Origin of the sequence: Embleya scabrispora DSM 41855 (assembly GCF_000372745.1) — a bacterium.
GTDB lineage: Bacteria > Actinomycetota > Actinomycetes > Streptomycetales > Streptomycetaceae > Embleya > Embleya scabrispora.
Genome location: NZ_KB889640.1, coordinates 1 through 199,150, shown reverse-complemented (window position 1 = coordinate 199,150; position 199,150 = coordinate 1). Strand labels below are relative to the sequence as shown.

General features: G+C 72.0%; 173 protein-coding genes, 6 pseudogenes and 2 riboswitches. Of the genes and pseudogenes, 98 read left to right on the top strand and 81 right to left on the bottom strand.

The genetic code is table 11. From position 1 onward, the window contains the following. Window positions 1-188 precede the first annotated feature (188 nt). From A3IC_RS64860 to pgfA, 9 genes and pseudogenes are all read right to left on the bottom strand, one after another. Window positions 189-968: an FkbM family methyltransferase gene (locus tag A3IC_RS64860; RefSeq protein ID WP_079026459.1), complete on the bottom strand. Its 780-nt coding sequence runs from the start codon at window positions 966-968 to the stop codon at window positions 189-191. Beyond that, complete coding sequence (locus A3IC_RS64855; protein WP_079026460.1) at window positions 965-1,174, bottom strand: Trm112 family protein; 210 nt, start codon at window positions 1,172-1,174, stop codon at window positions 965-967. Before A3IC_RS64855 ends, A3IC_RS64860 begins: the two co-directional genes overlap by 4 nt. Further along, window positions 1,101-2,129, bottom strand: a pseudogene (locus A3IC_RS54635) (DMT family protein); the annotation flags it as partial. The gene A3IC_RS64855 and the pseudogene A3IC_RS54635, both read right to left, overlap by 74 nt. Before the next feature lie 2 nt (window positions 2,130-2,131). Then, on the bottom strand, window positions 2,132-2,851 hold the full coding sequence (locus A3IC_RS0115360; RefSeq protein ID WP_020550934.1) for a class I SAM-dependent methyltransferase: 720 nt from the start codon (window positions 2,849-2,851) through the stop codon (window positions 2,132-2,134). Beyond that, a complete protein-coding gene (locus A3IC_RS0115355; protein WP_020550933.1) occupies window positions 2,848-4,233 on the bottom strand; it encodes a hypothetical protein in 1,386 nt (461 codons plus the stop codon). Before A3IC_RS0115355 ends, A3IC_RS0115360 begins: the two co-directional genes overlap by 4 nt. Continuing rightward, window positions 4,230-8,744, bottom strand: coding sequence for an alpha-(1->3)-arabinofuranosyltransferase domain-containing protein (locus A3IC_RS54630; protein ID WP_106668896.1), 4,515 nt, complete (start codon window positions 8,742-8,744; stop codon window positions 4,230-4,232). The genes A3IC_RS0115355 and A3IC_RS54630 overlap by 4 nt, the downstream gene beginning before the upstream one ends. 88 nt (window positions 8,745-8,832) lie before the next feature. Next, a complete protein-coding gene (locus tag A3IC_RS0115345; protein ID WP_020550931.1) occupies window positions 8,833-9,558 on the bottom strand; it encodes a class I SAM-dependent methyltransferase in 726 nt (241 codons plus the stop codon). Window positions 9,559-9,562: 4 nt separating this feature from the next. Next, a complete protein-coding gene (locus A3IC_RS0115340; RefSeq protein WP_020550930.1) occupies window positions 9,563-10,741 on the bottom strand; it encodes a glycosyltransferase family 4 protein in 1,179 nt (392 codons plus the stop codon). A 152-nt stretch (window positions 10,742-10,893) separates the two neighbouring features. Next, window positions 10,894-11,958: a cell envelope lipid trafficking protein PgfA gene (gene pgfA, locus A3IC_RS0115335; protein ID WP_020550929.1), complete on the bottom strand. Its 1,065-nt coding sequence runs from the start codon at window positions 11,956-11,958 to the stop codon at window positions 10,894-10,896. A 169-nt stretch (window positions 11,959-12,127) separates the two neighbouring features. Here pgfA and A3IC_RS69715 point away from each other — a divergent pair, with 169 nt between their 5' ends. Both A3IC_RS69715 and A3IC_RS0115325 read left to right on the top strand, forming a co-directional pair. Continuing rightward, complete coding sequence (locus A3IC_RS69715; RefSeq protein ID WP_020550928.1) at window positions 12,128-12,292, top strand: hypothetical protein; 165 nt, start codon at window positions 12,128-12,130, stop codon at window positions 12,290-12,292. An 89-nt stretch (window positions 12,293-12,381) separates the two neighbouring features. Continuing rightward, window positions 12,382-13,593, top strand: a complete 1,212-nt coding sequence (locus A3IC_RS0115325) for a PucR-like N-terminal domain-containing protein (protein WP_020550927.1) — start codon at window positions 12,382-12,384, stop codon at window positions 13,591-13,593. Between the two features lie 20 nt (window positions 13,594-13,613). Here the strand turns inward: A3IC_RS0115325 and A3IC_RS54625 are convergent, their stop codons facing one another. Further along, window positions 13,614-13,886, bottom strand: a complete 273-nt coding sequence (locus A3IC_RS54625) for a hypothetical protein (RefSeq protein WP_245599303.1) — start codon at window positions 13,884-13,886, stop codon at window positions 13,614-13,616. A 243-nt stretch (window positions 13,887-14,129) separates the two neighbouring features. Here A3IC_RS54625 and A3IC_RS0115315 point away from each other — a divergent pair, with 243 nt between their 5' ends. The 3 genes and pseudogenes from A3IC_RS0115315 to A3IC_RS54620 form a co-directional block, all read left to right on the top strand. Next, window positions 14,130-14,348 carry a DUF5999 family protein gene (locus A3IC_RS0115315; protein ID WP_020550925.1) on the top strand — a complete coding sequence of 73 codons (219 nt, stop codon included), beginning with the start codon at window positions 14,130-14,132 and terminating at the stop codon, window positions 14,346-14,348. A gap of 101 nt (window positions 14,349-14,449) precedes the next feature. Beyond that, complete coding sequence (locus A3IC_RS0115310; RefSeq protein ID WP_020550924.1) at window positions 14,450-15,562, top strand: type III polyketide synthase; 1,113 nt, start codon at window positions 14,450-14,452, stop codon at window positions 15,560-15,562. Then, window positions 15,547-15,791 (top strand): annotated as a pseudogene (locus A3IC_RS54620) (cupin domain-containing protein); the annotation flags it as partial. The gene A3IC_RS0115310 and the pseudogene A3IC_RS54620, both read left to right, overlap by 16 nt. 490 nt (window positions 15,792-16,281) lie before the next feature. On the opposite strand, the gene A3IC_RS54615 reads toward A3IC_RS54620, so the two are convergent. Together A3IC_RS54615 and A3IC_RS0115295 are read right to left on the bottom strand one after the other, a co-directional pair. Beyond that, entirely contained in the window at window positions 16,282-18,366 is a 2,085-nt protein-coding gene (locus tag A3IC_RS54615; RefSeq protein ID WP_086018440.1) for a sensor histidine kinase, read from the bottom strand. 267 nt (window positions 18,367-18,633) lie between these two features. Then, window positions 18,634-19,302: a response regulator gene (locus A3IC_RS0115295; RefSeq protein ID WP_425387334.1), complete on the bottom strand. Its 669-nt coding sequence runs from the start codon at window positions 19,300-19,302 to the stop codon at window positions 18,634-18,636. Window positions 19,303-19,473: 171 nt separating this feature from the next. Between A3IC_RS0115295 and A3IC_RS0115290 the strand changes: the two genes are divergently transcribed. Both A3IC_RS0115290 and A3IC_RS71040 read left to right on the top strand, forming a co-directional pair. Continuing rightward, window positions 19,474-20,271 carry a TIGR03084 family metal-binding protein gene (locus A3IC_RS0115290; protein WP_020550921.1) on the top strand — a complete coding sequence of 266 codons (798 nt, stop codon included), beginning with the start codon at window positions 19,474-19,476 and terminating at the stop codon, window positions 20,269-20,271. Between the two features lie 7 nt (window positions 20,272-20,278). Then, a pseudogene (locus A3IC_RS71040) lies at window positions 20,279-20,386 on the top strand (sugar dehydrogenase); the annotation flags it as partial. Between the two features lie 151 nt (window positions 20,387-20,537). Here the strand turns inward: A3IC_RS71040 and A3IC_RS0115285 are convergent. Then, window positions 20,538-22,118 carry a GMC oxidoreductase gene (locus A3IC_RS0115285; protein WP_020550920.1) on the bottom strand — a complete coding sequence of 527 codons (1,581 nt, stop codon included), beginning with the start codon at window positions 22,116-22,118 and terminating at the stop codon, window positions 20,538-20,540. 92 nt (window positions 22,119-22,210) lie between these two features. Next, entirely contained in the window at window positions 22,211-24,034 is a 1,824-nt protein-coding gene (locus tag A3IC_RS0115280) for a glycoside hydrolase family 15 protein (RefSeq protein ID WP_020550919.1), read from the bottom strand. Window positions 24,035-24,437: 403 nt separating this feature from the next. Between A3IC_RS0115280 and A3IC_RS0115275 the strand changes: the two genes are divergently transcribed. Beyond that, complete coding sequence (locus A3IC_RS0115275; RefSeq protein ID WP_026218289.1) at window positions 24,438-25,796, top strand: chloride channel protein; 1,359 nt, start codon at window positions 24,438-24,440, stop codon at window positions 25,794-25,796. 70 nt (window positions 25,797-25,866) lie between these two features. Next, window positions 25,867-26,796 (top strand): aldose 1-epimerase family protein, encoded by a 930-nt coding sequence (locus tag A3IC_RS0115270; RefSeq protein ID WP_020550917.1) that lies wholly within the window; start codon window positions 25,867-25,869, stop codon window positions 26,794-26,796. 54 nt (window positions 26,797-26,850) lie between these two features. Here the strand turns inward: A3IC_RS0115270 and A3IC_RS0115265 are convergent, their stop codons facing one another. Next, window positions 26,851-28,161: a citrate synthase gene (locus A3IC_RS0115265; protein WP_020550916.1), complete on the bottom strand. Its 1,311-nt coding sequence runs from the start codon at window positions 28,159-28,161 to the stop codon at window positions 26,851-26,853. A 114-nt stretch (window positions 28,162-28,275) separates the two neighbouring features. Here A3IC_RS0115265 and A3IC_RS0115260 point away from each other — a divergent pair, with 114 nt between their 5' ends. The 3 genes and pseudogenes from A3IC_RS0115260 to A3IC_RS73030 all read left to right on the top strand — a co-directional run. Next, on the top strand, window positions 28,276-29,454 hold the full coding sequence (locus A3IC_RS0115260; protein ID WP_020550915.1) for a citrate/2-methylcitrate synthase: 1,179 nt from the start codon (window positions 28,276-28,278) through the stop codon (window positions 29,452-29,454). A gap of 168 nt (window positions 29,455-29,622) precedes the next feature. Continuing rightward, the gene (locus tag A3IC_RS73035) at window positions 29,623-30,144 is read left to right on the top strand and encodes a fibronectin type III domain-containing protein (RefSeq protein ID WP_425387336.1); all 522 of its coding nucleotides are present in this window, start codon (window positions 29,623-29,625) and stop codon (window positions 30,142-30,144) included. Then, a pseudogene (locus A3IC_RS73030) lies at window positions 30,081-30,425 on the top strand (chitinase); the annotation flags it as partial. The gene A3IC_RS73035 and the pseudogene A3IC_RS73030, both read left to right, overlap by 64 nt. Window positions 30,426-30,464: 39 nt before the next feature. Here the strand turns inward: A3IC_RS73030 and A3IC_RS0115245 are convergent. Continuing rightward, window positions 30,465-31,028 carry a HutD/Ves family protein gene (locus A3IC_RS0115245; RefSeq protein WP_020550912.1) on the bottom strand — a complete coding sequence of 188 codons (564 nt, stop codon included), beginning with the start codon at window positions 31,026-31,028 and terminating at the stop codon, window positions 30,465-30,467. Between the two features lie 168 nt (window positions 31,029-31,196). Further along, entirely contained in the window at window positions 31,197-31,529 is a 333-nt protein-coding gene (locus A3IC_RS0115240) for a cupin domain-containing protein (RefSeq protein ID WP_026218288.1), read from the bottom strand. A 133-nt stretch (window positions 31,530-31,662) separates the two neighbouring features. On the opposite strand from A3IC_RS0115240, the gene A3IC_RS0115235 reads away from it, so the two are divergent. The 4 genes from A3IC_RS0115235 (at window position 31,663) to A3IC_RS0115220 (ending at window position 34,349) form a co-directional block, all read left to right on the top strand. Next, entirely contained in the window at window positions 31,663-32,121 is a 459-nt protein-coding gene (locus A3IC_RS0115235; RefSeq protein ID WP_020550910.1) for an AAA family ATPase, read from the top strand. Window positions 32,122-32,128: 7 nt separating this feature from the next. Beyond that, window positions 32,129-32,884: a tRNA(His) guanylyltransferase Thg1 family protein gene (locus tag A3IC_RS0115230; protein ID WP_020550909.1), complete on the top strand. Its 756-nt coding sequence runs from the start codon at window positions 32,129-32,131 to the stop codon at window positions 32,882-32,884. Window positions 32,885-33,350: 466 nt separating this feature from the next. After that, window positions 33,351-33,698, top strand: coding sequence for an SPW repeat protein (locus A3IC_RS54605; protein WP_020550908.1), 348 nt, complete (start codon window positions 33,351-33,353; stop codon window positions 33,696-33,698). A gap of 189 nt (window positions 33,699-33,887) precedes the next feature. Continuing rightward, window positions 33,888-34,349: a hypothetical protein gene (locus A3IC_RS0115220; protein WP_158695959.1), complete on the top strand. Its 462-nt coding sequence runs from the start codon at window positions 33,888-33,890 to the stop codon at window positions 34,347-34,349. A gap of 60 nt (window positions 34,350-34,409) precedes the next feature. Here A3IC_RS0115220 and A3IC_RS0115215 read toward each other — a convergent pair whose 3' ends face one another. Both A3IC_RS0115215 and A3IC_RS0115210 read right to left on the bottom strand, forming a co-directional pair. Further along, entirely contained in the window at window positions 34,410-35,351 is a 942-nt protein-coding gene (locus A3IC_RS0115215) for a D-2-hydroxyacid dehydrogenase family protein (RefSeq protein WP_020550906.1), read from the bottom strand. A gap of 68 nt (window positions 35,352-35,419) precedes the next feature. Continuing rightward, window positions 35,420-36,268: an SAM-dependent methyltransferase gene (locus A3IC_RS0115210; RefSeq protein ID WP_020550905.1), complete on the bottom strand. Its 849-nt coding sequence runs from the start codon at window positions 36,266-36,268 to the stop codon at window positions 35,420-35,422. 372 nt (window positions 36,269-36,640) lie between these two features. Between A3IC_RS0115210 and A3IC_RS0115205 the strand changes: the two genes are divergently transcribed. Continuing rightward, window positions 36,641-38,785 (top strand): hydantoinase/oxoprolinase family protein, encoded by a 2,145-nt coding sequence (locus tag A3IC_RS0115205; RefSeq protein WP_020550904.1) that lies wholly within the window; start codon window positions 36,641-36,643, stop codon window positions 38,783-38,785. Between the two features lie 2 nt (window positions 38,786-38,787). Further along, complete coding sequence (locus tag A3IC_RS0115200; protein WP_020550903.1) at window positions 38,788-40,662, top strand: hydantoinase B/oxoprolinase family protein; 1,875 nt, start codon at window positions 38,788-38,790, stop codon at window positions 40,660-40,662. Window positions 40,663-40,822: 160 nt separating this feature from the next. Here A3IC_RS0115200 and codA read toward each other — a convergent pair whose 3' ends face one another. After that, a complete protein-coding gene (gene codA / locus A3IC_RS0115195) occupies window positions 40,823-42,112 on the bottom strand; it encodes a cytosine deaminase (protein ID WP_020550902.1) in 1,290 nt (429 codons plus the stop codon). 71 nt (window positions 42,113-42,183) lie between these two features. Continuing rightward, window positions 42,184-43,596 carry a purine-cytosine permease family protein gene (locus A3IC_RS0115190; protein WP_020550901.1) on the bottom strand — a complete coding sequence of 471 codons (1,413 nt, stop codon included), beginning with the start codon at window positions 43,594-43,596 and terminating at the stop codon, window positions 42,184-42,186. Window positions 43,597-43,791: 195 nt separating this feature from the next. On the opposite strand from A3IC_RS0115190, the gene A3IC_RS72535 reads away from it, so the two are divergent. The 6 genes from A3IC_RS72535 to bar all read left to right on the top strand — a co-directional run bounded on the left by A3IC_RS72535 (window position 43,792) and on the right by bar (window position 52,057). Further along, window positions 43,792-45,513, top strand: a complete 1,722-nt coding sequence (locus A3IC_RS72535; protein WP_086018438.1) for a helix-turn-helix domain-containing protein — start codon at window positions 43,792-43,794, stop codon at window positions 45,511-45,513. A 185-nt stretch (window positions 45,514-45,698) separates the two neighbouring features. Next, window positions 45,699-46,625, top strand: coding sequence for an SDR family oxidoreductase (locus A3IC_RS54600; protein ID WP_020550899.1), 927 nt, complete (start codon window positions 45,699-45,701; stop codon window positions 46,623-46,625). A 199-nt stretch (window positions 46,626-46,824) separates the two neighbouring features. Next, entirely contained in the window at window positions 46,825-48,033 is a 1,209-nt protein-coding gene (locus A3IC_RS0115175; protein ID WP_020550898.1) for a CaiB/BaiF CoA transferase family protein, read from the top strand. Then, on the top strand, window positions 48,030-49,571 hold the full coding sequence (locus A3IC_RS0115170) for a carboxyl transferase domain-containing protein (protein ID WP_020550897.1): 1,542 nt from the start codon (window positions 48,030-48,032) through the stop codon (window positions 49,569-49,571). Before A3IC_RS0115175 ends, A3IC_RS0115170 begins: the two co-directional genes overlap by 4 nt. Window positions 49,572-49,801: 230 nt before the next feature. After that, entirely contained in the window at window positions 49,802-50,758 is a 957-nt protein-coding gene (locus tag A3IC_RS0115165; protein ID WP_026218285.1) for a carbamate kinase, read from the top strand. Window positions 50,759-50,932: 174 nt separating this feature from the next. Then, complete coding sequence (gene bar, locus A3IC_RS0115160) at window positions 50,933-52,057, top strand: barbiturase (protein ID WP_020550895.1); 1,125 nt, start codon at window positions 50,933-50,935, stop codon at window positions 52,055-52,057. Between the two features lie 361 nt (window positions 52,058-52,418). On the opposite strand, the gene A3IC_RS0115155 is transcribed toward bar, so the two are convergent. The 3 genes from A3IC_RS0115155 to A3IC_RS0115145 form a co-directional block, all read right to left on the bottom strand. Further along, complete coding sequence (locus tag A3IC_RS0115155; protein WP_020550894.1) at window positions 52,419-53,552, bottom strand: pyridoxal phosphate-dependent aminotransferase; 1,134 nt, start codon at window positions 53,550-53,552, stop codon at window positions 52,419-52,421. Window positions 53,553-53,557: 5 nt separating this feature from the next. Then, the gene (locus A3IC_RS0115150) at window positions 53,558-54,202 is read right to left on the bottom strand and encodes a helix-turn-helix transcriptional regulator (RefSeq protein ID WP_026218283.1); all 645 of its coding nucleotides are present in this window, start codon (window positions 54,200-54,202) and stop codon (window positions 53,558-53,560) included. 307 nt (window positions 54,203-54,509) lie between these two features. Beyond that, entirely contained in the window at window positions 54,510-55,133 is a 624-nt protein-coding gene (locus A3IC_RS0115145; RefSeq protein ID WP_026218282.1) for a YciI family protein, read from the bottom strand. Between the two features lie 414 nt (window positions 55,134-55,547). Between A3IC_RS0115145 and A3IC_RS0115140 the strand changes: the two genes are divergently transcribed. Next, the gene (locus tag A3IC_RS0115140) at window positions 55,548-57,674 is read left to right on the top strand and encodes a SpoIIE family protein phosphatase (RefSeq protein ID WP_245599302.1); all 2,127 of its coding nucleotides are present in this window, start codon (window positions 55,548-55,550) and stop codon (window positions 57,672-57,674) included. A gap of 263 nt (window positions 57,675-57,937) precedes the next feature. Beyond that, window positions 57,938-58,720 carry an isoprenyl transferase gene (locus A3IC_RS0115135; protein WP_020550890.1) on the top strand — a complete coding sequence of 261 codons (783 nt, stop codon included), beginning with the start codon at window positions 57,938-57,940 and terminating at the stop codon, window positions 58,718-58,720. Between the two features lie 111 nt (window positions 58,721-58,831). Here A3IC_RS0115135 and A3IC_RS0115130 read toward each other — a convergent pair whose 3' ends face one another. The 7 genes from A3IC_RS0115130 to A3IC_RS0115100 all read right to left on the bottom strand — a co-directional run bounded on the left by A3IC_RS0115130 (window position 58,832) and on the right by A3IC_RS0115100 (window position 67,735). Further along, window positions 58,832-59,731, bottom strand: coding sequence for a carbon-nitrogen hydrolase family protein (locus A3IC_RS0115130; protein WP_020550889.1), 900 nt, complete (start codon window positions 59,729-59,731; stop codon window positions 58,832-58,834). Window positions 59,732-59,756: 25 nt separating this feature from the next. Beyond that, on the bottom strand, window positions 59,757-60,404 hold the full coding sequence (locus tag A3IC_RS0115125; RefSeq protein ID WP_020550888.1) for an SRPBCC family protein: 648 nt from the start codon (window positions 60,402-60,404) through the stop codon (window positions 59,757-59,759). Between the two features lie 15 nt (window positions 60,405-60,419). Continuing rightward, window positions 60,420-62,849 (bottom strand): aerobic carbon-monoxide dehydrogenase large subunit, encoded by a 2,430-nt coding sequence (gene cutA / locus A3IC_RS0115120; RefSeq protein ID WP_020550887.1) that lies wholly within the window; start codon window positions 62,847-62,849, stop codon window positions 60,420-60,422. Beyond that, window positions 62,846-63,379, bottom strand: a complete 534-nt coding sequence (locus tag A3IC_RS0115115; RefSeq protein WP_020550886.1) for a (2Fe-2S)-binding protein — start codon at window positions 63,377-63,379, stop codon at window positions 62,846-62,848. Before A3IC_RS0115115 ends, cutA begins: the two co-directional genes overlap by 4 nt. Further along, the gene (locus tag A3IC_RS0115110; RefSeq protein ID WP_020550885.1) at window positions 63,379-64,293 is read right to left on the bottom strand and encodes an FAD binding domain-containing protein; all 915 of its coding nucleotides are present in this window, start codon (window positions 64,291-64,293) and stop codon (window positions 63,379-63,381) included. The genes A3IC_RS0115115 and A3IC_RS0115110 overlap by 1 nt, the downstream gene beginning before the upstream one ends. A gap of 54 nt (window positions 64,294-64,347) precedes the next feature. After that, the gene (locus tag A3IC_RS0115105) at window positions 64,348-65,820 is read right to left on the bottom strand and encodes a uracil-xanthine permease family protein (protein ID WP_020550884.1); all 1,473 of its coding nucleotides are present in this window, start codon (window positions 65,818-65,820) and stop codon (window positions 64,348-64,350) included. A 259-nt stretch (window positions 65,821-66,079) separates the two neighbouring features. Then, a complete protein-coding gene (locus tag A3IC_RS0115100; RefSeq protein WP_020550883.1) occupies window positions 66,080-67,735 on the bottom strand; it encodes a PucR family transcriptional regulator in 1,656 nt (551 codons plus the stop codon). Window positions 67,736-68,027: 292 nt separating this feature from the next. Between A3IC_RS0115100 and A3IC_RS54595 the strand changes: the two genes are divergently transcribed. Genes A3IC_RS54595 through A3IC_RS0115085 form a run of 3 tightly spaced genes read left to right on the top strand, consistent with a single transcriptional unit; the run spans window position 68,028 to window position 71,858 of the window. Continuing rightward, the gene (locus A3IC_RS54595) at window positions 68,028-68,978 is read left to right on the top strand and encodes an oxamate carbamoyltransferase subunit AllH family protein (protein WP_020550882.1); all 951 of its coding nucleotides are present in this window, start codon (window positions 68,028-68,030) and stop codon (window positions 68,976-68,978) included. Beyond that, window positions 68,962-70,440, top strand: a complete 1,479-nt coding sequence (locus A3IC_RS0115090) for an AllF/FdrA family protein (RefSeq protein ID WP_020550881.1) — start codon at window positions 68,962-68,964, stop codon at window positions 70,438-70,440. The genes A3IC_RS54595 and A3IC_RS0115090 overlap by 17 nt, the downstream gene beginning before the upstream one ends. Beyond that, on the top strand, window positions 70,437-71,858 hold the full coding sequence (locus A3IC_RS0115085) for a YlbE family protein (RefSeq protein ID WP_020550880.1): 1,422 nt from the start codon (window positions 70,437-70,439) through the stop codon (window positions 71,856-71,858). Before A3IC_RS0115090 ends, A3IC_RS0115085 begins: the two co-directional genes overlap by 4 nt. A 192-nt stretch (window positions 71,859-72,050) precedes the next feature. Here A3IC_RS0115085 and A3IC_RS0115080 read toward each other — a convergent pair whose 3' ends face one another. The 3 genes from A3IC_RS0115080 to A3IC_RS0115070 are packed head-to-tail and all read right to left on the bottom strand — an operon-like array spanning window position 72,051 to window position 75,237. Further along, window positions 72,051-73,160, bottom strand: coding sequence for an XdhC family protein (locus tag A3IC_RS0115080; RefSeq protein ID WP_020550879.1), 1,110 nt, complete (start codon window positions 73,158-73,160; stop codon window positions 72,051-72,053). A 6-nt stretch (window positions 73,161-73,166) separates the two neighbouring features. Beyond that, a complete protein-coding gene (locus tag A3IC_RS0115075) occupies window positions 73,167-74,333 on the bottom strand; it encodes a vWA domain-containing protein (RefSeq protein ID WP_020550878.1) in 1,167 nt (388 codons plus the stop codon). Between the two features lies 1 nt (window position 74,334). Continuing rightward, on the bottom strand, window positions 74,335-75,237 hold the full coding sequence (locus A3IC_RS0115070; RefSeq protein WP_020550877.1) for an AAA family ATPase: 903 nt from the start codon (window positions 75,235-75,237) through the stop codon (window positions 74,335-74,337). Window positions 75,238-75,728: 491 nt separating this feature from the next. On the opposite strand from A3IC_RS0115070, the gene A3IC_RS71025 reads away from it, so the two are divergent. From A3IC_RS71025 to A3IC_RS69710, 3 genes are read left to right on the top strand one after another with little or no spacing between them, the layout of a single operon-like run. Further along, window positions 75,729-76,175 (top strand): DUF7134 domain-containing protein, encoded by a 447-nt coding sequence (locus A3IC_RS71025; RefSeq protein WP_245599301.1) that lies wholly within the window; start codon window positions 75,729-75,731, stop codon window positions 76,173-76,175. A 6-nt stretch (window positions 76,176-76,181) separates the two neighbouring features. Further along, on the top strand, window positions 76,182-76,976 hold the full coding sequence (locus A3IC_RS71020; RefSeq protein ID WP_245599300.1) for a sensor histidine kinase: 795 nt from the start codon (window positions 76,182-76,184) through the stop codon (window positions 76,974-76,976). Between the two features lie 16 nt (window positions 76,977-76,992). Further along, on the top strand, window positions 76,993-77,667 hold the full coding sequence (locus A3IC_RS69710) for a response regulator (protein ID WP_026218290.1): 675 nt from the start codon (window positions 76,993-76,995) through the stop codon (window positions 77,665-77,667). Between the two features lie 31 nt (window positions 77,668-77,698). Here A3IC_RS69710 and A3IC_RS62320 read toward each other — a convergent pair whose 3' ends face one another. Both A3IC_RS62320 and A3IC_RS0115050 read right to left on the bottom strand, forming a co-directional pair. After that, window positions 77,699-78,454: a nucleotidyl transferase AbiEii/AbiGii toxin family protein gene (locus A3IC_RS62320; RefSeq protein ID WP_020550874.1), complete on the bottom strand. Its 756-nt coding sequence runs from the start codon at window positions 78,452-78,454 to the stop codon at window positions 77,699-77,701. 364 nt (window positions 78,455-78,818) lie between these two features. Beyond that, the gene (locus tag A3IC_RS0115050) at window positions 78,819-79,487 is read right to left on the bottom strand and encodes a rhomboid-like protein (protein WP_169400927.1); all 669 of its coding nucleotides are present in this window, start codon (window positions 79,485-79,487) and stop codon (window positions 78,819-78,821) included. 184 nt (window positions 79,488-79,671) lie between these two features. Between A3IC_RS0115050 and A3IC_RS71015 the strand changes: the two genes are divergently transcribed. Then, window positions 79,672-79,926: a response regulator transcription factor gene (locus tag A3IC_RS71015; RefSeq protein ID WP_020550873.1), complete on the top strand. Its 255-nt coding sequence runs from the start codon at window positions 79,672-79,674 to the stop codon at window positions 79,924-79,926. Between the two features lie 105 nt (window positions 79,927-80,031). Here A3IC_RS71015 and A3IC_RS54580 read toward each other — a convergent pair whose 3' ends face one another. The 4 genes from A3IC_RS54580 to A3IC_RS69705 form a co-directional block, all read right to left on the bottom strand. Beyond that, window positions 80,032-81,351 (bottom strand): FUSC family protein, encoded by a 1,320-nt coding sequence (locus A3IC_RS54580; RefSeq protein ID WP_020550872.1) that lies wholly within the window; start codon window positions 81,349-81,351, stop codon window positions 80,032-80,034. A gap of 213 nt (window positions 81,352-81,564) precedes the next feature. Further along, window positions 81,565-82,728, bottom strand: coding sequence for a serine hydrolase domain-containing protein (locus A3IC_RS0115035; protein WP_026218278.1), 1,164 nt, complete (start codon window positions 82,726-82,728; stop codon window positions 81,565-81,567). A gap of 222 nt (window positions 82,729-82,950) precedes the next feature. Continuing rightward, a complete protein-coding gene (gene lanL / locus A3IC_RS0115030) occupies window positions 82,951-85,551 on the bottom strand; it encodes a class IV lanthionine synthetase LanL (RefSeq protein WP_040876639.1) in 2,601 nt (866 codons plus the stop codon). 188 nt (window positions 85,552-85,739) lie between these two features. Beyond that, window positions 85,740-85,910 (bottom strand): SflA family class IV lanthipeptide, encoded by a 171-nt coding sequence (locus tag A3IC_RS69705; protein ID WP_169400928.1) that lies wholly within the window; start codon window positions 85,908-85,910, stop codon window positions 85,740-85,742. 252 nt (window positions 85,911-86,162) lie between these two features. Here A3IC_RS69705 and A3IC_RS0115020 point away from each other — a divergent pair, with 252 nt between their 5' ends. Next, entirely contained in the window at window positions 86,163-86,984 is an 822-nt protein-coding gene (locus tag A3IC_RS0115020) for a phosphatase (RefSeq protein ID WP_020550868.1), read from the top strand. Between the two features lie 94 nt (window positions 86,985-87,078). Here the strand turns inward: A3IC_RS0115020 and A3IC_RS0115015 are convergent, their stop codons facing one another. Further along, window positions 87,079-87,507: a DUF5997 family protein gene (locus A3IC_RS0115015; protein WP_020550867.1), complete on the bottom strand. Its 429-nt coding sequence runs from the start codon at window positions 87,505-87,507 to the stop codon at window positions 87,079-87,081. Window positions 87,508-87,565: 58 nt separating this feature from the next. On the opposite strand from A3IC_RS0115015, the gene A3IC_RS0115010 reads away from it, so the two are divergent. Beyond that, window positions 87,566-88,342 (top strand): LysR family substrate-binding domain-containing protein, encoded by a 777-nt coding sequence (locus tag A3IC_RS0115010; protein ID WP_026218277.1) that lies wholly within the window; start codon window positions 87,566-87,568, stop codon window positions 88,340-88,342. Window positions 88,343-88,391: 49 nt separating this feature from the next. Here the strand turns inward: A3IC_RS0115010 and A3IC_RS0115005 are convergent, their stop codons facing one another. From A3IC_RS0115005 to qcrB, 3 genes are all read right to left on the bottom strand, one after another. Beyond that, window positions 88,392-89,735, bottom strand: coding sequence for an MFS transporter (locus A3IC_RS0115005; protein ID WP_052173495.1), 1,344 nt, complete (start codon window positions 89,733-89,735; stop codon window positions 88,392-88,394). A gap of 199 nt (window positions 89,736-89,934) precedes the next feature. Then, entirely contained in the window at window positions 89,935-90,582 is a 648-nt protein-coding gene (locus A3IC_RS62315) for a hemerythrin domain-containing protein (RefSeq protein WP_020550864.1), read from the bottom strand. A 60-nt stretch (window positions 90,583-90,642) separates the two neighbouring features. Then, entirely contained in the window at window positions 90,643-92,298 is a 1,656-nt protein-coding gene (gene qcrB / locus A3IC_RS0114995; protein ID WP_020550863.1) for a cytochrome bc1 complex cytochrome b subunit, read from the bottom strand. Between the two features lie 348 nt (window positions 92,299-92,646). Between qcrB and A3IC_RS62310 the strand changes: the two genes are divergently transcribed. The 5 genes from A3IC_RS62310 (at window position 92,647) to A3IC_RS0114970 (ending at window position 95,694) form a co-directional block, all read left to right on the top strand. Then, on the top strand, window positions 92,647-93,156 hold the full coding sequence (locus A3IC_RS62310; protein ID WP_020550862.1) for an LAETG motif-containing sortase-dependent surface protein: 510 nt from the start codon (window positions 92,647-92,649) through the stop codon (window positions 93,154-93,156). Window positions 93,157-93,463: 307 nt separating this feature from the next. Continuing rightward, a complete protein-coding gene (locus A3IC_RS54565; protein WP_079026453.1) occupies window positions 93,464-93,943 on the top strand; it encodes an RNA polymerase sigma factor in 480 nt (159 codons plus the stop codon). Further along, a complete protein-coding gene (locus A3IC_RS62305) occupies window positions 93,940-94,470 on the top strand; it encodes a hypothetical protein (protein ID WP_020550860.1) in 531 nt (176 codons plus the stop codon). The genes A3IC_RS54565 and A3IC_RS62305 overlap by 4 nt, the downstream gene beginning before the upstream one ends. A gap of 421 nt (window positions 94,471-94,891) precedes the next feature. After that, on the top strand, window positions 94,892-95,194 hold the full coding sequence (locus tag A3IC_RS0114975) for a helix-turn-helix domain-containing protein (RefSeq protein ID WP_020550859.1): 303 nt from the start codon (window positions 94,892-94,894) through the stop codon (window positions 95,192-95,194). Next, window positions 95,191-95,694, top strand: a complete 504-nt coding sequence (locus tag A3IC_RS0114970; protein ID WP_020550858.1) for a hypothetical protein — start codon at window positions 95,191-95,193, stop codon at window positions 95,692-95,694. Before A3IC_RS0114975 ends, A3IC_RS0114970 begins: the two co-directional genes overlap by 4 nt. Before the next feature lie 151 nt (window positions 95,695-95,845). Here the strand turns inward: A3IC_RS0114970 and A3IC_RS0114965 are convergent, their stop codons facing one another. Continuing rightward, on the bottom strand, window positions 95,846-97,390 hold the full coding sequence (locus A3IC_RS0114965) for an MFS transporter (protein WP_020550857.1): 1,545 nt from the start codon (window positions 97,388-97,390) through the stop codon (window positions 95,846-95,848). A gap of 241 nt (window positions 97,391-97,631) precedes the next feature. On the opposite strand from A3IC_RS0114965, the gene A3IC_RS54555 reads away from it, so the two are divergent. The 4 genes from A3IC_RS54555 (at window position 97,632) to A3IC_RS0114945 (ending at window position 100,486) form a co-directional block, all read left to right on the top strand. Continuing rightward, window positions 97,632-98,627: an Lrp/AsnC family transcriptional regulator gene (locus A3IC_RS54555; RefSeq protein WP_020550856.1), complete on the top strand. Its 996-nt coding sequence runs from the start codon at window positions 97,632-97,634 to the stop codon at window positions 98,625-98,627. Window positions 98,628-98,705: 78 nt separating this feature from the next. Next, window positions 98,706-98,981, top strand: coding sequence for a DUF1330 domain-containing protein (locus tag A3IC_RS54550; protein WP_205354198.1), 276 nt, complete (start codon window positions 98,706-98,708; stop codon window positions 98,979-98,981). Between the two features lie 53 nt (window positions 98,982-99,034). After that, window positions 99,035-99,430 (top strand): GNAT family N-acetyltransferase, encoded by a 396-nt coding sequence (locus A3IC_RS0114950; RefSeq protein WP_020550854.1) that lies wholly within the window; start codon window positions 99,035-99,037, stop codon window positions 99,428-99,430. Between the two features lie 141 nt (window positions 99,431-99,571). After that, window positions 99,572-100,486 (top strand): SigB/SigF/SigG family RNA polymerase sigma factor, encoded by a 915-nt coding sequence (locus A3IC_RS0114945; RefSeq protein WP_020550853.1) that lies wholly within the window; start codon window positions 99,572-99,574, stop codon window positions 100,484-100,486. 90 nt (window positions 100,487-100,576) lie between these two features. Here the strand turns inward: A3IC_RS0114945 and ribB are convergent, their stop codons facing one another. Next, on the bottom strand, window positions 100,577-101,248 hold the full coding sequence (ribB, locus tag A3IC_RS54545) for a 3,4-dihydroxy-2-butanone-4-phosphate synthase (protein WP_020550852.1): 672 nt from the start codon (window positions 101,246-101,248) through the stop codon (window positions 100,577-100,579). A gap of 253 nt (window positions 101,249-101,501) precedes the next feature. Then, window positions 101,502-101,632, bottom strand: a riboswitch (FMN riboswitch). Window positions 101,633-101,909: 277 nt separating this feature from the next. Between ribB and A3IC_RS54540 the strand changes: the two genes are divergently transcribed. The 4 genes from A3IC_RS54540 to A3IC_RS62300 all read left to right on the top strand — a co-directional run bounded on the left by A3IC_RS54540 (window position 101,910) and on the right by A3IC_RS62300 (window position 107,672). After that, window positions 101,910-102,131: a hypothetical protein gene (locus A3IC_RS54540; protein WP_020550851.1), complete on the top strand. Its 222-nt coding sequence runs from the start codon at window positions 101,910-101,912 to the stop codon at window positions 102,129-102,131. Window positions 102,132-102,369: 238 nt separating this feature from the next. Then, complete coding sequence (locus tag A3IC_RS0114930) at window positions 102,370-103,473, top strand: carboxylate-amine ligase (protein ID WP_020550850.1); 1,104 nt, start codon at window positions 102,370-102,372, stop codon at window positions 103,471-103,473. A gap of 189 nt (window positions 103,474-103,662) precedes the next feature. Then, the gene (gene lanL / locus A3IC_RS54535; protein ID WP_020550849.1) at window positions 103,663-106,407 is read left to right on the top strand and encodes a class IV lanthionine synthetase LanL; all 2,745 of its coding nucleotides are present in this window, start codon (window positions 103,663-103,665) and stop codon (window positions 106,405-106,407) included. 167 nt (window positions 106,408-106,574) lie between these two features. Continuing rightward, window positions 106,575-107,672, top strand: coding sequence for a lanthionine synthetase LanC family protein (locus tag A3IC_RS62300; protein WP_079026450.1), 1,098 nt, complete (start codon window positions 106,575-106,577; stop codon window positions 107,670-107,672). 132 nt (window positions 107,673-107,804) lie between these two features. Here A3IC_RS62300 and A3IC_RS0114915 read toward each other — a convergent pair whose 3' ends face one another. The 3 genes from A3IC_RS0114915 to A3IC_RS0114905 all read right to left on the bottom strand — a co-directional run bounded on the left by A3IC_RS0114915 (window position 107,805) and on the right by A3IC_RS0114905 (window position 110,299). Continuing rightward, the gene (locus A3IC_RS0114915) at window positions 107,805-108,116 is read right to left on the bottom strand and encodes an NIPSNAP family protein (RefSeq protein WP_026218274.1); all 312 of its coding nucleotides are present in this window, start codon (window positions 108,114-108,116) and stop codon (window positions 107,805-107,807) included. 91 nt (window positions 108,117-108,207) lie between these two features. After that, a complete protein-coding gene (locus A3IC_RS0114910) occupies window positions 108,208-109,851 on the bottom strand; it encodes a GMC oxidoreductase (protein ID WP_040876638.1) in 1,644 nt (547 codons plus the stop codon). A 205-nt stretch (window positions 109,852-110,056) separates the two neighbouring features. Then, a complete protein-coding gene (locus A3IC_RS0114905) occupies window positions 110,057-110,299 on the bottom strand; it encodes a hypothetical protein (protein ID WP_020550845.1) in 243 nt (80 codons plus the stop codon). Window positions 110,300-110,386: 87 nt separating this feature from the next. Here A3IC_RS0114905 and A3IC_RS0114900 point away from each other — a divergent pair, with 87 nt between their 5' ends. Together A3IC_RS0114900 and A3IC_RS0114895 are read left to right on the top strand one after the other, a co-directional pair. Then, a complete protein-coding gene (locus A3IC_RS0114900; RefSeq protein ID WP_158695957.1) occupies window positions 110,387-112,336 on the top strand; it encodes a hypothetical protein in 1,950 nt (649 codons plus the stop codon). 558 nt (window positions 112,337-112,894) lie between these two features. Continuing rightward, window positions 112,895-114,886 carry an elongation factor G gene (locus A3IC_RS0114895; protein ID WP_020550843.1) on the top strand — a complete coding sequence of 664 codons (1,992 nt, stop codon included), beginning with the start codon at window positions 112,895-112,897 and terminating at the stop codon, window positions 114,884-114,886. Window positions 114,887-115,103: 217 nt separating this feature from the next. Here A3IC_RS0114895 and A3IC_RS0114890 read toward each other — a convergent pair whose 3' ends face one another. After that, window positions 115,104-116,120 carry a LacI family DNA-binding transcriptional regulator gene (locus A3IC_RS0114890; protein WP_020550842.1) on the bottom strand — a complete coding sequence of 339 codons (1,017 nt, stop codon included), beginning with the start codon at window positions 116,118-116,120 and terminating at the stop codon, window positions 115,104-115,106. Between the two features lie 256 nt (window positions 116,121-116,376). Here A3IC_RS0114890 and A3IC_RS0114885 point away from each other — a divergent pair, with 256 nt between their 5' ends. From A3IC_RS0114885 to A3IC_RS0114845, 9 genes are all read left to right on the top strand, one after another. Next, complete coding sequence (locus A3IC_RS0114885) at window positions 116,377-118,122, top strand: glycoside hydrolase family 13 protein (protein WP_211232288.1); 1,746 nt, start codon at window positions 116,377-116,379, stop codon at window positions 118,120-118,122. Beyond that, window positions 118,119-119,675, top strand: a complete 1,557-nt coding sequence (locus A3IC_RS0114880; RefSeq protein WP_211232287.1) for an alpha/beta hydrolase — start codon at window positions 118,119-118,121, stop codon at window positions 119,673-119,675. Before A3IC_RS0114885 ends, A3IC_RS0114880 begins: the two co-directional genes overlap by 4 nt. Then, window positions 119,672-120,940 carry a sugar ABC transporter substrate-binding protein gene (locus tag A3IC_RS0114875; protein ID WP_020550839.1) on the top strand — a complete coding sequence of 423 codons (1,269 nt, stop codon included), beginning with the start codon at window positions 119,672-119,674 and terminating at the stop codon, window positions 120,938-120,940. Before A3IC_RS0114880 ends, A3IC_RS0114875 begins: the two co-directional genes overlap by 4 nt. Before the next feature lie 23 nt (window positions 120,941-120,963). Continuing rightward, window positions 120,964-122,586 carry an ABC transporter permease subunit gene (locus A3IC_RS0114870; RefSeq protein ID WP_020550838.1) on the top strand — a complete coding sequence of 541 codons (1,623 nt, stop codon included), beginning with the start codon at window positions 120,964-120,966 and terminating at the stop codon, window positions 122,584-122,586. Next, window positions 122,583-123,434 (top strand): sugar ABC transporter permease, encoded by an 852-nt coding sequence (locus A3IC_RS0114865; protein ID WP_020550837.1) that lies wholly within the window; start codon window positions 122,583-122,585, stop codon window positions 123,432-123,434. Before A3IC_RS0114870 ends, A3IC_RS0114865 begins: the two co-directional genes overlap by 4 nt. A gap of 176 nt (window positions 123,435-123,610) precedes the next feature. Next, window positions 123,611-125,209 (top strand): glycoside hydrolase family 13 protein, encoded by a 1,599-nt coding sequence (locus A3IC_RS0114860; RefSeq protein WP_020550836.1) that lies wholly within the window; start codon window positions 123,611-123,613, stop codon window positions 125,207-125,209. A 65-nt stretch (window positions 125,210-125,274) separates the two neighbouring features. Beyond that, window positions 125,275-125,715, top strand: coding sequence for a GNAT family N-acetyltransferase (locus tag A3IC_RS0114855; RefSeq protein ID WP_020550835.1), 441 nt, complete (start codon window positions 125,275-125,277; stop codon window positions 125,713-125,715). A 216-nt stretch (window positions 125,716-125,931) separates the two neighbouring features. Then, window positions 125,932-126,780 (top strand): SMP-30/gluconolactonase/LRE family protein, encoded by an 849-nt coding sequence (locus A3IC_RS0114850; RefSeq protein ID WP_020550834.1) that lies wholly within the window; start codon window positions 125,932-125,934, stop codon window positions 126,778-126,780. 89 nt (window positions 126,781-126,869) lie between these two features. Continuing rightward, a complete protein-coding gene (locus A3IC_RS0114845; RefSeq protein WP_020550833.1) occupies window positions 126,870-127,193 on the top strand; it encodes a putative quinol monooxygenase in 324 nt (107 codons plus the stop codon). A 102-nt stretch (window positions 127,194-127,295) separates the two neighbouring features. On the opposite strand, the gene A3IC_RS0114840 is transcribed toward A3IC_RS0114845, so the two are convergent. Both A3IC_RS0114840 and A3IC_RS71010 read right to left on the bottom strand, forming a co-directional pair. Next, entirely contained in the window at window positions 127,296-127,610 is a 315-nt protein-coding gene (locus A3IC_RS0114840) for a DMT family transporter (RefSeq protein ID WP_020550832.1), read from the bottom strand. 14 nt (window positions 127,611-127,624) lie between these two features. Then, window positions 127,625-127,687: riboswitch (guanidine-III (ykkC-III) riboswitch) on the bottom strand. 432 nt (window positions 127,688-128,119) lie between these two features. Continuing rightward, on the bottom strand, window positions 128,120-128,314 hold the full coding sequence (locus A3IC_RS71010; RefSeq protein ID WP_245599299.1) for a hypothetical protein: 195 nt from the start codon (window positions 128,312-128,314) through the stop codon (window positions 128,120-128,122). Between the two features lie 70 nt (window positions 128,315-128,384). On the opposite strand from A3IC_RS71010, the gene A3IC_RS0114830 reads away from it, so the two are divergent. Then, on the top strand, window positions 128,385-129,296 hold the full coding sequence (locus A3IC_RS0114830) for an aldo/keto reductase (RefSeq protein ID WP_020550830.1): 912 nt from the start codon (window positions 128,385-128,387) through the stop codon (window positions 129,294-129,296). Window positions 129,297-129,433: 137 nt separating this feature from the next. Here A3IC_RS0114830 and A3IC_RS73510 read toward each other — a convergent pair whose 3' ends face one another. Further along, window positions 129,434-130,408 (bottom strand): cytochrome P450, encoded by a 975-nt coding sequence (locus tag A3IC_RS73510; protein ID WP_425387335.1) that lies wholly within the window; start codon window positions 130,406-130,408, stop codon window positions 129,434-129,436. On the opposite strand from A3IC_RS73510, the gene A3IC_RS71000 reads away from it, so the two are divergent. Further along, on the top strand, window positions 130,295-130,801 hold the full coding sequence (locus A3IC_RS71000; RefSeq protein ID WP_245599298.1) for a hypothetical protein: 507 nt from the start codon (window positions 130,295-130,297) through the stop codon (window positions 130,799-130,801). The two genes, A3IC_RS73510 and A3IC_RS71000, sit on opposite strands and share 114 nt — an antisense overlap. A 149-nt stretch (window positions 130,802-130,950) precedes the next feature. Here the strand turns inward: A3IC_RS71000 and A3IC_RS54520 are convergent, their stop codons facing one another. Continuing rightward, entirely contained in the window at window positions 130,951-131,481 is a 531-nt protein-coding gene (locus A3IC_RS54520) for a hypothetical protein (RefSeq protein ID WP_020550827.1), read from the bottom strand. Between the two features lie 238 nt (window positions 131,482-131,719). Here A3IC_RS54520 and A3IC_RS0114810 point away from each other — a divergent pair, with 238 nt between their 5' ends. Continuing rightward, the gene (locus tag A3IC_RS0114810; protein ID WP_020550826.1) at window positions 131,720-132,814 is read left to right on the top strand and encodes a hypothetical protein; all 1,095 of its coding nucleotides are present in this window, start codon (window positions 131,720-131,722) and stop codon (window positions 132,812-132,814) included. A gap of 82 nt (window positions 132,815-132,896) precedes the next feature. On the opposite strand, the gene A3IC_RS0114805 is transcribed toward A3IC_RS0114810, so the two are convergent. Beyond that, the gene (locus tag A3IC_RS0114805; RefSeq protein WP_020550825.1) at window positions 132,897-133,223 is read right to left on the bottom strand and encodes a hypothetical protein; all 327 of its coding nucleotides are present in this window, start codon (window positions 133,221-133,223) and stop codon (window positions 132,897-132,899) included. A gap of 299 nt (window positions 133,224-133,522) precedes the next feature. Here A3IC_RS0114805 and A3IC_RS54515 point away from each other — a divergent pair, with 299 nt between their 5' ends. Continuing rightward, window positions 133,523-134,782, top strand: a complete 1,260-nt coding sequence (locus tag A3IC_RS54515) for a glycosyltransferase 87 family protein (protein WP_020550824.1) — start codon at window positions 133,523-133,525, stop codon at window positions 134,780-134,782. A 120-nt stretch (window positions 134,783-134,902) separates the two neighbouring features. Here A3IC_RS54515 and A3IC_RS0114795 read toward each other — a convergent pair whose 3' ends face one another. From A3IC_RS0114795 to A3IC_RS0114785, 3 genes are all read right to left on the bottom strand, one after another. Then, window positions 134,903-135,136, bottom strand: coding sequence for a hypothetical protein (locus A3IC_RS0114795; RefSeq protein WP_020550823.1), 234 nt, complete (start codon window positions 135,134-135,136; stop codon window positions 134,903-134,905). Window positions 135,137-135,543: 407 nt separating this feature from the next. After that, complete coding sequence (locus tag A3IC_RS0114790) at window positions 135,544-135,735, bottom strand: ferredoxin (RefSeq protein ID WP_026218271.1); 192 nt, start codon at window positions 135,733-135,735, stop codon at window positions 135,544-135,546. 20 nt (window positions 135,736-135,755) lie between these two features. Next, complete coding sequence (locus A3IC_RS0114785; protein WP_020550821.1) at window positions 135,756-136,976, bottom strand: cytochrome P450; 1,221 nt, start codon at window positions 136,974-136,976, stop codon at window positions 135,756-135,758. Between the two features lie 182 nt (window positions 136,977-137,158). Between A3IC_RS0114785 and A3IC_RS0114780 the strand changes: the two genes are divergently transcribed. Next, on the top strand, window positions 137,159-137,788 hold the full coding sequence (locus A3IC_RS0114780; RefSeq protein ID WP_020550820.1) for a TetR/AcrR family transcriptional regulator: 630 nt from the start codon (window positions 137,159-137,161) through the stop codon (window positions 137,786-137,788). A 7-nt stretch (window positions 137,789-137,795) separates the two neighbouring features. Here A3IC_RS0114780 and A3IC_RS0114775 read toward each other — a convergent pair whose 3' ends face one another. Further along, on the bottom strand, window positions 137,796-138,719 hold the full coding sequence (locus A3IC_RS0114775) for a LysR family transcriptional regulator (protein ID WP_020550819.1): 924 nt from the start codon (window positions 138,717-138,719) through the stop codon (window positions 137,796-137,798). 225 nt (window positions 138,720-138,944) lie between these two features. Between A3IC_RS0114775 and A3IC_RS0114770 the strand changes: the two genes are divergently transcribed. Both A3IC_RS0114770 and A3IC_RS0114765 read left to right on the top strand, forming a co-directional pair. Further along, window positions 138,945-140,192: an MFS transporter gene (locus A3IC_RS0114770; RefSeq protein WP_020550818.1), complete on the top strand. Its 1,248-nt coding sequence runs from the start codon at window positions 138,945-138,947 to the stop codon at window positions 140,190-140,192. 199 nt (window positions 140,193-140,391) lie between these two features. After that, window positions 140,392-140,802, top strand: coding sequence for a nuclear transport factor 2 family protein (locus tag A3IC_RS0114765; protein ID WP_020550817.1), 411 nt, complete (start codon window positions 140,392-140,394; stop codon window positions 140,800-140,802). Between the two features lie 145 nt (window positions 140,803-140,947). Here the strand turns inward: A3IC_RS0114765 and A3IC_RS0114760 are convergent, their stop codons facing one another. Next, window positions 140,948-141,880, bottom strand: a complete 933-nt coding sequence (locus A3IC_RS0114760; protein ID WP_020550816.1) for a hypothetical protein — start codon at window positions 141,878-141,880, stop codon at window positions 140,948-140,950. 193 nt (window positions 141,881-142,073) lie between these two features. On the opposite strand from A3IC_RS0114760, the gene A3IC_RS0114755 reads away from it, so the two are divergent. The 3 genes from A3IC_RS0114755 (at window position 142,074) to A3IC_RS0114745 (ending at window position 145,017) form a co-directional block, all read left to right on the top strand. Then, on the top strand, window positions 142,074-142,454 hold the full coding sequence (locus A3IC_RS0114755; RefSeq protein ID WP_026218269.1) for a MerR family transcriptional regulator: 381 nt from the start codon (window positions 142,074-142,076) through the stop codon (window positions 142,452-142,454). A gap of 117 nt (window positions 142,455-142,571) precedes the next feature. Next, complete coding sequence (locus A3IC_RS0114750; RefSeq protein WP_020550814.1) at window positions 142,572-143,342, top strand: CmcI family methyltransferase; 771 nt, start codon at window positions 142,572-142,574, stop codon at window positions 143,340-143,342. Between the two features lie 397 nt (window positions 143,343-143,739). After that, entirely contained in the window at window positions 143,740-145,017 is a 1,278-nt protein-coding gene (locus tag A3IC_RS0114745) for a sensor histidine kinase (protein WP_425387333.1), read from the top strand. A gap of 148 nt (window positions 145,018-145,165) precedes the next feature. Here A3IC_RS0114745 and A3IC_RS0114740 read toward each other — a convergent pair whose 3' ends face one another. The 3 genes from A3IC_RS0114740 to A3IC_RS62295 all read right to left on the bottom strand — a co-directional run bounded on the left by A3IC_RS0114740 (window position 145,166) and on the right by A3IC_RS62295 (window position 148,836). Then, on the bottom strand, window positions 145,166-146,659 hold the full coding sequence (locus A3IC_RS0114740) for an amidohydrolase family protein (RefSeq protein ID WP_020550812.1): 1,494 nt from the start codon (window positions 146,657-146,659) through the stop codon (window positions 145,166-145,168). A 134-nt stretch (window positions 146,660-146,793) separates the two neighbouring features. Then, window positions 146,794-147,780: an aldo/keto reductase gene (locus A3IC_RS0114735; RefSeq protein ID WP_020550811.1), complete on the bottom strand. Its 987-nt coding sequence runs from the start codon at window positions 147,778-147,780 to the stop codon at window positions 146,794-146,796. A 252-nt stretch (window positions 147,781-148,032) separates the two neighbouring features. Further along, the gene (locus A3IC_RS62295; protein WP_020550810.1) at window positions 148,033-148,836 is read right to left on the bottom strand and encodes a peptidoglycan-binding domain-containing protein; all 804 of its coding nucleotides are present in this window, start codon (window positions 148,834-148,836) and stop codon (window positions 148,033-148,035) included. Between the two features lie 506 nt (window positions 148,837-149,342). Here A3IC_RS62295 and A3IC_RS0114725 point away from each other — a divergent pair. Beyond that, window positions 149,343-150,206, top strand: a complete 864-nt coding sequence (locus A3IC_RS0114725) for an IclR family transcriptional regulator (protein WP_245599305.1) — start codon at window positions 149,343-149,345, stop codon at window positions 150,204-150,206. A 10-nt stretch (window positions 150,207-150,216) separates the two neighbouring features. Continuing rightward, window positions 150,217-150,882, top strand: coding sequence for a TetR/AcrR family transcriptional regulator (locus A3IC_RS0114720; protein WP_020550808.1), 666 nt, complete (start codon window positions 150,217-150,219; stop codon window positions 150,880-150,882). On the opposite strand, the gene A3IC_RS54505 is transcribed toward A3IC_RS0114720, so the two are convergent. Then, complete coding sequence (locus tag A3IC_RS54505; protein WP_052173503.1) at window positions 150,859-152,295, bottom strand: MFS transporter; 1,437 nt, start codon at window positions 152,293-152,295, stop codon at window positions 150,859-150,861. The genes A3IC_RS0114720 and A3IC_RS54505 overlap by 24 nt on opposite strands. A 395-nt stretch (window positions 152,296-152,690) precedes the next feature. On the opposite strand from A3IC_RS54505, the gene A3IC_RS0114710 reads away from it, so the two are divergent. From A3IC_RS0114710 to hcaB, 6 genes are all read left to right on the top strand, one after another. Next, window positions 152,691-153,539 carry an alpha/beta fold hydrolase gene (locus A3IC_RS0114710; protein WP_020550806.1) on the top strand — a complete coding sequence of 283 codons (849 nt, stop codon included), beginning with the start codon at window positions 152,691-152,693 and terminating at the stop codon, window positions 153,537-153,539. Window positions 153,540-153,695: 156 nt separating this feature from the next. Continuing rightward, the gene (locus A3IC_RS0114705; RefSeq protein WP_020550805.1) at window positions 153,696-154,601 is read left to right on the top strand and encodes a VOC family protein; all 906 of its coding nucleotides are present in this window, start codon (window positions 153,696-153,698) and stop codon (window positions 154,599-154,601) included. Between the two features lie 18 nt (window positions 154,602-154,619). Continuing rightward, window positions 154,620-155,954, top strand: coding sequence for an aromatic ring-hydroxylating dioxygenase subunit alpha (locus tag A3IC_RS0114700; RefSeq protein WP_020550804.1), 1,335 nt, complete (start codon window positions 154,620-154,622; stop codon window positions 155,952-155,954). Continuing rightward, on the top strand, window positions 155,951-156,499 hold the full coding sequence (locus tag A3IC_RS0114695; RefSeq protein ID WP_020550803.1) for an aromatic-ring-hydroxylating dioxygenase subunit beta: 549 nt from the start codon (window positions 155,951-155,953) through the stop codon (window positions 156,497-156,499). Before A3IC_RS0114700 ends, A3IC_RS0114695 begins: the two co-directional genes overlap by 4 nt. 13 nt (window positions 156,500-156,512) lie before the next feature. After that, window positions 156,513-156,932: a bifunctional 3-phenylpropionate/cinnamic acid dioxygenase ferredoxin subunit gene (locus tag A3IC_RS54500; protein WP_020550802.1), complete on the top strand. Its 420-nt coding sequence runs from the start codon at window positions 156,513-156,515 to the stop codon at window positions 156,930-156,932. Further along, entirely contained in the window at window positions 156,919-157,731 is an 813-nt protein-coding gene (gene hcaB, locus A3IC_RS0114685) for a 3-(cis-5,6-dihydroxycyclohexa-1,3-dien-1-yl)propanoate dehydrogenase (protein WP_020550801.1), read from the top strand. Before A3IC_RS54500 ends, hcaB begins: the two co-directional genes overlap by 14 nt. 304 nt (window positions 157,732-158,035) lie before the next feature. On the opposite strand, the gene dmpG is transcribed toward hcaB, so the two are convergent. The 5 genes from dmpG to A3IC_RS0114660 form a co-directional block, all read right to left on the bottom strand. Then, window positions 158,036-159,061: a 4-hydroxy-2-oxovalerate aldolase gene (gene dmpG / locus A3IC_RS0114680; protein WP_020550800.1), complete on the bottom strand. Its 1,026-nt coding sequence runs from the start codon at window positions 159,059-159,061 to the stop codon at window positions 158,036-158,038. Then, window positions 159,058-159,945, bottom strand: a complete 888-nt coding sequence (locus tag A3IC_RS0114675) for an acetaldehyde dehydrogenase (acetylating) (protein WP_245599304.1) — start codon at window positions 159,943-159,945, stop codon at window positions 159,058-159,060. The genes dmpG and A3IC_RS0114675 overlap by 4 nt, the downstream gene beginning before the upstream one ends. Before the next feature lie 112 nt (window positions 159,946-160,057). Beyond that, entirely contained in the window at window positions 160,058-160,858 is an 801-nt protein-coding gene (locus A3IC_RS0114670; RefSeq protein WP_020550798.1) for a 2-keto-4-pentenoate hydratase, read from the bottom strand. After that, on the bottom strand, window positions 160,855-162,237 hold the full coding sequence (locus A3IC_RS54495; RefSeq protein ID WP_020550797.1) for an NAD(P)/FAD-dependent oxidoreductase: 1,383 nt from the start codon (window positions 162,235-162,237) through the stop codon (window positions 160,855-160,857). The genes A3IC_RS0114670 and A3IC_RS54495 overlap by 4 nt, the downstream gene beginning before the upstream one ends. 145 nt (window positions 162,238-162,382) lie before the next feature. Continuing rightward, on the bottom strand, window positions 162,383-164,059 hold the full coding sequence (locus tag A3IC_RS0114660; protein ID WP_026218266.1) for an FAD-binding dehydrogenase: 1,677 nt from the start codon (window positions 164,057-164,059) through the stop codon (window positions 162,383-162,385). Window positions 164,060-164,274: 215 nt separating this feature from the next. Here A3IC_RS0114660 and A3IC_RS0114655 point away from each other — a divergent pair, with 215 nt between their 5' ends. Continuing rightward, window positions 164,275-166,425: an outer membrane protein assembly factor BamB family protein gene (locus A3IC_RS0114655; RefSeq protein WP_026218265.1), complete on the top strand. Its 2,151-nt coding sequence runs from the start codon at window positions 164,275-164,277 to the stop codon at window positions 166,423-166,425. A gap of 64 nt (window positions 166,426-166,489) precedes the next feature. Here the strand turns inward: A3IC_RS0114655 and A3IC_RS0114650 are convergent, their stop codons facing one another. Next, a complete protein-coding gene (locus A3IC_RS0114650) occupies window positions 166,490-167,737 on the bottom strand; it encodes a sensor histidine kinase (protein ID WP_020550795.1) in 1,248 nt (415 codons plus the stop codon). Between the two features lie 470 nt (window positions 167,738-168,207). Between A3IC_RS0114650 and A3IC_RS54490 the strand changes: the two genes are divergently transcribed. The 3 genes from A3IC_RS54490 to A3IC_RS0114630 all read left to right on the top strand — a co-directional run bounded on the left by A3IC_RS54490 (window position 168,208) and on the right by A3IC_RS0114630 (window position 171,335). Further along, window positions 168,208-169,593 (top strand): aminotransferase class I/II-fold pyridoxal phosphate-dependent enzyme, encoded by a 1,386-nt coding sequence (locus tag A3IC_RS54490; RefSeq protein WP_020550793.1) that lies wholly within the window; start codon window positions 168,208-168,210, stop codon window positions 169,591-169,593. A 237-nt stretch (window positions 169,594-169,830) separates the two neighbouring features. Further along, window positions 169,831-170,481: a hypothetical protein gene (locus A3IC_RS0114635; RefSeq protein ID WP_020550792.1), complete on the top strand. Its 651-nt coding sequence runs from the start codon at window positions 169,831-169,833 to the stop codon at window positions 170,479-170,481. Between the two features lie 104 nt (window positions 170,482-170,585). Beyond that, window positions 170,586-171,335: a GNAT family N-acetyltransferase gene (locus tag A3IC_RS0114630; protein WP_020550791.1), complete on the top strand. Its 750-nt coding sequence runs from the start codon at window positions 170,586-170,588 to the stop codon at window positions 171,333-171,335. Between the two features lie 51 nt (window positions 171,336-171,386). Here A3IC_RS0114630 and A3IC_RS0114625 read toward each other — a convergent pair whose 3' ends face one another. Further along, window positions 171,387-172,331, bottom strand: coding sequence for a helix-turn-helix transcriptional regulator (locus A3IC_RS0114625; protein ID WP_020550790.1), 945 nt, complete (start codon window positions 172,329-172,331; stop codon window positions 171,387-171,389). Between the two features lie 310 nt (window positions 172,332-172,641). Between A3IC_RS0114625 and A3IC_RS67435 the strand changes: the two are divergent. From A3IC_RS67435 to A3IC_RS54485, 3 genes and pseudogenes are all read left to right on the top strand, one after another. After that, window positions 172,642-172,767: pseudogene (locus A3IC_RS67435) on the top strand (branched-chain amino acid aminotransferase); the annotation flags it as partial. Between the two features lie 131 nt (window positions 172,768-172,898). Beyond that, complete coding sequence (locus tag A3IC_RS0114620; RefSeq protein ID WP_020550789.1) at window positions 172,899-173,963, top strand: oxidoreductase; 1,065 nt, start codon at window positions 172,899-172,901, stop codon at window positions 173,961-173,963. Between the two features lie 105 nt (window positions 173,964-174,068). Next, on the top strand, window positions 174,069-174,713 hold the full coding sequence (locus A3IC_RS54485) for a transglycosylase SLT domain-containing protein (RefSeq protein ID WP_040876635.1): 645 nt from the start codon (window positions 174,069-174,071) through the stop codon (window positions 174,711-174,713). A 357-nt stretch (window positions 174,714-175,070) separates the two neighbouring features. Here A3IC_RS54485 and A3IC_RS54480 read toward each other — a convergent pair whose 3' ends face one another. The 5 genes from A3IC_RS54480 to A3IC_RS0114590 all read right to left on the bottom strand — a co-directional run bounded on the left by A3IC_RS54480 (window position 175,071) and on the right by A3IC_RS0114590 (window position 179,843). Further along, window positions 175,071-176,594 (bottom strand): FAD/NAD(P)-dependent oxidoreductase, encoded by a 1,524-nt coding sequence (locus tag A3IC_RS54480; protein ID WP_020550787.1) that lies wholly within the window; start codon window positions 176,592-176,594, stop codon window positions 175,071-175,073. After that, window positions 176,594-177,112, bottom strand: coding sequence for a (2Fe-2S)-binding protein (locus A3IC_RS72530; RefSeq protein ID WP_079026443.1), 519 nt, complete (start codon window positions 177,110-177,112; stop codon window positions 176,594-176,596). Before A3IC_RS72530 ends, A3IC_RS54480 begins: the two co-directional genes overlap by 1 nt. Next, entirely contained in the window at window positions 177,105-178,289 is a 1,185-nt protein-coding gene (locus A3IC_RS0114600; RefSeq protein WP_020550785.1) for an NAD(P)/FAD-dependent oxidoreductase, read from the bottom strand. The genes A3IC_RS72530 and A3IC_RS0114600 overlap by 8 nt, the downstream gene beginning before the upstream one ends. Next, window positions 178,289-179,209, bottom strand: coding sequence for a dihydrodipicolinate synthase family protein (locus tag A3IC_RS0114595; RefSeq protein ID WP_020550784.1), 921 nt, complete (start codon window positions 179,207-179,209; stop codon window positions 178,289-178,291). Before A3IC_RS0114595 ends, A3IC_RS0114600 begins: the two co-directional genes overlap by 1 nt. Before the next feature lie 97 nt (window positions 179,210-179,306). Then, window positions 179,307-179,843: a helix-turn-helix domain-containing protein gene (locus tag A3IC_RS0114590; protein ID WP_026218263.1), complete on the bottom strand. Its 537-nt coding sequence runs from the start codon at window positions 179,841-179,843 to the stop codon at window positions 179,307-179,309. A 453-nt stretch (window positions 179,844-180,296) separates the two neighbouring features. Between A3IC_RS0114590 and A3IC_RS0114585 the strand changes: the two genes are divergently transcribed. The 8 genes from A3IC_RS0114585 to A3IC_RS0114550 all read left to right on the top strand — a co-directional run bounded on the left by A3IC_RS0114585 (window position 180,297) and on the right by A3IC_RS0114550 (window position 188,451). After that, entirely contained in the window at window positions 180,297-181,922 is a 1,626-nt protein-coding gene (locus A3IC_RS0114585) for an ABC transporter substrate-binding protein (RefSeq protein ID WP_020550782.1), read from the top strand. Further along, a complete protein-coding gene (locus tag A3IC_RS0114580; RefSeq protein ID WP_020550781.1) occupies window positions 181,903-183,024 on the top strand; it encodes an ABC transporter permease in 1,122 nt (373 codons plus the stop codon). The genes A3IC_RS0114585 and A3IC_RS0114580 overlap by 20 nt, the downstream gene beginning before the upstream one ends. After that, the gene (locus A3IC_RS0114575) at window positions 183,021-183,935 is read left to right on the top strand and encodes an ABC transporter permease (protein ID WP_020550780.1); all 915 of its coding nucleotides are present in this window, start codon (window positions 183,021-183,023) and stop codon (window positions 183,933-183,935) included. Before A3IC_RS0114580 ends, A3IC_RS0114575 begins: the two co-directional genes overlap by 4 nt. Continuing rightward, a complete protein-coding gene (locus A3IC_RS0114570) occupies window positions 183,932-184,972 on the top strand; it encodes an ABC transporter ATP-binding protein (RefSeq protein WP_020550779.1) in 1,041 nt (346 codons plus the stop codon). Before A3IC_RS0114575 ends, A3IC_RS0114570 begins: the two co-directional genes overlap by 4 nt. Next, entirely contained in the window at window positions 184,969-185,973 is a 1,005-nt protein-coding gene (locus tag A3IC_RS0114565) for an oligopeptide/dipeptide ABC transporter ATP-binding protein (RefSeq protein ID WP_020550778.1), read from the top strand. Before A3IC_RS0114570 ends, A3IC_RS0114565 begins: the two co-directional genes overlap by 4 nt. Continuing rightward, window positions 185,970-187,163, top strand: coding sequence for an amidohydrolase family protein (locus A3IC_RS0114560; protein ID WP_020550777.1), 1,194 nt, complete (start codon window positions 185,970-185,972; stop codon window positions 187,161-187,163). The genes A3IC_RS0114565 and A3IC_RS0114560 overlap by 4 nt, the downstream gene beginning before the upstream one ends. Before the next feature lie 79 nt (window positions 187,164-187,242). Then, window positions 187,243-187,689 carry a DUF4440 domain-containing protein gene (locus A3IC_RS0114555; protein ID WP_020550776.1) on the top strand — a complete coding sequence of 149 codons (447 nt, stop codon included), beginning with the start codon at window positions 187,243-187,245 and terminating at the stop codon, window positions 187,687-187,689. 150 nt (window positions 187,690-187,839) lie between these two features. Beyond that, window positions 187,840-188,451 (top strand): hypothetical protein, encoded by a 612-nt coding sequence (locus tag A3IC_RS0114550; RefSeq protein ID WP_158695956.1) that lies wholly within the window; start codon window positions 187,840-187,842, stop codon window positions 188,449-188,451. A 52-nt stretch (window positions 188,452-188,503) separates the two neighbouring features. Here A3IC_RS0114550 and A3IC_RS0114545 read toward each other — a convergent pair whose 3' ends face one another. Then, window positions 188,504-188,842 (bottom strand): ArsR/SmtB family transcription factor, encoded by a 339-nt coding sequence (locus A3IC_RS0114545; RefSeq protein WP_020550774.1) that lies wholly within the window; start codon window positions 188,840-188,842, stop codon window positions 188,504-188,506. A gap of 178 nt (window positions 188,843-189,020) precedes the next feature. On the opposite strand from A3IC_RS0114545, the gene A3IC_RS0114540 reads away from it, so the two are divergent. After that, window positions 189,021-190,019: a zinc-dependent alcohol dehydrogenase family protein gene (locus tag A3IC_RS0114540; RefSeq protein WP_026218262.1), complete on the top strand. Its 999-nt coding sequence runs from the start codon at window positions 189,021-189,023 to the stop codon at window positions 190,017-190,019. Here the strand turns inward: A3IC_RS0114540 and A3IC_RS0114535 are convergent. Beyond that, a complete protein-coding gene (locus A3IC_RS0114535) occupies window positions 190,003-190,647 on the bottom strand; it encodes a GNAT family N-acetyltransferase (RefSeq protein WP_020550772.1) in 645 nt (214 codons plus the stop codon). The two genes, A3IC_RS0114540 and A3IC_RS0114535, sit on opposite strands and share 17 nt — an antisense overlap. Before the next feature lie 259 nt (window positions 190,648-190,906). Between A3IC_RS0114535 and hglS the strand changes: the two genes are divergently transcribed. Further along, entirely contained in the window at window positions 190,907-192,307 is a 1,401-nt protein-coding gene (gene hglS / locus A3IC_RS0114530) for a 2-oxoadipate dioxygenase/decarboxylase (protein ID WP_020550771.1), read from the top strand. 89 nt (window positions 192,308-192,396) lie between these two features. Next, window positions 192,397-193,938, top strand: coding sequence for an L-piperidine-6-carboxylate dehydrogenase (amaB, locus tag A3IC_RS0114525; RefSeq protein ID WP_020550770.1), 1,542 nt, complete (start codon window positions 192,397-192,399; stop codon window positions 193,936-193,938). Window positions 193,939-194,017: 79 nt separating this feature from the next. Here amaB and A3IC_RS0114520 read toward each other — a convergent pair whose 3' ends face one another. After that, window positions 194,018-194,824, bottom strand: coding sequence for a siderophore-interacting protein (locus A3IC_RS0114520; protein WP_020550769.1), 807 nt, complete (start codon window positions 194,822-194,824; stop codon window positions 194,018-194,020). Window positions 194,825-195,185: 361 nt separating this feature from the next. On the opposite strand from A3IC_RS0114520, the gene A3IC_RS0114515 reads away from it, so the two are divergent. Beyond that, window positions 195,186-195,743, top strand: a complete 558-nt coding sequence (locus A3IC_RS0114515; RefSeq protein WP_020550768.1) for a GNAT family N-acetyltransferase — start codon at window positions 195,186-195,188, stop codon at window positions 195,741-195,743. Window positions 195,744-195,824: 81 nt separating this feature from the next. On the opposite strand, the gene A3IC_RS0114510 is transcribed toward A3IC_RS0114515, so the two are convergent. Both A3IC_RS0114510 and A3IC_RS0114505 read right to left on the bottom strand, forming a co-directional pair. Then, the gene (locus tag A3IC_RS0114510) at window positions 195,825-196,013 is read right to left on the bottom strand and encodes a DUF397 domain-containing protein (RefSeq protein ID WP_020550767.1); all 189 of its coding nucleotides are present in this window, start codon (window positions 196,011-196,013) and stop codon (window positions 195,825-195,827) included. A gap of 159 nt (window positions 196,014-196,172) precedes the next feature. Continuing rightward, window positions 196,173-196,862, bottom strand: coding sequence for a TetR/AcrR family transcriptional regulator (locus A3IC_RS0114505; protein WP_026218261.1), 690 nt, complete (start codon window positions 196,860-196,862; stop codon window positions 196,173-196,175). A 157-nt stretch (window positions 196,863-197,019) separates the two neighbouring features. Here A3IC_RS0114505 and A3IC_RS0114500 point away from each other — a divergent pair, with 157 nt between their 5' ends. Together A3IC_RS0114500 and A3IC_RS70985 are read left to right on the top strand one after the other, a co-directional pair. Then, window positions 197,020-197,745 (top strand): DUF4386 domain-containing protein, encoded by a 726-nt coding sequence (locus tag A3IC_RS0114500; RefSeq protein ID WP_020550765.1) that lies wholly within the window; start codon window positions 197,020-197,022, stop codon window positions 197,743-197,745. A 298-nt stretch (window positions 197,746-198,043) separates the two neighbouring features. Beyond that, a pseudogene (locus A3IC_RS70985) lies at window positions 198,044-199,150 on the top strand (Fe-S oxidoreductase); the annotation flags it as partial.

Below are 199,150 nucleotides of genomic sequence, written 5' to 3'. Positions count from 1 at the left end.
GCTGCTCCCGCGACTTCGTCCCCCCGCGCTCGCTGCTCCCGCGACTTCGTCCCCCCGCGCTCGCTGCTCCCGCGACTTCGTCCCCCCGCGCTCGCCGCTCCCGCGACTCCGTCCCCCCGCGCTCGCTGGGGCCGTGCCCTTGCGCCCCGCCCCGCCACCCGACTGCTCGCACCCCTGGTCCGCGCGGTTCAGCCCGCCGACTCGCGTCCCGGCCGGCGCGCCCCCGGGAGGAACAGCACCGAGTTGACGTAGCGGCGGCCGAACGGCGTCAACGTGCGGCGCAACAGGCCGCGTTCGGCCACATGGGCGGTGCGCTCCTGGTGGCCGGCCAGATCGAAGTCGCCCAGGGGCAGCCAGTGTCGGCCGGGCAACACCCAGCCCAGGTAGTCCAGTCGGCCGAGGAAGTCGAGCACCGGCGCGGGTGACTGGATACGTGCCTCCAATTCGATGAACAGCGCGGGTCGGTCCCGGCGCAAGGTGTCCTCGGCGCCGTGCAGCACGGCCGATTCGTTGCCGTCCACGTCGATCTTGACGAACGTGACGTCGAGCAGGCCGAGATCGTCCAGGCGCACGCAGGGTACGTCCACCGCGCGATCGTGGATCTGCCTGCGCACGAGTGAGGACACGCCCCGATCACCCCGGTCGCCCGACGGCAACCACAGCGCGGCGGTGCCCGTGCCGCGGTCGCCGGCCGCGGCGGCCACCACGCGTACGTTGGCCGGTGTGCGAGTTTCGAGCAACGCGGCCAGGTGCGGTACCGGCTCCACCGTCACGACCGACTCCGCGCGCCGGGCCAGCCGCCGGGACCACGGCCCGTACCAGCCACCCACGTCGACGGCCGTGCCGCCGCGCGGGACGAAGTCGGCGATCCGCCGCAACTCCGGTTCGAAGCGCGGATACAGCACGTCGACGGCCGCGACGACCAACGTGGGGGGTACTCGGGGTGCGAGCCGGGCGGCGAGCGTCATGGGGTGATCCGTCGAATGAGCCGGGTGTGTTCCTCGTCCGAGACCCGGACGCCGGAGGAGGGGAGCAGTTGTGGAATGCCGTCGACGATCGGGTAGCGGCGGCGCAGTCTGGGGTTGTACAAGGCGTCCTCCGGGAGAAGCAGGGTGAGTGGTCCCTTGTCCAGTGGGCAGGCCAGGATCCGGAGGAGCGGATCGTCGGGTTCCATGGGGCGACTCCTCTGGCGAGGTGGTGACTTCCGTTGTGGGGCCGGTGTCTTCGATGGGGTCCGTGTCCTCCGTGGCGTCGGTGTCCTCGTCGTGTCGGGGCAGGAGCAGCAGGACGATCACCGCGAGCGCGCCGCCGAGCAGTCGCAGGGCCAGCCGGGTCCGATCGTGCGGCAGTGCCTCGCCGAAGGCGAAGCTGCCCGGAACGGCGGTGAACAGGGCGGAGACCGTGGTGCATACCGGTACGATCAGCGACGCCCGGCAGCGCTGCAACGCGGTCTGGGACAGCACCAGGCCGGCCGCGCCGATGCCGACGAGCAGGTACGGGTAGGGGGAGCGAAGCAGGTCCGGGGCAGCGGCGCCGATGCCGTGCCCGGTGAGCCGGCCGGAGATGCCCTTGATCGCCAGCGAACTCACCCCGTACAGCAGGCCCATCGCGACGCCGTAGGCCACGCCGGTGGCGGGTGGCCGGCCGGGGTCGCGGGAGTGCCGCTCGGCGGCGAGGTACAAGCACAGACCGGCCGCGAGCGCCGGCAGGCAGACCATCAGGAACCGGCCGAGCGGGGCGCGTTCGCCGACCGAGTCGCCGTCGCGCAACGAGGCGACGATCATCGCCAGTGCGACGAGTACGGCCGATACGCCCGCGCGTTCGCGGCCGGTGGGCCGCTCGCCCAGTACCACCGAGGACAGCAGGAGCAGCAGGACCAGGCCCGCGACGAACAGGCCCTGGGCCGCGGCGATGGGCAGCGTGCGGTAGACGGCGAGTTGGGCGGCGAAGCCCGCGACCAGTGCGAGCGAACCGGTCAGCCACAGCGGGCTGCCCAGGAGCACCCGCAGCAGCCGTAGCGGCCGGCCGGTCGACAGCGCCGGGAGATCGGTCAACGCCCGCTTCTCCAGCACGAATCCGGTGCTGTAGAGCACGTTGGCAAGCAGCGCCGCGGCGACCCCCCACCACACGGTTAGGCCCGCCGGGCGTGCACGAGCAGGATCGAGGCGAGCGAGGGAGCCGTGCACGCGGCCCGGTCCAGCGGCCTGAGCAGCCGCGGCACGCCGTGGAACGGCGCCCCGGCCGTGCGGACCACCTCGAAGCCCGATGCGGTGAGGAAGTCGCGCAGCGCTCGGGCGGTGTACAGCCGCAGGTGGCCGACCACCTGCGAGCCGGGTCGGCCGTGGATGCCGCGCAGGCTGACCTCGGAGAAGATCGGTTGCACGCCCGCGAGCAGCAACGCGCGGTTGTACCAGGCGGCCAGGTTCGGCGTGGAGAGCAGCAGATGACCGCGCGGCTTGAGTATCCGGCGGAGTTCGTCGAGTGCCGCATCCGGGTCCACGAGGTGTTCGATTACCTCACCGAAGAGCACCGCGTCCACGCTCGCGTCGGCCAACGGCAGTCCGCCGTCCGTGAGTTCACCGCGGACCAGGTGCTTTATCCGGGTGCTCGCCCGGCGCAGCGCGTCCTGCGACCAGTCGATCCCGATCAGGGTGTGTCCGGCCGACAGCGGGCCCGTGATCGAGGCCGCCGAGCCGTCGCCGCAGCCGATGTCGACCACCAGGGCCGGGTCGGGGCCCAGCGCGCGGGCCAGCATCGCGGCCTGGCGCCGGGTGCGCTCGGGGCCGGAGGCGACCGGTGTCGCCGGATTCTCGTAGAACTCGCGCAGCCCGGCCGGGCGGGTGGCGGTCATCGCGAACCACCGCCGCGGGACGGTGGGTTCGCGACCGGGTCGACGGCGAGGGCGGCGGCCGAGACGGTGTCGAGGTAGTGCGCGAAGAAGTCGTACAGCCGCCGTCCGGACGCGTCGTCGAGCAGCGCGCGGGACCAGCGCAGTCCCACGTGCAGGCGGCCGGCGGTGCAGGTCGTGGTGATCGTCAGGCCCCGGGGCATGCGGGTGGGCGCGGAGACCCAGACCGCGTCCGCCCGGCCCGCGTCGCCGAAGTCCAGTGGATAGGGGATCCGTCCGAGGTTGCTGAGCAGCGTCGTGGAGGTCCACGGCGCGAGCGCGCGGCCGAGGCCGCGGGTGATCGAGGCGCGCAGGTCGACCGGGAGGACCGGTGCGGTGAGCAGGGCCGCGCCGCGGCCGAGCGGGGGTCGCGGCGCGGCCTTGAGCTGTCTGGTCCGGTGGGCCGTGCGGCGGAGCAGCCCCACGATCGCCTCGGGCGTCGGTTCGTTCGCGTATTCACGTGCCCCGAAGGCGACTTCGACCAGTCGGGTGCCGTTGCCGATGGGCATTTCGGCGCTGCGCGGACGGTCGTCGACGGGCATCGTGATGCGGATCGGCCGGGCGGGTGCGCCGTGCAGTCGGTTCCAGCGGGCGATGGTCAGGCAGGTGGCCACCAGAAGGCGGTCGTTGACGGTGTGGCCGGCGCCGGGTGGGCGTGGGTGGATCGGGAGTTCGCCGAGGATGACGCCGTTGCCCCGGCGTTGGTGTGCGAGCGGTGCGGGGGCCGGCGCGACCCGGGCGGAGCGGGCAGGCGGCAGGCCGCGATCCAGGGGCGGCGGCTCCGGGCCGGCTGCGCTCGGTGGGGTGGCCCGGTTCGGGGCGGGAGCGGAGTCGATTCCGCTGTACAACTCGGCGGCGGTGGCCAGGACGCGGAGGAAGGAGGGTCCGTCGAGGGCGGTGTGGTGGATCCTGCACAGCAGCACGCAGCCGCCGGAGGTCGCGGACGAGCGGATCACGTCCAGCCGGACCGGCGGGGACAGGGACAGCGGTGGTGTTTCGGCCAGGGCCCTCGCCCGAGCCCGGACCAATGCGTCCGGTGCGGCCGGCGGGAAGCCGACCGGTTCGACGTCGGGGGCGGCGGTGAGTTCCCATTCGTAGCGCCGCCGGTACCACCGGCCGGGGGCCTCGCGGACCAGGACCCGCGCGTGTCGGCGCAGCGCGGTGCCGAACGCGGCGCGCAGTCGGGCCGGATCCGGCTGTCCGGGCAGCCGGATCTCCATGTGCACCGAGATCGGCTCGCCGGGCCGCTGACCGTGCCGGGACATCTCGTCGACGAGCGGGAACGGGATCCGGGCGAGGGCCGGCTCGACCGGGAGTTCGGGCCGAGCCGGGCGAGTCGTGGTCACGGTTGTCCGGCCTCCTTGCCGTCGGGCGGCAGCTTCGGCAACTGTGCGGTGTCGGCCTCCCGGTCCGAATGGGTCGGCAGGGGCGCCGTGTGGTCGTCTCGGCCCGAGCGGTCGTGGCCGGCAGTCGGTGCCTCGGTGCCCGGGGTTCGGTCGGGCGGCGCCGACTCGGCCGGCGATACGGGTCCGGACGCGGCTGCGGGCGGCCCGCCGGGCGCCGGCGGCACAGGCGGCACAGATGGCGCGGGCGACTCGGATGACCCGGATGACACAGCCGGTGCGGCCGGCCCGTCGGGTGGTGCCGGTGGCGCAGGTGGCGCCGCGCGCGGTGAACGGCCGTGCCGGGGGCCGGATGCGCCGACGGGCAGGCCGCCCGGGTCGGGGCCGCCCGCGGTCACCAGCGCCGCGCACAGCGCGATCAGCGCGAGCAGTTGGGCGACGGGCCCGAACGTGCCCGCGCCGTCGACGAGCGGCTCGTCCGCACCGACCGCCGCCGCGATCCCGGCGCCGGCCATCGCCACGAGTGCGATCGGGACGAGCAACCGGTGCCGCAGGTGGGCGACCACCGCGAGCGCGGGCACCACCAGCGCGACCGGGCCCGCCACGACGGCGACCACGACGGTGAGCGCGAGCACGCCCAGGATGCGACCGGGCGGCGCCGGGTCGGTGGGCGGCCCGTCGAGGCCGGCCGGGTCCGGGTCGCGGCGTCGTACGAAGGCGAGCGCGATCAGGGCGGCCAGGGCCGCGGCGCCGCCGATCAGCCCGGCCCGGTAGACGCCGCCCGGTTCGTAGTCGAGTTCGACGGTGCCGGCCGCGCCGGCGGGCACCAACCAGCCCTGCTGCCAGCCGTCGATGCGTACCGGGCGCAGTTCCTTGCCGTGCAGCGTGGCCTTCCAACCGGAGTTGCGGTTCTCGTACATCTGGAGGTAGGTGGCCTCGCCCGCGCCCATCCGAACCGAGCGGTGGTCGCCGCTCCAGTCGGCGGCGGTGGCCGATCGAGCCGACTGCCGGGCCGGGACGGGAAGTTTGCCTCGGGTCGCGGTCACGTCGGTGATCTCCAGCGGGCCCAGGTTGCCGGCCTCGACCGTGTGCAGCCCCGGGCCCAGTGGCAGGGAGCCACCGGTTGTCTCCGCGGCGCACAACTTCACCGATACGGGCCGGCGTTCGATCAGGTCGCGCACCGAACCGGCGACGCTGGTGGTGTGCAGCACGCCGTCCACCGCCAGCGACGGCCCCTGTCCGCACGGCAGCGAGAAGGCCGACCCGGGGTCCGGCGGGCGGGTGCGCTGCCCGGCCAGCGCCGGGATGTGGATCTCGCTGAGGCCCACCGGCAGTTGCAGTCGTTTGCCGGCGAGCGGGTTGTGCATGGTCAGCGGTGCGGTCCGGGTGAACGTGACGGTGATGCGGTCGGTGTCGATCGGGCCGAATCGGGCCAGTCCGTTCTCGTCGACGGTGGTGGTCACCGAGCCGTTGGGCGAGCTGATCAGCACCTCTTCCGGTCGGCTGGACAGCCCGCCCGCTGCGCCGAAGACGATCTGATCGATGGTCGTGCGGTCGGGCCAGCTCAGATGGACCACGGGTCGGTCCCCGGCGATCCATGCCGTGGTCAGGTCGCCGTCCACGAGGTTGCGCGGAGTGAGCGAACGGCCGGTGCGGCCGGTCGACTCGGCGGTCGCGGTGATCCGTTTGGCCTGTTCGGGTGCGGCGCCCACCACCAGCCGGTCCAGTTCCGGGCCCGGTACCGCCACGGCGCGGATGTCGAAGGCGAAGTCGCCTGCCCGCGGGGTGGTGAACCGCCGGTGCAGCCCGTCCTCCGCCGCCACCGGGGAGAGCCCGCCGGGGTCGGTGTCGCGGTGCAGCGAGTAGACCGAGGTCTCGGCGCCGCTCCCGTCGGCGTCGGTGGGCAGGCGCAGCAGCCGGGAGACCTGTACGCCGGGGATGGCCACCTCGGCGAAGCCCGCGCCGGACAGGCCGGATCGCGCGATCCGCGCGTCCAGAATGGTGACCTTGAGCCACTTGGCCGACCCCGGGGGCGCCTGTACCGGTTGCGCGGTGCCCTCGGGGCGCAGCGGGCTGTCCTTGGCGCCGCGGTCGGTCTCGATCCGCACCCGAGTCGGCACGGCGCGCATGCCGTCGCCGGCCAGCGGGGTCAGCAGCAGCGACCCGGGGATGTCGGTCGGCGCGGTGAAGGTGACCTTCAGCCACTGGCCGTCCGGCTTGTCGGGGCTGCCCTCGGCCCACGCGGTCGCCGGGTCGCCGTCGAAGGCGTTCACCGGGTCGAACTGAGGCAGGTGGAAAAGCCAGTTGCCACTGCTGCTCGCGCTCACCGACGCCGCGCCGCGCAGCTCGGCGGTGCTTTGGTGGTCGGCGCCGTCGACGGGCAGGATTTGCTTCGGCTTCGCACCGGGGTGCTGCACGCTGTCGGAAGGATTTCGTTCCTTCGCGGTGTACGGGTAGGACGTGTTGGAGTTGATCAGTCCGAAGCGGGTGTCCGCGCGGCGCAGTCCGTCCGCGACGAGCTGGGTGCCGGGTCGGTCGATGCCCGGATGGGCGTCGCCGGTGAGCACGGTCGGCCGGTCGCGCAGGGTGGGATCGGCGGACAGTTGCAGCAGCGCCTCCGGGCCGCCGCTGAGCAGCGCCGTGTCGGCGACCGCGCGGCTGCCCACCCGGCCGGGTCGCGGGGTGTCCGCGGCCGGCTCGTAGATCTCGACGGCCTGCCGGCGGCTGAACAGGCCCTGTACCTGGATCGGGGTTTGCTCGGGGATCCGGCCGCCGGTGATCAACGGCCCGAATCCGGTGACCCGGTGGTAGCCGGAGGACTCGAGGGTGCGCGTGACGGTGCTCGGCGGAACGTAGCCGATTTGATCCGGGTCCAGGTCGTTGCGTACCACCACCGCGTACAACCCGGCGCGGGAGAGGAAGTCGCGCAGCCCGGGCACCGTGCCGCCGGTGAGCAGCGCCTGCTCCACCGCGTCGGTCGCCCGCCGTACCCCGGGCGTGCCGAACGGGACGAAGTCCCGCTGCGCCCAGGGGGAATCGGCGAGCGGGTCGAGCGGTTCGTCGATCGGGGAGCCCCACGTGTACAGCCCGTGGGCGGTCGCGGGGACCACCAGGGCCCGGCTGTCCGGGGAGTGCTTCTCCAGCCAGTCGGCGGTCTGTCGCCAGTGGTCGGGCAGCTCGGTGAAGGCCCCCGGTTGCAGCACCGTGCCGTTGACGTACGGCCAGGCCAGGCCGGGCAGGATCAGCAGCGCGGCGATCGCGGGCGCGAACCGGCGGGCCGGCCGGGGCAGGACCGGATCGTACTCGCCCACCGTGCCCACCAGGTGGGCCAGTCCGAGCACCAGGGCCAGCGCCAGGCCCGGCTCGAACTTGTAGATGTTGCGGAACGGGCGCAGCCACCCGTCGAGCCAGTCGCGGGCCGTGCCGTGGAACGGCGCGCCGAACGAACCGCCGTAGCCGGCAAGGGCGATCAGCGCCACGATCAGCACGGTCAGGATCAGCCAGCGGCGCTCGGGCAGGTCGCGGCGGGCCAGCCCGGCCAGGCCGAGCGCGGCGGCGAACGCCGAGCCCAGGATGGTGACCACGGCCGTCACCACGGTCCAGCCGGCCGGCAGCCACGGCTCACCGAAATGGAGATAGGCGACCCAGTCGCCCGCGCCGCGCAGCAGTTCGGTCGCGGACATCGTGCTCGTGGTGGTCTCGGCCTGCTCGATGTACGGCAAAAAGTTCTCGCCGTAGACGCCGAGCAGCAGCAGCGGGACCACCCACCACGCGGTGGCCAGCAGCACGCCGGGGATCCACCAGCCGATCAGCGCCCACTTGCGCGGCCCGGCCGGGCGGGTGAGCAGGTACAGCCCGACCGGCAGCAGCGCGGCCAGGGTCGAGGCGGCGTTGACGCCGCCCATGAACGGGATCAGCAGCGCCGAACGGGCGGCGGCCGTACGCGGGTTCGCTCGCGAGGAGACCAGCGGCAACAGCACCCACGGCAGCAGCGCGCCGGGCAGCACCGCGGCCGAGGTGGACCCGATCACGATGGTGAAGGTCGGCCACAGCGCGTAGGCCACCGCGCCGAGCAGCCGGCTGCGCGCGGTGCCCACCCGCAGCCGCTCGGCCAGCCGCAGCGCGCCCCAGAAGGCGGCGCTGACGATCAGCGAGAGCCACAGTCGTTCGGCGAGCCAGATCGGCAGGTGGATCAGATCGGCCAGCGCGTAGTAGGGCAGGATCGGGAAGGCATAGCCGACGTATTGGTCGGCGATGCCGCCGAAGCCGGCCCGGTCGTGCCACAGGTTGCCCAGATCACCGATGAACCTCCACGGATCGGTGACCACGCCGAGCTTGGTCTCGAAGGTCATCTTGCCCGGGGTCTTGGCCAGGAACGCGACGAAGACGACCGCCCAGAACACCGGCAACAGGGTCCACCGGCACGGCCGATCGGCCGGGGGCTCGGCCGCCGGCACCCCGACGGGCGGCCGGCCGGGCCGGGCCGGAGGGAGGGACAGGGTCGTATCGGTCACGAGTGCCTCCTGCGGAGCGCGCGCGATGCCCAGGGCGCCGGGATGCCGGCGGCGGGACCGAGGGATGCGTCGGGCGATGGCGCCGTCGTCACGGGCACCGCCGAAGAATGAGGAGCAGATTCCAGGTGAGGACCTCACGCAGCCCGGGAACGCGGGTGACCACGGCGGGCAGAAAGGGCCAGTAGCGCGAACGGGCCGAGACCACCCCCACGTCCGGGCGGGCCCGGACGTGCCGCAGCGTGGGCCCGATGTGCACGGCGAACAGGTTCTCGCCGAGGGTGTGCTTGGCGGCACGCCCGGTGCGCCGGGTATAGCGGGCCCGGGCGCGTTCGGCGCCCAGGTAGTGCCAGGGCGCCCATTCGTGACCGCCCCACGGGGAGTACCAGTTGGTGAAGGAGACGTAGATCAGCCCGCCCGGCCGGGTGACCCGGACCAACTCGCTCAGGAAGGTCTGCGGATCGGCGACGTGCTCCAGCACATTGGACGAGAAGCACACGTCGGCCACACCGTCGGCCAGTGGCAGCAGATAGCCGTCGGCGATCACGGCGCCCTCGGGCGGCGTGCCGTGCGCGGTCAACTCCCGCGGATCCGGTTCGAAGAGGTATCCGCGGGCTCCGCGTCGGCGGAACTCCCGGGTGAAGTGCCCGTTGCCACCGCCCACGTCCACCACTATCCGACCGCGCAGCCGGACATGCCGCTCGACCTGGTCGGCGGCGTCGCGGGCGAGCAGCCCGTAGCAGCGAGCGGGGTCGTGCTGCTCCTGCCGGAAAGCGCGCAGGAGCGCGATCGACCTGCGCAGCGACGGGTCCTTCACCCGGTCACCACCCGCTGTCGCGTCCGGTGACCGGACCGGACACGGCCTCGGCGGCCACGGCCCGGAACCGGCGCACCGTGGCGGTCCAGCGAAACCGGGCGGCGCGCAGCCCGGCGGCGGCGCTCATCGCCGCACACCGCTCGGGACTGAGCGCGAGCGCGCACCACGCGGCGGCGAACGAACTCTCGCCCCGGGCCAGAACCCCGGTGACACCGTCGTCGATCGAGTCGCGCAGACCGGGAATGTCGAAGCCGATGGCCGGCGTGTGCCGGGCCGCGGCCTCGGTCACCACCAACCCCCAGCCCTCGACGAGCGAGGGGTGCAGCAACAGCCAGGCCGAGCACAACAATCGATGCTTCTCGGCCTCGGAGACCCGGCCGGCGAACACCACGCCGGGCCCGGCCAGGGCGCGCAGCCGGTCGCGTTCGGGCCCGTCGCCGACGATGAGCAGTCGGCCGCCGGTCACCGGCCGGACCCGTTCCCACAGGCGCAGCAGCAGCTCGATGCGCTTGTACTCGACCAACCGGCCCACCGCCACGAACAGCGGCTCCGGCGACTTGGCGGCTCGGGGCCCGGGGTCCTCGACGCCGTTGTGCACGACGCGGATCCGGTCCGGCGGGACCCCGATCGCGCGCAGTGCGGCGGCGGTCGAACCGGACACCGCGACGATCAGGTTGCCCCGGTGCGCGCCGGCCAGTCCCCAGCGTTCCAGTCGCCGGCCCAGCCGCGCGGCGGGGCCCGGGAATCGCATACCCCACAGGTCGGTGTGGACGTGGTTGACCAGGCACAGGGTGGGGCCCCGATGCCACAGCGGACTCAGGTACGGCATGCCGTTGCAGACCTCGACGAGCAGGTCGCAGCCGCCGACGCGGCGGTCGAGGGCACGGTGTGCGCGCAGGTAGTGGTCGGTGTCGCCGCCGACCGAGACCACGCGGTAGTCGCGGTCGGCGGCGGGTCCACCACACAGGAGGGTCACCTGGTGGCCGCGGGCGGTCAGTCCGTCCGCCAGTCGATCGACCAACAGTTCCGAGCCGCCCGCGGCCGGATTGGCCAGGTCGCGGCGGGCCAGGAAGACGATCCGACGAGGATGGGCGGACCGGTCGGGCGCGGGACCGCGCGGTACGGATTCGAGCGGCGCCGAGGAGGGCACCGGGCGCAGCGCGGGAGGCACGTGCTGGGGCATCCGAGCTCCAACTCGTATCGGGCCTGGATCCAACGTGGAGGGGTGCGTGGGAAGTGCGGGATGTGCGGGGTGGGTTCGAGTTTTCGCCACCCCGTGCACCGGCGGCTACTCACCCAGGTGACAAGTTTGCCGCCGCGATCACCGACGAACCGTCAGTTCGGTGCCGGCCGGCCGGACTTGCCCGGCCCGGTCGCCCCGGGGCGCAGTCGCGGCAACCGGCGTCGGCGGACCCGCGCGTCCCGATCGGCGGCCGGCTCGGCACCGGGCCCGTCGCGCCGTGGTCCGCGGACCACCGACACCACCCCGAGCGCGGCGAGCACGGCCCCCGCGCCACCGGCGGCGACCGGTGCGGTCTCCCCGACCAGCACCAGCTTGGCATCGTCCTTCTTCGCCAAATCGACCTGCCGGCGCCGGGTTTCGGGGGTGAAGCGGATTTCGGCGCTGTCCAGCAGCACCACCGAGGCCGAACTCGCGCCGGGTGCCCGCAGGGTCTTGCGCGGAGCGATCCTGGCGTCGATGACCCGGCCGGTGCGCGGGTCGACGACCAGGTCGACACCGGCGTTCGTGTACCACTCCTCGGCGAGCACCTGCGGTTGTGCGACGCCGATGAGGCTGCCCGGGACCTGTCGGCCGCCGACCCGGGTGTCCGGGACGGTGCCGGTGAAGCGATAGCCGCGGTGTCCGCGCACCTTCACCGTGCCCCGGTAGTCCAGCGGGATCGCCGCCCCCAACGTCTCGTCCCACCAGCGGTAACTTCGCTTCTCCAGGTCGAACGGGAACTTCAGGAACGCCTCGCCCTGGATCGCCGGCGTCTCCCCGCAGCAGTGCACGGGGGCGTTGGTGCGCCGGTCGGTCACCCAGCGCGCCACCGTCCACTGGTAGGAACGACGCGGATCGTGCTCGGCCAGGGTGGCGGGGGTGTCGATCGTGGTCGACACGTCCCACACCGCCCGACCGCTGCGCTCGGCCTCCACCACATCGCCCACCACCCGGCGGGTCACGGTGAGCGTCTCGCCGTGCACCGGCCGCAGCGAGGCGGTGTCGAAATAGCTCCCGGTACCGGCGAACACCACGGTGTCGTCGATGTCGAGAGGGGTGCGCCGGGCCTGCGGCTCGACGTACCAGGCCAGCATCGCGGCCAGCACGAGCAGGAAGACTCCGACTCCGAGCAGAGCCAGGGAAAGGATCGGGGAACGGGAGGAAATGGCGCGGCGCATCGGGCACTCCTGACGGCAAAGGGCCTCGGGGACGTGCACGTCCGTCTCAGGCCGGGAACCGTAGGCGCACTCTTGACGGAGTGTCAATACACCTCGCACACTGTGTTCATCACAGAGCCGGTGCATGGGAATGGGCGGGGTGCCCTCCGATCGAGAGGCTCGTCGAAGCATGCACAGACTGCTCGCCGCCGGGTTGACCGCGATCCTCGCCGCCGCCCTCGCCGTCGGTGCCGCGTTCGGCATCGTCGCCGCGTTGCACAAGACTCCCGAGCAACCCAACGTCCCGCTCGTGACCTTCCGCACCGATCCCACAGCGCCGAACCCGCAGCCCTGATGCCGGCACCGCATGCCGGGAAACGGGTCCGGCCACGGCTACGCGCCCCCGTCGAGGGCACTGACCATCCGCCGCGAGGAAGAGGCGACATGACGGTGCGCACCGCATGGCGGAATGTGCCTCGGCCGCAACTGCGCCGGTTCGCCGATCTGGCCATCGCCGAGATCCCCGACCTGGCGCAGGACATCCTGCGCGACATCCGGATCGAATACCCCACACTGCCGCTGGTCCCGGACGAGTCCGGCGAACCGATGGCCCTGGTCGCCATCCGGCGCGCCCTGGTCGACTTCGTCGAGCACCTGCTCGCCACCGGCGACCGGCAGCACGAACGCCTGGAACTGTTCGAGATGTTCGGCCGCGCCGAGGTGCTCCAGGGGCGCAGCCTGGACTCGTTGCAGGCGGTCTACCGGCTCGGCGTGCGACTCGCGTGGCGGCGGCTGGCCGAGATCGGCCAGCAGGTGGAGATCCCGCCGCCGGCGATGTACGAACTCGCCGAGGCGGGCTTCGAATACCTCGACGGCCTGGTCGCCCAGTCCGTGCACGGCTACGCCGAAGCCGCGGCCCGCCAGGTGGGCGAACGCCTGTGGGCGCAGAAACGCCTGATCAAGCTGATGCTCACCGAGTACGGGACCGAACCCGCGAGCGCGCTCGCCGAACATGCCGCTCGGATCGGCTGGATACTGCCCGAACAGGTCGCGGTGGGCGTGCTGTTGCGACCCGCGCCGGACGCGGTCGCGCCCGCGGTGGGCCGGGACGTGCTCTTGGACATGGAGTGCGAACGGCCGCGGATGATCCTGCCCGATCCGGACGCGGCCGGCCGTCCCGAACTGCTGCGCCGGGCGATGGCGGGTTGGTCGGGCGCGATCGGTCCGTCCGTGCCGCTGGCCGACGCGGCCAAGTCGCTGCACTGGGCCTGTACCGCGCTGCGCCTGATGGAACGCGGGCAACTGCCGCACGGGCGGGTTATCCGCTGCACCGAGCACACCGAGGCGCTGGTGTTGCTGCCGCCCGAGGAATTGATCGAGGACCTGGCCCGTCGCTGTCTGGCGCCACTGGACAACTGCCCGCCCGCGCACTCGCGTCGGCTGGCCGAGACGCTGCTCGCCTGGCTGGAGACGCGCGGCGGCGCCCCGGAGATCGCGGCACGGCTGGGGGTGCACGCGCAGACCGTACGCTATCGGCTGCGCCGGATCCGTGAGTTGCTGGGTGAGGAGATGGACGAACCGGATCGCCGTTTCGAGTTGGAACTGGTGCTTCGGGCCCGGCGGTTGCGCGACGACAAGGCGGCGCACCGGAACTGACGCGTCTGCGCGGGGTGCGGCTATCCGGTGGTCGGCGCCGCCGTGGTCGGCGCGGGCGTCGTCCACGGCGTCGGTCGCGACGTCGGCGACCACTCCCAATCGCGCGAGGGGGGCCGTTCCGGAGAGGACGGCGGCGCGAACGGGCCCACGCGCTTGTTCATCAGGACCAGCATGATCACGAGCAGGATCAGGGTGATCGCGGTCAGTGCCAGACCGATGGGATTGCGGACGTTGTATACGTAGGGGCCCGGTCCCCGCTTGTCCCGCTTGAAGATCGGCTCGTCGTCGTTCACGTCCGGCAGCATATTCCGAACGCGTGAGCGAGAGTCCGCTCGATGGGTGGCGCCGTTTCCGAACGGGAGGCCCGGGAGGCCGCCCGCCCGGCTCGGGACAGCGGCCGTCGGATTCGGGGCCGTGGGCTCATCCGCCCGGGACCGCGGGCGGCGCACGGTTGGCGTGTGACCGAACAACCGACGCATCCCGCGGCAGCTCGTCGACCCGCTGCCGACCACGGCACTCCCGGAAGGATCAGGACCATGTGCCGGCATTCTCCCCCCTGTCCCGCCGCCTCGGCCTCCGACCACCTCGCGGCACACGTCGTACAGAGCCATCCCGAGCAGGGCTGGAGCCTGCTGTGCAACGGCGTGGTGATCTTCGAGGACACCGGCGCGCTGCTGCCCGACGGTGCGATCGAACCCCCGCACCGCGTGCGCCCGTCCGGGTCGATCCCGATCCCGATGCAGGCGGCCCGGTAGCCGGGCTCAGCGCGCGACACCGACGCGAGAAACCACCCCCCGAAACCGCGGAGAACCGCATCGGTTCTCCGCGGTTTCGTACCACGCAAGGAAGACAGCTCGTGAGTATCCTGTGCCGGCCCGCCGTGGCCGTCCCCGAAAACGTCATCACCATGGACGAGTCGCTGGAGATCGCCCGCCGACTCCACGCGACCAATCCCCGACTGCCGCTCGCGCTGCGGCTGATCGCGAACACCGGCGTGCGCAAACGACATCTGGTGCAACCGATCGAACGCACCCTGCGCCACCCCGGCTTCGAGGCCCGCAACCTCCTCTACCACGAGCAGGCGAAACTGCGCGTGCCCCCGGTGATCCGCCGGGCACTGGCCAACGCGGAACTGGACGCGCGCGACGTCGACTTGCTGATCTACGTCTCGTGCACCGGATTCGGCATGCCGTCGATGACCGCCTGGCTGATCAACGAGCTGGGCATGCGCTCCGATACCCGCCAACTGCCGATCGCCCAGCTCGGCTGCGCGGCCGGCGGCGCCGCGATCAACCGCGCACACGACTTCTGCACCGCCCATCCCGGGCTCAACGCGCTGATCGTGGCCTGTGAGTTCTGCTCGCTGTGCTACCAGCCCGAGGACGCCGACATCGGGGCGCTGCTCTCCGACGGCCTGTTCGGCGACGCGGTCGCGGCAGCCGTGGTGCGCGGCGCGGGCGGCACCGGCGTCCGGCTCGAACGCAACGGCTCCTACCTCATTCCGCACACCCAGGACTGGATCTCCTACGCGGTCAAGGACACCGGATTCCACTTCCGGCTGGACAAGCGGGTGCCCACCACGATGGAGCCGCTCGCGCCGGTGATCGAGGAACTGGTCGCCCGCCACGGGTGGGACGCCTCGGCGCTGGACTTCTACGTCGTGCACGCCGGCGGTCCGCGGATCCTGGACGACCTGAGCGGATTCCTCGGCGTCGCTCCCGAGGCGTTCCGGCACAGCCGGGCCACCCTCACCGAGTACGGGAACATCGCGAGCGCGGTGGTCTTCGACGCCCTGGACCGATTGTTCGCGGCGGGCGGGCCGGCCGCCGGCGGACGCGGCATCGTGGCCGGCTTCGGCCCGGGGATCACCGCCGAGATGGCGGTCGGCTCCTGGGTCGAACCCGGACCACCGGGCCGCGGTGATCGCCGGTACGCGGCGAAGGACGTGCCGTCATGGTCGACGGCCTGATCATCCCGCCCGGGGCGAGCCGGCGGCTGGTGACCGCCGCAGAGGAGGTCACCTACAAGGTCACCGGCGCGCACGCCCGACACACCTCGACCTTCGAGGGGGTGGTGCCCCCCGGCTTCGAGGTCGGCGCACACGTGCACGCGCACGGCGAGGAGCTGTTCTACGTGCTCAGGGCGAACTGGAGGTGCTCGCCTTCGAACCCCGGCACCGCACCGCCGCCGACTGGCGCGGCCGGGGTCCGGTTGCAGGCCCTCGCCGACGTCATCCGCACCGGCGCGCCCGGCGCGGCCGTGGCCCCACCGAGCCGTCACCGCCACGCCGGGTGAGCCCGCGCGCCGCGGCCCGCGCACACGCCGCCGCCCCCACCGTCGAGGACGGTGGGGGCGGCGATCGAGTTTGCCCTTCGGGTCGGTTCAGGCCGGTGGGTGGTGGGTGTCCGGCTCAGCGGGAGGGCCCGGTGCGTCGGCCCGATGCGGCGGGTGGTCGCTGCCCGGATCCGTCTGTTTCGACGAATCGGGCGGCTCCGGACCGTCGCACGGGTGATTGGGCGGGTGACAGCCGAACGATTCGTCGGGCTGGTTGGACCCGGGCGGCGGTTCGCCGCCTTTCGGCCGTGGGTTCGTCGACATCATCGATCTCCGTGGTGTGAGGGGGAGAAGGTGATCGGGGTCGATCACTGCTCCTCCACTTTCGCTCGCTCCGGGTCCACTCGCATGTGGTCACGGTCCCGGGTCTGTCCCGGATTGGTCCCGGGAGTCGGTCCCGGGTCGTGGGATGACCGCGCGCACGACAGTGCCGTGTTCGTCGCCGCCCGCGGTGAAAGTTCCGCCCAGTTCCTCGGCGCGTTCGGCCATCGAGGCCAGGCCGACACCTTCCGTCGCCGCGCCGCGTTCGCGCTCGCGGTTCCCGACTCCGTCGTCGGCCACCTCGAGAACGACGCGGGTGTCGGTGACCCGGACGTCGAGCGTGGCATTGCGGGCCCGGGCGTGCCGCACGACGTTGGTCAGTGCCTCGCCGCAGATCCGGTAGACCGCGACCTCCACGGCGGCGGGCAGCGGCGGTGGTGGATCGGGATCGAAGGCGACCCGGATGCGCGGGTGGGTGCCGCCGCCGCCGTCCAGCCGGCCGGCGCATTCGCGCAGCGCGTCGGCCAGGCCGAGTCGGGCGAGTGCGGCGGGGGCGAGGCCGTCGGTGATCCGGCGCAGCTCGGTGATCGCCTCGCCGATGCTGCGCGACGCGATGGCCAGCGTGCCCTCGGCCGGGGTGCCCGGCGGTACGCAGGCCCGCGCGGTGTCGACTTGGAGCCGGGTGCCGGACAGCGCGGGGCCGAGGCCGTCGTGCAGATCGTGGCGCAGTCGGCGGCGGGCCTCCTCGCGGGCGAGCACGATGTGCTCGCGGGTCTCCTGGAGTTCCTCGTACAGGCGCAAGGACGCGATCGCGGGAGCCGCCTGGTCGGCGAGGAAGCGCAGCACCTCGAGGTCCTGGCGGTCCAGGGTGTCCTGTCCGGGCCGGGGCGGTGCGGAGAGTCGGCCGATCACGACGCCCTCGTAGGTGAGCGGGAAGTCGACGCGATCGGCGCCGGCATCGCCGATCCGGGCGAGTTCGCGTTCGCCGTGCCGGGTGTCGACCACCACGCCGGCGCCGGGCAGGCCCAGCGTGTGCACGACGGTTCGGCAGAGCAGGGTCGGTGCCGCCCCGGGCGCCGGTGCCCGGCTCAGCTGCTCGGAGAGGTCGCGAACGACCTGGTAGGGCCGAGCCCGTTCGCCGTAGTAGAAGCGGTCGACGACACGCATCGCCCAGCCGACGGTCGGGCGCAGCAGGGCACCGATCACCAGTGCGCCGGCCGCCATCACCAGTGCGCCGGTGGTGCGCGCGCCGGGCAGTACGCCGGACAGCGCGACGGCGATCCCGAAGTAGCCGCCCATCAGCACCGCGGCCAGCGAGAAGGCGGCCAACACCTTGCGCGCGGAGCGGTCGAGGTGCCACTGCCGGTCCCGGGCGAAGGCGTACGCGAAGCACAGCTGCCACACCAGCACGCCTGCGTAGAGCAGGAATTCATAGAGCAGATCCGAGAGTTCGAGGTGGTAGCCGAGGAAGCTCACGGCCAGCCACAGCAGGTAGGGCAACAGCGGTACCAGCCGCATCGGGCGCGGTCGGGGCGAGCGCACCCAGCAGACGGTCATCACGCCGAGGCTGGTGAGGATGACCAGGGGTGGAATCAGGTCCAGGCGCGGGGTCAGCCACCCGTCCAGCCACCGCTGCCCGACGGCCCAGGCCCCGTGTCGCAGGAAGCTGGGCAGTCCGTGCCAGTCGGACCCGGCGTAGTCGTTGTACGCGTGCAGGGCGCTCCACAGCGCGACCAGCACGGCGTAGATCCGGACGAATCGGGCCCTGGGCAGGGATCCGTTCGGGAGCCACAGCGGCAGTGCGTACATGCCGAACAGGAACACCGCGTCGGCGACCAGCCACAAAGCAATCGCCACTCCGGCCCAGACGGGTCCGGCGTCGGCGAACACGGCGCTGAACAGGACCGCGCTCGACAGTGGATAGGCCAGGCCGGTCCACAACAACAACCAGCCCAGGCCGGGTGCGGATCGACGCGAGATGACGAACAGCCCGGAGAGCGCGAAGGCGATGCCCTGGAGGGTGGACACGCCGATCAGGGCGGGCCGCGGGGACATCCTCGGGTCGTCGAGGTGGGTGAGCAGCAGGACCAGTGTGATCAGGCCGCCGACCAGGGAGGCGCCGCATACCGCGTAGGCCCGGTCGAGGCCGGAGCGTTGCTCTCGGTTGCTCATGGGCATCTGGCGCCTCCTCACGGGACGTCGGCGAGCGACGGCGCGGACGAGTGGAGCCGGGTGGGACCGAACGACGCCGAGCGGTTCCGGGGTGCGGTGCCCGGAGTGGTTCGGAATTCCCAGAATGGCCGTCGCGGCGTCCCGTGCGCAGGAGGCACCGGTCCCATCCGGGTCCCGATTCGGGCCCGGCCGGTGTCCCGGTGCGGGCTCGGGCCGGCCCCGTCGGCGCGGTGGTGCGCGGTGGGGCGGGCCGTCGGGCGGACGGTCGCCGGATCAGTCGGCGCCCAGGCCGAAGTTGCGGGCGTGGGCCACCGCCTCCGCGCGGGTGCCGACGTGCAGCTTCTCGAAGATGTGCGTGATGTGGTTGCGCACGGTCTTCTCGGCGAGGAACAGCCTGCGGGCGATGTTCCGGTTGTCCAGGCCGCGGGCGAGCAGGTCCAGCACCTCGCACTCGCGGTCGGTCAGCTCGGGGAAGACCCGTTCGGCGGCGCGCGGGGCACCGCCCGCCAACAGCGCGGTCAACCGGGGCACCGTCTGCGCGCCGAACACCGCGCCACCGGCCGCGACCGTACGCACCGCGTGCAGCACCTCGTCCCGGCCCGCGCCCTTGACCAGGTAACCGCCCGCGCCGGCACGCATCGCGGCGAGCAGGCTGCCGTCGTCGTCGGACATGGTCAGCACCAGAACCGGCACGGCGGGCGTATCGGCCGCGATCCTGCGGGTGGCGTCGATCCCGGAGCCGTCCGGCAGCGACAGGTCCATCACCACCAGATCCGGACGCTGCTCGGCAACCGTATCCGGCACCGCCGCGGCCGTCTCCACCTCCGCGACCACCACGATGTCGGCGGCGCTCTCCAGCGCGGCCCGCAATCCCGCCCGGAACAACGGATGGTCGTCGACGATCACGACCCGCACTGCCTTGGAACCACTCTCCCCAACCACGCGGTACATACTACGCGTGCGCGCTTGATCGCCGTATGTGATAGTGCGCGCCGCGTCGGGGCTTGTGTGTGGCGGGACGTGGTGGAACGCTGCCGGGGGCTCGTGTGTCGGGTCGGCGATCGGGGCTCGCGGTGTGCGTGGGCGTCGGTCGGTGATGGGAGGACGGGAACGATGGTGGATCTCGCGGCCGTTCTGGACGACCTGGCGGCGGAGGGTGCCGCGCTGGACCGACTCGTCGGCGAGTTGGCGCCGCAGGCGTGGGCCACGCCGACGCCCGCGCCGGGGTGGACCATCGCTCATCAGATCGCGCACCTGGCCTGGACCGACGACCGGGTCCGGCTCGCGGCGACCGACCCGACCGGCTTCGCCGCCGCCGTCGCGGAGGCAGCGGCCGATCCCGACGGCTTCGTGGACCGAGGGGCCGAGCGGGGCGCGGCGGCGGCGCCGGAACGGATCCTGGCCGGCTGGCGGGCCGGTCGCGACGCCGTGGCGAAGGTGCTGGCGGCGGTACCGGCGGGCGGGCGGTTGCCCTGGTACGGACCGCCGATGAGCGCCGCGTCGATGGCCGGTGCCCGGATCATGGAGACGTGGGCGCACGGACAGGACGTCGCCGACACGCTCGGCGTGCGGCTCCCGCCCACCGCCCGGCTGCGCCACGTGGCCCGGATCGGTGTCCGGGCCCGGGACTACGCCTACTCCGTGCACGGTCTGCGCCCGCCCGAGCGGGAGTTCCGGATCGAACTGAGCGGTGGGCCCGAGGTCGGCGGCGCCTGGACGTACGGCCCCGAGGACGCGGCCGAGCGGGTGACCGGCCCCTTGCTCGACTTCTGCCTCCTGGTCACCCGACGCCGGCACGCCGACGACCTCGCCGTCCGTGCGCACGGCGCCGAGGCCGTGCGCTGGCTGGACATCACCCAGTCCTACGCCGGCCCACCCGGACCGGGCCGCGCCCCCGGCCAATTCGCCTGACACGACCAACGCCGGGCTCCAGCGGGACGCCGCCTTCACCGAGATGACGCTCGCCCAGTGGCAGAAGGTGCCGGACGTGAACCTCACGAGTCAGTTCCCGTGCGCCCGGGAGGCGGTCTCCCGCGGCAAAGCCGCACCGGTCACCGAGACCAGTGTCCCGACCCCGCGGACCGGGGACATCGCCATCCTGCCGAGTCCACCCGCGCGGCTTCGCGGGAGCCAGACGCCCGTGGCCCGGGCGTCTGGAACGCTCGGTGCAGGGATGCTCAACCCAGGCGCTCCGCCAGGTGGTCGCCGACCCGCAGGGCGTTCGCGATGGCGGTCAGCGAGGGATTGACCGCGCCGATGCTCGGGAAGAAGCTCGTGTCCACGACGTACAGATTGTCCAGGTCGTGGGCCTTGCAGTCGACGTCGAGGGCCGAACTCCGCGGATCGGTGCCGAATCGCACGGTGCCCGCCTGGTGCGCGGTGGCGCCGATCGGCATCCCCTTGTGCAGATAGAGGCTGTGCGGGAGCAGGTGGTGCGGGTGCATCCCCAGGTGTTTGAGGTTGCCTTGGAGCTTGTGCTGTAGGCGTTCGAGTCCCTTGATGTTGTTCTTCTCGTCCAGCACCAGGTGGATCTCGCCCTGGTCGTCCAGGGTGACGCGGTTCTCGGGCTGCGGGAGGTCCTCCCCGCACAGCCAGAAGTCCACGGCGTGGTGGGCCAGTACCTCGAAGGGCATGTCCGGCGAGGCCATCCCGGCCCAGCGCGGTGCCTCGCCCCGGATCTGGTCGGAGTCCGACTTGCCCAGCATCTGGATGCCGCCGAGCGGATAATCCCAGTCGTCCGCGCCCAGGTACCAGTCGTTCATGGCGAGGGTCTTCTGGAACAGGGTGTCGTTCGGTTCCTTGGAAATCGCCATCAGCGCGAGGTTGTTGTGCCGCATGTAGTGGCGACCGACCACGCCCGAGCTGTTCGCCAATCCGTTCGGATGCCGCTCGTTCGCCGAACGCAGGAGCAGCGCGGCGGAGTTCACCGCCCCGCAGGCGACCACCACGATGTCGGAGCGGAACCGGGTGATCGTCCCGTCCTCCAGTTCGGCCACCACCGAGGTGACGGTCCGCCCGCTCGGATCGGTCTCCAGCCGCCGCACGTTGGTGCCGGTTTCCATCCGCACGTCGGGGAACTCCAGCGCGGGGTCGACGCAGATCACCTGCGCATCCGCCTTGCCGCGCACCAGGCAGGGGAAGCCGTCCACCCGGTTGCACCGGATGCACACACTCTCGTGAGTGGCCCGACCGTGCTCGTCCTGGGTGAGGTTGACGCCGATGGGCAGGTGGAACGGGTGCAGTCCGCGCTTCTCCATGTCGTCGCTCAGCTGCTGGATCCGCGGTTCGTGTTGTACCGGGGGGTGGGCGTATTGCGCGCTGACCTGCCCCTCACCCGGGTCCTCGCCGTGTCGGCCGTGCACGAGGTAGAGGTGCTCGGCCTGCGTGTAGTAGGGCTCCAGGTCCTCGTAGCGGATCGGCCACGCGGGGGACAGGCCGCCGTGGTGGCGCAGTTCGCCGAAGTCCTGGGGGCGCAGGCGGAACAGCGCCGCGCCGTAGAACTTGGTGTTCCCGCCGACGTAGTAGTTGACCTCGGGCGGGAATCGGTCGCCGTGTTTGTCGAACCAGAACTCCGGGGCGCGGTACTTCCCCTTGACGAACACCGCGGTCGATTCCCAATTGTCCCGCTCCCGGGGGAGGTAGCCGCCGCGTTCCAGCATCAGAACGCGTTTGCCGGTGGCGGCGAGCCGGTGGGCGAGCGTGCCGCCGCCCGCGCCGGTGCCGATGATGATGATGTCGTAGTGATCGTTGTCGGCCATGTCGCCACCTGAGGTCGTGAGTTCGGGCGAATGCCTCCGCCGGCGGGTTGCCGGTCACCGGTGCGCCCGTGGACATCGTTGCTCGCCTCGTCTCAGCCGCGCCGGTGGTCGAGGGCCTCGTCCAGGGTGCAGGCGGCCGTGATGAGTGAGAGGTGGGTGAACGCCTGTGGGAAGTTCCCCAGTTGCTCGCCGCTGGGGCCCACCTCCTCGGCGAAGAGGCCGACGTGGTTGGCGTAGGTGAGCATCTTCTGGAACGTGTACTGGGCGGGACGCAGGCGTTCGGCCCGCGCCAGCGCGTCCACATAGAGGAAGGTGCAGAGGCTGAACGTGCCCTCGGAGCCGCGCAGGCCGTCCGGAGAGGCGGCCGGGTCGTACCGGTAGACCAGGCTGTCGGAGACCAGCGTGCGGTCAATGGCGTCCAGGGTGGACAGCCAGGACGGGTCCCTGGGCGCGATGAAGCCGACCCGGGGCATCAGCAGCAGCGACGCGTCCAGGACGGGATCCCCGCCGTAGTGTTGGACGTAGGCCTGACCGGACTCGTCCCAACCGCGTGCCATGACCTGTTCCAAAACGGCGTCGCGGGCCTCGGTCCAGCGCACGGTGTCGGCGGGTCGGCTGAAGTCTCTTGCCATCCGCAGGCCGCGGTCGAAGGCCGCCCAGCACATGACCCGGCTGTAGGTGAAATCCTTGCGTCCGCCGCGGGTTTCCCAGATGCCCTCGTCGGGCCGGTCCCAGGAGTCGGCCAGCCAGTCCAGGGTGCGGGACATGACCTTCCAGCCTTGGTAGCCGGCCTGGATGGCGACCTCGCGCCCCTCCGACAGGGCGTAGAGGGCCTCGCCGTAGATGTCCAACTGCAACTGGTCGGCAGCCGCGTTGCCGAGCCGCACCGGCGCGGAGCCTCGGTAGCCCTCGAAGTGGTCGAGGATCTCTTCCGTCACCAACGGCTCACCGTCGACCCGGTACATGATCCGGAGCGGCTCCCCCTCCTGCCCGGCCGAGGCACGGAGCCGGTCGCCGATCCAGTGTGTGAAGTCCGTCGCCTCCTCGACGAAGCCGAGGTCCAACAGGGCCCGGACGGAGAGCGACCCGTCGCGCACCCAGGTGTAGCGGTAGTCCCAGTTGCGCTCGCCGCCCACCTGCTCGGGCAGGCCCATCGTGGCCGCGGCCACCGGCGCGCCGGTGGGGGCGTAGGTGAGCAGCTTCAGGGTGATGGCGGAGCGATTGACCATGTCGGGCCAGCGGCCGCGGTAGTTGGAGCCGTCTACCCATTGCTGCCAGAAGTCGGCGGCATGCCACAGCTGTTCGGTGCCCGCGGCGATGGTGAACGGCGGCGGCGGGGCCTGGCCGTCGCCGTCGCAGACGGTGAAGACGGCTCCCGCCTCCTGGCCGACGCTCAGGGTGATCGATCCCCGCACATCGTCGCCGTCCCGCTCCAGCGGAAAACTGCTCCGCAGGTACGCGGTGACGCCCGGGGCCCGAAACACGCCGCCGTCGGCCCCCAGATCGAGCCGGTGGGCGGCCCGGCCGTAGTCGAAACGCGGTCGGCACTCCAGATCGAACCGAACGGTGCCGCGCACCGTGCGCACGGCGCGCAGCAGGGTGTGCCGGTCGCTGGGTATTCGGCTGTTGTTCGGCGGCATCCAGTCGATCACCTCGCCGACACCGTCCGGGGACATGAACCGGGTCACCAAAAGCGCGGTGTCGGGGTAGTACAGCTGCTTGCAGGTGGCTTCCGAGGCATCCGGGGCCACTCGGAAGAAGCCGCCCCGATCGTGGTCGAGCAACGCCGCGAAAATGCTGGGGGAGTCGAACCGGGGCGCGGCGAACCAGTCGACGACGCCTTGTGAGGAAACCAGCGCCGCGGTCTGCAGATCGCCGATCAGGCCGTGTTCCGCGATGGGAGGGTAGCGGTCCATGAGGGTCCAATCTCAGCCGGGTCCCTACCCGATCCACTATCCGGCAGGCGCCGGCTTCGTGCCCTTCGGAGCCGGCGCGAGCGGTGCGCTCTCGTGGCGGCGAGGGCCCGATTGCCGAACGGCACGCCTGCGGCGTTGGCTGGAAGGAGCCCCTCGACGACCCCGTTCCCCGCGCGGCAGTCCGGCTGACGGCCGTGGTCACGTCGGTGGGGGCGCCCGGGGGTCGAAGCCTCGGGCGGCGGCCCGGTCGCGGTCCCATTGGGCCGTGGGCATGACGGTGCGGGGCGTACCGGAGTGCCGCAGGCGGGGCGGGCAGGGCCCGCTCCTGCCGCGTGGTATCACCGGACAAAGGCTTGTGAGCCGACGCCTTCGTGCGGGTTCCGATGCTGAGGAGACGATGAGAGTGTCGGCCACGCCTGCCGGAGTGCCCGAAACCGCGCCACCGGACCCCTTCGCGCCCGTCCGTGCCCACGGATACGTGGGGCTCCTGGTGATGACGGCGGTCCTCGGAGTCCCGATCTCGGCGGCGGCGTTCGGATTCCTCGCCCTTGTCTCGCGACTGGAGTCGCTGACCTACACCGACCTGCCCGAGGCGTTGGGCTTCGACGGCACGCCCTCGTGGTGGCCGGTGCCGCTGCTCGCCGTGGCGGGGCTGCTGGTCGGACTGATCATTCGCCATCTGCCGGGGGAAGGCGGGCACAAGCCGGCCGAGGGCGTTGCCTCGACGGGCGCGCCGTCCGCGGTGGAGCTGCCCGGTATCGCGCTCGCGGCACTGGTCTCCCTCGGGATGGGCGTCGTCCTCGGGCCCGAGGCGCCGCTCATCACCCTCGGCGGCGGCCTTGCCGTGTTCGGCGCACGGCTGGTGAAGCGCGACATCGAGCCGAAGGCGAGCGGCGTCGTGGGCGCTGCCGGGAGTTTCGCCGCGATCAGCGCGCTGCTGGGATCACCGCTGCTGGGGGCGTTCCTGCTGATGGAGGCATCGGGCCTCGGCGGGCCGATGCTCGGGGTGGTGCTGGTGCCGGGCCTGCTGGCCGCCGGCGTCGGTTCGCTCGTCTTCATCGGCCTGGGCTCGTGGACCGGCCTGGGCACGTACTCCCTGACCTTGGACAACGTGCCCCACGCCGATCTGCCGGATGCCGCGTCATTCGGCTGGGCTCTCGTCATCGGGCTTGCGGCGGCCTTCCTCGGCACGGGCATCCGTCGGGGCGCCCTTTACGCGCAGGCGCGAATCGAGCGGCGAAGGGTGCCGGCCACAGTGATGATGGGGGCATTCGTCGGACTGGCCGCGCTCGTGTACGCCGAAGGGTCGGGATACGACGGGTCGCAGGTGCTGTACTCGGGGCAGCACGGGCTGGAGCCACTGCTCGCCCACAGTGCCGGATACTCGGCGGGCGCGCTGGTGTTGCTCATCGTCTGCAAGTCGGTGGCGTACTGCGCGTCACTGAGCAGCTTTCGCGGTGGCCTCGTCTTCCCCTCGATGTTCATGGGCGCGGTGGGCGGGATCGCCCTGTCCCGTCTTCCCGGGCTGGACCTGACGTCCGGATTCGCGATGGGTATCGGCGCCATGTGCGTGGCGATGCTGAAGCTCCCGATGACCTCGGTGCTGCTGGCCACCCTGCTGCTGGGGTCGCCGGGGCTTACCGTGATGCCGCTCGTGATCGTCGCGGTGGTGGTCTCGTATGTCGTCTCGCTGAGACTCACCCCCGTGCCCGCCGCCCCGGCCGCCGCCCCGCCCTTCGGCGGGCAGGCCGGCCCGTCGTAGTCCGACGCCCGTTCCGGTGTGCGCCCGTTCGCGGCGTGTGCACCGAGCCCCGAACCCGAGATGGAGGCCGATGGTGTCCGAAAGTCCGACAGGGCGGCAGATCGTGCTGCGCAAAGGCGAGCAGAGCGCGGTCGTTGTGGAACTCGGCGGTGCGCTGCGCGGCTACTCGGTCGGTGGACGGCCGGTACTGGACGGCTTCTCCGCCGACGAGCGCATCGTGGGAGGTCGTGGTCAGGTCCTCGTACCGTGGCCGAATCGGATCGGCGGAGGGCGGTACCGCTGGAACGGCGAAGAGCTGCGACTCCCGCTGACCGAGCCGGAGAAGGGCAACGCCATCCATGGGCTGCTGCGCTGGATGTCCTGGCAGGTGGTCGAAGAGCAGGAGGACCGCGTCCTTCTCGGGGTCACCCTCTGGCCGCAGCCGGGCTACCCGTTCCACCTCCATGTCCGGGTGGAGTACACGCTCGAGGCAACAGGGCTGGCGGTGGCCGTGGTCGCCCGAAACCTCGGTACCGGCGCGGCGCCCTACGGTGTCGGCCAGCATCCCTACCTCACCGTGGGCACCGACCTGGTGGACGACGCGGTGCTCACCCTCCCGGCCCGCGAACGGCTCGTGGTCGACGACCTGGGCATGCCCGCCGCGGCCGAACCGGTGGTCGGCACACCCTTCGACTTCCGCACGCCGAGGGCTGTGGGCACACAGCGCCTGGACACGGCCTTCGCCGAGCTGGAGCGGGACGCCTCCGGTCTTGCCGTGGTGCGGCTCGCGCACCCTTCGGGGTCGCACGGCACCGACCTGTGGCTCGGTGAAGGAGCCGAGTTCGTGCAGGTGTACACGGGAGACACACTTCCCGAGCCGGCTCGGCGCAGAGGCATCGCGGTGGAGCCGATGTCCTGCCCGGCGGACGCGTTCCGCAGCCGCGCCGGCCTGGTGGAACTCGAGCCCGGTGCCGAGCACGTCTTCCGGTGGGGCCTGCGCGCGTGGACCGAGAGGCACTGACGCCGCCGGCCGCGAACCGAACATCGAATCGTCCTCGCGGCCGGATGGCGGCGCTCAGGCCCGACGCGTCTTCGGATCGCCGGCGTCGGCAGCGGTGCCGCCGGCGGGACGCGGGCCGGTGTAGACGCCGACGGCCCGGTAGCGGAGGCCGGGTTGTTGGTACTCCTCCAGGGCGTGGGCGAGCCAGCCGATCGATCGGGCGATCGCGAAGATCGCCTCGCCGGCGTCCGGTCGCATGTCCAGTGCGTGTGTCAGCGCCGCGAGGGCCAGGTCGACGTTGGCGAACATGTTCTCGCGGGCCGCGGTTTCCCGGGTCAGGGCATCCACGGCCGAGGTCACCCGGGCGACCCGATCGTCGTCCCGGGCCTGCTCGCGCAGCAGGTCCAGCACCAGGTCGGCGCGCGGATCGCGGTCCACGTAGAGCACGTGGCCCAGGCCGGGCAGGTGTTCGCCGGCGCGGAGGCGGTCGGCGACCGCGATGGTGGGCCCGCCCGCGGGGTCCAGCGCGTCGCGCAGGAAGCGGTGGGCGAGGCCGATCGCGGCGCCGTGGTGGCGACCGTCGACCACACCCAGACCGGCGGACACCACCGCGTACACGTCCGCCCGCGCGCTCGCCGCCACCCGCGCGGCCAGCGTCGACACCGCCAGGTCGTGGTCGGCCATCGACACCAGCGCGGCGTTCAGCAGGCGCAATCGTGCCGGTGTGGCCGGCCGAGCGGTGAGTTTCGGCCACAGTCGCTCGGCCAGGGCGCGGCCGGTCGGCGGCTGGGCACCGGCACACGACGGCAGGGCGTCGACGATCATCGCGAGTAGGGTCTCGCCGCCGCGCACGACCGCCGGTTCGGACAGGTCGTAGCGCAGCGGATCGGTCGTTCCGGTCGCGGCCACGATCATCCGGATGCGGTCGATCAGCCGGGCGGTGTCCGGCAGGAGGGCGACCGTGCGGCGGACCGAGTCGGCCCGTTCGGCAGTGACCTCGAACGGGGACACATCGGCGAGTTCGGCCCGCCACAGCCAGTGCGCCACCGATTCGAGACGGTATTCGGCCAGTTCGCTCACGTCCCGGCCGCGGTAGTACAGGCGGTCGCCGGCCAACAGGGTCAGATGGGTGTGGATGCGCTCGATCGAGCCGTTGGGCTCGCGCCGCCCGCCGGTGCGCTCCGCCAGCGCCTCGACCTCGGCGGTGGCGAACCGGCTGCCGCGTTGCCGGGACTCGCGCACGCTGGTCAACAGGCCACGGCTGACGTAGGCGTAGATCGTCTCGGGCTTGACCCCCAACCGCTGCGCGGCCTGGGCCGTGGTCAGGTAGTCCGACGGGTAATCCTGCTCACTCGCGTCGCCCGCAACCTTGCGCCGACAAGCCATTTCGTTCGAACCTCCGCCTCATGTTGACGAAATCAACATTGACGATACTTGACGACGTGATCGACATTCGTGGTGGGCGGGCCGTGCGGCTCGGCCGAGGATGGGAGGCATGTCATGGCGGTCGCCGGCGACGAGCGGATCGACGTACCCAGGGGCCTGAAGGGGGTGGTGGTCACCACCACCGAACTGGGCGATGTGCGGGGCACCGAGGGCTTTTACCACTATCGGCAGTACTCGGCGATCGAGTTGGCCCGCACCCGCTCCTTCGAGGACGTGTGGTTCCTGTTCGTGCACGGCCGGTTGCCCGCGGCCGAGGAACGGGCGCCGTTCGCCGCGGAGATCGCCCGACTGCGGGTGTTGCCCGAGGAACTGCGTCCGGTGTTGCGGTCCATCGCCATGGCGGGCGAGCGGTTCGACCCGCTCGCCGGACTGCGTACCGCCCTGTCGCTGATCGGCGCCGCGCGCAACCTGCCGCCCTTGTGGGAGTCCGCACCGCAGCGGCGCGCGGCGGACGCGCTGCTGGTCGGCGCGGTGACCCCGACCATCCTGGCGGCGCTGTACCGCATCCGCGCCGGCGCCGAGCCGGTGGAACCGCGGGAGGACCTGTCCACGGCGGCCAACTGGCTGCGCATGGTGACCGGGAAAGAGCCCGGGCCGGCCGCGGTGGCCGCGATCGAGCGCTACCTGATCGCGACCATCGACCACGGCTTCAACGCCTCCACGTTCACCGCGCGCGTGATCGCCTCCTCGGGCGCGGACCTGGTCTCCGCGGTGGCCGGCGCGATCGGCGCGTTCTCCGGCCCGCTGCACGGTGGTGCGCCGGATCGGGCCCTGGAGGCGCTGGACGAGATCGGTTCGCCGGAGCGGATCGACTCGTGGGTGCGCGGCCGGATCGCCGCGGGGGATCGGATCATGGGCTTCGGTCACGCGGTCTACCGCACCGAGGATCCGCGCGCGGTGATGCTGGCCGAGATCGCCGGCGAACTCGCCGAACACGCCGACGCGCAGGGCCTGGAACTGGTGGAGTTCGCCGCCGCGGTACACCGTCGGGTGACCGGGATCCTGGCCGAGTTGAAGCCCGGACGCGAGCTGCACGTCAATGTGGAGTTCTACGCCGGCGTGGTGATGCAGCTGTGCGGGATCCCGCGGAGCATGTTCACCCCGACCTTCACCGCGAGCCGGGTGGTCGGGTGGTGCGCGAACATCCTGGAACAGGCCGAGGACACCAAGATCATCCGCCCGATCGCCCGCTACACCGGCCCGCGACCACCCCGGCCCGTCCCGAGCGCCTGAGCCCGCCGGCCGCCCGGGGGATCGAGGCCGGCGGAGCCAATTGGTCCAGACCTATTGACAGTTCACTCGCCTCGGCGGTCAACTCGTCTGGCACACAGGCACCCCCGGCACCCTCGGGTGCGCCCGGACGGCCTGCGCACGCCCTGCGCCGAGGCAGCCTGACGTCCCATCAGGCAGTGCGGTGCCGACCGGGCCCACCCTTGGTCCGCGGTACCCGGCGCGACCGCCTACGACGTCTTCCGCGCGGACACCAAGGTGGCCACCGTCGCCGGCCCCGCCGCCGAGATACCGGGCTTGACCCCCGAAACGACCTACACCTTCTCCGTCGCCGCGACCAACAGCGCCGGAACGTCCGCGCGTTCGGCCCCGGTCACCGCCACCACCGGTCCGGACGGGCCCACCGGCCAGGACCCGACCGGCCTGCCCAAGCGCGTGATGACCGGCTACTGGCACAACTTCGTCAACGGCTCCACGAACCTGCGCCTGCGCGACGTCCCCGCGTCGTACAACCTGGTCGCGGTGGCGTTCGCCGAGGCCGACCGCACCCGCTGGGGCGCGGTCACCTTCGGTGTCGACCCGGGCCTGTCCACCGCCCTCGGCGGCTACACCGACGCCGACCTCAAGGCAACTCCGGAACCATGTTCGGCTGCGACCGGAAGCTCTACGCCCAGGGCGGTGTCGACTTCCTGACCGCCCAGGCGTGCATCCAACTCCAGGGCGGCCTGCGCCCCGATCAGGTCGCGCTCGGTGTGCCGGCCACCGAGCGCGCGGCCGGCAGCGGCCACGTCTCGCCCGGCGTGGTGAACAACGCCCTGGACTGCCTGGCCGCGGGAACCAACTGCGGGAGCTACCGACCCACCACCACCTGGCCGGGCATCCGCGGCGCGATGACGTGGTCGGTCAACTGGGACGCGACCGCCGGCTACGCCCTGGCCGACACCATCGCGGCGCACCTGCGCACGATGCCCTGACGGTCCGCGCGCCGGCGGTAGCACAAGCACATACAGCCACTACAGCGGACGAAGGTCCGCCCACAGCGCGACCGTACCGCTCGCGAGTGGCGCCGCCGGGTCGGCGGCGCCACTCGCCCACCACACCCCCTGTCCCGCTCGCAGCGCCGACCCGGACCCGTCGCCGGCCGGTGCGGACAGGACGTACAACACGCCGGCGTGCCCGGCGGGTGGGACCACCGGCGCCTGGACCCGGTGTACCCGTGCGGCCCATCGTCCGCGCCTGGTCATGATGTTGAGCACCCGGGTGTCACCGCCGAGCAGTGTGGCGCGCAGGTGCGCGTCGCCGGAGAAGGCGAACGGCTCGCCGGGCCGGTTCAGGCGGTGGTCGAGCCCATCGTCGCCGACCAGACGCACCCCCTCGCCCGCCAGCAGGGTGATCGTGCGGTCGACGCCGGGGAATGTGGAGAAGGGGCCGTCGGCGGCGATCGTCGCGATGCTCGCGCGCCAGTCGAAGTCCGCCTCGGCGGCGTGGGTCGGCGATTGGGACCCGATTTCGCGGGTGTCGCCGCCGCCGTTGCGCCAGCGGCCGACCGGTAGCGTCTCGATGTCGAACGGGTTCATCACGTGCCTGCCTACTCGGGATCGGGGCCGCTCCGGCACGGCCATGATGCCGGCGTACCGGGCGAGACCGTGCCGCGTGAGCCGCGGGCGGCCGTCGCGGTCGACCCGTCCGGCCCGGGCGGCACGCGCTCCCGCCCGGGCCGGTTGTCGAGCCGTGACCGGCGCCGGTCAGCCGTGCTTGGCCACGGTGAGCAGCACCGCCGCATCCTCCAGCGCCTCCACGCTGTGCCGCGCCTTCGGGCCGACCAGGAAATCGCCGGACCGGCCCTCCCACGACGTCTCGCCGCTGACGAGCACGATTCGCCCGCGCAGCACCAGCAACGTCGCCTCACCGGGATTCTCGTGCTCGGCCAGCACGGTGCCCGCGGTCAGCACGATCAGGGTCTGGCGCAACACGTGCTCGTGACCGCCGTACACCGTATGGGCACTGCGTCCCGTCGACGAGGCTGCGGCGAGCTTGAGCAGTTCGCGGACCTGGGCATCCAGGGAGAGCTTTTCCATGCTCACAGTGTGCACATGCCCGATCACCAAACCCCCGAACGACCCCACCCGATCGAACCCCACCCGGGCCACGGCACCGGTCCGCGCGCCCACCCGACACAATGCTCGTAGCGGGCGGGAGAGCGGAGCGAGCATGCGGGTCGCGATATTGATGGGGCTCCAGGCGTCGGGCAAGTCGACCTTCCACCGGACCGTTCTGGCCGCAACGCACGTGCACGTGAGCAAGGACGACTTCCCTCGGGCCCGGAACCGACAGCGTCGGCAGCAGCGGCTGATCGAGGAGGCGTTGGCTGCCGGTCGCGATGTGGCCGTCGACAACACCAACCCGGCGCCGGAGGACCGCCGGCCGATCGTCGAACTCGCTCGGGTGTGGGGCGCGCAGGTGGTCGGCTACTGGTTTCCGCCGGACCCCGCCGGGTCCTTGGCGCGCAATGCCGAGCGGGTGGGGAAAACCCGGGTGCCCGAGGTCGGCGTTCGTGCCACGCTGAGTCGGCTGCGGGCGCCGGGGGCGGACGAGGGGTTCGACGCCCTGTATGTCGTGCGATTCGACGGTGCGGGCGGGTTCGTGGTCGAGGTGGCGAGCGAGGGGTGACGGGGCGATGGACGCCGATCGGTTCGAGGCGATGCAACGGTCGCGGGAGTGGTTCCACTCGTTGGTGTTGCTGCCCGGTGCGTGGACGGTGATCAGGGTGGACGGTCGGTCGTTCTCCCGCTTCACCGAGGAACACTTCGACAAGCCCTTCGACGAGCGGTTCGGTGCGCTCATGGCCGAGACCGCGCAGACGCTGTTCACCGAACTGGACGCCCGCTACGCCTACACCGAGAGCGATGAGATATCGGTCCTGCTGGACCCGTCGTTCGACATGTTCGGGCGGGAGGTGGAGAAGCTGGTCTCGGTGACCGCCGGGATCGCGTCCGCGACGTTCACCCACCGGGCGGGCATACCGGCTCACTTCGACAGCCGCATCTGGATGGGGACGAGCGTCGGTGACGTGGTCGACTACTTCTCCTGGCGGCAGGCCGACGCCGCGCGGTGCGCGCTCAACGGCTGGTGCTACTGGACGCTGCGCAAGGACGGCAAGTCCGCCCGGGCCGCCACGCAGGTGTTGGCGCGGAGTTCGAAGGCGGACAAGAACGAGTTGCTCTTCGCACACGGCGTGAACTTCGCCGAACTGCCCGCGTGGCAGCGGCGCGGGGTCGGCGTGTGGTGGGAGAGCTTCGAGCGCGTCGGCTACGACCCGGTGCGCGAGGTCGAGGTCGCGGCCGTGCGGCGGCGGGCGCGGGTGGAGCGGGAGCTGCCGATGAAGGAGGAGTATCGCGCGCTGATCGCCGCGCTCACCGAGCCCACGTCCTGAGCGTCCCAGGCGAACACGCGCGTGGTGGCCCGGATCGCGTCCCGCGCGGGCACCGGCTTCGCCGCGGTGGCCGGCGCGACCGAGAAGAACACCGGGTGGAACACGGCGGGGATGATCCGTTCCGATCCGGTCAGAGTCGGGTGCGCACGTGCTCGGCGAAGTCGGCGATCGCCCGCTCGTTGCGGCGGTAGTAGGTCCACTTGCCGATGCGTTCCGAGTCGAGCAGGCCCGCGTCCTCAGGGGTGGTGTCAACCGGCGACTCACGGCGAGCGCACGATGGGGAAAATATGCGGTAAATATTAGGATTTAGGTGGGTTGGCCATGGGTGTGATGGCTATCAACCAGGGGACCGCGATTCCTCGGAAAGAGGGTGGTGGACGTGTCCTCGTCGACAGCGTCACCGATTGACCAGCATCCGGACATAGTCTCCCTCCGAGTTCGCTCGGAACGGGCCGCGAGCGGTCCGATGGCACAGGCGGCGGAAGCCCTGGGCACGCTGTGTGGCGTGTACCTGGCGGCGTCCCCGTGGATCGTGGGGTTCAACGGCTTCACGACTCTGGCGACGGTCAACCTGATCTGCGGCGTGGCGCTCGCGTTTCTGATGGGCGGCTTCGGTTCCGCCTACGAGCGCACGCATGCGATGAGCTGGGCCGCGTTCTGCATCGGCGCCTGGACGATCGTGGCCCCCTGGGCCGTGACCGGGGCCGTGGACACCACCCGCACCATCACGAGCAACGTGATCGTGGGCGGCGTGGCGTGCCTGATGGCACTCGTTCTCGCGTTGCGAGGCGTCGTCGGGCTTCGCCGGTTGTAGCGATCCGCATCGGTGATCCGAGACGGCACACGAATCGGTGATGCGATCAAAGATCCGAAATCTGAGTGATCCGAACCCAAGACCGGGCCGCCGGTCGGTTCCGCCGGCGAACGGTTCGCCTCGGCGGATACCGCCCGGCGTACCCCGCCTCTCGGCCCCGCTCGCGTTCCCGGGTGGGAGGTGGATGTGGTGGACGGACCTACGCTTTCGGCCCGGGAACGTCGGGCCCTCGCGCGGCTGGAGAAGTCGCTTCTACAGGACGAACAGCTCGTCGCGCTTCTGCGTGTGTTCGAGGACCCGATGCCCGCCTCGGCTCCGCGTCGCCGTCGCGTGCGGGTCCGAGTACCCGATTGCACGGCCATATCGAAGTGGTCGGCCCTGATCTTGTCGGGCGCGGCGATGGGCCTGTTGGTAGCCGCGCTCCTCACCGGCGCCGCGGCGGTCGAGCAGGCGGCGATCTGCGTGACCGTGCTCATGCTGCTCGTGGTGGGCGTGTTCGGATACCTGCGGTGGCTGCGCCCGGACGCCCGAGGTGCGGCGCAGGTGCCGCATCGGGCTGATCCCACCCAGGTACAGGGTCGGACGCGCACGGGCCACGACCGAGGCAGCGACCCTGACGACCCCGGCCCGGAACCGGGCCGGACACGGTGATCGACGAAGGTCGATCGGCCCCTCGCGCCGGCGCATCGGCCTTCCGGCCCGTGCGACCGGCTACTCGAGCACGCGGATCGGCCGGCCCGCGCGGAAGGCGGCGATGTCCTCGACCGCGTCGCGGTAGAACGTCTCGTACAACTCGCGCGTGACGTAGCCGACGTGCGGTGTGAGGACCACGTTGTCCAAGCCGCGCAGCGGGTGGTCGGCGGGCAGCGGCTCGACGTCGAAGACGTCCAGCGCCGCCGCGGCGATCGACCCCGCGCGCAGCGTGCCCAGCAACGCGGCCTCGTCCACGATCGGGCCACGCGAGGTGTTCACCAGGATCGCGGTCGGCTTCATCAGCCCCAGCTCGGCCGCGCCGACCAGGCCCCGGGTACGGGCGCTGAGCACGGTGTGGATGGAGAGCACGTCGGCGCGGGCGAACAACTCGTCCCGGGCCACCGCGGTCACGCCGTGTTCGGCGGCCCGTTCGACGGTGAGGTTCCCGCTCCAGGCCACGCACTCCATGCCGAACGCCTGACCGATCCGGGCCACCTCCGTGCCGAGCCGGCCCAGGCCCAGCAGGCCGAGCACCTTGCCGCGCAATCCGACGCCGAGCCCGACCTGCCAGCCTCCCTCGCGCATCGAGTGCACCTGGGCCGGGAGGTTGCGGGCGGCGGCCAGGATCAGCGCCCAGGTCAGCTCGGCGGTCGGGTACGCGACGTATCCGGTCCCGCACACCACGATGCCCAGCTCGCGCGCGGCGGCGACGTCGATGGCCGCGTTCACCGGTCCGGTGGTGACCAGGAGCCGCAGGCCGGCCAATCCGGCCAGCACGTCGGCCGGAAACCGGGTGCGCTCGCGCATCGCGACGATCACCGCGAAGCCCGCCAGCGCCCGCGCCACCGCGGCCGCGTCCGCGAACGGCTCGGTGAACACCCGGACGTCCGCGCCGAGCGAATCCCAGTCGGCCAGACCCCGGGCCACGTCCTGGTAGTCGTCGAGGATGGCGATCTTCATGGTGCTCCCGAGGGGGTCGAGCGAGGGGGCCGGGCGAGGCGGGCGGCGGTGACGGTCGGACGTCGAGGCTATCGGGGCAGCCGGCCGATGCCGCCGACCGACAGGTGACCCTCGGGGCTGAGCGGCTCGGTCACCGGCTCGTCCGGACGCCACAGCGGCAGCAGGACCACGCCGGGTTCGACCGGTTCCAGGCCCTCGAAGTAGCCCTCGATCTCCTCCAGGGCGCGGAAGCGTCCGCTGCCCAGCCGGCTCAGGAAAATCTTCTCCAAGGCCCGCCCCTCCGGAGTGGAGTCGCAGAAGTGGGTGATGAAGATGTAGCTCCCCGGCGCCAGTGCGTCACGGTAGGCGCGGACCACGCCGGCCGGGTCCTCGTGGTCGGCGAGGTGGTGCAGGACCCCCACCAGGAGCAGGCCCACCGGCCGCGTCAGGTCCACCAGTTCGCGCAGCTCCGGGCGGGCGAGCACGTCCGCCGGGTCGCGCAGGTCGGCGGTGACCACCCGGGTGCGGTGGTTGTCGGCGAGCAGCGCGCGACCGTGGGCGAGCACGATCGGGTCGTTGTCCACGTACACGACTGCGGCGTTCGGGTTCATTTCCTGGGCGACCTCGTGCGTGTTCTGCACCGTCGGCAGCCCGGATCCCAGGTCCACGAACTGGTCGATGCCCTCGGACGCCAGGTAGCGCACGCCGCGGGCCAGGATGTGTCGGTTGGCCCAGGCGCCCTCGTTGGTCAGATCCTTGAGCGCCTCGTCGGCTATCGCGCGGTCCACCGCGAAGTTGTTCTTGCCGCCCAGGATGGCGTCGTACACCCGGGCGACGCTGGGCACCGTGACGTCGATGCCGGTCGGTGCCCATTCCTCCGGCGACTCGCCCGCCGGTGGTGTGGAAAAGCCCCACTCGTCCTGCTCGCGCTCGACCACGGCTGCTTCCCGTCGGTGCGTCGTGGAGTCACCCTCTGCGACATCCGCGTGCGCCGACCCTATCCGAGTCGTTTCGAATTCCCGGCAACTTCCCTTCCTTTCCCGTGAGTTCGGGCGCGAAGCGGGGTGCGTGACGGGAGTATTCGGTGGATTGGTCCAGACCTCATCGTCCGAATTGGTTCAGACCTCATGGTGGTGCCGCCGGCGGGGGCGCTTGTGCCTGCTCACGGGAATCACCAACTGTTGCCGAGTCCCTTGGCAGAAGTTGCCGATTCCGTGGCAGGGCGTGGCGAAGTTGAATCGCTGACAGCAGCCGGGCGACCCGCCCTCCGCGAATGCGATTTACCTGCCCCCTCCGATTGGAGCGCGCTGATGACGCCTGCCGCAACGGCGGGACCCCGCCGACGGATCCGGATCGGTATCGACACCGGCGGAACCTTCACCGACGTGGTCGCACTGGACGAGGAGTCCGGCGAGCTCGTCACCACCAAGACGCCGTCCACGCCCGCCGACCCGGCCGACGGCTTCATGAACGGCATCGACAAGGTGCTGGGCCTGCTCGGCTGCACCGGAGCCGACGTCACCGCCGTCGCGCACGGAACCACGGTGGCCACCAACCAGCTCCTCGAGGACAAGATCGACCGCCTCGGGTTCATCACCACCGAGGGCTACGAGTACATCCTGGAGATCGCCCGCCAGGCGGTCCCGGACGGCTACGGCAACTCCTACTTCTGGGTCAAGCCCGACCGGATCGTGCCCGTCGACCTGGTGCACACCGTCGGCGGCCGGTTCGACTACAAGGGCAACGAGGTCCGCCCGTTCGACGAGGAGGGCGCCCGTACCGCCGCCCGTCGACTGCGCGAGCAGGGCATCGCGACGATCGGCGTGTGCCTGCTGCACTCCTACGCCAACCCCGCGCACGAGCTGCGGATGCGCGAGATCCTGCGCGAGGAGCACCCCGACGCGATCGTCTCGATCAGCTCCGAGGTACTGCGCGAATACCGCGAGTACGAGCGCTCGATGACCACGCTCGTGGACGCGGCGGTCAAGCCGCGGGTGGCCCGCTACGTCAGCGGCATCCGCCGGCGCCTGGACGAGTTCACCGCCGCCGGCGGCACCGACGCCGCGCGCCGCGTGCCGTTCGCGATCATGAAGTCCAACGGCGGCGTGCTCTCCGCCGAGGAGGTCGTGCACCAGCCGATCACCACGGTCTTGTCCGGTCCGGCCGCCGGTGCCCTCGGCGCCGCGCTGATCGCCGAGAAGGCCGGCTTCGACAAGGTGCTCACCTGCGACGGCGGCGGCACCTCGACCGACGTGTCGGTGGTCCTGAGCGGCGAGCCGACGCTGACCACCGAGGGTTCGATCGGCCGCTACCCGTCCAAGATCCCGATGATCGACGTGGTCACCGTCGGCGCCGGCGGCGGCTCGATCGCCTGGATCTCGCCCGAGGGCACGCTCAAGGTCGGTCCCCGCTCGGCCGGCGCCGACCCGGGCCCGCTGTGCTACGGCAAGGGCGGCACCGAGCCGACCATCACCGACGCGCACGTCCTGCTCGGTCGGATCCCCCCGCACCTGCTCGGCGGCGAGATCCCGCTCGACGTGGACGCCGCCCGCGAGGGCCTGACCAAGTTCGCCGCCGAACTGGGCATCGGTGTCGAACAGTGCGCCACCGGCATCCTGGAGATCTCCGCCTGGAACCAGGCCAACGCGCTGCGGCAGATCACCGTCAAGCGCGGCCTGGACGTCCGCGACTTCACCATGGCCACCTTCGGCGGCTCCGGCTCCCTGCTGCTGTGCCGCCTCATCGACATCCTCGGCCTCGCCGGCGTCATCGTGCCGCGCGACCCCGGTAACGTCTCGGCCTTCGGCCTGCTCACCGTCGACGTGCGCTGCGACTACGTGCAGACCGCCGTCGGCGGCCACCCGGACCTCGACCACCCCAAGGTGGCGGGCATCTACGCCGAACTGGCGGGCAAGGCGGGCGAGGCCCTCGACAAGGAGGGCTTCGCGGCCGAGGACCACCGCTACGTGCGCACCGCCGACCTGCGCTACTTCGGCCAGGCGTTCGAGGTGCGCGTCCCGGTGCCGGACGGTCCGTTCGACGCCGCGCTCGCCGACACCGTCGCCGAGGCATTCCACGCCGCGCACGAGCAGTTGTACGGCTACAACTTCCGCGGCGACGCGAGCCAGCCCGTGGAGTGGGTGAACCTGCGGGTCACCGGCGTCGGCCCGATCCGCCGCCCCGAACTGCGCGAACTGCCCGGCCGCGACGGCGACGTCGAGCGGGCCCGGACCGGCACCCGCCCGGTGTGCTTCGTCGACCGCGACGGCTACCTGGACACCGCCGTGTACGCGCGCGCCGAACTGGCCCCGGGCGACCTGGTCCGCGGCCCGGCCATCATCGAGGAGTTCGGCTCCACCATCCCGATCCACCCGGGCTTCGACGCCCGCGTGGACACCTACGGCAACGTCGTGGTCACCCGCGACGCCGCCGACACCGCCTCGAAGGGAGCCTGAGCATGAGCGCCACCGCCACCACCCCGCAGGACGCGCTGCACGGTGTGGACCCCGTGCTCCTGGAGATCGTCGAGGGCACCCTCGCCTCGGTCGAGATGGAGGTCGAGACCGCGATCGGCCGTACCTCGCGCTCGCCGATGATCCGTGACGCGCACGACTTCCGGGCCGGCATCCACGACCGCAAGTTGCGTAAGCTGACCGGCCGTTCGTACTCGGCGCTGGTCCACCCGGTGGCCCGGGACTTCCCGCTGGAGACGATGCGTCCGGGAGATGTGTTCTTCCACAACGACGTCTACGAGTCCGAGGGCGGCATCGGCCACCTGCCCGACCTGTGTGTCACCGTTCCCGTCTTCGCCGACGGGCAGGTGGTCGCGTTCGTCCAGGCGTTCGGCCACCACGACGACATCGGCGGCTGCTGCCCCGGGTCGATGCCCTCGGGTGCGACCAGCGTGTACGAAGAGGGCCTGATGGTCCCGCCGATCAAGCTGTGGGACCAGGGCGTGCCGAACCAGGCCGCGCTGCGCATCATGACCCGCAACTCGCGGATGCCCGACTCGCTCGCCGCCGACCTGGACGCCGAGTGCTCGGCGTGTCTGATGGGCTCGCGTCGACTGGGCGAACTCTTCGAGCGCTACGGCCGGGAGACCGTCGAGGCGTGCTTCGACGCGATCCTGGACAAGACCACCGAGACCTACCGGCGCGAGATCCTGTCCAAGATCCCGGACGGCGAGTACGTGTGGGAGGACTACGCCGAACACGACGGCGTGGACGAGCCGATGCTGCACACGCAGCGGATCACCCTGACCAAGACGCCCGAGAAGATCGTCATCGACTTCACCGGCACGTCCCGGCAGGCCAAGGGTCCGATCAACCACTGCGGCGACTACGCGGACGGCAACTTCCTCAAGAAGTGGCTCGCGCCGATCCTGCGCAACCTCGCGGACACCCCCGAGCGGATGGCCGAGCTCGACGTCAACGAGGGCGTGGTGCCGCTGATCGAGATGAAGTTCCCGGAAAAGGGCACGCTGCTCACGCCGATCTTCCCGGCGCCCACCAACGCCCGCACGTTCGTCATCCTGCGCCTGCTCGGCGTGCTCGCCGGCGTGCTGGCCAAGGCCGTCGACGGCAAGATGCCCGCCGACCAGGAGACGATCCGCTACACCGGTGTGTACGGACACGACGCGGACGGTCGCTCGTACCTGATGCGCGAGGTGCTCGGCGGCGGTTCCGGCGGGCGTTACTACGCGGACGGCGAGGACACCATCCACGTGGTGCCCGACTCGCGCAACCTGCCCACCGAATTCACCGAATCCCGCTTCCCGTTCCTGGTCGAGCGGCTCGGACTGGCCACCGACTCCGGCGGCCCCGGGCAGTTCCGCGGCGGCCTGGGCTACGAGAAGCACATCCGGATGCTGCTCGACGCGTCCTTCATGTCCATCGCCGACCGCTCGATCCTGTCCTGCTGGGGCGTCAAGGGCGGCAAGGCCGGGCGCTCCTTCCAGGTGGTGATCGACCCGGGCGGCCCCAACGAGCGTGAGATGGAGGGCCTGGTCGACGACGAGCCGGTCAAGGCCGGCGAGGTGATCCGGATCCGCACCACCGGCGGTGGCGGCTGGGGCGACCCGCTGGACCGCAAGACCGAATCGGTGCTGCGCGACGTGCAGTGGGGCAAGGTCTCGCGCGGCGCCGCGGCCGACGACTACGGCGTCGTGCTCACCGGCGAAGGCGACGACCTGGCCGTGGACGAGGCGGCAACCGCCGCGCTGCGCGCCTCGGTTCGCGCATCGCGCCCCGAGGTCGAGCCGTTCTTCGACCGCGGTCCCGGCTACGCGCTGCTGTCCGGCGGCGACGCCTACCCGGCGGTGGACCTGCTGTAGACCGACCCGGCGCGGTGGGCGCGAGTGGTGGGCCGAGTCCCCGCCTCGCGCGCCCGTCGACCCCGCGCCACCGGAGCCCGGCCCGACCGTTTCGACGGTCGGGCCGGCTTCCGCCGACGACACGGCCGCGCCCCCGGTCTTCGGGGCGCGGCCGTTCGCGTCACCGCCGTACGAAGTCCACGTCCCGCGGCGGCCGGCCCGGCCAGGTCAGCCGGGTGGGCGTGGCCGGGGTCTCGGCGACCACGCGGCCTCGGGAGATCACATGGCTCGGGCGGACCTGGCGGCGCAGCACGTCGAAGGGCGAATCGGCGGGCAGGATCAGGAAGTCGGCCGAGCGGCCGACGGCCAGGCCGTACCGCTCGCCGAGGTCGAGCACCCGCGCCGCCCGCTCGGTGACCATCGCGAACACTTCGTTCATCTCGTCCTGTCCGGACATCTGGGCGGCCAGGACGCCGGCGTGCGCGACCTGGATCGGGTTCGCCGTCCCGAGCGGGAACCACGGGTCCATCACGTCGTCGTGACCGAACGCCACATTGACCCCCGCCGCGAGCATCTCCTTGACCTGGGTGAGGCCGCGTCGTTTGGGATAGTCGTCGAAGCGGCCCTGGAGGGTCAGGTTCACCATCGGGTTGCAGACCAGGTGGATGCCCGAACGGGCGATGATCCGACGGAGCTTGCGGCTGTAGGCGCCGTTGTAGGAGCCCATCGCGGTGGTGTGACTGGCCGTCACCCGCTGCTTCAGCCCGGTGCGGTGCGCGAGGGTGGCGACCACCTCGACGAAACGGGACTGCTCGTCGTCGATCTCGTCGCAGTGCACGTCCACCGACAGGCCGTGTCGCTCGGCCAGTTCGAAGACGATCTGCAACGAGCGCACGCCGTCCTCGCGGGTGTCCTCGAAGTGCGGGATCGCCCCGAGCACATCGGCGCCCGCCTCGACGGCACGGGCCATCAGCCGCTCGCCGTCGGGGAAGGAGACGATGCCCTCCTGCGGGAAGGCCACCACCTGGAGGTCGAGTACGTCCCGTACCCGCTCGCGCAATTCGACCAGGGCGTGCAGGGCGGTCAGTTCGGGGTCGGTCACGTCGCAGTGGCTGCGCACGTGCAGCACGCCGTTCGCGACCTGCCAGCGCAAAACCTCCTCGGCACGGGCCAGTACGTCCTCGCGGGTCAGCATGGCCTTGCGCTCGGACCACCGTTCGATGCCCTCCCACAACGTGCCCGAGACGTTCCAGCGCGGCTGTCCGGCGGTCAGCGCGGTGTCGAGGTGGATGTGCGGCTCGACGTAGGGCGGGGTGACCAGGGCGCCGGCGGCGTCGAGGACGGGGCCGGCCGGGGGAGTGCCGCCGGTGGGGGTGATGCTCGTGACGATGCCGGCCTCGATCGCGATGTCCACGCGTTCCGGGCGGTCCGGGAGTCGGCAGTCGGTCACGGTGCGGCTGTTGCCCTGCATGTCGGATGGCTCCAGGGGTCGCGGTGGATTCGTCGGGTCACTGCGGGCTTTTGCCCACCGCCCTCTCTCGGTCACCGCTCGGCTCGGTCGCGTCGGCCGAGCACCAGGTACAGGCCGCCCGCGACCAGCGAGCCGGCCAGCCAGGACAGGTCCACATTGCCGATCGCCTCGGCTCCGGGGCCGCGCAGCGCCTGCGGCACGCCGTACTCGAAGCACCACGTCGCGACCATGCCGCACACCAGTGCGACGATCGCCGACCAGCGCACGTCCGCGAGCAGACCGCGGCGCGGCGCGGCGTACAGCGCGGGCACGTCGATCCGCTGCCGGGCGAAGACGTAGAAGTGCACCAGCATCACCGCCGCCCACGGCGCGACCCACGTGACCATGCCCGCGAGCCACGTGTCCAGGGTGTGCGCCAGGCTCGCCCGGAACACCAGGAACAGCGTGAAGACGGTGGCGAACGCGCCCACCAGGCAGGACAACACGCGCCGGGAGACCTTGATGTCCAGGGTCTGGGCGCACAACGAACAGCTGTACAGGTTCAGGATGTTCGTCGCGATCGGCCCGTGCAGGACCAGAAGCAGCACCGGGATGGCCAGGCCGCCGAACGAGTCGACGATCAGTCGGCCGGGGTCGGCCTTGGCGTTGACCGTGGCCAGCGAGGCGCCGAGCACGCCGAGCCAGACCACCGGGAGGAACTGGCCGAGCACGCTGGCCGCGTACAGCTTGCGCCGGGAGGTGGTGCGCGGGACGAAGCGGGAGTAGTCCGAGGCGTAGGCGAACCAGGTGATGCCCCAGCCGACACCGATCGCGGTCATCACCGTGCTCATCGCCGACCACCGGTCGCCGCCGCTCAACGTGCTCGCGTGGCCCCAGTCGATGTCCAGCCGGGTCCAGGCCACCACGGTCATCGCGGCCAGGACGACCAGGGTCGCGGGCACCGTCCAGCGCTCGAAGCCGGCGATCGCGCCGAAGCCGGACGCGGCGATCGCGATCTGGGCGGCCATCACGACCAGGACGACCACGACCTTGGTGCCGTTGCCGCCGACGTAGCCGACGCTGTCCAGCAGGGCCATCACCAGGTCGAGCACGATCCAGGTGTTGATCGCACACCAACCGGCGGAGATCACCCCCTGGACGGCGGCGGGCAGGTACGCGCCGCGCCGGCCGAAGGCGGCCCGGGCCAGCACCATCTGGGTCACGCCGGTGCGCTGGCCCATCAGGACGAACAGGCCGAAGACGCCCATGCCCACGAGATTGCCCACGACCAGCACCAGCACGGTGTCGAGGAGGCCGAGGCCCAGCACGATGCCCAGGGCGCCCAGTACCCAGTTGATCGGCGCGATGTTGGCGCCCGCCCAGATCCAGAACTGGTGCGCGGGGGTCGAATCGCGGGCCTCGTCGGGCACCGGTTCCAGGGACTGGGTGTGGTCGACGGTGTGAGCGGGTTCTGCCGGTTGCGCGGGCTGTTCGAGGATTGCCACGGAGACCTCCGGTGGGGCGGAGCGAGCACGGCGGTGGGGTGGTGGGGCGGGTGCGATGGTGCGGGTGTGGTGGGTGTGTGGTGAGCCTGTGATGAGTGGTCGTGTGGGGTGATCACCGAAGGTTCCTCGGGCTGGGGGGCCGTGACAACGGACACCGTGACCGGGATACTGACGCATCTTCCGGACGGAGTGTCCATGACGCTGTCCCTGCGAGCGGTCCTCGCGCACCCCCTGCTGCGTGCCGCCGATCCCGTGGTGCCGGATCCGCGCGCCGATCTGGAGCGCCCGGTGCGCTGGGTGCATTCCAGTGAGATCTACGAGATCGCGCCGCTGTTGCGCGGCGACGAACTGCTGCTCACCACCGGTCTGGGCCTGGCCGGGCGGAACGCGGGCGAGCGGCGGCGCTACGTCGTCGACCTCGCGGCGGCGGGCGTGGCGGGGGTGGCGTTCGAGGTGGGTCGTACGTTCGGCGAGGTGCCGGCCGACGTGGTGCGCGCGGCGGCCCAGGCGCGGTTGCCGCTGGTCGTGCTGCGCGGGGTGGTGCCGTTCGTGGAGATCGCCGAGGCGGTCAACGCGGCCATCCTCGACTCGGCGGTGACGCGGCTGCGGCACGTCAACGAGATCGTCCGGGTCCTGTCCGGGGTGCTCGCGCGCGGCGCGGGTGTGGACGAGCTGTCCCGCACCCTGTCCCGCCTCACCGATCGACCGGTGGTCCTGGCCGGCATCGACGGCACGATCACGTCCTGGGCCGGCACCGACGCTCCGACCGAGGTGGTGGGAGCGCCGGCGGCGGAGGCCGGGGTGGAACTGCGCGGGGCGCTGTGGGGGCGGTTGCTGCTGGGCGCCTCGGGGGTGGGCGGGGCGGACGGGGTCGACGGCGGAGCCGAGGTCGGGGCCGGGCCGGGGGGCGTGCGGCCGGGCGAGGGGTATGGCGACGGTCGTGCGGGTGCGGTGGCCGGTGGGTTGCCCGGAGGGGCCGGGGACACGACGGCGATCGCCCGGTCCGGCGCCGCCGACGAGCACGCGGGTGCCGGGTCGTGGTCGCGGGCGAGCGCCGAGGTCGCGGCGGAGGTGGCCGAGCACGCGGCGCAGGTGTTCGCGCCGGCCCTGCTGCGGTTGGCGGATCGGGACGGGTGGGTCGGGCGCGAGCGTCGTGAACTCGTCGAGGGTCTGCTGCGGGACGTGCTGCCGCCGCGCGAGGTGGCGGCGCGGCTGACGGTCTGCGGCCTGGTCCCGGCCGGGACGGCGGCCTGGGCGAGCGTCGCGCTGCACCTGCCGGATCCGGTGCGGGCGGTGACGGTGCTGTACGAGGGGCTGCGCGCGTGCGGCGGCCGGGGCCTGGTCAGCGACGGGCCGGGCGGAGCGTACGCGCTGATCGCGCTCGACCGGGACACGCACGTCGCCGAACTGCTCACGCGCCTGGGCCTGCCGACGGTGACGGGCGACGAGCCGACCTCGGCGCTGGGGCCGCTCGTGCGCGACGTCGCCCGAGTCGGGCACAGCCTGCGCGCCGCGCGGGACACGCTGCGGCTGGCCCGGCGGCTTCGCCCGGTGCGGTCCGCGGCGATCGCCGACACCGTGCTCGCCGACGCCTGGGCCCTGGAGCGCGTACTGGACCGGCTGACCCCGGAGGAACTCGCCGACCTGGTCGAGGACCAACTCGGCCCGTTGCTCGCCTCGGACGCAGCGCGCGGCACGGGCCTGGTGGACACCCTGGAGGCGTACCTGCGTTGCGGTTGCTCCAAGACCGAAACCGCCGGCGTGCTGTTCCTGCGCCGCCAGTCGGTACACCAACGCCTGGCCCTGATCGAGTCCCTCCTGCGGGTCAGCCCCGACGCCCCCGACCGCCAGGGCCCCCTACGCGCCGCCCTGACCGCCCGCACCCTCCTGGCCACCCGAGGCCCGCACCCGCCCTAGGCCCTGTCCGGCTCCGGCCTGGGAGCGGCCGTGAACAACCAGCCGGCTGCCTACAGGAGCTCTTTCATGAATTCGGTGGGCCAGGCCGCGGAGAAGGGCTTCGGCAGGATGTGCCCGATTCGGGGTGGGCGGGTTGGCGAGGGCGGACGGTGATGGCGGATGGGATTGCTGCCTAGCGTGGGTGCATGATCGTGATCACTGGGGCTGCGGGGAAGACCGGGCGGGCGCTCACCTGGGCGTTGGCGGAGCGTGGGGCGCGGGTGCGGGCGTTCGTGCGCCGGCCCGAGCAGGTCGCCGTGGCGCTTGCGGCGGGGGCCGTCGAGGCCGTCGTGGGGGAGGTGGGCGAGCCGGCGGACCTGGACGAGGCGCTGCGCGGGTGCGCGGCGGTCTATCACATCGCGCCGAACGTGCACCCGGACGAGCCGGCCATCGGCCGCGCCGTGATCGCGGCGGCGCGGCGGGCCGGGGTCGGGCGGTTCGTGTTCCACTCGGTGCTGCGCCCCCAGTTGCGGGCGATGCCGCACCACGAGGCGAAGGCGCGGGTGGAGGAGGCCCTGTTCGAGTCGGGCCTCGCGGTGACGGTGTTGCAGCCGGGCCCGTATCAGCAGAACACCCTCGACGCGCGTGACGCGATCACGCGGATCGGCGACTTCGCGGTGCCGTACCGGGTGGACGCGCCGTTCGCCGCCGTCGATTTGCGCGACGTCGCGCAGGCGGCGGCCGTGGTGTTGTGCGAGGAGGGCCACGAGGACGCGGTGTACGAGTTGGCCGGTCCCGAGGCGCTGACCCCACGGCAGATCGCCGGGCACCTGGCCGAGGTGCTGGGCCGGCCGGTGACCGCGCGCCGGATCGACCCGCGCGACTGGTGCGAGGAGGCCCGCGCCGGCGGGCTGTCCGGCTATGCGCTGGACACCCTCACCGCCATGTTCGCGTTCTACGACCGGCACGGCCTGACCGGCAACCCGCGCACCCTGGCCGCGCTGCTCGATCGTGCGCCGACCCGCTTCGTGGACTTCGCCCGCCGGGCGTTCGGGCCCGACGACGCGCACTACGCACCGGGCTTCCAACACCAAGTATTGCCAAGCGAGCGCGATTCCTTGGGCAGTAACTGACGGCGAGCAAGGCCCCGAAGCCGCCTAGCTTGGACGCATTCGGCGCCGGACGGCGCACCGCACCACGCACCGCGACCGGCCACCCGCACGCGCATACACGCACTGCCACCACGCGTCACGCACCACACCCGCACACCGCACGGATGCACGGATGGACGGACGCGCAACGCCGCATACCTGCAGAAAGGGGTGTTTCGACGTGAGCGGACCGCTCTGCGACCTCGTCGTGCTCGACCTCTCCCGCGCCCTCGCCGGCCCGCACGCCGCGATGATGCTCGGCGACATGGGCGCCCGTGTCATCAAGGTGGAGAACCCGGACGGCGGGGACGACACCCGTGGCTGGGGTCCGCCGTTCGTCGGGGCCGAGGACGCGCGTGAGTCGACCTACTTCCTGTCCTGCAACCGCAACAAGGAGTCGATCGTCCTCGACCTGAAGACCGAGGAGGGCCGACGGACGCTGGCCCGCCTGATCCGGCACAGCGACGTGCTCGTGGAGAACTTCCGCACCGGCGTGCTCGATCGACTCGGCTTCCCGATGGAGGAGTTGACCCGGCTCAACCCGCGCCTGGTGGTGCTGTCCATCACCGGCTTCGGGCACGACGGTCCGCAGGGCGGCCGGCCCGGCTACGACCAGATCGCCCAGGGCGAGGCCGGTCTGATGAGCCTGACCGGCCCCGGTCCCGACGACCCCACCCGGATCGGTGTGCCGATCGGCGACCTGCTGGCCGGGATGTACGGCGCCTACGGCGTGGTCGCCGCGCTGCACGAGCGCGAACGCACCGGCCTGGGCCGGGTCGTGCGCACCTCGCTGCTCGCCGCGATCGTCGGCGTACACGCCTTCCAGGGCACCAACTACACCGTGGCCGGCCAGGTCGGGCGCGCGCAGGGCAACCTGCACCCCTCGCTCCAGCCGTACGGCTCCTACCGCTGCCGGGACGCGATCATCCAGGTCGCGGTGGGCAGCGAGAAGTTGTGGGCCAAGTTCGCGCCGATGGTCGGCCTGGCGGTGGACGACGCGCGCTTCGCGGTCAACGCCGACCGCGTGGTCAATCGGGCCGAACTGGCGGACGCCATCAACGCCGCGTTCGCCGAGCGCGCCGTGGACGAGTTGTTGCCGGAACTGGCCGCCGCGGGCATACCGGCCGGCGAGGTGCGCACGATCGACCGGGTCTACGAGTGGGATCAGACCAAGTCACAGGGTCTGCTGCTCGACGTCATGCACAGCACGCTCGGTCCGATCACCCTGCCCGGCCCGCCGATCCGCCTCGACGGCGTGGCCGGCGACGCGGCGGACGGCGGTCGGCGCCGACACGAGGCTCCGCCGACGCTGGGCCAGCACACGGACAGCGTGCAGGCGTGGCTCGACGCCGAGGATGCTCGCGCCCTGCACGCCGCGCGGCGCGCATGAACACCGCGCCCGGGCCGGCGTCCGCGTCCGCGCCGGTACCCACCCGCCGCACCCGCGTCGGAGCGCACGAGTTGATCCGCCTGGTCCTGGACTCCGACACCTGGACGAGTTGGGACAGCGCGCCGCACCGCCCGGAACGGCTGGATGCGGGGTACGTCGACGAACTGCGAGCCGCCGCCGCCAAGAGTGGCGTGGACGAGTCGGTGGTCACCGGCGAGGGCCGGATCCGGGGTCGCCGAGTGGCCGTGGTGGCCTGCGAATTCGACTTCCTGGCCGGCTCGATCGGGGTGGCCGCGTCCTCGCGCCTGGTGGCCGCGATCGAACGCGCCACCGCCGAACGGCTGCCGCTGGTCGCATCGCCGACCTCCGGGGGTACTCGGATGCAGGAGGGCACGGTCGCCTTTCTCCAGATGGTGCGGATCAGCGCCGCCGTCGCCGCGCACAAGAGCGCCGGCCTGCCGTACCTCGTCTACCTGCGGGGCCCCACCACCGGTGGTGTGCTCGCCTCGTGGGGCTCACTCGGCCACGTCACCGCCGCCGAACCCGGCGCGCTGATCGGCTTCCTCGGTCCGCGCGTGTACGAGGCTCTGCACGGGCAACCCTTTCCTGAGGGTGTCCAGGTCGCGGAGAACCTGTACGCGCACGGCCTGGTGGACGCCGTCGTCGAGCCCGATCGGCTCGGCGAAGTGGCCGCACGAGTCCTGGACATCGTCACCGCGCCGCGTGAACAGCTGCCCGACGTCGCGCCGTTGCCTGTCGAGGACCTGGCCGACGTTCCGGCGTGGACCTCGGTCGAACTCTCCCGTCGTTCCGAACGCCCGGGCGCCCGGGCCCTGTTGCGGCACGCGGCGAGCGCGGTGGTGCCGCTGCACGGGACCGGACAGGGCGAGAGCGACCCCGGTCTGCTGCTCGCGCTGGCCAGGTTCGGCGGTGCGCCGTGCGTGGTGCTGGCCCAGGACCGGGCCCGGCAGTCCAGTCACGGACCGTTCGGCCCGGCCGGGCTGCGGGTGGCCAGGCGCGGCATGCGGCTGGCCGCCGAACTCGACCTGCCGCTGGTCAGCGTCGTGGACACCGGAGGCGCGGCGCTCAGCCGGGAGGCCGAGGAGGGTGGCCTGGCCGGTGAGATAGCCCGCTGTCTGGCCGAGTTGGTCACCCTGCCCACCCCGACGTTGTGCCTGTTGCTCGGACAGGGCGCGGGCGGCGGCGCGCTCGCGCTGTTGCCCGCCGACCGGGTGTTGTGCGCGCAGCACGGTTGGTTGTCGCCGTTGCCGCCCGAGGGTGCGTCGGCGCTGCGCTACCGGACGCCGTCCCGGGGCGCGGAGATCGCCGCCGCGCAGGGCATCAGGTCGCTGGACCTGTTGCGCGACGGGGTGGTGGACCGGATCGTGGCCGAGCGGCCCGATGCGGCCGACGAGCCGGTCGCGTTCCTGGCCCGGCTGGCCCAGGTATTGGAGTACGAGTTGGTCGGGCTGTTGCGCCGACCCACGGCCGAACGGCGTGCGGCTCGGTTGGAACGGTACGCCCGGCTGGGCTGCTGAGGTCTGGTCGGGCCGTGGCGGGGGTACCCACTGCGGTCCGTACCAACTGCGGCCCGTACCAACTGCGGTCCGTATCCGACCGCACCGCGCACTGCTCGGCAAGTTCTGCCAGATCGATCGGCTTTTGTGGTCAACAAACTCCCAAGCCATCGACCTGGTCACCCGCCTAGAGTCCCAAGTCCCGGACGGACGGGACTCCCGCGTACGACAGGAACAGGAGAGTTCGACACATGCCAACTCCCCGCACCGGGAGAGTACTCATCGCCCTCGGCGGAAACGCCATGACCGGACCCGACGGCAGCGCCACCCCGGACGCCCAGCGGGCCGCCGTCGCGGTGGCGATGGAAGCGGTGGCCGACCTGATCGCCTCCGGCGTCGAGGTGGTGCTCACCCACGGCAACGGACCGCAGGTGGGCAACCTGCTGGTCAAGAACGAACTCACCGCGCACGTCGTCCCTCCGGTGACCCTGGACTGGTGCGGCGCGCAGACACAGGGCACCCTCGGCTTCACCATCGTCTCCGCCCTGGAGGCCGCGCTGCGGCGCCGCGGGTTGGCGGCGCCGGTGGCGGCCGTGGTCACCCGCACGCTCGTGGACGCCGCCGACCCGGCGTTCGAGCACCCCACCAAGCCGGTCGGCCGGCACCTGCCGCAGGCCGAGGCGGAGCGTTTCGTCGCGCTCGGTCAGCGCTGGGAGGACCGGGGCGCGAAGGGCTGGCGGCGGGTCGTACCGTCGCCGGATCCGCTGGAAGTGGTCGACGCGCCGGCTGTCCGGACGCTGGTCGCGGCGGGCTTCACCACGATCGCGGCCGGTGGCGGCGGCATCCCGGTGGTGCGCGACGCGGACGGCGCCGAGCGCGGCGTGGAGGCGGTCCTGGACAAGGACCTCACCGCCGCCCTGCTCGCCGCCTCGGTGGACGCGGACGTGCTGGTGATCGCGACCGACGTGCCCAACGCGATGCTCGACTACGGCACCGCGAACGAGCGGGTGATCGGCCGGGTCACCCCCGAAGAACTGCGCGAGCATGCCGCGGCCGGCCAGTTCGCCGGTGGCAGCATGGGACCCAAGGTCGAGGCGGCGGTGCGCTTCGTCGAGAACGGCGGCCGGCGCTCGGTGATCACGTCGCTGGATCGGATCACCGCCGCGGTGGCGGGCGAATCCGGGACGGTCGTGGAGTCGGGCGCGTAACGGCCCGCGACACACGGCGTGGCGGTCTCGACCGACGGTGGAGGCCGCACGACATCCGGCTGCACAGCACGCAGCCGCACAGTATTCAAAAGACATTCAGTGACAGTCGACAACGGTCGATAAAAGTCAACGACGGTCGACGACTGCGGACTGCACGGAATTCAACGAACTCCAATGAACGAGGTGGAACGAGTGCCCAGGCCGATCGAGGTTCACAAGGTCGCCATCGAGAGCGTCACCGACGCGTCCGGATTGGCCAAGCTCATCGACGACGGTGTGTTCGCCGCGGACGACGTGCTCGCCGTCATCGGCAAGACCGAGGGCAACGGCGGGGTCAACGACTACACCCGCATCCTGGCCGACCGCGCCTTCCGCGAGGTGCTGGTCGCCAAGGGCAAGCGCTCGGTCGAGGAGGCGCAGCAGGTTCCGCTGGTGTGGTCCGGCGGTACCGACGGCGTGATCTCCCCGCACGCGACGGTCTTCGCGTACGCGCCGGAGAACCGGTACGAGCCCACCGACGAGCCGCGCGTGTCGGTCGGCGTCGCGATGAGCGAGCAGATCCTGCCCGAGGACATCGGCCGTGTGCCGATGGTGGAGAAGGTCGCCGCCGGCGTACGCAAGGCGATGGCGGTCGCGGGCATCACCGACCCGGCCGACGTGCACTACGTGCAGACCAAGACGCCGCTGCTGGTGCTGGACACCATCAACGACGCCAAGTCGCGCGGGTTCGACGTGTGGACCGAGGACACCCTCAAGTCGATGGACGTCTCCAACTCCACCACCGCGCTGGGCATCGCGGTGGCGCTGGGCGAGATCGAGCTGCCGACCGCCGAGCAGATCCACCGCGACCTGTCGCTGTACTCGTCGGTGGCGTCGTGCTCCTCCGGCGTCGAGCTCGACTGCGCGCAGATCGTCGTGGTCGGCAACGTGCGCGGCGTGGGTGGTCCGTTCCGGGTCGGCCACGACGTGATGAAGGACGCGCTGGACGCGGACGGCATCTGGTCGGCGATCCGCTCGGCCGGCATCGAGCTGCCGGAGCGTCCGCACACCTCCGACCTGGGCGACCGCCTGGTCAACGTGTTCCTCAAGTGCGAGGCGGACCCGAGCGGCAGCGTGCGCGGACGGCGCAACATCATGCTCGACGACTCGGACGTGCACTGGCACCGCCAGATCAAGGCCACCGTCGGCGGCGTGACCGCGGCCGTCACCGGCGACCCGGCAGTTTTCGTCTCGGTCGCGGCCGTCCACCAGGGCCCGTCCGGTGGCGGCCCGGTCGCGGCGATCGTGCGGATGGACTGACGCGGCTTTTCGCCGAACCCACACGGCAGCGGCCACCGCCCCTCGTCCCGGGGCGGTGGCCGCTGCCGTGTGCTCCGGTCGGGTCGCTGCCGCCTTGCGGTGTCGATGGGTTGCAGGCGGCGGCCCTGGCCGGCACCACCGTGGGGGCCATACGGACGCCGGTCCCGGCCGCTTCGCCGGAGACGTCGCCTCCTCCAGAACGCACCCGCCGATGCCGCTCGGTACTCACGTGCCATGCGCGGCGGCGAGGGCACGCCGGCGCGGCCTTCGGCGTGGGCGATCAGCGCTTCGCGGATGGTGTCGAGGACCGGTTACGAGGTGACGGCCTTCTTGCCGGCGGCCGCCTCGAAGACGCGGAGGGTCATCGGCGTGCTCGCATCCACTGGGCGAAGGCGGCCAGGCCCTCCTCCGGGTCGCGGCGGCCGACGCCGATGCGGAACCGGTCGGTGGGAGTGGCGGTGAGGTCGGAGCGGTAGATGCTCGCGGGCAGCAGCAGGACGCCGGCCTCCTCCACCAGGCGGGTGCAGAACTCCTCCACCCCGTCGGCGCCGAGGTAGCGGGGGTAGGCGACGCATCCGCCGTCCGGGGCCTGCCACTGGAAGTCTTCCGTGAACTCGGCGAAGAACGCGTCGAAGGCCGACAGGTTGGCCGCGATCAGGGCCCGGTTGCGGTCCAGGATCGTGGCGCGGGCCTTCAGCGCGATACGGGCCAGGACCTCGCTGGGCGCGGAGTTGCAGATGGTGGTGTAGTGCTTGGCCCGCTCCAGGCGCGAGCGCAGCGCACGGTCGCGGCAGGTGATCCAGCCGATCCGCAGCCCGGGCAGGCCCAGGGACTTCGAGGTCACGTTCAAGGACAGTGCGTGCTCGGACAGGTCGGCGGCCTGCGGCAGGGTGCGGGCCGGGTCACGCTCCAGGCCGCGGTAGACCTCGTCGCTGAACAGGTGGATGCCGCGCTCGTCGCACAGCCGGGCCAGCGCGGTGAAGTCGGCGGCGTCGACGACCTTGCCGGTGGGGTTGTTGGGAAAGTTCACCGAGACGAGGCGGGTGTTCGGCCGGATCGCCGCGGCCACCGCGTCGAGGTCCAGAGCCCAGTCGCGGTCCGGATCCAGAGCCACGCCGGTGACCTCGCACAGTGCCAACGGCACGGTCTCGGCGGCCTGGTAGTTCGGGGTCACCACCACCGCGTGGTCGCCCGTGTCGAGCAGGACGTTCATCGCCAGGTAGAGGGCTTCCTCGGCGCCCGCGAAGCAGATGACGTCGTCGGCGTCGGCGTGCTCGTAGGTCCGGGCGATCGCCGCGCGCAGGGCCGGGTCGCCGAAGGTCTCGGTGTAGCCCAGGGACAGGTTCTCGAAGGCGTCGCGATCCTTGTCGTCGGCCAGGGCGAGCAGCTCGCTCAGTGTCATGGTCTGGGCGTCGGAGGCGGTCAGGTGGTGGCGGGCGGTGAACTCCCAGCGGGAGAAGTACGTTTCCAGGCGGAAGTCGGGCAGTCGGGTCATGGTGGTCAGTCCCTTGCGCTTGGTGCTCTGAGCTCGGCCAGCAGGCCGTAGACGGTGGACCTGGACACCCTCAGGGCCCCGGCGACGACCGGGGCGGCGCGGCGCACCGCGAATACTCGGGCCTCGTCGAGGCGGCCGAGGACGGCCAGACGGTCCTGGCGGGTCATGCGCTCGATCGGGCGGCCGGTTTCGCGGACATAGGTTCCGATCACGTGCTGGACGCGCTCGGACCAGTCCTGTTCGAACAGCGGCTCGGGACGCTGCACGGTCGGGGCGCCGAAGGCGGACAGGACCGCCGCTGCCTGTTCCAGCGGTGTGCGGTCGAGGTTGATGCACAGCACCGCCGACGGCGCGTCGCGCGCATCCCGCAGGACCGCGCTGACCGAGGACAGACGGCGACCGTCCGCGAGCAGTTTCTCGTACGGCCCGTACACGTCGTGCGCCGACGGGGTGAGGTCGTCCAGTTCGCCGAGCAGTGACGGGTCGCCAGGGCCGCGGGAGGTCATCGGGTTCCAGATTTCCAGCACTCGGTCGGTCCGCGGATCGTGCAGGACGACCTCGGCGTACGGCCCGAGCAGCAGCGCGACGGCCCGGCACACCGGCGCCCACGTCCGAACCCGAGGGTCCGGATTCTCTTCGACATTGCCCATGCTTGGACTGTAAGTCCAGACTGGACTGTAAGTCCACAGGCGGATGCCGGCAGCGACGACGAGGTGGAGGACTCGCAGACGTGGCCGGCTCCGAAGGCGGGGTAGCCACATCCAGCCGGTGGCGACGGCCTTCGATGGCGATTCGGCCCCGGTTGCGCGTGGCGGATGGCCCCTCGTACCAGAGGTGCGAGCGGGTGGTGCCTTCTTGGCGTCGACCGGTTCGGAGGTGGACCGACCTCAGACCCACTCGGACACGACGTCGGGCGGGAGTTCGGCCGATTCGCCCGCTGATGGCGGCCGAGTGGTCCTACTCCGCCTCCGCCCGCGCTCGGCCGCCGAAGCACCAGTCGTGGACCTCGATGCTCTCGTACAGGTCGGCCCGGGCATCCGGCCCCTGAGCCAATAGACGTTCGGCGGCCGTGCGGTCCGGCAGTTCGGCCAGGATCGCGGTGCCCAGCCATTCCTCGGTGTCGTCGTCGGAGAGCAACGGCCCGCAGGCGATCAGGTTTTCACCGTGGTCCCCGTCGATCAGCAGGCGCGACCGCTCATCGTGCGACCGGTCGCCGGTGGCGGTCGTGCCGGCCTTGCCGTGACCGAGGATCAGGAAGCGCGGGTGGCCTTCCGAACCCCCTTCGAAGTCCCACATCTTCCGACCGAGCATGTTGCGCCAACGCCGGATGAGCACCTCCTCTTCGTACACCCCCGCCCGGTGGTTCGGCTCGTCGAACGCGAACACGCGCGCGGCATCGGCGTCCGGCAGGTCGACGATGTGGACGCTGCCGGTCACCGTCTCCCCGTCGGGGGCGAACGTCGGCCCTCGGGCGATCATCCCCTCGGCGTACCCGTCCATGAACGACCAATGGGCTTCGAGAAGTTCGTCGCGCAACGCCCTGGTTCCCGGCTTGTCGCGACAGTAGAAGAGATACTCCATGTCGACCCCCATGAGTGACGCCGTCGTCGGCACGCACAGTACGAGAGACCGCCCGACCTGTCGATCGACACGAAGCCGGCGGTCCGGTTCCCGGATGTCCGGCCGGGCCGGTCCCGCGATCCCGCCGCTCGGCGGATCCACCTTCGGGTCGGCTCGGTGGCGAAGGCGGCACGGCAACCGCAGCCCGAATGTGCTCGCCACGACAAAGATCCTCGGCTCCGGCCGGCGAGGGGCGCCGGCCCGAACGCCGGCCCGAGCCGAGAACGAACGGCGTGCTCGTCAAGCGCGGGTGCCTTCGCGGCGCGAGACCGCGTCCACTTCGGCGAAGGGCGTGGCGCGCGGCCCCTGCCGGAAAGTGAGCTGCGCTATTGCATATCAGTACTTTCACACCTTCGGCGGCTTACTGTCGTATATGTGAGTGATGACAGTTGCATCGCATCCGGCGACGGAGTGTCTCTGGACCGGGTGCTCAGCGGGACGGTGCAGCGTACGGGGGCGTTGGCGGCGGGCGTGTACCTGCTCTCGGCCGACGAGCCGGTGTTGTACCTGACGGCGCTGTGTGGGCTGCCGGTGATGGCGGCGGCACCGTGGCGGCGGGTAGCGGTGTCGACCACCGGGCCGCTGTCCGAAGCGGTACGGGAGGACCACCTGGTGTGGGTGGGGCGGCAGGAGGACATGGCTCGCCTGTATCCGAACACCGCGGCCGGGCTGCCGTACCAGTTCGCCCTGGCCTTCGCCCCCCTGCACGGTGTTCGCCGCCGGGGGGCACTGGTGCTGGTCTGGCTCAAGGACCGCCCGCCCTCGCTGACCCGTCGTGAACGCGGCCAAATCCTGTCCAGCGCAAGCCGCATCACCCGGGTGTTGGACCAGGCGCCCGCTCCATGGAGCATTCCTGATCAGCCGCGAGCCGTGCCGCTGCTCCGACCCGGTCCGGACCCGGCACAGGCCGGGCTCGCCGCCGCCGACCTGCTGCAGCGGCTGCCCCTCGGCGCCCTCGGCTTCGACCTGCAGGGCCGCATCACCTACCTCAACGACGCCGCCGCCCGACTGCTCGGCCGCAGCGCGGAAAGCCTCCTGGGCACCCTGCCGTGGCAGACCGTGCCCTGGCTCGACGCGCCGATCCACGAGGACCACTACCGCACCGCCGTCTTCAGCCGCGAGCCCGTCGCCTACACCGCGCTGCGCCCGCCGGACCACTGGCTCGACATCCGGCTCTACCCGGACGACAGCGGCATCAGCGCGCTCATCTCCGCCAACCTCAGCCGGCAGCCGGCCGCCGCTCCACCGCCCCGCGTCACCGTGGACCTGGGCGCCGCACCGGAGGCAACCGGCACGGGGCGGATCCACCAGCTGATCCACCTGGCGGCCGGCTTGAGCCAGACCGTCACCGTGGCGGACGTGATCAGCATGGTGGCCGACCAGATCCTGCCCGCCTTCGGAGCGCAGGGCATGGTCATCTCCGCAGCCGACGCCGGACGCCTGAGGATCATCGGGCACCGAGGCTACGATCCGCGCAACGTCGCCCGCCTGGACGGCCTGTATCTGGACACCGACATCACCCCCGCCGGCCGTGTCCTGCGAAGCGGCATCCCGGCCTTCTTCGCCGACCCCGCCGAGATGGCCCGCGCCCACCCGCAGGTACCCGCCCTGAGCGGCAAACAGGCCTGGGCGTTCCTGCCCCTGGTGGTCTCCGAGCGCCGCGTCGGCTGCTGCGTCCTGTCCTATGACCATCCGCACCCCTTCAGCGCGAGCGACCGCGCCGTCCTGGTGTCACTGGCCGGGCTCATCGCCCAAGCCATGGACCGCGCCCTCCTGTACGACGCCAAGCACGACCTCGCCCACGGCCTGCAGCAGGCCCTGCTGCCGGTGACCCTGCCCGTCATCCCCAACCTCGCCGTCGCCGCCCGTTACCTGCCGGCCGCCCACGGCATCGACATCGGCGGCGACTTCTACGACCTGATCCGCCTCGGTGACACGACCGTCGCCGCCGTCATCGGAGACGTGCAGGGGCACAACATCAACGCCGCGGCCCTCATGGGCCAGGTGCGCACGGCCGTCCACGCCACCGCCGGCACACTGCCCGGCGAAGTCCTGGCCCGCACCAACCGCGTCCTGATGGATCTCGAAACCGACCTGTTCGTCTCCTGCCTGTACATCCACATCGACCTCGCCGAGCGACGCCTCCACCTGGCCGGCGCGGGACATCCGCCCCCGCTTCTACGCAGCCCCACCCCGTCACCACGAACCATCGCGCTCGAGTTGGAGCCCGGTCCCCTGCTCGGCATCAGACTGTGCACCGAGGCCGACTACCCGGTCACCACCGCCGCATTGCCCGCCGGATCCCTCCTCGCGCTCTACACCGACGGCCTCGTGGAAACCCCCGACACCGACATCACCGACTCCATCACAGACCTTGCCCACCACCTCACCCGGAACGGCGATCGGCCGCTCGACGAGCTGGCCGACAGCCTCCTTCACCACGCCGGCCTTCGTCACACCCGCACCGACGACATCGCCCTGCTCCTCTTGCGCAGCCGGTAGAACCAGAGGAGACCGCCCGTTCCCAGGACCTCCCAGGGCCTTACGGCCTGCCGGGCCGTCGCATTCGCGCACCGTCGGCGGGCCGGCCTTGTCCGGCGCGCCGGGGCACCGGAGTGGGCCGCCGGTCGCCGGGGAACCGATCCGCCTGTTTTCCCTGACCAAGTGGCTTGCGCGCCAACGCCCTTGATGCGTTCGTCGAGGTCGGGGGGACGAAGTCCCTGGTAGGGTCCGCCGAGGGTTTCGCCACGCGATGGAGAGGGTTCATGAAGCTGCTCCCGCTGTTCCTCCGGCGGCCGATCGAGGCGGTGTACGAGCGTCGACTGGCCACCACACTGGTGGGGCTGCCGCGCCCACAGCACGTCGGGATCATGCTCGACGGCAACCGGCGCTGGGCCCGACAGGCGGGACACGCGGACGTCCGCGAGGGATACCGGGCCGGCGGCGCCAAGGCGACCGAGTTCCTGGGCTGGTGCACCGCGGCGGGAATCGAGCACGTGACCCTGTTCATGCTCTCCGACGACAACCTCAATCGTCCCGCGGCAGAGCTCGGCCCGCTGATCGAGATCATCGAGGAGACCGTCCGGGACATCACCGCCGAAGGCCGCCCCTGGGAGGTCCAGGTGATCGGCTCGCTCGACATGCTGCCCGGCGCCGGCGCCCGGGTGCTCAAGGAGGCCACCGCCGCGACGGTCGGGCGCGGTGGGCTCAAGGTGGACGTCGCGGTCGGCTACGGCGGCCGGCGGGAGATCGTCGACGCGGTGAAGAGCGCCTTCGAGGCACACATGGCGGCCGGTGGCGACCCGGCCGAGCTGGTCGCGCGGTTCGAGATCGAGGACATCTCCCGACACCTGTACTCGCCGACCGCCGCCCACACCGACTTCATCATCCGAACCTCCGGCGAGCAGCGGTTGTCCGGCTTCCTGCTCTGGCAGTCCGCGTACGCCGAGATGCACTGGGTGGACTGCTACTGGCCGGCGTTTCGCCACGTGGACTTCCTGCGCGCACTCCGCTCGTACGCCAGCCGCGAACGACGATTCGGCAAATAGCCGCCGTCGGCGCAGGCCGGCACCCGGAGCGGGCAGGCGGCGAGCCCCACCACCGCCGGCACGACGCCCCGACCCGATCCGCCGGGCCGGGGCGTCGCGTTCGTGGGGTGGTCAGCCGTGCGGGAACGTCGTCTTCGCCGGGCGGACCAGGTCGTCCGCGTAGTTCGTGATCAGGTCCAGGTTGCGGTCGGCCAAGTGGTCGAAGACCTGGGGGATGTTCGAACCCGGGGTCAGCGACGCCAACGCGCGCTCGGGGTCCAGGCGGGCCGAGACCCAACCCTCGTGCGAGGAGCCGCGGGCGACGACCTCGGCGCCCGGGGTGACGATCATCGAGTTGCCGAAGTACAGCACGCCGGCCGGGTCGCTGCCGGTGGCGTTGGCGCCGATCACGTAGACGTGGTTGTCGTACGCCCGTGCCCGGCAGGTGAGTTCCCACAGGTCGGCGGAGCGCAGCAGGGCCGACGGGCGGCAGATGACCTCCGCGCCGTGCACCGCCTGGATCCGGCTCAGCTCCGGGTAGTCGCCGTCGAAGCAGATGATCATGCCGATCCGACCGAGGTCGGTCTCCACCACGCTGACGTACTCGCCCGGCGTCACCCACCCGCCGCGCGAGCGCAGTTCGGGCCCGAACGGGTGGGTCTTGCGGTAGACGCCCAGGACCCGGCCGTCCGGCCCGGCCAGCACGGAGGAGTTGTACACCACGCCCCGGTCGTCACCGCGCTCGTAGGTGCCCCAGACCAGGTGCACGCCCAATTCCCGGGCCCGCTCCTGGAACGGCTCGGTGAGCGCGCCGGGAACGTCGTCGATCAGGTCCCACAACTCCTCGGCACCCAGCGCCGGGGTGAAGCCGGTGGTCACGCTCTCCGGCAGGACCACCAACTCGGCACCGGTGGACTCGACGCAGCGGGTCACCCAGTCCAGCGCGTGGACGATGTTCGCCTGCACCACCGCCGCCGTGAGCGGGCCGGGCCGGGGGACGACCTGGACGGCCGCCGCCGTGAACGCACGCATGGTTACTCCCTTCCCGAGAAGTGGATCAGCGACGACGGGCGATCACGCCGCCGACGATCGCGCCGAGCAGGGCCACCGCCGCGCCGAACAGGGCGCCCTTGGCGAAGTCGTCGCCGAGCGAGGGGGTCGGCGCCGCATACGCGGCCGCGGCCGGCGCGGTGACCGCGGCGCCATCGGCCGCGGCCGGCACGGGAGTGCCGTTGACCGCCGCGGGCACCGGCGTCAGTGGCGTCTGCCCGGTCAGTATCTTGTCGACCGACTTGAAGAACTCACCCGCCGTCTTCTTGGCGACACCCGTCAGCATGCGCTGGCCGACCCCGCCGATGACCCCGCCCACCACGGCCTCGGCGTCGTACTCCAGCCGGGTCCGCCCGCCGTCGATGTCCGCCAGGGTGACCTTGACCTCGGCGCTGACCGTGCCCGGACCGCCCGAGCCGGACGCCTTGAGCATGAACGAGCCCGGCGGTACCTGGTCGGTGAGCTGCACGTTGCCCAGGTAGGTGCCCTTGATCGAGGCGACGCCCATCGTCACCGTCATCCGGTACGCGTCCGGGCCGGTCTCCTCGAGCTTCTCGCAACCGGGGATGGTGCGGGTGAGTACGGCCGGATCGTTCAGCGCCGCCCAGACCTTGTCGGCCGGCGCGTTCAGGATGGCGTTTCCTTGGACCTTCATGGTGCGACGTGCTCCTTAACGGTGGGTGCCGGCGGCATGGTCGGCGCCGCGGCGCAGCGCCGGGATCTCGCCGGCGGCGAACCGCTTGCGCAGATGGAAGAGTTCGGACGGCTGGATCGGCATCCGCACGATCGGGAAGCCCTCGGCGTCCTCGATCGCGGAGGCGAACACGGCCGCCGCGGGGATCACGCCCGCCTCGCCCGCACCCTTGATGCCGAGCGGGTTGAGCGGGGAGGGGGTCTCCAGGTGGTCGATCTCGATCTTGGGCACCTCGCTCGCGTACGGCATCAGGAAGTCCATGAACGAGGCGTTGACCAACTGGCCGTGCTCGTCGTACTCCATGCGCTCGTACAGCGCGCCGCCGACGCCCTGCGCGACGCCGCCGTGCACCTGACCCTCGACGATCATCGGGTTGATCAGGTGTCCGCAGTCGTGCACGACGCAGTAGCGCAGGATGCGGATCTCGGCGGTGTCCGGATCGGTCTCCACGATCACGGCGTGCATGCCGTTGGCGAAGGTGGCGGTCGGCGGCGAGTAGTAGTCGCGGCCCTCCAGGCCGGGTTCGTCGTCCTCGGCGACCGGCGGCTTGGAGAAGTCGGCGGCGCCGGTCAGTTGGGTGGCCGCCTGGGACGCCTCGTCGAAGGCGTAGCGCAGCGGGTTGGACAACACCGCGACCGTGCCGAGCGCGACCGAGGACCCCGGGCTGCCCTTGACCCGCACATGGCCGTCGACGATTTCCAGGTCGCGCGGGTCCGCCTCCAGCGCCTCGCCGGCGATCCGCAGCGCCTTGGCCTTGACGTTGCGCGCGGCCAGCGCGATGGCGTTGCCGCTCATCACCGCCGCCCGCGACGCGAACGTGCCGACCGCGTACGGGAATCGGCGGGTGTCGCCGGTGGTCACCGTGACGTCTTCGAGCGGTACGCCCAGTTCGTCGGCGACGATCTGGGCGAACACCGTCTGGTGGCCCTGGCCCTGGCTGGTCAGACCGGTGGCGACGTTGACCTTGCCGGTGGTCTCGATCTGCACGTGGCCGCCCTCGTACGGCCCCACGCCGGTGCCCTCGACATAGCACGCGACGCCGATGCCGACCCGGCGGCCCTCGGCGCGCGCCTGCGCCCGGTACGCCTCGAACTCGTCCCAGCCGACCAGCTTCTTGAGCGCGTCCAGCGAGGCGGGGAAGTCACCCGAGTCGTAGATCAGCGGTCGGCCGTCCTGGAAGAGCAGGCCGTGGTCGTAGGGCATCTCCTCGGGCTTGATGAAGTTGATCGCGCGCACCTGGGTGCGGTCCTTGCCCAGGTGGTCGGCGATCGCGTCCATCGCGCGCTCCATCGCGAACACGCCCTGCGGGCGACCGGCGCCGCGATAGGGGGTGACTATCACCGTGTTGGTGTAGAGGCTGCGGAAGTCCACCCGGTAGGCGCCGGGCTTGTACGGTCCGAGCAACTGGGTGGAGGTGATGATCGGGACGATGATCCCGTACGGCGTGTACGCGCCGTTGTCGTGCAGGATCTCCACGTCCAGGCCGAGCAGTCGGCCGTCGTCGTCGAAACCGACCCGTACGGTCTGCAACTGGCCGCGCTCGTGGGCGGCGGAGATGAAGTGCTCGCGGCGGTCCTCGGTCCACTTGACCTCGTGGTCGAGCAGCCGGGCCGCCCACGGGATCAGGATCTCCTCGGGCCACGGGTGCACGATCTTGACGCCGAAGCCGCCGCCGACGTCGGGGGTCACGCACTCGACCCGGTCCAGCGGCAGGTCCAGCTTGGCCGCGACGGCCGCGCGCACGCCGGTGGAGGTCTGCGTGGAGGTGTACACGCGCAGACTCGCGTCGGCCGCGTCCCAGCGGGCGTAGACGCCGCGGCCCTCCATCGGCATGCACGCGCTGCGCTCGATGTCGAGCCTCAGCTCCAGCCGATTGGGCGCTGCGGCGATCGCGGCGGGCGCGTCGCCGACCTCCTGGACGAGGTGCGCGGCGCAGTTGCCGGGCACGTCCTCGTGCACGAGGCGGTCGGCGCGGTGCGCGTTCTCGATGCCGACCACGGGCGGCAGCGGTTCGTACTCGACGGTGATTCGCTCGCAGGCGTCCTCGGCCAGGTAACGGTCCCGGGCGACGACCATCACCACGGCCTCGCCGACGTGGTTGACGAACTCCTTGGCCAGCGGGTAGGCGGTGCGGCCGTGGGTGAGCGCGGGGTGCGGGATGAGCAGCGGGAGCGGCTCGGCGACCCGGCCGGACAGGTCCTCGTAGGTGTAGATCGCGACCAGGCCGTCGACGTCGAGCGCGCCGGTGACGTCGATCCCGGTGACCCGGGCCCGGGCGTGCGGGCTGCGCACGAACGCCGCCTCGTAGGCGCCCTCGCCCAGGTCGTCGAGGTAGCGGCCGTTGCCGACCAGAAGGCGCAGGTCCTCGGTGCGTTGTACGGGTGCGCCGAACATCTTGGTGGTCATCGGGCGTCCCCCTCGGCCTGCTCGGCCCGGCGTTCGTGGGTGATCTCGGCGGCGCGCAGCACCGACTTCACGATGTTCTGGTACCCGGTACAGCGACACAGGTTGCCGGAGATGGCCTCGCGGGCCTCCTCCTCGGTGGGCGTCGGGTTCTCCTCCAGGAAGGCGGAGACCACGGTGAGGAAACCGGGTGTGCAGAATCCGCACTGGAGGCCGTGGCACTCGCGGAACGCCTGCTGCACGGGATGCATGGTGCCGTCGGCGTCGGCCAGTCCCTCGACCGTGGTGATCTCGTGGCCCTGAGCGCTGACGGCGAACATCAGGCAGCCGCGCATCGGCTTGCCGTCGACGCGGATCGTGCACGCGCCGCACACCCCGTGCTCGCAGCCCACGTGGGTGCCGGTCAGGCCCAGGTCGTGGCGCAGGCAGTCGGAGAGCAGGCGGCGCGGGGTGACGGTGGCGGTGCGCAGGACGCCGTTCACGTTCAGCCGGATGTCGAGGCGTTGCTCGGTGGGGATCTGCGTCTCGGTCATCAGGCGCTCCGCTCGTCGGTGGTGCTCGGTGCGGTGGGGTTCGGCTCGACCCGGGCCGCGCGTTCGGTGGCGGTACGCAGGGCACGGACGGTCAGTACGCGGGCCAGCTGGGCGCGGTATTCGGCGGTGGCGTGGATGTCCGGCTCGGGCTCCAGGCTCGCGCCCGCGAGCGTCGCCGCGTCGTTCCACTCCGCGGTGTCGGCGGTGCGGCCGATCAGCGCGTCGGTCAGGTCGAGCACGAGCGGGACGGGCGAGAGCGAGAGGTAGGCGGTGCGAGCCGAAGTGATCCGCAGATCGTCGTCGACGGTGACCGCCGCCGCGACGCCGCACATCGCGTAGTCGCCGTGTCGGCGGGCGATCTCCACGAACTCGGTGCCGGTGCGGCCGGGCAGGCGCGGGAAGTAGGCGGCCACGGCCAGTTCGCCGGGCTCGATGCACGACTCCAGCGGGCCGAGGAAGAAGTCCTCGGCGGCGACGGTGCGGGTGGCGCCCTTGCGGGCCAGCGTCATCGAGCCGCCGAGCAGGGCCAGCACGGCGGTCATCTCGCCGGAGGGGTCGGCGTGCGCGAGGCTGCCCACGGTGGTGCCGCGGTTGCGGATCACCGGGTGGGCGACCAGGCGCAGGCCCTGGCGCAGCAGGGGTACGACCGCGTGTGCGGCCTCGTCCGCCTCGACCTCGGCGTGCCGGGCGAGCGCGCCCACCGCGACGCCGCCGGGGTCGGTGCGGACGTAGGAGAGTTCGGCGAGCCCGTTGATGTCGACCAGGTGGGCCGGGGCCGCGAGTCTCATGTTGAGCATCGGGATCAGACTCTGGCCGCCGGCGAGGACCTTTCCGTCGTGGCCGACCCCGTCGAGGGCGTCGAGGGCCTCGGCCAGATCGGTCGGTGCGTGATATCGGAATGCCGGCGGCTTCACGGTGTCGTCTCCTCCTGGTGTTCGCGTGCGGTGGTGCGCGTGGGTGGGGCGGCGTCAGCTCGGCGGTGTCTTCGTCGGCGGAGCGACGGCGGTGGAGCCGGCCAACGGCTGCTCCGCGGGCTGGTGTTCCTCCACCGTGCCCAGGGACAGCGCGGTGCCGCCCTCCAGTTCGACGTCGGCGGGCGCCTTGGGGTCGCGCATGTGTGCGGGAGCCAGGGCATGCAGGGTGTGGTAGGCCACCAGGGTGACGATGGTGCCCAGCGCGATGCCCTCGATGACGAAGTCGTCGTTGATCTTGATCGCGACGCCGCCGATGCCGATCACGATGCCGGCCGCGATCGGGACGAGGTTGATCGGGTTGGCGAAGTCGACCTTGTTCTCGATCCAGATCTTCGCGCCGAGCAGGCCGATCATGCCGTAGAGCACCACGGTGATCCCGCCGAGCACGCCGCCGGGGGTGGCCGCGATCAGCGCGCCGAACTTGGGACACAGGCCGAACAGCACGGCGACGACGGCCGCCACGTAGTACGCGGCGGTGGAGTAGACCCGGGTGGCCGCCATGACGCCGATGTTCTCGGCGTAGGTGGTGGTGGGCGAGCCGCCCACCGCGCTGGCCATCACGGTGCCCAGGCCGTCCGCGGTGATCGCCTTGCCCAGGCTCCCGTCCAGATCGGCGCCGGTCATCTCGGAGACCGCCTTGACGTGGCCGGCGTTCTCCGCGATCAGTGCGATCACGGCGGGCAGCGCGACCAGGATCGCCGAGGTCTTGAAGTCCGGGGCGTGTGTTGTGGGCAGCCCGAACCAGTCGGCGGAGGTGACGCCGGAGAAGTCGACCCGGTCGTGCGCGAACTCCTTGCCGTCGTGCTGACCGGGCTGGACCGAGGTGATCTGCCCGAAGCCCTTGTCGAACAGCCACGACATCGCGTAACCGAAGATCAGACCGAGGAAGATCGCGATCCGGGACCAGAAGCCGCGCAGCAGCACGGTCATCGCGATCACCGCGGTCATCGTCAGGATGGCGATCCACTGGTCCTGCGGCCAGTACACGTCGGCCACCACGGGCGCCAGGTTGAAGCCGATCAACATCACCACGGCGCCGGTGACCACCGGCGGCAGTGCCTTGTTGACGAGTTCGGCGCCGAGCAGGTGGATCAGTACGCCGGCGAGGGCGAGTACGGCGCCGGCGATCAGGATCGATCCGGTCACCGTCGCGCTGGATCCGCCGGAGGCGCGAATGGTGGCGACCGCGCCGACGAACGCGGCGCTGGTACCGAGGTAGCTGGGGATCTTGCCCTGCACGATGAGCAGGAAGACCACGGTGGCCACACCCGACATCATGATCGCCAGGTTCGGGTCCAGACCCATGACTACCGGGAATACGAATGTCGCGCCGAACATCGCGACGATGTGTTGTGCGCCCAGACCGATGGTCCGACCCCACGAGAGCCGTTCGTCGGGGCGTACGACCTCACCCGGAGGTGGGGTACTGCCGTCCCCGTAGAGCTTCCATCCCAAGCCGAGTGCCATGTTCAGCCGCCTTCCAGGCGTAGGGGGGTGCGAGGGCGATTCGCTGTCGCACGACCCGGCACGGTGAGCGCGATCCGGTGTTGTCCGCCGTTCTCGCCACGAGGTTGGGGGAAGGTTATGGACGGGTCGGACACTGCGGCTTGGGTGATAGCTGACAGAGCCGGCCTGGTGGTGTTGTGGAATTCACCCAAGGTTTGTTGCCTTCGTGTGTCGGCGTATGGATGAACAACCAAGGGTCTCTCCGTACGTGCGCGTTACGCTACAGCCCGCGCATGCGGCGAACCTGGAGCGCCAGCATGATGTTGAGCCGCAAATGCGAGTCGGTGGTGAACGCGCCGAGCAACCGTTCCAGTTTGCCGATCCGGTAGCGCAGCGTGTTGTAGTGGAAATGCAGGATCCGGGCCGTCTCGGCCACGTTGAGATTGGTGTCGAGCAGCACCTCCAGGGTGGTGCGCAGATCGGTGGTCTCCTCGTCCTCGCGACTCGCGAGTTCCCCGAGCGTCTCCCGCATGAAACTGGTCAGTTCGGCGGAGTCGGGGACCAGGCTGAGCAGGCGGTACACGCCCAGGCTGTCGAAGTCGGCGATGCCGCCCGGGCCGTGCATCTGCCGGCCGACCTTGGCCGCGCGGCGGGCCTGTTCGTATGCCTCGGGCAGCAGCGCGGGATCGGTGACCACGCGGCTGACGCCGGTGGAGAACGAGCGGCGTCCGCCGCCGCCGTCACCGGAGACCTGGGCGACCATGTGCCGCACCAACTCGCCGGGCGGGGTGCGCTCGGAAGCGCCCATCACCACCACGACCTCCTGGCTGTAGCCGACCACGGCCGCGCGCGGATCGCGTTCGCGCACGACGATGCCCCACGCGGTGGCGAAGCGTTCGTGCGCGGGCCGCAGGTCGTCGCTTTCCGGGTCGGGGCCCTCGCCGGGTTCGAGTTGGGCGACCACCACGGTCAGCGGGCGGTCGATCGCCCAGCCGAGGGACGCGCAGTGCCGTACGGTGTGCGCCGGGTCGCCTGCCCGGCCGGCCAGCAGGTCGCGCATGAAGTCGCCCTGATACTTGCTCTCCACGGCGGCGACCGCGAGTTCCTTGGTGATCACCAGCGCGGCGGTGGCGGCGGCGCGTTCCAACACCTGGATGTCGCTCTCGTCGAGCGTGCGTCCGGCGGAGATCAGCACGACCCGGCCGTGGTCGAGGGCGCCGGCCAGGATCGGCACCAGCGCCACCCCGGTGGCGGGTTCCTCCAGGGCCCGTGCGCCGTGCTTGAAGCGCTCGACCCGGAAGCGGCCGGTGGCGTCGAATACGCCGCGTCCGGACGCCTTGGCCTCGACGTCCTCCGAGGCGGAGGAGGCCAGCAGTCGGCCGTCGGGCGTGGTGACCATGACGGTGCCGCCGAGCAGCCGGCTGAGTTCGTCGGTGATCGCCTCCAGGCCGCCGCCCGCGAGCACCACGCTGACCAGCGCGCGATGCGCCTCCTCGGAGCGGGCCAAGACCGCGGCCTGGCGGTTGAGGATGTCGGTGAGCACCTGGTTGAGGATGTCGTCGAAGGCGACGTCGTCGGGCAGCCGGATGATCGGCAGGCCCACCCGATCGGCGGCGTCCAGCATGTCGGCGGGCAACTCGTCCAGGTAGCGGCCCAGCTTGATGCCCACCGCGGCGAGTCGGCGCGACTCCAGCTCGGTGACCAGGTCGCACAGGGACTGTGGGGTCTCGCGCAGCGGGTAGCCGGTGGTCAGCAGGAGTTCGTGCGGCTTGGTCCAGGGCAGAATGTCCGGGACCTCCATCACGTTGAGCCGCTGCACGACACGATCCAATCCGCGCTCGCCGGCCATCAGCCGGGCGCCGGACAGGCTGGAGAGGCTCAGCACGTCGCGGACCGACACGCCGCGAACGAGCGTGCCGGTACTCGCGGTTCGCACGCCCCCGGGACTCCCGCCAGGGCTTGGCAAATTACGCGAATTAAGTGCGCCAAGGTTGGCAACTTGCTCCATTCGAGGACCATAGCCATTGGATTACGTTCACAACAGACATAGAGCCGGTCCGATTCAAGTCGTTCCGGAAGAGCGGCCACACCGTTGCTCACCCGACCCGGGGGCCTCGACCACACCGCGTTCACCACCGACGCGCGGCGCTTCGTTCCGTATCGCCTCGGTTCCGCACCGCATCAATTCGCACCGCTTCGATTCCGCACCGTTCCCGGGAGGCACCATCGTGGTAGACCCGGGAGAACACGCCGATCCGGTGTCGACGACGCCGGTGCCGGGCTCGGCGTCGGTGCGCGTTCGTGCGGCGCTGGAAGGACCGACCCGGCCGGCGCGGGTGCTCGGCGTCTTCCCGGCCGCGATCTACCTGGCCGACCCGGAGCGAAACGTCCTCGCGCTGTGCACCCACGACGCGGTACGGCTGCCCAACGCCGTCGTCCTCGCCGCCCGCACCGCCGCATCGCCCTTCCCCGCACTGGCAGCCCGCGCCGACGCCCGGATCGGTGACGGGCGGGTGAGCCTGGGTGCGCTGGACGTGACGGTGGTCCGCTGGTGGACCCCGCCGCGGCCGCCCGCACCGGGCGACGCCGAAACCGTCCGGACCGGCCGCGCCGCGCTGCGCACCGCGCTGGGGCCGGTACGCACCGGGCTGTCCGGCCGGGCCCGAGCCGACCTGGCCGACCTTGGCCGGTACGCGGCGACCGACTCCGAGCGGGCCGGCGCCGCCGCGCTGCGCCTGATCGGCCTGGGCCCGGGCCTGACCCCCAGCGGCGACGACGCCCTGTGCGGCTTCCTGCTCGCGCAGCGCCTGCTGGACCCCGAACCGACCGGCGGCCGGCGCGCGGACACCCTCGGTGCCCGCGTCGCGGCACACGCCCCCGGCCGCACCACCGACCTGTCCGCCGCCCTGCTCGGCCACGCCGCCCGCGGCGACGGCTGCGCGCAACTGGTCGACCTGATCGGCGCGGTGGGCCGCAGCACCGACGTACTCCCTCGCCTGCACCGCCTGCTGACGGTGGGCCACACCTCCGGCGCGGACCTCGCCCACGGCGTCCTGGCCGGGGCCGAGGCAGCCGACGCAGGCGCCGTACCAGCCGTGGCCGCAGCCCCGTACGGGCGCGGCGACGGAACCGAACTCCCGTACCCCGAAGGAAGGAGCGCCCGTGAGCAGCGCGCTTGAGCTGCGCCGCGGAACATACCGAGACTCGGTCAGCCTGATGCAGGTGAGCCGATCGGTATCCGCGGTGGACGGGGTGACCAAGGCGCTCGTCGCCATGGCGACGGAACTCAACGTCGGCCTGTTGGCGGGCATGGGCTTCGAGACCCCCGACGGCGCCGGACCCAACGACCTGATCGTGGCCATCCGGGCCGACGACGAGGACGCGCTGCGGCGTGCCCGCGAGGTGCTCGAAGAGGCCCTGGTGCTGTCCACCGGCGGCGGCACCGGGATCGGCTCCGCCGCCGGTGTCCCGCCGCGCACGATCCGCACCGCGGCGGGTGCCACGCCCGGTGCGAGCCTGGCCCTGGTCTCGGTGCCCGGGCCGCACGCGTTCGCCGAGGCGATGGATGCCCTCGAAGCCGGCCTGGACGTGCTGATCTTCAGCGACAACGTGCCCGTCGAGCAGGAGATCCGACTCAAGGACGTCGGCCGCGAACGCGGACTCCTGGTGATGGGCCCCGACTGCGGCACCGCACTGGTCGGCGGCGTCGGCCTCGGCTTCGCCAACTCGGTGCGCCCGGGCCCGATCGGCATCGTGGCCGCCTCCGGTACCGGGTCGCAGGAACTGATGTGTCTGCTGCACGCGGCCGGCAGCGGTGTCAGCCACTGTCTGGGCGTGGGCGGACGCGACCTGAGCGAGGCGGTCGGCGCGCGCTCGACGCTCCAGGCGTTGGCGATGCTGGACGCGGACCCGGCCACCGAGTTGATCGTGGTGGTCTCCAAGCCGCCCGCCGACGCGGTCGCGGCCGAGGTCGAGCGCTACGCGGCGACGCTGGCCACGCCGGTGCAACTGGCCTTCCTCGGGCAGGGCCGCGACGACCTGACGGCCGCCGCGACCAAGGCGCTGGCCGCCATCGGACATCCCGGGGTCCAGGGCCGGGTCTGGCGACCCGAGCAGGCGGCGCCCACCCGCACCGGCGCGTTGCGCGGGCTGTTCTGCGGCGGCACGCTGTGCGACGAGGCGATGATCATCGCCGCCGACCGGCTCGGGCCGATCGCGTCCAACATCCCGCTGCGCGCCGATTGGGCGCTGCCCGCGGACCTGCACGCCGCCGGGCACCTGATGATCGACTTCGGCGACGACGGCCTGACCGCGGGCCGCCCGCACCCGATGATCGACCCGAGCCTGCGCCTGGAGCGACTCGCCGAGGAACTGGCCGACCCGGCCTGCGCCGTACTGCTCCTGGACGTCGTGCTCGGACACGGTGCGCACCCGGACCCGGCCGCCGACCTGGCCGAGGTGCTGCGCGCGGCCGGGCCGAACTCGCCCACCGTACTGATCTCGCTGTGCGGCACCGACCTGGACCCGCAGGATCTGGCCGCCCAGGCCCGCACGCTCACCGCCGCCGGCGCCGAGGTCCACCTGTCCAATGCCGAGGCCGCCCGGCGCGCCGTGGCGATCGTAGAAGGGCTCGACGCGTGAGTGCTCCCAACCCCCGAGGCAGCGCGCTGCTGACCCGCGACCCGTCGGTGGTGACCGTCGGCGCCGAACTGCTCGCCGACGCGCTGGCCGCCCAGGCCGTACCGGTGACCGCCGTCGACTGGCGCCCGCCGCTGCCCGGCACCGCCGACGCGCTGGCCGCGGTGCTCGCCGACGCGCGCCGCGAGGCGGCCAACAAGGTCGCGATCGAACGGGTTCTGGCGTCCACGCCGCATCTGGTGGACGTCAAGCCCGCGAGCGAGGCGCTGGGTCTGACGGCCGGCCAGTTCCGGCACGCGGGACCGCCGATCGACTGGGCCCGGGCGTCGGGGCCGATGCGCGGCGCGCTGATCGGCGCGGTGCTCTTCGAGGGCCTGGCCGACTCGCCCGAGGCGGCGGAGAAGTTCCTCGCCCAGGGCCACGCCGAACTGGACTCGTGCCACCACCACCACGCGGTGGGGCCGATGGCGGGCGTGGTCAGCCCGTCGATGTGGATGTTCGAACTGGAGGACACCACCCACGGCACCCGCGCGTGGTGCTCGCTGAACGAGGGTCTGGGCAAGGTGCTGCGCTACGGCGCGTACGGATCCGAGGTGATCGACCGGCTGCGCTGGATGTCGGCGGTGCTGGGCCCGCTGCTGCGCACCGCGGTGCGCGCGGGTGAACCGATCGACATCCGGGCGATCATCGCGCAGATGTTGCAGATGGGCGACGAGGGCCACAACCGCAACCGCGCGGGCACCCTGATGCTGCTGCGCGAACTGTTGCCGAACATGATCGACAGCGGCGCGCCGACCTCGGACATCGCCGAGGCGGCCCGCTTCGTCGGCGGCAACGACCACTTCTTCCTGAACCTGGACATGCCCGCCTGCAAGCTGGCGATGGACGCGGGGCGCGATGTGCCCGGCTCCTCGCTCGTGGTGGCCATGGCCCGCAACGGCACCGACTTCGGCATCCAGGTCTCCGGCACCGGCGACCGCTGGTACACCGGCCCCGCCGAGGTCCCGGACGGCCTGTACCTGGGCGCGTACGGCCCGGAGGACGCCAACCCCGACATCGGCGACTCGGCGATCACCGAGACCGCGGGCATCGGCGGCTTCGCGATGGCCGCGGCGCCGGCGATCGTGCGGTTCATCGGCGGCGAGGTGGACGACGCGCTGGCCGCGACCCGGCGGATGTACGAGATCACCCTCGCGGAGAACCCGGCCTACCAGATTCCGGTGCTGGACTTCCGCGGCACGCCGACCGGGATCGACGTGACCAAGGTGGTGCGCACCGGCATCCTGCCGCAGATCAACACCGGTATCGCCGGCAAGGTCGCGGGCACCGGCCAGGTCGGCGCGGGCCTGGTCACCCCGCCGGCGGACTGTTTCGTCGCCGCGATCGAGGCACTGGCCGAGGCGACCCCGCCGATCGGCTGAGGTACACGAGGCAGGGAGCCCGCCACGCGATTCGCGCGGCGGGCTCCCTGACGTGCGTGGGGCTCGACTTCGTGTGTGCGGCGCTCAGCCTGTGGTGCTCGGCCGTGCGGCGCTCGGCCCGTGGGGCGTGCCGCCCAACCTGCGGTGGTCCGCCGCGTGGCGCCCAGTCTGCGGGACTCCGCCGTCCGGTGCTCAGCGGTGGATGCGGCCGTCGGTGAGCGACAGCGGGCGCGCGGAGCCGCCGTGTCGGGCCTGGATGATCTCGGCGAGCACCGCGATCGCGGTCTCCTGCGGCGTGCGCGCGCCCAGGTCCAGGCCGATCGGGGAGTGCAGCAGCGTCAGCTCGGCCTCGGTCACGCCCGCCTCGCGCAGCCGGATCAGCCGGTCCGCGTGCGCACGTCGGCTGCCCATCGCGCCGACGTAGGCGACCGGCAGCCGCAACGCCCGGACCAGCACCGGAACGTCGAACTTGGGGTCGTGGGTGAGCACGCACACCGCAGTGCGCCCGTCCACCCGGGTGCCCGCCAGATAACGGTCGGGCCAGTCCACCACCAGCTCGTCGACGTCCGGAAAACGCTCCGCCGTCGCGAACACCGGGCGCGCGTCGCACACGGTCACCCGGAACCCGGCCAACGCGCCCATCCGGGCCATCGCCACCGCGTAGTCGTTGGAGCCGAAGACCAGCAGGCGCGGGCGCGGCACGTGCGAGCGCACGAAGACGATCTCGTCCTGGCGCACGCCCAGCGCCTCGACCGGGAGCAGTGCCTCGCCGTCCGCCCGGGCCAGCGTGGTCCGGTCGGCCGCGAGCAGCTCGCGCAGCGCGAGCACGAACGGGCCGCTCTCCTCGTCGCCGGCGACCTCTCGGTCCGGGCCGACCACCACCCGGGCGCCGAGCCGATCCGCGTCGGGTGTGGCGACCACGGTGGCGACCGCGAGCGGCCGACCCTCGCGCAGTGCGGCGACCAGCTCCAAGAACTCCGGATACCGCACCGGGTCGACCGGCTCGACGTAGACCTCCAGCGTGCCGCCGCAGGTCAGACCCACCATCAGCGCGTCGTCGTCGCTGATCCCGTAGGCGGCGGTGCGCGGCCGGCCCTCCGCGATGACCTCCAGCGCCAACTCGTACACCGCGCCCTCGACGCACCCGCCCGACACGCTGCCCAGCGCCACACCGTCGGCGGACACCGCCATCACCGCGCCCGCGTCGCGCGGGGCGCTGCGCAGCGTGGACACCACCGTGGCCAGCGCGAAGGTGCGCCCGTCCCGATACCACGCCTCCAGCCGGTCGAGCAGTTCACGCATCGTCGTTCACCCGGTCCGTCGCTCGTCGACCAGCAGTGCACACAATTCCTCCAGCGCCGCCAGGCTGTGCCCGGCGACAAAGTCGTCAACGTACGGCAGGGCCGCGGCCATACCGCCCGCAAGGGGTTGATACCCCTCGCGGGCCCGATGCGGATTGACCCAGACCACCCGATGGGCGAGCCGATGCAGCCGCGCCATGCCCACCGCGAGCCGGTCCGGATCGCCGCGTTCCCACCCGTCGGAGGCGATCACCACCACCGCGCCGCGGGCCACGCCGCGCCGGCCCCAGCCGGCCAGGAAGGCGTGCAGCTGGTCGCCGAGCCGGGTGCCGCCGCTGAAGTCGGGCACCGCGGCGGACGCGGCGGCCAGTGCCCGGTTGGGATCGGTGTGGCCCAGTTCGCGGCTGATCCGGGTGAGCCGGGTGCCGATGGTGAACACCTCGGTACCGCGACGCCGGCGAACCGCGGCGTGGCCCAGGCGCAGCAGCGCGTCCGCGTACGGGGCCATCGACCCGCTGACGTCGAGCAGCAGCACCAGGCGGCGCGGCCGCACGACCCGCTCGGTGTGGCGCAGCCGGTCCACCTCGCCGGTCCGCAGCGCCGCGCGCACCGTGCGGATGCGGTCGATCCGGCCGTGCCGGGCCGGCCGCCGACGCCGGGTGCGGCGCATCGGCGCGGCCGGGCGCAGCAGCGCGAGCAGGCGGCGCAGCTCGGCGCGCGCGGCCGGATCCAGCGCGGCGATGTCGCGCCGGCGCAGGATCTCGGTGCGGTCGGCCGCGGCGACCCGGGGTTCGTGCTCGGTCTCGCCGGCCTCCGGTGCCCGGTCGGTGCCCGGCAGGCCCACCGCGCGCTCGGTGTCCACGGCGGGCCGGCGGCGGCCCGGCGGCGGTTGTTCGCAGCCGAAGTACGCGGTGAACGCGGCGTCGTAGCGGGCCAGCTCCTGCGGGCCGGAGCACAGCGCGAGCCGGCCCGCCCAGTACGTGCCCGCCCGTTCGTCGACGCCCAGCTCGGCCGCGGCGGCCAGGAAGACCTGCACTCGTCCCGGGTCGGCCGCGACGCCGGCGGCCCGCACGGTACGGGCGAAGGCGACCAGGGTCTCCACCCCGTCTCGGCGCGTCGGCGCGGCCGCGGCGGCACGCACCGTGGCGGCGTCGAGGGGGCTGTGCCCGGCCATCTCAGTCGCCCGCCGCGAGCAGCCGGTCGAGCCCGGCCGTGCGGATGCCGTCCAGGTCCTCGCGATGCTTGAGCACCGCGCCGAGGGTGCGTGCCGCGCTGTCCGGGTCCAGGTCGCGCACGCCCAGCACGAGCAGCGCGCAGGCCCAGTCCAGCGTCTCGGACACACCGGGCGGCTTGACCAGGTCGGCCCCGCGCAGCCGGCCGACCGCGCGGACCACGTCCTCGGCCAGACGGGCGCTCACCTCGGGCAGCCGGCGGCGCACGATCGCCACCTCGTGCGCGTGGTCGGGGTGGTCGAGCCAGTGGTAGAGGCAGCGCCGCTTGAGCGCGTCGTGCAGTTCGCGGGTGCGGTTGGAGGTCAGCACCACCAGCGGCGGCACCTTCGCGGCGATCCGGCCCAACTCGGGCACCGTCACCGCGAAATCGGACAGCACCTCCAGCAGGAACGCGTCGAACTCGTCGTCGGCCCGATCCACCTCGTCCACGAGCAGCACCGCCGGTGCCGCCTCGATCGCCCGCAACACCGGCCGGGCGATCAGGTACCGCCGGTCGTAAAGCCCCGCCTCCAAAGTGGCGGCATCGGTCTCACCCGCCGCGCCGGCCGCCCGCAGGTGCAACATCTGGCGTGGGAAGTCCCAGTCGTAGAGCGCCTGCGAGGCGTCCAGGCCCTCGTAGCACTGGAGCCGGAACAGCGGTACGCGAAACGCGTCCGACAGGGCCTGGGCGAGCGCGGTCTTGCCCACCCCGGGTTCGCCCTCGACCAGCAGCGGTCGGCCCATCCGCAGCGCGAGCCAGGCGGCGGTGCCGATGCCGTCCCCGGCCAGGTAGTCCACGCCGTCCAGCCGGGCGACCACAGCCTCGGGCCCGTCGACGTCCTCGACGTCCCACCACGCCTCCGCCACGGCACACCCCTCGACACGCGTACTGCCCGGCCCGTCCGGGACGGACGATCGGTGTTCAGTACATGCTGTGCAGGCCGCGTCCACGACGGCAACATCTGCCAAAGCGCGGCGCGATCCCTGCACATCCGTGCCGGGGCGGTCGGTCGGCGCCAGGAGTGCGTCACCTCGACCACGCGCCGTCGTGGAGCCGACGCACGAGTCGCTCGTCCGCGTCCGGGTCGAGCACGGCGAACATTCCCGGGCCCGGTGGTGGTGGAAACGCCTGGCAGTCTCCCACCACGGACCCGCGCCCACCGGCTTCGGGCGGTGCCCCGGCGGGCGAGCCGGCCCACCCGCGTCCGCCGGGCCGAATCCGCACCGGCGCGACTACAACCAGCGTGGTAGCCAGGTGTGGGCCGCGGGTTCGACGACCGATCCCCCATCGCGGGCCACGCTGCGCCGATGCGGGCGCGAACGCTGTGGAGTCGGCGGGTTTCAACCTTCCTCCGATCGTGGTGGACACGATCCTGGCGCTGTCCTACATCGTGGTCAGTCTGCTGTCGGCCCGCGAGGATCCCACCGGGAATCGGCGCGACACCGACGCGTTCGGCTTCGTGCCGATCGTGGTGATCAACCTGCCGCTGGTCCTGCGCCGACGTGCCCCGATCCCGGTCCTGCCGGTCATGCTCACCCTCCAGGTCTGGTACATCGCACTGGGCTACTGGCCGGTGGTGAATTCCCTCGGCGCGCTGATGGCGACCCACACGGTCGCCGCGCACCGCCCGATCCGGGTCCTGGCGTGGTGCGTGCCGGCGGTGGGCGCGACCTGGCTGTACGCCGGACTGGCCGCGGACGGCGGCTCGATGTCCACCGTCGTCGCCCAGGTCCTGGTCATCCCGCCGGGGGTCTGCCGGTTCGGATTCGCGGCCCGGCGGCTGAGCGAACGCAACGCGCAGTAGGCGGTGTTGACGGTCCGGCCGGCCCGCGAGCAGGAAGCGCGGGCCCGGCGCGCGGTGACCGACGAACGGGTGCGCATCGCACGCGAGTTGCACGACGTGGTCGCCCACCACGTGTCGGTGATCTCGGTGCAGGCGGGCCTGGCCGAGTATGTGCTGACGTCCGATCCGCCCACCGCCGAGGCGGCGTTGCGCACGATAGGCGAGACCACACGCGAGACGCTGGACGAGATGCGCCGGATGTTGATGTTGCCGCGCGCGGACGGCGAGGACGCGCTCGGCCCCGACGGCGCGCCACCGGGCGCCGCGCGTGGGCGGACCGCCGACGATCGGCTGGATCCGGCGCCCGGACCGGCCCGCTTGCACGAGGTGGTGTGCCGGATCCGGGCGGCTGGGGTCGACGTGCCGTGCCGGACGGTGGGCATCGAGCGGCCGTTGTCGCCGGGCATCGAGTTGTGCGCGTACCGGATCGTCCAAGAGGCGCTGACCAACGTGCTCGAGCGCGCCCGTACCGCCCGGGTGGACCTTTTTGCTGGGATATGGGCCGCGACACCTGCGGATCACCGTGACCGACGACGGCGGCGAGGGGCCGACGGCCGCACCGCACGGGCCGGATCCGGGCACAATCGGTGGGGTGGCGGGGCACGGCTTGATCGGCATGTCCGAGCGCGCCAAGCTCTACGGCGGGACGCTCGTTGCGGGACGGCGACCCGAAGGGGGATTCGAGGTCGCCCTCGTCCTGCCGATCCCGGCCGAGCCCGCCGGGAGCGCGGGGGACGTCCAGGCCGCCTTGTACCGACGTGACGGAAGGAACGACGGGGTGACCAAGGTATTGGTGGTCGACGACCAGGTCTTGATCCGGGCGGGACTGGCCGCGTTGTTACGCGCGGCCCCGGGGATCGAGGTGGTCGGGGAGGCGTCCGACGGGGCCGAGGCCGTCGACATGGCCGGGAAATTGCGTCCCGAGCTGATCCTGATGGACATCCGGATGCCCGGGGTGAGCGGCGTGGTCGCCACCGAACGCATCCTCGCCGCGGCCGAGGGCACGCCGCCTCGGATCGTGGTGCTGACCACGTTCGATCTGGACGAGTACGTCTACGCCGCGCTGCGCGCCGGGGCGTCCGGGTTCCTGCTCAAGGAGATCGGCCCGCAGCGGTTGTTGGCCGCGATCGACGCGGTGATGGCCGGCGACATGCTGTTCGCGCCCAGTGTCACCCGGCGGCTGGTCGAGACCTACGTCTCCTTCGCCGACACCGCCGTCGGCGGTGAAGTGCCGCCCGACCTGGCGGCGTTGACCGGGCGGGAACTGGAGGTGCTGCGCCTGGTCGGCAGGGGCATGGCCAACAACGAGATCGCCGGCACGCTGGTGGTCACCGAGTCGACGGTCAAGACCCACTTCAACCGTGCGCTGGCCAAGTTGAACCTGTCCAGCCGGGCCCAGGCGGTGGTGTTGGCCTACGAGACCGGTCTGGTCACGCCCGGCGGCCGGCGCTGATCGTCCGACGTGGCGGGTGCGGCGGCCCGGGTCATCCGGGTTCCTCGCCGGGCGGTCGTTCCGCCGGGGCCGTCGACTCCGCCAGGGCCGCCAGCTTGGCCAGTACCCGCGGGTCCAGCGCGGCGGCGATCGGGCGGCTGTGCCGGGCGGAGAGCTCGGCGAACCGGTCCTGGAACCAGGCGCGGACGGCGGTTGCCCGCGCGGCCGGCGCGCCGAAGCGGGTGAACTCGACGTCCTCGCGCTCGGTGACGCGCTTGAACGCGGTCAGGAAGTCCTCGACACGCAGCTCCGGATCGTGTGCCAGGGCCAGGTCGAGCAGCCGGTCGACGTCGTAGTGGTCGGCGAGCGCGAAGACGTCGAAGGCGTCCCGTACCTCCGAGCGCAGCGCGAGGGTGACCAGCTTGGCCGCGGCGAGGTCGTCGGGATGCAGCACCGGGACGCCGGCCACGACGGCGGGCTCGTGGGTGCGGGGCGCGACGTGCAGGGTGAGCGGCGTGCCGTGCCCGGCCCCGGCCGGCCGCACGCTCATCCGCACGAACGCCTTGCCGCCTGCCCTGCCGTCGACGGTGACGCGGCAGCCCTGCTCGGTCAGGGCCGCGACGATCGCGGTGCGGGCGGCGGTGAGCTTCCTGGCGTCGCGGGCGGCGAGGGCGACGTCGACGCCGTCGCTGTCCCGGTCCGACAGGCCGTGCCGACGCAGGCCCCGGGCACCGGCCAGGGCGACCCCGAAGGGCTCGCCGGCTGCCACGACGGTGTGGATGAGCTGTTCTTCGGGGCTGTTCCGCACGGTGTCCGGTCCTCGGCTTCGGGGCTCACAGGGTACGACGGACCGACGCGGCGCCCGCATGCGCCTACTCCGAGGGTTGACCCGTCCGGCTCGACTACCGCACCGGTTCGATCCGCCCCTCCACCCCCGACCGGATGCGGCTCGTGCGGCCCGGCTGCTTGGCTGGACACACGGCGGTTCGCCGGGCCTGCCCCGGACACCCGGCCTTCGACCGCTCGGCATGAGCTCGTGCACGGGGGTGAGCTCAGATCGGCTCCGGGGCCGGCCGGTGCGGGCCTCGCGCACCGGCCGGCCCTGGGGTGCCCGCCCGCCCGTCGTCGGGCCCGCTCGGCGCGCACCGTTCGGCCGCCGACGAGCAGACCCGTCAGGAACGCCGTCGCGTGCCCCACCGCCGTGACGTCCCACCCGGTGATCCCGTCCGACAGGTGCGGCGATCGCACGACAAGCACCCCGTCGCGAGCCGGCGCGCCACCCGCCGGCGCCCGTACAGCGCCACCGCGCCCAGCGCCGAGAACACCAGGTACGACGGCCCGACGTCGGGCATGTCGGCCGACGCGCCTCCGCCCCGGCCGGCGGCGATCCGACCGGCCGGGATGCCCTGGGCGAGCAGCGTGCCGCCCAGATGCCCGAAGGCCACGAGCAGGGCGGCCCGGAGATTGCCGAAGCGATCGCCCAGGGCAAGCAACACGAGCACGGCGAGCGCGAGTTGCGGCCACGGGCCGGGCTCGAACACGAAGGCCGAGGTGCCCAGGGCCTCGATCGGCCGGCCGCGCAGGTTGCTCGGGTTCGTCGAGGACCAGCCGACCAGCGCGGCGCGCTCCGCAGGGCCGAGCAGCCACTCCTGAACGGCCGTCACGGTCCCGGCCACGATCAGGTAGGCCACCGGCAGCGCGCCGCGCCGCACCGACGCGGCCCGACACCTCGCCCGAGTCGCGCGCGAGCGGCCGACCATGCGCATCCCGGCCGCGGGACGGACCCGTTCGGTCTCGACAGCGGGGGAGCCGCTTACCGGGCACGGGTGTCGGCTCGTCACGATGGGACCACTCCTCGGCGTCGGCGGACGGTGTGTCCGTCGAACCTCGCAGCCACCGCGAGGTGTTCGCGTCCGGCGGGGGAAAGACCGGGCAGAGGTCTGTCGCAGGAGGGACGCCGGTCCGGGCATCCGACCCGAGGTGGATTCCGCGAGTGGTTCCGTGGGCAGAGGTCCGGCCGCTCCCGTGCGCGTAGCGTCGGGACGTGGACTCGACGACGCCACGGGCGTACCCATCCATCCGGACCACCCAAGGTTCCTGATCGCGACCGGCTCCTCGAACGCCGAGATCGCCGCCGAGCTGTTCGTCACGATCGGCACGGTCGAGACCCACGTCAGCCGACTGCTGACCAAACTCGGCGCCCGCGACCGGGCCCAGTTGGTGATCGCCGCCTACGAAAGCGGCCTGACCGGCAACCCGAAGCCGCAACCGACCCGATGACCGGGTCGGCTACCCGTGGACGCGCGCCCGGGCCTCGCGCGCACCGGATGCGTCGCGCGTGCGCTGCGGGCGCCGGGTGCGTCGTGCGGCGGCGGGCCGGACCCGTCACCCGCGTCGGCGCAGCGTGTGTCGGTGCAGCCGGCGTGGCACCCGCAGCAGCCGATCGCTGGGCGCGACGACCCGGCGGATGCGCTCACGCACCGCCGGGCCGGGGCGGGTGACCGCGGCCCGCAGCCGGCGCTCCTCGGCGAGCCGCCGGCGGCGCTCGTCGATCCGCTGCGCCAGGTCCCCCGGGGTGCCCGCCGGCCGGGTCTCGTCCACGAGTTTGTCGACCGCGGTCAGCAGGGTGCCGTACAGCTCCCAGCGGTCCGGGTTCTCGATCGAGTCGGCGAGCAGGATCGCCTCGGTCCGCGAGCGATCCGCATCCGCCTCGATCAGCCGTTCACGCAGCCTCTCCTCGGCCAGGGCGGAGTCCTCCGGGCGGTCCTGGCCGTGCAGCACGACCAGGTGGCCGTATGCCGCGAACAGCGCGGCCAGCGAGCGAAACAGGCTGCGCAGCGATTGCGCGGTGGCCAACGGGATCTCGGTGTACGCCGGTTCGCCGCGTTCGCCCCGCGCGTACAGCCCGCCCAGCGCCCGGCACACCATGCGCAGCGCCACCGCGCTGATCTCGGCGGTGTCCAGGCCGCTGCGCAGCGCGAGCACCCGCACCGTGGCCCGCCGGCCGCGCGGATTGAGTCGGGTGCCCTCCTCGGCGGTGGACAGCGTCGCGTCCACCCGCACGATGTCCCGGTCGATCCGGCGGGCCTCCTCCAGCCAGCTGTGCGCCCGGTGGTAGTCGACGTCGTCGTCGAGCTCCCCGGCCATGGTGTCCAGGAGTCGGGTCAGCGCGTCGAAGGCGGACATCACCGCCTCGTTCGCGGGCCGCACGTGCACTGGCGGCGCCAGGACCAGGGAGAACACCATGCCGACGGCGGCGCCGATCAGGGTCTCCGCGACCCGGTCCCACGCGGTGTCGGCGACCTGGCTGACGCCCAGCACGATCATCGCGCTGATCGCCACCTCGTTGATCGAGTCGCCGAGCCGGATCAGGTGCCCCAGGCCGAGCGAGGCCAACAGCAGCAGGGTCAGACTCCACCAGTTGAGCCCGACGGCCTCGCTGAACAGCACCGCGATCAGGACCCCGAAGACGACGCTGGCCACCCGCTGGGCGCCGGTGGTGAAGGTCGCGTACGAGGTGACCTGGACCACCAGAAGCGCCGTGAGCGGGGCCAGGATCGGCTGCGGGTCGGCTCCGGCCAGGAACAGCGCGGCGACGTAGGAGGTCACCGCCGCCACGGTGGTGCGCAAAACCTGGGCGACCAGCGAGGTTTCGCTCTCCTTGACCCTGGACAGCGCCGCAGTCAGATCGACTTCCGACGGCATTCGGCTCCCTTCTCCTCTTCCGCGCCTTTCCTCGGCCTCTCCGATGGACGGATTCCCCTTGTATGCCCTGTTCCGGACGCGCACACCACGACTCGGAGATCACATCGGCGTGCCCGGACGGCCGGCTGAGCGGTCGGGGGTGGGTCGACGACGAGGGACCGTCCGGCCGGGGGCGTCACCGCACCCGGCCGGACGGTCCCTGTCAGCTGCGGTTCAGCGGCAAAGGGCCGTGTTCACGACGGCGTCGACGCGGTCCCGGGCTGCCTGGCCGTCGAGTTGCATGGTCACCGCGACGTTGACGGCGCGGCCGTCGTCGGTGGCCCCGCCCCGGGTCTCGTATCCCGGGAAGCTGCCGCCGTGGCCCCAGTAGAGGCCGCCGCACGGCAGCGGCTTGCTCACGAGCCCCAGCCCGTAGCGGGCGCCACGGCCGAAGGTTTCCTCGGCGGGGACGGTGGTGCGCATCTCGGCGAGTTGGGCCGCCGGCAGGAGACGGCCGGACAGGAGCGCGGTGTAGAACCGGTTGAGGTCGGAGTTGGTGGAGATCAGCTGACCGGCCGCCCAGCCCCAGGAGGGGTCGATCTCCGTGATGTCGGTCGGGGGCGCATCGGCCGAGACCCGGTAGTAGCCCTTGGGATGGGGTTCTCGGATGGTCGCGTCACCGGGGGCGGGGAAGTAGGTGTGGCGCAGCCCGATGCGCTTGATGATGCGTTGGTCCATCTCCTGGGCGAGGTGTCGGCCGGTGACCTTCTCGACGATCAGGCCGGCCAGTACGTAGTTCGTGTTGCTGTATTTCCACTTCGTCCCGGGGTCGAAGTCGGCCTTGTGTCGGAGAGCGATGTCGACGAGTTCGCGCGGTTCGAAGTAGCGGACCTCCTCCCCGAGATGGTCGCTGTAGTTGGGAAGTCCGCTGGTCTGCTGGAGGAGTTGACGCACGGTGATGCGGCGACCGTCGATGCCCTCCCCGCGCACCAGGCCCGGCAGGTGGGTGTCGACCTTGTCGTCGAGGCCGATCCTGCCTTCGCCGACCAGTTGCAGCACGACCACCGCGGTGAACGCCTTGGTGTTGCTGCCGATCCGCACCTGCCCGTCCCTGGGCACCTTCGTGCCGGTGGCCAGGTCGCCCACCCCCGCGGTGTAGGTGCGGGTGTGGCCCGCCCGGTCGCTGACGCTCGCCAGCCCGGCGGGCAGCTCGTCGGAGCGCACCAGTGCGCTCAGGCTCTGCCGGACGGTGTCCGGCCCGGCGGCAGCGGATGCCGCGGGCGGTGCCAGGACACCCATCGCCAGCACGCCGACGACCATCGCGGCCGGCACGACTTTGCGCCGACCGTCCTGCGACCGACCGGAAGAACGAAACCTCTGCCATGCTTGCTCTCGCACGAGCCGAACTCCTGCACAATCTCGGGGAACCAGCGGGTTGACGGGTTCAGCATGTCCGGCGGCGACCCCCCTGGACGAGCGTGCCACCCGGCCACTACAGGTAGTGCCAACCCCCGGATATCGCGCGGACGGGTTCCGGAACCACGCGCGCCCCGCGCGCCGAACCGCGCGGCGCAACGGCCGCTCGGTGGGTAGCCTCCGTCGGACCGGCGCGGCGCACCGTCACAGGCTGTGCGGCGGTGCGACGAGGCGCTCGCCGCCCCGGTCGCGCACGCGGCGCAGCAGGGAGAGCACGCCCGCGCCGCCCGTGGCCCAGCCCGGGTCGGCGCCGGCGAGCGTGTTGTCCGGGAACAGCGGGCGGCGCACCGTACCTCCGCTGCGGGCCAGGATCAGTGCCACCACGTTCTCCGCGGCCCGCCAGTATTCGTCGTCACCGGTGGCGAGCGCGGCGTCCACGAGCAGCTCGCCGACTCCGGACAGGCCACAGCACTGCGACACCAGGCTCATCCTCGGCGCGAGCGCATGGCACAACCGCGCGCAGCGCAGGCCGAGTTCGAGCAGTTCCGGCTCTCGGGCGGGCGAGCCCGCCGCGATCAGCACGGTGCCGATCCCGGCCAGGCCCCGACACCAGGACCCGAAGTGCCGGGCGGCGCCCGGGCGAGTCGCCGAGGCGAGCAACCCCGGTGTCTCGGCGGCGAGTCGATCCAGACCCTCGCGGGCCGCGAGCGCGAGCGCCGGGTCGGGGTCCGCGTCCCGGCGGGCGTGCAGGACGGTCAGCGCGTGCAGGAAGTGCACGATGCCGGCGCTGCCGTGGGCGTAGCCGTGCGCGTAGGCCGCACGCGAGGAGGCCGGTGGCAGGTCGAGCTCGGCGTGCTCCGGGTCGTGGCACCGGTCCAGGAGTGCCTTGGCGCAGGCGTTCGCCGCGGCCAGATGCTTGGCGACCTGCTCGACCCGCCCTGCCCGGTGCGCCTGCCGGGCAAGCAGCAGATGGCCCGTCCCGGCGCCCGCCGCGCCGCCGATCTGGTCACCGGTGTGGTCGTACGGCAGCGGCTCGGATGGGAAGGCCGGCAGCAGCGGGACGTCGCCGCCCGGCAGCACGGCCGCGCCGCGCAGGAAGAGTTCGACCCCGGTCCGACCGGTGTACAACGCGCCGGAGAGCGCGCCCGATTCGGGGTGTGCCGCGGTGCGCCGGGCCGACTCGGCGACCGCTTTCGGCACGCCCGGCCGGTCGAGGTGGTGCAGCAGTTCCAGGCCCACCCCGGCCGCGCCCGCGTAGAGCGCCAGCGTCGATCCCGGCCGCGGGCCGGACCCGGCGGGCAGGTCGGCGGCGGCGCGTACGCAGTCGGCCACGGCGTGGGTGATCACGTCGTCCAGGAGGCGGGCGGTGATCCGCGGCGGCGTCGGCAACCGGCGTCCGCGTGGCGGTTCGGGCAGGCCGGCCCGCAGGCGCCGGGCGCAGTCGATGCGCCGCGCGCGATCGAGGTCGAGCAAGCCGGCGACCAACGCCCGGACCGGTCGGTGCGCGGCGCCCGGCAGCGCGGCGGCCAGGCAGGCCAGGGTGCGATCGCGGTCGACGGCCGGGTCGGGGTCGACGATCACCGGGTCCATGCCGGTCAGCGCGTAGTGCAGCGTCGCGCCCAGCGCGTACAGGTCGTCCGCCGGGTCGGGCGGGTCGTCGGTCGAGCCGGTCGTGAGGGTGTAGCCGGGAGTGCCGCCCGTCGGGCGATGTGGGCCCAGCGCGCTGATGCCGAAGTCGACCAGCCGGCAGGTGCCGTCCGTGTCGAGCACCACGTTGGCCGGTTTCAGGTCGAGCATCACCACGCCCCGGGCGTGCATTCCGTCCAGGACCGCGAGCAGTCGGCGGGCCAGCGCGGTCACCCGGCGCCCGGGCAGCGCGTCGCCCGGATAGGGGCCGTGCGCGTGTACGTCGCGGCGCAGGTCTTCGGGGCCGCAGTCGGTGGTGACCAGGTATTCGTCCTCACCGTGGCGCAGATGGTCGAGCACGCGGGGTACGCCGTCGAGATCGGCCAGGGTCGCCAACACGGCGCGCTCGTGCCGCAACCGGCCCCGGGCGTCCACCCCGTCGCCGTCCTCGCCCGCGTACGCCCTGGCCTGCTTGACCACCACCCGCTCGCCGGTCGTGGTGTCCAACGCGCGATAGACGTCTCCGTGCGGGGAGCGGGCGATGCCCGTGGTGAGCCGGTAGCGGCCGCCGACCAGGCGGGCGGGGCGTCCCGGGGCCGGTGCGGGGGCGCCGAACGGGTCCGCCGCCCACGGTGGTTGGCGGTAGCGGATGCCCGCCCGGCCGGGGAAGCGCTGTCCGTCGGGGCCGGTCATCACCAATTCGGCGGCACTGGAGCCGAGGGCGCGGAAGGGCCCGTAGCGGTAGTAGACGGGCGCGTCGGGGCGGACCCGGCGGTCGCTGAGCACGCGCGGGCCGCCGCGACCGGCCAGGACGTCGGCCAGTTCCCGGCCGAGGGCCGCCACGTCCTGTTCGCGCGGGTAGACGGTGACCGCCTTGCCGACCACGGCGGGGTCGCGTACTCCGGCGTTGAGTTCCTCCAGGACGGCGGTGCCGGCCGCGAACTTGGCCAGGCAGGGGTAGCGCAGCAGGACCGGGACCAGCAGGTCCAGCGTCTGCGGGAAGTCCTCGGGGCGGGCCGAGACGTGCAGTTTCCAACCGTGGTCGAGCGCGGGCATGCGCGGGTCGAACAGATGCAGCCAGACGTCGTCCACGCGGCAGCGGCGGTCGTGACCGGCCACGAGCGCGTCCAGCCGGGTGCGCAGGTCCTGCGCGGATCCGTTCGGAATCGACCGCACCATGCCCACTCCTGCTTCTGCCGCTGCTCGATCCGCCGCCGCCGCGGGTGCCACGGGTGGGCACCGGGGCGCGAGCCCGATCGGGTCGAGCCGTTTCCGATCGGGCCGTGCGTGCCGGGTGCGTCCGGACGATCGAGTCGTCCGGCTCGTCGGGCCTGTCCGATGGAGTGGGTCAGGCCGATCCGTTCGGGTCAGGCGTTCCAGTCGCACCCGACGCGGGTCGTCGCGGTCACCCAGGGTTCGGGCAGACACGCCTCGATCCGGCGGTCCGGGTTCGACTCGTCCTCGAACTCGACCAGTTCCTCTTCCACCTCGACGTCGAGCGGACCGGCGTCGCGGATCTCCACCGTTACGGGGCTCATATCGATCCTTCCTGCAAAAAAGGCGGGTAGATCATCACACGAACCATGCGTCTTACGGTCGTTCGCGGCCGGCGTGCTCACGGCACCTCCGGTGCGGATGAGGCGGGTGGGTCGTCGTACCGCGCCAATAGTCTCCACGGTGGACAACAAAAGGAGAACGTGTCGAATCGGCCGGCTTATGGCGGGATTTCGCGTCGGCGAACGGGAAGGGCCGAGCGCTCCGGCCGTCGGGCGGGTGGGCACAATGGCCTCATGACGACGCCGAACACCCCTCCGTCCCGAGACGAGTTGCTTCGGCACCTGGCGAGCACCCGCATCGCCGGCCGGGTGGCCACGCCCCGTGAGGTCAACCTTCGACACTATGCGGAACTGGTGAAGGGCAACCGGCGCTTCTGGTTGGGCCTGGACCTGGGTGATCGCTGGAAGACCGAGGAGGACGTGCTCGCCGTGATGGTCGAACGGGCGGGTGTGCGTCCCGACCCCGACCACCGCACCGGCCAGGACACCATCGACCCCCGGCTGACCCTGGACGGGCTCGACCGCATGGCCGCCGTCCTGCGCGACGCCGCCGCCCGCCGGCTGCGCGTGCTGCTCGCGACCGGCCACCCCGGCGGTCTGCTGGACGTACACCAGGCCATCGGTCGGGCACTGCGGGCGGCCGGCGCCGAGATCCTCGACATCCCCCGCGGGCTGCACACCACCGAGGGCGACGACGAAACCAGCGGCAGCGTCCGCCAGTTCGGCGACGTGGCGGTGCTGGAGCGCGGGGCCACGCTGTGGCACACCCACGCACCGCAGCCGATGAGCGCGATCCTGGACGCCCTCGCCGCGACCGGGCGACCCGGGCCCGAGTTGGTCATCGCCGACCACGGCTGGGCGGGCCGCGCCGGGCAACACGGCATTCCCACGGTCGCGTTCGCCGACTGCAACGACCCGGCCCTGTTCCTCGGCGAGGCCGAGGGCACCATCACGGTCACCGTCCCGCTCGACGACCACGTGGTGGACGCGCGGGACTACGCACCGATGACCGCCTACCTGCTCGCGGAGGCCGGGCTGACCCGGCACGCCGGCTGAGCCGGGCCCGGCCTGCGGGGCGGCCGGCGGGCGCAACCGACGCCCGGCCGGCCCACTCCGGCGGCCGACATCCGGGCGACCGCCGGAGCGCGGGTCAGGAGCGCGGTCGGCGCGCCTTCGCGGGGCGCTCCTCGCTCTCCTCGGCGCTCTTCTCCTGGTTCTTCTCCTTGATCCGGATCGCTTCCTTCCGGACCTCGGCCTGGGTGGCGCGCTCCTGGCGCAGCCACTCGGGACCGTCCTCCTTCAGCGCGTCGATCTGCTCGGTGGTGAGGGCGTCGGTGATGCCGCCGCGAGCGAGGCCGGCGATGGAGATGCCGAGCTTGCTCGCGACGACCGGCCGCGGGTGCGGGCCGTTGCGGCGCAGTTCCTGGAGCCACTCGGGCGGGTCGGCCTGCAGCGCGTTCAACTCGTCGCGGGAGACGACACCCTCTTGGAACTCGGCGGGGGTGGCCTGGAGGTACACGCCCAGCTTCTTCGCCGCGGTCGCGGGCTTCATCGTCTGGGTGGTCTTGTGCGACGTCATGCCGTCAAGAGTAGCGACCGTGTGCGGTGCCTCCGATCATGGCCGGTAGCCTGACGTGGTGACAGGCTCGGAAGTACCCACCCCGTTCCGGCTCGCCTACGTTCCGGGGGTGACCCCCGCCAAATGGGTGCGGGTCTGGAACGAGCGGCTGCCCGATGTCCCGTTGACCCTGATCGCGGTGTCCGCCGCCGCCGCGGCCGACGTGCTGCGCGCGGGTGAGGCCGACGCGGGGTTGGTGCGGCTGCCGATCGAGCGGACCGACCTGAGCGCGATCCCGCTGTACGCCGAGACCACGGTGGTCGTGGTGCCCAAGGACCACGACGTGGCGGCGGTGGACGAGGTGGTCGCCGAGGACTTCGCCGACGCCGTCGTACTGCACCCGCTCGACGACACCCTGGAGTGGGAGCAGCGCCCGGGGGTGCCCGCGAAGGAGCGGCCCGCGACCACGGAGGACGCCGTCGAACTGGTGGCGGCGGGGGTGGGTCTGCTCGTCGTCCCGCAGTCGCTCGCCCGCCTGCACCACCGCAGGGACCTCACCTACCGGCCGGTGACCGACGCGCCCGAGTCGCGCGTCGCGTTGTCGTGGCCACAGGAGCGGACCACGGACCTGGTGGAGGAGTTCATCGGGATCGTGAGAGGCCGCACGGTCAACAGCTCGCGCGGGCGGACCCCGACCCCGCCGCAACCGAAGGACAAGGCCAAGTCGCAGCGCCCCGACGCCTCCGGCGCCAGGCGCAAGCCCGGCGCGGCCGGCGGGGCGGCCGGGAAGGGCGCCCGCGGTGGCCCCGGCGCGACCAAGGGCGCCAAGCGCGGCAAACCACGCGGCCGTTCCTGACCCGGAGCGCGGCCCACCGCCGGAGCGCGATCGATCCCGACGGGCGTCCTCACGCCTTGACGACGGCCGGCGCGGGGCGTGCGGCCGGTTCCGGCGCGCCCTCGGGGACCACGCGGAACAGGGCGATGGCGCCGGCCAGGCTGATCGCGCACATCGCGACGAGGTACCACGTGACACCGGTCGAGGAGTGGCCGGCGTTCAACAGCGCGGTGGAGATCGTCGGTGCCAGTCCGCCGCCGAGGACGGCGCCGAATTGCAGGATCAGCGAGGATCCCGAGTAGCGAACGTGCACCGGGAAGGTGTCGGCGATGATGCCGCCCTGGACACAGTGCGTGATGGGAATGATGAGGCCCATGCCGGCGAGGGCGAGCACCGCGAGTGCCGAATTCCCGGTGTTCAGCAGCGGGAAGAAGGCGATGCACCAGGCCAGGATGGCGGCCGAGCCGCCGATGAACATGGTGCGTCTGCCGTATCGGTCGGCAATTCGCGTCCACAGCGGAATGCTCACGAACCAAAGCACGGCGGCGGCCGAGATGCTCAGGATCAAAAAGCGCTTCTCATAGTCGAGATGCTTGGTGCCGTAGGACAGCGTGAACACCATGAACACATAGGCGACGGCCGAGTTGGCGACCACGGCGAGCACGGTGAGGCCGAGTCGGGGGAGGCCGACCTTGAATGCCTCGGCGAGCGGGAAACGGACCACGTGGTCCTGTTCGAGAGCACGATTGAAGGATGGCGATTCGGTGACCCGCAGCCGAATCACCAGACCTGCCGCGACCAGGATGAAACTCATCAGGAACGGGATGCGCCAGCCCCACCCGGTGAACGCGTGATCGCTCATCCCCGTGCTGGTGGCGAGGAAGACCATGTTCGCCAGGACCAGCCCCGCAGGCGTTCCCATCTGCGGAAATCCCGCGTAGAGGTTCCGCTTCCCGGCGGGCGCGTGCTCCATGGACATCAGCGTCGCGCCGGCGCCCTCGCCGCCGAGGCCGATGCCCTGGATGATGCGCAGCAGCACGAGCAGGACCGGTGCCCAATATCCGATCGTGTCGTAGTTGGGAATGACGCCGATCAGGGTCGAGCCGACTCCCATCAGCAGCAGCGACACCACGAGGGTCGCCTTTCGGCCGATGCGGTCGCCGAAATGGCCGAAGACCAGCCCGCCCAGCGGTCGTGCGACGAAACCGACGGCCAGCGTGCCGAATGACGCGAGAGTGCCCGCCGCCGGACTCAGCGAAGGGAAGAATTGTTTGTCGAAGATGAGTGCGGCGGCCGTGCCGTAGAGAAAGAAGTCGTACCATTCGAGCGTGGTCCCGGCCAGTGTCGCGACGGCCGTTCTGCTTGCGGCCTTTTCGCCGTGGTCCACGCTCTCAGTTGGAGCCGAATTACGCATGGGTGACCTATCCACTCGGGGGGCGGGCGTTCACTCCGCAAAGCCGCTGCGGCGGCCGATGTTCACAGCGCGTTAACATGGATCCTGACCCCGGGAGACATCACATTCAAATGCCGAATCCGAAGTGCGGTATATCCGTTTCGGTATGACGCCGTGCTTCCCCCGATTCCGCGACGCGGATCGGTCGGTGCGGATCGGGTTACCAGCGGACCCGACGGGTGTGGCGGGCGCGCAGTGCGCGGTGGGCGAGGCGCACGGCCGGCGGGAACTGGGACCGGACCGCGGCCTCCCGGTCCGGCGGAAGTCCTTCCAGGAGCCAGGACAGGAACGCCGCTCCGCTGCCGAGGCCGAGCGGCTGCCGCTGGGCGATGTCGAAGTGCGCCCAGTCGCCGGGCTTGACCAGGTTCGCCACCAGGGGCAGGACGGTCGTCTCCTCGTGGTGGAGGTGCGCGGTCAACGTCGCGGCCAGCCGGGTCGCGTGCTCGAGTGTGCGACTGGCGGGTCCGCGTCCGGACAGGCAGTCGTCGACCGTGGCCACCAGTTCGGCCACGTGCCGATGCTCGTCCTCGAATGCGATGACCAACCGGCGCAGGCCCGGACCGGGGTCCGCCGCGGCACGCAGGAGCGGCCACAACACGGTGTCCTCGGCCTCGTGGTGGACGGTGAGGTATCGGCAGAAGTCCGTCCAGCCGGGAGTGGCCACCGGCACGCTGGTCCGGGCCCAGACCACCAGCGCGCGCAGGTCGCGGCGCAGGGCGTGGTGCACGGCGTGGATCAGGACGGGGTCCACGCGCGGCCCGCGGCCGGTCCGACCGGGGTGCGCGCGGGGTGGGACGGTCGAGGACATGACGGGTCTCCTCGGGGGTGGGGCTGCCGGTGATCGGTTCGCTTGGGCGACGGCGGCCCGTTACGGGTGTTCGTGGTCGCCGGTGAGTTCCCGGTATTGCGCGGCCGTAGGCTTCGCGATCGGCTCGGCGAAGTACCAGTGCGACATCCTCGAACGCAGCTTCTGCGAACGCTTGGTCTTGCGGGCCACCCCGTTCTCGTCCTCGGCCGGCTCCAACTCGTACGGCTTCGGCTGTTCGTGGGCGGTGAGGGTGTGCCGCACCCCGGCTTCCAGCGGTTCGTGGATCTCGACGAACTCGCCGTGCGGGAGCTTCTTGATCACGCCGGTCTCGCGACCGTGCAGGACCTTGTCCCGGTCGCGGCGCTGCAGACCCTTGCAGATCCGCACCGTGGCCAGGTAGGCCAGGAACGGCCCGATCAGGAAGGCGAAGCGGCCGATCCAGGTGATCGTGTTGATCGACAGGTGGAAGTGGGTGGCGATCACGTCGTTGCCGCCGCAGACCCACAACACGCCGTAGGCCACGATCCAGGCGACGCCCAGGCCGGTACGGACCGGCATGTTGCGCGGGCGGTCCAACAGGTGGTGCTCGCGCCGGTCGCCGGTGATCCACGCCTCGATCCACGGGTAGGCGGCGATCACGGTGAACAGCACGCCGGGCACGATCAGGGACGGGATCAGCACGTTGAAGCTGAGCGTGTGGCCCCAGATGTTCCATTCCCAGTTGGGCATGATGCGCAGCGCGCCCTCGATGAAGCCGATGTACCAGTCCGGCTGCGAGCCCGCGCTGATCTGGCCCGGGTTGTACGGACCGTAGGCCCAGATCGGGTTGATCTGCACCATCCCGCCCAGCAGTGCGGTCACTCCGAACACGAGGAAGAAGAAGCCGCCCGCCTTGGCCGCGTAGACGGGCAGGAACGGCTGGCCGACCACGTTCTTCTCGGTCTTGCCTGCTCCGACGAACTGGGTGTGCTTTTGATACCAGACCAGGGTCAGGTGCACGGTGACCAGGCCGACCATGATGGCGGGGACCAGCAGCACATGGATGGTGAACAGCCGGGGCACGATGTCCTCGCCCGGGAACTCCCCGCCGAACAGGAAGAACTGCACGTACGTGCCGACCAGCGGGATGGCCAGGATCACGCCCTCGGCGATCCGCAGACCGGTGCCGGAGAGCAGGTCGTCCGGCAGCGAGTAGCCGGTGAAGCCGTTGAGCATGGCCAGGATCAGCAGCAGGAAGCCGAACAGCCAGTTGATGTCCCGCGGCTTGCGGAACGCTCCGGTGAAGAAGATTCGGAACATGTGCACGAACAGGGCCGCGATGAAGATCAGCGCCGCCCAGTGGTGGATCTGGCGGATCATCAGGCCGCCGCGCGTATCGAAGCTGATGTCCAGCGTCGAGGCGTACGCCTGGGACATGTGGATGCCCTGGAGCGGTACGTAGGAGCCGTCGTAGACGACCTCCTGCATGCTCGGCTTGAAGAACAGCGTCAGGAAGACACCGGTCAGCAACAGCACGATGAAGCTGTACAGGGCGATCTCGCCGAGCATGAAGGTCCAGTGGTCCGGAAAGACCTTCCGCAAATGCCGCTTGGCGACGCCGTAGATGCCCAGCCGACTGTCGACGGCGTCGGCGAAGCGCACGCCCGCGCCGTCCGGGACGGGCAGGGCGGTGTTCGCCCCGCCCTTGGCCGCCCCGGTCCGTTCCCCTGTGCTCATTCGCGATGTCCCTCTCGTCCGCGCCCCGTGCCGACCGGTCCCAGCCGCGGCAACCCCCGCGATCGGGCTCGGGCCGTACGCCCTCGCGTATGTGACGTGTGTGATCGACCGGATGTGACTCGATCCGGGCCGTGCGACGGCGAATTCGGTGTGCTTTCGGTAACGGCCGGCTGTCGGGGCCGGGTACCGGGGCGCTCGCGGAGCGATGACGAGGACGTTTTCGGTCCGGTGAAAAAAGTTCGCCGGGATCGGGAACCCGGTGCGAAGTCACGCGTCTGGATGTCCGTCACCCGATGGTGGCGGCCTCCGTGTGCACGGCGGCCCGTTCGATGCTCCACAAGGAGAACGGTGTTCAATCCTTCCCCGCGCCTTCCGCGCCGCAAGACCGCATCGCCACACGGCGGCCGGGCCCGGATCCGGGCCGGTCGCGTCCTCGGCGCCGGCCTCGTACTCGCGGCCTCGGCCGTGCTGTTGCCGCAGAGCCCGGCCATGGCCGCCGACGCCCCGCCGGCCGGCCAGGCCCGTGCCGCGGACAGCCGGGCCACCCCGGCCACCGCACCCCCGACGGCCCCACAGGTCGCGACTCCGCCCGCCCGTCCGGGTGCCCCGTCGGCGTCCCCGCCCGCCCGTCCGGGCGACCCGTCGGCGGCGCCGACCACCCCGCCGCGCGAACCGTCAGCGGCGCCGACCACCCCTCCGCGCGACCCGTCGGCCACCCCGTCGGCGGTGCCGCCGCGCCTGGCCGAGACCGGCGGTGACGACAAGACCGCGCTGTACATCGGCGGCGCCGCGGGGCTGCTCCTGCTCGGCGGCGGCGCCGTCGTGCTCGGCAAACGTCGCGGGCGTACCGCGACCTGATCGGTGCGTGGAACCGGCCGGTGTACCGAGGACGTCGACGTCTCCGGTACACCGGCAGGCCACGGCGCACCGCCGGCCTGCACCTCGACGGCGGGGTGCTCGCGCACGTACGCCGGCGGCCCGCGGCACCGCACCCCATCGATACACACCCGAGGAGTTCACGGCCATCCAGGAATCCCACGTCCGGGGCCGGCACGATCCGATCCCGATCCATCCGGCGCCGCCCGTCGAAGACACCCCGCCCCGTCGGCGTGCGTTCGGCCTGTTCCGTCGCCGGACCCGGGAGCCCGGTGAGCCGCCGCCGACCATGGCGCAGCTCTACCACGCGCATCGGATGCGCCTGGTGCGCCTGGCCACGCTGCTGGTGGACGATCAGGAGACCGCGGAGGACGTCGTGCAGGAGGCGTTCACGGCGGCCTTCCGCCGATACGGCGCGCGTCTGGGCGAACTCGACGACCCACCCGCCTACCTACGGCGCTGCGTGGTCAACGGCGCCCGATCGGTGCTGCGCCGACGGCGGACCGCCCGGGCCTGGATACCGCCGGTGCCGCCGCCGGTGGCCTCGCCCGAGGACGACGCGCTGCGGGCCGAACGCGACCGGCGGCTGCGGCACGCGCTGGGGCGACTGACCCGGCGCCAACGTGAGGTGCTGGTGCTGCGCTACTGGGAGAACCTCAGCGAGACCGAGATCGCCGGCACGCTGGGCATCCCGTCCGGCACGGTGAAATCCACCGCGAGCCGCGGGCTGACCACGCTGCACCGATTGCTTATGGAGGACGACACGTGACGCGACACGGTGCCGAGCCCCTGCGGTCGGGCACGCCCGAGCACGCCGCGCTGGAGGCCGAACTGCGCGACTGGATGGGCCGACGGGCCGACGCGGTGACCGCCGAGACGGTGCGCGTTGGGGAAGTGCCGCTGCCGGCCGTGCCGGTGCGCGGGCGCCGCGTCCCGCTGCGACTGGCGTTGCCGGTGGCGGCACTTGCCGTGGCCGCGGCGGGTTGGGCGGTGCTCGGCACGGCCGCCGACTCGGACGCCCCGCGCCCGGTGCGGGTGCCGCCGGCCGCACCCGCTCCGCAGACCGGTGCGCCGACGCCGAGCACGTCCGCGCCCGCGCCCGCGCCCACGCCCGTCGCCACGGCGTCGTCGCCGCCGACCACGGCACCGTCGGGCCCGCCGCCCGCCTCGCGCCCTCCGTCCCACCCGCCCGGCGCTCCCTCGGCCGACACCCCGTCCAGCGCGCGCCGACCCTCGGGTCCCGACGACCCGGCCCGGACCGTTCCGCCCGTCGGCGAGGGTCGGCGCGTCGGCTGAGCGATCGAGCGCCGCAGTCACGACGCCCACCCGTCGTCCCCGGTCTCCGGCGTCCCGGTGCGCACGCTCCGCGTCGGCCCGGGGCGGTGAGCGGGCCCGGGTCGACCTCGGGGCCTCGGCCGAACCGAGCAGCTCGGCCGGGTCCGCACCGCCCGGGGCGGTCGATTTCCCGGGCACCCGGCCCGAACTCCCGACGGTGGTCCGGGCCTTGGCCCACCGGGACCCGCTCTCGCGACGAACCGTGCGTGCCCGGTCGACATCCCGTCTCAAGACAGCGTCGCGGTGGTACCGCGTGTTCGTGTGACGCGGCAACTTTCCCGCAGAGAGGGATGATTGTCCTCCTCCCGGTCTACCGCTCCCGCAACCGGCGATCTACTCTGCGGAGATGAGAGATGTTGCGCCTGGGGTGCGTGGGACCAGAATGGCGGAGCCGATACCCAACTCGGCCCCCTCTGACGCGGATCCGGACACGGACGAACCGATCCGGATGATCGTGGTGCGCAACGTGCGCATGCTCGCGCGCCGTGACGGCTACACGGACGGCGCGATCGGCGAGGCGCTGGGCCACGGCCGGTCCTGGGCGTGGCGTCGATTCACCGGTGAACTCCCCTTCGACCTCAACGATGTGGAGCGCCTGGCCCAACTGTTCCAGGTGGAACCGGCGCACCTGCTCGCCCCCGCCCACACGTGGGCTCCGGACCCGGCCCGAAGGGTTGTCTCATGAGCACCGACCGTCGCCCGAGCAGCCGGCGCAACCGAACCGACGCCAAGCACCGCGTGGACCGCGTCGCGGCCCGCGCCGCCCGACACAACGACGGGGCCTCCGTACCGGCCATGTCCTCGGAGGTGATCGAAGCCGCGCTCTACCGCGCGGCCGAGGGCAGCCACTCCGCGCAGGCGACCACGTACATCCTCACCGAGGAAGGCTCGTTCGTACGCCGTCCCGAGCTGTACGCGGTGTGCCTGGACTGGTCCGACGACGGCCGCTACGCGGCGGTGCGCTGGCGGACGCTGCGCGAGGTGGTCACCGCCGCCGACGCGCCGTTCCCGCCGGGGGCGTTGCGCACGATGCTGCTGCTGTGCTGTTCGCTGCATGACGACGGCCCGGCGCCGCTGTCCCAGCTGTCCCTGCTCGACTCGACCAACGCGCGGATCGTGTCCCGCGGAATCCACATCGCCACCGGCGCCCTACCGCTGCGTCAGGCCCTGGGCAACGCACCGTGACATGAGCGCCTCGCTCGCCGGACGGCAACTTTCGCAACAGTGCGGGCATTTGGCACCGGAGTGCTCGGCCTGCGCCCACCCTCCGCCTTCCGGAGCGCCCGCCGCCCGGGAGCGCCCGCGGACCACGGGCCCGGCCGGGCGGCGGGGGATGTCACTTCGCCACCGGCGCGGGGGCGGCCTCCTGCTCGGGCGCGGGGCGGGTCGGCTCGCCGGCGCGGGACGCGGGCGCGGACCGCACGGTCAGCAGGACGAGCGCGCCCGCCGCGAGGCCGAGCACCCCGCACAGCACGAACGCGCGGTCCAGGCCCGCCGCGAACGCCTCGCGCAGCGCGCCCTGTACGGCGTCCCTGGATCCGGCCGGCGCCGCCGCCACGATGCCCTGGGCCCGACCGCCGCCCAACGCCTCGGCGGTGGTGTGCGGGTCGCCGATCGCGGTGGCATCGCGCAACGAGTCGGCCGCGCCGTCGCGGAAGACCACGCCCACCACGGCGATGCCCAGCGCGAAGCCCAGTTGGCGGAATGTGTTCAGTGCTCCGCCGGCCATCCCGGCTCGCGCGGGCGGCACGGCGGCCAGCGCCGCACCGGCCATCTGCGGCATGGCCAGGCCCACCCCGACCCCACCCAGGACCAGGCCGGGAGCCAGTGCCGTCCAGTGCGATCCCGCGTCGACGAGGGTCAGCGCGAGGCTGCCGACGCCGATGAACGCCGCACCGATCCCGAGCGGCCACTTGGGTCCGACTCCGTGCAGGAAGCGGCCCGCCAGCGCGGACACCACGAACGAGGTGGCGGCCAATGGCAGCAGCGCCAGTCCGGCCTCGACCGGGTCGTGGCCGAGCACCGACTGGAGCCACACCGACATCTGCGGGAACGCGGCGAACGCGGCGAACTGGATCAACAGACCGGCGGCCATGATCGCGCCGAAAGCCCCCCGGCGGAACAGCGCGAGGTCGATCATCGGCTCGGCGACCCGGATCTCGGCCGACACGAACAGCGCGAACGCGAGCACGGCGCCGACGAACACGCCGAGCGTCCCGCGCTCGGTCCAGCCATCGCTGCCCGCGCGGATGAACCCGTAGGTGAGCAGCGCCGCGCCGAGGGTGAAGGTGAACATGCCCAGCAGGTCCGGGCGGGCCGAGCGGTTGCCGTGTGATTCGGCGAGCATCCGCCGGGACATCGCCACCGTGAGCACGCCGATGGGCACATTGATCAGGAAGATCGCCTGCCAGCCGAAGTGTTGCGTGAGCAGGCCGCCGAGGATGGGGCCCACCGCCGCCGCGGCCCCGCTGATCGAACCCCACACGCCGAACGCGACACCCCGGTCCCGGCCCTGGTAGGCGTGTCCGAGCAGGGCGATCGTGGTGGCGAACATCGCCGCACCGCCGACGCCCTGCAGTGCCCGCCCCGCGATCAGCGTCGCCGTGTCGGAGGCGAGCGCGCAGATCAGCGACGCGGCGGTGAACACCACCGTGCCGACGCCGAAGACCCGTCTGCGCCCGACCCGGTCGGCCAGGGACCCGGCGCCGAGCATGAGCGCGGCCGGCGCGAGCGAGTAGGCGTCCAGCACCCACTGCAAATCGGTGTACGAGGAGCCCAGGTCGGTACTCATGTCCGGCATGGCGACGATGACGATCGTGACGTCGACGAGCAGCATGAACGATCCGAGGCAGATCGCGAAGAGCGGTCCCCACTTGCGCACGATGACTCCTTGACCGAACAACCGGGCATGCCGGACGAGCCGGACGACCGGATGAGTCGGCTGAATTGGTCCGATGAGCCGAGTCGGCTGAACGGAATGAATCGGACGAGTCGGGCTGACGTCGGCCGCCACCGGCCGCCACCCGCTCATCCCGCTGACGGAAACAGTCGCCGATGTGCGGGATCCGGTCGAGGAGTACGTCTCCATGTGGCGGATTCCTGTTACGGATAGGCTCCGTGCGGTGGGATCAATCAATTTCGACGCCGTCGACCTGGGTATCGTGCACGCACTCGACATCGACGGCCGGGTGCCCTTCGCGCGGATTGCCGAGGTGCTGGGCGTCTCCGACGCGACCGTGCTGCGGCACTACCGCCGGATGCGCGCGAACGATGGCATCCGGGTGGTGCCGGTCACCGACCTGCGCCGCACCGGCCAGACATCGTGGGTCCTGCGGGTGCGGTGTACGCCGGGCGCGGTGGACGCGGTCGCGCAGGGTCTGGGCCGGCGGCCGGACGTCTCCTGGGTGCACGTGCCGGCGGCCGGAACCGACGTGTTGTGCGTGACCGGGCCGAAGGGCCCCGAGTACCCGGGCGACGACCTGTCCCGGCAACTGGGCCGGGTGGCCGGGGTGGTCGGGGTGGAGACCCACTGCACGCTGCGCGTGGTCGTGGGCGGGCCGATGAGCTGTTGGCAGGCGCAGAACATCGGACTGACCGCGGATCAGGTCGACGAGCTGACCCGGACCGCGCCGAAGGCGTCGTGGGACGCGCCGGCGCCCGCGTGGGTGGACGGTGACCGGGAACTGTTCGCGGCCTTGGCCGAGGACGGTCGCGCCTCGTACGCGGAGCTGGCCCGGGCCTGCGGCATCTCGGAGTCGGCGGCGCGTCGGCGGGTGGAACTGCTGCGTGCCTCGGGCGTGTTGTTCTTCGAGGTGGAGACGGATCCGGTGAATCTGGGGTACGGCCTGCCCGCGTTCCTGTGGATGAACGTGCGGCCGTCCGCCCTGGACGCGGTCGCCGACGTGGTGGCGGCCGATGCCCGCGTGGTGTTCGGTGCCGTGGTCACCGGTCGTTCGAACTTCCTGCTGAGCGTGCTGTGTCGGGATGCCGCCGACCTGTACGACTTCCTCGCCCGTTCGCTGGGCTCGGTCGAGGGCATCACGAACGTGGAGACCACGCCGATCGTCGAGACGCTCAAGCGCGAGGGGCCGATGCCCCGGCCGCGTCGGCGTCGCTGACTCGGCGCGGATCGTTTGGCGCGGTGCAGCGTTCCTTCCGCGATTCGACGTTGTTCCGACCGCGCCGGCCGACGAGTGTTGAGGAGTGCCTCCACCGCGTCCGCGGCGGAGCCCGACGTCCGCCACGCCCCCGACGCGGCGCGCCGAGCGACGTGCCTCGTCGACCCCGGCGCCGGCGGTCGGCGTCCACCCCAGGAGGGCATCTGGGCCTCCTCGCGGTTGATCGTGATCGAATTCCCGGACCTGGCACGGATCACCCGCTGGTACGAATCCGCCGAGTACCGCCGGGCCCGGGAGATCCGCAAGACCGCGCTGCCGCTGCGGATGCTCTTCGCGGAGGGCACCTCCGAGTAGCCCGCCGGACCCGTTCCGTGGGCAGCGGCCCGCGCGCTTCCTAGGATTGCCGCATGACGGTGACCTTCGAATGGCGGGGCGACTTCGACAACTCCGCCGTCAACGCGCTGCATGCCGAGGGATTCGAGCATCCGCCGCTGCCGATCGACTGGCGATCCCAGCTGTGTCGGCACAGCCTGGGCTGGGTGTGCGCATGGCAGGACGATCGCCTGGTCGGCTTCGTCAACGTGGCCTGGGACGGGGGAGTGCACGCGTTCGTCCTGGACACCGTGGTGGCCCGGCGAAATCGTCGGAGCGGGATCGGGGCGGAGTTGATCGCGGTGGCGGTGCGCGAGGCCCGGGCCGCGAAGTGCGAGTGGCTGCACGTCGACTTCGAGGACGGGCTGCGCCGGTTCTATGTCGACGCGTGCGGCTTCAGGCCGACGGACGCGGGTCTGATCCGGCTCTGAACGCGGTTGCGCGTACGGCGACGGCCGACAGTCGAGCGCGGCAGTGGCCCGGGCGTAGCCTCCCAACGGAACGTGTGTATGGTGCATGGATCGGGTGTGACGCAGACACCCGCCGCGCGAGACGCACCGGAAGGACGTGACATGACCGTTGGGATCGTGACCGACTCCCCGGCCGGCACCGCTCTGGTCGAGGAGACCGCCGGTGTCGCAGTGCCCCCTACGAGCGAATCGCCTGCCGGCACCGCCGCGCGCGCCCGGCTCGAACCGTCCGTCGCCGACGACGCCGGACCGCCGACCCGGAGCGACGCCCGGGCGATGTCCAAGTTGCTCTTCGAGCGCCTGAAGGCGCTGGAGGAGGGCACGCCGGAACGCCAGTACGCGCGCAACACCCTGATCGAACTGAACCTCCCGCTGGTGCGCTTCGTGGCGGCCCGCCACGGCTCGCGCCGGGAGGAGGCGCAGGAGATCGTCCAGGTCGGCACGATCGGCCTGATCAAGGCGATCGACCGTTTCGACCCGGCGTTCGGGTACGAGTTTCCCACCTTCGCGGTGCCCACCATCTCGGGTGAGATCAAGCGCTTCTTCCGGGACAACACGTGGGCCGTGCACGTCCCGCGCCGCCTTCAGGAACTGCGCCTGGAACTGGCCGAGGCCCGGGACGCGTTCACCGCCGAGCACGATCGCGAACCCACCGCGGCCGACCTCGCCGCGCGGCTGGACCTGGATGTCGCACAGGTGATCGAGGGCCTGGCCGCGGCGGCCGGCTACACCGCCGACTCGCTGGACGCCCCCGCCGCCGACGACGGGCCCCTCCAGGCGCATGCGGCGCGGGCCTCGTTCGTCGATCCCGGCTTCGCCCGGGTCGAGGACCTGCACGCGCTCAAGCCGCTGATCGCCGCCCTCCCGGAACGCGAGCGGACCATCCTGGCACTGCGCTTCGGCCGGGAACTGACCCAGTCGCAGATCGCCGAACGGCTCGGCATCTCCCAGATGCACGTCTCCCGACTGCTCGGTCGCACCCTGGCGGGCCTGCGCACCGGCCTGCTCGCCGACTGACCCGGCACGATCCGAGGTCACCGCACGCACCCCGGCGCGCCGCCGGGCCCCGGCCGGGACACGAACACGCCGTGCCCGGCCGGGGATCGCTCAGGTCAGGTCCGATCGCACCTCGACCGTCGCGCGGTACGCCGCCAGGTCACCCACCGAGATCAGGTGCAGTTCCTCCCGCTCGGCCAGCGCGACCAGATCGCCCAGGCGAGCCATGCTCCAGTCCGCGAGCACCACTTCGCACATCGCGGTGGCCCCGGACAATCCGGCGAGCCGGGACAGGTCCACGCCCGCCTCGGTATGCCCGTCCCGCGCCAACACGCCGCCTGGCACGGCCCGGATCGGGAACACGTGCCCGGGGCGACCCAGGTCCTCCGGCCGAGTCCCCGGGTCGGCCAACGCCCGAATCGTACGCGCCCGTTCGGCTGCGGAAATGCCGGTGGTGGCACCCTCCTTCAGATCGACCGAGACGGTGAACGCGGTCTCGTGCAGCCCGGTGTTCCGCGTCGTCATCGGCGGCAACTCCAGTCGGGCGAGCGTCTCGTCCGGCATGGCCACGCAGACCACTCCGGCGGTGTTCGCCAAGATGAACCGCATGGCCTCCTCGGTGGTGTGCTCCGCGGCCACCATGAGGTCACCCTCGTTCTCCCGGGATTCGTCGTCGAAGACGATCACGAAGTCGACGCGGGCAAACGCCTCGATCGCCCGCGTCACCTGCTCCAGGCGTTCGACCTCCGTGCCGGGCGGCTGCTCGTGAACTTGCTGTGTCATGCGAACTCTCCTGTGGTTTCGCGCAACGACCGCACCCGACGAGGGGATCGGTCGTACGCGTGGTTCCGGGCCAAGGAGGGGCCGCCCACGCGGGCAGACGTCTTCGACGCATGCCGCGGGGGACGGCCACGGCGTACGGGAGGATCCGGATCCGACAACGGCCCGTTCTCCCGTGCGCCGACGCCGTTCCGGGAGAAGCGAGCACGTTCGCTCCGCGTTCGGGCAGCGCCCGACCGCAGGAGTCGACGTGTCGCCGCGCACTGCCTTCCATCCGGACTTTCACCGTCGGTCCCGGATTTTCACCGGGTCAACCGGCCGCCGGCTGCGGTCGGGTCGCGGACTGTCACCGCCGGTTCGGAATTACACCGACCCCGGAGCGCGCGAACACTCACAGTGAGTCTTCCACGCCCGACGGCCACACCGATACGTGTCCCGCGTCACCAGCTCCGACCGACGGGTCGGTTGCCCCGAACGGCCGCACGCGGGCGCGGCCCGACGCCCGACGTCACCCGCGCGGCCCAGGGGTCCGACCGGGGATTCTCCCTGTTCGGGCGCCCGCGGAGCGCGGATCGACCGGGAAGCGGGAGCCGCTGGGAGTGCAGGGTGAGCCGGCAGCGGCTTACATGGTGAGGTCGATGGATCTCACGACACGGGAGCGGACATGCACGTGATGAGAGCGGTCCAGGACGCACAGAGCGTGGTGTGGCACGCGATGGAGAGCGAGGACGTCGCGCTGTGCGGCGTGACCCTGCCGGCCGGTCGGGAGGTGGACGGCACCCGCCGACGGGAGACGTTCTGTGTCCCGTGCATGAGCGAGGTCGAGCGGACCATGCATCCGGTCGACAACTCCGACGACCGCGCGGACGAGGAGACGCCGGTCTGACCCTTGAACCCGCCCGAGGGGCGCCGCGCCGGCGGCGCCCCTCGGCATGCGGGCCGAAGGGTTCTCGGGCCGAAGGTTCTCGGGCCGGAGGTGTGCCGAAGCGGCGCCTCGCCGATGGACAAGGTTCCAAGGAGTGCACGATGATGCGTGCGATTGTGGGGCACGCGGCGGCCCCCGTACTCCGTTCGACAGGCTGCGGATCCGCGTTCGTCGCGGGCATCGCGGTCGGTGACCGCGCGTGATCACGTTCGGGGTCGAGGAGGAGTACCTGCTCCTGGACCCCGCCGACGGCCGACCGATCCCCGTCGCCGAGGCGGTTCGCGCGGCGGCGGATCTGCAGCCGGCGGTGTCCGGCGGCGAGATCCAGTCCGAGTTGTTGCAGGTGCAGGTCGAGGTGGCGACGCCGGTGTGCGCGACCCTCGACGAGGTGGGCGGGCACCTGCTGCGGCTGCGCCACTCGGTGGCCGCGGCGGCCGAACAGGTGGGATGCCGCCTCGTCGCCTCCGGTAGCGCGCCCTTCGGCTCCCACGCCCCGCTCGTACTCACCGATCAGGTGCGTTATCACGCGCTGTACTCGGACGCCCCCCGCCTGGTCGAGGAGATGTTCATCAACGGGATGCACGTACACGTCGCCGTCCCCGACCGGGACGCGGGCGTGATCGTGGTCAATCGGCTGCGCCCCTGGTTGCCGCTGCTGGTGGCGATGGCCGCGAACTCGCCGATGTGGGAGGGCGGCGACACCGGCTTCTCGAGCTGGCGCACCATCGTGTACGGCCGCTGGTCGATCAGCGGGGTGCCACCCGAATTCGTCGACGCGGCCGACTACGACCGCCGGATCGAGGAATTGCTGGCCGCCGGCATCCTGCGAGACCGGGCCGGCGTCTACTGGCAGGTGAGGCTCTCCGACCGTTACCCCACCGTCGAGATCCGCGCCATGGACGTGCAACTGCGGGCCGAGGACGCGGTGATGCTCGCCGGGCTCGTCCGGGCTCTGGTCACCACCGTGCTGCGGGACGCGACGGCCGGTCAACTCGCGCCCCGACCCGCCCCCGAGTTCGTCACGGCGGCCCAGTGGTACGCCGCCCGGCACGGGCTGACCGACGCGCTGATCGATCCGCACGCGCCGCGCCGGCTCAAGGCCGGTGAACTGGTGGGCCGGCTGATGGACTACATCGCCCCGGTGCTGGCGGACACCGGGGACGCCCGCCAGATCGACGCACTCGTGCACCGTCTGCTGCGGGAGGGAACGGGGGCCGATCGGCAACGGGCGGCATTTCGGCACGGTGGTCGGGACGCGCTGCTGCGCCTGCTGGTGTCCGAATCGATGTCGGCCCACGGGTGATCGCGAAAGGCGACGTGCTCCCCTGCGGGTCGCGGTGGCGGGCCCTGAGCGGGAGGGGACGATGGCGCGGCGCGATGGGCCGGCCCCGGGTGAAGAGCCCGGGTGACGGCGTCGCGCGTACGGTATTCAGCTGATATATCGGGCTTGGCTCTGGTCGGGGCCCGGACGCGGTGGGAGGCTTGGCCGGTGATGTCGAGCTACCGGTTGTTGGTCGCACAGGTCCTGACCGAGATGAACTGCACCGACTCATGGCGGGTATGGCACGGCGATCCCTGGTGCATGGTGTCGCCTCCCGGGCACGTACGACGGCGGCAGGGTTGGAAGTTGCACCTGTCGTCGACCGCCCGATCCGCGCCGGACGTGTTGGATCGCGCGGCCCGGGTTCTCGTCGCCCACGGCTGCGCGTTCAAGTTCGCGGCCGACCCGGATGTGGCCGCCGAGCTGAACGGGGTCCGGGCCGCGCGGGCCCTGTCCGGCAAGTTCATTACGGCCTATCCGGCCGACGACGAGCAACTGGTGCTGCTCGCCGCCGAGTTGCACGCGGCGACCGAAGGTATGCCGGGGCCGGCCATTCTCTCGGATCGGCGCTACCGGCCGGACAGCGTGGTCCACTACCGGTTCGGCTGCTTCGCGCGCCCGCGCGAGCTCAACGACGAGGGGTTCTACGAGGGGCGACTGGAGGCACCCGACGGCACGTCGGAGCCGGACCGCCGCGAGGCATGGTTCTCCCCACCGCCCTGGGCGGTGGACCCGCTGGCCGCGCCGGCCCCGCCGCGCTTCGGGCGGCGTCGAGGCGACTCGGTTCTGCTCGCGCGCCGCTATCGGGTCCGCGAGGCGATTCGGCACTCGAACAGGGGCGGGGTCTACCGGGCACGCGACGAGCACACCGGCGAACAGGTCCTGATCAAGGAGGCCCGTCCGCACGTCGGGGCCGGGCCCGACGGTCGTGATGCCCGGGACTGGTTGCGGCACGAGGCGCAGGTGTTGGTGCGCCTGGCACCGCGGCGGATCACGCCCGAGGTGCGCGAGGTGTTCGACAGCGGTGGGCACGTCTTCCTGGTCGAGGACCTGATCGAGGGCATCAGCCTGACCCGGTGGACCGCGGACCGACTGGAGCGCCGACACGGCGACGACGGCCGGATCCCGGTCGCGGCCGGGTGGGAACTGGCCCGCGAACTCACCCGGTTGCTCGCGCAAGTGCACGCCGAGTCGCTGGTGCTGCGCGACTTCAAGCCGGGCAACGTGATGATGACACCCAAGGACTGCCCGGTGCTGGTGGACCTGGAGAGCGCGGTGCCGGCCGGCAGCGGTGTTCCGGTGGTCGGCACCCGCGGCTTCACCGCGCCCGAATACCTGGGCTCGGCCGGTGCCGGCCGAGCCGCGCCCGCGGCGGACTTCGCCGCGGACTGCTTCAGTCTGGGCGCGACCCTGCTCCAGGTCGGCGCCGGGATCAACCCGGTGCTGGCCGCCGAGGGCGCACCCGCGCGACCCGTCGGCGAGCGGATCGCCGCGCTCGTCGCGGCCGCCGGGCCCGCGGTGCCGCTGCTGCGCGCGCTGGCACCGCTGATCGTCGGGCTCACCGGCGAGGTCGCCGAGCGATGGACGCTGGACCGGGCCGCCGACTTCCTGCGTGCGGAACCCGACCCGACCCGACGGCCGGCGACCCGGCCACCCGCACCGGCCGGTCCCGACCGCCTACTGGCGGATGGGCTGAACCACCTGGCGCGCACGATGGACCCGGACGCCGAGTATCTGTGGCCCGCGCCGCGCTCGTTGCCGGACGGCGACCCGTGCAACGTGCAGCTCGGCGCGGCCGGCGTGCTCGCGGTATTGGACCGGGCCGTGCGGTGCGGGCGGCACGATCTGAAGCCGGCGCTGCGCACCGCCGCGCGCTGGCTCGATCGCCGGTCGACCCGGCCGGACCGGGTGTTGCCCGGGCTGTACTTCGGGCGCTCCGGCACGGCGTGGGCACTGTACGAGGCGGCCCGGACGCTGGCCGACGACGCGTTGGCGGAGCGGGCGGCGGCCTACGCCCTGGCCATCCCGACGACCGGGACCAACCCCGACGTGTGCCACGGCCTGGCCGGCGCGGGTACGGCCCAGTTACACCTGTGGCACGCCACCGGTGACCGGCGGTTCGCCGAGCGGGCCGGGCAGTGCGCGGACGCCGTGCTGCGGCTGCTCGCGGCCGCCGACGGCGGGGTGGACTGGCCGGTGGGCCCCGAGGTGCGCGCCGAGCTGGCCGGGTCGGCGCTGTACGGCTTCGGCCACGGGGTGGCCGGAAACGCGACGTTCCTGCTGTCGGCGGGCCGGGACTTGGACCGGCCGGAGCTGATCGACATCGCGGTCGGCGGCGGACACGCGCTCGCGGCGGTCGCCGATCGGCGCGGGGGCGTGGTGATGTGGCCGAAGGGACCCGGGCGCGGTGAGCGGCCGGGACTGGACTTCTGGTGCAACGGCACCTCCGGCGTCGGCACGTTCCTGGTCCGGCTGTGGCAGGCCACCGGCACGGACCGGTGGCTGGATCTGGCCGAGGGGGCGGCTCGCGCGGTGTATGCCGACCGCTGGCGGATCGGGCCGGGCTCGTGCCATGGCGTGGCCGGCAACGCCGAGCTGCTGCTCGATCTGTACGCGGCCACCGGGGACGAGCGTTACCGGTCCCAGGCGCACGACCTCGGCCGTTGTATCGCGGTGCGCGCCGCCCACCGGCACGGCCTGTTGCTCGTCCCGGACGACACGATGCGCGAGATGTGTGCCGCGTACGGCGTCGGGATGGCCGGCGTGTTGGATTTCCTGCTCCGCCTGGTGCACGGCGGACCTCGTTCGTGGCTGGTCGATCGGCCGGCCACCGGGCACGACCGGAATCCCGGGAAAGGGGAGCCGAGTGATGGAGAGTTCGGTTCTGGAACTTCAGGAACTGCCGGAGACCGATGAACATCAGGACCTCGAACCGATGATGTGTTGCGACACGGGTCACCACAGCTACGAGTGGACCGACCTGTGCGTGGCGGCACTCGACTGATTCGCCGAGGGTTTCGTGCGGGTGGCGCGGCCACCCGCACGAAACGTCCGGTGGTCCTTCGGCGCGAACGGGGCTCGGCATGGTGAGGACGGGGCCTGACGCGTGGACGCCGGTGGTGTCCGGGCCGATCGCGGTCGCCGCGCTGGAGCGGGTCGCGCTGCTGGCCGGGCGACCGCGGGCCACGCCGCGACGGGTACGGCACGATCTGGGCGGTGGCGGTGCCGGGTTGGCCGTGGTGTGCCGGCAATTGCATCGATGGCGGCCCGGGCAGGGGTGGCACGCGATGGCCGAGAGCTGGTTGGCGGCGGCCGAGGCGGGCGCGGACCGGTCGCGGGTTGGCGCTCGCGGCCTGTTCGGGGGTCTGGGCGGACCGCTGTTCGCCGCCTGGCTGCTCGGACACGAGCGACCGACGGCCGCAGCGGCGGCCGGGCGGTCCGGCGTCGATCCGCGCGGTGGGCGCGAGCTCGACCTGATCTCCGGTCTCACCGGGACCTGTACGAACCTGCTGGGTCGCGCCGCCGAGCCCGCCGCCGAGGCGGAACTGCGCGCGGGGCTGGCCGTGTTGTGCCGGTCCGCCGAGCCGGGGGTGTGGGCGGCGCCGGGCCTGGCGCACGGCATGGCCGGTCCGCTGGCCCTGCTGTCGCTGGCATATGCCGCCGACGTGCGGGTGGGCGGCCAGCGCGCCGCGATCGAGCGCATGGTCGGCCTGCTCGGCGCGCACCGGCAGGACGACGCGTGGGGGCCCGACTGGCGTGCGGGCACCGCCGACGCGCGACCCGCGCACGGCTCCTGGTGTGCGGGGGCGCCCGGCATCGCGCGGGCGCTGTGGTTGGCCGGCGACGCCCTGGAGGACGACGCGACGCGCGCGCTCGCGGTCGACGCGCTGGCGGCGGTGCTTGCCCGGCCGGCCCGGCGGCGACTGGTCGACAGGGCGCCGGGGCTGTGTCACGGACTCGCCGGGCTGCTTCAGATCACCGTGCGCTTCGCGCACGATACGGGCGACCCGATGTGGCATGCCGCGGCCGCGGGGCTGACCGAGGAACTGCTCGTGCGCCACCCGACGCCGGCCGACGCGGGCCCGGGCCTGCTGGAGGGCGCGGCCGGGGTGATCCTCGCGCTGCTCGCCGCCACCACGGCGACATCGCCGGACTGGGATCGGGCCCTGCTTCTCGGGTAATCGGGTGAGAGGCCGATGGTGTCCCGAGCCCACCACGACCGGTCGGGGCGGGCAAGGGCTCCGCCTCGACGTCGGAAGGCGGGACTTTGTGGATGGTGCCGACCCCGGGCGCCGGGACCGGGGCCGATGGGTTCAGGAGCCGTCGTCGAGGGGGCGGAGGAAGCGGCGTTCGTAGCGCTTGATGCAGCCGGTGTCGCGAGCCAGTCGAAGGGCCGCCTGGCAGTCGGGGTCGGTGGCACTGTCGATGCGGTACCGCTCGTACGCGGCGAAGCTGGGGAAGGAGAAGAGCGCGTAGGCGATGTCGCTGTCGCCCTCGCTGGGCAGGAAGTAGCCGTGGTGCGTGCCGCCGAACCGGTTGACCAGCCCGACCCAGCGGCGACCGTACTCCTCGAAGTCGGCCAGCTTGTCGGCGTCGATCTCGTACTTCAGATGAATGGTGATCACGCCCACATGATGCAGGGCGGCGGCTCGCGTGGCGAGTACGGCCCGTGGGCCGCCGACCCGGTGCGGGGTCGGCGACCCGATCGGGGCGGTGTCACAGGTCGGTGGCGATGATCTTCTCGATGTTGCGTTCGGCGAGGGCGGTGATGGTCACGAACGGGTTGACGCTGGTGTTGCCCGGGATCAGCGCGCCGTCGATCACGTACAGGCCGGAGTAGCCGTACAAACGGCCGTAGTTGTCGGTGGCCTTGGTCAACACCGCACCGCCGAGCGGGTGGTAGGTGAGGTGGTCGCCCCAGATCTTGTAGGCGCCGAAGAGGTCGGTCCGGTAGATCGTCCCCTCCTTCGCGTTGATCTTGTCGAAGATGGTCTTGGCCATGTCGATCGACGGCTGCTTCCAGGCGGCCTGCCAGTTCAGTTCGACCTTGCCGGTCGCGGCGTTCCAGGAGAACCGGGCGCGGTTGGGGTTCTTGGTGATCGACAGGTAGAACGAGGCGTAGGTCTCGATGCCGGTGGGTAGTGGGGCGACCTCGGCGAACGCGCCGCCGGCGTTCCAGTTGTCGATGCCGCCGGTGGGAATGGACGCCTGGAGGGAACCGGTGGGATCCCACATGTGGTTGGCACGCCCGCACATGACGTTGCCGTTGTCGCCCCAGCCCTGGCCGATCTCGGCGTTGAGGTTGGGCAGCGCGCCGGTGGCCTTGAGCCGGACCAGCAGTTTGCTGGTGCCCACGCTGCCGGCGGCGAAGAAGACCTTGTCCGCGGTGACCGTCTTGGTGAGTGTGGTGGCGCCGGTGGTGTCGAGTTGGTCGATCGTCACGGTGTAGCCGCCGCCGGCCGCGGGGGATACCGAAGTGACCTTGTGCAGCGCGGAGATGGTGACCCGGCCGGTCTCCTTGATCCGGGCCAGGTAGGTCTTCTGCAGCGACTTCTTGCCGTAGTTGTTGCCATAGAGGATTTCGCCGGCGAGTGCGGACTTGGGAACGACGCCGGCGGCCTCCTGCTTCATGTAGTCCCAGTCGTACACGGTGGGTACGAAAACGAACGGGAAGCCGGCGCGCTGAGCGTGCTTGCGGCCGACCCGGGCGTATTGGTAGCAGGCGGTGCTCTCGAACCAGGCCGGGTCGATGGTGGCCGCCCCGAGGCCGGCGTTGGCGCGCGGATAGTAGGTGTTGTACATCTCGTCGGCGTCGACCGAGGGGAGGATGGCGCCGAAGTTCTCCCGCTTGGGAGTGACCGCCATGCCGCCGTTGACCAGCGAGCCGCCGCCGACGCCCCGGCCCTGGTAGACGGTGATGCCGGCGAACTCCTCGGCGTCCAGGATGCCGGTGTACTTGGGGATGTCCCGGTCGATCGGGAAGCCGAGGAAGTTGCTCAGCGGCTGCTTGGTCTTGGTGCGGAGCCAGAAGGAACGGGCGTCGGGGGAGGTGGTGTTGGCGAAGATCTTGCCGTCCGGGCCGGGGGTGTCCCAGGACATGCCCATCTCGATCATGTGTACGTCGACACCCGCCTGGGCCAGCCGAAGCGCGGCGACGGAGCCGCCGTACCCGGTGCCGATCACCAGGGCCGGCACGTGTGCCCCGGCGGGGATCGAGGCGGCCGAGGGAGCCGCCGTCGGCTGAGCTGCGGAGGCGCGGCCGGCCACGGCCGCGACCCCCAGGATGGAACCTGTTCCAGCGATGAAAGTGCGGCGCGAAAAACCCTTGGAACCGTTGCTGTGCATGGCGAAATCGCTCATGTGACGTTCCTCACTCTGGGACGGAGTGAGAACAAGTTCTAGGGGGGAATGCGTGACAAGTCACGGCATACTCATGAGTAACTTGCTAATGGGGTAAGGGACTTGCCCGCGGGTCGCGGAGCGTCGATGCGCGGTCACGGAGCGGCCCCGAATCATCCGCCTCGTTGTCCGGAATCGGAGCCGCACTGCTCGGATCGGGGCACCGTCACCGCTGCCGGGAGTTCGGCCGCCACTCCGGCAACCGGCCGGGCCGGGGCGGCTGTCCGGGCCGCTCCACGAGGAAGGTCGTGACGGGGGTGAACCCCGGTGCCTGGTATTGCCGGACGAGGGCGCCGTCGCCGCCCGGGTAGCAGTCGACCCGGACCAGGTCGGCGTTCCGGCGGACCGCCTCGCGGCGCACGTCCTCAGATCGTCGCAGGACGAGGCCGGTCTCGGTGAAATCCCGCATTTCCGGGAGGATTCCGGTATGTGGTCGACGGTGCCGCCTCGACGGTCACGCCGCGGGCGGCTCGCTCTGCCGTGTTACTTTCGCGCCATGGCATCAACCCGGCCACCGGCGGCGTCCGCAGGGGAGTTGCTGCTCGGGCATGCCGACGACGCGCTCGCGACCCGGGTGCGTAGCCGACTCGGTCGCGTCGACGCGCTGCTCGGCGTCGAGCCGCCGGCACCGGTGGTCCGTGCCGGGGGTGCGCCCGCCGGGCACGCGCGGTCCGAGCGTCGGGACGAGGCGTCCACCTTCGCTCGCCTCGCGACGGTCGACTGGGACACCCTCGTGCGCGACCATCGCCGAAAGCCCTTCGCCGACGACGTGCGCGCGGAGTTGGTCGCGCGCGACGACTGCCCGCGCGCGGCCGTACTGGCCCTGGTCGTGGTGCCCTCGTCCGCGACGGCCTGCTCGGCGCTCGGAGCGGCCCTGGAGCGCCGGGTGGTGACGCTGCGTCAGGTCGCCTTGGAGGGCACTCCCGGATGGGCGGCGGTCCGCACCCTGGCATGCTGGGTGCCGTGGCCCGGCGACAGGCGCCACGCGCCCGTGGACCGGGTGCTGGACGAGGCGGCCGGCCTGCTGCCCGGCCACGACCCGATCGCCTGGCGGTGGTTGATCGATCGGGCCCCGGGCCATCCGGACACATTCGGTCGGTTGTGCATGGACGCCTCGAACGCGTCGTGGGCCGGCGATCCGCAGGCACGGCGCGGATCGTGGTCCGCCGACCCGGGCGGGCGTCGGGTCGAAGCCGTGGCGAGCAGGCCCCGGTGGACCGTGCTGACCCCGCTCGGGCTGCTGGGCCGGGTCGCCCCGCCGGTGGCCGCGCGCGTCGTCGCGGCACTCCCGGCGAGCCTGATCCGCGAATTCCTGTCCGCCCACGAAAAGTTGTCCGCCCGAGTCGTCGGCCCGCTGCTGCGCACGGGCGTCGTCCGCGCCGAGGACCTCGCCGGTCGGTTGAGCACCGACCCGGCACAGGTACGGGAGTTCCTGGCGCTGCGGCACTCGGGTGTCCATGCCGAGTTGCTTGCCTCCGGTGTCGATCGGCGGACGCGCGACGCGATCTTCCGGGCCACCCGGCGGGACGCCCCGCGATGCGTGCCGCTGCCCACCGGGTGGCGGCACCGCTCGACGGTGAACCCGCACGGCGGCTGCGCCGAGGCGGTGTTCGGTCATCACCCGGAGTTGATTCGTCCCGCGCTCGGGCTCTGCAAGGCGGAACTGGGCATCGCCGGGATGCTGCGCGGGCTGCTCGGCATCTGGGAGGTCCGCGGGAGGTGGGCCCTGCGGGATCCGCGACTGCTGCATCGGCTCGGTTCGGACAGCGCCGCCGCGCGGTTCGCGCGCTCGGTCGCGTTCGACCCGCGCGGGCTGGAGCGGCTGCGCGCCGAAGTGGCCCGCCACGAGCGGCCGGACGTGCTGGTCGCCGCGATGCGCGAGGCGCCCGCGTTGGCCGCCCGGTATCCGGGGGCGGAGCTGTGGCCCGCGGCGGTCGCCGCGCACGACCGGGAACCGTTGCCCGCCGCGACCCTGGCAAACCTGGCCGGGCACCCGGACTGCCCCGACGAACTGAGCCTGCCCGCCTGCCGATCCGACCCGGTTCTCGCGCTGCGCCTGGCCGATCGCTCGCCACGACACGCGTTGGTCGCGCTCGGTCACCCGATGCCGCATGTCCGGCGAACGGGGACCCCGGTGCCGTGGTTCGTCGACGTGTTGGCGGACGGACTGCTCGCTGTCCGGGACGTGGTCGAACAGGCCAACCCGGCACACCGCATGCTCGAAGGGGTCGACGCCCTGGCCGCGATTCTCCCCGACGAAGCACGCGAGGCGCGGCACGTCGTCGCCGAGCACACCCGCCGCACGCTCGGCGGCGAGCCGGACGCCTGGGCGGTGGCGGTGCGCCTGTTGCCCGACTTCGTCGCCGGCTTGCCGGAACTCCTGGCCACCGCGGCGGCTGCGGTGTTTCGCACGGCGGCCGCGGGAGAGGACGACCCGACCGGCTGAGGCCGGGCGCCGCGGACCGGGGCGGCCGGCGCCCGGGGCGACTGCGGGCGGGCTCAGGATCGTGACGACGCACCGGGCCGCGCTCGCAGTGCCGGGACATGGCCTCAGGGTGGCATGCGATCGGGCGACGACGCAGGTGGGAGGGTGGTTGCAACGCGAGCTGCAACGTGAGCTGCAACGTGAGCCGCGACGCAAGCTGCAACGCGAGCCGCAGCGGAGTATGGAACGGAGAAAGGCGCGAGGGAAGAAACGCGGGAGGGTTCGGAAGGCGCAGCGGAGAACGGTACGGGCCGCACAGCGGGAGCCGGAGCGCACACCGCAGCGGTGTGTGGAGCGGGAGTCGAGCGGCGGTGCGCAGCGGGTGGTGTGCGTCGACGGCCCGCGGGTCGCCTCGCCGACCCGGGGCGGGAAACCGGGTGGCCGCGGGGCGCGGTGTTAGGGTCGGAGCGCATCGCATGGCACGAATCGACGTGGAGAGGACGCGGATCATGCGCGGAAAGACCAGCGGTCTCAACGGAGTTCGTCCCATCGATGCAGCCGCGGGAGCCACTGGCCGTCATGAACCACTTGAACATCGGGATCGTCGCGCATGTTGACGCCGGCAAGACCAGCCTGACCGAGCGTCTGCTGTTCGACACGGGTGTGATCACCCGAATCGGCAGCGTCGACGCGGGCAGCACCCAGACCGATTCGCTCGAACTCGAACGCAGGCGCGGCATCACCATCCAGTCCGCCGTGGTCGCGTTTCGGATCGGCGACCTGCGGGTCAACGTGATCGACACGCCGGGCCACTCCGACTTCGTCGCCGAGGTCGAACGGGCGCTGCGGGTACTCGACGGTGCCGTGCTCGTGGTGTCCGCAGTCGAGGGGGTCCAAGCCCGAACGCGAGTATTGATCCGCTCACTTGTCCGTCTGCGCATTCCCGTGCTGGTGTTCGTCAACAAGATCGATCGCCGCGGCGCGCGCCATGGCGACCTGCTCGAAGCGATCGCCGCCGAACTGGGCCCGAACTGCGTCGCGATGGGCTCGGTCGACGACCTCGGCACCCCGGACGCGCGCTTCGAACCGTTCACCGGCGCCGACGCGCACTTCACCGCCCGGCTCGCGGAGGCGTTCGCCGACCACGGTGACGCGTTCGTGGATTCGTATCTGGACGACCGGATCACCCTCACCGAGGCCGACTACCGACGCGAGTTGGCGCGCCACGTCGAACACGCGTGGGTATACCCGGTGTTCTTCGGTTCCGCGATCACCGGCGAGGGTGTCGACCGGCTGGTGCGCGGCATCGCCGAACTACTGCCCCGAGTCGGCGCGGAGGCGGCCGAAGAACCGTTGCGGGCGGTGGTCCTCAAGATCGAACGCGGACGGGCGGGGGAGAAGATCGCGTACGTCCGCACCCGAAGCGGCACCCTTCGCCCGCGTGCCGAGGTCACCCTGCACCGCCGCGACCACGGCGGCGCGGTGATCGAACTGGTCGGGCGTACCTCCGCGGTCCAGGTGTTCGACGAGGGCACCCGGCTGCGCGACGCGGATGCGACCGCGGGCACGATCGCCAAGGTCCGGGGACTGGCGGAGGCGCGGGTGGGTGATCAGCTGGGGTCCGCCGACGGGCTGCCCACCCGGGGCCTGTTCGCGCCGCCCACTTTGGAGTCGCGGGTGACGCCGGAGAGTCCCCGGCAGCGTCCCGCGCTCCACGCCGCGCTGCAACGCATCGCCGAGCAGGACCCGATGATCGACGTGCGCACCAACGAGGAGACCGGGGCGATCTCGGTGCGCCTGTACGGCGAGGTGCAGAAGGAGGTGATCGGCGCGACGCTGGCCGACACGTTCGGCCTGCGGGTCGCCTTCGAGGAATCGCGTCCGCTGTACTTCGAGAAGCCGGTGGCGGTGGGCGAGGCGGTGCGGGAGATCGCCGGCGACGGGGTGAACTTCTTCTGGGCGACCGTGGGTCTGCGGATCGAACCGGCGGCGCACGGGGCCGGGATCGTCTTTCGGCTGGGTGTCCGGCTCGGCGGGTTGCCGCTCGCCTTCCACCGGGCGATCGAGGAGGCGGTGCACGCCACGCTCCGGCAGGGCGTGCACGGCTGGGAGGTGCTGGACTGCGCGGTGACGCTGACCCGGACCGGCTATGCGAGCCCGATAAGCGCGGCGGGCGACTTCCGCAACGTGACGCCGCTGGTGGTCGGCGACGCGCTCAAGCGGGCCGGGACCCGGGTGTTCGAGCCGATCCACCGGTTCGAACTGGAGGCACCCGGGGCGAGCGCGGGGGCGGTCGTCGCGCTGCTGAGCGGCGCGCGGGCCATCCCGGAGGAGCAGAGCACGCGAGGGGACCGATGCCTGGTGCGGGGCACGATTCCGGCGGCCGAGGTGCACGGGGTCACCCGGCGACTGCCGGAGGCGACCCGCGGGGAGGGGGTCCTGGTCAGCGAGTTCGACGGACACCGTCCCTTCACCGGCCACCCACTCCCGACCCGCCCGCAGACGGGGCCCGACCCCTACGACCACGACCGCTACCTGCTCCACACCCTGGGCCGGGTGCGCGGTACGTGAGTGGCGGGCGCCGGCGCGCCGATGGGCGGGGATCGGTTCGTGCCGGGAGGGGCGCCGGCGCCGCCGAACAGCCTCCGGACCGCCCACCGCCCACCGCTTGCCGCCTGTCGCCCGTCGGCCCACCATCCGCCGGGCGAGCGCCCGCAGGACCCACTGCCCGGCGCTCCCCGGCCCCCTCGGGCTCGAACCGAGTTCGAGCCCGAGGGGGCCGGGCCCCTCAGGTGCCGTCGAGGTGCGCGGCCGCCGTGGAGGAGCGGGCGATGAGGCGCGGAGCGAAGCGGTGGTCGACGTGGGGTGTGTGGTAGCCCTGGAGTCGTTGCCACATCGCGGTCGCGATGGCGGTGGACATCTGTTCGATGGGTTGTTGCACGGTGGTCAGCGGCGGGTCGCTGTGCGCCGCGAGGTAGGAGTCGTCGTAGCCCACCACCGAGACGTCGTGCGGCACCCGGCGGCCCGCCTCGCGCGCCGCCGAGACCACGCCCAGCGCCATCAGGTCGCTGCCGGTGATGATCGCGGTCGCACCCGCGTCCAGGAGTCTGCGCGCCGCGGCCTGGCCGCCGGTGATCGAGTAGGTGGACTCGATGTACAACGCGTCGTCGCAGCCGCCGAACGTGGCCGTCATCGCCGCCCGGTAGCCGGCCAGCCGGTGCCGGGACGGGCGGTAGAACTCCTCGCCACCCGCCAGCGCGATCCGGGTGTGCCCGAGGCTGTGCAGATGGGCGACCGCCATCGCGGCGCCGGCCGCCTCGTCGGTGGTGACGGTGGACACGGGCAGGCCCGGTACGCCGCCGTTGACCAGGACCATCGCCACGTGCTTCTGGTGCAGATGCCAGTAGAAGCCGTGGTCGGCCTCGGGGTTGGCGTGGCGTCCGGAGACCAGGACGAGTCCCTCGATGCCACGCCGTAACAGTGTTTCGATGTAGTCCAGCTCGGTGGGCCCGTGCTTGGTGGAGCTGCCGATCAGGGCGGTGACGCCGTACTGGCTCAGCCGCGCCTCGATCGCGCCGGCGAGCAGCGCGAAGGCGGGGTTCTCCAGCTCCGGGACGATGATGCCGACGAACGGCCGGCCGACCGGGGCGGGTGCGACCATGCCGTGCTCGCGGATGGCGTCCAGGACCCGGGTGCGGGTGTGCTCGGCGACCCCGGGTTTGTCGTTGAGCACGCGGCTCACGGTGGCCGCGCTCACCCCGATCCGGTCGGCGATCCTGCGGACCGAAGGTCGCTCCAGCGTCACGCGACAGTCACCTCTTCCTCTGTCCCGAGCCTCTCCCCGAAGCCCTCGGCGGCGCGGCCCACGCTATCGAAACGCGTTTCGCCGATGCAACAAAATCTTTGAAACATGTTGCAGAATGTTGCAGTGCTTCACGGATTGCTTTTACGCTCCTCGACATTCGACCTGATGAACGGCATGTTTCGGAGTCGCAAACACCATGCACCCACCGGAAACACTCTGTAACGCAGTGGCACATCACGACGGTTCGCCGGGATACGTGAGCAACCCGTCGCCCGATCCCGGCGAGCGCGTGGAGCTCTTCGTCCGCACCCGCACCGCAGCCGGTACCAAGCGCGTGCACGTGCGCACCAAGCTGGACGGCGAACCGGTGTTCACCGCGGCGAAGGTGGACCGCGTGGTCGGCGACGAGACCTGGTGGCGGGTGGGTGTCGAGGTCGGGAGCACCGAGTTCGGCTACCGCTTCCTGCTGGACACCCCGGACGGCAACCGCTGGCTCACCGGCGCCGGCATCGCCGCGCGCGATGTGCCCGACACCGGCGACTTCACGCTCACGACCCACCCCGCGCCGCCCGCCTGGGCGGCCGACGCGGTGGTCTACCAGATCTTCCCCGACCGCTTCGCCCGCTCCGCCCGGCAGCGCGACGCGGCCATGCCGGACTGGGCCCGGCCCGCCGCATGGGACGAACCGGTCGGCTGGGGCACCGCCGGCGCCCTGCAACAGATGTACGGCGGCGACCTGTGGGGAGTCGTGGACCGGCTCGACCACATCCAGGAGCTGGGCGCCGACGTCATCTACCTCACGCCGTTCTTCCCGGCCCGTTCCAACCACCGCTACGACGCGACCACCTTCGACCGGGTCGACCCGCTGCTCGGCGGCGACGAGGCGCTGCGTGCGCTGACCGCCGAGGCGCACCGGCGCGGGATGCGGGTGATCGGCGACCTGACGCTCAATCACTCCGGGAACGGACACGAGTGGTTCCGTCGCGGACAGGCCGAACCGGACTCCGTCGAGGCGGGCTTCTACTACTTCGACCCCCGAGACCGCGACCGCTACGCGTCGTTCTGCGGCGTCGACACCCTGCCCAAGTTCGACCACACCTCGGCCGAGCTGCGCGCCCGGCTGTACGAGGGACCCGACTCGGTGGTCGCCCGCTACCCGCGCGACTTCGGCCTGGACGGGTGGCGTATCGACGTCGCGCAGTCGGCCGGCCGGTACGGCACCCAGGACCGCAACGCCGAGGTGGCCCGCGCGACCCGAGCCACGCTGGCCGCCGCCGCGCCGGACGCGCTGCTGCTCGCCGAGCACCAGCACGACGCCTCCGCGGCGCTGCGCGGCGACGGCTGGCAGGGCACGATGGCCTACTCCGGCTTCACCCGCCCGGTCTGGGGCTGGCTCGCCGACGCACCGCTCACCGAATTCTGGGGGGTGCCCGGCCCGATCCCCGACTACGGCGGCGCCGATCTGGCCGCCGTCATGCGCGACTTCGCCGCGTTGTTGCCGTGGCGCTCCTACACCCACAACCTGACCCTGCTCGACTCGCACGACACCCAGCGGTTCTGCTCGATGGCCGGTCGCGACCACCAACACCTGGGCGCGGCACTGATGTTCACCCTGCCCGGGCTGCCGATGGTGTTCGCCGGCGACGAGGTCGGCGTGGAGGGCGTGCATCTGGAGGACGGCCGGCGGCCCTTCCCGTGGGACTCCTCCGGCTGGGACCAAGACACCCACCGCGTGTACCGCGACCTGATCGCCCTGCGCCGCGAACATCGTGCGCTGCGCGCGGGCGGTCTGCGCTGGCTGCACTGCGCGGCCGACACGGTTCTGTACGAGCGGTGGTTGCCGGAGGAGACGCTGCTGATCCAGGTCGACCGGGCCGGACACAGCCCGATCGCGGCGCCGGTGGCGGCGCGGAGCCTGACCGGCGGCCCGGATCTGCGTCCGGGCGAACCGATGCCCGGCGACGGGCCCGCGTTCCACGTCTGGCGGGTGGAGCAGCCGTGACCCGAGCCACCCCCGCCGGCGCGCTCGCGTCCCACCCCGAGGCGGGGGATCGCCGCGAGACGGGAGCCCGCCCCGAGGCGGGAGTCCATTCCGAGACGGGAGACCACCCTGTGGCCGGAGACCGCCCCGAGACGGGAGACGACCCGACTGTGCCCGCGACCGGCGTGATCGAGACGCTGACCGACGTGCGCTCGACGCACCTGGACAACACCCGCGACGTACACGTGTACCTCCCGGCCGGCTACGACCCGCTCGCCGGGCCCTACCCGGTGGTGTGGCTGCACGACGGGCAACACGTGTTCGCCCGTACCGGCCTGGAACCCAGCTGGCGGGTCGAGGAGACCCTGGACCGGCTGATCGGCGCCGGCCTGCTGCCGCCGCTGGTGGCGGTGGCCGTGGACAACGGCCGCGACTCGCGCGGCGCCGAGTACAGCCACCACGTGCCCTATCCGCGGGACCCGCGCGCGCTCGCCCGGGGAGAGCTGTACGAGCGCTTCCTGATCGAGGAGTTGCGCCCGCTGATCGCGGACCGCTACGCGGTCACCGAGGATCCGGCCGCGACCGCCGTGCTCGGTTCCTCGATGGGCGGCCTGGTCAGCTACCACCTGGCCTTCCGCCGCCCGGACGTGTTCGGTCTGGTCGGGGTGCTCTCGCCGTTCCTGGTCTTCGTCGACCCGGTCACGCTCGACGAGACACCGGTCCACCGGAGGCAGAACGCCCGCGGGCCGGCCCGGATCTGGGCCGACATCGGCGGCATGGAGGGCCTGATCACCGTTCGACACACCCGCGACCTGGTGGACCACCTGATCACCGACCTCGGCTACGCGCCGGACCGCGAGGTGCGTTTCCACGAGGACCCGTACGCGCCGCACCACGAGAGCGCGTGGGCCGAGCGGGTCGGCAGCGCGCTGCTGCACCTGTTCGGCGACGCCGACTCGCCGTTGACCCGACTGCGGCTGCCCGAGCGGATCGTGCTCGCCACGGGGCAGGCGCAGGCGAGCGTGGCGCCGGTGGGCGTGCGCGCCGACGGCTGCGTGTACTCGGTGCTCGGCGTCGAACCGACCTGGACGCCGCTCGACGCGCTGCGTGCGCTCGGCTCGGCCCGGGTGGCGCCGGTACGGCCCGGCGTGGTCGAGCTCGCCGTGACGGCCGGGGGCCACACCGCACACGGTGTGGTCGAGGTGGTCGAGGGCGGCTCGGACGCGCTCCTGGAGGTCACCCTGACCACCTCGGCCGACCTGCCTCCCGAGGAGACCGTCTACTACTCCGGCCTGGTCACCACGCGCGTGGCCGCCGGTACGTATCACGGCAGTTGGCGACTGCCCCGCGGTATCGGCCTGGGCGGCGCGGTCGGGCGCGGCTGGCGCTGCGACGGCCTGCGCGAGGACGGCACCACGATCCGCGACCCGTTCCACCACGACGGCGACCGGCACATCCGGTTGCACGTGCCGGCCTGGAGCGACCCGAACGCCGAGCAGGCTCAACGGATCGAAGCCGAAATCGAACCGGCCGGCGGCGACGAAGCGAGCACATTCGAGGAGGAAACCCAGTGAGATCACGCCTGTTGCTTCCGGCCGTGCTCGCCGCGACGTTGCTCGCCACCGCATGCGGTGGTGGCAGCGGCGGCGCCGGCAACGGCGACAAGACCGCCGCTCCCGCCGCGTCCGGCCAGGCCGCGGCCACCGGATCGCTCACCGTGTGGGCCGACGACGCCCGGGCCAAGCCGCTCCAGGAGATCGCCGCCGCGTTCACCCGGGACAAGGGCGTCAAGGTCAAGGTCGTGCAGAAGGGACTGGGCGAGATCCGCGACGACTTCGTGTCGCAGGCCCCCACCGGGCAGGGTCCCGACGTCGTGGTCGGCCCGCACGACTGGCTCGGCAAGCTCGTGCACAACGGCGTCCTGGCCCCGCTCGAACTCGGCGACCGTGCCGCGGCGTTCTCCCCGGTCGCGCTGGAGGCGATGCGCTACGAGGGCCGCACCTACGGGCTGCCCTACGCGGTGGACAGCATCGCGCTGCTGCGCAACACCGAACTCGCGCCGCAGGCCCCCGCCTCGTTCGAGGAACTGCTCGCCACCGGGCGGCGCCTGGTCGACGAGGGCAAGGCCAAGCTGCCGGTCGCGGTGCCGGTCGACCCCAAGAGCGGATCGCCGTACCACCTCTACCCGTTGCAGACCTCGTTCGGCTGTCGGGTGTTCGGCACCAAGCCGGACGGCGCCTGGGACCCGGCCGGGCTCGAACTGGACAGCCCGGGTTGTCTGCGCTTCGCGCCGTGGCTGCGCGGGCTGGGCAAGGACGGTGTGATCTCCACCTCGCTCACCGCCGACATCGCCACCGACGCGTTCCTCAAGGGTCGGACCCCGTTCCTGCTCGCCGGCCCGTGGGACGCGGCCACCTTCAAGGCCGCGCACGTGCCGTTCGCGGTGGACCCGGTGCCCGGCGCGGACACCGCCCCGGCCCGGCCGTTCGTCGGTGTCCAGGGCTTCTTCGTCGGCGCCAAGTCGGCCAACCCGATCCTGGCTCAGGACTTCGTGCTGAACTACCTGTCCACCCCGCAGGCCCAGCGCGCCCTGTACGACACCGGCGGCCGGGTCCCGGCCGCCACCGCCGTGCTCGACCAGGTCGAGAACGACCCGGTGGTGGCCGGCTTCGCCCGTGCCGCGCAGGCCGGTGTGCCGACGCCCAACCTGCCCGCCATGGACGGCGTCTGGGCCGACTGGGGTCTGACCCAACTGGCCATCGTCCAGGGCCGCGGCGACCCGACGGAGCTGACCACCGCGATGGCCGGCCGCATCCGCGCCAAGATCGCCGCCGGCTGACGCGGAGCGGACGAGGAGAGACCGTGACCCAGACCCTGCCCACCCAGCCGCCGCACACCCCACCGCGGCGGCACCCGGCCTCATCGGGCGAGCGCCGGCCCGCCCCGGCCCGCCACCGCGGACTCGGCGGCCTCGCCACCCGGATCGTCCTGCTCGCCATCGTCGACGCGCTCGCGGTCTACGGGCTGCTCGCCCTGGCCGCGGATCGTTCGTGGTGGATGTTCGGCGCCCTGCTCGTGGGCACGGTCGCGGTGAACGCCGTCTACGCCGGCAAGCGGCACGTGCCGGCCAAGTACCTCGCACCCGGCATCGCGCTGCTGCTCGTCTACCAGGTGTACGTGGTGCTGTACACCGGCGTCGCCGCCTTCACCAACTACGGCGACGGGCACAACAGCGACAAGCCCGACGCGGTCGCGGCGATCCTCGCGCACAGCGAGACCCGCGTCCCCGACTCGCCGGTGCGGCCCGCCTCGGTCGTCGCCCGCGGCGACCGGGTCGGCCTGCTGGTGACCCAGCCCGACCGCAGCGTGCGCCTGGGCTGGGCGGGCCACCCGCTGGAGCCGGTCGAGCAACCCGTCTACGACGCGGGCGGCCGCGCGGTGGCCGCGCCCGGCTGGCTTGCCCTGACGTACAGCCAGATCGCGGGCCGGCAAAAGGAGATCAGCGAGCTGCGGGTGCCGGTGACGGACGACCCGAACAGCGGCAGCCTGCGCACCGCCGACGGGATCAGCGCCGCCGCCTACCGGTCAACGCTCGTCTACGACCACGACGCGGACACGATCACCGACCGGGCCGGCGGAGTCGTCTACCGGCCCACCTCGGACGGCGTGTTCGCGGCGCCGGACGGCACCCGGCTCAGTCCGGGCTGGAAGGTCTTCGTCGGCCTGGACAACTTCGAACGCATCCTGACCGACCAAGACATCCGCGGCCCGTTCCTGGGCGTGCTGGTATGGACGTTCGTCTTCGCCGGCGTCTCGGTCGCGCTGCCGTTCGGCATCGGCCTGGTGCTGGCGACCGTGCTGAACGGCAAACGCCTGGGCGGGCACCGGATCTACCGGTCGCTGATCGTGCTGCCCTACGCCTTCCCGGCGTTCCTGGCCGCGCTGGTGTGGCAGGGCATGCTCAACACCGACTACGGCTACGTCAACGTCTCGCTACTCGACGGCGCGCACGTCCCGTGGCTGACCGACCCGTGGTTGGCTCGGCTGAGCGTGCTCGCGGTCAATGTCTGGATCAGCTTCCCGTACATGTTCCTGATCTGCACCGGCGCGCTCCAGGCGATCCCGGCCGAGGTCACCGAGGCGGCCCGGATCGACGGCGCCGGACGGCGGCAGGTGTTGCGGCACATCAAAATACCGCTGCTGCTCACCGCGGTCACCCCGATGCTGATCGCCGCCTTCGCCTTCAACTTCAACAACTTCAACGTCATCTACATGCTCACCGGCGGCGGTCCCAAGGATCCCGACGCCCCGATCGAAGTCGGGTCCACCGACCTGCTGATCTCGCTCGTGTACAAGCTCGCCTTCGGCGGCAGCAACCGCCAGTACGGCATGGCCTGCGCCGTCTCGATCCTGATCTTCGTGGTGGTCGCCGCGATCTCCGTCATCGGCCTGCGTCGCAGCCGCGCGTTCGAGGAGCAGACATGATCACCTGGTTCGTCCGCGTCGGATGGCGGCACCTGGTCGGCGTCCTCGCGGTGCTGGTCGCGGTCTTCCCGCTGGTGTTCGTGATCTCCGCGTCGTTGAACCCGAGTGGCACCCTGACCGGCTCCAACGAGCTGTTCGCGGACACCACCGGGGCGCACTATCGGGAACTGTTCGACGACCCGCTGCATCCGTTCGGCAAGTGGTTCGTCAACTCGATGGCGGTCGGCCTGGCCACCGCGATCGGGTCGGTGTTCCTGGGCGCGTGCGCCGGCTACGCGTTCTCCCGGTTCCGCTTCCGGGGCCGAAAGGCCGGGCTGACCACGCTGTTGTTGGTCCAGATGTTCCCGCAATTGCTCGCGTACGTGGCACTGTTCCTGCTGCTGTCCGCGTTCGACGACGTGTTTCCGGCGATCGGCCTGGGCAGCCGGCTGGGCCTGGTGATGATCTACCTCGGCGGCGCGCTGGGAGTGAACACCTACCTGATGAAGGGGTTCTTCGACACCGTGCCGCGCGACCTGGACGAGGCCGCGCGGATCGACGGCGCATCCCATGCCCAGGTGTTCTTCCGGATCGTATTGCCCCTGGTGGCACCGGTGTTGGCGGTGGTGGCGCTGCTGTCCTTCGTCGCGACGCTCAACGACTTCGTGATCGCGAGCCTGGTGCTGAACGACCCGGACAAGCAGACCCTGGCGGTCGGGCTCTACCACTTCATCTCGTACGGAGTCGGCCGGAACTGGGGCGTGTTCGCCGCCGGGGTGCTGATCGCCGCGCTGCCGGTGCTGGTGCTGTTCCAGTTCCTCCAGCGGTTCATCGTGGGCGGACTGACGGCGGGCGCGGTCAAGAGCTGAACTCGCGCTCGCGCCGCCCGGCGGCCCTCGACGAGGCGATCCACCCCGGTCCCCGGCCCGCCTTCTCTCGTGTCACATTCCCGTTCCCGTTCCCGTTCCCGTTCCCGGTTCCGGGTCCCGTCTCCGCTTCCGTTTCCGTTTCCGTTTCCGCGAAGGGACGCTCATCGATGACCGTCATGACCACGAACTCCCCCACGACCACCGATTGGTGGCGCGATTCGGTGATCTATCAGGTGTACGTGCGCAGCTTCGCGGACGGCAACGGCGACGGGATCGGCGATCTGCTCGGGGTTCGCAGCCGATTGCGCTATCTGAGCGCGCTGGGCGTGGACGCGGTGTGGCTCACCCCGTTCTACGCCTCCCCGCAGGCCGATCACGGCTACGACGTGGCCGACTACCGGGCCGTGGACCCGCTGTTCGGGACGTTGCAGGACGCCGACGCGTTGGTGCGCGACGCACATGCGCAGGGCCTGCGGGTGATCGTCGACGTGGTGCCCAATCACACCTCCGAGGCGCACGCATGGTTCGTCGAGGCGCTCGCGGCCGGCCCCGGCTCGGCCGCCCGGGAGCGCTACCACTTCCGCGCGGGCCGCGGCGAGAACGGTGAACTCCCGCCCAACGACTGGGAGTCGGTGTTCGGGGGTCGGGCCTGGACCCGGCTGCCGGACGGCGACTGGTATCTGCACCTGTTCGCCCCCGAGCAGCCGGACCTGAACTGGGAACACCAGGGGGTCCGGGCCGAGTTCGAGAACATCCTGCGCTTCTGGCTGGACCTGGGCGTAGACGGGTTCCGGGTCGACGTGGCGCACGGCCTGGTCAAGGCGCCGGGACTGCCGGACGTCGGTACCGGCGCGGGCGTCGAGCTGCTCGGCAGCGCCGAACTGCCGTTCTTCGACCAGGAGGGGGTACACGAGATCTACCGCGCGTGGCGGCGGATCCTCGACGCGTACCCCGGCGCCCGGATGGCCGTCGCGGAGGCGTGGACGCCCGGTCCCGAGCGCACCGCGCGCTACGTGCGCCCGGACGAGCTGCACCAGGCTTTCAACTTCCACTACCTGGGCACCGATTGGTCCGCCGACGCGCTGCGCGAGGTGATCGACGCCTCACTCGCCGGCTCGGCCGAGGTCGGTGCGCCCGCGACGTGGGTGTTGTCCAACCACGACGTGCGCCGGCACGTGACGCGGTACGGGGGCGGCGCGATCGGCCTGCGCCGGGCTCGGGCCGCCGCGCTGCTGACGCTGGCGCTGCCGGGTTCGGTGTACGTGTACCAGGGTGAGGAGCTGGGCCTGCCGGAGGTGCTCGACCTGCCCGACGACGTGCTGCAGGACCCGCGCTGGGAGCGGTCCGGGCACACCGAACGCGGCCGGGACGGGTGCCGGGTGCCGCTGCCGTGGTCGGGCGAGCGGGCGCCGTACGGATTCGGTGCGCCGGGCGGCGCGGCCCCGTGGCTGCCGCAGCCCCGCGAATGGCGCGAGCTCAGCGTGGAGGTGCAGTGGGACGACCCGACGTCGACGTTGTCGCTGTACCGGTCCGCGCTGGCGATCCGGCGCACGCACCCGGAGTTGGGCGACGGCGCGGCACTGCGGTGGCTCGACGCGCCCGCGGGCACATTGGTCTTCAGCCGCGGCGAGTCGCTGGTGTGCGCGGTGAACCCGGGTGCGGAGCCGGTGCGGTTGCCGGAGTACGGCGCGGTGTTGCTGGCCAGTGCGGAACTGCCGGGAGGTGGCGTGCTTCCCGCGGACACGGCGGTCTGGTACGCGGTGGACGGCGGCTGAGGACGGTCCCGACCGGATGACCCCGGCTCGATGCGAGGCGGCCGGCCGGCTAGGGTGGGTGTGTGATGCGGTTCGAAACGAATGTGGACGCGGATCGTCGGGCCTGGCTCGGGCAGCGGCTCGGTGAGACGAATGTGGCGGCATCGCCGCACCTGGCCGGGCTGCAGGGGACCGACGCCGAGGACGACGTGGCCCTGCATCTCTTCGCTCTCGACGAGGACGGCACGATCGTCGGCGGCTTGGTCGGACACACATGGGCCTACTGGCTGCATGTGGACCTCCTGTGGGTCGACGCGGCCCGGCGCGGCACCGGGCTCGGTGGCGAACTCCTGGCCCGGGCCGAGAAGATGGCGCTGACCGAGCGCGATTGCCGCCATGTGCGCCTGGCGACCTGGGAGTTCCAGGCGCCCGGGTTCTACCGGAAACAGGGCTACGAACTCGTCGGCACCGTGCCGGACTACCCGCCGGGCAGCACCGAGTACGTCTTCGCCAAGCGCCTGGCCTGACCGCCGCCGGGCCGTTGTGCGCCGCGAGGGGCGGGTCCGCGGGCTGCGGGTCGCCTGCGTGGGGCCGGGTCTCCGGGGCGCGTGTCGATCGCGTGGGGGCCCGAGGGCTGTCGGCGATGAGTTTTCGGGTAGGCGCGGGTCTATCCCACGAGGGCAGGGATCCGCCGTCGACGTCGCCGGCGGCCCGCCTCGGGGTCGACGAAGGAGTCGTGGCTCATGTCCGAGTGGACCGTCCTGCGGGAGAACATCGTCTTCGGCGAGTCGGTGCGGTGGCATCGGGGCCGGGTGTGGTTCTGCGATTGGGGCGCCCAGGAGATCGTCGCGGTCGGCCCGGACGGTGTCGGCGAGGTCGTGGTGGGGGTGCCGTTTCCGTCGATGCCGATGTGCATCGACTGGCTGCCGGACGGGCGCTTGCTGATCGTCTCGTCCAGTGAGGCGAGGGTGGTGAGCCTCGAAGCGGACGGGTCGTTGGCCGGCCACGCGGATCTGCGCGCCCTCGGGACCGGCTTCAACGAGATCGTGGTGCACGAGCGCGGCCACGCGTACGTCAACGCGATCGGCTTCGACATGGCGGCAGGGGAGCCGTTCCGGCCCGGGTTCGTCGCGCTGATCGGTGCGGACGGCTCGGCCCGTCGGGTGGCCGAGGACGTCGTCTTTCCCAACGGCATGGCGGTGACGTCGGACGGCTCGACGCTGATCGTCGCCGAGTCGTACGGCCACCGGCTCACCGCCTTCGACATCGCGCCCGACGGCGGGTTGTCCCGGCGCCGGGTGTGGGCCGACCTCGGCGACGGGGTCCCGGACGGGATCTGCCTCGATGCCGAGGGCGCCGTCTGGTACGCGGACGTGCCCAACAAGTGTTGTGTGCGCGTTGGGGAGGGCGGCGAGGTGCTGCGAACGGTCGAGTTCGACCGGGGCTGCTTCTCGTGCGCGCTGGGTGGCGCCGACGGCGCGACGCTGTTCGTCGTCGCCACCGAATGGCGCGGCATGGACGCCCCGACGGGCGGCCCGCGTACCGGTCGACTCGTCGCCGTCCCGGTGTCGGCGCCGGCGGCCGACGGATGAGTACGGGCGGATCGCACAGTGCGGCGGACGCGCTCCTGGGACCGGTCGGATTCGCCTGGCGGACACGTGCGATGACCTAGAGTTACCCAATGATTTTCATCGTGGTGAAGTTTCCGGTGAAGCCCGAGCACGCCGAACAGTGGCCCGAGCACGCTGCGGCGTTCACCGAGGCCACCCGGGGTGAACCGGGCAACCTGTGGTTCGAGTGGTCGCGCAGCGTCGAGGACCCGAACACCTACGTGCTGGTCGAGGCGTTTCGGGACGACGCGGCTGCGGCGCACGTGAACTCCGACCACTTCAAGGCGGCTCTGGAGCGGTTCCGTCCGCTGATCCGCCACACGCCCGAGATCGTGAGCACGGTGATCCCGGATGTGAACGGGTGGAGTGCGATGGGCGAGTTGCGGATCGACTGATCCGGCGGAGCCGGATCGAACCAGGACCACCGGGCCGGCGGCCGACCCTCGCCGGCGCGAGGCTCGGCCGCCGGCCCGGTACGGGCCCCACGGTGGCGCGCTCTAGTGCAGGACCTTCAGGCCGACCACGCTGCCGACGATTCCGGCCAGCAGCAGGAGCTTGACGACGGAGAACGCCTCGCCGTCGAAGATCATCGCGTAGCTGACGGTCAATACGGCGCCGATGCCCACCCACACCGCGTAGCCGGTGCCGATCGGCAGGGTGCGCAGTGCGTACGCCAGACCCGCCATGCTCGCGGCCAAGCCGAGGCCGAACACGACGGTCGGCACGATCTTGCTGAATCCGGCGGACTTGCCCAGCGCCGTCGCCCAGACGGCTTCCAGGACACCGGAGATGATCAGGACGATCCAAGCCATGACAGGCACGCTCCCAGACACCGTCTTGTCCTGGCCGGGTACGGCGTGCCTCGTCCGGAAGCCTGTTCCGGCTCCGTGAACCACTCTCGCACGCCCGTCTCGGCGCACAAAATCTGCGCTTCGTCCACCTTTCGGACAAGCGATGGGGAACACGCTGCCTCCTCGAGGGTGAGCTACCGGCCGATCGTTCCGCCGGGCGTCCGGGCCGCGATCCTGGTCGCCGTCGCACTGTGGCCCCGCGACGGCTCGGAGGGCGACGTACGGCGCGAGCGCCAACTCCCAATACGCCTCGATCTCCTCCGCGACCCGGGCCAACCGAGCGCGCGGGTCGGCGTACAGCGCCTCGGACCTGGGGCCCAGCCCGCCCCGCTCGTGCCGCAGCCGGTCCAGATCGCGGCGCACCGCGGCGACCGGAGCGGCCACGATCCCGGCCGGCTCCGCCGCCAGGGTGGGGGCGGGCCCCGGGGGCGTCGGGTTGAGGAAGTCGGGAACGTAGCCCGACGGCGGGATCAGTTCGGCGAGTCGGCCCGGTCCAGCCCGGCGGCCACCAGTCGGGGACGGACCTGCTCGATCCAGGGCCGGTGCACCGGATGGGCGGCGCCGGAACCCAACAGCCGAAAGCTCGGTCCGACCTCCCACATCGGCGAGACGGCGAACCGCATCCGGGCCAGATCTCCCGCCGAGAATGCCAGTTCCGCCGACACCACCACTCCCGAGGATTCGCATATGGCTTAATCGATGGCGGTCGGCCTAGTGCGTCGCAATCATGCGGACATGACTGCACAGACGATCACCGCGGCGGCATCGGGCACCTGGACGCTCGGCGACCTGACGATCAACCGGATCGGATTCGGCGCGATGCGCCTCACCCAGGACGGCGAGGCGCTGGCCGCCGACGCGGTGCCCAGCGATCGGGACCGGGCGATCGGCGTGCTGCGCCGCGCGGTCGACCTCGGGGTGAACCACATCGACACCGCCGCCTTCTACTTCTCCCCGCTGCGCTCCGCCAACGAACTGATAAACCGGGCGCTCGCGCCCTACCCCGACGACCTGGTGATCACCACCAAGGTCGGACCGGGCCGGGACCCGGCGGGTCACTGGGCGCCGCACGCGATCACGCCGGCGCAACTGCGCGGCCAAGTCGAGGAGAACCTGCGCCAGCTCGGTCGCGACCACCTCGACGTGGTGAATCTGCGGATCCTGGGCACCGACTCGATCGCCGAGCGCTTCGGCGCGCTGGCCGAACTGCGCGAAGCCGGACTGATCCGACACCTGGGCGTCTCCAACATCCACCCGAACCAACTCGCCGAGGCACAGGCCATCGCGCCGGTGGTCTGCGTGCAGAACCAGTACGGCATCGGGATCCGGGCCGATCAGGACGAGTTCGTCCGAGCCTGTGGCGAACAGGGCGTCGCGTTCGTGCCGTTCTACGCGATCGCCGGGGCCGGTCGCCAGGTGGGCGCCGTCGGCACCGAGGAGCCGGAGGTCCTCGAAGTGGCGCGCACCCACGACGCGAGCGCGGCGCAGGTGCGGGTGGCCTGGACACTGCACCAGGGGCCGCACGTGTTGGCCATCCCCGGCACCGGCAACCCGGACCACCTGGTCGCCAACGTGGCCGCCGGCGCGCTGCGGCTGACCGCGGCCGATCTCGCCCTGCTGGGCGAACCACACCGGCGCGCGGAGTGAGCGAGTAGCCGACGTGGCGAGGGCGGGTGCGCGCGCCCGCAGCGGCGAGGGTGGGTCCGCGGCCAGAGGCGGAAGGCGGGCCGGGGCGTCGGCGCAGGTGCTTTTCGCTACCGTCGTCGGCATGAACCCGGAACCCATCACGCACTTCGAGCCGCTGCCCGGACGGACCGGCCACGTGGCCGGCATCGAATCGCTCGTTCTCGACGGGCGCCGCTACTTCTTCGGCTTCGACGGGCAAAGCGACATGGCCGTCTCGCCGTTGATCGACGACCCGGACACGATGGCGGCGTTCGCGAGCGAGCACATCCGACAGACCGACGGCCGGCACGAAGCCGACTACTGGGCGGACCTGATCGCGTGGGCGGTGCACGGTTCGGATCTGGTGGCGCGGGACGCGGACCGGGAGTTCGAGACGGCCCGACTACGTGGCGAACTACCGCAGCCCGGAAGCAACCTGCTCTATCTGCTCGACGCGGTCGCCGGGTGGGACGAGTCGCTGTCCAAGCCGGTGGAGGTGGAACGGGCCTACACACGCCTGGGGTTCGACGAGGACGACCACGTCGAGGCGCTGGACCACGGCCTGGCGGTCGTTCGGGCACACGGCGTGCCGGCCCGGCCGGACGAGTGGACGGTGGTCCGGTTCCACCTCGCCTCCGCGGTGCGGCGCGTACCGGGCAACTGGAAGCTGCTGTTCGACCCGGTGGGGGAGTGCGTCGCCGCCCACGGGTGAACGGATCCGGACCGGGCGCGGCAGCTCGGGTGCCCCTGATTCGGCGCCGGATCAGGTGCATCGGCAGGGCGCGCGGGGTCAGCCCGCTGCGCGGGGTGGGGCGGACCGGAGCGGCCGAGGCCGGCCGCAGTCGCCGGCGGGACGCGATCGAGGCCGGCGCGAGGGTGGCCTCGGTCAGTGCGAAGGTGTCGCCGATGCACTTGTGCGGACCGCTGCCGAAGGGCACGAACGAGCTGCGCGACCAGGTCCCCGGGCCGATGCCGTCGGCATGTTCGCGGTCCGGCCGGAACCGGTTCGGCTCGGCGTGGAACCCGGGGTGGCGGTGCGGGATGTATGGGCTGAAGACGAGCGTGCTGCCCGCGCCCAGCCGGCGGCCGGCCACCTCGATCTCGCGCGTGGCCGTGCGCGGGAGCACCCAGGCCGGCGGCCCGCCCGGGGTGGGCAGGGAGTCGACGGCGGGCAGCAGGGCGCGCAGGTTGAAGCCCCTGAGGAAGGTGTCCAGCCTGTCGCGCAGTTCGGCGATGTCGCGATCGGCGATGCCGGAACCGAAGAGGCTGCGCACGGCCACGGTCGTGGTCAGCGCGAACATCTCGTCGACCATGTCGACCACCCGGCCCGGCCGCCGGCGATCCGGTGCGACGCCGATCTCGCGGTGCATCGCGTCGGCGTAGCCGGACAGGTGCTCGGCGCGGAACGCGGGTTGCATCATCATTCGTTGCCGGCGGTGGTCGGCGTGCGGACACGTGGCCAGGCCGTTGCCCAGCGCGGTGCGTGAGCCCTCGTAGAGCGGTCCGACGCGGTCGAAGGCGCGGCCGTCCGCCGGCACCAGCCGGGCGAGTTCGGGATGGCACAACACGAAGGCCGGGCGCGGGGGACGTTTCCCGGATCGAGGGCGTGTCGGGCCGGCCACGGGGTGGGCCGGCGCTACTCGCGCCGGTTCCGCGGGTTCGGCAGTCCGAACAGGGGCAATCGGCACAGCGGAGGCGGCTCGCCCGGCAAGCCGAGTTCGTACCAGTGCGCCCGCAGCGTGTAACGGAGCAGTCGGCGGGCGCGGGTGGCCAGGAACGCCGCGAGGGGCAGTTCGCACAGCGCGGCGGAGGCGAGGCTCAGCCACAGGTCGGGCGTGCCCCACGCGAGCATCACGTCGAACCACGCGTCGCAGACCAGCAGGGTCGCGGTGATCATGGCGGCGGGGATCAGCGCCTGCCGGCGTCGCCACCCGAAGTACGCGGTGCAGGCCAGCGCGATGAGCAGGCCCACGTCGAAGCCCGCCCACGCGTCCCGCCAACGGCGCGCCTCGTAGTGCATCGGCAGGCTGACGAGCAGATAGCCGGTCCAGGGTATGAGGATCAGGCAGCACGCGGACATCAGCGCGAGAGCGTTGCGCCGCGCCGAGCCGGTGGCATGCATCTCGTGGCGCAACGCCTGTCCGCGTTCGTCGGCTTCGGGGCTCATGGCGGCTCAGCGTACGCGCCGGCCTCGGTCGGGACGCGGGCCGCGGATTGGGGAGGCCGCCCCGGATCTCTTCGGCCGGCCGAGCCGGGACCGGCGGCTTCGCCGGCGCGGCAGGCGGGACCTACTCTGATGGCTCGGCTCGTGCCGATCGGGCGCCGTCTCACCCTGTGGCCCGCGGTGCGCGGGGCGGCTCCGGTCGTGGGCTCGGGCGGTCCGAGTGTGGGACGGAGGCGGGGGCATGCGCGGGTGGGGATCGCTCCGAGACTACGAGAATCTCGACGAATACGGACCCGACGAGGACCGGAACGGTCTGCTGACCGTCGACGAGTTGGCCCGGTTGGATCCGCCGCTGGAACCGGTGCAGGCGCCGCGTGGTGTGCTGGTCGGTCCGGAAAACACGCAGGGCGACCTATTGTTCGCGATCGACGATTGTGCGCCGACCGTCTTCGAGTGCGCCGACTGCGGGGCGATCACCGAGGAAGCGTGCGTCTGGCGGGCCAACCGGCCGCAGTGTCGCGCCTGCCGGCACCTCACCCTGCTGCTGGACGCCCAGCGGGAGGTCCGGGCCGGGCGGCGCCGGTCTGTCGAGGATGTACGGAGGCGGTTGGCCGACGACCGGCTGGCCGTGGTCGCGGTGCGGCTGGTCGGGAGCGTCCCCGATTCGGCGCACGGTCGGTCGGTGCCGCCGGCGGCCCACCTGGACGTCGTCGACCGGGACGGTCGGCCGCTGGCGAAGGTGTGCACACGACTGGTCGCCGACGTCGATGCGCGGACGCCGGCCGACGCGCTGCCGGCCGAGCAGGCCGCCGCCGTGCTGCGACCGGCGCTGGTCGGTCGCCGCCTGGTGTTCTGGTCCATACTCTCGCTCGGCGAGGTGCAGCGGGCGGGCGAGCGGTTGCGGGTCGACTTCGGTCTCGACGGAGGAAGTGGGCAAGGCGGCCCGGACGGTGGGGTGTTGGCTGCCGAGGTCAGCACGTGGCGCGGCGACGTGGATCCGGCGACGTACCGGCCGCGCATGTTCGACGAGCCCGACGACGCCGGTGTCCTGCTCGACCTGATGCGCCGAATGGCCGCGACGCCGGTGCCCGACGCCGATTCCGGCGCGTACCTGAGTTCGCGCACGCGCGACGGTCGGCGGGGCGTGCTGATCGCGGTCACCGGGCCGCCCGGCGCGATCCGCCGGGTGGAGGCGGTGTTGACCGCGACCGGCATGCTCGCCGACGACGGCCACTCGGCGGCGGATCGCCCGGTCCGGCCCGCGCCGCACCACCCCGGGTTCGTCACGGCCCACCTGCCCGGGTTGGTCTTCGACGACGACCACGAACCCGGCTGAGGCGAACCGCGGCGTGTCCCGCGAGGCGGTTGAACGGCCTCCGGCGTGTCTTCGATCCCCCGTCGGGCCGCGGCGGCGGAGGCTATGCCTGGCCGGTTTCGAAGCGGCTGATGTGGCCGTCGGGGGTGATGGTGAACCGCCAGGCGGTGCGCATCTCGCCCCACGTGTCGTTGCGGTAGCTCACGACCAGGGCGCGCCCGCCGTCGGACTCGGTCACCACGTCCATGTGGCCGTTGGAGGAGAAGATCTCCCGATCCGCCCAGTCCTGCAGATCGCGGTCCGAGCCGTCGTCGGACATCGTCGCGTCGGTGGTCAGCAGCGCGGCGAAGGCGTCCTTGTCACGCGCGTTGACGGCGGCGACGAACGCGCCTACCGCCGGTTCGGAGAGCTTGCCGGGGGCGATGGTCACGGGGACCTCCTGGACGGATGGCGGACGGCGTGCGTGTGCTCCGCACGTCGTGCACGGGGGTGCCCCACCAGGGAACAACACGACCGGCCCGAGGACGCCGACCCTCACTCGTTTGCCGCACGGCGGCGTGTCAGGGCGAACTCGGCCCCGCGGCGCGACCGGGGATGTCGACCGTGTGGTCGGCGACCGCTCGCGGTGATCAGCCGGTCGGGCGGGGTGCGGGCCGTGCGCTCGACACCACCTTGATGGCCGAACCACAAGCGCCGGGAACGGACCGGCGCGCGGGTTAGCGTCGTCGTATGAGACGCCCCACCGGCTTCGGCGGCCGATCCCGCGTGCGGCGAGGGGGCGTTCTCGGCGACGCCCCGGACGGATCGCCTGCGGCGCGCCGGCTGTGGCTCTGGACGTCGGCCTGCGCCGTGTCGATCGGCGTCTACCTGCTCGCGCGACACCTCAGCCACCCCTCGATGGTCGACCTGGTGGTCTACCGCGCCGAGGGGCTGGCCGTGCGCGAGGGGATCGACCTGTACGGCCCGCTCGACACGCCGCACGGCCTCAGGGCGACCTATCCGCCGTTCGCCGCGCTGCTGTTCGTCCCGCTGACCTACCTGCCCGAGGATGTGCTGCTCGGGCTGGGCGTGGTCGTGAATCTGCTGCTCGTGGCGATCGTGGTCCGGCTCTCGATGCGCCTGGTGGACCCGGGCGGGACGCGCCTCGGCCCGTGGGTGCTCGCGGCCGCGAGCACCTTCGCCCTCTGGTTCGAGCCGGTGTTCACCACGATGCGCTACGGGCAGGTCAACCTGGCGGTGCTGGCCGTGGTGCTGTGGGACTTCGGCCGTCCGCCCGGCGCGCGTCTGCGTGGGGCGGGTCTGGGGCTGGTGGCCGGGATCAAGGTCACCCCGGCGGTCTTCGTCGTCTATCTGCTGCTCACCGGACGCCGCCGCGAGGCGCTCACCGCCATCGGCACCGCGGCCGGGACGGTGGTGTTCTCGGCTGTGCTCCTGCCCGGGGCCACCCGGCGGTTCTGGACCGATCTGGTGTTCACCCCCGAGCGGGTCGGGCGGGTGGAGAACGCCGCCAACCAGTCGGCGCGCGGGCTGCTCACCCGGGTGACCCGGCTGTTCGATCCCGGCATCGGCGGGACGGCGACCATCGTCGCGGTGGGCGTGCTCGGCATGCTGTGCGCCGTGATCGCCCACCGTCGGCGCGGGGACGCGTGGGGGCTGCCCGCGGCCGCGGTGGCCGGGCTGCTCGCCAGTCCCATCTCCTGGAGCCACCACTGGGTGTGGTGCGTGCCGATCGCGATCCTGTTGTGGGCGGGGCTGCGGGGTCCGAACGCGCGGCCCGAGACGCTGTTGTCCGCGGGTCTGATCGTCTTCCCGAGCTTCCTGGTCTGGTCCGTACCGCACCTGCCCGGTCAGGAATGGCATCTGACCGGCTTCGAACTGCTGCGCTCGTCCTGCTATGTGGCCTTCGGCGCGGCCTTCCTGCTCGTGGCCGCGCGCCCCGAACCCGAACCGTCGAGGCGGGCGGAGCGGTCGTCGGCACTCTCGGGCTGACTCGGCGGCGGCATCCACGGTTTCCCGGCGACGGCCGGGGGTGGTCGATCGATGCCGCCAAGTTCCGTGCGGATGTGGCGAGTTGCGTTCCGTGCGGGCGCGACGTCGGTGCCCGAGGGGCTATCGGTGCAGGGCGTGTCGGAGGGCCTGGACGAGGGCGTCCGGGTCGATTCCGGGGTCCAGGTGCAGCACCGGAACGGCCTGCTCGGGGGCGTCGGGGCCGGATCGATGGTGAGCGGGCGCCGGTTCGGCAGCGGGCGCGGGTGTACGGATGGGGGCGAGGAGGTCGAGGATGTCCTCGATCGCCGTGGCGAGTGTGCCCAATGCCTCGTCGAGCGACGCGGATGTGGTCATGACGGATCAACGAGTGCCCGCCTTCGGCCGCAACGGCGTACGCCGGCACACCATCCGATCGACTGCCTTTGTGTCACTCCCACCACCGGCGTGTCACGTTCCCGCGCCCCGTGCCGGCCCCGCGGTGCCGTCCGCCCGGGAGCGCGCATGCGTGACGGCGCCGCCCGCCCGCCCGGGGCCGGGCCGGGGCCGGAACGTCCCGCCGGAAGGGGTGAGGGTGGCCCCGTCGAGGTCCGCCGGGCACGCCCAAGGTGGTCGACATCGGTTTCGGGGCCGTCGGCGAGCAGCCGGGTGTTCTCCGACAGGCTCACGCCGTTGACGCCGTTGTAGGCGCACATCACCGCCCAGGGCGCGGGTCGCCGCGTATCGGCGGGACCGGGCCGCACGCGGCCCGGTCCCGGGGGCGGCTATTCGGTGGTGCGGATGGCACCGGAGGGGCACAGCCGGCCGGCCTGACGGGCGGCGCGGTGCAGCGCGGTGGCGGGCTCGGGGGCCAGGACGGTGACCAGCCCGTCGTCGTCCTGGTCGAAGACCTCGGGAGCGGTCAGCGCGCACAGGCCGGCGCCGACGCACACGGTGCGGTCGGCGGTGACGCGCAGGCCGGCCGCCTTGGCGGCGCTCACCAGGTGACCGGGAGTTCGTTGACGCCCTGGATCGTGGTGCCCGGACGCAGCGACAGTTGCTCGACCGGGACGGCCAGACGCAGGGTCGGAACGCGCTCGAACAAGGCGGTGAGGATCACCTCGAGTTCCAGGCGGGCCAGATTCTGCCCGAGGCACTGGTGTACGCCGTAGCCGAAGGCCAGGTGATGGCGGGCCGAACGGTGCACGTCGAAGGTGTCCGGATCCTCGAACACCGAACCGTCGCGGTTGGCGATGGAGTTGGTGACGATCACCCCGTCGCCGGCCCGGATGAGTTGCCCGTCGATCTCGATGTCGGCCGTCGCGAACCGGCCGCCCGCGAGGTCGGCGATGGCGAGGTAGCGCAGCAGTTCCTCGACAGCGCCCGGCACGAGTGTGGGATCGGCGCGCAACGCGGCATGTTGGTCGGGATGTTCGAGAAGGGTGATCACGCTCAACGAGGTCATCGAGGCGGTGGTCTCGTGACCGGCGACGAGCAGCAGGATCGCGGTCGAGACCAGTTCCTCGCGCCCGATCGCGCCGGTCGCGAGCTGTTCGGCGACCAGCGTGGACAGCAGGCCCGGCGCGGGTTTCGCCCGGAGCGTGTCGATCAGCCCGTCCAGGTAGTGTTCGAGCCGGTCGCGTGCGGCACGGGCCTCGGTCCCGTCGGTGGACTGGAGCAGTCGCCGGCTCGCGTCCTGGAAGAAGTCGTGGTCCGCGTAGGGGACGCCGAGCAGTCGACAGATGACCATCGAGGGCACCGGCAGCGCGAACAGGTCGACCAGGTCTGCGGGCGGGCCCGCGGCCAGCAGGTCGTCGATCGCCTCGTGCACGATGCGCTCGACGTCCGAACGCATGCTCTTGATCCGTCGGACGGTGAACTCGGCGATGGTCATCCGGCGTCGGGGACCGTGTTCGGGTGGGTCCAGGCTGATGAATCCCGGGTGACGGTCGCGCAGCGCCCGTATGCGGGGCGAGGTCGAGGGGAAGTCGGCGTGGGTACGGTCCGAGGACAGTCGCGGGTCGGCCAGCAGCCTGCGGGCCGCCTCGTGCTTGGTCACCACCCAGGCCGGGCGGCCGTCGTACAGGGTCACCCGATGCAACGAGCTCGGTTCGTCGCGCAGCCTGTTGTAGTCGTCGGGGAGTCGATAGGGGCAGGTTCGGTCGCTCGGGAAGGCTGGGGTTTGTCCGGTCCGAAAGGTCGCAGCGGTCTCGTTCATCGATCCCCTCGCAGCCAAGGCGCGGATTGGGCATGGTTGGCGTGATCGGGCTCGCTTGTGCTCGGCCGGTCACGTAGAGAACGAATGGTTCTCTCCTGGGAGGCTAAGCTGCCCATTCAGAGAACGCAACGACCTCTCCACTACTCAAGGGAGTTACGCTGTCACCCAACGTCGGTCGGAACGTGGTCGACACGGCAGTCGACCATCGCAAGGGGCCGCGTCGGCGCGGCGAGGAACTGGAGTCCGCCATCCTGACGGCGACCCTGGCGGAACTCGTGGAGGTGGGCTACCCGGGGTTGACCATGGAGCGGGTGGCCGCCCGCGCTCGCACCGGGAAGGCCACCCTGTACCGCCGCTGGTCCAGTCGAGCCGAACTGGTCGTCGACGCATGCAAGTTGCCCGGTGTGTCGGACGTCGACCCGCCCGACACCGGGGCGTTGCGCACCGACATGATCACGCTGCTGCGGCGGATCTCCGCCAAGCTGGCCGGTCCGCTCGGCGACATCCTGCGCGGCCTGCTCGCCGAGACGGGCCGCGATCCCGAACTGGCCCGGCTGCTCCGCGAGCGCTTCCACACCGTCGGCCCGTCGTCGGTCCGGATCATCCTGGAACGGGCGGTCGAGCGCGGCGAGATCGAGTACACGATGCCGACCTCGCGCCGCGCAACGGTGGCAACCGACCTGCTGCGCAACGAGTTCCTGCTGTTCGGGGCGCCCATCGAGGACGCCGTCATCCTGGACATCGTGGATGACGTCTACCTGCCGCTGATCCGGTGCCCGGTCTCCGGTCCGGGGCGCGAAGGCGGACGGTAGGCGGCGCTCAGGCGGGCGCGGGCGGGGACTCGGCGGATCGGTCGACGACGGCGCGGACCTCGGCGATCAGGCGCGCGATCAGTGGCTCCGGGGCCTGCTCGGTCCACACCAGCGCCAGTTCGCTGGGCTCGGCGTCGGCCACCGCGAGCCAGCGCACGTTCGCGGGTGGCGCCCAGCGGCCGAGCGGTTCCGGGGCCAGCCACACGGCACGGCCCCGGGCGACGGTGAGCAGGGCGTCCTCGATCTGGGCGACCACCGGGCCACGGGGTGCGGGAGCGCCGTCGGGGCGCGGGTCGGCCATCCAGTGACGTTCGGTGTCGGCGGAGGCGAACACGTCGGGACGGACCACGGGTTCGTCGGCCAGGTCGGCGAGCTCGACCCGGTCGCGTCCGGCCAGGCGGTGATCGCGGGACACGGCGACGGCCCGGCCGTCGGTGCGCACCACCGCGTGCCGCAGGCCCGTGTCGCCGACCGGCAGCCACATGAACGCGGCGTCCGCCGATCCCGCCTCCAGGAGTTCGAGTTCCTCGCGCGGTGTGCGCACCGTCGTCAACTCCACGGCCAGCCCCGGTACGGCCGCCTCCATCGCGTCGGCGACCTCGCCCGCGAACAGCGAAGTCGCGTAGGGGCAACAGGCCAGGCGCAGCGAGCCGGTCTGCCTCCGGGCGACCTGCTGCACCCGCTCTACCAGCTCGGCGAGTTCCGCGACCACCGCCTTGCCGCCGGCTGCCAGCTCGTCGCCGGCGGCGGTGAGCAGTACGCCGCGGTGGGTGCGGACCAACAAGGTGACCTTCAGGGCGCGCTCCAACTGCTGGATGTGCCCGGAGACCGCCTGCTGGGTCAGGTGCACCCGGGCGGCCGCGCGGGTGATGTTCAGCTCCTGGGCGACCGCGATGAAGGACTCCAGGTGGCGCACATCCACATCGATCATCGCGTAATCATACGAATGTGCTGGTCCGAGCCGGCGGCCCGTGCCCGGTGGCCGGCCGCGCCCGGCCGAGGCGGAGCCGCGGTGCACCGTGAGGCGGCGACCGCGGTGCGACAAGTGGGTGTTGTGGCCGTCCACGCGCATCGTTGTTTCCGCCGCCGGTGGGTGGCGCGGGAGCCTGGGAGCCTCGCACCATCCCCCGTCACAGGCCCGGTCAGGAGTATTCCCATGCCCGTCGAAGCGACCGCCTCGGTCCCCACCCCCACGCCGTCCACCATCGCCGACCCGATGAGCACCCGGGGCGGCGATCCGGCCGGTTCGGAAGCGGAGCGGGTGCCACTCGAACGCTGGCTCGCCGTCGCGGCGGTGGCGGTCGGCACCTTCTCCGTGGTGACCGCCGAGCAACTGCCCGTCGGCCTGCTCACCTCCGTCGGCGGCGAACTGGGCGTCTCCGAGGGCACGGCGGGCCTGATGGTCACCGTCCCCGGACTGGTGGCCTCGGCCACCGCGCCCATCCTGCCGGTGCTGATCGGCCGGCTGGATCGGCGGATCGTGCTGCTGGGACTGGTCACCCTGATGGTGGTCGCCAACATCCTGTCCGCGACCGCGCCCAACTTCGCCGTCCTGATCGTCTCGCGTTTCCTGGTCGGGATCAGCATCGGCGGATTCTGGTCGCTGGCCGCCGGGCTGGCCGTGCGCATGGTGCCCGAACGGTACGTGCCCCGAGCCACCGCGATCGCCTTCGGCGGGGCCACCGCCGCCAACGTCCTGGGCGTCCCGGCCGGCACCCTCATCGGCGGACTCACCGACTGGCGGATCGCGTTCGTGGCCCTGGGCGGCCTGGGCCTGCTGGTCGTGGTCGCGCTGCTCCTGCTGCTGCCGCCGATGCCCGCCACCGCGCCGGTGCGACTGCGCACGCTGGGCGAGCAGTTCCGCAACCCGATCGTCCGGGCCGGCGTCCTGGCCACATTCCTGCTGGTGAGCGGCCACTTCGCGGCATTCACCTTCATCAGCCCGATCCTGCAGGACCGTTCCGGGATCGACGAGGGCCTGATCGGCCCGGTTCTGCTCGCCTTCGGCCTGGCCGGCATCGTCGGCAACTTCCTGGCCGGTGCGGCGGCGGGCCGCAACGTACGCGGCACGATCATCACGATCAGCGTCGCCCTGGCCGCCCTGCTGGCCCTGTTCCCGCTCGCGGGCGGCACCGCGATCGGTGGCGTGGCGCTGCTGATCCTGTGGGGTCTGGCCTTCGGCGGCGTGCCGGTGGGTGTCCAGACCTGGATCCTCAAGGCCGCCCCCGACGCCACCGAGGCGGCCACCGCGCTGAACACCTCGATGTTCAACCTGGCCATCGCACTGGGTGCGCTGTTCGGCGGCATCCTGGTCAACACCGTCTCCACCGCGGGCGTTTTGCTCTTCGGCGCCGCCCTCAGCGCGCTGACCTCGCTGGCCGTATGGGGCACGCGCCGGATCTGATCCCGCGGCGCCGGTGGTGCCGGCGATTCCCCGGAGGGAATTGTTCGGGCCGCGCGATGGTCGCAGGATCGTTCCCACGGGCCGCGGCGAGACGGACGGCCCGATCGAGTACGCACCCGGCACGTACCGAGCACACACGCCGAGTACGGACCGAGCACGCAGTAGACCGAGCACACCGAGTACAACAGGAGCCAGCGCCATGTCGGAGAACACCGCCACCGCCACCCTGACGACCGCCGAGGTCATCGCCCGGTTCAACGACGCGTTCACCACGCACGACCCGGCGCTGTTGGTCGGCCTGGTCGCCGACGACTGCGTGATGGTGAGCGTGCAACCGGCGCCCGAGGGCACACGGTACGAGGGCCTGGACGCCTGCCTCGGGTTCTGGCAGGACCTGGCGGCGGACACCAACACCAATTTCCAGCCGCAGGACGTGTACGTCTTCGGGGACCGCGCGGTGATCAAGTGGCACGTGTCCTTCGGCGCCGGCGAGGTCAACGAGGTGTTCGGCGACGCACACGCCGACTCCGCGTGGGTGGCGGGTGTCAACCTGATGCAGATCCGGGACGGACGCATCGTCGAGGCCCTGGGCTACAGCAAGTCCCCGTGACGCGCGACCTTGTCGGCGGTCCGGGTGCGCGCGTGATGCGCTCGCACCCGGACCGGATCGCGACGTGTACGCCGGGGGCGTGGGACGTGCGCGGCGGCGACACGGATGTGGGCCGCGTGCGGCGGCGACGCGTCCCGACGAGGAGTCAGCCGGTCAGGGCCGACGCGATCTCCCGGCGCAATTCCGAGTAGGTGGGCGCCAGTTGCCGCAGCCCGGCAGCCAGGGCCGGGTCGTCCTCGACCACCAGGGGATATTGCAGCGCTCCGACCGACGCGGCCTGTCGGGCGGCCACGCGCGCCGCCCGGACCAGGCCCGACTCGGCCAGGCAGCCGGCGGCGTCGTTCAGCCTGCGGGCGCCGACCCGGATGCCGAACGTCGCCAGCAGGGTGCGGACATCCGGGGCGAGCCCGCGCGGGATCGACTCGGCCAGCGCCGCCAGGGCGTCCGCGCCGCCGAGCGTGCCCGGCGGCACGGGCAGGTCCTGCCGGCCGTCGAGCCAGCGCACGGCGGCGGGCAGCGACTCGCGCAGCGCGTCGGCGACGGCGACCTCGCGGACCCGGACGAACCGGGTGCGCAGCACGTACGGCGCGTCCAGGTAGGCGATCGACGCGCCGCGCCACGCGGCGGTGAACTCGCCGATGGGCAGCCGGGCGTAGGGATACCCCTGCGGGTCGTGCACGAGCGCGGTGTCCTCGTCGGCGGCCAGGACCACCACATAGTGGTCGCCGCCGTTCGCCACCGGCGTGCCGGGTCGATACGTCAGCAGTCCCAGGTCCAGCGGCCCGGCCAGGACCGGGCCCCGGGCGCAGGCGGCCCGCAACCGGTCCGGCGCCTCGTCCGCGGTCCCGCCGCGCTCGCGCTCGCAGGTCCAGCCCAGCGCGGCGATCGCGGCGTCCAGGCCGATCTCCGGATCCCAGCCGAACGGATCGAAGAACGGCGTTGTGCCGGCCACGAGTTGCACCCCGAAGGGCGAGCCGGTGAGGGTCTCGACCACGGCCGGAGCCGGCGCGTGCGAGCCGAGCATCATGCACAGACAATGGGTGTAGCAGTACGGCCCGGAGCCGTTGTAGGCGATCATGCGACCCAGCACAGTGCCTGACACGGTGTCAGGGTCAACCGGGGGACGGGCTCGAACCGGTGCGCCGTACCCGCCCGCCGAACCGGCGCGCCGTACCCGCCCGCCGACCCGTGCGCGAACTCGCGGCCGGCGCGGTCGCGACTTCTCCGGCAAGGGGGCGCGGCGTGTGGGGGACTGCGGGCACAATGCGGTCATGACCACCGCGACGCGCTACCTCACCCCGGCCGAGACGGCGGAACGATCCGGCTTCAGTCTGGACACCCTGCGCTACTACGAACGCATCGGCCTCCTGGCCGACGTGGACCGGGCGCCCAGCGGCCACCGCCGTTTCACCGAGGACGATCTCCAATGGCTCGGCATCCTGCGCTGTCTGCGGGACACCGGCATGCCGATCGCCGACATGCGGCGCTACGCCGAACTGGCGCGCACGGGCGACCAGGAGTCGCTGGCCGAGCGGATAGCCCTGCTGGAAAAGCACGACACCGCCGTCGAGCGACAGATCGCACTGCTGCGCACCCAGCAGGGGCATCTGCGGGGCAAGATCGACTGGTATCGCTCGATCCTGCCGCACTGATTCCGTACGACGAGGCGTCGAATGCCCCAATCGTGGTGAAACGATGGGTAAAAGGCCGCCCGAATCGGAAATCCCCCTCTTCAATGGGAAGCGGACCGAGCCCTTCGCGGCCGGACCGTGGCCCGACCCGTCGAGACACCGGGACAGGAGAGGATCACCATCACCGATCACATCGAGGTCGCGCAGCTGCCGCCGACCGTCACCGCCGACCACGAGGCGACGCTCCTGGAATACCGGCGAGCACGCGGGCGGCAACACGTCCGCGACTGGTACGCCGGGCTGCGGATCAAGAAGTTTCCCGAGGACCTGCGCGTGTTCGAGCATGTGCTGTGGTCCTCACGCGCGCAGGTGGTGGTGGAACTGGGTACCCACCTGGGCGGCTCGGCCCTGTGGTTCCGCGACCGGCTGCGCACCCAGGCCGGATACGGGCGCGTCCCGGAGGCGATCCGGGTGATCTCGGTGGACCTCGATCAGGATCGCGCCGCCGCTCTGCTCCGCGCCGCCGACCCGGGCTTCGAACGGGAGATCACCCTCGTGGCCGGCGACGTCACCGACCCCGAGCTCGCCGAGCGCGTCGCGGACATGGTCCCGCCCGGTGCGCGCTGCCTGGTGGTCGAGGACACTCTGCACGAATACGCCACGACCAGTGCCGCGCTGCGCAACTTCGCGCATCTGGTCCCGGAGGGCGGGTTCTTCGTCGTCGAGGACGGCATCGTCGACGACCCCGACCTGTGCCCGCCCGGCATGCCGGGCGGCGTACTGCCCGCCGTCGCCGACTGGCTGGTCACCGAACAGGGCGGCGCCTTCATCACCCGGCGCGACCTGGAACTGTACGGCGTGACCAGCCACCCACACGGCTGGCTGCAACGGACCGCGCCCGCTCGCTGATTCGCCGCCGCGATGAGCCGCGCCGCGAACGCGCGGCGACCTGCCGGCGGGGTCGTGCCTCCGCGCGGATCGCCGGCCGGGCATACCGCGGTGGGTGGAGTCGGCATGGCGTGTACCGCCGGAGTTCGACCCGGTTTTCATCCGATGAGGGCATGTCGAACCGGGCGCCGGATTCGTAGCGTTGTTCTCGGCCGGCCGACGTCGAAGGACAGCGGCCGGCGGCGCGGGATGGTCGACGGGAGACGGAAGCGCGATGCGTGCGGTAGAACGTAGACGCGACTCGGGGGACGGCGGGCTCGGTTCGGACCGCCGGGGTCCGGCGCGACTTCCGTCGACCGTCGCCGGTACGGCATGAACGAACGGGTACCGCCCACCGGGCGGCGGAGCCGGAGGCCCAGTGTTCGGCGATAGGCCGCGCGGCTCGCGCCGGGAGGGATTCGGGCGGGGCCGGGTCCGGGCACGGATCCGGCGGCCGGACCCGCGGGTGGTCGACGCGATCCTGGCGGTGGCGCTGGCCGCGGGCGGTTGCGTGGCCGGGCAGCAGTTCCACCCGGAGGGTTGGGTGCGCTTCGACGCGACCGCGTACCTGCTCACCTGCGCGCTCAGCCTGCCGCTCGCGCTGCGCCGGCGCGCTCCCGTGCCGGTGCTGATCGCCTCGGGCTCGATGTACGTGGTGTACCTGGCCGTCGGTTACCAACCCTCGCTGAACTTCTGGGCGCCGGTGATCGCACTGGTGACCCTGGCCGGGCAGCGTCCGCCGCGGAGTGCCGCCATGGGCGCCGTGTTCGTCGCCGCCGTCGTCGCGTTCAGCGGCATACGGGGTCGCCTGGGGCCGGCGCTGGTGCTCGCCCAGGCCGTGCTCGTACCGGTGGTCGCGGTGGTGATCGGCGACGGCGTACGCAGACTCGCGCAGCGCAACCGACAACTGATCCTGCTCACCGCGCGGCTGGAACGCGAACAGGAGGAACGGGCCCGGCGCGCGATCGTCAACGAGCGGGTACGCATCGCCCGGGAACTGCACGACGTGGTGGCGCACCACATGTCGGTGATCACCGTGCAGGTGGGCCTGGCCTCGTACGTCTTCGACTCCGACCCCCGCGCGGCGCGCGCCGCTCTGGACGTCATCGGGGATGTCGGGCGGGACGCGTTGGACGAGATGCGGCGGCTGCTGTCGCTGCTGCGAGTCGACTTCGACGAGGACGGCGGGAGCGGCGGGGCCGAGGGCCGACGGGCCGACGCGGTCGACGGCGCCGCCGATCCGATGCCGGGGTTGGATCGGCTCGCGGATCTGGCCGAGCGGATGAGCGCGGTCGGGGTCACCGTCGACCTGACCACCGAGGGCGTCCCGAGGCACCTGGCCCCCGGCCTGGAACTGTGCGTCTACCGCATCGTCCAGGAGGCGCTGACCAATGTGGTCAAGCATGCCGGGACGCCCCGCGCCGACGTCCGGATACGGCACCTTTCCGACCGGCTGTGCGTCAGCATCGCCAACGACGGCCCGCGCGGCGCCGCGTCCCGACCGCGAGTCGGCCCCGGCACGGGTCACGGCCTGATCGGCATGCGGGAGCGAGCCAAGATCCTCGGCGGCACGCTGTCCGCGGGTGAACGCCCGGAAGGCGGCTTCCGCGTCCACCTCACCCTGCCCCTGGACACCGCTCCCCCGCCGGGCGGATAGGCGAGGGGGACGGCTCGGCGGGGGTGGCGCCTCGGTCCGGCGGTCGGTGGCCGTCGGTGGCCGGTCGGGGCCGGTCCGGCGGCCGCGGGGTGGGCGTGCGGCCGGCGGTGCCTCGTCGGCGATGCCCGTGCGCCCCGCGGCCGGGGGCTCAGACGCGGACCGCGGTGCCCGGGAGGGCGTCGAGGCAGAGGACGCCGTCCTGGACGACCGGTACGCCGCCGACCAGGACGTGGGCGTAACCGGTGGCCGGGCGCGTGCTGTGTTCGTAGGTCGCCTGGTCGGTGACCGTGTCGGGGTCGAAGACGATCAGGTCGGCGTCGCACCCCGCCTGCACGCGGCCCTTGCGGCGCATCGCGGGCACGCTGTCCTGGAGGATTTGCGCGGGCCCGAAGCTGCTGCGCGCGATCGCGTCCATGAGGGTGAGCGCGCCCTGCTCGCGCACGTAGCGGCGCAGCACCTTCGAGAAGGTGCCCGAGGTGCGCGGGTGGGTCATCGCGCTCGGCGGCAGCGGCCACGCCATCGGGTCGGCCGGCCCGTTCGTCCAGGTCAGCGGCATCGCGTCGGAGCCGACCACGCTGCCGGGATGCAGCAGGGCCCGGTCCACGAACGCGCGATCGTGCGGGTCGGTCTCGTCCAGGAAGTGCACGACGGCCAGGCCGCCCGGGTCCTTCGCGCGCAGCTCGCGCAGTCGCGCGGCGTCGGCCGGGCGTTCGCCGGTGGGGGCGTAGACGATGTCGGACGGTGTGATGCCGGCCCAGCCGAGGTTCTCGGGGGCGAGGAAGGCCGCGCCGATGGCCGTCATCCCGGCGCCGTAGGGGTAGACCTCGGTGGAGACCCGGCCGCCTTCGGCGCGCACGTTCTCCATCAGTCGCAGCACCCGGTCACTGTGTCGGAGCGACGTGGACTGGACGTGGCAGAAGTGCGCGTGCACGCCGGTCTCCGCCGCGGCGCGGGCGATCTCCTCGGCGCCGTCGACGAGCGTGTTCTCGTCCTGCTCGACCAGGTTCCGGGCGTGCGTGTACGTCGGGCGGCCCGCGTCGGCGGCCAACCGCGAGACGGCGAGGTACTCCTCGGGCTTGACCCGCGGTGCGTAGCCGACCACGATCCCGATGCCGAGCGCGCCGGCGGCGAGGTCCTTGCGCAACAGTTCGAGCAGCTCGTCCACCTGGCGGTCGTCCGCCTCGTGTTGCCACGCGGTCGTGCCGAGTTGGGCGAGGGCAACGCGCATGCCACCGCCGTGCGGAAGCCCGCCGACGGCGGTCATCCGGGCCTGGCACCAGGAGGCGGAGAAGCCGTAGTTGAGCGGTCGGCCCTCGGCGCCGGCCTGCCGATAGCCCTCGTCGACCGGCGACAGGCCGGCTTCCAGGTCGAGCGCGGTGGTGACCCCGTCCATGGCCTGGAGGCGGTGGCCGGCCACGTCGTGTGAATGGCTGTGCATGTCGATGAAGCCCGGCGCGACCACCAGACCCCGCGCGTCCAGCGTCCGCAGGCCGGTCAGGGGCTCCCGGGAGACGGCGCTGATGGCTCCGGCGGTCACACCCACGTCGGCCACCGCGTCGAACCCGGTTTCGGGATCGAGCACGCGACCACCCCGCAGCACGAGGTCGTGGGTCCCGGATGGCAGAGCGGCTGATTGCGTCATGGGACCACAGATTAGGCAGTCGACACCGGGCCGGGTCCGTCCGCGCGGCTGAAATCTCGGCACCGTCTTCGTGCACCCCGACCAGCACACCACGGGCCCGACCGCGATAGGGACCCCGATGCCGGGCCGAAGTCCTACCGGGCCGCGTCCAGGCGGGTGCGCTGGTCCCCGGACAGTTCCAGGTCCACCGCGGCCGAATTCTCCTCCGACTGCGCGACGGAGGAGGCGCCGGCGAGCGGGATGATCGGGAACGAGCCGCCCAGCTGCCAGGCCAGTACCACCTGGTTCACCGTGGCTCCGGTCTCTTTCGCGATTTCGCGCAGGACCGCCAGCCGCGCGGGCGTGCCCGGGTGGTCGTAGTCCGGCGGCAGCGGCTTGTCTTCGCGCCCGTACGCACCGCCCAGCAGCGGCGAGTAGGCGACCAGGGTCAGGTCCGGCTCGGCCCGCAGGTAGCTCAGCAGGTCGGGCCCGGCGTGACCGAGGCTGCCGTCCTCGAACAGCGCGTCGGGCATGTCGTAGCGCGGCCGCAGATGGCTGTGCTGGTACTGCAGCACCTCATAGCCGGGCAACCCGGCCGCCGCCGCCAGCGCGCGGGCCCGCTCCACCCGCCATATCGCATGGTTGCTCACGCCCAGCAGCCCGACCGTGCCCTCCGCCACCAACTCGCCGAAGGCTTCCACGGTTTCGCGCAGCGGCACGGTCCGGTCCTCGATGTGCGCGTAGAGCAGGTCGAGCCGGTCCACGCCCAGGCGTTCGCGGCTGCGCTCGGCGGCCTCGCGGATCACCTTCGCGGACAGGCCCTCGGGATTGTCGAGGTAGCCGGTGCCCGGTGTCGACGGGGCCGCGCCCAGTTTGGTGGCGATCACGATCTCGTCGCCGACGCCGCGGCTGCGCCGCCACCGCCCGAGCAACGCCTCGCTCTGGCCGCCCATGCCGCCGTCCGCCCAGAAGGCGTAGTTGTCCGAGGTGTCGATGAAGGTGCCACCGGCCTCGACGTAGCGGTCCAGCACCGCGAAGGAGGTCTTCTCGTCGGTCCGAGTACCGAAGAGCATCGCGCCGAGAGCGAGCACGCTCACCGTGCGACGGGTGGCCGGCTCGGTGCCTATGGTGCGGTACTTCATGGGTCTTCCCTCCCGTTCCGGGCCCGTCGTGTCGGGCCCGGAAATGGAGTCAACAATCTGGAGCGCGCTCCAGGTCAAGCACCGAACACGGACGACAGGGGCCGGCCCGGCGCCACTCCCGGCAGCCGGGCCGCCGCATCGCGTCCACGCGGCGATCGGACCGGGCGCCGTGGTGGTCGGGGCCGGTTCGATCGCCGCGTGGTTGGTGTGGTGGTACGTCACTCCTGTTCGTCGGTCGTCACGGTTCGCGGGTCAGCTCACTCGGAAGCCGTGTTGGTTGCCGAGGCGGGTCAGGGAGGTCTGGCCCGGGATGCCGTTGGCGTCGGTGCCGGAGAAGCCCAGGCGGCGTTGGTAGGCCGCGTAGGCCCGGATCGTCGCCGTGCCGTACGACCCGTCGACCAGGCCGGACGCGAGCAACCCCTCGGCCTGGAGCGCCTGTTCGACCAGCAGGACGTCGGTACGGTGCGCCGCGGCGCCCTGCGGTGCGGGCGGGTCGTGCCGGGCCGAGTCGATCACGTTCGCGAGCGCGACCGTGGGCTTGCCGGTGCGCGGCGCGCCGCCGCGCGGGTCGTGCGGATCCGCGGTGGGTGGGCATCCGTCGGGAAAGCGAGGCGCGAGGTAGCCGGTCACCCTCGGGTCGGTGCGGCGAAAGGTGTGCGAGTACACGCCGTTGCCCTGGCCCGCGTCGCCGCCGGTCGGGATCGTATTGCCGCCCTTCGTGTACACGTGCACGTCGTCGAAGCGCACCACGATCTCGGTGTGCGCCCCGTTGCCGAAGTCGACCCACGCGCCCCAACTCGGATACTCCGACCACTGGCCACGCGCCCGCGCCCAGTCGGCGAACGCGGACACGTTGTCCACCTTGGGCACGATACGGGCGAGGCCGACGTCGTTGTACATGCACCAGTCGAAGATGACGCACCACGCGACGCCGTCCTCGCCGAACTCCCGACCCCACTTGGTGTGGTTGTCGTATCCGTCCCGGGCGTTCCAGCCCTCGTACACGCCCTCGGGAACAGCTTGCAGATGTGCGATCAGGTCGTCCCATGTGGCCATGGACGCCCCCCATTTCACGCCGGGCGGAACGTACACACGATGGCCGGGGTGGGGACCCCGTTCCGGTGGGCCCCCCACACCCCGGGCGCGCCCCGCAACCGGCACGAAGCGCACACTGACGTCGCTCAGGGCATACCCCGTGACCTGCGACGTGTACCACGAGTGTATGTTCGATGGCGTTTAGTAATCAGATCATAGTATGTATCGACCCGGCCGAGGGTCGCTGTACGCCGGTGCGACCGGGAAGTCGGCGACCGTGACCGCGATTTCCGTGCGTTCCGCTTTTGCTCGGGTCGGCGTGCGGCGCACCGATGGCTGCGGCAACCCTCGTACGCCGCCGAGCCACGGCACCCCGATCCCTCGTTCCGCGCGCCGCCCCCCACTCCGACGCTCCGCAGCCCGACGCTCCGCGGCCCCGGTCGACCTCGTTTGCGGGTCGAGGTTGCTTGCCTAGAATATTGATTCTAGAGTCTTTGTTCTAGGGCCATGGTGAGGTGGTGTCGGATATGGATATGGACGCGGGCATGGATACGGACATGCAGATGAACACGCACGCGGACGTGACCGATCGGTCGGTGGTGAGGGCCGCGGAGCCCGGGGCCGAGGCGAGGTCGGCTCCGTCGGTGTTGTGGAAGGCGTTTCGCGTGCTGGGGGTGTTCAGCCACAGTCGGCGCGTACTGACGCTCGCGCAGATCGTGCGCCGCAGCGGGTTGCCGAAGTCCACCGCGCATCGGGTGCTGGCGATGCTGCTGGAGGTCGGCGCGGTCGAGCAGCACAGCGACGGGTATCGGATGGGGCTGCGGATGTTCTCCTTCGGCGCGCTCTCGCCGGAGGTCGCGCTGCGGGACGCGGCCCTGGTGCATTTGGAGGAGCTGCATCGGGTGACCGGGCAGACGCTGCATCTCGCGATCCTGCGCGACGGCGACGCCGTCTACCTGGAGAAGCTCCGCAGCCGCCGACACGACCGGTCCCCGGCCCTGGTCGGTGGCCGGCTGCCGGCCCATTGCACCGCGATCGGGAAGGCCATGCTGGCCTTCTCCGCGGAGCGCACGGTCGCCGACGTACTGGCCGCGCCGCTGGAGCGGCGGACCGCCCACTCGGTGACCTCGCCGGCGGCCATTCGTCGACGCCTGGCCGCGATCCGAGCCGACGGTTACGCCGTCGACCGCGAGGAGGCCGTCGACGGACTGGCCTGCGTCGCGGTCCCGGTGCTGGCCGGCGGTCGGCCCGTCGCCGCGGTGTCGGTCGGCTTCGCGGCGGCGGCCGGCAGTGGCACCGTACTGGTCGACCCGCTGCGCCACACGGCCGCCGCGATCTCCCGGTCGCTCCTGGCCGGCTCGGCCGGGCGACTGATCGCGACCGGTGGGTAGGGTGGCGGCCATGGACAAGACCAGCGCGAACCGGGACCGGATCCTGGACGCGGCCGAGCGTCTGTTCAGCACCCGAGGCTACGCGGACGTCACCGTCAGCCAGGTCTGCCAGGCGTCCGGCTTCCCGGTGGGCTCGATCTACCATCACTTCACCAACAAGTACGGCCTGCTCGCGGCGGTGTTCGAACGCTCCTCCGGGCTGTTCTTCGAGTCGCTGCCGGCCGTGGACGACCTGCCCGGCGACCCGCTGGACCGGCTCGGCATCTTCTACGACGCGGCCGCGCACGTGATCGGTGACCGGGTGCTGTTCATGCGGCTGATGTTCCTGCTGCAACTCCAGGAGGACAAGGACGGGACCATCGCGCCGCTGGTGCACGAGGCCCGGCGCCGGGTACGGACCGAGCTGATCGCCGTGATCGAGCCGGTCGCGCGCAGCTGTGGCGTCCCCCGTCCGACGGAACTCGCGCTGGAGCTAGCGGAGTTGACCATGTCGTTCACCGCTGGCCTGGTGGTTTTCACCGACGCGGAAGCGGTCGGCATCCCCGCCGGCATCCATCGGCTGCGCCAACTGGTCCTGGCCACCATCAGGGAAGCCGCGGACCCGCGAAGCACCCCCCGGCAAGCCACCGCGGAGGAGAGCGTCGCCGCCGAATCACCGATCCCGCACGGGCGCTAGCGCCGCCTCGGCTGCCCGGGGCGTGGGCAGGCCGAAGCGGGCCAGGAGCACCACGGTCAGTGCCACGGCCAGGCCCGATCCGGCGAGGACGACGATCGCGCCCTCGCGTGGCGGCGCACCGTTCGTGCTGAACGCGGCCAGGACCGCCGCGACGAAACTGCTCGCGGCCGCGCCGCCGATCCAACGGGTCAACGCGTTCGCGCTGTTGGCCATGCCGATTCGGGACGCGGGCACGAACTCGGCCAGTAGCGACGGGATCGCGGCGTACCCCAGGCTCACCATCACCCCGATGGTGAAGCTTGCCGCCACCACCTGGTACGGCCGATCGTGCGCCACGGTCAGCACGCCGAACCCGCCCACTCCGGCAAGTCCGGCCGCCACGAGGGTGAAACGCGCACCCAAGCGCGCGACCGACCGGCCGCCGATCGGCGCGGCGATCATCGACGCGACCGTCATCGGCAGCAGGTACACCACCGACGCGGTGAGCGCCGACGCGCCGAACCCGTAGCCCGCGGATTCGGGCCGTTCGCGGACCAGCTGGGTCAGCGCCAACACCGAAAGGAACATCACCGCTCCGACCAGCGCGGACAACGCATTCGCCACCATCACCGGCCGCTGCCGCAGCAGGTTCATCGCCAACAGCGGGTCGCGGCGCCCACGTTCGAACCGGACGAACAATCCCAGGACGACCGCAGCGGCAACCGCCATGGCCGGCACGGCCGGTGACGTCCAGCCCCAACTGCCGCCCTGCGACAGCGGCAGCATCACCAGGACCAGCCCCGTCCCCAGCACGGCCGCACCCGCGACATCCACCCGCCCGGCCGGGTCGACCACCGCCCGGCGCGGCACGAACAGCACGACCAGCAGCACCGCGCACGCCGCCACCGCGGCACACCCCCCGAACAGCACCCGGTAGCCGGGATACGCCCGATTCAGCAGGCCGGCGGCCACCGGACCCAGCCCGCCGCCCACCGCAAGGGTGCCCGACACCAGCGCCACCGCGGTGGTGAGCCGATCGCCGCCGACCTCGCGATACAGCACGGTGATCGCCAGCGGGAACACCGCTCCCGCCGTGCCCTGGAGCGCGCGCCCGAGCAGGAACAGCGGGAACGAAGGGGCGAGCGCGGACAGTACGGCGCCGACGGTGAGCACCGACAGGCAACACACCAGTACGCCCCGGCCGGCACGCAGGTCGGCGATCCGGCCGAACAGCGGAACGGTGACCGCCGAGCTGAGCAGCCCCGCCGTCACCGCCCAGTTCGCGCTGCCGGGCGACACGCTCAACTCCCTTGCGATGTCCGGCAGTACGGGGACCACGACGGCCGGCATCGCGCCCGCCACGACTCCGGCGAAGCACAGCGCGAACAGCAGCGGGCCGGATCGGGCGGACGGTGGATCCTGAAGGCTTGGCATGGCCGCACCGTGCCATCGGCCGGCGCGGTGACGGGCGATCCGTTCCGCCGGTCGGGACGACCGAACGCGGACCCGCCCGGCGATACCGCCACGCCGCGCGCCGGTGTCCCGGCCACCGGAACGATCCGACCCCCGCTCGGGCCGCGCGACCGAGACTCGCAAGCGGTGCAGGCGATCGCCACGACGGCTCGCCCGCAACGGCGCCGACCGGGTGGCCGCGTGGACGAATTCCCGGTGCGGGCGGCGGGCGACGCGGGCACGGCCGCCGCGTGCGCGGGCCACATCCACGCGGCATGCCGCGGCCTCGACATCAGGCGGCAACCAGGCGACATCCGGCCACACCCACGCGACATCCACGCGACATTCAGGCGACTCACCCCACGGGAGCCGAACACATGACCAACACGATCGTCACGTCCGATGTGACGGTGGGAGAGCACACCCTCCGGGTCAACCGCGCCGGCCAGGGCAACGCGGAGACCATTCTCTTCCTGCACGGCTCGGGACCCGGCGCCACCGGCATGTCCAACTTCGCCGGCACCATCGAGGCGCTGTCCGACACGTACGACTGCCTGGTCGTGGACCAGGTCGGGTGGGGCGACTCCAGCCACCCCGAGCACACCCCGCCCGGCTCGCGCCTGCGGCAGAACGTCGCGGCCTGTCTCGGCCTGCTCGACGAACTGGGCCTGGAGCGGGTCCACCTCGTCGGCAACTCGCTGGGCGGCGCACTCGCGCTGCACCTGCTGGTCCGCGCTCCCGAGCGGTTCGGCAAGGCCGTGCTGATGGGTGCCGCCGGTGCGGGCAACATGACCACGCCGCCGCCCGCCATGATGCGGCTGATCACCTTCTACGACGACCCCACCGCGCGGTCGATGGCCGAACTGATCTCGTTCATGCTGCACGACCCCACGTTGTTCGGCGACCGGCTCGGCGCCATCGCCGAGGAGCGCCTGGCGGTGGCGATCCGTCCGGAGGTGGAGCGCTCGCACCGGCAGACCTTCACCATGGCACCCGGAGCCGGCCCCGGGCTGCCCGAGATCGCACTGAAGCGGATCACCAACGACGTACTGCTGGTGCACGGACGCGAGGACGTCATCGTCCCGCCCGACGGCAGCGAGTGGTTCGCCCGCCGGATCCCCAACGCCCGCCTGTACCTGGTTCCGCACTGCGGCCACTGGGCGCAGATCGAACAGGCCGACCGATTCCAGGCCGTGACCCGCGCGTTCCTCGCCGGCCGGCTGTAGGCCCGCCGCACGCGAACGTCCGCCCCGGCGAAAGACGAACGGCGAGAGCCGGGCCGGCACCCGGCCGTCGCACCCGCGAGCCGTTGCGCCCGCACCGTCCCACCACACACCCGTCCCCGCACCGCCGTCCATCGAACAAGGGAGCAGGACCAGACCATGAGCATCGTGAGCGCCCTGGGCTACGTCGTCGTACGCGGCCCCCTGGAGGCGTGGCAGCGGTTCGGCCCCGACATCCTCGGGTTGCAGCCCGCCCACTCGGCCGACCCGGACACCCTCCTGTTCAAGACCGACAGCCGTTCCTGGCGACTGGCCGTCGAGGCAGGTGAACCCGCCGGCCCGCAGTCCCTGGTCGCCCTCGGCCTGGAGGTCAGGTCGGCCGAGCGACTGGAGACCCTCGCCGACACGCTGCGCTCGCGCGGCATCGAGGTGCACGAGGACCCGGACCTGGCCGAACGCCGCCGAGTCCGCGGCCTGATCGCGTTCCGCGACGCGACCGGCAACACCATCGAGGCGTACTGGGGCCCGACCGTCGACAAGACCGGCTTCACCTCACCGCGCGGCGTCACCTTCGTCGCCGGCGAGACCGCCGTCGGCGAGATCGGCATCGGCCACACCTTCCTGCTGGCCGACGACGTCGCCCAGGCCGCCGCCTTCTACACCGACCACCTCGGCTTCCGGCTCTCCGACACGATCGCCTTCGGCCCGCAGTCCGCACACTTCCTGCACTGCAACCCCCGCCACCACTCGATCGCCTTCGCCGCCATCCCGGGCGCACCGACCTCGGGCCTGGGTCACCTGATGCTCGAAGTCGACACCCTGGAAGCCGTCGGCCGTGCCCTGGACGCCGTCCAGGAGCAGGAGCTCCCCATCCCGCTGTCCATCGGCGAACACAGCAACGACCGGATGACCTCCTTCTACGTCCGCACCCCCTCCGGCTTCGACATCGAATACGGCTACAACGGCCGGGTCATCGACGACCGGGACTGGACCGTCAGCCACTACGAGTCGCCCAGCAACTGGGGCCACCGCTTCGCAGCCCCGCCCGCTCCCGGGACCGACTGAGCCGAGAAAGGGCCTGTCATGTTCGACGTCACCGAGCTGGTCCAGCCCGACCAAGGGCTGATCAACCCCAGCATCTACACCGACCCCGAGGTCTACCAGGGCGAGCTGGAACGGGTCTTCGCCCGCAGCTGGCTCTTCCTCGCGCACGACACCCAACTCGCCAAGCCGGGCAGCTTCGTGCAGACCTACATGGCCGAGGACCCGGTCCTGGTGGTCCGCCAACGGGACGGGTCGGTCAAGGCGTTCCTCAACCAGTGTCGGCATCGAGGCATGCGCATCTGCCGCGCCGACGAGGGCGTCGCCCGCGCGTTCACCTGTACCTATCACGGCTGGGGCTACAACCTGGCGGGCGAACTGGTCAACGTGCCGATGCAGGACCGCGCGTACCACGACGAGATCGACAAGTCCAAGTGGGGTCCGACGCAGGTGCCGCGGCTGCACAACCACAAGGGCTTCATCTTCGGCACCTGGGACGAGAGCGCGCCCGCCTTCGAGGACTATCTCGGCGACATGATCTGGTACTTCGACGCCCTCGCCGACCGCTACGACGAGGGCCTGACCCTGGTACCCGGCGCCACCAAATGGGTCATCGACTGCAACTGGAAGTTCGCCGCGGAGCAGTTCGCAAGCGATATGTACCATGTGCCGTCCTCGCACGCCTCCGCACTGGTGGCGCTGATCGAAGACCCGGCGGTGCTCGCCGAGTTCCAGGAACAAAGTGCCGCCGCGCCCGGCCGGCAGTACGCCGGCAACGGCCACGGCTCGGGCTTCGGCCTGCGCCCCGACCTGGTACCCACCCAGGCCGGACCCGACTTCGACGCGTGGGTCGTGGCCAACCGCGAACAGATCTACCGCCGGATCGGCGAGCACCGCGCGCTGGCCGTCAACGGACACAACACCGTCTTCCCCAACTTCTCCTGGCTGACCATCAACAACACCATGCGGGTCTGGCATCCGCGCGGGCCCGGCCAGATCGAGGTGTGGTCGTGGACCTACCTGCCCAAGGACGCCGACGAGCGGGCCAAGCAGGCGGTCCGCACCAGCACCATCCGCACGTTCAGCGCGGCCGGCGTCTTCGAGACCGACGACGGCGAGAACTGGACCGAGATCCAGCAGGTGCTGCGCGGCCACCAGGCGCGCAAGACCACGTTCAACGCGCGGATGGGCCTGGGCCACGAACGGCACGGCACCGACGGCATGCCGGGCCGGGTCACCGACGACATGTACACCGAGATGGCGGCCCGCGGCATGTACCGGCGCTGGGCGGACCTGATGTCCGGGCTGAGCTGGCCGGAGATCACCGAGCGGGACAAGAGCCGGCAGCAGCGGGAACAGGAGGCGCACCTCGCATGAGCAAACTCGCCGCCACACCACACACGCGCACCGGAGTCGACGTCGAAACCCGGTACGAGATCGAACGGTTCCTCTACCTGGAGGCCGAACTCCTCGACGATCAGCGGTTCGACGAATGGCTGGAGCTGTTCGACGACGATGTGCACTACTGGTTGCCGACCCGGATGACCCGGACCGTCCGCGAACGCGACCTGGAGGTCGCCGGGCGGGACGGGGCGGCCTTCTTCGACGACGACAAGGCGTTCCTGGCCGGCCGGGTGCGCCGGTTGGCCTCCGGCCGTTCGTGGTCGGAGGAACCCCCCTCCAGGACCCGCCGGTTGATCACCAACATTCGGCCGGTACGGCTGGACTCCGGCGAGTTCGAGGTCCGGGTCAACTTCCACGTGCTGCGCAGTCGGGCCGAACGCCACCACGACACCTTCTTCGGCGAACGCACCGACCTGCTGCGCCGGGTCCCGCAGGAGCCGGGATTCCACATCGCCCGACGCAGAATCGTGCTGGACACCACCACGCTCTTGGCGCCGAGCATCAGCATCTTCCTATGAGCGGGATCTTCCTATGAGCGAGTACACACGAAAGCCGTGGATCCGAGTCGGTCGGATCGACGAGATCCCCGAGGATCAGGCCCTGCGGCTGGACACCACACCACCGGTGTCGGTGTTCCGGTCCGACGGAGAGTTCTTCTGCGTCGACGACACCTGCACCCACGAGGACTTCTCCCTCGCGGACGGCTGGGTCGAGGACGGTGCGGTGGAATGCCCGCTGCACCTGGCCAAGTTCTGCCTGCGCACCGGCGCGGCGCTCGCCACACCCGCGTGTCGGCCGCTGGCCACGCACGAGGTGCGGGTCGACGGGGCGGATGTGTATGTGCGTATCGAACGGGGCGGCGACGATCGGGTCGACGGGCACTGCCCGGGCGCGATCGGTTCGAACGCGGGCCGTCGGGACGCGGAAGGGGCCGGCCATGGGATGGCTTGAGGGCTCGTCGATCCTGGTCACCGGCGGCGGATCCGGCGTCGGCCGGGCCGTCGTGGAGCGCTTCGTCGCCGAGGGCGCGCGGGTGGTCGTGCTCGACCGGTCCGCCGAGCGGCTGGACGAACTCACCACCGCGTTGGGCGATGCGATCCGTACCGTCGTCGGCGACGTGACCCGCTACGAGGCCCACGAGCGCGCGTGCGCGTGCGCCGAGGAGGCGTTCGGCGGCCTGGACACCCTCGTCGGCAACGCCGGACTGTGGGACTTCGCCCGCTCGTTGACCGACACGCCCGCCGACGTCCTGGCCGCCGGCTTCGACGAGTTGTTCGCGGTCAACGTCAAGGGCTACCTGCTGGGCGCGAAGGCCGCGGTACCGCTGCTGCGCAGGTCGCGCGGCAGCATCGTGTTCACCCTGTCCAACGCCTCGTTCTACCCCGGTCCCGGGGGCGGACCGGTGTACACCGCGGCCAAGCACGCGGGCCTGGGCCTGGTGCGCCAACTCGCCTACGAACTGGCCCCGGACATCCGGGTGAACGCGGTTGCCCCGGGCCCGATGGCCACCGGCCTCAGCGGACCGAAGGCGATGGGGCTGGCGGACACCACGATCGCCCGGGAGGTGCCCATCGACCGCATCGTGACCGAGCAGTCCGCGCTCGGCGTCGCGGTGCGCGCCGAGGACGGCGTCGGACCGTACGTGCTGCTCGCGGCGAGGGAGTCGGCGACCACGACGGGAGCGGTGATCGACATCAGCACCACCGGCATCCCGCGCCGGCACACGTCCCCCGGAGCGCAGGCCGGGTGACCCACCACGGGTGAAGCCCGACAACGTCGACCAGCGTGCCGAATCGGCACGCTGGTCGACGCGTTGTGCATGGATTGTTCGGAGGTCGGCTCGCGACACCCGCCGGGTCCGTTTCCCGGGTGGACCCGTGCCTCGTGAGCACGCGGGTCGTCCGCGAACAAACGCCGGCCGTCGGCGGCCCTGCCGCACGCAGCTTCCGACCGAGGGGACGCTCGGTCATACGCGAAGGCCGCCCCGCTCGCGACGAATCGTCGCGGGCGGAGCGGCCTTCGCGTCGGTCCGGATGTTGCGACCAGGGCCGCCGCTATGCCGTCGTGGCCGAGCGGGCGTCGACCAGGTCGAGGGCGACGTCGACGATCAGGTCCTCCTGGCCGCCGACCAGGCCGCGCCGGCCCACCTCGATCAGCACGTCCCGGGTATCCAGGCCGTAGCGGGCGGCGGCGCGTTCGGTATGGTGCAGGAAGGAGGAGTACACGCCCGCGTAGCCCAGGGTGAGGGTCTCCCGGTCCACCCGGACCGGTCGTTCCCGAAGCGGGCGCACCAGATCGTCGGCCGCGTCCATCAGCGCGAACAGGTCGCAACCGTGCGACCAGCCGTGCAGGTCGGCGACCGCGGCGAACGCCTCGATCGGGCAGTTGCCCGCACCCGCGCCCTGCCCGGCGAGCGAGGCATCCACCCGGGTGACCCCGGCCTCGACGGCGACGACCGAATTGGCCACCGCGAGAGCCAGGTTGTGGTGGGCGTGGATGCCGATGGCGGTCGTGTCGCGCAACACGTCGCGGTAGGCGTGGACCCGGTCCCGGACGCCGTCCATGGTGAGCCGCCCGCCGGAGTCCACCACATACACGCAGTGCGCTCCGTAGGACTCCATCAGCTTGGCCTGACCGGCCAGTCGATCCGGCTCGGCCATGTGCGACATCATCAGGAACCCCGAGACGTCCATGCCCAGTTCGCGGGCCAGCGCGATGTGCTGGGCGGCGATGTCGGCCTCGGTGCAGTGGGTGGCCACGCGTACCGAGCGGATGCCCAGCGCATGCGCGCGACGCAGGTCGTCGGCGGTGCCGATGCCGGGCAGGATGAGCGTGGCGGGCGTGGCCGAGCCGAGTTCGGCGACGGCCGCGGCGATCCACTCGTCGTCCGAGTGGGCGCCGAACCCGTAGGTGAAGCTGGATCCGGCCAGGCCGTCGCCGTGTGCGATCTCCACCGAGTCGACGCCGGCGGCGTCCAGCGCGCGGGCGACGGCACGCACGGTCTCCAGCCGATAGCGGTGACCGACGGCATGCATGCCGTCCCGGAGGGTGACGTCCTGGATGTACAGACGGGGGGTCATGCGGCAGGCCCTTCGAAGGCGAGGGCGCCGACTCGTTCGGCGACCCGGAGCGCGGCGGAGGTCATGATGTCGAGGTTTCCGGCGTAGGCGGGCAAGTAGTGCCCGGCGCCTTCGACTTCGAGTAGGGCGGTGATCTTCCAGCGGGCCCGGTCCGCCTCGTCGGGCCGCAGCCGGGCGCGCAGGTCCGCGTCCACCGGGTCGATCTGTACGGGGTGCCGCAACCGATAGCCGGGCACGTACGCGGCCACGTCGGCGACCATCGCGTTCACCGACTCGGCGATCTCGGCCGGATCGCCGTCACCGGTCAGGCAGATCACCGTGTCCCGCATGATCAGCGGCGGCTCGGCCGGGTTGAGCACGATGATCGCCTTGCCGCGTCGGGCGCCGCCGACCCGCTCGATGGCCCGGGAGGTGGTCTCGGTGAACTCGTCGATGTTGGCGCGGGTGCCGGGGCCGGCCGAGCGGGACGAGATCGAGGCGACGATCTCGCCGTAGATCACCGGGGCCCGGCGGGCGACTGCGGCGACGATCGGCACGGTGGCCTGGCCACCGCAGGTCACCATGTTCACGTTGGGCGACGCGAGATGGGCGTCCAGGTTCACCGCCGGGACCACGAACGGCCCGATCGCGGCGGGCGTCAGGTCGATCACCCGCTTGCCGTGCGCGCGCAGGAGCGCGTCGTGGCGGTGGTGGGCGCGGGCGGAGGTGGCGTCGAAGACCACGGCGATCTCGTCGAAGTCGGGCAGCGCGAGCAGCCCGTCGACGCCGTCCGACGTGGTGGGCACGCCCAGCCGGCGGGCTCGGGCGAGGCCGTCCGAGTCGGGGTCGATGCCGACCAGGGCGCCCATGGTCAGGACAGAGGAGGTGCGCAGCACCTTGATCATCAGGTCGGTGCCGATGTTGCCCGAGCCGATGATCGCGACCTTCGCCGGCGCGGCTCGGCGGCCTTCGACGGACGTCGTCGATGTCGTTGCCGTGCTGGAATCGATCACGGTGTCACTTCCCGGTCCGGATGCCGACCGACCCGAGGCCGGTGATGTGCGCGGTGAGGTGGTCGTCGGCGCCCAGGGTGGCCATCGGGCCCAGCGCGCCGGTGAGCACGATGTCGCCCGCACGCAGCGGGGTGTCCAGTGCGCCGAGGGTGTCCGCCAACCAGACGGCGGCGGTGAGCGGGTGGCCCAGGCAGTCGCTGCCGGTGCCCCAGGAGACCGCGTCGCCGGCGCGGGTCAGCGTCATCACGCAACTGCCCAGGTCCACCGCGGCGGGCGAGACCGGGACGGTGCCCAGTACGAACGCCCCGGACGAGCCGTTGTCGGCGATCGTGTCCACCAGTGCGATGTCCCAGTCGGCGATGCGACTGTCCACGATCTCCAGCGCGGGCAGCACGAACGCGGTGGCCCGCAGGATGTCGACGATCGTATGCCGGCCCAGGTCCAGATCGCGGTCCAGGACCAGCGCGACCTCGGCCTCGGCGCGCGGCCGGATCAGGCCGGCGAGCGGCAGTTCGGCGCCGTCGGCGTACGCCATGTCGGCGAAGAGGGTGCCGAAGTCGGGTCGGTCGACCCCGAGTTGGCGCTGTACGGCGGCGGAGGTCAGACCGATCTTGTAGCCGACCGGGCGGCGGCCTTCGGCGATCCAGCGCGCGACGTTGTGGCGTTGTACGGCGTAACCGGTGGCGGCCGGGTCGGCGTCCGGCAGTTCGGTGCGGATCGGCGGAATGGCCGCGCCGCTGCGGTCGGCCTCGTACAGGCGGTCCGCGACGCGGGCGATCCGCGGGTCGGTGGGGTGCTCGGTCACGGTGCCTCCTTGCCGCTCGCGAGGCTCGTGCCGCTCGTGCCGCCCGCGTGCGGTGATCGGGTCTGCGGGCGGGAGCGGAGCCGGGCCACCGATGGGCCGGGCGGGGCGGAAGTCCTGGCCAGGGCCCGCAGGTCGGTCGTGGGGGAGGCCAGCGTGGCGGCGTCCACCGGTACACGACGCTCGATGAGCGTGCGTGCCGCGCGCAGTTCGCGGGGACGGTCCAGGCCGGCGGCGGCGACCAGGACGCCCTCTCGGGTCCAGAAGCCGAGGAAGCCGCCGTCCTCCGGTTCGTCCGCCTCGGCCGGGTCCACCGAATCCACCGCGGACGTGGCCTCGGCGCGTGGCACGAACTCGTCGCCGGGGGCCGGGCGTCCGTACATCTGCAGGGTCCGGCCGTACTGTTCGGAGTAGAAGTAGGGCAGCGCGGTGTGGCTTTCCAGGACGCCCGCGAGCACGGCCCCGGCGACCGCGCCCTGCTGCATGGCGTTGTCCCAGTGCTCGATCCGGCCCCGGGTGGGCAGGTGCGGATGCGGCTGGTTCGTGGCGTCGCCGGCGGCGAGAATCCACGGCACGCTGGTGTGGCAGTGCCGATCGACGACGATGCCGTCGTCGCAGAGCACGCCGGCGGCCTCGGCGAGCGCGGTGTCGGGTCGCACCCCGACGCCGACCACCACGGTCGCGGCGGGCAGCACCCGCCCGTCGGTGAGGCGGACCCCGGTGACGTGGGTCGTGCCGGTGAACGCGGCCACCGACACCCCGGTGCGCAGCCGCACCCCGGCCCGCTCGTGCAGCGCCGTCACCCGCGACGCCAACACCGGACCGAGGGGGCCCTCCAACGGCCGGGCGCCCGTTTCGACCACGGTGACGTCCAGGCCGGCCTCGCGCGCGACCGCCGCGACCTCCAGGCCGATGAAGCCGCCGCCCACCACGACCACCGGCCCGCCCGCGCGCAGGCGGGCGGCCAGCGCCCGGGCATCGCGGACGTCGCGCAGGGTCAGCACGCCGGCCAGTTCGGCGCCCGGCACCGGCAGGGTGCGCGGGAGCACACCGGTGGCCAGCAGGACACGATCGGCGTACAGCGTCTGTCCGTCGTCCAGTTCGACGGCCCGGCGCCGGGGGTCCACGGCCAGCGCGCGGGTGGCCGGCAGCAGGGTGATGCGGTGCTCGGCGTACGCCTGCCGGGGCAGGATCGCATGCAGGAAGGCGTGCTCGCCGCCGGCCAACGCCTTCGACAACGGTGGTCGTTCGTACGGGAGTTCGTGACCCGCCTCGACGACGGTGACGCGCCCGGCGAAGCCGTGCCGGCGCAGCGCGAGAGCGGCGGAGATGCCGGCCGCGCTCCCTCCGACGATGACATGGTGATGCGTCTCGTCGCCCATGTGTGCCTCCGGTCTCCCCGTCCCCCACGGGACGGAAGGCCGCAAGGCTACGAACGGACCGGCGCGCGCGGGGCCGAGCGTTCCGGCGATCGGGACACGCCGGGCGGGCTCCCGCGACCGCCGGCCCTACGCGACCGGACCGGTCCTACCCGCCGGTCGCGCGGGCCGCGGCGCGTCCGGCGAGTCGACCGCCGAACAGGCAGCCGCCCAGGAAGGTGCCCTCCAGGGCGTTGTAGCCGTGCACGCCGCCCCCGCCGAAGCCGGCCACCTCGCCGGCCGCGTACAGGCCGTCGATGGGCCGTCCGTCGAGTCCGAGGGCGCGCGCGTCGAGGTCGGTCTGGATGCCGCCGAGCGTCTTGCGAGTGAGGATGTGCAGCTTGACGCCGATCAACGGGCCGGCCGCCGGGTCCAGGACGCGGTGTGGGGCGGCGGCCCGACCGAGCCGATCGCCCAGGTAGCGGCGGGCGTTGTGGATGCCCTGGATCTGCGCGTCCTTGCCGTACGGGTTGGCGATCTGTAGGTCGCGGGCCTCGATCTGACGGCGGATCAGCGCCGGGTCCAGGAGCGGCTCGGGGGTCGAGCGGTTCATGCCGGCGACGAGTTCGTCCAGGGTGTCGGCGACGACGAAGTCCGCGCCGTGCCGTTTGAAAGCCTCCACGGGAGCCGGTGCGCCCTTGCCGATCAGGCGGGCGCGCAGGAAGCCGACCCGGTCCTTGGCGGTGATGTCGGGGTTTTGTTCGGAACCGGAGAGGGCGAACTCCTTCTCGATGATCCGCTGGGTGAGGATGAACCAGGAGTGGTCGTGGTCCGCGAGATCCTCGGTGGTACGCAGGTGCCGAAGCGTGGCCAGGGTGTCGTAGCCGGGCAGGCACGGCTCGGGCAGCCGGCGCCCGAGCGCGTCGAACCACATCGAGGACGGGCCGGGCAGGATCCGGATGCCGTGGCCGGGCCAGATCGGGTCCCAGTTGCGCAGGCCCTCGGTGTAGTGCCACATCCGGTCGCGGTTGACCACCCGGACCCCGGCCGCGGCGCCGATGTCGAGCATGCGCCCGTCCACGTACGCGGGTACGCCGGTGACCATGCTCGCGGGTGCGCTGCCCATCCGGGCGGGCCAGTGGCGGCGGATCAGGTCGTGGTCGGCGCCGATCCCGCCGGTGGTCAGGACGAGCGCCTGCGCGGTGAGTTCGAAGTCGCGGACCTCGTCCCGGTTGCTCGGCGCGCCCCTGCGGGCGGAATCGGGGGCCAGGACCCGGCCGCGGATCCCGCGGGCGGCGCCGTCCTCGACGACCAACTCGTCCACCCGGTGCCGATGGTGGAAGGTGAGCAACCCGTCGGCGACGGCTCGGCGGGCCGACCGGACGAAGGGCTCCAGCACGCCCGGGCCGGTGCCCCACGCGACGTGGAAGCGGGGTACCGAGTTGCCGTGCCCGTCGGCGCGCAGATTGCCGCGTTCGGCCCAGCCGACCGTGGGCAGGAAACGCATGCCGTGGCCGGCCAGCCACGAGCGCTTCTCGCCGGCGGCGAACTCGACGTAGGCGCGGGCCCAGCGCACCGCCCAGGAGTCCTCGTCGTCGAGTCGGTCGAACCCGGCACTGCCGCGCCAGTCGCTCCAGGCCAGTTCGAAGGAGTCCCGCACGCCCAACCGGCGTTGCTCGGGCGAGTCGACCAGGAAGAGTCCGCCGAACGACCAGAACGCCTGCCCGCCCAGGTTCGCCGGGCCCTCCTGGTCGACCAGCGCGACTTTCCGGCCCCGCGCGGTGAGTTCGTGGGTGGCCACCAGACCGGCGAGCCCGGCCCCGACGACGATCACGTCAGCGTCCACTGTGCGTTCTCCCTGGGTCGGGTACGGGCGAGCGGGTCACCCGGCGCGCTCGCGCACGCGCCGAGATCCCAGGAGGGTACCGGCGCGCGGCACACACCGGCGGCACCGCACCGGTGACCTGCGCGCGTTCGTCGCCGGCGGATCGCCGTAGGATGCGGCCCGAACCCCGTATCCCGGTCGGTGGATCGGGAACCGGACGGGGGGAATCCAGGAAGATGACGGTTCGGATCCTGGCCGAGCGCTACCAACTGACGACACTGCTCGGCCGCGGCGGCATGGGCGAGGTGTGGGCCGCCCGCGACCTGACGATCGACCGGCGAGTCGCGGTCAAGCTGCTGCGCACCGGTGCCGACGACGGCGACACCGCACTGTTCCTGCGCGAGGCGCGCACCGCCGGCGGTGTCGACCACCCGGGTATCGTCACCGTTCACGACGTGGGGCGGGACGCCGCCGACGGCACGCTCTACCTCGTGATGGAGCACGTCGAAGGCCGGGACCTGGCCCGGGTGTTGCGCGAGGACGGCCCGCCGCCCGTCCCGATCGCCGCCGACCGGGTGGCGCAGGCCGCCGTCGCGCTGCACGCGGCGCACCGGGCCGGCATCGTGCATCGCGACGTCAAGCCCGCCAACCTGATGCTCACCCCCGAAGGCACGATCAAGGTCCTCGACTTCGGCATCGCCCGCTACGCCGCCGCGACCCGGGAGTCGACCCGATTGATCGGCACGCTCGGCTACATGCCGCCCGAGCGGGTGCGCGGCACCTCCGGCGACGCCCGCGGCGACCTGTACTCGCTCGGCTGGGTGCTGCACGAACTCCTCACCGGAGATAAGCCGTTCGGTACGAGCGAGCCGGTGGCGCTGATGTACGCGCACCTGCGCACGGCGCCCGATCCGCCGAGTCGGCTGCGCTCGGACGTCCCGGCGGCGCTCGATGCCGTGGTGCTGCGCATGCTGGCCAAGAAACCGGCCGACCGACCGCGCGATGCCGCCGAAGTGGCGCGCCTGCTCCGGCCGTTCGCCGAGGGCACGGACACGGTGGTGCTCGACCGCGGCACTCGGCCGCAGATCGGTCGCCGGGGGGTGCTCGTCGGCGGACTCGGCGTCGTGGGCGCCGGGGTGTGGCTGTCCCTCTACAACCGCGGCGCCGGGACCGGTACCGGACGAGGGGGGCCGGCCCGCCCGGGCAAGTCCGCCACACCGTCCGCCGATGCCTCGGCCAAACCGCTCGCCGGCGCGTCCACCGGCGCGCCCCGCCCGATCGGATGGCGGTTCGCCGCGCGGGAGGCGATCAACACCGCGCCCACGATCGTCGCGGACACCGCGTACATCACGAGTGACGACCACCACGTGTACGCCATCGACACCGCCACCGGCACGCAGCGCTGGTCCTTCGAGGCGGACGGCCTGCTGGAGCGGCCGCTGGTGGCCGGCGGGGTCGTGCACGTGATCGGCCACCTCGACAAGCTGTACACGCTCGACGCGGCGACCGGCGTCAAACGCTGGGAGCACCCGACCGGCGAGGTGCTCGGCACCCCGATCGCCACCGGTGGTGTGGTCTACGTCGGCGGTCGCGACAACGGGCTGGTCTACGCGTTCGACGCCGGCACCGGCAGCAAGCGCTGGGAGTTCGCGACGAACAACGTGGTGAACGACCCGCTCGCGACCTGGAAGGGCGTCGTGGTCGCGGCGGGCTGGGACGGTCGGCTGTACGGCCTCGATGCGCAGAACGGCGCCAAGATCTGGACCTTCGATCCGGCCGGCGAGGGCCCGTGGGATCCCGTGGTCGCGGACGGGCGGGTGTTCTGCACCGGCCGCACCGCCTCGGGAAAGCCCCAGTTGTACGCGATCCACCACCTGACCGGCGTGCCGGAGTGGGCCTCGGACACGACCGGAATCCCGTGGGCCCAAGTGGCGTTCGCGGACTACACCGCCTATCACGCGGGTGTCGACGCGGACGTGCCCGAGGTGCTGCGCGCCTTCGACACGTCCACCGGAAAGATGTCCTGGGAGTATGCGCTCGGGAGTAAAACCGTGACCGGCCTGGCGCCGCACAACCGGATGCTTTATGTCGGTTCGGCGGAAGGCACGATCATCGCGCTCGATGCCCGCACGGGCGTCGAGCGCTGGAGCAGCACCCCGGGCGGCCCGGTGCGCGCGCCCCTGGCGGTGTCCGACGGCCTCGTTCACGCCGGCAGCGAGGACCGCAATCTGTACGCGCTGGACGCCGGCACGGGCGAGGTCCGGTGGACCCGGAGCACGACCGGCGCGATCAAGACCGCGCCGGTCGTGGCCGACCGGATGGTGTACGCGGCGACGGCGGACGGCGCGTTGTACGCGGTGGACGCGAAGACGGGCGAAGGGCCGTGAGCCCGAGGTCCTTCCCGCCCGCGCGGGCGGGACGGACCGGACGGGGCCGGGACGAGTCGGCGGGTCAGCCGGTCCAGGCGGGTTCGCTCGGCGGCAGGGGCACGTCGGCGACGACCCGGAAACCGCCTTCCGGACGGTGTCCGGCCTCCAGGGTGCCGCCGTGCAGGGTCACCCGCTCACGCATGCCCATCAGGCCGTAGCCGCTGCCCGTGATGCCGCTCGGCGGCGCCGAGCCGCCCGCGCCGTCGTCGAGCACCTCCAGCACGACCCGATCGGGCAGATGCCGAACCCGTACGGACGCCCGGGCGGCCCCCGAGTGCTTGCGCGTGTTGGTGAGTGCCTCCTGCACGATCCGGTACAGGGTCAGTCCGGTCGCGGCCGACAACGACCGCCGTTCGCCGATCTCCTCGTACTCGATCGGCAGGCCGGCCGCACGCGACTCGGTGATCAGCCGATGGATCTCGGGCATCCCCGGTTGCGGCTCCGACGGTGCTTCCTCGGGGCCGTCGGTGCTGCGCAGCACGCCGAGCAACTGGCGCATCTCGCCGAGCGCGGTGCGCCCGGACGCCTCCAGCGTGAACAGCGCCTCCCGGGCCGTTTCGGGATCGCGTTCCAGGGTTGCCCGAGCGCCTCCCGACATCAGGTACATCGTGGTGATGTGGTGCGCCACGATGTCGTGCAGCTCGCGGGCGATCCGCCGGCGCTCCTCGGTCACCGCCCGGTCCGCGCGCAACTGCCGATTGATGGCCAGTTGCTGCTGCCACTTGGCGGTGCCGACGCCGACCGTGATCACCAGGGCGGCGCCGCCGAAGCCGGAAGCACACGCCTGCGCGACGGGCTCGCCGGCGCCGGGTAGCGCCCGCAGCAGCTGAACCGCCACCGCCAGGCACCCGGCGAAGCCGATGTCGAGAGGACCGCGATACCGGGAAACCGTGTACAGCGCGACCATCAGTGCGCAGCCGAAGCTGCGCGTGGCCGCGTCGGTGCACAGGACGAAGACCGCCTGGAGCAGCACGACGGCGATCAGCACCTGCATCGGATACCGGCGACGCGCGATCAGCACCGCCCCGCCCGCGGTCGCCAGCCCGAACCCGATCACCCGCGTGGTCACGCCCGCGGAGTCGAACTCGGTGGTCGTGACGAAGGCGAGTGAATCCATGACGGCGGAGGCGATCACGAGCAGCAGCTCGTTGCGGTACGCACGATGGTCGGTGATCGCGCGCCGCAGCCGTGCGTATGCCCCCGCCCTCGGGCTCAGGGTGATGACCTCGCCGGGAACCGCCGAGGCCGCCGGAAGATGGTCGGACCCCATTCTCGGGTCTCCTTAGCTGATTGTCGGTGGTCGACGGACGCGAAGCCGGTCGGCCGGGTCTGCCGCGAGTTCGGGACGAGCCCTTCTCGCGGGAATGGAGTCGCCCTCCATTCCATCGGTTCCGGCGACCGCGGTAGACCACCACAGTGACGATCTCGACCCCGGACTCCGGTCCTGCCCCACCGCGGTTTCGGGACCGAGGTACCGGTTCGGCCTCGTCCCGGCTCGGGTGATACGCGCTCGCGGGTGCCCCGGGGACGAGGGCGGCGGCCATCCGGGTCTCGGGTGTGCATGATCGAGATTCGGTCGGGAAGTCTGATGGTCCGGTTTCGTCCCGACGGCGCGGCCGCCCGCGTCCCGCTCGACCCGATCCCGCACGAGGCGTCCTCGCCGCGCGGATACCGGGTCCGGGTCGAGGGTGTCGAGTTGCCGGGCCATCCGTCAACCGCCGCATCATCCGAAGGGACACCATGGACACCCGTCGCCGGCTGACCGAGGCATTCGACACGTGGTCCGCGTGGGCCGACGCGCGGGCCGCCGACGGGGACCGCTTCGAACCGCACCTGGCGGACCTGGCCGCGCGGCTGCGCGGTGGGCGGCCGTCCCCGCCCCGGGCCGGTGCCGGGCACCCGGTCGAGCCACCGTACCGGGCCGCGCTCGTCGGTCGGTTCGCCGCCACGCTGGTCGAGCTCGAGGGGCGGGTGTGCGACGGCGATCCGGGCACGGCCGCGTTGGCGGACGAGGTCGTCGCCGAGCTGGCGGCGATGTTCGGGCTGCCGGCGGCGTACGGTCGGCTCACCTCGGGCGGCGCCATGGCCAACCTGGAGGCCCTCCGGGTGGCTCGCGAGGCCCACCCCGAACGGGGCATCGCGCACAGCGCCGACGGCTACGCCGCGCACGAACGCGGGTGCGACGTGTTGCGGGTGCCGGCGCACTGCGTCCGCACCGACGCCGCCGGCCGGATCGACCTCGACGCCCTCGCGACGCTATTGGCCAAGGAACGCGTCGGTACGGTCGTGGTCGGCGCCGGCACCGACACGCTCGGCGCGGTCGATCCGATCGCCGACATCCTGGCGCTGTGCCGGAACCACGATGTGCGCGTACACGTGGATGCCACCCACGGCGGGTTCTTCACCCTGCTGGCCGGCGCGGTCGAACTGCGCGGCACCCCCGCCGCCCGGCACCTTCGCGCGATCGCCGGCTGCGACTCGGTGGCCGTGGACCCGCACCGCCGGGGCCTGCACCCGCACGCGTGCGGCGCGCTGTTGACGCGCGGCACCAACGGTTCGGAGGAGGCAGGCCCGGGGCAGGGAAGGCGCCCGGGCGAAACCGGCCTCGACCAGGCCCCGCCCGGAGCCACCGCGGCGGCTCTGTGGCTGACCCTGCGGGCCCTGCCGCTGACCCCCGACGGCCTGGGCGAGCTGCTCGCCGACCGGCTCCGAAGCACCCGCCGCTGGCGCGACCTGATCGACGGCGAACCGGAGCTGATGCTGTATCAGGAACCCGAATTGGACATCCTGACCTACCTGCCCCTCACCGGCGAACCCCGCCCGCGCCTGTCGTCCGTGGCGACCGCCAGCCGGCACATCGTGAAGGCCGACCCGCCGGATGCCGAACCCCCCGTGCACCTGAGCACACTGCGGGTGCGCGTCCTGGACTTCCTGATCCGACACCCGCGCGCGGTCGCCGACCGCAACGACACCCACATCCTGCGCAGCACCCTGCTCGGCCCGGAGTGCGTCGCCCACGTGCGCCCGGCACACGAGCGGCTCACCGCCCTGGCCGCCGCCGCGCCGCGCCGGGTGCACACCGCCGAACCGGACGCCCGATCGGCATCGGTCGAATCGGTGATGTGATCTCCGTCCCGCACGGCACGGCGAACGGGCCCGGGTCCTCCGCGCGTGCGGCTCAAGTTCACTGGTTCACTGGTTCACTGGTTCCCTGCGGTTCCCTGCGGTTCCCCGCGATTTCCGTTGAACTCGACGCGATCGCACGGTCCCGTCAGGGCATGCCGGCGAAGGTTCGGCCGCAACCGCGCTGCGCGCGGCGACATTTCGGTCGAGGCCGTAGCGTCGAGGGTCCAGCATGGGCCCATGACGATGCGAACCGCCGCCGTGCTGACCAATCCCGCGTACACGGTCCCCTCCGTGCCCGATGCGCCGCCCGGGGGTGTCGCCTGGCTGCGGGCGTCGGTCGCGCGGTTCAGCGAAGGTGGCCCGCACGAGCGCAGACGTGCACTGGCAATGGCCGAGTTGGCCCGGATCGATCCACGGACGCTGCTGGAGCGCGCGTCGACCGGCGCCGCGGGGCCGGTCGAGGTGCTCGCCGAGGCGCTCGACCTGCCCGCCGACGTCGCGGCCGACGTCGCGGTGGTGGCCCGGTCCTACCAACCGCACACCCCGATCACCGAGGCGGCCGACCGGGCTGTGCGGCGACTGGTCCGGGCCTGCGGTGGCGTCGCCGACGAGGCCACCGCTAGCCGCATCGGCCTGCTCGTCCAGGCATGCGACTCGACCAAAACCCTGGTCGCGAATCTGGCGGCCGGGCGCACCGACGCACCCGTACCGCTCACCCGTCGGATCGCACCCGACGGCGCCCTGGTGGAAGTCGACCTGTCCGAGGCGCCGTTCGGCCTCGGCGCGCACGCCTGCCCCGGACAGGCGCACGCGCTCGCCCTGGCGAGCGGACTGCTCCGCTCGGCCGTCGGCGGGTGCCCGGTCGACCCCGGCCACACGCGTTCGTGAGGAGAGCCGGAAACGGTCGGATCCGTCCGGCCGGGGCCGGTAAGAGGGCGGGGGAGCCGGCGAATTCGGTCGCTCGGGGTCGTGGGGTCGGGCACGATACGGGCATGGACGGCGATCTCTTGCTCGGCCGGGCTCGGGAGTTGTGGGTCGAGGCCGCGGGGGCCGCGGTGGCATTCCCGGCACCGGGTGAGGTGGACGTGGTGGTTTCGCCCGGCTCGCAGTTGTGCCCGCCCGGGTGGGCGGGGGTCGTACTGCTCGGCGGTGCCGGTATCGCCACCGCGCCCGACGCGCGGGAGGCCGAGTTGTTGGCGGGCGCCGTCCGGAAGTCGGCCCCGGCGGGGGAGCCTGTCGCCGCGGACCGGTTGCTCGAGGCGTTGGCCGTCGTCGACGTGCTGGGGCCGGCCTCTCTCCTCTACCTGGACCGCGCGGCCTTCCTGCCGCACGAGGGTGCTGCCGTTGTGGAGGAAGTGGCGTGCGACGGTGCCGAGATGGCCGTCCTCCTGGACCGGGTCGGCGCGGCGGACGCGGACGAGAGCGGCTTGTCGGACGTCACGTCGCCGGTCTTCGTCGTCCGTGCCGGTGCGGGTGTGGTCGCGGCGGCCGGCTATCAGGTTTGGCCGCGGTCCGTGGCTCAGCACGGTGTGCTGGTGGCGCCGGGGAGTCGCGGCCGGGGTTTGGCGCGGACCGTCGCGTCGGCGGCGGTGGCCCACGCCCTGGACGCCGGCCTGCTTCCGCAATGGCGAGCACGACCGGAGCCGTCCAAGCGGGTGGCGCTCGCCCTGGGTTTCCGGGAGGCGGGCTTCCAGGTGAGCATTCGGCTCGGTGAAGGGAAGCCGGCCGCCGGTATCCCGTAGTCGGTCACCACAATCGAGCCGCCGGGTGACCCCGGTTCGTCGCGCCCGCAATCAGGCGCGCCGGGCGCCGGACTCCGTCGTGGTCGCGTCCGCGCCCCAACTGGCCGGCAGGCGCAGGTTTTCCGCCGTGGTCGAGCCCGGCTCGGCGTGGTACATGGTCAGCGACTGTTCGGAATCGTCGGGTAGGCGCAGTGATTCGAAGGACAGGCTCAGGTCGCCGACCAGGGGGTGGTGCAGGCGAATTGTGCCGTGGTGCTGCTCCCTGACGTCGTGTCTGGCCCACAGACAGCGGAACTCCTCGCTCTTGACCGAGAGTTCACCCACCAGAGTGGACAGTTGCGGATCGTCCGGATGGCAGCCCGCGTCCAGCCGCAGGGCGCCGACGATGTCGGCCGCCTTGGCCTCCCAGTCCACGAACAGCCGGCGCTGATCCGGGCGCAGGAACACCAGCCGGGCCCAGTTGCGTTCCCGGGGCGGCAGTCGGTCCCAGTCGCCGAACAGCGCCGCCGCCATCGGGTTCCAGGCCAGGATGTCCGAGCGCTGCCCGGTCACGTACGCCGGCACGCCCGCCAAGGAGGACAGCAAACCCCGGAGCGCGCCGCGTACTTGCTGCTGTCGCGGGGGAGTGGTGCGCCTGCGGCGCTGGCACCTGACCAGGTGGTCGAGGTACTCGGCCTCGGCGTCGGTCAGTCGCAGCGCGCGTGCGATGGCGTCGAGTACCTCCTCCGACACGTTGTGACCCCGGCCCTGTTCGAGCCGGGTGAGGTAGGCGACCGACACGCCGGCCATCTGGGCCAACTCCTCGCGGCGCAGCCCCGGCACGCGCCGGTGCCGCCCGGTCGCACCGGTCAGGCCGACGTCCTCCGGGCGCAGCCGGGCTCGTCGATTGCGCAGGAACTCGCTGATCTCGGCGCGTGGATCGATCGGCTCGCCGCCGAGGTCCCACGCCTGTGCCGTCTCGGTCGTGGTCTGCGCCGTCTGGGGCCGATCGTTCATACCGTCCATTGTCCGCAGTGGTGGGTCCACGAGGGCGGGCGAGCCTGACCCTGGCAGTGGTAGGACCACCGGTCGTAAGCCGAACAGGGCTCTGGGTGACCCGGCTGCGGTGCGGCACGCTCGTGGTCACCCCCTCCGGTCGAGTCGTCGGCGGGGGCGACCGATCACGACCCGGGAGATTGCCATGAGTAGGGATGCCGTCCAGGCCGCGCCGGTCGCCGCCGACGAGGCGTCGGCAGAGCTTGCCGAACACAGGGGACACGCGGGCTTTGTCGCGCTCCGCGACGGCCGGCCGGCGAGCGTCGAGGAGTTGGCGCCGCCCGCCTTCGCGGGTTATGCCCACTTCACCGCCATGCGGGTGCGCGCAGGTCGGGTTCGGGGCCTGGACCCGCACCTGGAGCGGCTGCGGATCGCCTCGGTGGAGATGTTCGGCCGGCCCGGTAGGCACGGTGCGGCAGTTCCACGAAGGCAGCCGCCTCGGGCAGCGGCACGTCGCCGATCCGGTGCACCGGCACGCCCGGGGTCCACGAGTTCGACACCACGGCGCGTCGCGCTGTGAGGACGACCGTGCGCTCCCCCCTGCTGGAGCCCTATCACGGGCCCGCCCTCCGGCTGCCGAACCGCGTGGCCATGGCGCCGATGACCCGTTCCCGCGCCGACGACGCCACCGGAGTTCCCACGGCGATCATGACCGAGTACTACACCCAACGTGCCGCCGCCGGCCTGATCGTCAGCGAAGGCATCTGGCCGCACCGCCTCGGCAAGGGCGGCCCCGGTGTCCCCGGCCTGACCGATCCCGCCCAGGTCGAGGGCCGGCGCCGGATCACCCGCGCCGTGCATGCCGCGGGCGGTCGGATCTTCGCCCAGCTGTGGCATGTGGGCCGGGTCTGCCACCCCGATCTCCTCGGCGGCGCGCAGCCCGTCGCGCCCTCCGCCGTAGCCGTCTCGCACGGCTCCATCCACACCGCCGCGGGTCCCAGGGACTACGTCCGGCCGCGCGCGATGTCGGCGGGCGAGGTCGTCGAGGCGGTCGAGGCGCATGCCGCGGCGGCGCGCAACGCCGTCGACGCCGGCTTCGACGGCGTCGAGGTCAACGGCGCCTACGGCTACCTCCTGGCCCAGTTCCTTTCCGACAGCGCCAACCTGCGCACCGACGTCCACGCCGACCGGGTCAGGTTCGCGGTGGAGGTGGTCGAGGCCGTCGCCGCCGCGATCGGGGCGGATCGGACCGCGCTGCGCATCTCGCCCGACAACCGGCTCCACGACATCGTCGAGTCCGACCCGGCCGGGCGCTACCACCGGTTGGTGGACGCGCTCGACGGCATGGGGTTGGCGTATCTGCATGTGGTGCAGTCCGGGGAGTATCCGGCGCCGGCCGATCTGCGTCCGCGCTGGCGGGGCACGCTCGTGGGCAGTTACGACGGCCCCGAGCCCGGCGGTCGGGAGCAGGCCGAGCGGGCGCTGCGCACCGGCCTCGCCGACGTCTACGCGTTCGGCCGGCTGTTCCTGGCCAACCCGGATCTGCCACAGCGGATCGCCGCCGGCGCCGCGCTGAACGCGCCGCGCGAGAGCGGGCTGTACGGGGGTGGCGCGGAGGGATACGTGGACTACCCGAGCCTGGCGGCCGGGTAGGCGGCCGGTGGACCGCGCCCGGTCCCGGATCGGGTCGTACCGGGGCCGCCGCGGCCCGGCGCGTAGGCTGGTCGATCGGGTGGGGTACGGACGGAGGGGCGCGGCGTGGGGAAGTCTCGCGGGTATCGGTGGTGGCCGGCGGCGGTGGTGCTCGTCGTGGCGAGCACCGGAGCGGTGGCGTGCGAGCCGCCGAAGACCGGTTCCGCCCGGGCGTCCGGCTCGGCGGGACCGGGCGTCGCGGACACGGCGGCGCCCAAGGGCGGCGGCGGGCAACCGGCCCGCTACGCGCCGCAGGTGGTCAAGCACGCGCGGGCGGCCGGCATCGATCCGCAGCTGCTGATGGCCATCCTGCACAACGAGTCGTACAAGCCGCACGACTCGGCGCTGGAGCGGGCCTGGCAGAAGCTTAAGCCGGATTCCGCCTTCGGGATCGCGAACATGCACAAGGCCGCCTTCGACGAGGCCAAACAGGGCCGGGACTTCGCCGATCGGGACTGGCGGGACCTGCCGGACGACCCGGACCTGGCGATCGAGGCCGCGGCCTGGCACCTGCACGACCTGGCCGCGCAACTGCCCGCGAAGTGGGCCGGTGCGCTGACGAAGAACGAACTCCTCGCACTGGGCTACAACACCGGCGCGGGCAACATGCGGGCCTTCGCACGCGGCGTGAAGCCGGGCTCACAGGCGAGTTCGTACCTCGACCGACTGCACGACAACTGGGCCAAGTCCGGCCGGGAGGTCAAGGGTTGACGCCGGCGTGCCCGGTGACGCCTGTCCGGTGAACCCCGCCACCGGCACCCCGCCACCGGCACCACCACCACCACCTCGGGCGGCGGGTCGGCCGAGGATCGGCTTGCCCAGGCCCCGGGATTCGCCGAAGGCGCCCTGGATCATTGATCCGCCGACCGTGCGAATCCCGCCGGCTCCGATGGGGGCCGGCGGGATCTCCGCGTTGTGCGCGAGTCGGGAGCCGGTCGGGAGCCGGTGTCGCCATCGTCGGGAAGGGTCCGCCGGGCGATCAAGGGCCACCCGGCGCGGACGGCGCCGATGTCAGGCCCGTCTCGGCCGGCACGACCGACGCGGCAACGGCCCACGAACACCGTTGCGTTACCGGGGCGTTTCGGTGTCGGCGGGTGCCGGGGGTGTATGGGTGGTGGCGTCGTGGGCGTCGGCGAGGGCAGCCAGTGGGAGGGGCTTGATCGGGGGGCGGGCGGTGAAGGGGCCGAGGGTTTCCCGGGGGATGCGGGTTTCCTGGTGCAGGAGTTCGACGAGGGCGGGAGCGCACATGCGGCCCTGGCAGGGGCCCATGCCCGCCCGGGTGAGCAGTTTGACCGCGTCGGCGGTGCCCAGGCCGGGGTTGTCCCGCAGCGTGTGGCGGATCTTCCGGTAGGTCACCTCTTCGCAGCGGCACAACAACGTGTCGTCCTCGGCGAGCGCGTTCAGCGCGGCGCGGTCGGGCGTACAGGTGTGTTCGAGCAGTCTGGCCATTCGTGTGGTGGCGGCCAATTCGCGTTCGACGGCCGGGAGTTCCCGGTCGTGGTCGGCGGTGTCGAGGATGCCGAGGCTGCGGCAGATGTCCAGCGCGGCGCGTTTGCCGGCGGCGACCGCGTGTTCGGCGCCGGCTATGCCGGTGAGTTCGCCGGCGGCCCAGATGTGCGGGAGGGTCGTGCGCATCGCGTGGTCGTGGACCAGGACCCAGCCGCCGGCGGAGCCGTTCCAGGTCGCCGCGCACCCGGCCTGGCGGGCCAGTTCGGTGGAGGGGACGAAGCCGTAGCCGGTGCCGACCGTGTCGCAGGCGATGGTGCGTTCGGTGCCGGGTACGGGACGCCAGTTCCGGTCGACCCGGGCCAGCACGGCGGCGTTGACGTGCTCGTCGCCCTCGGCGCGCAGGACCAGGGTGTGGGTGCGGATCGGTACGCCCGCCTGCCGCAGGGTGCGCACGGCGGCGAGGCCCTCGGCGACCTTGGCCCGGTTGCCGGGCAGCGCCGCGAGTGCGCGGGTGAGCTCGGTGGGGGCGGGCAGGCCCTGGGCGAAGGCGACTTCGGCGACGTCGGCGCCGGCGCGCACCAACTGCGCGGCGGCGATCAGCAGGAGTGGATGGGCGCCGGCCAGCACGATGCGTCGGCCGGCGAGGGTGCGGTGGCCCTTGAGCAGGGCCTGGATGCCGCCGACGGTGAAGAAGCCGGGGAGGGTCCAGCCGGGTACCGGCACCGGCAGGTCGTAGGCGCCGGCGGTGAGCAACAGGGCCCTGGGCAGCAGGATGTGCACCCCGTCGGGGCCATGCACCGCGACCCGGGGACCGTCGGGCACGAGCGTGCCGGGGGGCGCGGCGAAGCCGTCGGGTGTGGTGCTCGTGCCGAAGACGCCCCACGCGGTGGTGTCGTGCGCGAAGGTGATCCGCGGGTGCGCGGCGGCCCGGGCGAGCAGCGCGCGACCGGCGGCGTACGCGGGGCCGGCGAGCGGGTCGGGGCCGCCCGCGCCGGGATCGGGCCGACGCCAGATCTGCCCGCCGGGGCGGGCCTGTTCGTCGACGACCAGGACCTGCGCGCCGTGGTGGGCGGCGGTGACGGCGGCGGCGAGACCGGCGGGGCCGGCACCGACGATCAGCACCTGCGGTTCGGTGGCGGTCATCACACGTCCTCGCGGTCGGTGTCGCCACGCACGTCCGCCCGGACTTCGGGGTCGGTGTCGAGACGCAGGCCCGGGCCATCCTTGTGGCCGGTGTCCGAACGCCCGTCCGCCCGGATCCCGCGGTCGGCGTCGAGACGCACGTCCCTGCCGACCTCGGGACCCGCATCGACATGCACGTCCTCCCGGCCCTCGGCGCCGGCGTCGTCACGCGCCCTCGTATCGACTCCGCAGCCGGTGTCCACACGCACACCCGTGCCGACCCCGCCGCCCGTGTCGACGCGCATCCCCGCGCGGACCGGCTCCTGGCAGGCCCGTACCAGTGGGATGCCGTCGACGGTGACGGCGCAGTCGAAGCACACGCCCATCCCGCAATAGGGCGCGCGCGGGCGGCCGGCCCGGTCGTGCCGGGTGACGGGGTGGTCGGTGGCGATCAGGGCGGCGGCCAGCGAGCGGCCGCGCGGCACGGTGTGCGGGCGGCCGTCGAGGGTGATGGACACCTGCGCCGGGTGGTCAGACAAAGTTCAGTGCTCCGAACCGTGCGGGGGAGTAGTCGTCGAGGGGCAGCCCGGTGGTGCCGGTGAGGACCTGTTCGGCGAGCAGGCGACTGTAGGTGGGGCCCAGGGTGAAGCCGGACCCGCCGGTGGCCACGAAGAAGTCCGGCCGACGAGGGACGGGCCCGAGCAGGGGCAGTTGGTCGGGGGCCAGCGAGGTGGCGCCGGACCAGATGCGCAGCACCGGCAGGCGCTGTACGGCCGGCACCACGCGCGCGGCGTCGGCGCCGGCGAACACCGAGTCCAGCCGCAGTTCGGGGCGGGCGTCCAGGTCGAGGGCACCGGCGTGCTGGACGAATTTGGCGGCGCGGCCACCGCCGATCAGCACGTTGCCCTCCTCGGTCTGCTTGAGCGAGAGGCGGCGCCCGGCGTGCTGGACCAGGTGCGGGATCAGCGGCGGCGCGGCGGCGGTGACCGTCATGGTGAGCGCGACGGGCACCAGGGGCAGCCGGATGTCGGCCATGGCGGCCACCTCGCCGGTCCACACGCCGGCCGCGACCACGACCGCGCGCGCGGCCATGCGGCGCCCGCCGGCGGTCTCGGCAAGCCACTGTCGGCCGTCGTGGCGCAGCGCGGTCAGCCGTACGCCGGTGTCGATCCGGGCGCCGTGGCGGCGGGCGGCCCGGGCATAGGCGTGGGTGACCAGGCGCGGGTTGGCCTTGCCCTCGCCCGGGCACCACGCGGCGCCGATCACGCGGTCGGAGAGGTAGGGGGCGCGTTCGTGGGTGGCGCGGGCATCGAGCAGTTCGACGTGCAGTCCGTGGGTGTGTTCCAGGTGTGCCTTGTGCGCGAGCAGCGCCATGTCCTCGGGCGATTCGGCGAGCATCAGGCCGCCGGAGCGGCGCACGCCGCAGGATTCGCCGAGTTCGTCCTCCAGGCCGGCCCACGAGTGCATGGCGTCCAGGTGCAGCGGCAGCGCCTCGGCGGCGCGGGCGGCGACGGTGGGGCCGTGTTGGATCATCCGGTATTCGAGTTGGAAGTGCAGGCTGCCCGCGTTCTGCCCGGAGGCGTGCCGGTTGAGTTGGTCCTTCTCGATCAATTGGACCGAGGCGCCCGCGCGGGCGAGGTGGTAGGCCAGCGCGCAGCCGAGCAACCCGCCGCCGACGACCAGGACTTCGGTGGGTTTCGTCGGGTCGGGTGTCATCAGGCCAGCAGTCCGAGTTCGGCGACCGTGGCGCGGACCTGCTCGGCCTCGGCGACGGTCAGCGGCAGCAGGGGGCGGCGCGGGTGGCCGGCGGGCACGCCGCGCAGGGTGAGGGCGTGCTTGAGGATGGCCGGTGCGCTGCCGAAGCGCGGTCCGTAGTCGGCGGTGAACCAGGCCCGCATCAGCACCCGGTCGCGGGCGCCCACGGCCAGCGCGGCGGCCTCGTCCCCGGCGGCCAGGTGGTGGAAGAAGTCGGGGTGGTCGCGGCCCAGGACGGCGCCCGCGCCCATCAGCCCGTCGCCGCCGATGCCGCGCATCAGGGCGAGTCCGACCCGGTCGGTGGTGATGCCGAAGTAGCGCACCCGCTCGTGCAGCGCGATCAGGCCCTTGACGAAGGCGCCGAAGTCGCCGGTGGAGTTCTTGATCGCGACCACGTTGGGCAGGTCCGCCAGCGCGCTCAGGGTGTCGGTGTCCAGGTCCACGCCGGTGCCCCGGGGCCAGTTGTACACGCAGACGGGGATGTCGACGGCGGTGCAGACCTCGTGATAGAAGGCCACGATCTCGCGCGAGTTGGGCACCACGTACGGCGGCGGGGTGAGCAGGATGCCGTCCAGACCGGCGGCGCGCGCGGCGCGGGCGTGGCCGATGGCCGCGGAGGCGGTGTAGGCGTTGCAGCCGCCGAGCAGGGTGAAGCGGCCGCGGACCCGGCGGGCGGCGCGGGTGAACAGGGCGGCGCGTTCGGTGGCGGTGAGGGTGTACCACTCGCCGGTGGTGCCGGCGATGATCACGCCGTCGAGGCGTTCGGCGGCGAACCACTCCAACTGTTCGTCCCACGCGGCCAGATCGAGGTCGCCCTGGGAGGTGAAGGGGGTTGTCACGGCCGGTATGTAGCCGTGCCAGTCGACGGTGTTGCGGTCCATGCCCTCGGTCCTTTCGGGGCACAAACGCGGGATCCGGGTGACGTGGTCCCCGTGGGTGCCGCGGCCGGAAACGGGCACCGTTCCCGGCCGGGCACCGCTACGGCATCGGGGGCGTCACCGCGACGAGCAGCCGGGCCGGTGCGTCGGAGGAGTTGACGAACCGGTGCGGCAGGCGCGAGTCGAAGGTGATCGCGTCGCCCTCTTCGAGGTGATGGACGCGGCCGTCCACCTCGACGTCGAGTCGTCCGGCGAGCACGGTGGCGCATTCCGTGGAGGGATGGCTGTACGGCTCGTCGGAGGATGCCTGGCCGGGCTCGATGTCGGCCTCCAGCACTTCGAGATCGCCCGATCCGGGGGTGAGCCTGGAGTAGGTGATGTGCTGGCGGGCCGCGCCGAGCCGCATGCGCCGGTCGCGCGTGGTCACGGCCACGCGCGGTACGTCCGGATCGTCGAACAGGGTCGCGATGGAGGTGTCGAAGACGCGGGCGAGCTTGCGCAGGGTGCTCAAACTCGGTTCCGCGGCGCCGTTCTCCAGTTGACTGAGCATGCCCGCCGATATCCCGGCTTGGACGGCCAACTGACGCAAGGTCAGGTCGTGCGCCTGCCGTAGTTCGCGCAGTCGGTCACCCAGCATGGTCCGATCCCCGTTCGCTCCGGTGCCGAGCACCCTCGACTCGCGGATCCTGGCTTGTGCCTCATGGCGTGTTCAATGTGGTTGAACGCTTCGGGGCGAACATAGGCATGAAGCTGACTCCCCGTCAAGATCACTGCGCCGAGTGGGTGATCCCTCCGGTCGCGAGTCGATGAAGCCCGGGTGTCGGGCACCTGACGCGGCGCTGTCGGCAGGTCTGCCATTTGACCTCCATGTGGGCTCTGATCAGTCATCAAACCGTTATCAAGGCGAAAAATCGTCGCTCCACGTGGACGAGTGATCACCGTGAAAGGAACTTTGGTCCCAAATGCCGAGACGGGCAAGAAAGTCATTGACCATCACGCTCGGCCACGCCTACTTTCGAGCCCACCGTTCAGCCAGATCAAACACTCGGTTCCGTCATCGGCCGATCGGGTGGCTTGAGGAAGGTGTGCCATGCAGGGCAATCACCCCATCGGGGACAGTCGCCGGGCCAAGGCCGTGCGTCGGGCCGCCGCCCCATTGGCGGTCACCGTCGCCGCCGCTTTGATGCTCGCCGCGTGCGGCGGCGCCAAGAAGCAGTCCGGCGACGCGCAGGGCGACGGCGGCACACTCGTCGTCGACACCTCTTTCAGTCTCAAGACCGCCGACCCCGGTCGGACCTTCGAGCCCACCGGGATCCTGGTCACCCGCCCTGTCTACGACACGCTGCTCACCTTCGCGGGCGGCGACGTGACCAAGCCCGTACCGCTGCTCGCCGCGTCCTACGAGGCCGCCCCGGACGCCAAGACGTTCACCTTCCCGCTGCGCCCGGAGGCCAAGTTCTCCGACGGCACGCCGGTGACCGCCAAGGACGTGGTGTTCTCGTTCAACCGGGTCAAGAACCTCAAGGGCAACCCGGCCTTCCTGCTCGACGGCGTCACCGCGAGCGCCAAGGACGAGCACACGGTGGTGCTCACCACCGAGGCCGCCGACCCCGCGCTGCCGTTCCGCATCGCCACCCCCGCACTCGGCGTGGTCAACTCCAAGACCGTCGCCGCACACGGCGGCACCGACGCGCCGGGCGCCGACCAGGGCGACAAGGCCGAGCAGTTCCTCAACAGCGACTCGCAGGGCAGCGGCCCGTACCGGATCACCAAGTACGACGTCAGCAGCGAGGTCATCCTCACCCGCAACGACAACTACTGGGGCGCCAAGCCCAAGTACGCCAAGGTCGTGGTGCGCAACGTGCCCGCGAACACGCAGCAGTTGAACGTGCTCAGCGGTGAGAGCCAAATCTCCCTGGACATGTCGCCGGACCAGGCGGTCAAGGTCAAGGGCCAGGCGCAGGTGCTGCAACAGCCCACGCCCACCACCGCGTTCCTGTTCAGCAACGACAACCCGGCCACCTCGCCGACCACCTCCAACAAGGACTTCCAGGAGGCGGTGCGCTACGGCCTGGACTACAAGAGCCTGCTGGACGTGGCCGGCGCCGGCTCCGCACAGGCGGCCGGCATCGTGCCCAGCTTCTTCACCGGCGCGCTCGACCCGGCCAAGGCCGTCCAGCGCGACGTCCCGCGGGCCAAGGCCGCGCTGGCCCGCGCCGGGCTGAACAACCCCAGCGTCGACCTGTACTACGCCTCCGACGTGACCATCAACGGGATCAACTTCGGCGACCTCGGCGCCCGGGTGCAGGCCAACCTCAAGGAGGTCGGCATCACCATCAACCTCAAGCCGGCCCCCACCCAGACCGCGCTGGACTCCTACCGCAACGGCAGCGAGGCGATGGGCCTGTGGTGGTGGCAGGCCGACTACCCCGACGCCAGCGACTACCTCGCGTTCACCCCGGGTGAACTGGTCGCGCTGCGCGCCGGCTGGAAGGCCGACGCCAACGCCGAGGTGTCCGGCCTCGCCCAACGGGCCAAGGTCGCCACCTCCGACGCCGAGCGCGTCCAGCTGTACAAGCAGCTCCAGGAAGCGATGAACAAGACCGGCCCGTTCATGCCGCTGCTCCAGCCCGCACAGGTGATCGCCGCGAACAACACGGTGAAGAACCTGCACTACAACCCGATCTGGTACATCGATGTCGACAAGCTCGGCTGACCCCACGGTCGACCGCGGCACCCCCCGGACGGCCGCACCCCGCAAGGGTGCGGCCCCCGGCCCCCGGGCCGCGCGCGGCTCCCATCCCTTCGCCCGCTTCGTGCTGGTGCGCCTGTCCGTCGGGTTGCTGCTGTGCCTGGGCATCACGATCCTGGCCTTCGTGCTCACCCACGCCGTGCCCGGCGACCCGGTCGCCGCCAACCTCGGCGACCGTGCCCAGAACGACCCGGCCGCCGTGGCCGCGTTCAAGGAGAAGAACGGGCTCAACGAGTCGCTGCCCTCCCAATACGGCACCTATCTCGACAACCTTCTGCACGGCGACATGGGCACCTCCCAGCAGACCCACCGGCCCGTGTGGGACGACCTGGCCGACCGGGTGCCCGCCAGCTTCGAACTGGCCCTGGTGGCCATCGTGTTGGCGCTGGTGATCGGGGTCGGACTGGGCATCGTCGCCGCGGTGACCCGCAACCGCTGGCCGGACCGGATCATCCGGGTCGTCAGCCTGGCGGGCGTGTCCATGCCGGTGTTCTGGCTCGCCCAGGTCTCCTTCTACCTCTTCTCCTTCAAACTCGGCTGGATCCAGGCGGGCGGACGCCTTTCACCCGGCGCCATCCCACCCGAGGACATCACCGGCCTGTACACGCTCGACTCGCTGCTCACCGGCGACACGGGCACCTTCGGCGAGGCGTTCTCCCGCCTGGTGCTGCCCGCGTGTGTGCTGGCCGCGTTCAACATCGGCGTGCTCACCCGCTTCACCCGCGCCGCGGTTCTGGAAGCCCTCGGCAACGACTACGTCCGCGCCGCCCGGGCCAAGGGCCTGCCCGAGTTCACCGTGATCCGCCGGCACGTGCTGCGACCGGCACTCACCTCGATCCTGACCGTCGCCGGGCTCACCTTCGGTGGCATGCTCGCCGGTACCGTCCTGGTCGAGAACGTGCTGTCCTGGCCGGGCCTGGGCCAGTACGCGTACAAGAGCGCACTGAACCTGGACCTGCCGTCGATCATGGGCGTCTGCCTGTTCGTCGCGGTCGTGTACGTCGTGATCAACCTCCTCGTGGACCTGCTCTACGGGGTCATCGACCCGAGGATTCGCCTCTCGTGAACGCCACGCGCCTCTTCCTCGGCGATCGGCTCGGAGCCGACCGCACCGGCACGGACGACCCCGCCCCGCGGCGCAAGCGCCGCCCCGGCAAGTCGCCGTGGCGCAGCCCCCTGGCCATCACCGGCATCGTCATCATCGGCGTCTTCCTGATCGCGGCGGTCTTCGCGTCGGTGATCTCGCCCGAGGACCCGCTCGCCCAGAAATGGCCCAAGTACCAGTCGCCGTCCGGCGAACACTGGTTCGGCACCGACCAATTGGGCCGCGACATCCTTTCCCGGGTCATCCACGGCACCCGCATCTCGCTGCCGCTCGCCCTGCTGCTGGTCGTGCTCGCCATGGTCATCGGCACCGTGCTCGGCGCGGTCGCCGGATACTTCGGCGGCTGGATCGACATGGTCGTGATGCGCTGCGCCGACCTGGTGCTCGCCTTCCCGGCGATCATCCTGGCCATGGCCGTGGTCGCGGCACTGGGCCCCAACCTGACCAACGCCGTGCTCGCGGTGGTGATCGTCAGCTGGCCCACCTACGCCCGGGTGGTCCGCGGGCTGGTGCTGACGCTGCGCCAATCCGACTTCGTCCAGGCCGATCGCCTGCTCGGCGCCTCCGGGTGGCGGGTGCTGGCCGTGGACCTGCGGCCCAACCTGGCCGGCCCGGTCGCCGTGCTCGCCGCGCTCGACCTGGGCAACGCCGTACTGCTGCTGTCCGGGCTGTCCTTCCTGGGCCTGGGCGCGCAGCCGCCCGCCGCCGAGTGGGGCGCGATGGTCAACGCGGGCTCGGCGAACTTCGACGCGTGGTGGGTCGCCGTCTTCCCCGGCGCGGCCATCCTGCTCTCGGTGCTGGCCTTCAACTTCCTGGGCGACACCCTGCGCGACGCGCTGGACCCGCGTACGGCACGGGCGATCCGAAAGTGACGGACATGAACGACACCCCGACCCCGCCGGCGGTCGATGCCGAGGAGCCGCTGCTGGCGATTCGCGACCTCGTCGTCGAACTGCCCGGACCCGACGGCGAACGACTGCGCGCCATCGACGGCGTCGACCTGACCGTGGGCCGCGGCGAGATCGTCGGCCTGGCCGGCGAGAGCGGTTCCGGCAAGACGATGACCGCACTCGCGCTGCTCGGGCTGCTGCCCCAGGGCGGCAGCGCGAGCGGGCAGATGCTCGTCGAGGGCCAGGACGTACTGACCATGACCCCGCGTCAGGTCCGCGACCTGCGCGGCAACCGCGTCGCGATGGTCTTCCAGGACCCGATGACCTCACTGCACCCGATGCTCAGCATCGGCAAGCAACTCACCGAACACCTCCGCCACCACAAGAAGTTGGACAAGCGCGCGGCCGATGCCCGGGCAGTGGAACTGCTCGCCACGGTGCGCATCCCCGACCCCGAGCGGGCACTGCGCCGCTACCCGCACCAGTTCTCCGGTGGCATGCGCCAGCGCATCGCCATCGCCATCGCGCTGGCCTGCGACCCGGCGCTGCTGCTCGCCGACGAGCCCACCACCGCGCTGGACGTCACCGTGCAGGCCGGCATCCTGCGCCTGCTGGACCGGCTGCGTCGGGAGAACGGCCTGTCGGTGCTGATCATCACGCACGACCTGGGCGTGATGTCCGCACTCGCCGACCGGGTTTCGGTGATGTACGCGGGCCGGATCGTGGAGAGCGGGCCGCGCGCGGACGTGCTGCGCGAACCCCGCCACCCCTACACGCGCGGCCTGCTCGACGCGCTGCCGCACCCCGACGGCGGTACCGCCGCGCTCGTGCCGATCGTCGGTGCCCCGCCCAAGCTGGGCCAGGCGCCCACCGGATGCGCGTTCCACCCGCGCTGCCCGCACGCGGTCGACAGTTGCCGGCAGGATCGCCCGCGGCTGCTGGCGCTGACGCCCACCCACGCCGGGGCCTGCCCGATCGATCCCCTCGCCGTCGCCGCTTCGAAGGTGGATAGCCGATGACCCTGTCCTCCGTCACCTCCACCATCGCCGTCACCTCGAAGGCCCCCGGACTGGTGTTGCGCAACCTGTCCGTGGCGTACCGCACGCCGGGCCGGCCCACCGTGCGCGCCGTCGCCGGGGTGAGCCTGAGCGTGACCCCGGGGCAGGTGGTCGGCCTGGTCGGCGAGTCCGGCTGCGGCAAGTCGACCCTGGGCAAGGCCGCGGTCGGGCTGCTCAAACCGGCCGCCGGCCTGGTCGAGTTCGACGGACGCCCGGTCGTCCCGCTCGGGCTGCGCTCGCGACCGACCGGGCAACGCGGCCTGCAGATGGTCTTCCAGGACCCGTACGCGTCGCTGAACCCGCGTCGCCGGGTCGGCGAACAGATCTCCGACGCCGTGGTCCTGGCCGGCGGCACTCGCGAAAAGGGCCGCGGCGTGGCCCGCGAACTGCTCGAACGGGTCGGCCTGCCGCCCGAGTTCGCCGACCGTTTCCCGCACGAGTTCTCCGGCGGTCAGCGCCAACGCATCGCCATCGCCCGGGTGCTCGCCGCCGAACCCACGTGCATCGTCGCCGACGAGCCGATCGCCGCGCTGGACGCCTCGGCGCAGGCGTCGGTGGCCAACCTGCTGCTCGAACTGGCCCGCGAGCGCAACGTGGGCCTGCTGTTCATCTCGCACGACCTGTCCATCGTGCGGCAGATCGCCGACACGGTCGCGGTGATGTACCTGGGCACCGTCGTGGAGAGCGGCCCCACCGACCAGGTGTGGGCCGAGCCGCGCCACCCGTACAGCAAGGCGCTGATCGCGGCGGTGCCGCGCGCCGACGGCAGCGGCGAGTTGCCCGTGGACCTGCCCGGCGACGTGCCCGACCCGGCCTTCCCGCCGGCCGGCTGCCGCTTCCATCCCCGGTGCCCGGTCGCCGTCGACGCCTGCGCGGACGCCGAACCCGCACTGGTCGAGTTCCTTCCGCGCCGGCGCGCCGCGTGCACCGTCCTCGCGCCGACCCTCGAGAAAGTCGGGTGACCACACTCATGTGGCTGACCAATTGTCACGTCGTCGACGTCGTCACGGGCGAGGTGCTGCGCGACCGCAGCGTGCGGGTCGAGGATTCGACCATCGCCGAGGTGCGAGCCGCGCTGCCGCCCAACGCGGACGCGCACGACCTGGGCGGGCGGCACCTGCTGCCCGGGCTGATCTCCTGCCACTCGCACCTGTCGGTGGTCTTCCCCTTCTCCGATACGCGCGAGGACGAATCGCCGGGCCTGACCGCGTTCCGCGCCGCCCAGCGCGCGCACGACGCGCTGCGGGCCGGCATCACCACGCTGCGCTGCGTGCACGAGCAGAACCAGATCGACCTGGTGCTGCGCGACGCGCAAAAGCGCGGCTGGATCCAGGCTCCGCGGATCTTCGGCGCCGGCCGCGCGCTGTCCACACCACACGGGCACGGCGAGGGCGCGGACTGCTCCTACGCGAGCGGCGCGGACGGCTTCTACCGCGCGGCGCTGGGCGAACTGGCCGCCGGTGCCGACCACCTGAAGATCTTCATCAACTCCGGTCTGGCCCGCGAGGGCGAGGACTTCGAGCACGCGGAGATGACCGACGAGGAGATCGCCGCCACGGTCAAGGCCGCCCACGAACACGACGCGTACGTGGTCGCCCACTCCGGCGAGTCCGCCGCGATCCGCGCGGCCCTGGCCCAGGGTGTGCGCTCCTTCGAGCACGCGTACGCACTCGACGACGACACCGCGCGCCTGCTCGCCGACCGGCGCGCGTTCGTGACCCCCACGCTGTGCGTGACCAACTCGCTCGGCTGGATGCGGGAGAACCGCTTCGAGGAGGCGTCGATCAACAACGCCCAGAACGCGATCGAACCGCACCAGGAGAGCTTCCGGCGCGCGGTCGCGGCCGGCGTACAACTGGTCAACGGCACCGACATTCCGCCCGCCGACCTGGTCGAGGGCGTGCCGGCGGCGGTGTACGAGATGTTCCTGATGGCCCGCGGCGGCCTGGACAACCTGCGCGTGCTCCAGTCGGTGTCCACCACCGCGGCGCGACTGGTGAAGGCCGAGGACCGGCTGGGACAGGTCGCGCCCGGCTTCACCGCCGACCTGATCGCCGTCGACGGCGACCCGATGCACGACATCTCGGCCCTGGGCCGGTTGTCGTTCGTCATGCAGGGCGGCCGGATCGTCCGCGAAGACCTGGCCGCCTGACTCCGGGCGCACCTGGCCGGCCCCGGCCCGGGAGCCGCGCCGCGACCCGACCCACCCTCGACGTAAGGACATTCGTGCCATGACCGACGCCTTCGCCGCGCGCGACACGCACCGACCCGCCGGATCGGCCGAGGACCGCGCCGCCGTCTGGAGCGCCCTGCTGGACATCTACGCCGGCTTCACGGCCGGCGACCGCGAGCGGATCGACAGCCGCATCCACCCCGAGGCCACCATCTGGGACTCGGCCGCGCCGGAACTCCTGTTCGGCCGGGCCGACCTGGACCGGATCCGCGCCGCCCGGCCGGTCGGCCCGGACGCGCCGGTGGTCACCGGGATCCACGCGAGCGACGAGGTGATCGACGTCTGGGACGACACCGCCCTCGCCCGTTACACACTGCGCGTCGACTTCGCCCCCGCCGCCGACGGCTCGACCCCGGCCTCCGAACACATCCGCAACACGGCGGTCGCCCGCCGCTTCGACCACGGCTGGCTGGTGGTGCACAACCACGAGGACCTGCTGGCATAGCAGGCGGCGCGCTGCTGCCTCGTCGGGGAAAGTCACCCATGCGCGCGCCCGGTTCCTGCATGATGGCCGTGCCGCCCGGAACGCCGGGCTCCGGTCGTCGGGGTGCTCGCCTCGGTTGCCGTCGTGACTCACCTGCGCGGGGTGGACGTCTTGGCTCCCTCATTCGACGATGCGTACCGGGCCGCCGCCGAGCGGCAGGCGGACGCGCTCCGGGCCGAGCAGACTCGCGGACGGCACGCCGAGGATGGCCGATCGCACGCTCGGGCCGTCGCCGAGCCGGCGTTGGCGGCGCTGGTCGAGCCGCTGCGCCGGCGACTGGAGGCGTCGCGGATCCCGATGCGAACCCACACCGATCGTTCGCGCTCGGGACTGTTCGCACGGCGCGGACGGCACTTCTGGCCGTTGGCACCCTCCTTTCGGGGAACGCGGGAGACGCTGAACCTGGCGGGCTGGACGTCGGACGGCCTGGTGCTGACCCGCAGTGGCCACTTCTCGATGGACTACCGGTTGCCGGGGCCGGAGGGCTTCGCGGCGCTGCTGGACGGCATCGACATGGCCGACGCGAGTGCGCCGTCGGCGTCGGTGCGCGCGGGTGGTCTGTTCGTGGATCGGGCGACGAACCTGGTGCACTGTTACCGCGCCATCGGGGACGGCGTGGAGGAGCGCGTGGTGCACGAACTCTCGTCGTATCTCGCGGACATGGTCGTGCGGTTGGAACTGGTGGAGAACAACCGCCGCAACGGGACGGCCTACGGCGGCTGAGCGGACCCGCCCCGGCACCGGCGACGCCGTCCCAACCGACCGCTGCCGCCGCTCAGGCCCGGTCGGCCCTGGCCATCAGGGCGTCCAGCAGGCCGGGGAAGGATTCGTCGAACTCGTCGCGGCGCAGCGCGTTCATCCGCGAGGTGCCCGCGTAGTACTGGCGGATGAGGCCGGCCTCGCGCAGGACATGGAAGTGGTGGGTCGCGGTGGACTTGCTGACGGGCAGTTCGATCGTGCCGCAACTGAGGGCCTCCGGGGCGGCGTAGAGCTCGCTGACGATCAGTCGGCGCACCGGGTCGACGAGGGCTTCGAGGACCTGCTGCAGGCCGATCGTCCGGATGTCCGGGTGGGGTGGGACACGTTCGCGTCCACCGCGCTGTGTTGTCGCCATCGATCGTTGTACCTCCTGTCCGCATGGTACGACACTCATCAAAGTGCGACCTTCGTCAAAGGGCGACCTTCGTCAAAGTGTGATGGCCATCAAAGTTTGACAGCCGCCGTACCTTCCGCTTGAGTGAGGCACGTCGACGCGGTCCCGTGTCGCCGGTGCTCGGAAGGAACGATGCGTGATGGTCAGGACAGTGCGCTTCCACGAACTCGGCGGGCCGGACGTGCTGCGCGTGGAGGACGTCGAGCTCGGCGCACCGGGTCCCAGTGAACTGGCGATCCGAGTGGACGCGATAGGCATCAACCGGGCCGAGGCCCTGTTCCGCAGCGGCAACTACATCCAGGACGTCAAGGAGTTCCCCGCCCGCCTCGGCCTGGAGGCATCCGGCGTGGTCGAGGCCGTCGGCGCCGGGGTCACCGGATTCGAGGTCGGCCGGCCGATCAGCGTGGTGCCCGCCTTCTCGATGAACGACTACGGCGTCTATGCCGAACGCGCGATCGTTCCCGCGTCGGCCGTGCTGCACCGGACCGAGTCCCTGGACCCGGTCGCCGGCGCGGCGGTGTGGATGCCGTACCTGACCGCATACGGCGCGCTGGTCGAGGTCGGCGGGATGCGCGCCGGCGACACGGTCGTGCTGACCGCGGCCTCCAGCAGCGTGGGCCTGGCCGCGATCCGGGTGGCGCACCGGGTCGGCGCGGTGCCGATCGCCACCACCCGCACGCAGGCCAAGGTGGAACAGCTGCGCAAGGCCGGCGCCGCCGAGGTGATCGTCACCGAGGAGGAGGACATCGTCGAGCGGGTGCGCGCCTTCACCGGAGGCCGCGGCGCCGAATTCGTCTTCGACGCCGTCGCCGGCCCCGGCGTGGTGGACCTGGCCAGGGTGGTCGCCCCCGGCGGCACGCTTTTGATCTACGGCGCGCTGAGCGGGGAGGTGACCCCCTATCCGGGATTCGACCTCGGCATGCCCGCGCTGAACATGCGCACCTACACCGCCCTGGAGACCACCACCGATCCGGAGCGGCTGCGCCGGGCCGAGGCGTTCGTCACCTCCGGCGTGCGTAGCGGCGCCTTCGAGGCGAGCGTGGACCGCACCTTCGATCTGGAGCGGATCGTCGACGCGCACCGCTACCTGGAGGCGGGCGCCCAGGTCGGCAAGATCGTGGTCACCGTCGACCACTGACGCCTTCGCCGACTTCCGACATCGGAGGTCGGCGCGAGAGCGGGCGGCGGGGCGAGGAGCCGGGGCCGCCGGGCGTGGATCCGCGCAGCACGACGTCGGGGCCGTGGCCCAGGGTCAGCGCCATCCGGATGTCGTCGAAGCGCTCGTTGTCGACCTCGATGACGTTGGGCAGGCGCCCCCACACGGTGAAGCCGAACTCCTCGTAGAGCTCGATGGCGCCGTGGTTGTTGCCCCGCACGCCCAGGGCGAGGGTCTCGATGCCGGCTCGGCGGGCGCTGTCGATCAGGGCCGTCATCAGCAGCCGGCCCAGGCCCAGGCCGCGGCTGGTGGGGTGGGCCATGACCTTCTCGACGTCGGCGGTATGGGCGAAGACCGGCTCGGGCCGGCGTCGCCACAGGCCGGTCGCGGCGACGCTGCCGTCGACCAGCGCGACGACGAGCGCGGCGTCGCCGGCCCGGACGGCGGCGAGCGCGTCCTCCAGCCAGACGTCCGTGGTGGGCTTGCTCGGCGGGGACAGGTAGCCGATCGCGCCACCGAGGCGCGCGACGTCGTGAAAGACCCGGTGGATCTCCGTGCGCAGCCGGTCGTCGGCGTCGGTGGGCCGAAACAATTCGATCTTCGGTTCCATGGCGGACATTGTCGCGGGCCCGATTCCGCGAGCGCGCACCGACCCGACATGCCCCGACCCTCCCGGAGCGCGGAGACCGGACCGCCGGGTCGCCCGACCGGGGCACGGCGACCGGGCCGCAGGGCGTGGCGCGGACCGGGACGGGGTCGACCCGGCGAAGGTGGGAATACACGCACCGGGTGCGGGGGTACGACCCGGGGGTTGCGTGATTCGGGGATCGAGGTGACGACCTCGGTGCCGACCCGACCGAGGAGGACCCATGGGCACCGTGCCGGCCTGGCAGTTGCGAGCCGCCTTCGCACGCCGTCTGTCGGATATGTACGGATCCGAAGTCCCGGCCTACACCACACTCTTGGCCGCGGTCGCGGAGATCAACGAGGACGTGTCGCGCGGCGACGGCGCCGCCGGCCGACTGGGCGGCATCGAGCGCGTCGCGGCGGAACGACACGGCGCGATCCGGGTCGGCACGGCCCGGGAATTGCGTCAGGTCGCCGCGATCTTCGGCGCGATGGGGATGCACCCGGTCGACTTCTACGACCTGCGCGAGGCCAGTAGCAGCTCGGTTCCCGTGGTGTCCACGGCCTTTCGCCCGATCGAAGCGGCCGAGTTGGCCCGCAATCCCTTCCGGGTCTTCACGTCCTTGCTGACCACGGCCGATCGCCGATACTTCGATCCGGATCTGCGGGACCGGCTGGAGGCGTTCCTGGCCCGACGCGAGCTCTTTCCCGCGGAGTTGACGGAGCTGGCCGAACGGGGCGAGCGCGAGGGCGGCCTGGCCCCGGAGCCGGCCGAGCGTTTCCTGACGCTCGCCGTCGACGCCTTCCGGCTGTCCGCCACGCCGATCGACCGGGCCTGGTACGAGGAACTGGCCCGGGTGTCCGCGGTGGCCGCGGACATCGGCGGGGTGTCCGGGACACACATCAACCACCTCACCCCTCGGGTACTGGATATCGACCGGCTCTACCGGGAGATGCAACGACGCGGGATCACCATGATCGACGCGATCCAGGGACCGCCCCGTTGGGACGGTCCCGATGTGCTGCTGCGGCAGACCTCGTTCCGAGCCCTGGAGGAGAAGCGGCACTTCCGGCGTGCCGACGGCGGCACCGAGACCGCCACACTGCGGGTGCGGTTCGGCGAGGTCGAGGCCCGGGGCATCGCCCTGACCGCGACCGGCCGCGCCCTGTACGACGACCTCATGGCCGAGACCGACCGGCGGGCCGGCGGAGCCGCAGCGGCGGACCGGGCCGAGATCGCCCGCGCGTTGTGGACCGCGCGCTTCCCCCACACCGAACGGGAATTGGCCCTGAACGCACAGGCGTTCTTCACCTACCGGGCGGTCGCAGCCGACCGGCGCCCCGCCGATCGACACCCCCCGGCGGACCTGGCCGGCCAACTCGACCAGGGCTGGATCGACGCCGAGCCGATCGTGTACGAGGACTTCCTGCCCCGTTCCGCCGCCGGCATCTTCCAATCCAACCTGACCGACGCCGGCACCCGGGACGCCGCCCGCTCCGGCGCACACTACGACCGGCGATGGCTGTCCGAGGTCATCGAGCGACCCGTCCACGACCCGGTCGACCTCTACGGCGCGCAACGGGACGCATCGCTGGCCGAGGCCCGCGCCGCCCTCGGACTCCCACCCTCCGCGCCGGGCTGACCTGCGGCCGCCGCGCGATCCGCCGCGACGACCGGGCCCGCCGCCCCCGCCTCCGCGCTCGCCCCACCCCGCCCCAGCCAGGAGCACCGATGCCCGACCCCGCCACCACCCCCCTTCCCGACACCGACCGGCTGCGCGCGCGAGCGGACGCCTGCCTGCGCCGCTGTGGCGCCGTGCCCGGACCCGACGCCGGCGACCTGGTCGCGCGTACCCCGATCACCGGCGGCGTGCTGCGTCGGCTCGCCTCCTCCACACCGGAGCAGGTCACCGAGGCGGTCGGCGCCGCGCACCGTGCGTTCGGCGTCTGGCGCACGACGCCCGCGCCGGTACGCGGGGCGTTGGTCAAGCGACTGGGGGAACTGCTGGCGGAGCACCACGAGGACCTGGCCGAGCTGATCACCCTGGAGGCGGGCAAGATCCGCACCGAGGCGCGTGGGGAGGTGCAGGAGATGGTCGACGTCTGCGACTTCGCCGTCGGACTCTCCCGGCAGCTGTACGGGCGGACCATGCCCTCCGAACGGCCCGGGCACCGCCTCTCCGAGTCCTGGCACCCGCTGGGTGTGGTCGGCGTCGTCTCCGCCTTCAACTTCCCGGCGGCGGTGTGGTCGTGGAACACCGCGATCGCTCTGGTCTGCGGCGATGCCGTGGTCTGGAAGCCGTCCGAACTGACCCCGCTCACCTCGATGGCCTGCGCCGCGCTGCTCTCCGAGGCCGCCGCCGACGTCGGCGCGCCGACCGATGTGCATCGCCTGGTGCTCGGGCATCGTGCGGTCGGCGAGGTGCTGGTCGCGGATCCGCGGGTCGCGTTGGTGAGTGCGACCGGTTCGGTGCGGATGGGCCGGGAAATCGGGCCGCGGGTGGCCGCCCGGTTCGGTCGCTGCCTGCTCGAACTCGGCGGCAACAACGCCGTGATCGTCACGCCGTCGGCCGATCCGGACCTGGCGGTGCGCGGCATCGTCTTCGCCGCGGCCGGCACCGCCGGACAGCGCTGCACCACGCTGCGTCGGGTGATCGTGCACGAGGACATCGCGGATGTGCTCGTGGAGCGGCTGATCCGGGCCTACGCGGAGCTGGGGATCGGCGATCCGTTCGCGGAGACCACCCTGGTCGGGCCGCTGATCCGCGCCGCGTCGGGGGAGGCGATGGCCGCGGCCCTGGACCGGGCGCGGGCCGACGGCGGCGACGTGCTGGTCGGTGGCGAGCGGGTGCCCCGGCCGGAGGCACCCGACGCGGTGTATGTGCGTCCCGCGATCGTGCGGATGCCCGGGCAGACCGAGATCGTCCGGGAGGAGACGTTCGCGCCTATCCTCTACCTGCTCACCTACCGCACCTTCGACCAGGCCATCGCCCTGAACAACGGTGTGCCGCACGGGCTTTCGTCCGGCGTGTTCACCCGGGACCACCGCGAGGCCGAACGCTTCCTGGCCGCGGACGGCTCCGACTGCGGCATCGCCAACGTCAACATCGGCACCTCCGGCGCCGAGATCGGCGGCGCGTTCGGCGGCGAGAAGGAAACCGGCGGCGGTCGCGAGTCCGGATCCGACGCGTGGCGCGCGTACATGCGCAGGGCGACCAACACGATCAACTACTCGGACGAACTCCCGCTCGCTCAGGGGGTCGACTTCGGCTGAGCCACAGCGGCACGCTCCCCGCCCCCGGGTTCGAGGAAGCGTCCCGCCCGGCCCGGGTGGGCGCCCGGTGTCGTACGTGTCAGCCGGGACTGGAGCGCCCGTGGCGCCAGTAGCCGAAGAAGGTGATGTCCGACTTGGGTACCTTGCGCTCGTTCACCAGGTGCCGGCGCAGCCCGGTCGGCAGGCCGTGCTCGCCGGCGGTCCACGTGTAGAACGGGCCCGCGGGCAGGGCCGCGGACTCGACGGCGTTCAGGGCGAGTCGGCCGGGCCGGGATCCGGCGCCGTTCCGGGCCGTCCAGTGCACCCGCACGCCCGCCGGGGCCTCGACCCGCTCACGGATGTCCGCGACCTCGGGCACTTCCAGGAAGACCTCCGCGACCAGGGACGCGGGGGCGTGCTCCAGGATGGACAGGATGGCCGGCAGCGCGCTTTCGTCGCCGACCAGCAGATGCCAGTCGACATGGCTCGGCGGCAGGTACATCCTGCCCAGATCGAAGATGCCGGCCGGGTCGCCCGGTCGGGCCCGGGCCGCCCAGGCCGAGGCCGGTCCGGCGTCGCCGTGCAGCGCGAACTCGATGTCGATCTCGTGCCGTTCGGGCCGGAAGGCACGGACCGTGTAGTTGCGCACCCAGGGTCGACGCGCCTTGGGCAGCAGCATCAGCTCCGCCACCCACGCGTTGTTGGACACCTTCGGCATGCGCAGGTCCTGCTGTCCCTCGCGCGGGAAGAACAAGCGCACGCCCTGATCGAATCCGGTCTCGTGCAGATGCTCCAGCTCGGGTCCACCGAGCGTCAGGCGCACGAAGTTGGGGCTGAGGCGCGTGTTCTGACGCACCGTCAGGGATATCATCCGCCGCGTTTGTGGCAGTTGCACCTTGGGCAACATCTCTGCCTCTCGCTTTCGCCGTTCCGTCGGGGGCCGGACCGCATCGATCGCATCGGACCGCACCGGTCCGGGGCCGGTTCGGGGCCGGTCCGGGCCATCGGCTCTTCGGCCCAGGTCATGGGCCAATTATGAGCAATTACTCGCTACGCGCGGTACTCGCTTTTCCGGGGTCGCCACCGAGGCCCCGCGGCGTCGACCGACCGGCGAGCACGGCCGCGCGAGCAGCGGGAACGACCGCGCGCCGGGCCCGTGCGCGGTCGTGTCCCGGTTGGGCTGCTCACATTTCGCCGGCCGGTCTCGAGCATCCGGCATAGGATCCCGACGGTCGATCGATCTGCACGGCCATGGCGGAAGGACGGGAATGTTCGCGACATCTCTGGGCGACGGAGCCGAGTTGCGGCCACTGGAGCCTTGGCGTGCCGAGGAGTTCCTCGCCCACATCGATCGCGGCCGCGAGTTCATCGGCCGGCACGTCGGGCTCGCCGACGCCGCCGCCGATCTCGATTCCGCGCGGGGCTGGCTCCAGTCCTACGCCGACAAGACCGCCGCCGACGCCGGCCGGCTGTACGGCATCTGGCTCGACGGGCTGCTCGTCGGCGGGGTGCTCTTCCGGACCTTCGACGCGCCCGCGGGCAACTGCGAGGCGGGTTGCTGGCTCGAACCGGCCGCCTCCGGCCGGGGTTTGGTCACCCGTGCGGCGACGGTGATCATCGACTGGGCGATCCGGGAGCGCGGGATCCACCGGGTGGAGTGGCTCGTGTCCTCCGAGAACACCCCGAGCATCAACGTGGCCAAGCGCCTGGGCATGACCCGCGACGGCGTCCAGCGGCAGAACCACTCCTACCGAGGGGCGCGTCAGGACACCGAGATCTGGTCCGTCCTGGCCCCGGAATGGCACGCCGCACACGGCGCCGCCTGACCTTTGCGTCGGGGCTCGGGCCCGACCCCCGCCCCGGGGGCACCCGCGAGCAGGTGCCCCGGGCCGACGGTCGGCTTTCGCTCAGTCCTGCTTCAGCGCGTTCACGAACGCCGTCCACGCGGATCGCGCCACGGGGATCTGACGCTCGTCGGGACCGGCCTTGGAGTCTCCGACGCGGACGTCCGTGTGGCCCAGGCTGCGCCACCGTACGCAATTCGCCTGTTGCGAGTGGGTGCTGGCGGTCCAATCGGCGGGAGCGGAAACGGTCATTCCGGGACCCTTTCTCGGAAGGATCGGACAGAGTCGGAGCGACGTGGGGCAATCGCCCCGCACCTCGCACCATTTCTCGTACTTCCCGCCGGGTCAAGGACCTGCGCCGGCAGGTCGAGGGTGTACGCCGGCGGGCCGAGCGTGCCGGTTGCCCGGGGTTCAGTGCCCGGTGGACGTCCACCCCTGCCGGTGCAGGCGGTCGAATCCGTCCAGGAGAAGATCCAGCGCGAACTCGAATTCGAAGCGATCGTCGCACCCCGCTCCGACGGTCGACGCCCGATCGTGGTCCCGGGTCATCGCCATCTCCGCGATGTGCGGGTAGCGCTCGGCGACCTCGGGCGGCATGGCCGCCGGCGCCGACCCTGGGCTCGGCGAGTCGTCGAACAGTTCCCGGGTGAAACCCAACATGCGGCTGCCGAGGGCATGCATCACATGATGGGTGAGGTCCACGGAGAAGCCGCCGGCCCGGAACATCCCGATCATCGAGTCCATGTAGGCCAGGACGACCGGGGTCGGACTGCTGCGCGACTCGATCACCCGGTACGCCCACCGGTGCCGTAGCAGCGTCTCGCGCGCGGAGAGGATCCGCTGCCGGACCGCGCTCTTCCAGTCCGCATCGCGCACCGGCGGCTCGACCTCGCCGACGACGACGTCCACCATGCCGTCCAGCAGCTCTTCCTTGTTGGCCACGTGCTTGTAGAGCGCCATCGGCACGACGCCCAGCCGCTGGGCGAGCCTGCGCATGCTGAGCGATTCGATCCCGACCTCGTCGGCGAGCGCCACGCCGGCACGCAGCACCCGGTCCCTGCTCAACGGAACCCGGCGGGCGGTCTTCGACCGCGGAGCCATCTCGACCATCTTCGCTGTGCCCCTTCGCCGACCCGACCGGTGTTCGCGCTTGACGAGTGTACGGCGTACGCCTAGCTTGAGCGTCAGGTGTACGTCGTACACCTGACCCGACGGATCCGTCCGCGGGTCGATCCGTCCCGGAACGGAGTGGAATCGGATGAAGCCGACCAGAGGGATCGCGGTGGTCGCCGGCGTGTTCTTCCTCGTCACCGAGGTGGCCGCGATCGGGGGAGTGCTGCTCTATCGCCCCGTCCTGACCGACTCGCGCTACATCCTCGGCGCGGGCGCCGACGGCCGTGTCCTCGCCGGAGCGCTCTGCGAGATCGTCCTGGCGATCGCGATCATCGGCAGCGCGGTCACGCTGTACCCGGTGCTCAGGAGGCGGCACGAAGGAGCCGCGCTCGGTTACGTCTGCCTGCGGCTGCTCGAAGCCGCGGTCATCGTCGTCGGGATCGTCGCCACCGTGTCGATCGTGACGTTGCGACAGGAAGGGGTGGGCGACGCCGACGCCGACGCGGCGGTGCCGGTCGGCAGGGCGCTGTTGGCGATCCACGACTGCACGTTCCTGCTGGGCCCCAACTTCATCCTGGGGGCGAACACGGTGGTGCTGGCGGCCCTGGCGTACGCGTCGCGACTGGTGCCGCGAACGATCGCCGTATGCGGGCTGATCGGCGGTCCGCTGATCTGCGCCTCGGCGACCGCCGTGCTGTTCGGGCTCTACGCCCAGGTCTCCGCGGTCGGGGCGATCGCGGCCGTTCCGGTCTTCGGGTGGGAGGTGGCGCTGGCCGTCCGGCTGATCGCCAAGGGCTTCGACCCGACGTCCACCGAGGCGAGTCGACGGCGTCCCGACGTCGGTGGACGGCTGGTGTCGGGATCGGTGTGATCACGATGCCGGGACCTGTTGCGGATTCCGTAGCCGTGGCATGGCAGCATGCATGTCGACTGATCTGACGGTGCGTCACACAACTGGCGAGTCGGCCGGGTCGGTGCGGAACACGACAGGACACGATCGTCCGACGTCGCGACGGAACGGGCGAAACCCGCGAGGTCGATGGCGTTCGGCGGACGGATATCATCGACGCAGTGATCAAGTTACCAATGGGTAAGGCGCTCGAACGGCCTTGCCCGGTCGGCCGATACACGCCCCGGAAGGGACGTCCCACCGGAGGAGTCGAACGCCCATGCAGCTCGCAGGGATCGTGATCTCGCTGCTGATCAGCGTGATCGGATTCGCCCTACTCGGGCGCACCGCCGCCTACATCCATTCGTTCGTCAAACTCGGGCAGCCCGTGCGCGGCCGGACCAGCGCGGCCGGCACCCGTTTGCGCACGATGCTCACCGAGACGGTCGGGCACACCCGGATGCTCCGTTGGGGCATCGTCGGCGCGGCACACTGGTTCGTCATGGTCGGCTTCGGCGCGCTCGTCCTGACCCTGGTCAACGCGTACGGACAACTCTTCTCGCCGGAGTTCGCGCTGTGGGGTCTCGGACACTGGGACGTGTTCGAGGTCTTCACCGAGTTCATGGGCCTGATGACCATCGTCGGCATCCTCGTGCTGATCGTGATCCGACAGCGCTCCCACCCGCGTCGAGCCGGGCGCAAGAGCCGATTCGCCGGATCCAGGTTCGGCCAGGCGTACTTCGTCGAGTTCGTGGTCGGCTCGGTGGGCGTGTGCATCATGCTGCTCCGCGGCCTGGAGGGCGCGCTCGCCGGGGTCGACGGGTACGAGCCGGGCTACTGGGTGAGCTACCCCCTGGTGTCCGCGTTCGGCGGGCTCTCCGACGGTTCGCTGGAGAACCTGATCTACCTCGTCGCGACGATCAAGATCGTCATCTCGATGACGTGGGCGATCACCATCGGCCTCAAGCCGAGTATGGGTGTCGCGTGGCATCGGTTCCTGGCGTTCTTCAACATCTACTTCAAGCGTGAGGCGGATGGTGGGGTCGCGTTGGGTGCGTTGCAGCCGATGCGTTCGGGTGGTGAGGTGATCGATTTCGAGGACCCGGCGGACGATGCGGTGTTCGGGGTCTCGCAGGTGGAGCATTTCACCTGGAAGGGTCTGCTGGACTTCTCCACGTGTACCGAGTGTGGTCGNTGTCAGTCGCAGTGTCCGGCGTGGAACACGGGCAAGCCGTTGTCGCCGAAGTTGTTGATCATGTCGCTGCGTGAGCACGCGTTCGCGAAGGCCCCGTACCTGTTGGCGGGTGGCGGCAGGGACGAGGAGGGCAACGAGAGGGCCACTCCCGAGCAGTTGGCGAGGGTCCCGGCGTCGGCTCTGGCGGAGGCC

What these genes read in the sequence shown, in the direction of transcription:
- A3IC_RS0114840 (WP_020550832.1), bottom strand. Translation starts at nt 127,610, where the DNA reads ATGGCTTGGATCGTCCTGATCATCTCCGGTGTCCTGGAAGCCGTCTGG.
- A3IC_RS54490 (WP_020550793.1), top strand. Translation starts at nt 168,208, where the DNA reads ATGGACACCCGTCGCCGGCTGACCGAGGCATTCGACACGTGGTCCGCG.
- A3IC_RS0114630 (WP_020550791.1), top strand. Translation starts at nt 170,586, where the DNA reads ATGGACGGCGATCTCTTGCTCGGCCGGGCTCGGGAGTTGTGGGTCGAG.
- A3IC_RS54515 (WP_020550824.1), top strand. Translation starts at nt 133,523, where the DNA reads ATGAGACGCCCCACCGGCTTCGGCGGCCGATCCCGCGTGCGGCGAGGG.
- A3IC_RS0114555 (WP_020550776.1), top strand. Translation starts at nt 187,243, where the DNA reads ATGACCGACGCCTTCGCCGCGCGCGACACGCACCGACCCGCCGGATCG.
- hcaB (WP_020550801.1), top strand. Translation starts at nt 156,919, where the DNA reads ATGGGATGGCTTGAGGGCTCGTCGATCCTGGTCACCGGCGGCGGATCC.
- A3IC_RS0114585 (WP_020550782.1), top strand. Translation starts at nt 180,297, where the DNA reads ATGCAGGGCAATCACCCCATCGGGGACAGTCGCCGGGCCAAGGCCGTG.
- A3IC_RS0114945 (WP_020550853.1), top strand. Translation starts at nt 99,572, where the DNA reads ATGACCGTTGGGATCGTGACCGACTCCCCGGCCGGCACCGCTCTGGTC.
- A3IC_RS0115235 (WP_020550910.1), top strand. Translation starts at nt 31,663, where the DNA reads ATGCGGGTCGCGATATTGATGGGGCTCCAGGCGTCGGGCAAGTCGACC.
- A3IC_RS54480 (WP_020550787.1), bottom strand. Translation starts at nt 176,594, where the DNA reads ATGACCGCCACCGAACCGCAGGTGCTGATCGTCGGTGCCGGCCCCGCC.
- ribB (WP_020550852.1), bottom strand. Translation starts at nt 101,248, where the DNA reads ATGACACAGCAAGTTCACGAGCAGCCGCCCGGCACGGAGGTCGAACGC.
- A3IC_RS0114590 (WP_026218263.1), bottom strand. Translation starts at nt 179,843, where the DNA reads ATGCTGGGTGACCGACTGCGCGAACTACGGCAGGCGCACGACCTGACC.
- A3IC_RS0115015 (WP_020550867.1), bottom strand. Translation starts at nt 87,507, where the DNA reads ATGACGTCGCACAAGACCACCCAGACGATGAAGCCCGCGACCGCGGCG.
- A3IC_RS0115155 (WP_020550894.1), bottom strand. Translation starts at nt 53,552, where the DNA reads ATGACCCGACTGCCCGACTTCCGCCTGGAAACGTACTTCTCCCGCTGG.
- A3IC_RS0114505 (WP_026218261.1), bottom strand. Translation starts at nt 196,862, where the DNA reads ATGGCTCCGCGGTCGAAGACCGCCCGCCGGGTTCCGTTGAGCAGGGAC.
- A3IC_RS0114845 (WP_020550833.1), top strand. Translation starts at nt 126,870, where the DNA reads ATGATTTTCATCGTGGTGAAGTTTCCGGTGAAGCCCGAGCACGCCGAA.
- A3IC_RS0114950 (WP_020550854.1), top strand. Translation starts at nt 99,035, where the DNA reads ATGACGGTGACCTTCGAATGGCGGGGCGACTTCGACAACTCCGCCGTC.
- A3IC_RS0114910 (WP_040876638.1), bottom strand. Translation starts at nt 109,851, where the DNA reads ATGAGCGATTTCGCCATGCACAGCAACGGTTCCAAGGGTTTTTCGCGC.
- A3IC_RS62300 (WP_079026450.1), top strand. Translation starts at nt 106,575, where the DNA reads ATGGTGAGGACGGGGCCTGACGCGTGGACGCCGGTGGTGTCCGGGCCG.
- A3IC_RS0115360 (WP_020550934.1), bottom strand. Translation starts at nt 2,851, where the DNA reads ATGACCGCCACCCGCCCGGCCGGGCTGCGCGAGTTCTACGAGAATCCG.
- A3IC_RS0115285 (WP_020550920.1), bottom strand. Translation starts at nt 22,118, where the DNA reads ATGGCCGACAACGATCACTACGACATCATCATCATCGGCACCGGCGCG.
- dmpG (WP_020550800.1), bottom strand. Translation starts at nt 159,061, where the DNA reads ATGACCCCCCGTCTGTACATCCAGGACGTCACCCTCCGGGACGGCATG.
- A3IC_RS0114795 (WP_020550823.1), bottom strand. Translation starts at nt 135,136, where the DNA reads ATGACCACATCCGCGTCGCTCGACGAGGCATTGGGCACACTCGCCACG.
- A3IC_RS0114755 (WP_026218269.1), top strand. Translation starts at nt 142,074, where the DNA reads ATGACCACCGCGACGCGCTACCTCACCCCGGCCGAGACGGCGGAACGA.
- A3IC_RS0114515 (WP_020550768.1), top strand. Translation starts at nt 195,186, where the DNA reads ATGTTCGCGACATCTCTGGGCGACGGAGCCGAGTTGCGGCCACTGGAG.
- A3IC_RS54540 (WP_020550851.1), top strand. Translation starts at nt 101,910, where the DNA reads ATGCACGTGATGAGAGCGGTCCAGGACGCACAGAGCGTGGTGTGGCAC.
- A3IC_RS0115265 (WP_020550916.1), bottom strand. Translation starts at nt 28,161, where the DNA reads ATGGCTTGTCGGCGCAAGGTTGCGGGCGACGCGAGTGAGCAGGATTAC.
- A3IC_RS0114700 (WP_020550804.1), top strand. Translation starts at nt 154,620, where the DNA reads ATGTTCGACGTCACCGAGCTGGTCCAGCCCGACCAAGGGCTGATCAAC.
- A3IC_RS54520 (WP_020550827.1), bottom strand. Translation starts at nt 131,481, where the DNA reads ATGAGCCCCGAAGCCGACGAACGCGGACAGGCGTTGCGCCACGAGATG.
- lanL (WP_020550849.1), top strand. Translation starts at nt 103,663, where the DNA reads ATGTCGAGCTACCGGTTGTTGGTCGCACAGGTCCTGACCGAGATGAAC.
- A3IC_RS0114580 (WP_020550781.1), top strand. Translation starts at nt 181,903, where the DNA reads ATGTCGACAAGCTCGGCTGACCCCACGGTCGACCGCGGCACCCCCCGG.
- A3IC_RS0114895 (WP_020550843.1), top strand. Translation starts at nt 112,895, where the DNA reads ATGAACCACTTGAACATCGGGATCGTCGCGCATGTTGACGCCGGCAAG.
- A3IC_RS0115105 (WP_020550884.1), bottom strand. Translation starts at nt 65,820, where the DNA reads ATGGCACTCGGCTTGGGATGGAAGCTCTACGGGGACGGCAGTACCCCA.
- A3IC_RS0115005 (WP_052173495.1), bottom strand. Translation starts at nt 89,735, where the DNA reads ATGCGTAATTCGGCTCCAACTGAGAGCGTGGACCACGGCGAAAAGGCC.
- A3IC_RS69715 (WP_020550928.1), top strand. Translation starts at nt 12,128, where the DNA reads ATGCACAGACTGCTCGCCGCCGGGTTGACCGCGATCCTCGCCGCCGCC.
- A3IC_RS0115315 (WP_020550925.1), top strand. Translation starts at nt 14,130, where the DNA reads ATGTGCCGGCATTCTCCCCCCTGTCCCGCCGCCTCGGCCTCCGACCAC.
- A3IC_RS0114500 (WP_020550765.1), top strand. Translation starts at nt 197,020, where the DNA reads ATGAAGCCGACCAGAGGGATCGCGGTGGTCGCCGGCGTGTTCTTCCTC.
- A3IC_RS64855 (WP_079026460.1), bottom strand. Translation starts at nt 1,174, where the DNA reads ATGGAACCCGACGATCCGCTCCTCCGGATCCTGGCCTGCCCACTGGAC.
- A3IC_RS54500 (WP_020550802.1), top strand. Translation starts at nt 156,513, where the DNA reads ATGAGCGAGTACACACGAAAGCCGTGGATCCGAGTCGGTCGGATCGAC.
- A3IC_RS0114760 (WP_020550816.1), bottom strand. Translation starts at nt 141,880, where the DNA reads ATGATCGCCTACAACGGCTCCGGGCCGTACTGCTACACCCATTGTCTG.
- cutA (WP_020550887.1), bottom strand. Translation starts at nt 62,849, where the DNA reads ATGACCACCAAGATGTTCGGCGCACCCGTACAACGCACCGAGGACCTG.
- A3IC_RS0114900 (WP_158695957.1), top strand. Translation starts at nt 110,387, where the DNA reads ATGGCATCAACCCGGCCACCGGCGGCGTCCGCAGGGGAGTTGCTGCTC.
- A3IC_RS0115170 (WP_020550897.1), top strand. Translation starts at nt 48,030, where the DNA reads ATGAACACCGCGCCCGGGCCGGCGTCCGCGTCCGCGCCGGTACCCACC.
- A3IC_RS0114625 (WP_020550790.1), bottom strand. Translation starts at nt 172,331, where the DNA reads ATGAACGATCGGCCCCAGACGGCGCAGACCACGACCGAGACGGCACAG.
- A3IC_RS0114855 (WP_020550835.1), top strand. Translation starts at nt 125,275, where the DNA reads ATGCGGTTCGAAACGAATGTGGACGCGGATCGTCGGGCCTGGCTCGGG.
- A3IC_RS0114810 (WP_020550826.1), top strand. Translation starts at nt 131,720, where the DNA reads ATGCGCGGGTGGGGATCGCTCCGAGACTACGAGAATCTCGACGAATAC.
- A3IC_RS0114565 (WP_020550778.1), top strand. Translation starts at nt 184,969, where the DNA reads ATGACCCTGTCCTCCGTCACCTCCACCATCGCCGTCACCTCGAAGGCC.
- pgfA (WP_020550929.1), bottom strand. Translation starts at nt 11,958, where the DNA reads ATGCGCCGCGCCATTTCCTCCCGTTCCCCGATCCTTTCCCTGGCTCTG.
- A3IC_RS0115215 (WP_020550906.1), bottom strand. Translation starts at nt 35,351, where the DNA reads ATGAAGATCGCCATCCTCGACGACTACCAGGACGTGGCCCGGGGTCTG.
- A3IC_RS0114635 (WP_020550792.1), top strand. Translation starts at nt 169,831, where the DNA reads ATGACGATGCGAACCGCCGCCGTGCTGACCAATCCCGCGTACACGGTC.
- A3IC_RS0114725 (WP_245599305.1), top strand. Translation starts at nt 149,343, where the DNA reads ATGGATATGGACGCGGGCATGGATACGGACATGCAGATGAACACGCAC.
- A3IC_RS0114775 (WP_020550819.1), bottom strand. Translation starts at nt 138,719, where the DNA reads ATGATCGATGTGGATGTGCGCCACCTGGAGTCCTTCATCGCGGTCGCC.
- A3IC_RS54605 (WP_020550908.1), top strand. Translation starts at nt 33,351, where the DNA reads ATGGCACAGGCGGCGGAAGCCCTGGGCACGCTGTGTGGCGTGTACCTG.
- A3IC_RS62315 (WP_020550864.1), bottom strand. Translation starts at nt 90,582, where the DNA reads ATGTCCTCGACCGTCCCACCCCGCGCGCACCCCGGTCGGACCGGCCGC.
- codA (WP_020550902.1), bottom strand. Translation starts at nt 42,112, where the DNA reads ATGCAGGGCAACAGCCGCACCGTGACCGACTGCCGACTCCCGGACCGC.
- A3IC_RS0115240 (WP_026218288.1), bottom strand. Translation starts at nt 31,529, where the DNA reads ATGGAAAAGCTCTCCCTGGATGCCCAGGTCCGCGAACTGCTCAAGCTC.
- A3IC_RS0115135 (WP_020550890.1), top strand. Translation starts at nt 57,938, where the DNA reads ATGAAGCTGCTCCCGCTGTTCCTCCGGCGGCCGATCGAGGCGGTGTAC.
- A3IC_RS0114905 (WP_020550845.1), bottom strand. Translation starts at nt 110,299, where the DNA reads ATGCGGGATTTCACCGAGACCGGCCTCGTCCTGCGACGATCTGAGGAC.
- A3IC_RS0114720 (WP_020550808.1), top strand. Translation starts at nt 150,217, where the DNA reads ATGGACAAGACCAGCGCGAACCGGGACCGGATCCTGGACGCGGCCGAG.
- A3IC_RS0115125 (WP_020550888.1), bottom strand. Translation starts at nt 60,404, where the DNA reads ATGAAGGTCCAAGGAAACGCCATCCTGAACGCGCCGGCCGACAAGGTC.
- A3IC_RS0114595 (WP_020550784.1), bottom strand. Translation starts at nt 179,209, where the DNA reads ATGGACCGCAACACCGTCGACTGGCACGGCTACATACCGGCCGTGACA.
- A3IC_RS71000 (WP_245599298.1), top strand. Translation starts at nt 130,295, where the DNA reads ATGTTCGCGGTCCGGCCGGAACCGGTTCGGCTCGGCGTGGAACCCGGG.
- A3IC_RS0115205 (WP_020550904.1), top strand. Translation starts at nt 36,641, where the DNA reads ATGACGCCTGCCGCAACGGCGGGACCCCGCCGACGGATCCGGATCGGT.
- A3IC_RS0114770 (WP_020550818.1), top strand. Translation starts at nt 138,945, where the DNA reads ATGCCCGTCGAAGCGACCGCCTCGGTCCCCACCCCCACGCCGTCCACC.
- A3IC_RS0115200 (WP_020550903.1), top strand. Translation starts at nt 38,788, where the DNA reads ATGAGCGCCACCGCCACCACCCCGCAGGACGCGCTGCACGGTGTGGAC.
- A3IC_RS0115245 (WP_020550912.1), bottom strand. Translation starts at nt 31,028, where the DNA reads ATGAACCCGTTCGACATCGAGACGCTACCGGTCGGCCGCTGGCGCAAC.
- A3IC_RS0114600 (WP_020550785.1), bottom strand. Translation starts at nt 178,289, where the DNA reads ATGACACCCGACCCGACGAAACCCACCGAAGTCCTGGTCGTCGGCGGC.
- A3IC_RS0115080 (WP_020550879.1), bottom strand. Translation starts at nt 73,160, where the DNA reads ATGCGTGAACTGCTCGACCGGCTGGAGGCGTGGTATCGGGACGGGCGC.
- A3IC_RS0114510 (WP_020550767.1), bottom strand. Translation starts at nt 196,013, where the DNA reads ATGACCGTTTCCGCTCCCGCCGATTGGACCGCCAGCACCCACTCGCAA.
- A3IC_RS0114695 (WP_020550803.1), top strand. Translation starts at nt 155,951, where the DNA reads ATGAGCAAACTCGCCGCCACACCACACACGCGCACCGGAGTCGACGTC.
- A3IC_RS0114970 (WP_020550858.1), top strand. Translation starts at nt 95,191, where the DNA reads ATGAGCACCGACCGTCGCCCGAGCAGCCGGCGCAACCGAACCGACGCC.
- A3IC_RS0114830 (WP_020550830.1), top strand. Translation starts at nt 128,385, where the DNA reads ATGACTGCACAGACGATCACCGCGGCGGCATCGGGCACCTGGACGCTC.
- A3IC_RS0115325 (WP_020550927.1), top strand. Translation starts at nt 12,382, where the DNA reads ATGACGGTGCGCACCGCATGGCGGAATGTGCCTCGGCCGCAACTGCGC.
- A3IC_RS0115280 (WP_020550919.1), bottom strand. Translation starts at nt 24,034, where the DNA reads ATGGACCGCTACCCTCCCATCGCGGAACACGGCCTGATCGGCGATCTG.
- A3IC_RS0114705 (WP_020550805.1), top strand. Translation starts at nt 153,696, where the DNA reads ATGAGCATCGTGAGCGCCCTGGGCTACGTCGTCGTACGCGGCCCCCTG.
- A3IC_RS69705 (WP_169400928.1), bottom strand. Translation starts at nt 85,910, where the DNA reads ATGAGCCCCGTAACGGTGGAGATCCGCGACGCCGGTCCGCTCGACGTC.
- amaB (WP_020550770.1), top strand. Translation starts at nt 192,397, where the DNA reads ATGCCCGACCCCGCCACCACCCCCCTTCCCGACACCGACCGGCTGCGC.
- A3IC_RS0115020 (WP_020550868.1), top strand. Translation starts at nt 86,163, where the DNA reads ATGACGACGCCGAACACCCCTCCGTCCCGAGACGAGTTGCTTCGGCAC.
- A3IC_RS0114540 (WP_026218262.1), top strand. Translation starts at nt 189,021, where the DNA reads ATGGTCAGGACAGTGCGCTTCCACGAACTCGGCGGGCCGGACGTGCTG.
- A3IC_RS0115150 (WP_026218283.1), bottom strand. Translation starts at nt 54,202, where the DNA reads ATGGGCAATGTCGAAGAGAATCCGGACCCTCGGGTTCGGACGTGGGCG.
- A3IC_RS54580 (WP_020550872.1), bottom strand. Translation starts at nt 81,351, where the DNA reads ATGCCGTCGGAAGTCGATCTGACTGCGGCGCTGTCCAGGGTCAAGGAG.
- A3IC_RS0115115 (WP_020550886.1), bottom strand. Translation starts at nt 63,379, where the DNA reads ATGACCGAGACGCAGATCCCCACCGAGCAACGCCTCGACATCCGGCTG.
- A3IC_RS0114785 (WP_020550821.1), bottom strand. Translation starts at nt 136,976, where the DNA reads ATGAACGAGACCGCTGCGACCTTTCGGACCGGACAAACCCCAGCCTTC.
- A3IC_RS0114675 (WP_245599304.1), bottom strand. Translation starts at nt 159,945, where the DNA reads ATGATCAAGGTGCTGCGCACCTCCTCTGTCCTGACCATGGGCGCCCTG.
- A3IC_RS0115145 (WP_026218282.1), bottom strand. Translation starts at nt 55,133, where the DNA reads ATGGAGTATCTCTTCTACTGTCGCGACAAGCCGGGAACCAGGGCGTTG.
- A3IC_RS0114765 (WP_020550817.1), top strand. Translation starts at nt 140,392, where the DNA reads ATGTCGGAGAACACCGCCACCGCCACCCTGACGACCGCCGAGGTCATC.
- A3IC_RS72535 (WP_086018438.1), top strand. Translation starts at nt 43,792, where the DNA reads ATGACGCTGTCCCTGCGAGCGGTCCTCGCGCACCCCCTGCTGCGTGCC.
- A3IC_RS0114740 (WP_020550812.1), bottom strand. Translation starts at nt 146,659, where the DNA reads ATGACGCAATCAGCCGCTCTGCCATCCGGGACCCACGACCTCGTGCTG.
- A3IC_RS0114520 (WP_020550769.1), bottom strand. Translation starts at nt 194,824, where the DNA reads ATGTTGCCCAAGGTGCAACTGCCACAAACGCGGCGGATGATATCCCTG.
- A3IC_RS0115230 (WP_020550909.1), top strand. Translation starts at nt 32,129, where the DNA reads ATGGACGCCGATCGGTTCGAGGCGATGCAACGGTCGCGGGAGTGGTTC.
- A3IC_RS0115165 (WP_026218285.1), top strand. Translation starts at nt 49,802, where the DNA reads ATGCCAACTCCCCGCACCGGGAGAGTACTCATCGCCCTCGGCGGAAAC.
- qcrB (WP_020550863.1), bottom strand. Translation starts at nt 92,298, where the DNA reads ATGAGCACAGGGGAACGGACCGGGGCGGCCAAGGGCGGGGCGAACACC.
- A3IC_RS0114975 (WP_020550859.1), top strand. Translation starts at nt 94,892, where the DNA reads ATGGCGGAGCCGATACCCAACTCGGCCCCCTCTGACGCGGATCCGGAC.
- A3IC_RS0114860 (WP_020550836.1), top strand. Translation starts at nt 123,611, where the DNA reads ATGACCACGAACTCCCCCACGACCACCGATTGGTGGCGCGATTCGGTG.
- A3IC_RS0114710 (WP_020550806.1), top strand. Translation starts at nt 152,691, where the DNA reads ATGACCAACACGATCGTCACGTCCGATGTGACGGTGGGAGAGCACACC.
- A3IC_RS0114735 (WP_020550811.1), bottom strand. Translation starts at nt 147,780, where the DNA reads ATGAAGTACCGCACCATAGGCACCGAGCCGGCCACCCGTCGCACGGTG.
- A3IC_RS0114535 (WP_020550772.1), bottom strand. Translation starts at nt 190,647, where the DNA reads ATGGAACCGAAGATCGAATTGTTTCGGCCCACCGACGCCGACGACCGG.
- A3IC_RS0115075 (WP_020550878.1), bottom strand. Translation starts at nt 74,333, where the DNA reads ATGGCCGGGCACAGCCCCCTCGACGCCGCCACGGTGCGTGCCGCCGCG.
- hglS (WP_020550771.1), top strand. Translation starts at nt 190,907, where the DNA reads ATGGGCACCGTGCCGGCCTGGCAGTTGCGAGCCGCCTTCGCACGCCGT.
- A3IC_RS0115340 (WP_020550930.1), bottom strand. Translation starts at nt 10,741, where the DNA reads ATGCCCCAGCACGTGCCTCCCGCGCTGCGCCCGGTGCCCTCCTCGGCG.
- A3IC_RS62295 (WP_020550810.1), bottom strand. Translation starts at nt 148,836, where the DNA reads ATGGCCACATGGGACGACCTGATCGCACATCTGCAAGCTGTTCCCGAG.
- A3IC_RS54615 (WP_086018440.1), bottom strand. Translation starts at nt 18,366, where the DNA reads ATGCCCATGAGCAACCGAGAGCAACGCTCCGGCCTCGACCGGGCCTAC.
- A3IC_RS0115130 (WP_020550889.1), bottom strand. Translation starts at nt 59,731, where the DNA reads ATGCGTGCGTTCACGGCGGCGGCCGTCCAGGTCGTCCCCCGGCCCGGC.
- A3IC_RS0114545 (WP_020550774.1), bottom strand. Translation starts at nt 188,842, where the DNA reads ATGGCGACAACACAGCGCGGTGGACGCGAACGTGTCCCACCCCACCCG.
- A3IC_RS0114850 (WP_020550834.1), top strand. Translation starts at nt 125,932, where the DNA reads ATGTCCGAGTGGACCGTCCTGCGGGAGAACATCGTCTTCGGCGAGTCG.
- A3IC_RS54565 (WP_079026453.1), top strand. Translation starts at nt 93,464, where the DNA reads ATGGCGCAGCTCTACCACGCGCATCGGATGCGCCTGGTGCGCCTGGCC.
- A3IC_RS64860 (WP_079026459.1), bottom strand. Translation starts at nt 968, where the DNA reads ATGACGCTCGCCGCCCGGCTCGCACCCCGAGTACCCCCCACGTTGGTC.
- lanL (WP_040876639.1), bottom strand. Translation starts at nt 85,551, where the DNA reads ATGGTGCGGTCGATTCCGAACGGATCCGCGCAGGACCTGCGCACCCGG.
- A3IC_RS0115260 (WP_020550915.1), top strand. Translation starts at nt 28,276, where the DNA reads ATGGCGGTCGCCGGCGACGAGCGGATCGACGTACCCAGGGGCCTGAAG.
- A3IC_RS54495 (WP_020550797.1), bottom strand. Translation starts at nt 162,237, where the DNA reads ATGGGCGACGAGACGCATCACCATGTCATCGTCGGAGGGAGCGCGGCC.
- A3IC_RS0115290 (WP_020550921.1), top strand. Translation starts at nt 19,474, where the DNA reads ATGGTGGATCTCGCGGCCGTTCTGGACGACCTGGCGGCGGAGGGTGCC.
- A3IC_RS0114865 (WP_020550837.1), top strand. Translation starts at nt 122,583, where the DNA reads ATGATCACCTGGTTCGTCCGCGTCGGATGGCGGCACCTGGTCGGCGTC.
- A3IC_RS0114655 (WP_026218265.1), top strand. Translation starts at nt 164,275, where the DNA reads ATGACGGTTCGGATCCTGGCCGAGCGCTACCAACTGACGACACTGCTC.
- bar (WP_020550895.1), top strand. Translation starts at nt 50,933, where the DNA reads ATGAACGAGGTGGAACGAGTGCCCAGGCCGATCGAGGTTCACAAGGTC.
- A3IC_RS0114650 (WP_020550795.1), bottom strand. Translation starts at nt 167,737, where the DNA reads ATGGGGTCCGACCATCTTCCGGCGGCCTCGGCGGTTCCCGGCGAGGTC.
- A3IC_RS54600 (WP_020550899.1), top strand. Translation starts at nt 45,699, where the DNA reads ATGATCGTGATCACTGGGGCTGCGGGGAAGACCGGGCGGGCGCTCACC.
- A3IC_RS0115270 (WP_020550917.1), top strand. Translation starts at nt 25,867, where the DNA reads ATGGTGTCCGAAAGTCCGACAGGGCGGCAGATCGTGCTGCGCAAAGGC.
- A3IC_RS54505 (WP_052173503.1), bottom strand. Translation starts at nt 152,295, where the DNA reads ATGCCAAGCCTTCAGGATCCACCGTCCGCCCGATCCGGCCCGCTGCTG.